Origin of the sequence: Paracoccus albus (assembly GCF_027913035.1) — a bacterium.
Taxonomy (GTDB): Bacteria; Pseudomonadota; Alphaproteobacteria; order Rhodobacterales; family Rhodobacteraceae; genus Paracoccus; species Paracoccus albus.
Genome location: NZ_CP115775.1, coordinates 2,694,671 through 2,887,500 on the forward strand (window position 1 = coordinate 2,694,671; position 192,830 = coordinate 2,887,500).

Consider the following 192,830-nt stretch of genomic DNA (forward strand, 5'->3'; position numbering starts at 1 on the left):
CAAAACCCGTCGCGCTGCGATTGGTGACATACACGACACCATTCTGAACCGTTGGCGCACCGCCCACCGGGACTCCGACCCGCTGACGCCAGACGATCTGCCCGGATGCCGCATCCAGTCCCAGCAGCTCGCCGTAGCCAGTGCTGACAAAGACGCGCCCGCCTCCATAGGCGACGCCGCCACCGGAACCGCTATTCGGATTTTCGCCGGCAGGTGTCAGATCACGAGACCACGCCCGACCGCCTGACAATGCCGTCGCAGTCACCGTGGCATGGCTGTCCAGGGTAAAGATCCGGCCACCTGCAACGATTGGATCGGCAGAAATGCGGTGCCGTTTGCCGCTGGGTTGACCGATCGGCGCGGTAAACAACGGTTGCAGGGAACCGCCGAGGGAAACATGACCGCTGTAATGCGTCGGGCCGCTGCCCCGATGCGTCCATTCCGAGTTCGCACGCACGCCCGGCAGCGACAGCGCCGTCGTCGTCACAGCCGGTTCGACCACGGCAGGCCCGTCGGGAGAGCCGACCGCACGCGGGTCCAGCCGCGTGCCGGGAAGGCGAACCTCGCGCTCGACACAGCCGGCAAGAAAGCCAACGGCCATCAATGTCAGACAGGCAGGCGAAAATATGGATTTCAGCGACATGGAAGACCTCGTGTCATTCGACGGCAGTTGCGGCGGGCTCTATCATTTGTTCGTCCGCATCATCAGCCGGATCGGCACCGTCGGGCAAGGCAGGATTTTCACCGGGCCGCGCGCCAAGTGCAATCATCATTTCGGTCAGCCTCGCATTCAGCCCCTGACTGACGCCGTCCTCGGCCTGAATTTCCCGGATCAGCGTCAGCGCATCATCCGAGCGATCCGCCTCGACCAAAGCGATTGCCTTCTGCTCCAGCGCCAGCAATCTGAACGGCGCGCCGGGTGTCGAAAGCTCTGACAGGGCGGCGTCACGTGCGGCTGGGTCCATGCTGTCGCCCTGCGCCAGAACGGCCTTGAACCGCGCCAGATCCCGCATCACACGATCCTCGGCCTCTGTCACCGCCGCTTCAAGATGTGTCGCGGCGGCGGCTGTATCATCTGCTTCCATCGCGGCACCGGCTGCCAGCATGTCGCCAAGTGCAGCGCGGTCGCCATCGCCGCCAGCATCAAGTGCGGCCAGGGCGGCGACCGGATCATCAGAGTCCTGTGCAGCCAAAACGGAATCACCCCAGCCCTGCGCGGCCGAGCGCGCCTGAGCCCGCGAATATTCCCGCCATGCCGTCCCGATAACGATCGCGAGGATGACCGCAATCGCGATCCAGCCGAAGCGCCGGAACAATGCGAACAGCCTGTCGCGCCGAACCTCTTCCGTGACTTCGTCGATGAAACTGTCGCTCTCGTTGCTCATACGGTCCTGCCTTCTGCGTGCCGCCCCTTATAGCCCAGCCATCGCAAGGAACAAGCGGCAGCGCCAGACAAGCTATTGGAACGGCTTGCGGGCGCTTTGCCTATTGACGAAGCAGCCTGTCCACGCTTTTCACGACCGGCCTAAAGAAACGGAGCCCGCCATGACCCTGACACAGGAAGAAATCGCCCGGCTGTTCACCAGAGACGGCCACTACCTGTGTGCCAGATGGGCAAGGCCCGTCGCCCCGGTCATCTTCGGCTTGGCGGATGAAAGCCTGTCGGTATTCAGTGCCGCGATCCGCGCGGCATATAGCCACGCAGGCCACCCGGTCACCGACACAGACCCGGAAATGGGTTCGAACCTTATGCTTTTTTTCTGCCGCGATTGGGAGGAACTGTCTGGAATACCCGATCTCGACAAATTGACCGGACAGCCTGATCTGGCGTCACGACTGGCGGGGCAGGACAGCACGCATTATCAGATATTCCGTTTTGACGCCGACGGCGCCATCCGCGCCTGCCTGTCGTTCCTGCGCCTTCACGGGCCGGTCGCCGAAAGCCATCCGGGTGTTCTGGCGGAAACGCAGGCCGTCAGGTCACTTCTGACATTCGCCCAAGAGGTCTGCGCGTCGGAAGAAATCGCCCGGCTGATCCGCGCGGCCTATGATCCGGTGATGCCCAACGCAGCCACTGATCCCAGCCATGCGCTGCGGCTGGCTGCGCGGCTCGGCTAATCTTCCTCCAGCCTTTCGCGCAGCGCACGCAGGACAGGAAGCGCCGCCCTGATACGCTCGGCCCCGATATCGCTGACGACATCTGACATCGCCGGAGAGATCGCCGCCAGTGCGTTGTCGCGCGCCACCCTGCCCGCGGGACTGATCGAAACGAATTTGCGCCTCGCATCGTCCCAATCCGGGCGGATGTGAATGTGCCCGGCCCATTCCAGCCGGGCGAGCGTGTTGGACATGGCGCCGCGCGTGACATGGAATGCCTCGGCCAGCTGCGCCGGTGTGCGCTCTTCAGAAAGATGCGCCAGCAGGTTCAGAACCGAAAAATGCGAGATCTGCATGCCACCGGGCAAGCTGCGCCCGATCATGGCGCGGGCGAGTTGTTCGACCATCAGCACCTCGGAAAAGAGGCTGGCCGCGACCGAAGCGCGGCTTGAATCTTCTGGTGGTGCAGTCAGATCGGTCACGGTGCATCGAAGGGTTGATTGGCGCATATCGCCGGGATGCGGGACCGTGCCTTGTTAACCTCTTTCAAGTCAAGTTGCACATTCGTTATACCCGGCTGTTCCCCTGCATCAGCTATCACTTCACCCCAAGGCGAAACGACAAGACTGTGGCCATAGCTGCGACGAGGACGCTTGCCCTTCTTGCCGTTGGTCATGACATGTTCGCCGCATTGCGCAGGGGCCAGAACAAAGCTGCCTGTCTCTATCGCGCGGGCACGCAACAGGACATGCCAATGCGCGGCGCCCGTCGTGTCATTGAACGCCGCCGGGATGCTCAGCACGGCGGCACCTGCCTGCGCGAGCGCCCGATAAAGATGGGGGAAGCGCAGATCGTAACACACGCTCATCCCCAGAGGCACCGGGCCTTGCGCCATCACTGCCTTCTGACCCGGACGATAGGCAGAGGACTCTCGGTAGGACTCAGTTTCCGAGATCGTAACGTCAAACATGTGAATCTTGTCATAACGGGCCGCGATCTGCCCCGCCGGGCCAACAAGAAAGCTGCGATTTACAAACCTGCTCTCTGCCGGGTCGTCCGACTTCAGGGCAAGAGAGCCGATCAGCAGCCAGACAGACAGATCAGCCGCCTGCCGCCGCAAAGCCTTCAATGTCGGATCGTCAGCCTCGGTCCGCAGCATTGAAGCCTGCCACTCACGGTCGGACGACAGCAGATTCGTGCATTCAGGCGTCAGCACGAAGGCCGCACCTTTCCCGACCGCCTCTGCGATCAGCGATTGCGTAACCGGAAGATTGTCTGCCGGATCGTCACCGACAGACAGTTGAACAAGGCCAACATTCAGGCCGCCTGCCAAGGCTCAGGCCGCCAGCAGCGGATCAAGCTTTCCGTTCCGGTCAAGCTCGTGCAGATCGTCAGAGCCGCCGACATGTCGATCACCAATGAAAATCTGCGGCACGGAGCGCTTGCCATTCGCGCGTTGCATCATTGCTTCACGGTCCGCAGGATCCTTGCTGACATCGATTTCGCGGAAGGCAACGCCCTTGCTGTCCAGCAGGCGCTTGGCGGCTAGGCAGAACGGGCAGGTCGGTGTGGTATAGATTTCTACATCGGCCATAAAAAAATCCTCGGCAGTTTGGTTTTCCCATACTTAGTTGCGATACTAACCATTTTCCAGAAAGAGCGTGCCGTTGATCGCGCAGGTCCATGACCTTGTCCTTAATCTTTCACTGCCCGCGCCACGACCGCTGCAAAGATCGGACCGGCACCCGCTTGCCGCAGAACGCGCGTTGCCTCTGCCAACGTTGCCCCAGACGCCATGACATCGTCGACCAGCAAAACGGGGCGACCGACAAGCTGTTTCCCCTGCCGCGACGATATACGAAATGCGCCTGAAAGGTTCTTCGTCCGCTCCTCCCGCCCCTTGTGATCCTGCGCGGGGGTCGCACGAATTCTGTTAAGCATCGCCGGTGAATGTCCCAGCCCGTGACGCGCCGCGACCTGTGCGGACAGCAACGCAGCCTGATTGAATTTGCGTGACAACAACCGACGCGGATGAAGTGGAACCGGCAAGACCAGCATATCCCGCCTGACAAGAGGAGCCGCCGCTTGCGCCAGCCATTGCCCAAGCGGTCGTGCGAGATCCGGGCGGTCACCATGCTTCAGAGCCAGAACCAGACCGCGTCCGACCCCGCCATAAACAAACGCTGCCCGCGCATGTTCCCACGGTCTGTCATAGACGAGACAATCGTCACACAAAATTGAAGCGCCCCCACCGCTCGCCTCTCCCTCGTGACCGGGCAGCGGGACGCCGCAACAATCGCAGATGCAGCCTGATATGAATTCACACTCTCGCCAGCAATCGGGGCAGAGAGCACCGTCAACGCCTACGGACACACCGCAGGACAGGCATTGGGGCGGATAAATCACCCGCAATGCTGCTTTCATCGCGCGGGGAACGACATTAAGACTACCGGCCATGAAATCCGCCCCCACCACCCCGGCTCTAGACAAAGGCCAAGGCAGGCTGATCGACGATGCAGCACTTGGGCTGCACCGGGATCGCGCCAGAAAGATCGGCCTCGCACAGCCCCTGCACCAGATCGCCATTGATGAGGTGCAAGATAGGCTGGCAGAGATTAACAGAAGATTTACGCGCATTGGCATCGTGACATCCTGGCCGGAAGTCTGGCAAAGCCATTTCCCGACAGCGCATATCTGCGCCGACGATGAGGTTCTGGACCTGCCGGCGAACCTTGATCTCGTGCTGCATGTCATGGGCCTGCATTGGGCCGAAGATCCGGTTGGCCAGATCGTGCAATCCGCACGCGCGCTGCGCCCCGATGGACTGTTCATCGCAGTGATGCTGGGCGGCCAGACGCTACATGAATTGCGAGATGTTCTAAGACGAGCAGAGATTGAGACGACCGGCGGCTTGTCCCCTCGCCTGCTGCCGATGGGTGAAATCCGCGATCTTGGTGGCTTGCTGGGTCGCGCGGGCCTTGCCCTTCCGGTCGCCGACCATCTGCCGCTGCGCTTCAGCTATCGCGACCTGTTTCACCTTGCTGCCGACCTGCGCGCGATGGGAGAGACCAATGCCTTGTCCGAAAGGCTGCGCAAACCCACGCGGCGCGAAATCTTTGCCCGTGCCGCCGCGGACTACGCCATGCGCTTTCCTGACGCATCGCAAACCGGCCGCATTGTCGCCACATTCGATATGATTTTCCTGACCGGCTGGGCACCCGCACCCGGCCAGCAACAGCCATTGCGACCCGGCTCAGCCCAAATGCCGCTGGCCGATGTCCTGAAGCCGAGGAACGAATGAACAACGATCACCTTCCCTCTGATCACCCGACGGTCCCACAGGCGAAAACCGGCATCCTTATTGCCAATCTGGGTACGCCGGACGGCTATGACTACTGGTCGATGCGCCGCTATCTGAACGAGTTTCTGTCAGATAAGCGTGTGATCGACCTGCCTTCCTGGAAGTGGCAGCCGATCCTCAAGGGCATGGTCCTGACCAAGCGGCCCTTCACCTCTGGTGCGAATTACAAGCTGATCTGGAATGAGGAACGAAACGAAAGTCCGCTGATGACGATCACGCGCCAGCAGACCGAAGCCCTGCGCAACCGTGCCAGGGCAGAATGGGGCGACAGTATCGAGGTCGAATTCTGTATGCGCTATGGCAACCCATCGACCCACGACGTGCTGGACCAGATGGTTGCGGCAGGTTGCAGGCGGATCGTGTTCCTGCCGCTTTATCCGCAATATGCAGGGGCAACCTCAGCGACGGCGAATGATCAGTTGTTCCGTGCGCTCATGACGCAGAAATGGCAGCCATCCGTGCGGACATGCGACCCGTATTTCGACCGTCCCGACTATATCGCGGCGCTCGCGGACAGCGTGACGCGCGCCCTTGATGGCAAATCACCCAGCAAGCTCGTCGCCAGCTATCACGGAATGCCGCAGCGCTATCTGACAGAGGGCGACCCCTATCATTGCCAGTGCCAGAAAACGACGCGCCTGCTGCGAGAGGCTCTGGGCTGGGACGAAGATCGGATCGACACCAGCTTTCAATCCGTGTTCGGCCGCGAGGAATGGTTGCGGCCCTATACCGTGGAGCATGTGGCGGAACTGGCAAAGCAGGGGCACACCGACATTGCCGTCATTTCGCCCGCCTTCGCCGCCGACTGCATCGAGACGCTGGAAGAAATCAATGGCGAGATTCGTGAAGCCTTCGAACACGCCGGTGGCAAGAACTTTACTTACATCCCATGTCTGAATGACGATGCTGCGCATATTGAGGTTATGATGAATATCCTGCGTGAGAATATCGGCGGCTGGGTGTGATTTACCGCGGCTGAGCGAGGCAAACCGGAAAAAATATTGCATTTTTGCACCCATTCTACCGCTCACGCGTTGCGTAGAGAGGGGAGGATGCCGATGACAGAAAAACTTGCTGACTTAAACTGCACGTCCAGCGCGAAAAAGCTGGGGCCGGAAGAGGTGCAGGAAAACCTGAAACAACTGGACGGCTGGACGCTTGCCGATGACGGCGGCGCTATTTCTCGCCGGTTCGGGTTCAAGGGCTTCCTGAAGGCGGTGGAGATGGCGAATCTGGCCGCGTGGCTGGGCAACAAGCAGGATCACCACCCGGATATCAGCTTTGGTTTCGGATATTGCGAGGTGCAGTTTTCAACCCATGATGCAGGGGGGCTGACCAAGAACGATTTCATCTGCGCAGCAAGACTGGACGCACTGCTTGCATGAACAGAAAAAGGGGCCGTTTGGCCCCAGATTCTGCGTCGTTACAGGTCGGTAATCCGTCAGATCAACAGCACCTGGGTTCCGACCTTCGTGAGATCGTACATTTCCTTGATATGCTCGTTGTACAGACCAATGCAGCCGTTCGAAGACTTGCGCCCGATCTTGCGGGTGTCATGCGTGCCGTGCAGGCGGTAATACTGCCAGCTGAACCACAACGCATGGGTGCCAAGCGGATTGTCCGGCCCCGGCGGGACAAAATCCGGCCATTCCGGATTGCGTTTTTTCATTTCCGGCGTTGGTGCCCAGCTTGGCCCCTCGACCTTCTTGATGATCTCTGTCCGACCCTTGCGCGTCAGATCCTGTGAAACCGGGATCGAGGACGGGTAAAGGCGATAGATGCTTTCATCTTCAGACCAGAAATGCACACAACGAGAGGTCAGGTCGCAGAGGATTGCACCATTGGTCAGGCTGCTGAAATACGGCCTCCAGTCCTGCGCGCGGAAGCTGGAAATATTGCGTCGCTGATCCGCAGATTCATCATATTGCACGCGACCGGCATCCGGCGTCTGTGCGAACAAAGGTGTGGCGAGGCCCACAGCCCCTATAGCTGCGGCCGACGTCACGAAACTGCGGCGATCGAAGCCGCTGCGATTTGCGTTCATAGCTGTCTCCTGCTCGGGCCGTCTCGCGCGGCCTGCTTTACCCCAACAGGGTTAGGCATGCGCGGGGTGTCACACAATTCAAACTGTTGTAATCGCACCAGATGCGTCCGGAAATGTGGTGAAAATCACGCAATATTGGCTTTGCCGCGACATTCGGGCAGTCTAAAGGACATAAAAAACCATAAGCGCATCGAGGGCAGCATGAAGCGCATTCTTCTGATTCTTTCCGCCGGGCTGGCACTGACAGGCTGTGTCGCCCGCACTCCGGGACAACAGGCAGGGCCGGACGGCCAGCCGGTCCCCGTCGCCTATACGATTTCCGCGGCAGACGCTGCGGCGATCCCCAACCGCGTGCTGGAGCAGGTCAACATGCTGCGCGCCGGCTCAAGCGCGGCACCGCTGACGATTGATCCCGCCCTGTCGGCTGCTGCGGCTGCGCATTCGCGCGATATGGCTGCCCAGAACCGGGCATGGCATTTCGGTTCGGACGGCTCATCGCCGCTGGATCGTGCAAACCGTGCAGGCTATTCGGGCCAGCTGATCGGCGAAAATATCAGCGAAAGCTACGAGAACGATATTTCGACGCTTCAGGCATGGATGCAAACGCGCGACACCCGCGATGTCATCATGGACCCGACAGCCACGAAACTTGGCATCGCCTGGTATCAAGAGCCCTCGCGCAAGCTGTGGTGGACCCTTCTGACCGGCAAATAGCGCTGTCCGCGCAGCGACAACGACGCCCGTCAGGTGCTGCATCCGCGGCCTGACGGCGCACCCTGTCTATTGCGTAAAGTCGAACGGGCTGACGGTCGAGCCATAGACGTCGATCATCATGTCCGACCTGCCATCTCCATCGACATCAAGCAGCAGGCGTGTCTTTGCCTTATGCACCTCCATTCGTATTTCGGCCGCCCCAGTGCCGGTGAAATCAGCGGCGCCAAGCCAGATGAGCTTGGGGTCGATCCCCGACAGGTCGATCATGTCCTGACCCGTTTCGAAGTCGATGATCGTATCACGCTCAAACACGCCGTCCTTGGGTCGCGTGAAGACAAAGACGTCCGCGCCGAAACCGCCCTCCAGCACATCATTGCCCGCCCCCCCGCTGAGCGTATCGTTGCCGCGAAAGCCCTCTATCGTATCGTCGCCTGCGTTTCCGTGCATGATATCGTCGTCAAGGCCACCTTCGATCACATCGTTCCCGCCGCCGCCCTGCAGCAGGTCGCGGCCCGACGCGCCATAGACGCGGTCGTTTCCAGCAGCGCCAAAGACCGTATCGTGCCCCTCTTGTGCGAGAACGCGATCATCCCCCGCCCCTCCGTGGATGACGTCCGCGCCCTCGCCGCCGATCAGTTTGTCATTCCCATCGCCACCACGAAGGGTGTCGCGCCCGTCCCCGCCGCGAATCGAATCTTTGCCGCTGTGACCAAGGATGTGGTCGTTGCCGTCCACCCCCCAGAGAAGATCGTTGCCATTGCCGCCAGAGATCACGTCATCGCCCGCCATGCCGATAACGTGGTCGTCGCCGTCATCACCCCCAATCGTGTCGTTACCCGCATGGCCGATCAGGAAATCATCGCCACCGCGCCCCGCCATAATGTCGTCGCCAGCGTCGCCATAAAGATAGTCCCCCCCGGTGCCGCCATGTATCGTATCATTCCCGTCCCCGCCGACCATGACGTTGCTGCGACCCTGCGCGACAAGCAGATCATTCCCATCGTTTCCGGCCATGCGGTTGTTGTTCTGCCCGCCATACAAGCGGTCATGACCGGGGCCGCCGATGATCGTGTCCGCGCTGCCGATCCCTTTGAGATAGTCACTGCCCGCATCGCCGCGCAGGATGTTCCCGCCATTGCCCTCGGCAACAATAAGATCATTTCCGCCATGCCCGATCAGGATGTTGCGACCGCTTCCGCCGTAAATTCTGTCATCACCACCACCACCGGCGATAAAATCCGCGCCATCGCCGCCATAAAGCCGATCGGGACCGCCGCCGCCGATGAGGGAGTCCCTGCCTGCCCCGCCTGCAAGATAATCTGAAAGGTTGCCCCCCAGCAGGGTATCGTTGCCCTCTGCACCAATAAGGTTGTTTCTGGCCTTTGCAGCACCCTGCATCCGGTCGTCACCGGACAGCCCGTTGATCTGGCCGCCGGACGGCGCAAGCGTCAGTTTGTCTGGCCCATTTGATCCCCGGTCGAAGTGCTTTGCGCGCAGCATCGGCGGTATCGGGCCGGGTCCGGTATAGCCGCCAGAGGTGCCGCTGGCTGGCGTTACGGCAGATGGTCCACCGGGATCAGACCTCACTGGATCAACGAGGTCCGAATAGTCGATATCGTTTGCATAATGCGCCAGCCTGAACATCGATTCGGAAAAATCTGTCTCGAAAAGCGGCTTGTCATTTGCCGTGCGGATTTCGATCCGAACCTGTCCAGCCTGTAGCAATGCGCCCGTCGAGGTGGCCTGAACGCGCAGTTGTGCGATGCTGCGGATATAAGCAAGCTCTGACAGGTCCAGCTCGTCGCGAACGGGATCGAAATCAAGGATCGTCACCATTTTCGTGCCATAGCCAGGCAAAAAAATATCGTCGCCGCCGCCACCGCGAAGCGTGACCGTGCCACTTCGCGCGATCAGGATATCGTCGCCCGCACCGCCCGCCAGATGGGAAACACCGCCCGTACCGACAAGCACGTCGTCGCGGCCAGTTCCCGTGATTTTCCCCTCTCTCACCACGCTTGTGCCGATATTTCCCGGATCAAAGCTAAGCTGTGTAATCCCGTTTTCAGTCGCACTCGTCACAAAGACGGAAATTTTGCCTCCGACAACCCGCGTTTCAATCGCGGCCACATTGGCAAGTGTCATCGCCTCTGTATCTTCCAGAACACCAAGCAGGATCAGGCGGCCCTGACCGTCTATCGTCAGCACCGATATCCCATCATCGGCACCGCCAACGAATATAAATGCCCTGCCCCCGATCTCTGCCGAGGCGATGGCCGTCGCCCCTTCGAAGCGGGTCGCATTTGAATCGACGACATGATCCACCAGTGTCAGCCGACCCGAAGCATCGGCCTTGAAAACGGACACAGAATCGCTTTCACCACCAGCAACGACAACGAAACAACCGCTGGAGGACTTCACGACCTCCAGCTGATGGGGTGCGGAAACACCAATATCACTGGCAGCATCTACGACGCCGTGGCTGACAATTCCGCTTGTTCCGATCTCAAAGGTTGCCACAAAATTGCCTTGCGCCGAGGCTGCGTAGACGAAGGTCTTGCCGCTGATCGTGACCACCTCGATATCTGTGTATTCGGCATCGATATTGATGCGAATATCAGGTTTTGCGGCGCCCTTGCTGGTCAGCGACAGATCGGCATTCAGCCGATACAGGCGAAGCGTCGTGCTTCCATCGGTTCCGGCAACGATATAGCTTTCCCCGGCGATTTCGCAGACGTCCAGAATGACGATATTCGCTGGTATCTGCGACGGCGGGAACAGGGGCACAAACTTCTTCAGACTTCCATCAGCAGTCATAAGCAACGCCGAATGGATGCTGCCATGCTGCCCGGTGACCGTGACCAGGTGGCCGCCATCTGGCCGCGCCAGAACATCAAGGGTCGGGGCGGTGTAATAGGTGCCGTAGTCCTTCGCCGCCTCTTTCGAGACGCTCTGCGCGGCCTCATTCGCGCGGCCCAGGCGATAGGACGTCAGCCCACCACCCTTGTTGGAGGTCGCAACAAGGATCGCACCATTTCCCCCTTCCACAATAACCATATCGGTTATGTTGTCGGTGTAGTTATCCTTGCGCGACGCCAGCCGCACCACAAATTTCAGCACTCCCAGCCCCCGCCCCACGCGTGTGATGTCTGAACAAAGTCAGTGTGTTCCCGGCCGCTTAAGATTGCCTTGCCGCTGCGGACCGGCGGTATGGAAGATTATCTAGAATTGCCGCAATCATGCGGGGCCATCCATTGCGCGACGTTGCTATGCTTGCCTGATCGCGGCAGCCGTGAAATGAGAACGTGGTTATGAAAAGGTAGAGGAACGCTCCTTGAAGCTCGGTGATCAGGTCTTGAATGCATTCAGGCAGCTTGACAGGGCTGCCCGTGTGCGCGGCCTCGGTCACACGGCATCGCTTGCACTGCGGGTCCTGTTCACCGAGGGTCCCGCTGGCGTCCGCCGCAGGCTGGACGCGCTTGGCCCTGCCTTGCGCAGCCGCAAGCCGACGCAGCCGGATTCCGTTCTGATCCTGACGATGCCGCATGTGCTACATTTCGCCCGCCGCCTGCAATCCGTGCTTGAGGAGGCCGGTTTAGATGCCGAACTGTCAGACACTGATCGCAAGGCTAAGCAGTTCGACACGGTGTTCACCTTCGCGCCGCAGAATTTCCCCGCCGTTCCCCCGGGTCGCTGCATCGCCATTCAGGTTGAACAATCGGTTCTGCCACATCGCTGGACACCGGAATATCTGAAACAGCTTTCAGAATGCCGCGCCGTCTTTGAATACTCCCGAACCAACATTTTGGCGATGCAGGGCAAAATACCGTCGGGCAAGCTGTATCATGTTCCGCTGACCCCAATGACTTCGCCTCCCGCGCCCTCGGCGGTCGGTCCGCAGAAAGTGCTGTTTTACGGCGACGCATCGCCGGATCGCCGTGCCAAGCTGCTTGCGCAAATCAAACGCGACGTTCCGGAGCTGGAGATTGAAACAAATCTTTTCGGACCAAGAATGACACAGCGTCTGGAAGAGGCCGCGATCGTTTTGAACCTGCACGCCCAATCAGATGGTTTGCTGGAGGTCGCGCGTATTTCCGAGGCACTCGCGCATGGTTGTTTGGTCGTCAGCGAAACATCCCCCGATCAGGCGGAAATACCAGATCTTGAACCGCGCGTTGTCTTTGCGCCTCAAGGTGACGCAACAGCACTGACAGCCGCCTTGCGCCGTCTGATAGATGATGACGAAGCCTATGCGGCACAAAGCAGTATCAGCTTCGCTTCCGGGCGAGACGGATTCAGGCTTGGCGTTCTGCGGGCATTGCAGGGGCTTGGACTGATAGAGCCTGCTACCTTCGAACGGCTGGCGACCGAGTATCCCTCTCCGGTCCCGCCCTCGCGGGACTTGTCGGGCACATGTCTGACATTGCCCGAAACGCCCCTGCGCACAGACGCATTCCTGCAAAATAACCCATCGAATTATCACCTCTGGCCGGGCATGAAGGCCAGCCCCGGTTGGCGCGGCGCGGCGCTCAGCTATCGCTATATCATGCGCAATCTGCGCGATGCCAACGTACCCGAAGCGCTCGTGATCGAGGATGACGTCATCCTTCCGCCGGATTTCGAGCAGAAGCTGAGAACGGTTCGCGCCTATATGGATGAATGCGATGCGGACCTGTTCTCTGGTCTGATCGTCGATCTGCACAAGGACGCAAAGGTTTTGGGGGTCGAGCGCCGCGATGGGCTGGTTCTGGTGCAGCTTGACCGGGCAGTGATGATGATCTGCAACATTTACAGGCAGCGGATGATCGAACATCTGGCGGCGTGGGACGATAAAGATGACAATGCATTTACCAACACAATCGACCGCTATATGGAGGCCGCAACACATTTGCGCGTTGTGACGACTTTGCCGTTCATGGTCGATTACGGGGCAAGCCTGCAATCAACTCTGCGCGATGCCGATAACCACAAATTCGATGCCCTCAGGGCAAGATCAGAAGCACTGCTTGCAGCAAAAGTCGCAGAGTTCGAAGCGGCGGAAAGCTGATGAGCCGCGCCTTGTGTGATTTTGCCGCCTGTGGCACTTCCTCCTCGACCGACCGGAGATTTGAAAATGAAAGTCGAAACAACCCCACTGGACGGCGTTTTGATCCTGACCCCGCGCCGTCATGGAGACGACCGCGGCTATTTCAGCGAAAGCTGGAACCGCAAAACCCTTGCCGAGGCCGATGTGCACCTGCCCGAATTCGTTCAGGACAATCATTCCATGTCGCGAACGGTGGGCACTTTGCGCGGACTGCACTATCAATCGCCGCCGATGGCACAGGGTAAGCTGGTTCGCTGTGGGCGCGGTGCGCTTTACGATGTGGCCGTCGATGCCCGCCGCGGCAGCCCGACGTATGGTCAGTGGTTCGGCGAAACGCTGACCGAAGAAAACGGCAAGCAATTGTGGGTCCCGGCAGGCTTTCTGCACGGCTTCGTCACCATCCAGCCGGACACCGAAATCATCTACAAATGCACCGCGCATTACTCGCCCGAAAATGATGGCGCCGTCCGCTGGGATACGGTCGGCATTGATTGGGGCGTCGAAAATCCGATCCTGTCGGAAAAGGACAGCAAGGCGCCGGCCTTCGTAGAGTGGGAATCGCCGTTCACGATTGAGAACACGGCATGAAGATCATCGTAACGGGCGGCGCAGGCTTTATCGGCTCTGCCGTTGTACGTCAGGCCATCCGCGACGGACATGAGGTCGTCAATCTGGATTCGCTGACCTATGCAGCCAATCTGGAAAATGTGGCCAGCGTGTCCAACGCGCCCGGATATGCCTTTGAACAGGTCGATATCCGCGACCGTGCGGCGCTTGATCGTGTCTTTGCCGATCATCAGCCCGACGCGGTCATGCATCTCGCCGCTGAAAGCCATGTCGACCGCTCTATCGACGGTCCGGGAGAGTTCATCCAGACCAATATCAACGGCACATACAACCTGTTAGAGGCGGCCCGCGCCTATTGGACCGAACAAGGCAAACCGGACGATTTCCGCTTCCACCACATCTCAACGGATGAGGTGTTCGGCTCGCTGGGTGATGAAGGTCAGTTCACTGAAGAAACGCCTTACGATCCGCGCAGCCCCTATTCTGCGTCCAAGGCAGCATCCGACCATCTTGTTCGCGCGTGGCACGAGACCTATGGCCTGCCGGTCGTCATGACCAACTGTTCGAACAATTACGGTCCTTTCCACTTCCCCGAGAAGCTGGTGCCAGTGGTGATCCTGAAAGCGCTTTCGGGTCAGCCGATTCCGGTCTATGGCGATGGCGGCAACGTCCGTGACTGGCTTTATGTCGAAGATCACGCCAATGCGCTGCTGACCGTTCTGGAGAAGGGTGAGCTTGGCCGAAGCTATAATATCGGTGGCGAGAATGAGGCGAAAAACATCGACCTCGTCCGCACGATCTGTGCGCATATGGATGACCTTCACCCCGAAGGTGCGCCCCATGCCGATCTGATCACCTTTGTCACCGACCGGCCCGGCCATGACCGGCGCTATGCCATCGACCCGACGCGGATGCGCAATGAACTCGGCTGGCGCCCGTCTGTGACCGTCGAAGAAGGGCTGCGAAAGACTGTCGAATGGTATCTGGCCAACGAAGACTGGTGGCGCCCGCTGCTGGAGCGTGATGGCGTTGGCAAACGTTTGGGCACAGGCTGATCTGGAAAGGCATCAAAATGGATAATCTTCTGGTTTTTGGCAGAACCGGACAGGTGGCAACAGAACTGTCGCGGATTGCGCCTGACGCGTATTTCGCGGGCCGTGACGAAGCCGACCTCACCGATCCTGCTGCCTGCGCCGATCTGATCTGCAGCAAAAAGCCGAATGCAGTCATCAACGCGGCTGCCTACACCGCTGTCGATAAGGCAGAAGAGGATCAGCAGACCGCAAAGCTGGTAAACGCCGATGCGCCGGCTGCGATGGCGGCGGCATGCGCCGAACTTCGCATCCCCTTCGTTCACGTCTCGACTGATTACGTCTTCGACGGATCAGGCGATCAGCCGCGCGCCGAAGATGCCTCGACCAATCCGCTGGGGGCCTATGGCCAGACGAAGCTGGACGGTGAACAGGCGATTGCAGCCGCTGGCGGGCAGAATGCGATCCTGCGGACAAGCTGGGTGTTTTCGGCGCATGGCAACAATTTCGTCAAGACGATGCGCCGCCTCGGCAAGGAACGCGACCGTCTGACCATCGTTGCCGATCAGATCGGCGGCCCGACCGCTGCCGCAGATATCGCGCGCGCTGTTCTGACGATGGCTGAAGCCATGACAAAGGACCCATCGAAAGGGGGCATCTATCATTTCTCGGGCGCACCGGATGTCAGCTGGGCCGATTTCGCGCGCGAAATCTTCGCCCAATCTGACCTGACGACCGAGGTTGCGGATATCCCGACAAGCGCCTACCCGACGCCCGCAAAGCGCCCGCTGAACTCTCGCCTGCACTGTGCCGCAGTCAGCCATGATTTCGGCGTCGCGCGTCCGGATTGGCGGCAATCGCTTACAGATGTGATAAAGGAACTGAACGTATGACCCAGCGTAAGGGCATCATCCTCGCCGGAGGTTCCGGCACACGGCTTTACCCGATCACGATGGGCCTGTCGAAGCAGCTTTTACCGATCTATGACAAGCCGATGATCTATTATCCGATCTCGGCCCTGATGCTGGCCGGAATTCGTGAGATCGCGATTATCACGACACCAGAGGATCAGTCCCAGTTCCAGCGCCTGCTGGGCGACGGTACGCAATGGGGCCTTGAGTTTACCTATATCATCCAGCCGTCGCCCGACGGGCTTGCGCAGGCTTATCTTCTGGCGCGCGACTTCCTGAACGGTGCGGGATCCGCAATGGTGCTGGGCGACAATATCTTCTTCGGGCATCGCCTGTCAGAGCTTCTGGGCAATGCAGATTCGAAGACCGATGGCGGCACGGTATTCGGTTATCGCGTGGCCGATCCGGAACGCTATGGCGTGGTGGATTTCGATGCTGACGGAACGGTCCGCTCCATCATCGAAAAACCTGAAAACCCGCCATCGCAATACGCTGTCACCGGCCTGTATTTCCTTGACGGCACTGCGCCGGATCGCGCGGCACAGGTTCAGCCATCGCACCGCGGCGAGTTGGAGATCACCACTTTGCTGGAATCCTACCTGCACGATGGCAAGCTGACCGTCGAACGCATGGGCCGTGGTTATGCCTGGCTGGATACCGGGACGCATGGCAGCCTTCTGGATGCGGGAAACTTCGTTCGTACGCTGGAAAGGCGCCAGGGCCTGCAAACCGGTTCACCCGACGAAATCGCGTACGAGCGGGGCTGGATCGATGGCGAACAGTTGGCCGATCGTGCCAAGCAATTCGTGAAGAACGACTACGGCCGATATCTGTCCGGGCTGCTGAAATAGCCGACCGCCGTCATATGGCGGCAATCAGACCCGGCAAAGCTGAAAATTCGGAAAACAGCGCATCATGCGGCAATGTTTCCGGTTCGGCCTTGCGATAGCCTTCTGTGAACAGGAAGAACGGCACATTCGCCGAAGCAGCCGTTTCCGCATCAACCTCGCTGTCACCAACATAGACAGTTTGCAAGTCACCCAGCTCTTGCCGAACGGCAAGAAGCATCGCCGGGTCCGGTTTGCGTGGAAGCCCGCTATCGCCGCCGATCACCTCTTTGAAGAACCGGTCAAGCCCAAGATGGCGCAGCACGGAATGCGCGGGGGCGGCAGGTTTGTTGGTGCAGACACCCATCACGTGTCCGCTTGCCTGCAGAGCCTCCAACGCCGCGACCACGCCGGGATAGGGCCGCGTCAGACCAACTGCGCTTTCATACCTCGCCACAAGACTGGCAATCATACGCTCGGCCCTCTCATGATCGGAAATGCCGCGCGCGTCCAGCATCTGCTGCACCAGCATAGGCACACCGCGGCCGACGAAGCTGCGGATCGTCGGAAGATCAAAGCCCTCCAGCCCCTCTTCCGCCAAAACAGCGTTAGCCGTCGCATGAATATCGGGGGCGCTGTCGATCAGCGTCCCGTCAAGATCAAAGATGACGATCACGGCTCAGGCCCGGTTGACGGCCAACTCAGCCGCCTGCCGGAGCGCACGGATATTTTCGCCGTAAGCATCGGCCTTGTCGACCGATCCCCCTTTGAACACGGCGGACCCGGCGACCAGCACATCCGCACCTGCCCTGGCCACCAGCGGTGCCGTCTTCGGATCGACGCCGCCGTCCACCTGAATGTGAATGGGCCGGTCACCGATCATCCCGCGCAGCTTGGCGATCTTGTCGACCTGGCTGTGAATGAACTTCTGCCCGCCAAAGCCGGGATTAACCGACATCACAAGCACAAGATCGGCCAGGTCCAGAACATATTCGACCGCTTCCACCGGGGTGCCGGGGTTGAGCGCAACACCTGCCTTCTTGCCGGTTGCCCGAATAGCCTGCAGCGTCCTGTGAATATGGGGACCGGCCTCGACATGCGCGGTGATCAGATCGGCCCCCGCATCGGCATATGCCTCGATATAGGGATCGACCGGCGCGATCATCAGGTGCACATCCATGAAGCCACGAACATGCGGCCTGAACGCCTTTACGGCGGGCGGCCCAAAAGTCAGGTTGGGGACGAAATGACCGTCCATGACATCGACATGGACCCAGTCGGCACCCTGATCCTCTACCGCGCGGATCTCACGACCGAAATCGGCAAAATCGGCAGAGAGGATGGACGGGGCAATCTTGATGCTGCGCTCAAAGCTCATCGCAATCCCTTTGGCATGGGCTGGAAAATCGTATCGACGCATAGGCCCGACGATATACCGCCGTCAACCTTAACAGCCCGTCGAGTGCAACATCTTGGCAAAACCCACCGTAAAGCCCGGAAAAGCACGCCCCAAGTGACCGTTACAGCTTCGGACGGCGAAGCTTCCCCGCCAGCACGGCGGCGTAAAATGCAGCGCTACCCGCAGCGGTCTGGCGACGCAGCCCCAGTTTTTTCATCTCCAATGCCATTCGCGGCCCGGGCATATCCAAGCCCGAACTGAATCGCTGCAACAGGTCCCGGTTTTCGGACGTCAATTCGTGCTGGACCGCAGTCAGCGCCGCCGTATTGGCATGAACCCAATGGCCGTAATCTCCGGCAAAAAGCTGTCCAAGCCGGGCGCGCATCGCGGGCAAGGTATCGTTGCGCCCTTTCAGGTTGTCCTGATGCTGCCGGTACAGAAGAACCTCTGCATCGTCACGGAAAATCCTGTGACCCGCCCCGGCAACAAGCTGGTACAGCCACCAGTCATGTGCCTCTATATCTGCCGTAGCAGCCGCGGGGGCCGCCCGCTGTGCCAGATCAACAGCCTTGGGCGGCAGCAGCAGCGTGTTGCCCGCAGTCACGGCCTGGATCAGCGCATTTCGAAAATCAAACGGTCCGGGAAATTGGCGTGACGCGCTCAGCGGGTTCAAATGCACATCGCAGATGGTGGTCCGCGCACTGTACAGCCCCAGATCTCTATCAGAGCCGAGCACAGCAATCGCGCGGGCCAGCTTATCCGGTCGCCAGACGTCGTCCTGATCGGAAAATGAGAGATACTCGCCCCTCTGCGCGTGACCGATCATTGACAGGAAATTCTGCGTCGCCCCCTTGCGCGGTCCTTCGACAAGCTGCACCTGCCCATCAGGTCGAGAGGCCGCAAAATCGCGCAAAATCTGCGGTCCTGCATCGTCCGAGCCATCATCCGACACGACGAGCCGCCAATCCTTATGCGTTTGTGCAGCGATGCTTTCCAGTTGTGCCGCGATATGTTCGGCACCCTGATAAAGTGCCAGACCAATCATCACCCGTGCCAAGCCAACCCCCGCACTGTTACCCTGCAGCCCTCTGCCTTTCGCTGCATGTGCCGTGTTCGCGCCCCGTTTCGCAAGACCCGACAGCTTGCGTGAAAGATCTGCCTCGGTATTGGTGGCCAGTGCCGCGACAGCCGACCCTTAACCAGGCCGCATCAGCACCCGCAGAAAGGTCCGTACGTCAGCCCAACGTCAGGACGCGTTTTGTCTGGCGATATCCTCGATCAAAACGTCCGTTACCAGACCCTCGGTCACGCCAGTCGCCGCAGCCAGCAGCGATTCCCTTAGCCGTCGCAACCGGGCATCCAGCGTGAAGTTCCCGTCGAACCCACCTGTATTCGCATGGATCATCAGGCTGCGCAGCAGCGCGTCGCGCAAGCGGTACTCATGGCGATAGACCTCCTCTTCCTCGCTTTCCGGCATTTCGACTGTCAATGTCAGGACCATCATACCATCCAGCCGGTCGCCATGCATGACGGGCACGAAAAACTGGGTCGGGAAACGGTAATAGGACATTGCCGAACGGTCCGCGTCCTTGTTCTGGATTGAGACATGACCATCATCTGCGCCCCCCTGCGCGCCAGCCGGTGTCACGGAATCAGCCTGCCCGCCTTTCGCTGCGCGTTCTGCCGTAAGGGGCGCTGTGTCGCCGGCACTCCCTCGCAGATATTCCCCTGCCAGCAAGCCGCCGGTCACGACAAGAACAAGCGCAAGGATAAAAACAGCTTTTCCGATCATAACCTTGTCTCAGTATGGAAGAAAAATGTCTGCGATCTGCTGCCCATAGCGAGGCTGCTGAACATCGCTGATCTGGCCCCGCCCGCCATAGGAGATCCGCGCACCGGCAATGCGATCATACGACACCTCATTGCTGCGTCCGATATCCTCGGGGCGGACAAAACCGGAAACCGTCAGTTCACGAAGCTCGAAATTCACGCGCACCTCCTGACTGCCGCGGATATGCAAAGTGCCGTTCGGCAGACGGTCGATCACGGTGGCAGCAACGCGCAGTCGCAGCTTTTCGCGGCGAGAGACCTTTCCGTTGCCCTTATAGGCAGAATCCGCATCCGCCTCTGCCAGTTCCGCCATCGAGGCATTGCCCCCCATTTTCTTGTCCAGACTTTGCGGCAGGCCACCGAATGCAGGGATACTGACATTGTCCGAGGCCGAGCGTGAGCGACTGGAACTGTTCGAGATTTCCGCCCTGTCGTCGATCTCGATCAGGACGGTCAGAATATCGCCGCGCGTCGTCGCCCGCGCGTCCGCCACCAGAGAACTGCGCTCCCCCCGCCATAACGAGGCGCTGAACTCCGGACGTTGCGGCGATTCGGGCAGGTCCAGTTCCGGCTCTGTCATGGCGATGAATTCCGGCGTGCTTTGCGGCTCGGTCAGTGTCGGGGGGCGGCCGATATGATCCACGCGGTTGCAGGCTGCAGCAGACAGCAATGTCAGCGCGGCAGCAAAAATGCTGGTCAATCTCATCGCAATTCCTTCAGTTGGTCGCCGGCAAGCAAGGTTCCGTCATCAGCGACTCTGGCAGAGATCGTCTTGCGCGATGTCAGGTTCATCGCCCGGACAATCTGCCCCGCGGCGCCTTCCGTCAGCGCCCTGCCTTCAGTCGCAATACGCAACGAACCCGCAGCGTAGACGATGCGCACGATCTGGTTCCGTTCGACCAGAACCGGCGCGCGAAGCGCGGCGGCCGTCACAGGCCGCCCTTTGTAGATCGCGATCCGGGCCTGCTTGCCGACGGCCAGAGCGTTTTCTGAAAGTCCGACGGAAACCTGATCGTCCCATGAAAGGTCATCGCCGGAGATGATAGTGCCCACCGGAATGTCGCGCGCCGCCACGACATTGGCCATCGCAGCGGGCGCGGCCAGAAGGCCAAGCGCAAAATAAATAAACCACCGCATCACCGCACCTGTACGGTCGCGCCAAGCATCTGGTCGGCAGCGGTGATGACCTTCGCGTTCAGCTCATAGCCGCGCTGTGCCTTGATCAGTTCGGTGATTTCCCGCACCGGATCGACAGAGCTTTCCTCCAGATAGCTTTGGCGCACGGTGCCCAAACCGTCCTGCCCCGGAAGTCCTATGATGGCCGGCCCCGATGCATTGGTTTCCAGAAACAGGTTGGAACCGACCGCCTCCAGCCCCTTTTCATTGGTAAAACCGGCAAGCGTGAACTGGCCCAGCAGCTCCGGCTGCACCTGATCGTTGAAATAGGCATAAGCCTCGCCATCGGCATTGATCGTCACGCGCCGCGCGTCGTCGGGGATCGTGATGCCAGGGGCGACCGGATAGCCGTCGGATGTCACGATTTGCCCATCGGCAGATCTTTTCAGCGCACCGTCGCGCGTATAGCCAGAGGCACCCGAAGGCAGAATGACCTCGATATAGCCATGCCCATCTATGGCGAGATCCAGTTCACCGCCGGTGGGGTTCAATGTGCCCTGGCCGACATTCACCGTCACCGATGTCGGACGCGCGCCAAGGCCAAGCTGAATACCGGCAGGCACAGCCGTGCCATCCGCCGCCGTGATTGTTCCGGGTCGAACGGCTTGCTGGTAATGCAGGTCGGCGAAATCGGCGCGGCGCGGGTTATAGCCGGTGGTCGACATATTCGCGAGGTTGTTGGAAATGACATCGACGCGCGTCTGTTGGGCGCTCATGCCGGTGGCGGCGATCTGCAGGGCCTTCATGGGATCTCCTTCTTATCGGGTCAGGGAGGCGATGGTGTCGCGGATACGCTTATCCTCGCGGTCCAGAAGATTCTGGCCGATCTCATAGGCGCGCTGCACCTCGATCATGCGGGTGATCTCGGCAATCGGCTGAACGTTGGAGCCTTCAAGGAAGCCCTGACGGATCGTTGCGTTTCCAGCAGGTTGCAACTCATCGCCTGCGTCGAACAAAGTGCCACCGGATCTTTGCATCAGCTGCGTTTCAGGGGGCGCGAAAAGACCGATGCGGGCCAGCTGTTCGCCGTCGGCCGACAGGGTTCCGTCGGGACCGACAGCGACAGATGCAGCACCCGGCGGTACCTGGATCGGGGCCAGCCCTTCATCCAGCAGACGGTGACCATCCGCATTCATCAACTCTCCCTCGGCAGAGGTCAGATAGGCACCGGCGCGGGTTATTTTTACGCCATCATCGGTTTGCACAGCGAAGAAGCCCGGCCCATCGACGGCCAGATCGTAAGTCCCGCCGGTCAGCGTCATCCCGGCTTGCTCAAGGTCCAGCAACCTGCCCCGCGCATTGGCCATCGACAGCGCGTCAAGACCGCGCCCAGTATCTGCCACATGCTCTGAGAAAATGACCCCCTCGCGCCGGAAGCCGGTGGTTTCGGCGTTGGCGATGTTGTTCGCAATCACCCTCATTTCTCGCATCAGGCCGGATTGACGCGTCAGCCCCGCATAGATCGCGTTATCCATGTCCCGGCCCCATCTCGATCAGCGGCAGCAGGCTGTCGTTGAAAAACCCGGCCAGAATCGCTGTCATGAAACTCATCGAGACCCAGAAGACCGCAAGCATCAGGCCGATCTTGGGTACAAAGGTCAGCGTCATCTCCTGCACAGAGGTCAGTGCCTGAAACAACCCGATCATCACGCCCGCGATCAGTGCAACCGCCAGAAGCGGGGCTGACATACGCACGGCAATCCACAATGCCTGCCGCGTCAGGTCGAAGATCAGGGTTTCGTCCATGACTACACCGGCATCCGCAGGATTTCCTGATATGCCTCGACCACCTTGTCACGGATGGCGACCGCCGCATCCAGCGCCAGTTCCGCCTCTGTCAGCGACAGCACCAACTGGCGCGTATCGCTGGTACCCGACATGGCGCCGATTGCGCTTTGATCTGCCTTCGCCATCACGGCCTCGAAATCGCCCAGGGCGGCAGCGGCGCCTTTGTCCACAGGGGCCGCAGGCTCCGCCGCGCCAGTTCCGCGCAGATAGGCCGCGACGATATTGCTGGAAGAAATCATGATTGCACCTTTCAGCGACGCAAGAGTTCAAGAAGAGAGGATGACATCTGTCGCGCCTGCTCAAACACGCGCAGGTTCGCCTCATAGCTGCGGCTGGCCTCTCGCGCGTCGGCGATTTCGACCACCAGATCGACGTTGGAGCCGGCGTAAAAGCCGCGCTGATCCGCCATGGGATGCGCCGGGTCGTGGATCTGAACAGGCGCGGTCCGGTCCAGCATCGGCGCAGATGCCCTGACGCCACCGGATTGGCCGCCGCGTTCAAGCACGGTCTGAAAGCTGACCAGCTTGCGGCGATAACCCGGCGTATCCGCATTGGCGATATTTTCCGAGATATGACGCAGCCGGTCCGCCTGCGCCTGCATCCCCGAAGCCGCGATAGCGGTGACAGAGGTTGTGCTGTCCATGCCCTACCCCCTGCGCCCCAAGGCGCCGCGCAGCAGATTCAGTGATGAGCGATAGACTGCCAGCGAGATTCCGTGCTGACGGCGTATGTCTGCAGTGCGCACCATTTCATCTTCCAGCGAAACCGAGTTTCCATTGGGGGACAGCCCGGATCGTTCCTGAACCGTCCGGGCATCGGTCGCGCCGCCCCCCCATGTCGTCAGATGGCCCGCCCGGGTCGCACGCATCGGGTTCGCCGCCGCATTGCGGTAGGTCTCTGAAAACGGCGTCAGGTCGCGGCTCAGATAACCTGGCGTGTCGGCATTGGCGACATTGCCGGCGGCCAGCCTTGCACGCTGCCCTGCATGGGCAGACATCGACTGCGCCATTCGGATCGTATCGAGTTGTTCCAACATTTCGTTGCCTCCGGCTCGCGATAACCCGGTCTTAACCCCAACAGGTTTAAAAACCCTTTCGGACCAGACGTTTCCACCCGCCCCGAAAGGCATCGAGTTGGATAAAATTGAATCTATCGCGGCCCGGATCGCCCGGCTCAGGCCGACCCGGCATTTCGGAACCGTCACCGAAATCCGTGGCGGGCTGGTGCGCGTGTCGGGGCTGAACACACATGCCTCAATCGGTGACCGCATATGTTTCAGCAGCACGGGAATATACGGGGAAATCCTGTCGCTGGGCGGACAATTGGCAGAGGTCCTGCCAGAATCGCGGCCTGAAGGCCTGTCCATCGGCGTGGAGGCAGAGCTTATCTTCGCGCCCCGGCTTGCACCATGCGACGCATGGATCGGGCGGGTTATCGACCCTTTCGGACAGCCGCTTGACGGACGGCCACTGCTAAGCGGCGCAACGCAGCGCCGCTATGACGCGCCCGCGCCCGATGCAATCACCCGCAAACGTCTGGGCCCGCGGCTGGATACAGGGATGGTCCTGTTCGATACGCTTCTGCCCGTCGTACGCGGGCAGCGCCTTGGGTTGTTTGCGGGCTCCGGCGTCGGAAAATCGACGCTTCTGGCCAAGTTTGCGCGCGGGATCGAGGCCGAGGTCGCCGTTATTGCGCTTGTCGGCGAACGGGGGAGAGAGCTGCGCGAATTCGTCGAATCCGTGCTGGGACCAGAGGGCATGGCCCGTTCGGTTGTGATCGCGGCAACTTCGGATCAATCGCCGCTGCTTCGCCGTCGATGCCTTTGGGCGGCGATGACGGTGGCCGAACATTTCCGCGACCAGAACCGTCAGGTGCTGTTCCTTGCCGACTCGATCACCCGCTTTGCCGAGGCGCACCGTGAAATCGCCCTCTGCGCGGGCGAAGGGGCCAGCGATCGTGGCTTTCCGCCCTCAACCGCTCATCTCATCATGTCGCTGGTGGAACGTGCCGGGCCGGGTCCCGAAGGCAGCGGCGATATTACGGCGATTTTCAGCGTATTGGTGGCAGGCGCTGACATGGATGAGCCTGTCGCCGACATCCTGCGGGGCGTGCTGGATGGTCATGTCGTTCTGGATCGCAGCATTGCCGAACGCGGACGTTTTCCGGCGGTGGACGTGTTGCGTTCCGTGTCGCGTGCATTACCGCAAGCCGCCAATGCCGAGGAGAACCGGCTCATCTCGCAGGCGCGAAAGGCGCTTGGCGCATACGCAGAATCTGAATTGATGATCAAAGCAGGGCTCTACGCGGCGGGCTCCGACCCGGATCTGGACGCGGCCGTCAGGCTCTTTCCCGCGCTGGATGCGGTCGTCACGGAAAACAGTAAGGACGGTTGCGTCGACAGTTTTCGAAAACTTGCGGCGGCAATGAATCAGCAACGTTCCATCTAGCTGTGCTATACTGATGGAACCGATTTCGATTAACCATTGTTATCTAGTTGTTGGATTGTGAATAGATGCGAAAACATGCAGTTTCTCGCGGATCGCTAGGGAACGGCCGTGGCACTATCAGACTATTTTATCCGTTATCTCGAACGTCGCGACTCCTTGTCAGAGTCGGAGCGGGAGAGACTGTCGAGGATTGAGACGAAACGCGTCAGCTTCAACTCTGGCGACGTCATTGTTGCGCGTGACGTTGTGGCTGACCAAAGCTGCCTGATGCTGTCAGGCATGTCTGCGCGCATCCACAAGCTTCCGGGCAATGCAGGGCGGGTTATCACGGCGTTGCATGTGCCCGGCGATTTTATCGACCTGCATGGCTTTGTGCTGGCTGGGCTGGAACATACGATCATCGCGATGGGCTCGGCCGAAGTCGAATATGTCAGCCACGATCAGCTTCGCGAAATTACCACCGAATGGCCGCATCTGACGCGGCTTCTTTGGATGGCGACGGCGATAGATGCAGCCATCCACCGGCAATGGCTGGTCGCGGCCGCATCGCTGCGCTCCAGCGCGCATCTCGCGCATCTTCTGTGCGAGGTTTATACCCGCCTGAAGCTGGTCGGCGCCGTGCGCGGAAACAATTTCAGTCTTCCACTTTTGCAGCGCGACCTGGCCAGCATCCTTGGCTATTCGCCCATCCATATCAACCGCGCCGTTCGCGACCTGCGCGAAAGAGAGCTGATCCGCTGGAACGGGACGGAAATCGAGATTCTCGATTGGCCGGGCCTGACGAAGCTGGCGCGGTTCAACTCGGAATATCTCGATCTCGAATTCATGAACCGCTAGCAGCTATTCGCACAAACGCCAGCCGCCGTTACGCGCTGCAATGTCGAAATGCAGGTGGTCGTCATGCGCGGCATTCGATCCCGGCCCCAGAACCGTTGTGAAGTGCAGGCAAGCCGCATAGCGGATCGCTTTCTGCACCGCCTCTGCCATCTCGCCCGAACCATTGCGCGGCGAGATCAGCATCTCGTTTCCATCGCTCAGCCGTAGACCAGCGACGTCGAACGCATTCCCTACCGCATGTTCGGACAGCTTATCCTCTGCCCCACCGACACGGGCGCGGCATTGATAGGTAGAGCCGGGCAAAATCTCTGTCACACGCGGCGCACCGGGCAACAGCCTGACGGCGGGGGCAGCATCATTGCGCAACCACAGGGCCAACCGGCGCGCCGTGTCGCATCGCATGACGGCGCCACCTGCAATCGTCACGCCGGGTTGAATTTCGTTCACCTCCAACGGGCGGGCAATGCCGCAATCGCGGTCCTCGGGCGAGGTGATCGGCGCAAGCTCTTCAAAGCTGACGCCCAGCATCGACAGGCCCAGCAGACAGGACTGATAGCTGAACTCATCCTCCCTCAGCGCCTGCCAAGCCGGCGGCCCTGCGGGTATCTCAGGCGCTGCTTCGCCGCCGGATTGCCGTGCAGCGCGATCCGCCTCGGATGCGCTCTGCGGGTCATCGGGCTGTGCCGGTTCAGAGGCCACGGGCACATCCCCGGCCGCGTCCGGCTGCCCGCGCACACCCTGCGCCGGTTCTTCCGCAACGTTCGGCCGGGCGGGTGGCCTCGTCTCACCATCAGGCCGCTCCACCGCCGGTCGGTCGGGCGGGGCATCTTGCGCCACTGCCATATCCGGCCGGATCAGCATCGCAAGCGCAAACCCGACAACCAATGAAAGCGACCGGGACATGCCCTAATCCGTCGCCGATCCGGTGGTGTTCGGCAGCGGTAGCGGCAGAGGTGTCACGGGTTGAGTCGTCGCCGGAACTGACGGCACGGCACGCGGCTGGGTCACCACGACATCCGAGCTATCGCTGATCGCATCCTCAACCGCTTCGGTCAGAGGGTCCGCGGGCGTCGTCGCAGGCGAAGCCGTTGTGGCAGACGTCGTCGCTGCAGGTGTCGTCGTTGCTGGCGTCGTAGTTGCAGGCGTCCCGGTCGCAGGAGCCGTCGCAGCAGGGGCGACGGCAGGGGTGGATGGCGCGGCCGTCGCAGGCGCTGTGGCCGGTGTCGTCGCGGCGGCCGTTGCCGTAGCCGCCGCCAGCGCTGCAGGCTTAGGCAAAGGCCGGGTCGAGGCAGCCAGCGTCAGCGACGCGGCACCGGCAATGCTTGCGGCAGGCACATCGCTTGTCGCGGCCATCACCGCTCTGGACACGCCAGTCGCATCGCCCATGACATCGGCAAGCGTGGTGCCGCGCTCGAGAAACTCGACCGTCGTGACGCCAGGCTGCACCATATGCGCCAGCTCTTCTGCATCCCAGTTGGTCAAGCGGACGCAGCCATGCGATTCGTTCACGAACAGGCGAGACGGCGTCGGTGTGCCATGCAGCCCGTAAGTCGGCTTGCTCAGCGCGATCCAGACCGTTCCCACCGGACCGTTCGGACCCGGCGGCAAGGTCAGCACCGACTTGTTCTCACCCTGGGTGAAATTGATCGACGGATTATATGTATATTCCGGATTCATCGCCACCGCGCGAACCTTATGCGTCCCGCTTGGCGATGGGGTCTCATCCGAACCGATTGTCGCCGGATAGTTCACCACCATATGACCTTCGGAATCATAGGCAGCCACACGGTTCGTGCCCTTCTCGATAAAGATCCGCGCCACCTTTGCCTTCAGCGGCTTCGACGGCGCGATCACCTTGATCGTTGATCCCGCGACCAAAGGCACGCCGGGGTTAAGCGCGGCGACGAATTTCTCGTCCATGTGAAAGCGCTCGCCCAGCTTTTCGGCCACGCTTGTATATCCAAGCGAGGTCATATTGGCCTTTTCGACGTAGTCGCTGGGGATATGCTGGGTCAGGTCGGCCGCATCCGCATCGGTGATGGTATAATCCATGGTCATCGCACCGCCCGCAAAAGGTTGCAGCGCCGCCCAGACCTGCGCATCCATCTGCCCGTCGGCAGGCAAGCCGCTACGCCGCTCGAACGCGGCAATGGCACTGCGGCTCATCCCGCCCTTTATCCCGTCAATAACACCTGGAGAGGTTCCCGCCCGGTCCAGCATGACCTGAACCTTAACCGTCAGCGGCGATTGCCCGGCGGGCAGTGCCCCCCCGCCATAGCTTGCCGCCTCGATCGCCGCCGCCGTTACGGGGGCGGCCGCGGCCATGCCGGGCAGAATCGTTGCAAGGACTGCCGGCAAGACGGTAGCGCGGAGGGAAAACAACATGCGGATCTCCTGCTTCGATAGGAATCAACCAGTCCGCGCCCCGGCGGTTCCCGGTTCAGCGAGCGAAGCTGACGCGATGTCCGGGGGGATAGACGCGGCGCGAATGGGACAGCGCACGGCCGTCGCTCCATAAAGTACGATCCAGCGTCAGAACCGGAAAGCCCTTTTCTGTGCCAAGTTCCTCGGCACATTCAGCCGTCAGCCGCGTCGCCAGCATTTCCAGCCGTCCCGAAAGCTGGGGGACAAATTGCCGCATCCATTCCAGCGGCTCCGCCTTTCGGATCATGTCGTCGGTCAGATCGACGGATTCGTTCTTCGCAAGATAGCCGACTTCGACACAATAGGGTTCGCCATCCGCCGTGATGATCGCGCGATAGCGGGTCAGCGGGTCCGCGTGACCGACATGCATGATCGACACGATATCAGAAGAGGCGCGCACGACATCCTTGCCAGTCAGCTGGTAACTGTAGGTCTTGCCAGACGCCTCGACCTCTTCGCGGATCGGCGTGGCCTCTGCGCCCGCATCGGGAACGGAAGTCGCGGCGACACGGGTGCCAACACGCCGCCTGCGCTGCACGATCCCATCCTCTGCCAGCTGGCTGAGCGCCCGATTGATGGTAGCGCGCGCACAGCCCAGTTCTTCCGCAAGCTGGTGCTCTGTGGGGATAAGTTGCCCGGCGGCCCATCTGCCGCTACGGATACGGCGCAGAACCTCGGCTTGAACGGCCTGCCAGGTATTCAGGGTTTGCCGTCCGGCGGGTCTCAGACTGCCCGAGGGCGGCAAAGATTCTCGCTTGGCGTTAAACATGATTCTGACCTACTGACACTGCGAAGAACGTTCTATTTGACCAAAGTCAGCTAAGAAAAGCTGTCCAAACAGACAATTGAACGCTCTCAATCCGACACAATCGTGAATTGTGTTGATCGGCAAAGACCTGTTCACTCTGACGAGGTTGCAGCTTCATTATTCCTCTGAAAAGTATTTCAAACTTATAATAAACTTCAAACAACCAAACCCGATAGTCCAGAAATTTCCTTCGGCGGAAATCAACCGATATGACCAGACCTGCAAAACCACCCGGCCCCGATTTCGCGTTCGAGCTTGACGCTAAGCGCGCAGGCGCGAAGCGCATCGCCGGTGTAGATGAGGCAGGGCGCGGCCCCCTTGCCGGTCCGGTTACGGCAGCCGCCGTCACGCTGGATATGCGCAACCTGCCGGCCGGGCTGAACGATTCGAAGAAACTTTCAGCGGCAGCGCGCGACCGCCTGGCGCATGAAATTCGCGATAGTGCCGACTGCTCGGTCGTCCATGTCTGGATAGAAGAAATCGACAGCCTCAATATCTACCATGCATCGCTTCTTGCGATGTGCCGCGCCCTTGCCGGCCTGCGCGAACAGGCTGATTTCGCGCTGATCGACGGCAACGCCATGCCAAGGGATCTGCCCATGCCCGGTCGCGCGGTGGTCAAGGGTGATGCGCTTTGCCTGTCGATAGCCGCCGCCTCGATCCTCGCAAAGACAGAGCGGGATCGCGTCATGGTGGATTTGGCGCAACACTATCCCGGTTATGGGTGGGACAGAAACGCCGGATATCCGACGCCGGAACACAAACGAGCTCTGATTGAATTGGGCGTCACCCCATATCATCGGCGTTCTTTTGCACCCGTACACAATATCTTGTGTAAACCCACAACTACAACCAATTGATTCAAATAAATAAATTGACGACGAATCACCTCTGACTCATCATTCGGAGTATACCAGACCGGGAAAATCCGGCGGATCGAGAGGCAGAGATGAAACCGAAAAACGACGCGCCTGCGCGCCAGTTACCGCTGAACCAAATCCTTGCAGGCGACTGCATCGACGTCATGAATTCGCTGCCAGAGGCCAGCGTTGACCTTATTTTTGCCGATCCCCCCTACAATCTGCAATTGCGCGGCGACCTGCACCGGCCCGATAACTCGCGCGTCGATGCGGTTGACGACCATTGGGACCAGTTCGCCAGCTTTGCAATCTATGACCAGTTCACCCGCGAATGGCTGGCCGCCGCACGTCGTCTGCTGAAGCCGAATGGCGCACTTTGGGTCATCGGCAGCTATCACAATATTTTCCGTGTCGGGGCCGAACTTCAGAATCAGGGCTTCTGGATTCTCAACGATGTCGTCTGGCGCAAATCGAACCCCATGCCGAATTTCCGCGGCAAGCGCCTGACCAACGCACATGAGACGCTGATCTGGTGCTCCAAATCCGAGAACGCGAAATACACCTTCAACTATGAGGCGCTGAAATCCCTCAATGAGGGTGTGCAGATGCGATCCGACTGGGTTCTGCCAATCTGCAACGGCGGTGAGCGGCTAAAGGATGACAAGGGCGACAAGGCCCACCCGACCCAAAAGCCGGAAGCCCTGCTGCACCGCGTCCTGATCGGCACAACCAATCCGGGTGATGTCGTGCTCGACCCCTTCTTCGGCACCGGCACCACCGGCGCGGTTGCAAAGATGCTGGGCCGCGACTTCATCGGGATCGAACGCGAATCGGGCTATCGCGACGCCGCCACCAAGCGCATGAACCGCATCCGCCGCCTTCACGCCGAAGCGCTCGCCACCTCTACCGGCAAACGCGCCGAGCCGCGCGTCCCCTTCGGCCAGCTTGTCGAACGCGGGATGCTGCGGCCGGGCGAGGAACTCTATTCCACCGGCAGCCGCCACAAGGCCAAGGTCCGCGCCGATGGCAGCCTGACCGGCGGCGAAATCAAGGGCTCCATCCATCAGGTCGGCGCCAAGCTCGAAGGCGCGCCCTCCTGCAACGGCTGGACCTACTGGCATTTCAAACGAGAGGGCAAGATGATCCCGATCGACGCCCTGCGCCAGCAGATCCGGGATGAGATGGACGAACGCCCCAACTGATCGCCTCAAAACCAGTTTCGCCATGTCCGACAGCCTCGCTCGTTCGGCTCGGACAAACTTGCCCCGCTGTCTACGGATGGCGGGGTTTTTTCGTTGCGCCCGTTTGTCTCATTGCGGCTTCGCGGATATGCGGCTAACGAAACCGTGATGCTACGCAATGTGACCCGCAGCCTCCTGTTCTGGGCAATGATCCTGCCCCTGACGCTCGCGTCGATGATCGCGGCCGGCGTCATGCCGGTGCGCGCCGCGAATGGCACGATCATGATGGTCATCTGCGACACAACCGGTATGCGCGAGGTCGCGGTTGATGCCGTCACCTTGCAGCCGCTGAGCGATCAGAACCAGCAGGGCGACGAATCGGAAGAACACAAAACCTGTTCCTGGTCCGCGGCTCATCCGCATATCACGCTGCACCGGACAGCCATATTGCCCGCGCCGGATACCCGCCTTGCCGTAACGATCACCTATCCCTCACGCTCGGCCCTGATCGCAGCACATAAGACCGGCCTGCCCCCGTCAACCGGACCCCCCACCCGCCCCTGAATCTTCGATCCAGAAACATTCAGACGGGAAAACAACCATGACCGATATTTACAGCGGGGCATCGGCCTCGCCTGCGACCCCGCCTGGCGGCAGGGTCTCCGACCTTTATCGCGCCGTATGGCGTTGGCACTTCTATGCAGGACTTCTGATCCTGCCCTTCATGATCACACTATCCGTAACCGGTGCGATCTATTTGTTCCGCGACGAAATCGACACGCGCGTCCACGCCGATTTCATGCGCGTCACCCCCATCGAGGAACAAAGGCTCGCGCCCTCCGAAATCATCGCCGCCGCGCTTGAGGCGCAGCCCGGAACGGCGGTCAAATACATCGACCCGCCCGCCCCCGACCGCTCGACCGAAATTACCGTGCAGCCGGAAAATGGCGACCGCATGGCCGTCTATGTCAACCAATATGACGGCACCGTGCTGGAGGTTCGGCCAGACCGCAGCACCTTCGCCTTCACAGTGCGATACCTCCACTCTTTCCGCTTCTTCGGCGCGACACCACGCAAGATCATCGAAATCGCGGGCGGCTTCTCGATCATATTGGTCGCGACCGGCATCTTCCTGTGGTGGCCACGCGGCCAGAACGGCGGCGTGGTGACGGTGCGGGGCAAGCCTGCAAGGCGGGTGTTCTGGCGCGATCTACATGCGGTGACCGGCCTTTTCACCGGCGCATTCATCGTCTTTCTGACCATTACCGGAATGCCGTGGTCCTCTGTCTGGGGGACCAAGGTGAACGAATGGGCCAATGGCAGCAATTTCGGCTACCCATCCGGCCTGCGCATCGATGTGCCCATGTCGGAAGAGCATCTGGACCATGTCGCCAAGACCTCATGGACGCTGGAACAGGCGCGCATCCCCGAAACGATACCGCCCGAAACAGCGATGCCGCCGGTCGGCATTGACGCCGCGGTCGCGGCATTCGAAACGCTCGGCCTGCATCGCGGCTTTTCGGTCGCGCTGCCGAAAACAGCCGAAGGCGTCTATTCCGGCTCTGTCTATCCCGATGATCTCAGCCAGCAGCGCGTGGTGCATCTGGACCAGTATACCGGCAAGCCGCTGATCGACCTCAGCTATGCCGATTACGGCCCCCTTGGCCGCTGGCTGGAATTCGGCATCAACACGCATATGGGCCAGACATTCGGCACCGCGAACCAGATCGTTCTTCTGCTCGCCTGCATCGGAATCGTCCTGCTCGCCGTCTCCGCCGCAGTCATGTGGTGGAAACGTCGCCCCGCCCGACGCCTTGGTGTGCCGCCACGACCGTCCGACCGGAAAGTCATGACCGGCTTACTGGTGATCCTCTGCCTTGGCGCGGCCCTGTTCCCACTGACCGGAATGGTTCTGCTGGCCATGATCGCGCTCGACCTGATGGCGCAGCAGATTGGTCGCCGACGCCGCGCTCAATCGGCCTGACGCTGACCTTGCACCGCCGGTCGGGCGTTCTGACCGGCGGGGCCTCGCACTACCGGCGCGGCAGCATAAACGTATATACGGATTATATACAGGTCATGGACGGAATAATGACGCGACAAATACGCCGTCAAAGCGCCTTCGGCGGCATCGGCAATGTCCCGAGATTATAGTCCGACCAGTCCTCGATATCGGGATAAAACTGCCGCCGCCACGCCCTGACCCGCGGGTTCATCCTGCGCCGCCAAAGCGGCGGGATCATCGCCAGAAAGGTCATCGCCGGATAGCCGAAAGGAAGCTGCGGCGCCTCGTCCTCACCATAAGTTTGCAGCAGGGGAAACCGCCTGTCAGGCTTGTAATGATGGTCCGAATGCCGCTGCAGATTGATCAGCAGCCAGTTCGACGCAGTATGAGAGGCATTCCAGCTGTGCCGGGGCAGGACATGCTCATATTTCCCGTTTCCAAGGTGCCGCCTGCTGAGCCCGTAATGCTCGACATAGTTGGTCAGCTCCAGCTGCCAGATCGCGACAAAGGCCTGCCAGACAAACAGCAAAAGCCCCTGCCATCCACCCAGAAGAAGGGCGAGAACCAACATGGCCAACTGTAAAAAACCGTATCTCCAGAATGGGTTACGCCGACTGGTCACGGGCAGATCACGCCGCGCCAGCATGTTCTGTTCCGCCCGCCACGCACTCTTGGGCCCTTCGCGCAGAACGCGCCAGAAAAAGCGGTGAAACCCTTCATTATAACGTGCCGAAACAGCATCCCGCGGCGTTCCCACCCAAGAATGATGCACCAGAAGATGCTCGGTCCTGAAATGGGAATACAGCGTCGAAGCCAACAGCACATCACCCAGGAACCGCTCCCATGCCGGACGCTGATGCAGCAGTTCATGGGCATAAACCATCCCTATAGTTCCACTCGCAACGCCCAGCCCGAAAAACAGCCCCAGCTTCTCCCACCCCGACAGAGCGGAATGCGCCGAATACCAGATCAGTCCAAAAATCAGGCAAACCTGAACCGGCGCCCAGATCACAGTAATCGCACGATACCAGAACAAGGACGCATCCGGCGTCTCCGGATCAGCATTGTCACGGTTCAGTCCCAGCACCAGGTCCAGCCCGGTCACCAGATACCAGGCATAACCCGGCATCAAAACCCACCACCAGGAACCCAGTACAGCCGCCAGAACCGCCAGCGGCACAAGACCAAGCGACATCCAGAAGGGCAGTGCATTAAGAATTGAGATCCTCATGCCCGCCTTATAACGCCCTTTGACGCACCGACAAACGGCAAACCAAGGCCCATAGCCAGTCTTTGGTGTGGAAATACCTCGGGGTCCGGGGCAGCGCCCCGGTCCGGCATCCGGGCCAGATCAATCGGTCAGCTTCGCACCAGTCGCTCATAAGCCTCGGCAATTTCGCGGGTGATAGGCCCGATCGGAAAATCTAGATCACCGATCTTGGCAACCGGCGTGACTTCGGCCGCCGTGCCGGTCAGCCAGCATTCGCTGAAACCCGTCAATTCCTCGGGCCGGATGCGGCGCTCATGCACGGTCATCCCTCTGTCCCGCGCCATTTCGATCACCGTCTGCCGGGTGATCCCGTTCAGGAAGCGATCCGCCAAAGGTGTGTGAATCTCGCCGTTCTGTACGAAGAAGATATTCGCACCCGTCGCCTCTGCGACATAACCTTCCCAGTCATAGAAGAGAGCGTCAGAGCAGCCCTTGGCCTCGGCCGCGTGCTTGGACATCGTACAGATCATATACAGTCCGGCCGCTTTGGCAGCAGCCGGGATCGTCTCCGGATCCGGGCGTTTCCATGTGCTGATATCCAGCTTTGCGCCTTGCCATTTCGCGTCACCGTAATAGCTGCCCCACTCCCAGCCGGCGATGGCCACGCTTACCGGGTTTCTGGCAGCGGACACGCCGATATCCGGCCCCGATGCCCGCCACGCAATTGCGCGGATATAAGCATCCTGCAATCCGTTCTCTGTCAGAACCGCTTCTTTCGCAGCATCCAGTTCTTCCGCCGACCATGGCAGTGGCATGTCCAGCAAACGCCCGGATTCGATCAGTCGCAAGGAATGTTCGTGGCCTTTGAAAATCTTGCCGCTGTAAGAACGCTCCCCCTCGAACACGGAAGAGGCGTAGTGCAAACCGTGGGTCAGGATGTGCACATTGGCGTCACGCCAATCCACCATTGCGCCATCCATCCAGATCTTTCCGTCGCGATCATCGTAACCTCGACTCATTGCCGCCCCGCCCTTGTATTCATATAAATTTCATCTATCGCGCGACAAACGATCCATTGTTACGCATTTGCGGCAATTTGCTACTGTTTGCTTCTTGGAAAGTCAACAAGGCTGACTTAAACTGGATCATCCAGAAGTGAGGGCGGAATGAAAGAAGCGGCAATCAAACCAGTCGGCGGACAGGGCGCGGAAAACCTTCTTTTTCTGACCGATGAGCAGATCAGGGGCGGGATCGAGGCTTTCTTTTTTGCCTATCGCGCATTTACCTCTGATCCTGATGAGATTCTGGAAGGTATGGATTACGGGCGCGCGCATCATCGCGCCTTGCATTTCGTCGCCCGCAAACCGGGACTGACCGTGTCCTCGCTGCTGGATATTCTGGGCGTAACCAAGCAGTCACTGAATCGCGTGCTACGTACTTTGTTGAAAGACGGGCTGGTCGAATCGCAGATTGGCACGCGCGACAGGCGCGAACGCCTGCTTTTCCTGACCGATGCCGGGATCGATCTTGAACGCCGCCTGTCAGAGGCGCAGCGTGCCCGCGTCCGTGCAGCCTACCGTGCCGCCGGGCCACAGGCGGTTGCCGGGTTCCGCACGGTTCTGGAAGCAATGATGGATGAAGCGGGCGCACGCCAGTTCCAGGAGATGCGGCGGGCCGAGGCCGCGGAATGACCGAGGCGGCGCATATCCTCGTCGTCGATGACGATGAGCGCATCCGCAGCCTGCTGCGCAGGTTTCTTGTCAAAAACGGCTACCTTGTCTCTATGGCCACAGATGCGAAACACGCCCGCAAGCTGCTTCGCGGGCTGGAATTCGACCTGATCGTGCTGGACGTGATGATGCCCGGTGAAGACGGCATCAGCCTGACGCGCGAATTGCGCCAACGCATCGCAACGCCGATCCTGCTGCTGACCGCGCGCGGCGACACCGAAGACCGCATCACCGGGCTGGAGGCCGGCGCCGACGATTACCTGCCCAAGCCGTTCGAACCACGCGAATTGTTGCTGCGCATGTCCGCGATCCTGCGTCGCGTGCCGCAGGCGCAACCTGCGGGCCCGAAGTTCATGACGCTTGGTCCCTTGCGCTACGATACGGAGCGTGGGCAGCTGTTCGAAGGAGACAGCCATATCCACCTGACCGGCACCGAGGCTGCTTTGCTGCGCCGATTGGCGGAAACGCCGGGGGAAGCGGTCAGCCGCGTTGATCTGACGCAGGATCTGGGTCGCGGCCCCTCGGATGAGGGTGACAGTTCCGACCGTGCCATAGATGTGCAGATCACGCGACTGCGCCGCAAGATAGAGCCGGACCCGAAAGAGCCGCGCTATCTGCAAACCGTGCGCGGGGCGGGCTATATGCTGATGCCTGACTGAAGTGTCGCGGGGGCGCTGCCCCCGCACCGCCGAGGTATTTCAGCACCAAAGACATCAATCGCGCGCGGCGCGGCGGGCGTCCGTCGCGATATTGGCGCGCAGTTCCAGCAGGGCGATATGGCGCTGAAGGGCCTTACGCTCTGCCGGGTCTTCGATTTGGTCCAGGACAGCGCGCTTTGCCTCGACATCCTTGCGGATGCGGAATTCTTCGGGAACGAAACCGCCATCGGACATCATGCGATGCAGCACATCCTCGGCCCGTTCGCGCAGGCGGGCACGATCGAGCGGTTTCCCCTCGCCCGTGAGGCCGCGAAGTTCACCCTTCGCTTCGGCCTCATCCATGCGTCGTTGGGCAATCCGGTCGAACCAGTGCATTACATGGCCTTCAATTGGCTCAGGGCTGCGTTGATTCGGGCGAGATCCTCATCAAGCTGGGCGAGCTTCTGGCGGGTTTCCTCGATCACTTCGAAATCGGCATTCTCGACGAATTTCGGATTGTCGAGGCGTTTGCGCAGCCCGTCCGCATCCTTGCCGGTCCTGGCTGCGTTCTTTTCCAGCCGGGCGGTTTCGGCGCTGACGTCGATCACGTCGCCGATGGGCAGCGCGAAGGATGCGCCAGGCGCGGATACCGCCATCATTCCCTTATCAGCACTACCCTCTGCAGGCGCGTTGACGCGGGCCAGCCGCTCTATCAGCGGGCTGTTGGCGGCGATGGCCTCTCGAGCATTGGTGTCGGCCTGCGTAACGATCAGGTCGAGACGCGCCCCGGCCGGAACACCCATCTGCGCACGGGCCGAGCGGATATTCTCGATCAGCTGGATCACCCAGTTCATCTGGCGGTCGGCATCAGCGTCGATCACATCGGCACCCAGTTCGGGCCATTCGCCGTGGATCAGCATTGTCGTACGGCTACCCGTCAGTGACCAGAGTTCTTCGGTCACGAAAGGCATGATCGGGTGCAGCAGCGCGTAGCATTGATCCAGCACCCAGCCCATCGTCGCGCGGGTTTCATCGGCGTATTCGCCATCGAAAAGCGGTTTGGCGAATTCGACATACCAATCGCAGACCTTGCCCCAGACAAAGGCGTAGAGTCCGGTCGCTGCATCGTTGAAGCGGAAGCTTTCAAGCGCGTCGTCAGTGGCCTGAGTTGCACGGGCGACTTCGCCGATGATCCAGCGGTTCACCGTGTGCTGCGGGTTCGGGCGATCCGCCCCGCCGCGCACGCCGTTCATCTCGGCAAAGCGTGTGGCGTTCCAGATCTTGGTGACGAAGTTGCGGTTTGCCTCGACATGTTTCGGGCCAAGCTTGGGATCGCGGCCCAAAGCCGCCATGCTGGTCAGGGTAAAGCGCAGCGCGTCGGCGCCGTATTCATCGACAAGCGTCAGCGGGTCTATGACATTGCCCTTTGACTTGGACATTTTCGCGCCCTTTTCGTCGCGAACAAGCCCGTGGACATAGACGGTGTGGAAGGGGACGTCTTTGACGACCTCCAGCTGCATCATCATCATCCGGGCGACCCAGAAGAAGATGATGTCAAAGCCCGTGACCAGCACATCGGTCGGGAAATACTTGCGCATCTCGGGCGTATCGTCCGGCCAGCCGAGTGTACCGATGGGCCAGAGGCCCGAGGAGAACCATGTGTCGAGAACGTCGGGGTCGCGCCAAACCGGATAAACCAGCTTGGTCGGGTCCTGCGAGATGTTGTATTCCGCCAGACCTCGGCTGAAGGCTTCAATTGCCTCTTCACGGTCTGAAACCTCGACGACACGGCTGATTTCCAACGGCTGAGGCAGACCGGCGATGCCGTCGCGGAACTTGTCTATCACCTCTTCGAAATGCGGCGCGGCGTGGTGGACGGACCCGCGATGGACCAGGCCTTCATTCAGCAGTTCGAACAGTTCCACCTCATCCAGGGCGCCATCGCCCTCATCATCGCTGAAATCGCGCATTTCGAGGTCGAGGCCATACCAGACCGGGATCTGATGCCCCCACCAGAGTTGACGGCTGATTGTCCAGGGTTCGATATTTTCAAGCCAGTGTTCATAGACCTTACGATGCTGTTCGGGCAGGATCTGGGTGCGGCCATCGCGGACGGCGTCCAGGGCAGGGCCAACGATGCGCTGCGTATCGACGAACCATTGATTGGTCAGCATCGGTTCGATGACCACGCCCGAACGGTCGCCGAAGGGCTGCATGATATTCTTGCTCTCAACCACCGGAGCGCCTTCGGCATCGGTGACGGCAAGGCCTTCTGACGTGATTTCCCCGATCACATTCTTGCGGGCCTCGAAACGGTCAAGTCCGCGCAGGTGTTCGGGAACGAGGTTGACGTTCGACACATCGCCCACATCTTCGCCATTCGCCGCACGCGTCGCGACGGCCGCACTTTCTTCGTATGACAGCCCGTCCTCGCGCATCGCGCCTTTGGTATCCATCAGCGCGTAAAGCGGGATATTGTTGCGCGTCGCGACGCCATAGTCGTTGAAATCATGCGCCCCGGTGATCTTCACCGCGCCAGAGCCGAAATTCATATCCGGATATTCGTCAGTGATGATCGGGATCAGACGGCGATGTTCCTTCGGACCTACGGGGATTTCACACAGCTTGCCGACAATGGGGGCGTAGCGTTTATCATCGGGATGGACGGCGACCGCGCCATCGCCCAGCATGGTTTCGGGCCGCGTCGTTGCGATGGAGATATAGTCGCGTGTCTCGCGCAGGGTGACGTTGCCGTCCTCGTCCCGCTCGACATATTCATAAGTCTCGCCACCGGCCAGCGGGTATTTGAAATGCCACATATGGCCGGGGGTATCGCGGTTCTCGACCTCCAGGTCAGAAATAGCGGTTTCGAAATGTGGGTCCCAGTTCACCAGCCGTTTGCCGCGATAGATGATGCCCTTGTCGTACAGGTCCAAAAAGACGCGGATCACGGCGTCGTGGAAATTGCCTTCTTCGCCTTCGGGGGCGCCGGGGGCGCCGGACATGGTGAACGCATTGCGCGACAGGTCGAAGGACGCGCCCAACCGGCGGTCCTGTTCCAGAATCTTGCCGCCGGATTCCTTTTTCCATGCCCAGATCTTCTCGACAAAAGCCTGTCGCCCGATCTCACGCCGATTGGGCTCCTGCCGTTCCATCATCTGGCGTTCGACCACCATCTGTGTGGCGATACCGGCATGGTCCTGGCCCGGTTGCCACAAGACGTCAAAGCCGCGCATCCGGTGCCAGCGGACCAGAATATCCTGAAGCGTATGGTTCAGCGCGTGACCGATATGCAGGTTGCCCGTGACATTGGGGGGCGGCAGCATGACGGAAAACGTCTCTGCCCCCGGCTTGGCGTTCGCGCCGGCGGCAAAGGCGTTCTTCGCCTCCCACTCGGCGCTGATGCGGGCCTCTGCATTGGTGGCGTCGAAAGTCTTGTCCATGCTCATCGGTGATCCCCTGATCTCTTGCCCGATGTCCTAGCCCTTTCGGCGGGCAAGGCCAAGACCGGGAACCCGGCGCAGCGTGCATGTGTTTGCCATCCGTGCAGTCAGGCAGGTTCATATGACCGAGACGTTCGACCTTTCCCGCGCCCGCGTGGCCGCGATCCTGAACCGCAGGGCCGGATCAGACGATGGCACAAGCGTGGAGGAGATGCTGAGAGAACGCGTCGCGCCCCAATGCGCCAGCTTTAGCGTGATCCGGCCGCAGAAGGGCGAAAGCCTGACCGAAATCGCGGCCGCTGCGGCGCAGAATCATGACCTTGTCATCGCGGCTGGCGGGGATGGCACGCAGGCGGCCGTGGCGCAGGCACTGGCGGATTCCGGTTCCGCGACAATCATGGCCGTCATCCCCGGCGGGACCTTCAACTATTTCGCCCGTGACCTGAATGTCGGCGAAACGCCGGAAGACGCGATCGAAACGATCCTCGACGCACGTATCGAAGCGGTTTCCGTTGGGGATATGAACGGCAAGGTATTTCTGAACAATATCAGCCTTGGCGCCTATCCCGAGATCCTTGAACGCCGTGAGGAGGCCTATCGCCGCTTCGGTCGACGTCGGTTTCTGGCCTATTGGGCCGTTTTTCGCACGCTGATGGACCTGCGCCACCCGCTGCAACTCACCGCGCATGTCGACGGCGAGACGCGGGAGTTCAGCACAGCACTCGCCTTTGTCGCGCAAAGCGAAACGCAACTTGAAAGCTTCGGTCTTGAAGGGGCCGAGGATGTGAAGCGTGACCGTCTGCCGCTATTCGTCGCACGCGCGACAAGCGGGCGCGCATTGATCGGCGCGGCGCTGCGTCTGGCCCTTGGAAAAACATCGCGGGGCGAGGATTTTGATCTGATCATCGCGGATGATTTCGTCATCAACACCGACCGCCCGACGCGCCATGTCGCACATGACGGCGAGCGCTCTCGGGTACCCGCCCCGCTGAAGCTGACCATCCGCAAGGACGCGCTGCGGGTACTTGTGCCTGCCAGCGTCAGGGAAGGCTGATGCGTATCGCCCTTCTCTCCGACCTGCATATCGGGATGCATCGCAGCCGGCTTGTTCAGCCCATGCTGGACGCGATTGCTGATGCACAGCCCGAACATATCGTCATCGCTGGCGATCTGGTCCAGCGAGCCCGCCGCGAGCTGTTCGAAGAGGCAGAGGCGATCCTCGATCAGACCGGCCTGCCCTGGCTATGTGTGCCCGGCAATCACGACATTCCGCTGATGAATGTGGCCGGGCGGCTGCTGTGGCCATTCCATGATTATCAGAAGGCCGTCCCCGGCCCGAGAGAGCCATTGCTCGAATTGCCGGGGCTTAAGATCATCGGCGTCAACTCGACCTTTCCCTATCGCTGGCGCAACGGGCGACTGACCGGCCGCCAGATCGACCGGGTCAAGCATCTTGCGCGCAGCGGGCCGGTGATGGTGGTGCAGCACCACCCGATCAGCCTGCTTCCCGGCGAAACGAAGGAGTTGATGCTGAATGCCGATGCCGCGCTGTCCGGCTATGATGAGGCAGGCGTCAATCTGGTCCTGACCGGGCATCTGCACAACTTTAATGCCGTGACCTCGCCCTCCGGCATGACCCAGATCCACGCTGCATCCGCGCTTTGCGACCGGTCAGAGGATCCGCCGAACGAGATTGCGATGCTCGATATCGAACCCGATGGCTTCCAACTGACCCGGATGATCGCGGCGAAGGATGGGGCGGATTTTGTGGCTCAGCCGCCAATCAGCTTGCCCCGCAGGCACTGAACAGAAGGCCAGCATCCGCCATAGGGGACGGTCGGACGCTGGCCCGGCGGGGCTAACGACCCTTGCACCGGTCCGGGCGCAAAGCACAATAGATTCAGGCTCTCAGTCCAGACCCAGCACATCCATCATGTCATACTCGCCCGGGCCCTTATCCTGCCCCCAAAGCGCCGCCTGCAACGCACCCCGCGCAAAAATCGCCCGGTCGGTCGCCAGATGCCGCAGGACGATCCGCTCACCGGGGGCGGCGAAGATCACGTCATGCTCGCCCACCACATCGCCGCCGCGAATGGCCGCAAAACCGATGGTTCCTTCCTTCCGGGCACCGGTGATCCCTTCGCGCGCCGGCGTGCGCAAATTATCGAGCGAGGCACCACGACCCTCGGCCGCTGCCTCACCCAGCATCAGCGCGGTGCCGGACGGGGCGTCAACCTTGTGGCGGTGATGGGCCTCGACCACTTCGATATCCCAATCCGTGCCCAAAGCCGCCGCAACCTTGCGTGTCAGGCCCATCAGCAGGTTGACCCCAAGGCTCATATTCCCGGCCCGGATGATCGGCGCGTGTCGCGCGGCCCGCGCAATCGCAGCCAGATCGTCGGCCTCAAGCCCGGTCGTGCCGATGACATGAACCGCGCGCGCCTGTGCCGCCAACTCGGCAAAGGCAACGGTCGCGGCCGGCGTGGTGAAATCAATGACAGCCTGCGCCTTGGCAATTGCCCCCACCGCGTCATCCGTCACGGTGATGCCATTCGCCTGACCGCCCATCGCTTCGCCCAGATCCCGGCCGATCCAGTCGCTGCCGGGCCGTTCCACCGCGCCAACCAGCCGCATCTTGTCCGAATCCAGCACCAGGCGGGCCAGCATCTGGCCCATGCGCCCCGAAACGCCCGTGATCACAATACCCGGCTTTTCCATATCCCAATCTCCTGCTTTCCCTTTCGCTTAGTCCATTGCGGGGCGCGGCCCAACCCCCTACATCTGGCGACATGGCACAGAACCGCTTTCATACCGGCCCCGGCCCCTCTCAGCGTCAGCTGCGCGTGGGCGAGTTGATCCGCCACCGCCTGTCCGAGCTGCTGCTTCGGGCAGAGGTGCATGACCCCGACCTCAACCGCCACTCGATCACGGTGGGCGAAGTGCGGTCCTCCCCCGACCTGAAGGTCGCAACCGCCTATGTGATGCCGCTTGGCGGGAACGACGCGGAAGAGGCGCTTGCCGCACTTCGCCGCAACTCGCGAGAGCTGCGCCATCTGGTCGCCAAGGGGCTCAACCTGAAATACGCGCCGGAACTGCGCTTTCAGTTGGATGAGACCTTCGACCGCATGGATGACACCCGCCGCATGTTCTCTGACGAACGTGTGCGCCGCGACATCGAATCCGGTGAGGATGATGACGATCTGGACTAGGCTGCTGTGCCGCCTTGGCGTAGCTGCGGGTGCGCTGACCTCATTGGCATTGCCGGCCGCCGCAGCGGATTGTTCGCGCAATGAACATGACGGTCAGGGCTATGTGATCTGCCGGATCAGCGCAGAGGAAGAACCGCGCGTCGGGTTGTGGCTTTACGATGACGAGGGCGAGGCGCTGAACAATTTCAGCAACCTGCGCAGCTTCGTGGGGCCGCAAACCCTCATCTTCGCGATGAATGCCGGGATGTTCCATGCGGATCACAGCCCCGTCGGCCTGTTCAAATCCGGTGACGAAACCTACGGCCAGCTTGTCACCACAGGTGGTGGCGGGAATTTCGGCCTGCTGCCGAACGGGGTATTTTGTACAGGCGGCGCGCAGCCCTATCAGGTCATCGAATCCCGCGCCTTTGCTGAGGCGCAACCGCAATGCAGGCTGGCAACGCAGTCCGGCCCCATGCTGGTGATCGAGGGAGAGCTGCATCCGCGCTTTCTGGTCGATTCGGACAGTCGCTATGTCAGAAATGGCGTCGGCGTCTCGGCAGATGGCCAGACCGCGTGGTTCGCGATTTCCGACCGCCCCGTCACGTTCCACGAATTTGGCCGCCTGTTCCGCGACGGGCTGGGCGCACGTAATGCGTTGTACTTTGACGGCTCCATCTCCCGCCTCTACGCGCCGCAGGTCCGGCGCAACGATTTCGGGTGGTCTATGGGACCGATCATCGGACTGGTTGACGAAAACTGACGCCGGCGCTATCCGCCCTTGCTTCGGATAAAGGGGGCCACATGGCACGCAAGAAAGGTCGCGATATTTCCGGCTGGCTGATCGTCGACAAACCGGCTGGTATCGGCTCGACCGATGTCGTGGGCAAGGTCCGCTGGGCGTTGCATGCCAAAAAGGCCGGTCACGCGGGCACACTGGACCCCGATGCGACGGGTATCCTTGCCGTCGCTTTGGGAGAGGCGACGAAAACCGTCCCCCTGCTGACAGAGGCACTGAAAGCCTACGATTTCAGCGTAAACTGGGGCAGCGAAACGGCAACCGACGATGCATCCGGCGAGGTTATGCAAACCTCTTCCACACGCCCCACGCCGGACGAGATCACGGCTGCGCTGCCAGCGTTTACCGGCGATATCACGCAGGTTCCCCCCGCCTTTTCCGCCGTGAAGGTAGAAGGCGAACGCGCCTATGATCTGGCCCGCGAGGGCGCGGCGCCAGAACTGACAGCCCGCCCCCTCTATGTGGATGAACTGACCCTGATCGAGGCACGCGGCGATCAGGCCGATCTGCACATGGTCTGCGGCAAGGGCGGTTACGTCCGCTCTGTCGCTCGCGATCTTGGGCGGGCGTTGGGCTGTCTGGGACATGTTTCCAGCCTGCGCCGCGTCTGGTCCGGCCCTTTCGAGATTGAAGACGCCGTGCCCTTCGACCTGATCGACCGCGCCAATCAAACGGAAATCGAGGCTCGTCTTTTGCCGATCCATGCCGCCCTTACCGACCTGCCGCAAATGCAGGCCACCGATCAGGGCGCTGTCCGCATCCGCAACGGCAACCCAGGTCAGGTCATCGGGCAGGCGCAATATGGCGAACAGGTCTGGGTCAGCCATGAAGACCGCGCCATCTGTATCGGTCGCTATCTGGGCGGAGAGGTGCAGCCGGACAGGGTTTTCAACCTGTGATCCTGCGCCCCGAACAGCCCGGCGATGTGGCCGCGATCCACGACCTCACGACAGCCGCTTTTGCATCCGCACCCCACAGCAGCGGGACAGAGGCGCAGATCGTCCAGCAATTGCGCGATGCAGGCGCATTAACGCTGTCTTTGGTCGCGGCAGAGCATGAGCGTATCGTCGGACATATCGCCTTCTCCCCTGTCACGATTGACGGGAAAGATCCCGGCTGGGTCGGGCTGGGCCCTGTCTCTGCCGCACCGGACCGGCAGGGCGAGGGCATCGGATCGGCGCTGATCCGCGAAGGGCTGACGCATATGCGTAATGCAGGTCAACAAGGGTGCGTGCTGCTTGGTGATCCGGGCTACTATTCCCGCTTCGACTTCGCGAATGATCCGGGGCTTGTCTATCCCGGCCCGCCGCCGGAATATTTCATGGCGCTGTCCTTCGCAGGTCAAAGCCCGCGCGGCGAGGTTGCCTATCATCCAGCCTTTGGCTGAGCCGCAATCCCGCCATCGCTAAAGCGACAGCGACACACCGCCGGGCCGTCTAGCGCCCGTGAACGGACCATACCCGGCCGCATCAATTCGGGCGATTGCGCTATCGATATCCTCGTGGATAACCCGCATGGCCCAGGCCGTGGCGTGAACCATCTGCCCGTCACCGCAGGCAATGGCGACATGGCCGGGCCAGAACAGCAGATCGCCGCGCCGGATTTCATCAACCGGGGCAAACGCGGCCTCTTGCAGGTCGGCGTCACCGGGGCAGGCCATCCCGCAGGCATGCAGCGCCGCCTGAACCAGCCCGGAACAGTCGATCCCGTTGCGCGAATTGCCGCCCCACAGATAGGGTGTGCCAAGAAGTGATTCCGCCGCCATCACCGGGTCATCAGCAAAGCTGCCCGACACGGCCTGAAGCGGCACCCAATCCCCTGAAGTCAGCCGTGCAAAGCCCTCGCGCGTTTCGGCCACCGACAGCCGAGCGTTAAGCGACAGCCAGCCGGTTTCGCGCGACTTCATATGCGGCTCTGGATAGATATGCGCGGCGGGCACGGCAATGCGATGGGTGATCTCCGGCATCTCGACCGTCAGATCACCCTCTGCCATCCAGCCGCAATAACCATCCCGCGCCGCCTGCACGAAGGCCCAGCCATCGCGACGCTCTATCACCGTGACATCCGCGCCGAAGTTCAGCTGCCGGTCCCGCGCGCCGTCGATCCCGGCCAGCAATTCAGCCAGCGGCACCACAACCCGCGCGGTTTCGCCTTCGGTATATTCAGGACGATCCACCTCGCCGCGCAAACGGGAAAGTGCGATGCGATCCGTCGCCGGGGTCGTCCTTCTATCGCTCATTTCAGCAACCCCGGCAGTGCCGCCAGCAGCGCCCGCGCCCCCTGCTGGACTCCGCCCTTCGTGCGACCGGGCGCAGGTTTTGGCTGCCAGCCGTAGATATCGAAATGCGCATAGCGCCGCGCCCCTTCCGCGAACCGTCGCAAGAACAGGGCCGCTGTGACAGAGCCCGCCATGCCACCCGAAGGCGCATTGTCCAGATCGGCAATCCCCGGCTCTATCATACTCTCATACGGCTCCCAGAAGGGCATGCGCCAGACCGGGTCCCAATGCGCCATGCCAGCGGCCTGTATCGCCGCCGCTGCACCATCGTCGTCGCAGTAAAACGGTGGGATATCGGGACCGAGCGCGACACGCGCCGCACCAGTCAGCGTGGCCATCGTGATCATCCAGTCCGGCTTATCCTCGGCGGCATAGGCCATCGCATCGGCCAGCACCAGCCGCCCTTCGGCATCGGTATTGTTGACTTCGACCGTCAGGCCCTTGCGCGACGTCAGAATATCGCCGGGCCGGAACGCACCAGCCGAAATCGCGTTTTCGACGGCCGGAATAAGCACGCGCAGGCGCATTCCTTCTGCCGCGCCGGTCGCGACCAGCATATGCGCAAGTCCCAGCACCGTCGCCGCGCCGCCCATATCCTTCTTCATCAGGCCCATGCTGGCTGGCGGCTTGATATCCAGCCCACCAGTGTCAAAGCAGACCCCCTTGCCAACCAATGTCAGCGACGGCCCGGTATCTCCGCGCGTCAACTCGATCAGGCGCGGAGCCTGCGTCGCCGCGCGCCCTACCGCGTGGATCAGCGGAAAATTCTGTTCGATCAATGCCTCTCCGGACACGACATGCACCGCGAAACCGTGACGCGCCGCCAGATCCCGCGCCGCCTGTTCAAGTGCATCCGGCCCCATGTCATTGGCCGGGGTGTTGATCAGGTCGCGGGTCAGAAACTCTGCCTCGGCCATTGCCAGCAACCGCGCAGCATCGACACCTTCGGGCGCAACCAGCCGCGCCTTCGCGCCGTGACACTTGCGATAGCGATCAAACGCGTATTGCGACAAAAGCCAGCCGAGGGCGGTTTCAGCCGGATCAGTCCCTTCGGGCCAATCCGCAACCCGCCACGCAGCCTCTGGCAGCACCGAGGCCGCCTTCGCAAGCGCAAAGCGGTCCCGCGCCACATCCCTGCCACACCCGATCAAAGCACCCGCAATGCCGCCCGCGCCATCGGGCAAAACACATATCTGCCCCGCCTTGCCGCTGAACCCACTGGACGCCGCCCATTTCCTCGCAGGTGCATCCAGCACCTCTGGCAATTCATCGCGCACCAGCCAGAGGGGGTGGGCGTCGGCATTATCGTCGGCAAATTCGGGGATCATTGCATGGCCTTCCGTTTCAGTCGCTGCGCAACATGTCACCGGCGGCGATGCCAGACAAGCTCATCTGGCTAGCGGAACAAGATCAGCATTTGCGCAACGCCCAGCCCGATGACCACAGGCGTTACGCAACCGACGCATCCTTCAACAAAAAGCGCCATATCCTTGGCGATTGCAAATCGTCAGCCCTGCGGGCCGGGTGCAAGGTCCGGACAGAATTCGTCCCAGATTTCGGTCAGGGATCGGTTCGCCACGCGCTCCAGCCGCATTAACACCGCCCGCAACGCCACACCATCACACTGCCCCGCGCATGTGGTCAGGTCGCCAGCGACATCCGCCAGCGAGGTCAACCCGACCTGTCCGGCCAAACGCGCCAGACGGCCAGCATTTTCCGCAACACGCCGCGGCACCGGATCATCCAGAACCGCTGACACCGCCAACGCCATCTGTTCCAATGCCTGCTGTATCAGACGTTCAGCCGCGATTTCGCCCAGTTCAAATACAATATCCTGCAGCCGCCTTCGGTCGATCACGACCGGTTCGGTGACGGTCATTGCCGCAACAATACCCATGCTCCACTCCGCCTTTTGTGTCCCCACACGCTGGGCAGCATGGCCATAGCCGCTTATAATATTATTACCCGCAGGCGGAAAATTCGCTCGAATTCAAGGAAAACACGTCATATCTGTGACACGGGACGAAAGGGACGCCTATGCATAACGCCAAGCTTCTGCCGCATTACCTCATCAACCGCTACAATGGCTGGCGGGCAACGACATTTGCTGAAAACCGCGCATGGTATGGCCGCCTTGCCGATGAAGGCCAGCGGCCCCGCGCCATGATCATTTCCTGCTGCGATTCTCGTGTGCATGTCAGCTCGATCTTCGGCGCCGATTCGGGAGAGTTCTTTATTCACCGCAATATCGCCAACCTCGTGCCGCCCTATACGCCCGACGGGCAGCAGCACGGCACCTCTGCCGCTGTTGAATATGCCGTGCAGGCGCTGAAGGTCGCGCATGTGATCGTCATGGGCCACACGAAATGCGGCGGGGTGGCGGGTTGTCACGCCATGTGTTCGGGCAGCGCACCTGAGCTGGAAGACGAATCCAGCTTCGTCGGCCGCTGGATGGATATCCTGCGCCCCGGCTATGATCGCATCTCCGGCCTGCCAGAGGGGGAGCAGGTCCCCGCCCTGGAACGTGAAGCCGTCATGGTCTCGCTGGAAAACCTGATGAGCTTTCCCTTCGTGCGCGAAGCCGTCGAAAGCGGCCATATGAGCCTTCACGGACTGATTCACGACATAGGCGACGGCACGCTGTTCCAGTATGATGGCAGCGCCGGGCAGTTCGTGCGCGCCTGATGCGTCAATTCACGGCGGGAATCTGGATGCTGGTGCTGGGCTATATGCTCAGCCAGTTCTACCGCGCCTTCCTTGCCGTGCTCAGCACCGACCTTCGGGCAGAGCTTGGGGCAGCGCCGGGCGACCTTGCCATATCTTCGGGCGTCTGGTTTGTCGCGTTCGCCCTCATGCAGATCCCGGTCGGTGGGTGGCTGGACCGGAACGGGCCGCGCAAGACCGCATCCGACATGATGTTCGTCACCGCCGCCGGTGCTGTGGTCTTTGCCATCGCAACCGCACCGTGGCACCTGCATGTCGCGATGGCGCTGATCGGGATCGGCTGCGCTCCGGCACTGATGGGCGCCTATTACATCTTCGCACACGATTTCCCGAAGCGTGATTTCGGCACATTGGCGGGCACCTTCGTCGCGGCAGGGGCGCTTGGCAACCTGCTCAGTGCCACGCCCCTCGTCAGCGTGTCAGAGGCGATTGGCTGGCGTTCCACACTCTGGCTGATGGTGGGCATCACGCTTGCCGTAGCCATTGGCGAGCGCCTGGTGGTGCGCGACCCTGCGCGGCTGGACAACGCTCACCCCATCGGCAGGCTGTCCGACATCCTGCGCATCCGGGCGCTGTGGTTCGTCCTGCCGCTTTTCGCGGTCAATTACGGTGTCTCCGCCGCGATCCGGGGGTTGTGGGCCGGCCCTTATCTCGAAGATGTCTTTGTCGCATCCCCGCAGACCGTCGGCCACGCGACCCTGCTGATGGGCATCACCATGATCCTTGGCAACTACTTCGCCGGGCCACTGGTCGGCTGGATCGGTTCGGTCCGGCGCACGATCCTGATCGGCGCGGCAGCCACATTGGCGGTCACGGTGACGCTGTGGCTGCTGCCCGACAACAGCATGCCGCTCTCCATCCTGCTGCTGGCGCTGATCGGCCTGTCGGGCGCATCCTATGTGTTGCTGATCGCGCATGGCCGCGCTTTTCTGCCGCCGCATCTGGTCGGTCGGGGCATCACATTCCTGAACATGCTGTCCATCGGCGGCACCGGTATCCTGCAATTCGGCTCTCGCCCCATCTATCAGTGGACGCTTGCCAATGGCGGGCCGATCGCCGCCTATTCGACGGTCTTCCTGTCCTTCAGCATCCCTCTTGCGATAGGGTTGGCACTGTACTTCCTGACGCCAGAGGCCCCGAATGACTGAACCGAACGAGATTGAGGTCGTCGCCCCCAACCTGAAACGCCGTTTGTCAGGCGTGACGGCCACCGTGGTGCGGCTGATCCCGGCTCAGGCTGGCATGATCGGGATCACCACGACCGGGCCGGGCCTGCCGCCGGAACTGCCGCATATCACGTTGGCACAGGCCGCGCGCCTGCCGCGCAACCGCTGGCGGGTCTGGCATTCGCGGCGCAATACGGAAATGGCGCTTGGGCTGATCTTCCGGCGCCTGCTGGGGCGGAGATACAAGCTGCTGTTCACCTCTGCCGCGCAGCGTCATCATACCGGTTTCACCAAATGGCTGATCCGCCAGCAGGACGCGCTGATCGCCACATCGCCCAAAGCCGCATCCTATCTGGAGCGTGAGGCAAAGGTCATCCTGCACGGCGTCGATACAAACGTCTTCCGCCCCGCAGAGGATAAACAGGCCCTTCGCCGCGAATTGGACCTCGACCCGGATGCCGTGCTGATCGGCTGTTTCGGACGGGTGCGGGCGCAGAAGGGTGTCGATCTCCTGGTGGGCGCGGCACTGGCGCTGTTTCACGCGCATCCGAAAGCGCAGCTTGTGTTTACCGGCCGGATCACGCGCGACAATCAGGATTTCGTGGATGATCTGCAAAAGCAGATCGGGGCGGCAGGTCTGACCGACCGCATCCATTTCCTTGGCGAACTGCCGTGGGAAGATGTCGTGCGTCATTATCAGGCGATGGACCTGTTCGTCGCGCCCGCCAGATGGGAGGGCTTTGGCCTGACGCCGCTAGAGGCGATGGCCTGCGCCGTCCCCGTCGTCGCCACCCGCGTCGGCGCCTTCGAGACCCTGATAAAGGACGGCGAAACCGGCAGCCTCGTGCCAGCCGACGATCAGGATGCACTGACCGCCGCCATCAGAGACTGGCTGCAAAACCCGGACAAGCGACAGGCCGCCGGCCGCGCCGCGCTGAACCATGTCCGCCAGAACCACGATATCGAGGGCGAGGCCCGTGCCATCGTCGACACCTACCGCGAGCTTCTGGCGTGACGCCCCTGCGCTTCTATATCGCCCGCCTGCTGCGGAACGAGGATATGCTGGCCACTCTCTCGGTCCGGCAATCCGCCCTTCTGGCAGCTCTGAAAGGCAAGACCGTGGCGCTTGTCGGCAATGCCCGCGCACTGTCCGACGGCAATAAGGGCGCAGAGATCGACGCCCATGACATCGTCATCCGCATCAACCTCGCCCCCATGCCGTCTCCCGAAAGCCACGGCACCCGCACGGATTGGCTTGGCCTCGCAACCCGCCTGCCCAGGGCCGAGCGCAAGCGTATCCAACCCGGCCGCATCCTGTGGATGTCGCACAAACGCAAACGCCTGGACCACCGCAGCGCCCATTCGCAAGGTTTCTATATGCACCCGCTTGAGGATTACGAGGCACTCAGGGAAAAGATCGGCGCACAGCCCACCACCGGCGCGCTGCTGATCGCACTACTGCTGAAATCGGAACTCGCCCGGCTGGACCTCTACGGCTTCGATTTCTTCGCCTCAAAATCCCTGTCCGGCAGCCGCTCCGCCGATCAGGTGCCGCATGATTTCGGCTCGGAAGCAGAGTGGGTGGAAGGTTTGATAGCAGCCGAGCCGCGCCTGCATTTGCATCGGTTGGGGTCGTGACACCGGATGACAGATGAGAGCCCATCTGGCATCCGCCAATAACAGGACAACTACATGGAAATTTGGTTCATTCTTCTTGTGCTCGTAGCTGTTTGCGCGCGGGCGTTACGAGGAAAGCGGTCACCTCACAAGAAAGTCCATAGCGGCAGCTTGCCCTCCTTCGAAAAGAAGAGCGCAAGCCCGCCTCCTGCAAGAACAGTAATTCGAGGGGCCGCCTATGTTATTGATGGAGATACCGTGGTTATCCAACGAACCCAAGTGCGCTTGTTTGGCATTGATGCCCCCGAGCTAGAACACCCTTACGGAAGGCAAGCCAAATGGGCATTGGTTTCATTATGCAAGGGGAAGAAGGTCAGTGCAGAAATTGTCGCAATAGACGATCACGGTCGAACCGTTGCCCGATGCTATCTTGAAAATGGCGGCGACCTCTCGGCCGAAATGGTCAAGCTTGGCCTAGCTATCGACTGGCCTAAACACTCAGGCGGCAAGTATAGTTCATTGGAAATCCCTGGCGTGAGGAAAAAGCTTTGGCTCGCTGACGCTCGGCAAAAAGGCCGAATGCACGTTTGGGAACAATACGAAGCAAGAAAACACGCTGCTGCGAAACTGAAGTAGCTGGCGGCCTTGTTCCGCATAACCGCCACCCCAAACAAAAGCCCCGCAAGACATCGCGGGGCCTCCCTCTCACATCCACAAGCCCTTAACTCCGCAGCACGCCGCCGACAGCCTTCGCAACCTTCTCTACGATCTTCGCAGAGACCGCTTCGATATCGGCATCGGTCAGCGTCTTGTCGCGCGGCTGCAACCGGGCGGTGATCGCGACCGACTTCTTGCCCGCGCCCATCTGCGCCTCGGCCTTGTCGCCGGTGAACTGGTCAAAGACGCGAACATCCTCGATCAGCGCCTTGTCGGCACCCGCAGCGGCATTCACCAGTTTCAACGCCTCGACATCCTTATCGACGACGAAGGCAAAGTCACGCTCCACCGCTTGCAGGGCCGAGGCATCAAGCGCCGAGCGGGTCGGCGTGCTGGATTTCGGCAGCGGCACATTCGGGATGTGAACGGTAAAGGCAACTGCCGGGCCTTTCACATCCATCTCTCGCAGAATCTTTGGGTGAACCTCGCCGAATGTCGCCAGACGGTTCGGGCCAAGCTGGATATTGCCCGACCGGCCCGGATGCCACCAGCCGTCCAGCTTGCGGTCGATCTGGAACTTTGCTGGAGCGCCAATGGCCGCCAGCACCGCCTCTGCATCCGCCTTGGCGTCATAGACATCGACCGGACGGCGCGAGCCAAAGGGATCGCGCGGCGCGACCGAGCCGACCAGCAGGCCGGTCAGGCACAGGGCCTGCTCTCCCGGCTCGCCACCCGAAAAGACCGGCCCGCATTCGAACAGCGCCAGATCGGCAAAGCCGCGCGCCTGATTACGCGCCGCCGCCGCCAGCAGGCCCGGCAGCAAATCCGGGCGCATATGCGTCATCTCGGATGAGATCGGATTGTCCACGCGCACCGCATCATCGCCACCACCGAACAGCGCGGCGGCCTTCTGGTCAATGAAACTATAGGTCACACATTCATTGTAGCCCAGTTGCGCCGCCATCCGCCGCGCCGTCTTTTCGCGGCGCTGCAGGGGCGTCAGAACCGGCAGCGGGACACCCGGCTGCGGCCGCGCCATCGGCTGACCGACCAGACGGGTCAGGCTGGCCACCCGCGCGATCTCCTCGATCAGGTCGGCCTCGCCCAGCACATCCGGGCGCCAGCTTGGCACATGGGCCTTGTCGCCCTCCATCTCGAAGCCCAAAGCCTCCAGCGTCTGGCGCTGCACAGCGTCGTCGATCTCCATGCCGACAAGGCTGACGACGCGGTTCGTATCCAGCCAGTAACTGCGCGAGTGGTCCGGCACCGCACCCGCCGTCACCGGCCCCGACGCCTCGCCACCGCAAAGATGCAGCACCATCTGCGTTGCCAGATCAAGACCCGGTAGCGTGAACTCCGGGTCAACGCCGCGCTCGAAACGGTAGCGCGCGTCTGAATTGATCTTCAGCGCCCGCCCCGTCGCAGCCGTGCTGATCGGGTCGAAATAGGCGGCCTCGATGAACACGTCCGTGGTATCATCCTGAGAACCCGACGCCGCGCCACCCATCACGCCGGCAATGGATTCCACGCCATTGTCATCACAGATCACCACCGCACCTTCCGGCAGGGTGTATTCCTTGTCATCAAGTGCGACCAGCTTTTCGCCCGCCTTCGCCGCGCGCAGGCGCAAATCACCCGTCACCTTGCTGACGTCAAAGACATGCAGCGGGCGATTCAGGTCATAGGTGAAGTAATTCGTGATATCGACCAGTGTGTTGATCGGACGCAGCCCGATGGCGCGCAGCCGCTTCTGCATCCAGTCCGGAGACGGCCCGTTCGTCAGGCCCCGCACCACGCGGCCCGAGAAGAAGGGCGCTTTCGCGGCAATATCAGCGTCAATCATGACATTGACCGGGCTGGCGAATTTCGCCTCGATATTCGCCTCAGCAAGTGGTTTCAGGCTGCCCAGACCCCGCGCCGCCAGATCACGGGCGATACCGCGCACCCCAAGCGCATCGGGCCGGTTCGGCGTGATCGCAATGTCGAAAACCGGGTCGATCTTGTCAGGCGCATTCACAGCCAGCCAGTCGGTGAACTTTTGCCCAACCTCACCAGAGGGCAGCTCGATGATGCCATCATGCTCATCGCTCAGCTCAAGCTCACGCTCAGACGCCATCATGCCGTGGCTTTCGACGCCGCGGATCTTGCCGACGCTCAGGGTTGTGTCGATGCCGGGAACGTAGTCACCCGGCTTCGCCAGCACCCCGATCAGCCCGGCCTTCGCATTGGGCGCACCGCAAACGATCTGCTTCTCACCCTCATCGGTTTCCACACGCAGCACCCGCAGCCGGTCCGCATCGGGATGCTGCTCGGCAGAGGTGACTTTCGCGATGGTAAACCCGTCCAGCTTCGCGGCGGGGTCGATGATCTCTTCGACCTCCAGCCCAAGATCGGTCAGAACCCGTCCGATCTCTTCGACAGAGGCGTCGGTTTCCAGATGATCCTTCAGCCAGGACAAGGTGAATTTCATGTCTGCGTTCCCATGCGTTTCGGGCCGTTATCGGTTGGCGCTGACTTAAACCAAGACGCGGCGGAAGAACAGGGCCGCGCAAGCCGCGTGGCGGGCCGGCGTATCTGCAGCATATATACGGGTTTCATACGCGATATATACGAATTGCGCAGGCGGTTCTTAAGGCTCAGGTAAACAGCCCGATGGTGGCAAAAATCGCGCCCGCCACCAGCCATGCGGCTTTGTTCTGCCGCGCCGCGGCCCCAATCGCCAGACAGGGCACCGCCAGAAACCACGGCCAATGCGCCGCCATCCCTGCCGACAACCCCTCCATCTGCGAAGGCGCGATGAGCGCCAGAAAATAGCTTATGGCAGCCAGAAAGCCAAAGTAGCAGGCGGTCCCGATTCCCAGTTCAAGCACCTGCCGCTCGGCCTTCTGAGTGTTCCAGAAATAGCTGCCCCGCAGATGTCCCCGCGTCAGCGTAATCAGCGTGACGATCAGAAAACAGAATGCAGAAATCCCCAGCACAGGCAGCAAAAAAGCCCGCGTGATCGCGCTTGCGGCTGTCGCCCCGCGTTCAACCGAAACAGCATCGACAAGCCCGAAAAGGCTGATCGACGTCATGAAAGCGATTGCATAAAGGGTCAGCGTCGTGTGCTTTGTATCGGTCATGCGGGCGTCCTGTTCGTGCAAGTGCTGGCGAGTCGCCTTTAAGGATAGCCTGCCGTTGTTTCACTGTCATCAGACGCGAGCAGGAGGTAACGAAAGGGTCAGTTTGCAACAGGATCAGATGCAGGAATTGCTGGTCTTCATCTGCGTGCCTCCTATTTGCGCGACAGTTATTTATCTGTGGTATCTGGCCCGCAATTCACTCGAAGCGAAGGTCATTGTCGTCTTTCTCTGGCTGACCGCACTGAGCATAAGTGTGGTTCTCGGCGGCTCATACATCCTCGTGATGGGCAGCGCCTCTGCCCTGATGGCGCTGTTCATCTTTGTCAGGCTGTGGAAGTTCTGAGCAGCCGCGCAGCGCCTTAGATTTCCGCGCCGAAGCCGATACGGTAGGGTTCCTGTTCTGCCACCGGAGGCACCGCCACCAGCATGAAGTTCAATTGCGAGACATGCTGGACAACCGCGACCTGCTGCTTCCCGCCCAGAAGCCCGTAAAATTCGATGATATTGGGATTGCGGTAGCCCATGCCACGCACATGAACCGCGCGTTCGCCCCCATAATTGGCCAGCCTTATGCCCAGTTCAAAATGCTCGGGCAGGTTAGCCTGAAAGGCCTTTACCCGTGTGAGAAGATGGTTGAACACCTCTTCGGCCGCATGAAGCGTCGCCTGATCCGCCTCATCCCCCTGAGGCCAAAGATCCTCTGCAATCGCCGGAACGGGAATCATTTCGACTGAAGCCGGTGCCTCACCCTTGGGTTCTTCCGATGTCTTCGCTGCCTTCGCTTTCGGCTTTTTGGTCATGGGTTCCTGCTTTGCTCTGTGGAAACAGGATGCACATAAGCAGGCAAAAGTTGAAGCCCCGGCCGCCAGTTCAAAATGGCCAATTACATCCGCCGGAACTCAATGCGTCTTATCAACGCGTCAGAACCTGCTGAATACTACGGCCCACTTAACGGAACCCCGTGCGGCGGCCGGCAGTTTACCTGGACGGCGGCAATGGTGATCGAGTTTTTGCGCGATCAAAACCGGTAGCCACCGGAATTTCCGCAAAGGGACTAACTCCCCCTTCAAGAACGCCCCGGCCCGCATAGTTTTGTGGGCCGGGGCAACTGTTTTTATTCACCAGCGAAACGGGTCGCCAGCTGCTGCCCTGTCCAGTCGTCAAGCGCCAGATCAGCAGCTTCGTCGCGCGCGGTGATCCAGTCAGGCTCCCCGTCAAAGCGTGTATCCAGCCGTGCGATCAAGGACTTGGCCTGAGCATCCCCGGCGGCCGCGGCCGAGCCCGCCAGCCGGCGCGCAATGGCATAGCTGCGCGGCACACCATCGCCTTCCGCATAGGCAAGTGCGGCGTCGCGCAATGCCCCGACTGAAGCAAATGCCTCGGACGGGACGGCGCTGTCCGCGGCTGCCTGCGCCGCCAAAAGCTCCGACATGGTCAATTGACCTTCAATCTGGTCAAGCGCTGCGGGTGCATCCGCGCTGCCAAGCTCTGCAGCCTTCTGGGCATGGCCATATGCGGCGGCTGGATCCGATTCCGCACCAAGCCGGGCGACGGTCAGCATGGCATCGGCATTATCTTCCAGCGGCGAAAGCAGTTCGATTGCCCGACGGGTGTTCTTCGGCAGACCCCGACCGTCGGCAAGCGCCACACCCAATGCAAACGGGTCAGAGATGCTATCCGGCGTTGCGATCAGTGCGAGCGGAGGAGTCGGCGCCGCGTTCGAGAAAACCGGCTGCATCAGAGCAACTGCATCTTCGGGGGATTCCCACTCTGTCGTTTCAAAGTCGATCGGTTCATCCGGGCGCACTTCGACGGTGACGCGACCGGGCTCTTGCAGGAAGTTGCGAAGCGCATCAGCAAGGGCTTCCTGAGCAGCGCGAAGCTCTGTCCCCGGCTCTGCCGTGATGACGGCGCCGACAGCATCAGGGCCGGCCATCTCCGGCGGGATCATGGGCTGAAGGCGTTCCCACACGCCAAGGTTTTCGACAGAAAGATGCGCAGAGCGCAAGGTGCCGCGGAACCCTGCTTCTGGCTCATCGGATCCATAACTGTCCGGCTCGATGAAATTTCCGTTCTCGTCAAAGCTAGGCGCTTCCAGTGGATCGTCAATCCGATAGGGATCGTCCTGCGCCATCATTTCTTCGATAATGCCGGGCATGGAAAACGTGACATAGTCAAAATCGGCATTGCCCTCTATGCGGGCTATGCCCGGACTGACAGCCTGTATATCAAGCGTTGTCGCGCCGCTGCCCGAGATCTGCCGGATATCGACGATCAGCGAATCCAGCGGGATGGAAGGACCACCTGTCACGATCCCGATCATGGCAGCATTCGGGCCGAAGCAGTTATTGGCAATTGCAAGATCGCTGAGCTCCACCCGGTTGCGCATATCCTCGCCCCCGAAGAAGGTCATGCCCGAGATATCCACCTTGCCAAGTGAGACAGAGCAGTTTTCATATTCGCCTATACCGTCGATCTGCAGATTGCGCAGCGTCATCGCACCGCGCTTGTTGTCCACCTCTAGCGCGCCATAACGAATGTCGGTGACAATGCGGCCATAGGACACCGCCAGACGAGTCAGGCTGGCAGACAGGTTTGCCGCCGTGAAGCCGCTATCCTCGCTTCCGGCCGCCGATGCAGCGCCGGTACTTCCCACGACGATCGCCGCGACAACCGCCAGCGGCAGAAGCTGCAACGCAGAGGTACTGCCGAACGGCGCAACAATGGGGTCGTCATAAGGTTGATCGGTCTGGGCCTGTGCCGCGCCGGTAATAATCATGGAAACTGCAGTGCCCGAAGCGATGCCGCGAATAATTGAACTCATCGAAAACTCCCTCATTGAACGCTTGCGTTTAACAGAAGAACAGACAGCCATGTTTTGCAACCCGTTCACAATGACTCGGTTAGCGACATTTGCGACGCACGAAGTTGCGGCCGGTCTCCCGCGAACCGCCAAAGCCTTCCGGTCGTTTCCAGACGCCGCCTGTTGACAATTTTCCGGTCGACGCAGATAGGCTTGGTTTATCGTTAAACCCAAGGGAAATTCATGCCATGACAGATCAGCAGGAGATCGACCTTTCGCGCAGTTGGGAACTGTCACAGATCGGTGGGAATGCGCGTGCAGCGATTGATTTTCCGGGCGACGTGCATTCTGCGCTGCTCAACGCAAAGGTCATTGCCGATCTCTATTGGCGGGATCGGGAGACCTCTCTGGATTGGGTACACGAAAGCGAATGGTTGGCAGAGCGGACATTCACGCTGCCCGACGACGCGAAGGCGAGATATGTTCTGACGTTAAGCGGCGTGGACTGTCATGCGGTTGTCAGCATCAATGGCAAGCCCGTCGGAGAGACAGAAAATCGCTTTCTTCGCTACGACCTCGATATCACCGAGGCACTGGTCGCGGGACAGAACCACCTTTCGGTGCACTTTCTGTCGAATTCCACCATTGCTGAGGCGAAATCTGCGGCGTCGCCCTTCCCCATTCCGCATATCTTTTGGAACAACCGCCTGCCGCACTACAATTTTCTGCGCAAACCCCAATGCGACGCGGGTTGGGACTGGAACATCGCCCTGTCGCCTATTGGCATTTACGGCGATATCCGCCTGCGCAGGATCGAAAATATCCGGCTGGATGACATGATGGTCCGGCAGCATCACCGCGATGGCCGGGTCACGGTAGAGGTTGAACTTCTGGCCCATGCGACCGAACCCGCCATTGATCAGGCAACGCTGGCTTTGGACGGTGCGGTCGTCGCGACCGATGTTCAGCTTTGGCCCGGACAGAACCGGGTCAGGCTGAGCGTCGAAATCACCGCGCCGCGGCTTTGGTGGCCTGTGGGCCACGGCGCACAGGAATTTTACGATCTGACCGTCTCTATCGGCGATCAGCAGCGAGAAATGCAGATCGGTTTGCGAGAGATAGAGCTTGACACAAGCCCCGATGCGATCGGCCACCGTTTCGCGTTCCGCGTCAATGGCCGGGATATCTTCATGCGTGGCGCGAACTGGATTCCTGCCGATGCCCTGCCCGCCCGCGCCACGAAAGAACGCGTCGCGGACCTGCTGGACAGCGCGGTCGAGGCGAACATGAACATGATCCGCATCTGGGGCGGTGGCACATATGAGGCCGATTGGTTCTATCAAATGTGCTCTGAACGCGGGTTGCTGGTCTGGCAGGACTTCATGTTTGCCTGCAATCTTTATCCCGCCGCCGACAGGCAATGGCTGGACAATGTCCGGCTAGAGGCGCGTCAGCAGATACGTCGTTTGTCGGCGCATCCGTGCCTTGCCCTGTGGTGCGGCGATAACGAGTTGGTCGGTGCGCTGAACTGGTTCGATGAAAGCAAGGCGGACCGGGACCGTTATCTCGCCATGTATGACCGTCTGAACCACGCGCTTGAGGAGGCGATTGAGGATGAGGCCCCCGATGTGCCGTGGTGGCCCTCCAGCCCATCCGTCGGGCGGCTGAACTTTGGCGACGGATGGCACGACGACAGTTCAGGCGACATGCATTTCTGGGACGTCTGGCACTCCGCCAAGGATTTCGAGCATTACCGGACGGTCCGGCCCCGCTTCTGTTCCGAATTCGGCTTCCAGTCCTTCCCCTCTGCCCGCGTCATCGACAGTTTCACAGAGCCTCGGGACCGGAATGTCTCATCGGCGGTGATGGACGTTCACCAACGCAACCCCGGCGGCAACAGCCGCATTGTCGAGACCTTGGCACGCTATTTCCGCTTCCCCGACGGGTTTGAGAACATGACGTGGCTCAGCCAGATCAGTCAGGCACTGGCGATGAAAACGGCCATAGAGTTCTGGCGCAGCAACAAGCCGCGCAGCATGGGCACGCTGTATTGGCAATTGAACGACACCTGGCCCGTCGCCAGTTGGGCCAGCCTTGAATATGGCGGTGGCTGGAAGGCTTTGCACTATGCCGCGCGGCGCTTCTATGCGCCCGTTCTGATCAGCGCCCAGCCCGCAACGGACGGGGACGATATCGTTCTGTGGGCAGTGAACGATACGCCATCCCCGGTGTCACTGACTGTGGCCATTCGCAGCGTGCGTATGTCCGGACAGGTTGACGAGATCCGTACTGCGCAGGTTTCGGTCCCCTGCGATCGTGCTGTCGAGGTTACGAGCATCCGGCGCGATGAGATCGCCGCCGATGCCTTCCTGCACTTCGACTGGACGGATGGCGGTGCGCATGTCGGAGAGAATGAGTTCCTGCCGCTGCGGCCGAAAGAATATGACCTGGGTAATCCGAATATTTCTGCCATTGAAGACATAGATGCAGACGGCCGCCAGACCGTCACGCTGACGACCGACCGCCCGGCGCTTTGGGTGAGTTGGGATCACGGCGGTGACACCGTCTGGTCGGACAATTACATCACGCTGCTTCCGGGTCAGCCACGGCAATTGTCCGCCCAACGGCACCGCCATTCGCACCTGCCCCCGCAGGTCTCACAGGCCAGGGCGTTGCGGGGATAGCTATGGCTAAGAAAAATCACGCGCCGGTCACCCTGAAATCCGTGGCAGAGGAATTGAACGTTTCCGTTACCACCGTCGCAAGGGCATTGAAGGACGGCCACAAGATCAGCCCGGCAATGGTCCAGAGGGTCAGGGACACCGCCGAAAGGATGGGCTATGTGCGCAACCTTGAAGGCGCAAAGCTTCGATCCGGCAAGACGCTGGTCATCATCCCGTTCCTTCAGGTCTCGCAAGAAGAGGAGGTCGGGGATTCCGGCTCTGTGGGATTGCTGAACGGTATACACGACCGCCTGTCCCACAGCGATTATGCCGTCCGTGCGGTTCCGACATCCGCAGCCGCGCAATCGTTGGAACGGATTCAGGAAACGGTCCGTGGTCGGTTGGCCGATGGCATCATCCTCGACCACATCGCACCACAGGACGCCCGTGTCAGCTATCTTCGATCACAGGGGTTTCCCTTTGTCACCTTTGGTCGAACCGATACTCCAGACCGTCACGCCTGGTTCGACATCGACAATGAACACGCCGCCTGGCAAGGGACCGATGCGCTTCTGCGTGGCGGCCACCGCCGCATCGCCTTGCTGGATGGCGACCCGCAACTCAGCTTTGTTCATCAGCGATTGCACGGTTATCAGCGCGCGTTGCGCGACCACGGCATCGAGGCAGAAGCCGCGTTGCAACGCCACGGCGTGACCGCCGCCGATATGGCCCGCAAAGCTGCCCGTGACCTGCTGGAACAGGGCGCGGACGGGTTTGTCTGCGTGAATGAACTGGTGTTTCTTGGCGCGCTCGCCGGGGTGCGTGACAAGCGCGGCGGCGACATCGGCGGGATCGGTTTCTCGCTGCGCTCTGGCACCAATCTTGCAAGCTATGTCGCGAGCCACGCCTTTGCCTCGCACTACTCTCGGCAACAGGCGGGCTGGCACCTGGCTGATCTGCTGTTGCGACAGATCACGGGTGATAACGTAGCCAATTGCCAGAAGCTGGTCAGAACGGAACTCAGACCATCCTGATCAATGGACCACACAGAGAATGCTTGACCACTGCGTGACCTGCGGTCATTGAAGCGGTGCTCAGGTTCCGGTGCCAACCACCGGTGAAAAGGGAACACGGTCAAATCCGTGGCTGCCCCCGCAACTGTAAGCGGAGAGCGACGCCGATCACGCCACTGGGAAACCGGGAAGGCCGGCGAAGCTGCGACCCGCAAGCCAGGAGACCTGCCGGGGCATTCACCCTTTCCGGGGCGCGGGGCGCGTCCAGGAGGCGGCACGACCCGCAGCGGTGATGACCTCACCCCTGCGGAGATTCTGCAGGACATTTTTCACCGCCGGCCCGAATATGCAGGGCCCCAGAGAAAGCCAAGCAGATGCGAACGATCCTATTCCTCAGCCTCACTGCAATGCCAACGACCGCGCTTGCCCAGCAAACACAGCCCATCGTGCTGGATACCATTTATCTCGATGCCGGTCTTACCCCGATTGAACAGCAGGCATATGGCCGCGCGAATACCGTCATCACGGGTGAAGAACTGGAAGCATCCGGCGTGGCAACCGTTCAGGATGCGCTGCGCCGCGTTCCCGGCGTCGCCGTCAGCGGGTCTGGTGAAAGCAACACTCAGGTTCGCATTCGCGGCGCAGAGGGCAATCACACGCTGGTGTTGGTCGACGGCATCCGGGCGATGGCCGGGGCGCAGGAATATTTCTTCTCGGGCATTCCGTCGGCCAATATCGAGCGGATCGAGGTGCTTCGCGGCCCTCAATCGGTGTTCTTCGGTGCAGACGCATCCGCCGGGGTTATCAACATCATCACCGATAAGGGCGAGCCCGGCACCACTGCCCGCGCCGGGGTAGAATATGGCGACGGCTGGTCGGGCTATGCGCATGTCAGCCGTCGCGACGATCGGGGCGGTGTCGCGCTGAGCTTCAGCCGGCGCAACGATCATGGCTATGACATCTCTGGCAGCAGGGGCGGCGATGATGACGGGCTGCGGCGCAGCGACATGCAACTGTCGGCCGACTATGCGCTGAGCGATGACATCCGTGCGGGCGTGAACTTGCGCCGCGCGGATCAGGAATACGAACATGACGCGGTTAGCTGGCCCCAAACAGGTCCCGACGGCTACCTGACCGACAGCAATGACCGGAAAGAGCGGGCAGAGCGTGGTGGCCGGATCTGGCTGGAGGCAGACACGCTGGACGGACGTCTGCGTCACAGGCTGGCCTACGAGCAGACGCGATATGAGTTTGATGATTTCCAGTGGACCCAGACCGAAGCGCGCACCGACATCCTGAAATATCGCGGCGTCTATGGCCTTGACGGTCGCGTTGATGATGCAGACCACACGATTGCGTTCGGGTTGGAACGTCGAAAGGATGAAAACAGCCTTGCGACCGATCAGCGCCGCCGCTCTGATTCGGCCATTGTCGAATATCGCGGTGCCTTCACGAATGGGCTGGATGTTCAGCTTGGGGTGCGTCGCGACGACAATGATGTGTTCAAGGATGCCACCACCTGGTCGCTCGGCCTGTCCTATCAACTGCCGAACGCGCCGGTGCGGCTTCACGCCTCTGCCGGGACCGGCGTGGTCAACCCCGACTATGCCGAGTTGTTCGGCGCTTATGGCTATGTCGGCAATCCCGACCTTCAGCCCGAAAAGAATCGTGGCTTCGACCTTGGTATCGAGGCAGAGCTTCTGGCCGGGCGCGCGGTCGTCGATCTGACCTATTTCCACGAAGATCTGGAAAATGAGATCACATGGAGCTTGACGAAGCGTCCAGACGGAACGAACTTCTTCAATCAGGAAGGGACCAGTAAGCGCCGGGGCGTCGAAATCGCCGCCAGCTATCAGGCAACGGATGACCTGACCATCGGTGCGGACTACACCTATCTTCATGCTAAAGACCCGGATGGCGGTGTCGAAACCCGCCGCCCGCGCCACCAGTTCGGGCTGAACGCGACCTATCTTTTTGCGGAAGGACGCGGCAGCCTGTCGGGCGATCTCACCTATGTCGCAGGGAATTTTGACGGCTATCCTGGTACAAGGCTTCCCGCCCCGAAAATTGGTCCAATTCCCAGAGAACTGCCTGACTACACCGTCGTTAACGTCGCGGCTGGATATGATGTCACGGACAATGTCCGGCTGACGGGCCGTGTGGTGAACCTGTTCGATGCAGAATACAGCGATCTTTGGGGATATCCGGCCCGTGGCAGAACGGCTTATCTCGGGCTGTCCACGACATGGTAAAACTTGCCGCCGCGCTTGCAGTGATGATTGCGGGCGCGGCCGCAGCCGCGCCGCCAAAGCGCGTCGTCTCGATCAACCTGTGTACCGATCAGCTTGCAATGCTTGTTGCCGCACCAGGTCAGCTTGTCTCCGTCTCTTGGCTGGCTGCCGATCCAAGTGTCTCTCTGATGGCGGAAGAGGCTGCGACGACTGGCCTCAACCACGGCAGCGCCGAAGAGGTCTTCGTCCAGCGACCGGAGCTTGTACTGGCAGGCACATATTCCACCGGGCCAGCGACGGATATGCTGCGGCGTCTGGGTATCAGGGTAGAGACATTGCCCCCTGCAAACTCCATCGCAGATGTCAGAGCAAACATCTTGCAGATGGGCAAGCTTTTGGGTCAGCCAGAACGGGCGGCTGATGTTCTGGTGCGATTTGACGCCGATCTTGCCGCAGTTCAACCCGGACCGTCGCGAGTGGCGGCGACCTATGCAGCGAACGGGTTCACAGCTGGTCCTGACAGTTTAAGCGCAGACATCCTGCGGCGTGCGGGGCTGATGGCCTTGTCAGAAAAACTCGGAACTAGTGGCGGCAAGCTGTCACTGGAAGAACTTGTGCTCGCAACGCCGGACATGATCGTCACCGGCAGCCGCTACGCCGCACCTTCGCGGGCAGAGGGCGTGCTGGATCATCCTGCTTTCGCGGCCATCCCTGCCACGCGCCGCACCGTCCCGGACCGCGACTGGATGTGCGGTTTGCCCGCGGTCGCTGCCACCGTTGCGGGGCTGGCGAAATGAAGGTCACGTTAGTGCTTGCCCTCTTGTGCCTTTGCCTGATGGTAGCCTCGGTCCTGATCGGCCCCGCAGAGGCCGGTCTGACAGAAAGCCTGCACGCATTGTGGACGGGCGACGGTGCTTTGGGTCTGGTCATGCGCGAAATCCGCCTGCCCCGCGCCGTTCTTGGGTTTCTGGTGGGCGCCTCGCTGGGTCTGTCGGGCGCGGCCATGCAGGGGTATCTGCGCAACCCTCTGGCAGAGCCGGGGCTGATCGGCGTGTCCGGTTCAGCGGCTTTGGGTGCCGTTCTTGCGCTGCATACGGGTTTCGTTGCCGCCTTTGCGTTGGCTCTGCCGCTTGCTGCGCTGTCGGGTGCTATCATCGCTGTTGGCCTTATCCTGATGCTGGCCGGGCCGGGAGGCAGTTCTCTTTCGCTTATTCTTGCCGGGGTGGCGATATCCGCCTTTGCCGCTGCGCTGACCTCTCTGGTGCTGAACCTGTCGCCGAACCCGTTTGCGGCCGGTGAGATCGTGTTCTGGATGATGGGCTCGCTTGCGGACAGGTCATGGGTGCATGTCATGCTGGCCGCGCCATTCATGGCGTGTGGCGGGCTGTTGCTTCTTGGCTGCGGTCGCGGTCTGGACGCACTGACGCTGGGCGAAGATGCCGCTGCCTCAATGGGAATCAACATGCGCGCCCTACGCGTTCAGCTTGTGATGGGCGTCGCCGCGATGGTCGGTGCGGCAACTGCCGTTGCCGGTGCAATCGGATTCGTCGGGTTGGTGGTGCCGCACCTTTTGCGGCGCAGTGTGGCCGGGCAGCCGGCCCTTTTGCTGCCGGCCTCTGCCGCCGGTGGGGCGGCTTTGGTGCTGGCCGCCGATATAGCGGTCAGGGTTGTCATGGCGGGCCGCGATCTGAAGCTGGGCGTTGTGATGGCGCTGATCGGTGCGCCGGTCTTTCTGCATCTGATCTGGCGTCAAAGGCGGGGGTTCTGATGGAAGTGAGCATCCGCGACCTGACTGTGAAACGCGGCGCCAAAACGGTGCTGGATCATGCGACCGTGAGTGTGGCACCCGGAGAGTTCATTGGCCTGATTGGCCCGAACGGCGCGGGCAAGACCACACTGATGCGCGCAATGCTGGGCCTGATCGGCGCGTCCGGCCACTCTGATCTGGCGGCAATGCCAGCCAACAGACGCGCTGCAATGGCCGCATGGCTGCCACAGCAGCGCGAAGCTGCCTGGCCCGTTAGTGTTGAACGCCTTGTCAGGCTGGGCCGCATCCCGCATCGCCGCCCGGATGCAGACGAAGACCTCGTTTCAAAGAGCATTGATCGCATGGGGCTGCAATCATTGCGCCACCGCCCGGTGACAGAACTTTCCGGCGGAGAATTGGCCCGCGCGCTGATCGCCAGAGCGCTTGCCCAGAACACGCCCCTGCTGATGGCAGATGAACCCATTGCGGGCCTTGATCCCGCCTATCAGATTGCGACGATGCAACTGTTTCGCGACCTTGCCGATGAGGGGCGCAGCGTCATCGCATCGCTGCATGATCTTGGCCTCGCAGCACGCCACTGCACGCGCCTTGTTATGATGGCTGGCGGCAGGATCATCGCGGATGGAAAGCCGCAGGACGTGCTGACAGCCGAACTTCTGGCTCGCACATTCGGGATTCGGGGATATTTCGCCGAAGCGAAAGAGGGGCCGGTGTTCCAGCCCCTCCACTTAGTGATGTGACGCCTGACTGAAGCAGTTGCGAGCCGTTCAGGCCGCAAGCCGTACGTCAAAACGATCAGCATCCATGACCTTGACCCAGGCCGCCACGAAATCGTTCACGAATTTCGCAGCATTGTCATCCTGCGCGTAGACTTCGGAATAAGCCCGCAGGATCGAGTTTGAGCCGAACACCAGATCCGCGCTCGTCGCGGTCCATTTGGCTTCGCCTGTCTTGCGATCCCGGATCTCATACAGGCCATTGCCGACCGGCACCCACCGATAACGCATATCGGTCAGGTTGACGAAGAAGTCATTCGTCAGCTGGCCTTCACGATCCGTGAAGACGCCATGTTTCGTGCCGCCATGATTGGTGCCGATCACACGCATGCCACCAACAAGCGCGACCATTTCAGGCGCTGTCAGGCCCAGAAGCTGGGTGCGATCCAGCATCATCTCTTCCGGGGCGACGACATATTCCTGCTTTGCGAAGTTGCGATAGCCGTCGGCCAAGGGCTCCATCGCATCGAAGGATGCCGCATCGGTCTGTTCATCCGTTGCGTCGCCGCGACCGGGTGTGAAGGGCACCGTCACGTCGAAACCAGCCGCTTTGGCCGCTTGCTCCACCCCGACGCTGCCGGCCAGAACGATCATATCTGCGACCGATGCACCAACCTCGGCCGCGATCGGCTCCAGCACCGACAGGACACGGGCCAGACGCTCCGGCTCATTTGCCTCCCAGTCCTTCTGGGGTGCAAGACGGATGCGCGCACCGTTGGCGCCGCCGCGCATGTCCGAGCCGCGATAGGTCCGCGCGCTGTCCCATGCCGTCGCAACCATATCGGCCATCGACAGTCCGGATGCCGCGATTTTCGCCTTGGCAGCCTGCACATCATATCCGGTCGAACCAGCCGGAACCGGGTCCTGCCAGATCAGATCCTCTGCCGGGACGTCCGGGCCGTAATAGCGAACCTTCGGCCCCATATCGCGGTGGGTCAGCTTGAACCAACCACGCGCGAAAGCGTCATCCAGTGCGGCCTGATCGCGATAGAACCGCTCGGCAATCTCGCGATAGATCGGGTCCATCTTGATTGCCATATCGGCGTCGGTCATGATCGGGTTCTGCCGGATCGAGGGGTCTTCGACGTCGACCGGTTTGTCCTCTTCCGCGATCGAGATCGGCTCCCACTGGTTGGCACCTGCCGGGCTTTTGCGCAGTTCCCAGTCATGTTCCAGCAGCATCTTCAGGTAGCCGTTGTCCCACTTCGTCGGCTCTGTCGTCCAGGCACCTTCGATGCCGCTGACCATCTGGTCACGTCCGATGCCGCGCCCTTTGGTGTTCATCCAGCCAAGCCCCTGCAACTCGACCCCGGCACCTTCCGGCGCATCGGTCAGGTTCTCGGCCAGACCGTTCCCGTGGCATTTGCCGATGGTATGGCCGCCGATGGTCAGCGCGACGGTTTCTTCGTCATTCATCGCCATGCGCTCGAACGTCTCGCGCATCTGGGCAGCGGTCTTCAGCGGATCGGATTGGCCGTTCACCCCTTCGGGGTTCACATAGATCAGGCCCATCTGAACTGCAGCAAGCGGGTTTTCCATCGTTTCGGGCTGATCGACGTTATCGTAACGCCCGTCAGACGGGGCCAGCCACTCTTTCTCTGCGCCCCAATAAGTATCTTTTTCCGGATGCCAGATATCTTCACGACCGAAGCCGAAGCCGAACGTTTTCAGACCCGCGACCTCATAGGCGATGGTCCCGGCAAGCGCGATCAGGTCGGCCCAGCTGACCTTGTTGCCGTATTTCTTCTTGATCGGCCAAAGCAGGCGGCGGCCCTTGTCGGTATTGGCATTGTCGGGCCAGCTGTTCAGCGGCGCGAAACGCTGGTTGCCCGAACCGGCACCGCCACGACCATCGGCGAGACGGTACGAACCGGCAGCGTGCCACGACACACGGGCAAACATGCCGACATAGCTGCCCCAATCAGCAGGCCACCAGTCCTGACTTTCGGTCATCAGCGCGCGAACGTCGTTCTTCAGCCCCTCAATATCAAGCTTTTTCAGCTCTTCACGATAGTTGAAATCCGGCCCCATCGGGTTCGTCTTCGAATCGTGTTGTGACAGGATGTCGAGGTTCAGCGACTTGGGCCACCAGCTTGTCACCGATTCTCCGCTAGAGGTCAGTCCTCCATGCATGACAGGGCACTTGCCCGTCGGAATATCATTGCCGTCCATAAGAAATCTCCTTGCTGGCTGGTCTCTGCCGCTGCAACTGAATGAAATAGCAGCAGAATGCGTGCATGTTCGCCGCGCAGTATAGCAACCCCGTTCGATCATGAATAATTGCAATTTCTTACGCGATCTATAAGATTATCTGATGCAGTCGGTGACACTGAAACAGCTTCGCTATTTTGAGGCCCTGGCCCGCACTGGCCAGTTCGGCCGCGCTGCCGAGGATTGTGCGATTACTCAGCCCGCCCTTTCCATGCAGATCAAAGAACTGGAAGGCCAGATCGGCGCACCACTGGTTGAACGCAGCGCGCGTCAGGTCCGTCTGACGGCATTGGGGCAGCAATTCGCCGTCCGCGCCAGAGAGATCATTCGTTCTGTCGATGAGCTTGGCTCCCTTGCCCGTGCGGAAAGCGACGATCTGTCTGGGCCATTGCGGATCGGCGTCATACCAACCGTCGCCCCCTATCTGCTGCCGCGCCTGATCCAGACTCTGGCCCATCAGTATCCGGCAGTTGACGCGCAACCACGCGAGACGGTGACGAAGCGTCTGATCGAGGACCTGTTGGAACTGCGACTGGACATCGCAATCGTTGCCCTGCCGGTGTCAGAGCCCACATTGCACGAAGAGCCGCTGTTCGACGAAGAGTTCGTTCTGGTCAGACCCGCCGCCGATGCCGATCGACCTGTCCCGAATGCAGAGAACCTGCAACAGATGCGCCTGCTTCTGCTGGAGGAAGGCCACTGCTTCCGCGATCAGGCATTGTCGTTTTGCAAACTCGCCAAGGCACCGCGCGGGCTGATGGAAGGAAGTTCGCTGGCAACGCTGGTGCAGATGGTCGGCGCGGGAATCGGCGTGACCCTGGTCCCGGAAATGGCCGTCGATATCGAAACCCGCAATACTCAGGTATCGGTGGCGCGGCTGGGCGCACCCAGACCGACGCGGACGATTGGCATGGTGTGGCGAAAATCCAACCCGCTGTCGGATAAGTTCGGCCAGATTGCCCGCATCGTTGCCGAGGTCGGGCAGAGCTGACCGTGACGGCAGCAAGCCTCAGCCCTGGCCGAGCCCTATTTTGCGGGCTGTTCGCGTCTCAAGCCTCTGGAACGCCTCATAGATCAGGATCGCCAGAAGGCCGACCACCAGACCGCCCTGCAAAACAAAGGCGGTGTTGGACGACAACAACCCGGCGATAATCACCTCTCCCAGCGTTTTGGCGGCGACGGTCGAACCGATGGTCGCGGTGGCCAGCGAAATGACGGCGGACAGACGGATACCGGCAAGGATCAGGGGCAAGGCCAGTGGCAATTCGATCTGCCAAAGCCGCTGGCGCCGTGTCAGGCCCATGCCCCGCGCGGCTTCTGCGACATCCGGCGGCTGGCTGGTCAGGCCCGTCAGCGTGTTCTCAAAGATCGGCAGCAGACCATACAGGAAAAGCGCCACCAGTGTCGGCCCGGCACCGAAGCCCATGACCGGCACGGCAAGCGCCAGAACGGCAACCGGCGGAAAGGTCTGGCCGACAGAGGTGATCGTGCGGGCAAGCGGCAGAAATTCGCGCCCGACTGGCCGCGTCACCAAAATGCCCAACCCGACCGCAACGATGGTCGAGGCGATGACCGCGACGGCCACCAGCCCAAGATGCGACAAGGTCAGGCTCATCAGGCTGGTCTGGGTGTAAATTGCGGGCGCATTGTTCTGGGTCAGCGGCTCAAACAGCCACGTAAAGCTGTGCGGGCTGAGAAGAAATGCCAGCAGGAACAGCGCCGCCAATCCCAGAAGAATACGGCCTGTCATGTTACAGCCGAGGCCTCTGCCTCGCCCGCTGCGAGTTCGCGCAGGCGTTCCAGCGTAACGATCCCGCCGCCCTCAACCGGCAAGGCATCGCGCCCGGACCAGAGGCATTCCGCCAATGCGTCGCGCAAGCTGTCCTGCGGTGAAATCGGCTCCCCCACAGCCTCTCCGGGCCGGACCAGATCGCCTACGCTGGACAAGGACAGCAAGCGGAATGGACGCTCACCACTGCCGATCAGCGCTTTGACGAATGGGGTGGCCGGTTTGGTCAGAATTTCCACCGGCGGGCCATATTGCAGCAGCCTGCCCTTATCCATCACCGCGATACGGTCACCCAGTGCCACCGCCTCTTCCATATCATGGGTGACAATGATCAGCGTCGTTCCAAGCTGGCGCTGAAGAACCCGCAAATCCTCCTGCGCTTTGGCCCTGATAACCGGATCGAGCGCACCGAAGGGTTCATCCATCAGCAGAAGTTCGGGTCGGGCAGCAAGTGCCCGCGCCACGCCAACGCGCTGCTGCTGTCCACCCGACAACTCATGCGGCGTACGATCACGAAACTCCGCCGGGTTTAGCTGGAACAGCTCCAGCAGTTCGTCAACGCGCGATCGGATTTCAGCGCCGGACCATTTCAGCAGCGTGGGAACGGTGGCGATATTCTGCGCCACCGTGCGATGGGGGAACAGGCCGTGCCCCTGGATGGCATAGCCGATGCGCCGCCGCAGCAGATGCGGCGCAAGTGTGGCTGTGTCGGTTCCTGCGATCAGGACCTTGCCCGACGTCGGCTCTACCAGACGGTTGATCATCCGCAGAAGCGTCGTCTTGCCAGAGCCGGAGGTTCCGACAAGCGCGGCGATCTGACCCTTTTCGACCGTCAGAGTGACATCATCAACGACCGTGTTCGCGTCGTATTGCTTGGTCAGGTTCTGGATCTCGATCATGTCCCTGTCCTTTTTACCTTGCTGTGATCCAGTGCCTCGACCAGCAGATCAAGCGCGATACCCGCCACCAGAGCGAGCGCAATCGTCGGCAGCGCCCCCAGCAGAACAAGATCCATCGCTGTCTGGTTGAGGCCCTGAAAGACGAAGGTCCCAAAGCCGCCGCCGCCGATCAGCCCGGCAATGACCGCGAGGCCAATATTCTGGACCAAGACGATCCTGACAGCCGCGATAATGACGGGAAGCGCCAATGGCAGCAGCACGCCGCGCAGAACCTGCGCATTCGTCATACCCAGCCCCAAAGCCGCATCGCGGGCCGCAGGCGAAACGCCGTTCAGACCCACAAGTGTGTTCGAGACCACCGGCAGCAGCGAATAAAGGAACAGCGCGACAAGCGCGGGGAATATGCCGATCCCTGCGATTCCCATCGAGGCTGCGCCGGGCACGTTCAAGGCGATCCATCCGAAGATCGGTATCATGATCCCGAACAAGGCAAGCGACGGGATGGTCTGCAGGATATTCAGCACGCCCAAAACGGGCCTGCGGAAACGTGGGCTCTGATAGATCGCGATACCGATGGGCAATCCCACCACCATCGCCGCACCCAGAGAGCCGAAGGCAAGGACAAGATGCTGCCAAGCCTCGCGCCAGAACACGTCCTTGCGGGCAGCGTATTCCCGCATGACCGAAACACCGTCCAGCCACCCGGACCAAAGGATCGCGCAGATCACAAGGATTGATCCGCCCAGCATCAGCCAACGCTGCGTCAGCGTCAGATGCATCCGCGAAAGCGCATCCGTCGCCATCAACGCAAAGGCCAGCAAAAGCAGCCAGAACCCGCTGGAGGGCGCGACACGTGCCATTGTATTGCCGTCTGGCGTCAGGGCCTGCGCCGTCGCCCCAAGCGCCAGCAAGGCTGCAACCACGCCCGCGAAGCCGATGACCAATCGCAGCCGCAGCGGCACACGGGCCGAAACCGCAGCCAGCAGGCCGCAAGCGAAAACGCCTGCCAGCAGCCACCCCATCGTGGCCAACGCGCCGGGAAGAAGCACACCTTCGCCCAACACGATGCGGTTCGCCTTGAACTGAACAAATGGCACGGATAGCCCGATCAGGCCGAGAACCGCGAACAACAGGCCGGGCCGACTGATGGCAGAGCCTGCTGCGTGGTGATCTGCGGATGCGGTCGCTTCGCTCATGGATATTGCAAGAGCGTCAGCCTTGACCGACCACACTCAGGCGGTCGGCGTCAGGCGTCACTCCAGTATGCCCTGCTGGGTCAGATAGTCGGTCGCGACGGCATTTGCCGGCTCGCCGCCGACCTGGATCCGGCCATTCAGCTCTTGCAGAGTCTCAAGCGTCAGCCCTTCGAATATCGGGTTCAGCACATCGGCGATCTCCGGATGTGCTTCCAGTGTCTCAGCCCGGACAACGGGGGCTGGCTGATACACAGGTTCGACCGATTTGTCGTCCGCCATGACAACAAGACCCGCCGGGGCAATGCCGCCATCGGTGCCGTAAACCATCGCCGCATTCACGCCCGAGGTCTGCTGCGCCGCCGCCGCGATGGTTGCAGCTGTGTCACCACCCGAAAGCTGAACCAGCTGATCGGGCGTCAGTTCAAAGCCATAAGCCGACTGGAAAGCTGGCAAAGCTGCGGGAGAGGTTACAAATTCGGTCGAGGCGGCAAGCTTTACCTCACCCCCATCCGCCACATATTTGCCGAAATCCGACATCGTCTTCAGGCTGCCCTCATCGGCCAGATCCTGCCGGACCGCGATGGCCCATGTGTTGTTCGCAGGCGAGGGCGCCAGCCAGATCAGGCCCGCTTCCTCATCAAGCTCTGCCGCGCGAGCGTAGCCTTCGGCGGCATTCTTCCAAACCTCGCTGTCAGCCTCGTTATGAAAGAACGCGGCATTGCCGGTATATTCGGGATAGATGTCAATCTGACCTGCGACCAAGGCATCACGCACGATGGGCGTCCCGCCAAGTTGCAACTTGTCCTGCACCGGCAGGCCTGCATTCTGTAGCGCAAGGAATATCATATTGCCAAGCAAACCGCCTTCGGTATCAATCTTCGACGATACCACGATATCTTGGGCCGAGGCTGCACCCCCAGCCAACCCGATCAGGGCGGCAGCGGCCAGAGTGTTCACACGGTTCATCAGAATCTCTCCTATTGCGGTCATTTGCTGTCATTGCGTTCTGTTTAGACGCGGTCGCAATCCCTAAAGTTTCATCGAAAGGCGAAAAGGGCGGAGTTGCAAGCAATTCGGCCCGGAAAGCAGCATTGGTGAAAGTACCGTGAAGGAAGGTCACCGCAGCCGATTTCAGCAAAACACGCGCAAGACCGGGCAAATCTGCGCAAATGCTATTGCACAACAACGCATTTTACCAAGGCATCATGAAAGCGGAACAACTCTACTGCACAGCGCGACGAAATCTGGTTCTGATCCGTTCAGGGCGATCTGGCGGGGCAGTAAATCGTATTTCTTAGCAGTTGGGGCCGTGATTAAAAAAGATCACTTCCTTTCAAATGCGCCTCGGCCGCGAACCGTTCGAGCGCGGGCGGAAATATCAAAGAAATTTACTCAGGCTCTAGACCCTCTCAGACAGCGGCGATAGAAACAGGCGACCGCGTGCAGCCAAGCATTCAGCCATACGCAGAACGCAAAAGGATCATTTGATGAACCAATTCATAGCCCCTCTTGTCACGACCTTAGCGCTGACAACCGCCGCAGCAGCGCAGGACGTATCGATCACGACCGCGCAGGGCGAGGTCACCGTCCCGACCAATCCAGAGACGGTCGTGGCCTATGACATCGCCGCGATAGACACGCTGCTTGCGCTTGGCGTCGATCTGGCCGGCGTGCCGGACAATCTTTATCTGTCCGATCTGGATGCAGGCGATGCCGCAGCTGTCGGCACCCTGTTCGAGCCTGACCTTGAGGCATTGGCGGGAATTGCGCCTGACCTGATTGTCGTCGGCGGACGCTCTGCCACGCAGCTTGATGCTGTCTCACAGGTTGCGCCGGCGATTGATATGACCATCGGCACGGATCTTGTGGCGGAAGCCGAAGCACGGGTTGACGCCTATGGCACGATCTTCGAAATGCCGGAGAAGGCAGAAGAGCTGAAGGCGGAGCTGGACGAAGCACTCGCCGGTCTCAAAACCGCTGCCGAGGGCAAGGGCAACGCACTGATTGTCATGACCAATGGCACGAAGATGGCGGCCTACGGCCCCGGCTCTCGTTTTGGTTGGCTGCATGAACAGACCGGCATGGCGCCGGCGATTGCCGACCTCTCCAGCGAGGAAAACCACGGCAACGTCCTGACGCATGAGGCGATTGCCGAAGCCGATCCGGACTGGCTGTTCGTGCTGGATCGCGGTGCCGCCGTCGGTGAAGAGGGCGAAAGCGCCGAGCAGACGCTGAGCACGCCCTTGGTCGAAGGCACAAAGGCGTGGCAGAACGATCAGGTTGTCTATCTGCCCGCGGCAGAGCTGTATATCGGCGGCGGCGGCTGGGGTTCGCTGACGACGGTGATTTCCGCACTGACGACGGCCCTTCAAAAGTGAGGCGACTGGCTGGCATGTTGCTCGCGGCGTTGCTGCCGCTGACACTGGCCAGCCTGATGACCGGCGCCGCAAGCGTCGATATCTTTTCGGCAGGCAGTGACCCTTGGGCGCTTCTGGTGCTGATGGAATCGCGCCTGCCGCGCACACTGGCGATCCTGCTGACCGGCGCAGCCCTTTCGGTCGCAGGGCTATTGCTGCAGGCATTGGTGCGCAACCGCTTCGTTGGACCGGATACGGTCGGCACTGCGGAAAGCGCGGCGCTCGGCCTGCTTGTCATCACACTGCTTGCCCCTGCGGCCCCGATATGGGTCAAAATGGGCATCGCCTGTATCACCGCCATGCTTGGCACAGCGGTTTTTATTGCGGTCATCCGTCGCTTGCCACCGCAGGAAATCATGCTTGTCCCCATCGCCGGCATTGTGGTCGCAGGAGTCATCGGCTCTGTCGTGACCTACATCGCCTGGCAGGCCGATATGGTCCAATATGTGACGTCCTGGCTGATGGTCGGCGAATTTTCGGGCGTCGTCGCCGGGCGCTACGAAATCCTTTGGCTCGCGGGTATCGCGGCCGCCTTGGCATGGTTTGCGGCGGACCGGTTCGCCATTCTGGCGCTTGGGGACGGCGTCGCGACCGGGCTTGGCCTTGGGACACGCGGCGTCATGCGGCTGGGGCTTTTCACTGTCTCTCTTGTCAGCGCGATGGTGGTCACCACGGTCGGGATGATCCCCTTCATCGGTCTGGTGGTGCCCAACATCATCTCTCGTATCATGGGCGACAACCTGCGTGAGAGCCTGCCCATCGTTGCCCTTGCAGGCGCGGTGCTGCTGCTGTTCTGCGACCTGATCGGTCGGCTTATCCGCTATCCTTTCGAGATCCCCGTCGGCACCGTCATGGGCTTCATCGGTGCGGGTATATTTCTGTGGCTTCTGTATCGCAGGCCCGCCCGTGTCTGATGCAGCAATTCCGATGGTGACGGGGCGCGCAGCACATCCGGCCCGGTTTCTGGTCTTTCTGGGCCTGTTGTTGGCGGTGGCATCTGCGACGTGGATGTTTCAGGGCCTTGGCGACGGCAACCGCGCCTTCATCCTGCAGCTGCGCGCGCTCAAACTGGGGGCGCTGATTACGGTCGGTGCCGCGGTTGGCGTATCAACCATAATCTTCCAGACCGTCGCCGCGAACCGGGTTCTGACGCCGTCGATCATGGGGTTCGACTCGCTCTATGTGCTGCTTCAGACAGCAACGGTTGCCATGATCGGCACGGCCAGCTTCGCGGCGATCCCCGACATGCCCAAGTTCCTGATCGAGGTTGCGGTCATGTGTGTGCTTGCGATCATCCTGTTCGGCACATTGCTGGGAAATGGCACGCGCGATATTGGCCGGACGATCCTGACAGGCGTCATTCTTGGCGTCATGTTCCGCTCTGCCTCCGGCCTTCTGGGGCGGCTGATGGACCCGAATGAATATGCCGTTGTGCAGGCATCCAGCGTGGTGAATTTTTCCCGCGCCGATACGGAGTTGCTGCCGATCGGCGCGACGCTTTGCGTATGGGCGATAGGGATTTCGCTTTGGCTTGCGCCGAAATTCGATGTAGTGGCGCTTGGCAGAGACAGTGCAACCTCACTTGGGCTGCGCTTTGGCCGGATGGTGGTCATCTGCCTTGGGCTGGTGGCGATCCTTGTCTCTGTCGCTACGGCCCTTGTCGGGCCGATGTCCCTGTTCGGGGCAGCGGCTTTCTTTGGCCTTATCGTCGCGGGCATGACCCACGGCATCGCGGGAACCCACCGGCACGCCCTGTTGCTGCCCGGCGCGGCGCTGATTGCCGCCAATATCCTTGTGATCGGACAAATGCTGTTTGAACGCGCGCTTGGCCAGCAGGCGGCCTTGTCTGTGGTCATAGAGTTCGCTGGCGGCTTGTTCTTCCTTTACCTGTTACTGAAAGGCCGCATCCGATGATCACGCTGGCCGGTGTTTGCCATCAGATTGGCCAGGCCCCGATCCTGTCCGACGTCTCGACAGAGGTTCCGCGCGGCAAGCTGACTGCCCTTATCGGCCCGAACGGCGCCGGGAAATCCACGCTGCTGCGCCTGATCGGCCGGTTAGAGACGCTGCAAAAGGGGCAGATCCTCATCGACGGCAACAATATCGCCGAGACGCGGACAGAAGACCTTGCGCGCAGGATGGCAATTCTTGGTCAGCAAACCGTCATTTCCAGCAGGCTGCGCCTGTCGGATCTGGTTGCCTTCGGTCGCTGGCCCCATCATCAGGGCCGCCCCCGGCCCGAGGATAAGGCTGCCGTCACGGCTGCATTGGACACATTCGGTCTGACCGGACTGTCCAGCCGCTTTCTGGACGAGGTATCAGGCGGTCAGGCTCAGCGGGCCTTTCTTGCAATGACCATTGCGCAGGATACGGATTGGCTGTTGCTGGATGAACCGCTGAACAATCTGGATATGTCGCACGCGCGCCTGCTGATGCAGCGCCTTTCGCAGCTTGTCCGAGAGTCAGGTAAAAGCGTTGTCGTCGTCGTGCATGAGGTCAACTATGCGGCCGCCTGGGCGGATCATATCGTTGCCCTGAAAGAGGGTCGCATTGTCGCCACCGGACCCGCGCAGGAGGTGCTGACCGGCGATGGGCTGACCGAGCTATACGATACCCCAGTCAGCGTCACCGAATTTGATGGGCGCCCGCTGGTCCTTCATCACTACTGACGACCTTCTACCCTCCGGCCATCAGACCTCTACGGTCATCGGCTCGGCAAGCCAATGTTCCTCAAGATTGCTCTCCGGTCCGATCCGGTCAATCACGCCGTAGATGCCAGTCCCATCCAATGGGCAAAGCACACCATGCCACACGTTGCGATGGAGGTTCACGCCCTGCCCTGCCCTCGCGATAAAGGCGCGGATATTGGCAGGCTGGCCGTCGGCATCGTCGGCCACCACGACCAGAAAGCGGGATTGTGACATCGGAATGAACGCCTGAGAGCCAAGCGGATGACGCTCCAGCATGTCCAGCCGGTGAGGTGTTTCGCGCAATTGGGCCTGAAACACGCTGATCCCGGCGGCACCACCGCCAAAATCCATCCGCGCTCGATCATGAAAGCGGCCGCATTTGCCTTCGTTGATCAGCTTGTCGGGCTCGCCCGAGGCTTCGAGCACCTCGCCATAAGGCGCGAAAGCCTCCGCAGTCAGCGGCTCAGCGGTGATCGTGGGTGGGTGGGTCATGGCAGCATCGTCCTCAGTCGCAGTTCTGCAATTCGTTCAACCTGGCTTGTCGCCTCGGCAAACTCTGCCTCTCGGCTGTTGTCGATCCGGTGGCGAAAGGCGGCAAGGATGCCTGCCTTATCGTGATCCCGAACGGCAATAATGAAGGGGAAACCGTGCTTGGCAACATAGGCATCGTTCAACCGCGTAAACTCCTCCCGCTCCTCATCCGTCAGCGCATCCAGACCGGCGCTCGCCTGTTCCGATGTCGATTCAGCCGTCAGCCGCTTCGCCTGCGCCAGCTTACCCGCAAGGTCCGGATGCGCGGTCAGCACAGCCAGCCGCTCCGTCTCTGACGCTGATCGGAAGATGCGGCACAGCGCATTGTGCAGACCGATGGCGCTGTCATGCGCGGGGCCGAGTTCCAACGCCCAGGCACGTTCGGCGATCCAGGGCGAATGTTCGATGATGCTGCCATAGCGGCTGACAAAGGTGTCGCGATCCATCTTCGACGGACGCTCAAACTGTTGGGGCGGATGTGTTTTGGCCCAATGCCGCGCGATGTCGATCCTGCGCGGCGTCCAGACATCTTCGAAGCCCTGAATATAGTCGATGAAGTGCTTCAGCCCCGCCAGCTTGCCCGGCCTTCCGATCAGGCGGCAATGCAGGCCAATGCTCATCATCTTTGGCGCACCGGCCTCTCCCTCCTCATACAGCACATCGAAGGCATCCTTCAGATATTGAAAGAACTGCTCTCCGGTGATGTAGCCGGGCGCTGTTGCAAAACGCATATCATTGGCTTCAAGCGTATAGGGAATGATCAGCTGATCTCGCCCACCGATATGCTTCCAGTATGGCAAATCGTCGTCATAGGTGTCGGAAACATAGGCGAACTGCCCGGTTTCGGCGGTCAGCCGGACGGTGTTTTCGCTGCAACGGCCGGTATACCAACCTTCTGGCGGGCTGCCGACGACCTCGGCATGCAAACGGATCGCTTCGGCAATGGCGGCGCGCTCTTCGTCCTCGGACATATCCTTATGCTCGACCCATTTCAGGCCATGCGACGCGACCTCCCATCCGGCGGATTTCATTGCAGCGACCTGTTCCGGGCTGCGGGCAAGGGCCGACGCGACGCCATAGATCGTGACCGGAATACCGGACCCGGTGAAAAGCCGGTGCAGGCGCCAGAACCCGGCGCGCGCGCCATATTCATAGATCGATTCCATGTTCCAGTGCCGCTGACCCGGCCACATGGCAGCACCTGCAATGTCGGACAGGAATGCCTCTGACGCCGCATCTCCGTGCAGGACGCAGTTCTCCCCCCCCTCTTCATAGTTCAGCACGAATTGAACGGCGACCTTCGCCCCCCCGGGCCATTTGGGATCAGGCGGGTTCTGCCCGTAACCGCGCATATCGCGAGCGTAACGTTTCATGGAATGCCTCCGTTCTCGGGCCCGTTCTAGCGCAAAGCGGCGCGATAGACTTTCGTCTTTTTGCAGAATGACTTTCTTACCTGTTTAATATGGGTTCAGCGCCCGAAAGGGTCCAGAGTGACACCCAAGGATCGCCCTTGCGAAGATTGCGACCAAGAGGAGTTAAGACGACGATGGCCGGATATCTGACGACACATGTGCTGGACACAGCCAAAGGTACACCTGCCGCCGGGCTGAGGATTGAGTTGTTCCGGATTGAGGGCGAGGCACGCAGCCATCTGAAATCGCTGACGACCAATGCCGATGGCCGCACCGACGAACAGATCCTGCCAGAGGACGAATTTGCGACCGGCACCTATGAACTGGTCTTTCACGCCGGGGATTATCTGGGTCAACGGGATTTTCTGGACATCATCCCGCTGCGCTTCATCATGTCAGAGGCAAGCCACTATCACGTTCCCTTGCTGCTTTCGCCTTACGGCTACTCGACCTATCGGGGCAGTTAATGAAACCGCCGCGCAAGATGCGCGGCGGTTCTGTTATTGCAGCGGGTCCGCTCAAGCGACGCCGTGCTTTTCCTTGAACTTCAGCCGATATTCGTGAAGCAGCGGTTCGGTATAGCCCGAAGGCTGCTCGCGCCCTTTGAACACCAGATCGCAGGCAGCCTGAAACGCGAGCGAATCCGACCCGTCGCCCATCGGCAGATAAGACGGATCGCCCTCGTTCTGACGATCCACGATGGCAGCCGCCTTCTTCATCGCATCCATCACACGATCATCGGTGACCACCCCGTGATGCAGCCAGTTCGCCAGCATCTGAGAACTGATGCGGCAGGTCGCGCGGTCCTCCATCTGGCCGACGTCATTGATGTCCGGCACCTTTGAGCAGCCGACACCCTGATCGACCCAACGGACGACATAGCCAAGGATACCCTGCGCATTGTTCAGGATTTCCGCATCGACATCTTCTTCCGGATACAGGTTCGACGGCGCCAGCGGAATTTGCAGCAGTTCATCCAGCGTCCGGCGGGGCGCCTTTTTCAGGATCTCATCCTGCCGTTGCTTCACACTGACCTGATGGTAATGCGTGGCATGAAGCGTCGCCGCGGTCGGAGACGGCACCCAGGCACAATTTGCGCCGGATTTCGGATGGCCGATCTTGGCCTCCAGCATCGCCTCCATCCGGTCGGGCATGGCCCACATGCCTTTGCCGATCTGGCCTTTCCCCTGAAAACCGCAGGCAAGCGCAATATCGACGTTGCGATCCTCATAGGCCGAAAGCCAGGTTTCGTCCTTCATCTGCGCCTTGCGCTTCATGACACCCGCTTCCATCGAGGTGTGGATCTCATCCCCCGTCCGGTCAAGGAAGCCGGTATTGACGAAGGCCGCCCGGTGCCGCGCAGCGCGGATACATTCCTTCAGGTTGGCCGAGGTCCGGCGTTCCTCATCCATGATGCCGATCTTGATGGTGTGCCGCGGCAGGCCAAGGATATCCTCGACAGCACCGAAGATCTCATCGGCAAGCGCTACCTCATCGGGGCCGTGCATCTTCGGCTTCACGATATAGACCGAGGCTTCGGAATTTGCCTGTGCACCTTTCAGATCGTGCATTGCGGCCGCCGTGGTGAACAGCGCATCCATAATGCCTTCCGGAATATCGGCGCCATCCGCATTGCGCACGGCCGGGTTGGTCATCAGATGGCCGACATTGCGGACGAACATCAGTGCGCGCCCCTTCAGCTTTGCATCGCTGCCGTCGGGGGTTTTGTAGGCAATGTCATCCTCCAGGCGGCGCGTCATCTGCTTTCCGCCCTTTTCGAACGTCTCTTGCAGCGTGCCGTTCATCAGGCCCAGCCAGTTGCCATAGGCCAGCACCTTGTCCGTTGCATCGACCGCAGCGACCGAATCCTCACAATCCATGATTGCCGAGATCGCGGATTCCAGCCGCACATCAGACACACCGGCTTTGTCGGTTTTTCCAATGTCATGCGACGGATCAATGTCGATGATGATGTGCAAGCCATTGTGCACCAACACGATCCCCGAGGGCTTTGCAGCATCGCCCATATAGCCCGCGAGAGCGCGCGCATCTTTCAGCGCTGCCTCACCGGAACCCGTCTGTGCCGTCAGCGCGCCGTCTTTTACTGCATATCCGGTCACATCGGCATGGCTGGCACCATCCAGAGGAACGGCCTGATCCAGAAATTTCTTGGCCCATGCGATGACCTGCGCACCTCGCGCTGCATCATAGCCCTTGCCCTGCGGCAGGCTGCCCATCGCGTCCGATCCATACAGCGCATCATACAGGCTGCCCCAACGCGCATTTGCCGCATTCAGCGCAAAACGCGCATTCATAACCGGCACAACAAGCTGAGGCCCGCAAATCGTGGCGACTTCCGGGTCCACATTCGCGGTATCGATCGCAAAATCCGGCCCCTCGGGTTTCAGATAACCGATCTGCTCAAGGAACGCACGATAGGCACCGGCATCAAATTCGGAGTTGCGATGAGAGACGTGCCATTTGTCGATGGCCGACTGCAGCTCTTCCCGTTTTTTCAGCGCATCGGCATTCAATGGGGCGAAACGCGCGAAAAGGTCCGCCAGCCCCGTCCAGAAATCATCCGCTGACACGCCAATGCCCGGCAAAAGTTCATTCTCGGCAAAATCGGCCAGTTCGGTGGCGACCTGAAGGCCGGCCTTGTCAACAAATGCCATCGCGGCGTCTCCCTTCTTGTTCATTGGGCAGGGCAAAAACCTGCCGCACCCTTGTCAATGGATCGCAGCGTCAGGGCAAGCCCTGTTAGCCCAAACAGACAAGTCGTGCCGTGTCGTCATGGTCAGAACAGCGGTGGCGCAGGCTGCGCCAAGCGTCATGACAGCGAAGGGAAAGCTTGGCTGTGGGGGCATACCTGTCAGCAGCCGGTACTCAGGCGCATCGACAAGTGGCTGATTTCACAATGACATATGCCGGTTGACGTCCTTGTAAAGCAGATAGCGGAACGGCCCCGGCCCCCCGGCGTAGCAGGCTTGCGGGCAAAAAGCGCGCAACCACATGAAATCGCCTGCTTCGACCTCAACCCAATCCTGATTTAGACGATAAACCGCCTTCCCTTCCAGAACGTAAAGCCCATGCTCCATGACATGCGTTTCAGCGAAGGGAATGACCCCGCCAGGCTGGAACGTCACGATGGTGACATGCATGTCGTGGCGAAGATCGGCCGGATCGACAAAGCGGGTCGTGGCCCACGCACCATCCGTATCCGGCATGGGCGTCGGCTCTATCATGCTTTCGTTGGCGATCACCGGGTCGGGCGCGTCCAGACCTTCCACGAACTGATAGGCCTTGCGGATCCAGTGGAAGCGGGCTGGGACGTCATTCTGGTTTTTCAGGCTCCATTCAACGCCCGGCGGAATATAGGCATACCCCCCCGGCTCCAGCCGGTCTGTCTTCCCGGCAACAGTAAGGGTAACTGCGCCTTCGACCACGAACAGGACGGCCTCGACCCCCTCCTCCGTCTCGGGCCGCTCGCTGCCGCCACCGGGAAGCACCTCGGCAATATATTGCGAGAAGGTTTCCGCAAAGCCCGACAACGGCCGAGCGATCACCCAGAACCGCGCCTTTTCCCAGAAGGGCAGCAGTGAGGTCACGATATCGCTGAAAGTCCCCTTCGGAACGACCGCATAGGCTTCGGTGAACATCGCCCGGTCCGTCAGAAGCTGCGTCTGCGGCGGCAGTCCGCCCTTTGGTGCATAATAGCTGCGTTCGGCCATGTTCACTTCCTTTGGATGGTATCGGATATTTGAGCAGCCGGTGGCCCCGAAGCCAATGCGCTTACCTCAGCGTATCGCAGAAAGGATTTTCAGGCGATTCTTGACAATGGCAGCAATGCCCCCCTTAGCTGCGGCCCCTGATACGTTCGATCGCTTTCAACACCTCTTCAGGCGTGGCTGGCGCATCAAGATGCGGCGCGACCTTGTAATCCGCTATGGACGCCACGGCGTGGCCCAACGCCTCCCAAACGGAAATGCCCAGCATGAGGGGCGGCTCTCCCACCGCTTTTGAGCGTTTTATCGTGCGTTCGGCATTCACGGACCATTCGGCCAGTTGCACATTGAAGACCTTGGGCCGGTCCGATGCCAGCGGAATCTTGTAGGTCGAGGGCGCATGCGTCCGAAGCTGGCCCTTGTCATCCCACCAGAGTTCCTCGCAGGTCAGCCAACCCACGCCCTGCACGAAACCGCCTTCGACCTGCCCCAGATCAATTGCAGGGTTCAGAGAGCGACCTACATCATGCAGCACATCAGCCCGTTCAATCACATATTCGCCGGTCAGCGTATCCACGCTGACCTCGGAACAGGCGGCACCATAGGCAAAATAGAAGAAGGGTCGCCCGGTGCCGGTCTTGCGGTCCCAGTGGATTTTCGGAGTCGCATAAAACCCGTCCGACCAAAGCTGGACACGGGCGAGATAGGCTTTCTCGATCACCTCGGCAAAGGGCATATCCTCGCCCTTCACGCGAATATGGCCCGGCACGAACTCGACCTGATCGGGGCTGGCATCCTTTGCCTTGCACAGGAAATCGACCAGCCGTGCCTTGATCTGTTCGCAGGCATCCAGTGCCGCCATGCCATTCAGATCGGTCCCGGACGAGGCCGCCGTGGCCGAGGTATTGGGCACCTTCTCTGTCGTTGTGCGCGTCATGCGGATGCGGGCGATGTCGACCTGAAACGCCTCTGCCACGACCTGAGCGACCTTGGTGTGCAGGCCCTGCCCCATCTCGGTCCCGCCATGGTTCACCATGACCGAGCCATCATTGTAGATATGGACCAATGCGCCCGCCTGATTGAACCATGTTGCCGTAAAGCTGATCCCGAATTTCACCGGTGTCAGCGCGATCCCGCGACGGATCACGCCACCCCTGGCATTATGGTCCAGCACCGCCTGACGCCGCGCGGCATAATCGCAGGAGGCTTCCAGTTCCTCGAAGATGCGCGGCAGGATCTGGTCCCCGACCTCCTGATGGTAAGGCGTCAACTGGCCGTTCTGATACAGGTTGCGCTTGCGCACCTCCAGCGTATCGAGGCCCAGACCATAGGCAATATCCTCCATCAGGCGTTCCGCCATGATCACCCCCTGCGGGCCGCCGAAGCCCCGGAAGGCCGTGTTGCTGACGGTATTCGTGCGCATCGGATGGCTGCGCAGGACCACATCGGGATAATAATAGGCGTTGTCGGCATGAAACAGCGCCCGGTCGGTCACGGGGCCGGACAGATCCGCCGAAAAGCCGCAGCGGGCGTGGAAATCGGCCTCGACCGCCAGAATGCGGCCCTGGTCGTCGTAACCGGCCTTGTAGTCGATGACGAAATCATGGCGCTTGCCGGTGGCGGACATATCCTCATCCCGGTCGGGACGCAGCTTGACGGGACGGCCCAGCTTCCTCGCCGCCACAGCAACGACGCAGGCAAACAGGTTCATCTGCGTTTCCTTGCCGCCGAAGCCGCCACCCATGCGCCGCACATTCACCACAACAGCATTGGCCGGCACATCAAGCGCATGGGCCACCATATGCTGCACCTCGCTGGGGTGCTGGGTCGAGACATGGATCTGGATCTCTTCGGCATCCGGCACGGCCATGGCGATCTGGCCTTCCAGATAGAAGTGATCCTGCCCACCGACCTTCATCCGCCCAGAGGCATGGCGCGGCGCATTGGCCAACCCGGCAAGCGCATCGCCGCGCTGCAGCGTCAGGGGTTCGGTGACATAGCCCATGCCCGCATCCCGCGCGGCAATGGGATCAAGCGCTTGGGGCAGCGCGTCATATTCGATTTTGGCCAGTGCTGCCGCGCGGCGGGCCAGATCGCGGGTCTCGGCGACGACAGCAAAAATGGGCTGGCCCCAGAACATCACCTTGTTCTCGGCGAAGATCGGGTCGTCGTTCAGCCCGTTCGGGCTGACATCGTTGTGGCCGGGAATATCCTTCGCGGTCAGAACCGCCACCACGCCGGGCGCATCCCGCACCGGATCAAGATCCATCGACGCAATCCGCCCATGCGCGCATTGCGAAAGACCAAGCGCCGCGTGCAGAGTGCCCGCCGGTTCGCGCAGATCGTCGGTATAGTCGGCCCGTCCCGTAACGTGCAGCCGCGCCGATTCATGCGCAATGGGCTGATGGGCAAGGCCGGTGATGCTGCTGTCTCTGCGATCCTTCATCTTACGCTCCCACGGCGCGGGTCAGGCGCACGTCCTCCCCTTCCTGTTCCAGCCAGAAGCGGCGGATCAGGTTGCCCGCGACGGCACTGCGATAGCCTTCGCTGGCGCGCCAGTCCGACAGGGGCTGGAAATCCTCTGCCACGGCGCGGGCGGCGGCATCGAATGTGTCGCGGGCGAAAAGATGGCCGCGCATGGCGGCTTCGGCCCTGGCCGCGCGTTTCGGTATACCGGCCATGCCACCATAGGCAATACGGGCCTCGGTGATCATGCCATGTTCTTCATGGACCATGATCGCGCAAGCGACTGCGGTAATGTCGGAATGCGTCCGCTTTGAGACCTTGTAGGCAGCCATCCGCGCCTGCGGCCGGGGAATGATGATCGTCTCCAGAAACTCGGCCTTCTGCCGGTCCTGCTTGCCATAGTCGATGAAGAAGTCTTCCAGAGCGACCTCGCGCCGCGCATCGCCCTTGCGCAGCACGATCCGCGCGCCAAGCGCGATCAGCAGCGGCGGCATTTCCCCGATGGGCGAGCCATTGGCGATATTGCCGCCCACCGTCCCGGCATTGCGCACCTGCCAGCCGCCGATGCGTTCCAGATAATCGACGAATGCGGGGAAAGCGTCACCAAAGACCGGCAGCAGTTCCGAATAGGTCACCCCCGCGCCGATACGGATTTCACTGTCGGTGACCTCGACCTCTTTCATCAGATGCCCGATGAAAATGGCAGGCGAGATTGGCCGCAGGAACTTCGTCACCCACAGGCCGACATCGGTCGCCCCGGCGATGATGGTGGCATCCGGTTTTTCCAGCAGTGCCGTGGCCAATCCATCTGTATCCGCAGGCAGGATTGCCCGCTTGCCGTCGCGGGCGACATACGCATCCGCCGGGATGTCGGCCAGCATCGCCGCGACCTCCTCACGCTCTGCCGCGAGTGCATCCATCGCCTGCCCGCCCGCCTGTGCAGCGGCAAAAGCCGCCCGCACAATCGGCGCGTATCCGGTGCAGCGGCACAGATTGCCCTGCAACGCTGTCTCGATCTGGATCACCGAGGGGTCGGGGTTTTCCATCCACAGCGCATAAAGCGCCATGACGAAGCCCGGCGTGCAGAAGCCGCATTGGCTGCCGTGATGCTCGACCATCGCCTGCTGCACCGGATGAAGATCATCGCCCCGCGCCAGATGTTCAACCGTGACCACATGGCAGCCATGACAGGCCGCAAGGAAGCGGATGCAGGCGTTGATCGGCTCATACCGCAGTTTGCCGTCATGCAGGCGGCCCACCAGCACCGTGCAGGCACCGCAATCGCCCTCAGCACAGCCTTCCTTGGTGCCGGTCAGGCGGCGCGACAGGCGCAGGAAATCCAGCAGCGTGTCGTCGGGCGCGACCTCTGACAGGCTGATTTCGGCGTCGTTCAGACGAAAGCGGATAGGGCTGGTCTGGCTGGTCATGGGATACTCTGGCTCAACCCGACCAGCATCCTACAGCTTCGCCGCAAGATAAAGCCCCGCCTTCGCGGCCGCTATGCGGCGGCGAGATTTGCCAACCGATCGTGCAGGGCCGCACGCTCAAACCCGGATTTCGGGACGTCCATGACCACCTGTCCGCGTTCCATCACGCTGAAACTGTCGCCGAGGTCCCATGCGAAATCGAAATACTGCTCGACCAGCACGATTGCCATATCGCCGCGATCCCTGAGCGCAGCGATAACACGACCGATCTGCGCGATGATATTAGGCTGGATGCCCTCGGTCGGTTCATCCATCAGCAGCACCTTCGGGCGGATCACAAGCGCCCGCGCGATGGCGAGTTGCTGCTGCTGGCCACCCGAAAGATCACCGCCCCGCCGGCTGGCCATTTCAGCCAGAACCGGGAAGCTGTCATAGATCTCATCAGGCACCTTGCGTTCACCCGCAGGCAGGCAGCCAAAGCCGGTTTCCAGATTCTCGCGCACCGTCAGCAGCGGAAAGATCGCCCGGCCCTGCGGCACATAGCCCACCCCGCGCCGCGCCATGTCCTGCGCAGTGACGCGGCCCAGCTTTTCGCCCATCAGGCGCAACTCGCCGCCGGATCGGGGGTGCCGCCCGGCCAGCAGGTTCATCAGGCTGGTCTTGCCGACGCCGTTATTCCCCATGACGCAGGTGACTTTGCCGGGTTTCGCCAGCAGGGACACGCCGTGCAAAATCTGGCTGCTGCCGTAATGCAGGGTGACGTTTTCAGCTTCGATCATATCAGCGCCCCAGATAAACTTCGATCACGTCCGGATTGGCCGAGACATGGTCAAGTGAGCCCTCGGCCAGCACCGCCCCCTGATGCAGCACCGTCACCTTGCAGTTCAGGCGGCGCACGAAATCCATGTCATGTTCGACGACGACCACAGCCCGCGTTTCTGCCAGCCGTTTCAGCAATGTGGTTGTCTGTTCCCGTTCCGCAAGCGTCATCCCCGCCGCTGGCTCATCAACCAGCAAAAGCCGAGGCTCTTGCGCCAGCAGCATCCCGATTTCCAGCCATTGCTTCTGCCCGTGGCTGAGTTCCCCGGATTTGCGGTTAAGCTGATCGGCCAGACCAACCTCTGCCGCCAGTTGGTCGACCCGACTGCGCGAGGCACGGCAGGGCTTCCAGAACAGCACCGAAAACGCCCCGCGCGGGGCCTTCAGCGCCATTGTCAGGTTGTCGGCCACGCTCTGGTCCTCAAACACGGTTGGACGCTGGAACTTGCGACCGATGCCTTCGCGGGCGATCTTCGCCTCTGTCATTTTCAGCAACGATCGTGAGAATTCGCCCCAGCGAACCTCGCCCTCATCGGGGCGGGTCTTGCCGGTAACGATATCCATGAAGGTCGTTTTCCCCGCACCGTTCGGACCGATAATGGCACGCAGCTCTGCCGCGCCGATGGAAAAGGACAGGTTGTTGATCGCCTTGAATCCGTCAAAGCTTTTCGAGATGCCCGACACTTCCAGAAGATCGCTCATGCCTCTGCCTCCTTCTCGCGCAGCGCACCCAGATCGGGGCCAAGATCCTTGCCGCGCCGCATCGGATGGCGCAGACCAGCCATAGCGTCGATGATGGATGACAGCCCGCGCGGGGCGAACAAGGTGACCAGCACGAAGGCCACGCCAAGCAGGACCTGCCACCAGTCGACCCAGTTCACGGTGTAGAAACCAAGGTTCAGATCGGGGGCCTTGCCGCCCGTGAACCAGCTGGACAGCAGCGAGACGAAGACCGCCCCGATCACCGCACCGTAAAGCCTGCCGCGCCCGCCAATGGCGACCCAGACCGCCAGATAGATGGATGCGATAGGCGCAAGCTCTGCGGGATTGATGATGCCCGCCTGCGGGTAATACAGCGCCCCGGCAATGGCGCAGATCATCGCCGTCAGGGTGAAGATGAACAGCTTGTAGCCCTCGACCGAGTAGCCGAGGAACCGCACCCGCGCCTCATCGTCCCGGATGGCGCGGATGACGCTGCCGAACTTGCCCGCAACCAGCCAGCTTGCCAGCAGATAGGCCAGCCCAAGCGCAAGCGCGGAAGCCCAGAGGAACCAGATCGAGACCACAGATTGCGGCTTGTCGGTCAGGCCGGGGATGTTCTGCAGCCCCGACAGCCCGTTATTGCCGCGAAAGCCGCTGTCGTTCTGGAACAGCCACAGGGCAAGGGCCAGCGTCATCGCCTGCGTCAGGATCGACAGATAGACGCCGTTCACGCGCGACCGGAAGGCCAGCCAGCCGAACAGAAACGCGAAGAGGCCCGGCACCAGCAGCACCAGCAGAAGCTGGACCGGCAGACTGCCCGCGAAACTCCATGCCAGCGGCAGATCGCTTGATCCGACGACGCCGAAAATCTGGCTGGCGATGCCCTCCTGCACCTCTGCGGGGGTGGGCGGGATCGGCGCATTGGCCAGCGTCGCCGTCACGATCTCCTCGGTCCGGGCATACATCAGCCACATGCCGATCATGTATCCGCCAAGCGCGAAAAAGGCCATGTGACCAAGGCTGAGGATGCCTGCATAGCCCCAGACCAGATCCATCGCGAGCGCGGCAAGCGCAAGGCACAGCGTCTTGCCGAACAGCTTGATCGTCGAGGTCGGGATCGCGCCCGTTCCATAGGCCTGCGACATCAGGGTCACCGCGATGGTGAAGGTTGCCAGCAGGGCAAGGAAGATCAGCACGGATGGGTGTTTGCGGATCAGCATGGCTCAACCCTCTGCAAAGCGGCCGCGGGTCGGGAAGATGCCCCTTGGCCGGAACTGAATGAAGATGATGATGAAGAGGATCATCCAGGTCTGCGCGGCCAACGTATTGGCCGGGTTCAGAACCTCGATCCCCTTCTGCAGCCCGCCGATCATCGCGGCACCGGCCAGCGTTCCCCAGATATTGCCGACGCCGCCGACGACCACTGTCATGAAGCTCTGGACGATATAGGCCTGCCCAAGCTCGGACGTCACCTGCGCGAACAGCCCGATGGCGACGCCTGCGATACCGGCAATGCCCGATCCCAGCCCGAAGGTCAGCATCGCCACCCGGTCGGGGTTGATGCCCATACTGGCCGCCATGCCGGGGTTCTGCGTCACCGCCCGCATGTTCAGCCCCATGCGCGTGCGTTTGGTGATGTAGAGAAACAGGCCCAGAAACAGCAGCGCCAGCACAAAGATCGCAACCCTGATGGTGGAGATCGACACGATCTCTCCCCAGCCGATGGACCCGCCCAGCCAGTCGGGCGCGGTCAGGGGTCTTGCCTGCGTGCCGAAGATGTTCTTCGCCAGTTGCTGCAAGGCGATGGACACGCCGAAGGTCGCCAGCAGGGTTTCCAGCGGACGGTGCACCAGGTGGCGGATGACCAGCCGATACAGCACGATGCCGGCCATGGCCGTGACCACAAAGGCCAATGGAAGAGCCACGAGCAGTGAGGCCGTCTTATTGGCGATGAAGCCCTGCACGACATAGCCCGTATAGGCACCCATCATGATGAACTCGCCATGCGCCATATTGATAACGCCCATCACGCCGAAGGTGATGGCAAGGCCGATGGCCGCAAGGAAACAGATCGAGGCCAGCGACAGCGCATCCAGCATCAGATCGGCACCTTGTTGGGCGCGTTCGCGAAACACGAGGTCGTTCAGCGCACCACGGGCGGCATCGGTCAGTTCCGCCGAGGGCTCGTCATAGACATCGGCAAATACATGGCTTTCCAGTGCCGCATCTACCTGATCCGTACTGGCAGCGGGGCGGACCGCGCCTGCGGCGGCAAGCGCACGATAGGCCCGGTCGCGGGCATCGGGGCTGTCAAGATTGGCCACGGGAATATCGCCGACCTGCCCGTCGGACAGATTGGCGGCAAGCGCGGATTTCTGTTCCGCATCGCTTAGCCTCGGCGGGGCGAGATCGGCATCGACCAGCAGGCGATATGCTTCCGCCCGCGTCAGATCGCTGCCGACATTCAGACGGCGTGCGACATTGGCATCGGCAGTCAGTTCAGGTGCCGCGATGCGCGTCGTTGTCAGAAGCGGGTTCAGCGCCGCCTGCACATCGCTGCCGCTATCCCCCGCAAAGCTTTCAATGGCCGCGACGCGGGCGGCAGGATCGGGATCGAAACGGATGGTCAGCAGACGCTCCAGCCGCGCCTTGCGGGCGGCAATAGTAGGATCGGGGTCGTCAAGCGCTGCCCGCAGCGCGGGCAGATGTTCCGCCGTTGCATCCCGGCCAAGCGCATCCAGTGCCGCGCGTCGGCGGGCAGGATCGGGATCCGCAAGCTGGGCCGGCACAAGCGCCGCTGCAATCAGCCCGCGCACGCCGGAATTTGGTCGCAGCGAATCCAGCTCATCCGTCACCGGCTCGCCTGTCACGGCATCGGTGGCCGTATGGCCTTCAATGATCGCAAAGCGTCCGTCTTCGGTCACACCGATACGCCGGTCGCCCCATGCCTCCAGAAAGGCCACGGCACCTTCACCGCTCGCCGCGATTTCGTCGATCACCGGCCCGATGGTCTGGCGCGAGGGTTTTGTGATCTGCTCGCGATTGGCCTCAAGCACCGTGCCGAGGTCCTGAGCGGATACGGGTGTTGCGATCAGCAGAAGAAGACAAAGAAACAAACGGCGCATGATGGCCCTTTCAATTCGCGTGGAAGGGGCGGCACAGGGCCGCCCCGCCGTGGCTCAGTAATTCGACTGAACCTGCACGCAGCTTTCGGTTTCAGTGTTGAACATGCCGCACTCCTTGCCCGGCCAGTCGGCATCCAGAACGGCGCTGTCGGGCAGAAAATCTGTCCAGGCATCGCCCGGCACCGGGTCGGTTTCGCTAACGATATCGAACTGGCCGTCCTCGCGAATCTCACCGATCAGGACGGGTTTGGTCAGGTGGTGGTTCGGCAGAACCTCGGCCATGCTGCCCGTCAGGTTCGGGACCTCGACCCCGACTATCGCGTCCAGCACGGCGTCTGTCTCGGTCGAGCCTGCTGCTTCAACCGCTGCAACCCAAGCATTGAAGCCGATCATCGTGGCTTCCATCGGGTCGTTGGTCACGCGGTTATCGTCACCAGTGAAGGCATGCCATCCGTCGATGAATGCGGCGTTTTCGGGCGATTCCGCGCTTTCGAAATAGTTCCAGGCGGCCAGATGACCGACAAGGTTGGCGGTATCCAGACCCGAAAGCTCCTCCTCACCCACCGAAAAGGCCATGACCGGAATGTCATCGGCGCTGACACCCGCCGCCGCCAGCTCCTTATAGAACCCTACATTCGCATCGCCATTGATGGTCGAAACGACACCGACCTGCTTTCCCTCATTGGTCAGGGCGACAACATCGGCGACGATCTTCGACCAGTCGGAATGCCCGAAAGGCGTGTAATTGACGAAAATATCGTCCTGCGCGACGCCGTTTTCCTTCAGATAGGCTTCGAGAATGGTGTTCGTCGTGCGAGGATAAACATAGTCCGTGCCCAGAAGCGCCCATTTTTCCACGCCCAGTTCATCGCGCATGTAATCCACCGCCGGGATCGCCTGCTGGTTCGGCGCGGCACCCGTATAAATGACGTTTTTCGACGATTCCTCGCCCTCATATTGCACGGGATAGAACAGCAGCCCGTTCAGTTCCTCGATCACGGGCAGGACGGATTTTCGGCTGACAGAGGTCCAGCAGCCGAAAATCGCATCGACGCCCTGATCCGAAATCAGTTCCCGCGCCTTTTCCGCGAAAAGCGGCCAGTCAGAGGCCGGATCGACGACCACGGCTTCGATCTGCTTGCCCAGAAGGCCGCCCTTGGCATTCTGCTGTTCGACCATCATCAGGACCGTGTCCTTCAGCGTGGTCTCGGAAATCGCCATGGTGCCGGACAGTGAGTGCAGCACGCCGATCTTGATCGTGTCATCTTGCGCCCAGGCCGCCCCGGCCAGCGTCATGCCAAGCGCGCTGCTGGCCAGAAAATACCTCATTCCCTGCATATCGTTCCCTTTCGGGCCGCAAAAGACTGACCGCTTCCCGACCGAGGGGCGCGATGCTAAGACGATGCGGCAACTTCGTTGCACCAGTGCGGCGGCGTCGTTTTCCAGGCGGTGGCCGTCGCACACTTCCGACCCTTTGCGGGCCTTTCGCATCTGCAGAAGATCCCGTGCCGGGGTTTCAGGCAATTGCAGTCAGGGGTTTCACTGCAACGATCTGTTCACATGACGCCTGATCAACCAGATTTCTGTCAGTTTGCTTAAATTTACGGCAAGGCCGGACTGAAATCAGAGCCTTGGACGCAGTCCGCCCTCGCGGATGATGAATTCCGCGACATCTGCCGCGCCTTTGCCTTGCAGCAATGCGGCCGTGATGACGGGTCGCATGCCTCGTGCGGTTTTCGCATCGCTCTCAAGCAATTCCGGATCGACGCCTACATGCGGCGCGAGATCGGTCTTGTTGACGACAAGCAGGTCAGACCGTGCCAGTCCCGGCCCCCTTTTACGCGGAATATCCTGACCGGCAGCCGTATCGATCACATAGATCGTCAGATCGGCCAGTTCCGGGCTGAATGTCGCCGCAAGGTTATCGCCGCCCGATTCAATCAGCACGAGATCCAGGCCCGGCAGCTTTTCGGTCAACTCTGCAATCGCGGCAAGGTTGATGCTGGCATCCTCGCGAATGGCGGTGTGCGGACAGCCGCCGGTTTCAACGCCACGCACCCGGTCCTGCGGCAGGACCTGCGCCCGCATCAATGCCTCGGCATCCTCGCGCGTATAAATGTCGTTCGTCACGACCGCCATGGACAGGCGCGGGGCCAGCAGACGGGCAAGTTCAATCGTCAGCGTGGTCTTGCCGGCGCCAACCGGGCCGCCGATGCCGACGCGAAGGGGTCCGTTAGTCATGAGCGGAATATCCTCACGGTCATTGTTTCATGTCGCATCTGTGCGAGTTCCGCGCCGATGGCGCAGCCGCCCAGATCGTCCTCCTCCGCATCCGCCGCAAGCGCCGCCAGCCGCAGTATCAACGGTGCAAGGCTGGCAAGGATGCGCTGCCCCTCGGCCTGCCCCATAGGCATGAATCGCACAGCCGCCTGGATCAGGTTCAACGCCTGCCCGTGCAGATAAAGCCCGATGATCTCTGCCCGCGGCATGCCGAGGCTGGCAAGCGCGCGCCCAACGGCAACCGGCAGGGCCGCGGGCGATGCATCGGTGCCGGTCAGGGCGGCTGCCGTAACAGCAAAAGCAGCGCCCTGTTCCAGCGTTTCGGACAGTCGTTCTGACGCCAGGCACATTGCGCGGGCAAGATCATCCAAAGCCGCATGATCCGCGCAAGGTCGCAAAGCAAGCGACAGGATCACCGCGTCTGACCAGCCGGCGCCATATTCCAGCACATCGGCGATCCAGCCGGCCAAGGCCGGACCATTCGCGACCTCACCCCGATCCATCGCCCATTCCAGACCCTGCGCATAGGCGAAGGCCCCGGTCGGGAAAGCCGGGGACAAAAGCTGGACGGCCAGCAAACGAGCCGCCTCAGTGGGAATGACCGAATGTCCGTCCATGACCATAGGCGCCACCTTCGGGCCGGAAGGGCGCAAACCCCTTTGCAATCGTTGCACCAAGCTTGCGAAGCATGTCTTCCAGCACCGGATCCGCGCGGATGATAAGATGATCCTCAGCCATTTCGCAGGGGCAGTGGCGATTGCCGATATGCCAGGCCAGCCGGGGCAGCTCGCCTTCGATCCGCAAGACGGGCTCATGCGCTTCTATCACCTCGATCGCATTTCCATCGGCAAGCGCAAAGGCCGCGCCGGGATCAAGGCTGACGGTTTGCGGAAGATCGACCATGAATGCCGCTCCGCCTTCCGTTGCCAGCCGCTTCCGGCGCAGGCATCGGGCCTCATAATCCAGCACGACGCGCCCCACGACTTTGCGGCCGTGATCGGCGGGGAGGATCGCCACCGCGACACCGAGTTCGTCACCATTGGCAAGAAAATGCATGTTCGCTCCACTCAATACAGAAAATAGCGCTGCGCCAGGGGCAGCTCTGTCGCCGGTTGGCAGGTCAGCAATTGCCCGTCGGCACGGACTTCATAGGTTTCGGGATCGACCGCGATTTCGGGCGTGGCATCATTCAAGCGCATGTCGCGTTTGCCGATGTCGCGCGTGTCCTGCACGGCGACTGCCTGTTTATACAGCCCATCCGCCGCACCGTCCTGAAGCCCTGCTACGCTGACGAAATGCACCGCTGCAGATTGCATCGCCCGTCCAAGCGCCCCGAACATCGGTCGTGAGTACATCGGCTGAGGTGTCGGGATCGAAGCGTTCGGATCGCCCATCTGCGCCATGACGATCTGCCCGCCGATCAGGCTCATCTCTGGCTTGGCACCGAAAAACGCAGGCGACCAGATGACCAGATCGGCGCGTTTGCCCGTCTCGACGCTGCCTGTATGGCTGCTTATCCCATGCGCTACAGCCGGGTTAATCGTGTATTTCGCGACATAGCGCCGGGCGCGGAGATTGTCGTTATCCCCAGCCTCACCCTCCAGCCGCCCGCGCTGCTGTTTCATCTTATGCGCGGTTTGCCATGTGCGGGTGATCACCTCTCCGACACGGCCCATGGCTTGGCTGTCGCTGCTGATAATCGAGAACGCGCCAAGGTCGTGAAGGATATCCTCAGCCGCGATGGTCTCTCGCCGGATGCGGCTTTCGGCGAAGGCCACATCCTCGGGGATAGAGCGGTCCAGATGGTGGCAGACCATGAGCATATCGAGATGCTCCTCGATGGTGTTTGCCGTATAGGGCCGCGTCGGGTTCGTCGAAGAAGGGATGATGTTCTGCGAGCCCACCACCCGCATGATGTCAGGCGCATGGCCACCGCCCGCGCCTTCTGTGTGATAGGCATGGATGGTGCGGCCCGCGATGGCTTTCAAAGTATTCTCGACAAAGCCGGATTCGTTCAGCGTATCGTTATGGATCATGACCTGAATGTCCATGTCGTCGGCCACGGTCAGGCAGCAGTCGATGGCGGCGGGCGTCGTGCCCCAATCCTCATGCAGCTTCAGCGCGCAGGCCCCGGCGCGGACCTGTTCGATCAGGGCTTCGGGGCGCGAGGCATTGCCCTTTCCCGCCAGCCCGATATTCATCGGAAGACTATCCGCAGCCTCCAGCATTCGGCGGATATGCCACGGCCCCGGCGTGCAGGTGGTGGCCAGCGTCCCATGCGCGGGCCCAGTGCCGCCGCCGATCATTGTGGTGATGCCGGAATGCAGCGCGTCGTCGACCTGCTGAGGACAGATGAAGTGGATATGGCAGTCGATGCCGCCTGCGGTCACGATCCGGCCCTCGGCGGCGATGATCTCGGTCCCCGGCCCGATGATGATATCGACGCCGGGTTGGGTATCGGGGTTGCCCGCCTTGCCAATGGCGGCGATGCGCCCGTCCTTCAGACCCAGATCGGCCTTGTAGATGCCCGTCCAGTCAAGGATCAGCGCATTGGTCAGCACCGTGTCCGTCGCCCCACCCTCGCGGGTGATCTGGCTCTGCCCCATCCCGTCGCGGATGACCTTGCCGCCGCCGAACTTGACCTCCTCGCCATAGATGGTCAGATCGCGTTCGACCTCGATCACCAGATCGGTATCGCCAAGACGCACGCGGTCGCCGGTCGTTGGACCGAACATATCGGCATAGGCGGCGCGGGAAATCTGGACCGGCATTACAGCGCCCCCATGATCTGCTGGTTGAAGCCCCAGACCTGCCGGTTACCCTCGAAGGGGATCAGCCGGACCTCGCGCCTCTGCCCCGGCTCAAACCTGATCGCGGTGCCTGCGGCGATGTCCAGACGCATACCGCGCGCGGCCTTGCGGTCGAAATCCAGACCCGGATTGGTTTCCGCGAAATGATAGTGACTGCCGACCTGCACGGGGCGGTCGCCGGTATTGGCGACCATCATTGTGATCGCCTCGCGACCCTCGTTCAGGGTGATGCTGCCCTGTGCGGGTATGATCTCGCCGGGGATCATGTCAGCCCGCCATCGCCAAAGTCACGCCCGCAAGCGCCGCTGCAAAGCCCGTCAGGCGGAGCGCCAGTGCCGGAATGGCTTTGCCCGCCACGATGCCGAGCCCGTGCAACAGCGCCGTTGCCACGACGAAACCCGCCGCATAGACCGCCAAGCCATTCACCGGACCCTCTGCCCCATGCGCCCAGCCATGCGCCGCGCCAAACAGCGCCGTCCCCGCCAGCATCACCGACAATGGCAGGCGCACGGCTAGGGCGACAAGCGCACCGAGGATGATGCAGGAGGCCAGGATCGTCGGCTCAACCGCCGGGAAGGGCATTCCGCCCGCCCCCAGCATCCCGCCAAGCAGCATTGTCGTCACGAAGGTCAGGGGCAACACCCACACAGCACGCTTGCCAATCTGCGCGGCAAGAAGGCCAAGCGCCACCATCGCCAGCATATGGTCAGCGCCGCCGAAAGGATGGCCGAAACCGCTGTGGAAGCTGCCAGCCTGATGCCCGGTATGGGCAAATGCGACAGATGGCATCAGGGCCAGCAGAATCAGGGTCTTTTTCATCGGTCTTCCTCAGCGGATTGGGTGGTGGACGGTCACGAGCTTCGTGCCATCGGGAAATGTGGCTTCGACCTGCACGGTCTCGATCATCGAGGGCACGCCCTCCATACATTGCTCGGCACGGATCACGGTTGCACCTGCCGCCATCAGGTCAGCCACGCTGCGCCCGTCGCGAGCGCCCTCGACCACGTAATCGGTGATCAGCGCGATGGCCTCGGGGTGGTTCAGCTTGACGCCGCGTTCCAGCCGACCGCGCGCAACCATCGCAGCGAGGCTTATCAGCAGCTTGTCCTTTTCGCGTGGGGTCAGGTTCATCCTTACTCCTGTGATTGCCAGACACGGGGCATTCCGCCCGGTCGCAAAATCGCGATCAGACGCACAATCTGGCGCCGCAGCGGCCATGCATCCGCGGCGCATGCACGAAGGATCATCCGGCCCGGCAGGGCGGAAACGGCGGCCTCCACCCCCGGCTCATCCAGACTTGCGCGCAAATCCTGCAAATGCCGGTCCGCATCAGGCCCTGAATAAATCAGCACCGAAAAGGCCCGCGCGTTGCTGAGCAACGCGGGTGAACCCGCACGATTGATGGCGACGGAATCAAGCCGAAGCGGATCGAATACCTCCACCTGTCCATCGCGCGTGACCTTACGGCTATCGCGCAGAAATATTTCTCGCACGGTTTCGCCCATGGCCTGCCGCCCCAGAACCATGGTTTCAAGCCCCAGAAAAACGGCATCTCCGCAAAGCCGAATATCGGTCCGCCGCGCAAAGCTTGAACCGTCGAACAGGATCGTATCTTGCGGCAACCAGTCAAGCCTGCCGCCCGAAGCGACATGCAGCGATACGGTTGCCTGCGCGGGCTCCCCATCCGCGCGATAGGCACGCTCTGCAGTTTGGGTCGTCGCTATGGCCCTGGTGTCGGGACCGAGGGTCACGCTGTATTCAAGCCGGTCGCCGGCCGTCAGCCCGCCCGACGTGTTCAGGAATACCAGTTCTGGCGCAGCGCCATATGTGCGCGGCAGCATGACCTTGGCGCTGCCCGATTGGGACAGTTCCGTCAGAGTGCCGCGATCCAGAGCGACCTTCGCCGCGCCGAAGCTGCGTTGCATGATGGCAGCGTCAAACATGGCCCAACGGTAGAACCGCGCAGGAACCGATGTGAGGTCAATCTGCGCGTTTCGCTAAGGCCAACTGCCGGGATGCTGCTGTTTTGGGCAATCCAGACCCACCTTGCCCACTTTCAGGGCAGGTCGTAACTGGCGCGTTAAGCCTACGCCGAAATCGGCATCGGCGGGGCGTCCAGCGTCGACAGGTCAACCCGCCGTTCCAAAGCCTGACCGTCCGAATCGAACAGATGGCAGTCGGCGGGTGAGAAGCTGATATCCAGCGGCGTGTCCTCTGCAACCCGTCGCGAACCGGGCAGCACGATAGAGAAATTCTCTTCCGCATCGTTCAGCGGCGCATAGGCAATCGTCTGCTGGCCCAAACGCTCCACCACAGCGGGCGTTACGCTCAGTGTCAGTTCACCCGGACGGATTTCGACATGTTCGGGCCGGATTCCCAAAGACAGCGTCTGACCTTCAAGCCCCGGACGCCCGACCACAGGTATCAGGGCATTCTGGCCGTTGAAGCTGATTTCGACGCCGGTATCTGTCACGGCATTGCAGGTCACGTTCAGCATATTCATGCGCGGATTGCCGATGAAGCCCGCGACAAACGTGTTCTGCGGCTTGTGATAAAGCTCCAGCGGTGCGCCGACCTGCGCGATATAGCCTGCATTCAGAACGACAATCCGGTCAGCCATTGTCATGGCCTCGATCTGGTCGTGCGTGACATAGATCATCGTCGCGCCAAGCTGCTTGTGCAGGCGCGTAAGTTCGATCCGCATATCCGCCCGCAGCGCCGCATCAAGGTTCGACAGCGGTTCGTCAAACAGGAAAATTTCCGGTTCGCGCACGATGGCGCGGCCAATGGCGACGCGCTGACGCTGCCCACCGGAAAGCATTCCCGGCTTCTGCTCCAGTCGCTGATCCAGATGCAGGATCTTCGCGGCGGATTCGACCTTCTGACGAATCTCGGCTTCGGGTGCCTTTTCCACGCGAAGGGGGAAGGCGATATTTTCGAACACCGACATATGCGGATACAGCGCATATGACTGGAAGACCATGGCGATGCCGCGTTTGACCGGCGCAAGATCGTTGACCCTGCGGTCGTCGATCACGATGTCGCCAGAGGTCGTATGCTCCAACCCCGCGATCATGCGCAGCAAGGTCGACTTTCCGCAGCCCGAGGGGCCGACAAAGACGATAAACTCACCCTCGCGAACATCCAGCGAGACGCCTTTCACGACCTCTATCGTGCCGAATTTTTTCACGATGTCCTTAAGCGTCAACTGACCCAAGGTGCCATTCCTTCCATGTCTTCAAAATGTCCCGGCCGCTGATGGCACGGCCGGGACCGGGGCTGCCTCACTTATACTCTTCAAGCGCTTCCGCAGCTTTGGTCAGCGCTTCCTGCGGCTCTGCCGATCCGGTGACAACGGACTGCACCATCTCGATCATCACGTTTTGAAGGCCGCGATAATCGGTGAACAGCGGCTCGGGCCCGCCGAATTCGATACCGTCGATATAGGGCTGCCAGTAAGCGTCGGCGGCAACCATTTCATCGACAGCAGCAGACGGACGAAGCGGCGTCAGCCCGGCGAGGCCGCCGGCTTCATATTCTTCCTGAATATGCGGCTGAGTGATAAACTTGGCGAACTCAACCGCCTTTTCCTCAACACCCGAGTCCTTGAAGACCGCCAAGCTGTCGGTGATCAGCAGAGTGCCCTTGCCTTGCGCATCAGGCCCAAGCGGAAGATCAGTGACGCCCCAGTCAATATCCGTATCCTTCAGCAGGAACGCTGTGCTGACCGCGGCCTGCAACATGCCAACCTGCCCATCCAGGAAGATCGCCCGCATCTCGTTCTGTTCGTAAGCGGTCGCGCCCTCGACGGAATAAGGTGTGATGTCTTTATAAGCCTGCAGCGCGGCAAGCACCTCGGGGCTGTCGAGAACAATATTGTTCTCATCGTCGATGACCTGACCGTTATTGGTGTATACCCAATGCAGGAACTGGTGCATCGTGTTGTCGAAGGTCTTTGCCGACAGGCCATAGCCGGCCTTATCGGTGTTTTCCGTGATCGTCTTGGCGAACTCGATCTCTTCTTCCCAGGTTTTCGGCGGCTGCTCGGGGTCCAGACCGGCCTCGCGGAAGATATCCTTGTTCCAGTAAAGCGCCTTGGTCGAAAACGCGATCGGTACACCCCACTGTGTGCCATCGAAGGTAACCGTCTCGACGATATTCGGGTAATAGGCGGCCTTTTCATCGTCGGTCATCGGAACTTCGACGATCAGATCGCTGAGTGCGAATTCCTTCAGCGTGCGCGAGCCGACATAGGCGATACCGGCCGGGCTGCCCGCGGCAGCAAGGGTGGTTGCCTTGTCCTGACACTGTGCCCAGCCGACGACTTCGGGCACGACGTTGAAGTCAGGATTCGCCTCGTTCCATTCGGCGATGTACTTCTCATGCGCCGGGTCGATCCGGTCGCCGCAATAGATCCAGCTGATTTCATCTGCCAGTGCTGGCAGGGCCGTGGTTCCGGCAAGGGCAACGCCGATCAGGCTTGTGCGGAATAGTGTTTTCACTTTCAGGACTCCCGGTTGGTTGGTTGGTTTATTGTTTCACCGCGCCAGCGGTCAGACCGCCGACGAGATAGCGTTGAAGGAAGAAGATCAGGATCAGCGCGGGCGCAATGCCCACAAAGCTGGCGGCCATCAATTCATTCCAGATCACCTCTTGCTTGCCGAAATAGGCGTAAAGCCCGATCGGCAGCGGCATGTATTCGGTCTTGGAGTTAAACGTCAGCGCAAAGATGAACTGCTGCGAATATGCGCCGATAAAGGTCATGATCGCGACCACGATGATGCCCGGTCGTGCAATCGGCAGGATCACCCGGCGAAAGGTGTAGAACTGGCTGGCCCCATCCATATAGGCGGCCTCGTTCAGCTCTCGCGGGATGCGCATCATATAGGTGCGCAGCAACCAGATCGCGGCGGGGATCAGGAATGCCGCACCCGGCACGATCATCGACCAGTAGGTGTTCAGCATTCCCAACGTCCGCATCAGGCGGAACAGCGGAATCAGCAGCACAGCGCCCGAGAACATGCTGACCGCAAGGAATGCCGCCAGCACCAGACCCATCCCCTTGAAGCTGAACCGGGCAAAGGCATAGGCGGCAGGCACGACCAGCAGCAACACGATGATGGTCGCCACGCTGGAGATCAGGAAAGAGTTGAAGATGTAGCGCGCAAAGCCCGGCACACTTTCCCACATCGTGAAATAGGCAGCGAAAGAACCGTTTTCGGGCCAGAAGCTGTACGGCGTCGAAAACAACTGCGCCAGGGGCTTCAGGCTGACAAGGAACCCTTCGATGAACGGCGCCAGCATGAAGAACAGGAAGGCAAAGATGCCTGCGTAAATCCCGATGATTTCCCACCAGCGGTAGCGGTCGATCATGGGCGTGTCGTCTTTGCGGAACAAAGCCATCTGCGTCTCCTATGCCTTGTCCATAGCGTGCAAGCGCCGGGTCACGCGGAAGTATGCCAGACAGAACAGCGACAGGAAGATGCAGATCACCACGGCACGCGCTGCACCCTCGCCATATTTTTTGGAACCGATAGCGACCTGATATGTGTCGATAATCATGGTTGTCGTCTGCCCGGACGGGCCGCCCTGTGTCAGGATCCAGATGATGTCAAAACTGTTGAATGTGGCAATCAGCGACAGCATCGACATGGTAATGATCGCCGGTGCCATCAGCGGCAGTGTGATACGGCGAAAGCGGGTCCAGCGGCTGGCACCATCGGTCCATGCGGCCTCATACAGGTCCTTCGGTATCGCCTGCATCGCGGCCAGGAAATAGATCGTCACCATCGGCACACCGATCCAGACATCCGTAACAATCGTCGCCCAGAACGCTGTGCTGCCATAGGCAAGGAAAGCCACCGGCCCATCGACGATACCAAAGCGTTGCAGCAGGCCAGAGATCATCCCAAACTGCCCGTTATACATCCAGCCCCACATGAAGATGCCGATTGCCATCGGCACGATCCACGGCGGCATGGTCAGAATACGGAACAGATTGCGCCCTGGCACGGCAGCATTCAGCAACACCGCCCCGCACATCCCGATGATCATCTTCAGCAGAACCGAAAAGAACGTCCAGATAAACGTGCGTGTAATGACGGTCAGGAAAGTCTCGTTGAAGATTTTTTCATAGTTCCGCCAACCGACGTAATTCACCACCTTACGCAGCGACGCGTCGGTGAAAGACAGACGTACAGTTTCCACAAGCGGCCATGCCACGATGATCAGGACATAGATGATAGCAGGCGCCAGAAGTGCCCAAGCGAATACCCAAGCGGAACGCGAACTTGTCATCAGGCGGCCCTCTGCATCAGGGCTTCGTCATAACGTTCCCAGATCGGCGCGAGATCGATCACGCGACCCTGCCGGCGCGCATCATCCATCGCCATCGCAAGAATACCTGCCTCAAGCGCATCCAGCGGCGAAACCGGCAACGGGCCGCCGCGCATGACATGGGCCACGACCTCTTCGGCCATCTTCTCATCCGCGCCGTAATGCTGTGACAGTGCGGTTGCCTGATACTGTTCTTCGACGACGCGGGCCTCTGACATGACGTCGGTGACGTTCAGGAAGCCACGGATGAAGTCGCCCTCGGCCTGACCTTTGGTGCCGAAAACCGCAAAGCGGCGGAACTGGTCAGGCGCATTCAGATTGGTGTGGAAATTCATCCCGACGCCGTTGGCGTATTCAACAATAGCAACCTGATAGTCGATGATATCGGCATCGTTGTCGAAAACCTTGTCAGAGCCGTTCCAGCCGGAGGGCTTGCGGTGATACAGACTCAGATCATTGACGCCTTCAAGACGCGGGTCGTTTTCCGGCACGAATGTCTTGCGCCCGCCGAAGCTGGCAACACGCGCGGGCCGGGAACCGATCAGGCCGTTGTAAAGGTCCAGATCGTGGCAGCACTTTTCCAGCATGAAGCTGCCGGACCATTTTTCATAGCGGCGCCAGTCGCGCATGAAGAAGGCACCATGATAGGGGAAGATGTGTTCCGCGGCTTCGACTGAAACGATTTTCCCCAGTCGGCCATCATCCCGCGCTTTAAGCAGATCGCGGTAAAGCGGCGCGTAGCGCAGGACCAGACCGACAAGCAGACGGTCATGACCATAGCGGCCCATCAGTCCTGCCAGTTCGACTGTCTGGTCAATCGTCGAAACGATGGGCTTTTCCGAGAAAACCTTGTTCCCCGCTTCCAGCCCAAGACGAATATGATCGAGGTGCATGTGGTTGGGAGAGCCGACCATAAGCAGATCGTAGCCACCAGCCTTCACCAGTTCTTCGGCAGAACCGTATCGGGTGCCTTCAGGCACGCCATTTTCCTGCAAGGTTGGCAGACCAGCGGGCTCCGGGTCGAAATAGGAAACAATCTCGAACTCCGGATCCATCTCCTTGAAGACATGCCCAAGGTAGCCAAGGCGGTAGCCAAGTCCAATTATCCCAACCTTCATTTCGCCCCCATTGGAGAAATTCTTTTTCTCCTATATGCAAAAACTTCTTAAGCTTGGTCAAGAAAATTTAGCATTAACTTGTTTCAGTGTAATACTTTTTCATGCATCTGACGTTCTTTCACCGGCATTTGCGGCACGAGAAGCGGAAATTTGCCTTTCACAGCGCCTTACCAGACCGTTCCACGGGCAAGCAGCTTTTCAACGCGCGTCACGGCACCGTCCCGATGAAAAACAACACGGTCGAACAGATTCGACACGACGCAGCAATGGTTTGGGACGATTCGCACCTGCTCTCCGATCCGGGGAAGGTCTGCTGTGCAACCCGACACATCCGTCACGGCATGTTCTTCGGACAGAGAAACGATCTTTGCACCTGGCAACTCTTCGATCCGCCCAAAATCATCAAAACCGAGCAGATCAGAGGTCAAGGCCTTCGACCCGGCGTCAAGAACAAGCCTTCCCTCGGTCGGTATCGAAACCACGGTCGCCAGAACATGCAAAGCGAGATCATCTTCCTTGCATTCGCCCGTACGCACCATCGAGCGGTCGTTGTAGACATAGGTGCCAGCCCGATGCTCTGTCGCGGCGGGAACCAGATGCGCTTGCCAGATATCCGGACTGCCGCCATTCGAACGTATCGGGCAGTCGATCCCAACGGAATCAAGCAGTGCCATCGCCTCAGTCAGAAAACTCTGGACGGCTTTTGCACCACCGGGCGCGGGATAGGTCAGCAATCCAGCGAAGTGCAGGCCGTCCGAAGCACTGATTTTCTGCGCCAGTTCGAATGCGGCGCGCGGTGACTGAACACCACAGCGCCCGCCGCCAGTGTCACATTCGATCAGCACTGACAACGGCTTGTCTTTGCCGAAAGTGGCGGCGTAACCTGCAACCGCGACCTCGTTATCGGCGCAGACTTTCAAGGCAGAAACGCGATTGTTCAACGCCTTCAAACGGCCCAGACGCGAAGCGCCCAGAATATTGTAAGTGACAAGAATGTCGTCGAAACCGGCATCGGCAAATGCCTCTGCCTCGGTCAGTTTCTGACAGTTCAGGCCCACCGCCCCAGCGGCAAGCTGCTGCTTTGCGACGTAAGAAAGCTTGTGGGTCTTGATATGCGGCCTGAACGCTATCCGGTGCTGGTCCATATATCGCTGTGCACGGCCGATATTCGCGGCAACCCGATCCTCATCTATGACCGGCATCGGGGTGAGGACATCATGCAGCGGGGTGCCGGGTTCCGGCCAGGGGAAGGTCATGCTTCACTTTCCTCAGTCTTGAGATTGCGCGGCCAGATGTCCTGACGCACATGGCGATAGGGCGTTGTAGCTGGCTCGTTCGGGTAAGGCCGCCCGGCAGAGCAATAAATGATCTCTGACGCGATAGGCGCGAAGGCGGCATAAAAATGATTGGTCGACTTGATGGCCAGGATTTTCTGCTTTTGCGGATCGATTCCAAGCGCCGTAAACAGCGACGGATCATAGCTTTGCGCCCGCACCGTGTTCAGGATCACCTTAACGCCCGTATCTTCGCCCTGCTGATCCAGCACCGAGATACGCGCAGCCGGGCCAAAGGGAACTACGCTTTCCCCAAAGATCATCCGCGCATCGGCAGATACCTTCTCCACACGAACAAGTGCATCAACCGGATCACCCGTATTTGGCGCAGACTTTCCGCCAAAGCGCAGCAAAAACTCGGCGCCCTCACCCGCCACCATGCAGATCTGCACCGCCATCGGATCCCAGATCGTGCCTACGGCAACATCCTTCGCCCCTTTGGACAGAAGTTCGCGCAAAAGCACCGTTGCATCGCCCGCCGTACCACCACCGGGATTGTCCCACATATCGGCGATGACAACGGGCCCATCCTGCGATGCCATCGCCTTTGCCACGGCATCAACCTCGTTCATCGCCGGCATGATGTGGCGCCCGCGATTGGCATACAGCTTCTCGCCCAGTTCCCGCGCCAACCGCTGGCCCAGTTCCGCATTGCCGTCCGTTACGGCAATAGTTTTGGTTCCCATTTCAGGGACGTCACCGGCCATGAATCCGTGGATGGTCGAAAGGGACAGGACCCGCGGATCATCCTTTTCGATCTGCTGCATCAGGTCGACAAAGCCCCGCATCGGCTCTTTCGAGGTCGGAAATACGTCGATCATCTTGCAGTCATGGATCGACATGACCGGATGCACCCGATTTTCCAGCGTATCGACCGTGATACGCCACAGATCCTCGGCCCGTTCGACGAAATCGGTGTGCGGGAACTCTTTGAAGACGACAAAGAAATCCGCCGCGGCGACCCGCTTTTCGGTCAGGTGGCTGTGCGGATCAAGCTCTGCACAAAGCAGCACATCGGGACCGATGATCTCGCGGATGCGCGCCAGCAGATCGCCCTCGGGGTCGAGATAGCCCTGCGCGACCATCGCGCCATGCAACCCCATCACCACCGCATCGACGGGCAAAGCCGCCCGAAGCTGATCCAGAATCTCATCACGCAGGGATTCGTATGCCCCCCGCGAAACAAGACCCGCCGGGTCCGCCCAGGCCGCGGTTCCTTCGATCAGCGTCCAGCCCTTCTCGGCGCAAACCCGGCGCCCGACGGGAATCGGCGCGGTACACAGGGTTGGCGTCGGTGGATGCTGACCGGGTGGGGCATAAAGCGAGGTTTCAAACCCTTGCCGGTCGATCATGATCGGGGAAAAAGTATTCGTCTCTGTCGCGAGCGCTGCGACAAAGATCCGCTTTCGACTGACAGCCGTCATGGATTTGCCACGTAGGGCAAGTAGCCGACAAAACCCGCAATCTTCCAACGCCCGCCATCGCGGCGGCAAATATACAGGGTTTGCCAGTTCATGACGTCATGACTGCCATCGGCCTTTGCCAGCTTACCATCGAACTTCTTGCGGACCAGAGCCGCGTCGCCGTCAATCTCGATCTCTTCCAGCCGTGTCGCGCCGAAAATACCCTGCTTGGGATCACCCGCGAAGGCGCCGGCATCGCGCGTTGCGCCGAATTCCTGCGCCTGCCGCAGCCATTCGTCGCGATAGGCTTCCAGGGTGGGGAAGGCCAGCGTATAGCCCTGCGGATCCGGTTGATGATTACCGCTGATCCCGGTAAATCCCGCCGCGATGAAATCGTCGGCGACCATCTGCCAGTCTGCAGTCAGAAACGCCTCGATATCCCGCGGGACCAGCATTTCCCAAATGGCACGTCGATCCGTGTCTTCCTCTGCGAACGGATTCTTGAACGGATCACGCAAGCTCACTTTTGGCCCCCTATGTGAAAAAAAATTTCTGCACTTGAAGATTTCTCTAGTATCATCACGAGAGACATGGATAAATGTCAAGAAAATGAGAAAACAAATTTCTGGAAGAGTCATGACCGACCCAAATTTGCCAGAACAGGAAACCGCAGGGGAGGACGCAGAAAGCCTGCCGCCTTCTGCAAATGACCCAAGCCCGGCGACAACGGCACCGCCCGATATCATCGCGGCACTGGCAAATGAAGAGGGCCTGATTTCAGCGCTAGAGCGCAGGCTGGCGGCGGAAATACTGTCCGATGTGAATTTCGCGACCGGCGCCTCCATTACCGAAATTGCCGAGCGTGCGGGCGTCTCCCCGCCTACCGTCACACGTTTTTGCCGCAGACTTGGCTGCGCCTCATTTTCGGATTTCAAGGTGCAGCTTGCCAAAAGCGCCTATGTCGGTCTGCGCTATCTGAACCCGGAAATGGCCACGACGACCCCGGCAGAGGTCGCAGAAGACATCGTGACGAAGGCCCAAAGCGCGCTGTTCGAACTGCATCGTGGGCTGGATATGGACAGCATCGCCAGGGCAGCGGATTTGCTGGCGGGCGCCGGTTTCATCTATGCGTTCGGCTCTGGCGGCAATTCATCCATGATCGCGAATGAGTTGCATAACCGCCTGTTCCGTCTTGGCTGCCGGATTTCCGCCTCGACCGATCACGGACTCATGTTGATGCAATCCGCCGCCGCCGAAAGGGGAACGGTTGTGCTCGGTTCTTCGTTCAGCGGCCGCAATGTAGAACTGGTGCGCTGTTTCCAGCTTCTGCAGGAACGCGAAGTCCCAACCATCGCATTGACGCAGCGCGATTCCCCGCTGGCGAACTGCGCGGATGTCGTCGTCCCGATCAATCTGCCAGAAGGCAAAAATATCTTCAGGCCCACCTCGACGCGGTTTGCATTCCTTGCGGCGGTCGACATCATCGCGAATCTCGTCGCCTATGCCAACCGCGACCGCTCTGCCGTTCTGCTGCGCGGCATCAAGGAACAGTTGATCCGTCACCGCGACGGGGACGACAGGCAGCTTCTGGGCGACTGAGCGACGCAGAAAACGGTCAGAATTTGAACCATGGAAGAGGAAGTCATGTCGAAGCGACTTGCCATTGTCACTGGTGCGGCGGGTGACATCGGCCGCGCCATATCCCGAAGATTGCTGCGCGATCACGACGCAGTTGTGCTTGCCGATCTGAATCTGTCAGCGGCAGAGGCTACAGCGGAAGAAATGCAGGGTGAAGCGATACCGATTCAGGTCGATGTCACCGCGAATGAAAGCTGCACGAATCTGGCCGAGATCGTGGCAGGCAACGGAACGGCGGTGACGCTGGTAAACAACGCCGGCGCGGCAATCGGGCCCAGCCTGCACGCAACGACCTCAGACCAGTGGCATGATGATCTGTCATTGAACCTCAGCGCGCCTTATCAGGTCTTTGCCGCATTTGCCGATCAGCTGGTGGCGTCGCAGGGATCGGTGGTCAACATCGCCTCGGTCAACGGGATGTCGGTGTTCGGCCATCCCGCTTATTCCGCTGCCAAGGCCGGAATGATCCATCTGACACGCATGATTGCCGTGGAATATGGCCGCCACGGCCTGCGCGCAAATGCCGTCGCCCCCGGCACGGTCCGCACGCAGGCCTGGGAAGAACGGGCACGGGCCAATCCGGCGGTGTTCGAAGAAGCCGCGCGCCACTATGCCCTAGGCCGTATCGTCCGGCCTGACGATGTAGCGGAAGCGGTCGGCTTTCTCGCATCGCCGCTTGCCGGGGGGATAACGGGCGTGGTGCTGCCGGTCGATTGCGGTCTGACCGCAGGTATCCCGGCGCTTGCTCGTCAGTTTTCCCAGTCCGAAGACTACTGAACTCTCGCCTGAAAGATCGCCACTATGACCCTTTTCCTTGAAAACGCCTGGTCACCCGCTCCTGCACCTGATGGAAGCTGGACCGTAACACTTCACAACCTCGGCGAAGAGGAGTTGGCCAATTTCACGCTGTCGGTCACCACAATTACCCGGATCATGCCAGAGCATGATATTGTGGGCGCAAAAGTCCTGCGCCGCGTCGCCAATTATCATGAACTGGCGCCCCCGGAAGGAACGCGCCTGAAGGCCGGTGACACATGGCGCTTCAGCGTCTCTGGCCTGAACAGGATGCCGTTTCACCGCAATGACGCGGCGAAAACGGCATGGATCACGCGGGCTGACGGAACACATCTTCACATTCAGGTCGGTGATCTGATCCAACACCCCGACATCCCTTCGCTGCCGCCGCCCCGTCTGCCCGAAGGCAAGCTGACCTTGCCCTTCGCCCTTATGCCGTGGCCTAACCAGATCGACGCAGAGGCCGGCGAGGCACCGGTCATCCTGCACGCCGCCGATGGCACATCGCTTGCGGATCGCAGATTGATGCTGTCGGTCGATGACCTGCACACTCGTCTGTTTCCGACCGCGCGAAAGCTGTTCCAGCTTGGCGAGGCGCCCGGCAGCCGCGGGCTTGCCTTTGCCGAGGATGCGGGCCTGCCGACAGAGGGCTTCCGGCTGGACTTCGCAGAACAGATCACCTTGTCCGCCAGCACAGAGGCGGGCCGTCGCTATGGCCTGATCGCGCTTGCTCATATGCTGCACGGGGCGTTCAACGACCCACAGTTCCGCTTTCCGCTTTCCGGAACGATCGAAGACGCACCACGCTATGACTGGCGGGGCAGTCATCTGGACGTATCGCGCCATTTCTGGAGCTTTGAAGAGGTAAAGCGGGTTGTCGATATCCTCGGCTGGTACCGGATGAACATCTTCCACTGGCACCTGACTGATGACGAGGGCTGGCGGGCCGAAATCCGCGCCTACCCTCAGCTGACCGCAGAGGGTGCGCATCGCGGATATGATTCCCCCGGTATGCTGCCGCAGCTTGGCGACGGGCCCGAAAAGGCAGGTGGCTATTACACTCAGGACCAGATGCGCGATCTCGTGGCACATGCAAGCGGGCTGGGGATCGAGGTCATGCCGGAAATCGAAACACCCGGTCACGCGGCTTGCGTGCTGGCAGCGCTGCCTTTCCTTGTCGATCCGGACGAGACGCCGAACAGCTATGCGCCCGTGCAAGGCTATCCGAACAACTCGTGGAATCCGGGTGTGCCGGAAACTTTCACGGTGCTGGAAACCATCATAGATGAGCTGTGCGAAATTTTTCCCGCACGCTATTTCCACATCGGCGGGGACGAGGTCGCCAAGAACGCATGGCTGGAATCCCCGAAGGCGCGCATTCTGATGCAGCGCGAAGGGCTTTCGGGCACATTCGAGCTTCAAAGCTGGTTCGCCGGGCGCGTGAAGAAAATGCTGAACGCGCGCGGCAAGGTGATGGTCGGCTGGAACGAGCTTTCACATGGCGGTGGCGTTGAACCGGAAGACACCATCCTGATGGCATGGGAAACGCCGGAGGTCGGGATCGAGCTTGCGCGGCAGGGCTATGACGTCATCATGACGCCGGGACAGGCATATTACATGGATATGGTGCAGGGTCCTGACTGGCTGGAAAACGGTGCCGGATGGGCGGGTCCCGTGCCACCTGAACAGACCTATCAATATGAGGCAGAGGGCGACTTTCCTGACGATCTGCGCGGCCATATGCGCGGTATCCAGTCGTGCATATGGTGCGAACATTTCACCACCACCGCATGGTTCAACGATCTGGTCTTCCCGCGCCTTCCCGCCATCGCAGAGGCCGCGTGGACACAAAAGGAAAATAAGGATTGGCAGCGCTTTGCGGCGCAAGTGCGTCTGCATCCCACGCTATAGAGGAAGACGGAACAATGCGCATTGCTGTCGGCGGCATCCATACCGAATGCTCGACCTATTCCCCGGTCCTGATGCGCACCGGAGATTTCCGGGTCTTGCGTGGCGCGGAGCTTGTGGATCATGACTATTTCGCCTTTCTGAAAGCGCATGAAGCGGCGTTTCTGCCGCTTCTGCACGCCCGCGCCGTTCCCGGCGGCCCGGTCGCGAAAGACGCATATGACGCGTTCAAGGCGGAGTTTCTGGACCGTCTTGCAAGCGCTATGCCGGTCGACGGCGTCTATCTTGCCATGCATGGCGCGATGAAGGTCGACGGGATGTTCGACGCAGAGGCCGATTGGATCGGCGCTGTTCGCGATATGGTCGGCCCCAATATTCCGATTGCCGTCAGCTACGACCTGCATGGCAATGTCTCGCAACAGGTGGTTGATGCGATCGACATTTTCGCAGCCTATCGCACAGCGCCGCATATCGACGTCGCCGAGACGATGGATGCCTCGGTGAAGATGCTGGTGCGCGCGCTGACCACGGGGGAACGTCCCGGCGTCATACGCGTACCGGTGCCGCTGCTGCTGCCCGGAGAGCGTTCGTCCACCGTGGATGAACCTGCGCGCAGCCTCTATGCCGGTTTGCCAGCTCTGGAAGGCCCGGACGTCTGGCGTACAGATCTGATGATCGGCTATGTCTGGGCGGACGAACCGCGCGCAACGGCAGCGGCCATCGTCACCGGGACTGATGCGGATGCGGCCAGTGCCGCGGCAGAGCGTATTGCGGCAGATTTCTGGAATGCGCGTGATCGGTTCGCCTTTGGGCCGGTGACTGGCACATTGGACGAAATGCTCGATCTGGCAGGCCGCACAGAAACCCGTCCGATCATTCTTGCAGACAGCGGCGACAACCCCACCGGTGGCGGCGTCGGTGACCGGGCCGACGTGCTGGCAAAGCTGATTGAGCGCGACTGGCAGGAAACCATCGTCGCAGGCATCACCGATGCACCGGCGACCGAGGCTTGTTTCAATGCCGGCGAAGGTGCGGAACTACCACTTAAGATCGGCGGAACGCTGGATCCCTCTGGCTTGTCGGTGACCGAAACGGTCCGGGTGCTGCGTCTTGTCGAAGGCGACAAGACGACCGAAAGACAGGCCGTTGTCCAGACCGGGGGGATCCAGCTTGTGCTTGCTGCCCGCCGCCGCCCCTATCACAATACCGAGGATTTCACGCGACTCGGCCTGAACCCATCCGAGGCAAGGCTGGTGGTTGTCAAATCCGGCTATCTGTCGCCCGATCTTGCGGCCATCGCCGGTCCGAACCTGATGGCGCTGACAGATGGCGCGGTAAATCAGGACATCGCGCGGCTTGAGAACAGGCATCGGCATCAGGCCACCCTGCCCTTTGATCCCGACTGTGGCTTCCAACCATCTGCGCAGCTCTCTGCCCGTTTCCAGACTCAGTCCTGACAATGAACCCGTGGATCGCCATTCTTCGCCATCACAAGGTGGTTCGCGTCTCTGCCGCAGCGATTTTTCTGTACGGGCTGGCGGGTGCGGCGACCTCTCCCTATCAGTCCGTTATCGGTATCCGCGAACTTGGGCTCTCGGATCAGGCCTACGCGACGATTGCGCTTATCGCATCTATTACGAATGTCATCATGGCCATTGCCATTGGTGCCACGTCCGACCGCTTCCAAAGCTACCGCCTGCCGCTGATCTTCGTCTCGGCCTTCGGCATCATCGGCTACGGGGCCATCTGGGCCTTCCCTTCGCCCCTGGTCTTTGCGGTTGTCATGATCGGGCCGCTGGCGCTGTTTCATGCCACCAACTCGATGCTGTTCGGCAATGTCCGGGCGCAGTCGCATCTGTTCACACCGGAAGAAACGCAGATCGTCAATGCCGTGATGCGGATGGCCATTTCGCTGTCCTGGGTGCTGGTGCCGGGCATCGTCGGCCTGATCCTTGCCGGTCAGGACAGTATGATCGGGGCCTATCTGATCGCAACAATAGCTGCTGCCGCCTGTATGACGACCATCATGCTATGGCTTGGACCAGACCGACCGCGACCGGGCCCGCCTTCCGCGGAAGAGGACCTGCCAGAAGGCGGAACCGGCACCGCGCGCGTCGCGCCAAGTTCAGGGCGGACTGACCGGCCGGTTCAGGTCAGGTTGCCGGGATCGGTCTTTGGCGACATGCTTCAGATCCTGCGACCGCACCTTCTGGCGCCGGTTGTCGGCGTTGCCCTGATCAGTCAGGTGCTGCATGTGAATGGCGCGGTTCTGCCGCTGATCATGACCGGCCAGGCCGGCGGTAAAGCCGGCGATGTCGGCTATGCCGTCGGTATGGTCGCCCTGCTGGAGGTCATCTTCATGTTCGCATGGACATGGTCGCTGCGCTATCTGCGCCTGACAACGGCGCTTGCATATGCAATTGGCATCTACCTGTTCTATCTGATCGGGCTGGCCCTGGCGACGGACCCTCTGCATGTCTTTGCCGCCAGCATATTGGCGGGCATCGGGGCGGCTGGCATTATCTCGATCCCGATTTCCTATCTGCTGGACCTGATCAGCGACCGGCCCGGATTGTCCGCATCTCTGATTGCTGTGAACATGTTTCTTGGCGGCGCGTTTGGCGCGGGGGTATTTGCCATCGGGACTGCGATACAAGGCTATCCCGCAGCAGCTATTTTAAGCGGTCTTGCCGGGATGCTCGGCGCGGCGATACTGGTCTGGCGGGAAAGGCTGTCGGGATGAACCGGATCACGCTGGAAATCTGTGTCGATGATGAGGCTGGCATCCGCGCGGCCGCAGATGGCGGCGCCGACCGGATTGAGCTTTGCGCGGCCCTTGGCGTTGGCGGTCTGACGCCATCTGCCGGGCTGATGTTACTTGCGCGACGCTCTTCCTTGCCTTCGATGGTGATGATCCGTCCACGAGCCGGGGATTTCGTCTGGAACCGCGCCGAGCGCGACGCCATGCTGGCCGAAATAGCAGCCGTCAAAGCGGCAGGTCTGGCGGGTGTCGTGATCGGCGCATCGCTGCCCGATGGCAGGCTGGATACCGAGGCGATGACAGAAATGGTCCGCGCAGCAGAAGGATTGGACATCACCCTTCACCGCGCCATCGACCTTGTACCGGACCCCGCCGAATCAATGCGGCTGGTTGAAGGGCTGGGCGTCCGGCGCGTCTTGTCTTCGGGTGGCGCAACCACGGCGTTAAGCGGCATCGACAGGCTGAAACTGATGTCTGACACGGCCCCATCCGTGACGGTCATGCCCGGCGGCGGCGTTTCGGCCTTGAATGCCGCGACGTTTGCCGATGCGATACCTCTGCGCGAAATTCATGCCTCTGCCTCGGTCATGGCCGAAGCGCCATCATTGCGCGCGATTGCCGAGTTCGGCTTTCAGCCTGCCGGGTCGAAACGCACCGACCGTGACAGCGTGCGCGCCCTACGCGATGCGCTAGACCTGATCGCAGGCCAAGCAACGGATCGCTGACGTTGCAAGACCATTGCCAAGATGCTGGCTGGCCGCGATTGATCTGATATACCTCGGCCAAGCGGCCCTCAGCGGCCCTTGTCTTATACGGTGTAGCGAAAGGCCCCTTTCATGACCGACCCCATCAGAAGCGAAATTCGCGGCTCTGCCCTGATCGTGACCATCGACAACCCGCCGGTTAACGTGATCTCACAGGCTGTGCGGGCGGGACTGCTTGGGGCGATTAACGAGGCCGAGGCAGCACTGGCCGAAGGCCGTATTGACCGCGTCGTGATCACGGGTGCAGGCCGGGCCTTTGTGGCCGGGGCAGATGCAAAGGAATTTGATGGCCCCGCGTTAGAGCCGCACCTTCCCGACGTGGTGAATGCACTGGCCGAACTGCCTGCCATTGCCGCGATCAATGGCGCAGCGCTTGGCGGCGGCTATGAAATCGCGCTTGCCTGCCGCTATCGGGTCGCCGCACCGGCTGCGGTGATCGGGTTGCCAGAGGTGACGCTTGGCGTCGTCCCCGGATCGGGCGGCACACAACGCCTGCCACGTCTGATCGGGCTCGAAAAGGCTCTGCCGCTGATCTCAACCGGGCAGACGCTGAAGGGCAAGGCTGCTCTGGAACAGGGCATGGTAGATGCCATTGCCGATGACCCGGTGCAGGCGGCGCTGTCACTGGATATCGCGCGACTCGGGCCGGCAATCGGTGACATGCCCAACCCCACTGCTGCACCTGATGCCGTCAAGGCTGCACGGGAAAATGCGAAGAAACGGATGCGCGGCCAGTTCGCGCCGTTGAAAGCTATCGAGCTGATGGAGGGGGCGGCCACGCTGTCCCTGCGAGAGGGCATGGAGGCCGAGCGGGCAGCGTTTCTTGAGCTGCGCTCGGGCGGTCAGGCGCGTGCCCTGCGCCATATCTTCTTTGCCGAACGCGCTGCGGGCGCCTCTGCCGAGCTGAAGAAGCTGGAACCGGCGACGGTAGATCATGCGCTTGTGGCGGGCGGCGGCACGATGGGGGCGGCGATTGCCTATGCGCTGAACACTGCCGGGATTGAGATCACGCTTCTGGAAAACGATGCGGAGGCCGAAGGTCGCGCCCGCACCAATGTCAGTAAACTGTTCGATGAAGCGGTCAGCAGGGGCAAGCTGGAACGGACCGAGGCAGATCGCCGCCTGGATGAGACCTTTCATTTCATCAATGGTGCGGATACCGCCCTGCCCGCAGTCGATATCGTGATCGAGGCGGTGTTCGAAAACCTCGATGTGAAGCGAGAGCTTTTCGCGCGGCTGGCGAAAGGGCTGCCGGATGACACCATTCTTGCGACGAACACCTCTTACCTTGACGTGAACAGGATTGCCGAAGTGGTGCACAATCCCTCACGCTTTCTTGGGCTGCATTTCTTCGCGCCCGCGCATCTGATGAAGCTGGTCGAGGTGATCCGCGCGGAAGAGACATCGAAGCAGACGCTTGCCACGGCATTTGCGCTGACAAAACGGCTGGGCAAAATCGCCGTTGAGGCTGGGGTCTGTGACGGTTTTATCGGCAATCGTATCCTGACCCGCTATCGGCAGACGGCGGATGTGACCCTTCTGGAAGGTGCCTTGCCCGCGCAGGTGGACAAGGCCATGAGGAGTTTCGGTATGGCGATGGGCCCTTATGCGGTCCAGGACCTGTCAGGTCTGGACATTGCCTATGCCAATCGCAAACGAAAACGCGACGCCGGGATCGAATTTACCGGCCGTTATGTGCCTGTCGCCGACCGTATGGTCGAAGAACTGGAACGATTGGGACGCAAGACTGGCGCAGGCTGGTATGATTATGACGACAGCAGGGCGGCGCCGTCATCTGCGGTCGACGACGAGGTGCGCCGCGCATCTGCCGAGGCCGGGATCACCCGCCGCGAATTCACAGATGAAGAAATCGCGCGTCGGCTTGCCCTGTCCATGATTGCCGAAGGTGCGGATATCGTTGAAGAAGGCATCGCCAACCGCCCGGCTGATGTCGATCTGGTGCTGGTTCACGGCTATGGTTTCCCACGCTGGCGCGGCGGTCCGATGCGGCTGGCCGATGAGTGGGGCTTGCCGAAGCTGCTGGAGGAATACAAAGCGCTCGCCGCTGAGGATCCGCAAAGCTGGACCGTCCCGCCACTAATCCAGAGGTTGGCCAGCGAGGGCCGCAGGTTCCGCGACCTGAACGGCTGACACCTCAGACCGATTCAGCGATAAGCATGATCGCAATGACGAAAAGCAGCGCCATGATCATCCGGTCAAAGACCTTGGCACCGGTCCGCCTGACCAGTGCGGCGCCAATCGGCATTCCCAGAAACAGCGGGATACAGGCGACGATGCTGATCAGAAAAATCTCCCACGACATGATGCCGACGCCAGCAAGCGACGGCAGTTGAACGATGGCCATGGAAGCGAAAAGGGTCGAAATCGTCGCAATGAAACGCTCCCTCGGCATATGTATCGCGTGCAGATATGTCACCGATATCGGTGCCGAAATCCCCGCTGCACCCTGAAGTATCCCGGCAGCGAAGCCTGCCGGCGCCGCGATTGCGCGTGCCAGACCGTAATCCAGTGCCCAATCGGGTTTCATCAGGCGGAACGCCACATAGAACAGCGCCAGCAGTGCCACGATTATCGACAGCGTTTCAGCCGGAAGCGCGGCCAGCAGCAACGTTCCGACAAATGCGCCCGCGCCTGCAGCACCGGCCAGTCGAACGACAAAGCCGGTATCGCTGATGCTGCCGCGATATTGCCAGCCCTGCCAGATGTTTGACGCCAATGCAGGTAATGCGAAGGCCGCAACCGCGTAAGGAACATCAAAATAAATCGACATGATCGGTATGACCACCACGGGCGTTCCGGCCCCGATGGCACCTTTCAGGATGCCGCCCAACAGAAAGGCAACCATCGTGACCAGCATGGCCTCTACCATGAAACGGCGTCCTTTTGGCGCGACCTAGCCCAGCAATCTGACAAGGAAAAGTGAGATCCAGGGCATCGTGATCAGGAAGGCAATGCGAATGAAGTCGCTGAGAAGGAAGGGCAGCACGCCGCGGAAGCTTTCGACCATCGTCACATCCTTCGCCATGCCGTTGATGACGAAGACATTCATGCCCACGGGTGGTGTTATCAGCCCCACCTCTACCACGACCACGGCAAGAATGCCGAACCAGATCAAGGTATCCTCTCGGCTCATGCCGAAATCCAGACCCGCGATGATCGGATAGAAGATCGGCACAGTCAGCAGCAGCATGGACATGGAATCCATGACGCAGCCCATCGCCAGATAAAGAAGCAGAATTGCCAGCAGGACAAGCATCGGGGACAGCCCACTGTCGACAATCGCCTGTGCCGCCAACATCGGAGTCTGGGTGGCCGAAAGGAAGGCGTTGAACATCTCTGCCCCCAGCATGATCAGGAAGATCATGGCCGAGGTCCGCGCCGCACCCTGAAGGCAGTCGAGCAGACCGGACAGGCGCAGCCCGCCGTGCACGACCGCAAGGACAAAGGTTCCGAATGCACCGATGGCAGCGGCCTCTGTCGGGGTGAACCAGCCGCGATACATCCCGACGATTACCAGCAGGAAAATCAGCGCAATCGACCATGTTTCACGAATGGCGGTCAGCTTTTCGGCGCGGGTCGCACGCTCTGCTGCCGGGCCTGCATCGGGGTGACGGCGTACGAACCATGCGATGGCAAGCATATAGCCAAGCGCCGCAAGGATACCCGGCACCATCGCGGCCACGAACATGTCGCCAATGCTTTGTTCGGTCATCAGCGCATACAGTACCAGAATCACGGATGGCGGAATCAGGATGCCCAGCGTACCACCTGCCGCGACTGAGCCCGTCGACAGCGCCCCGGAATAGCCGTAGCGCCGCATCTCTGGCAGCGCGACCTGTCCCATCGTGGCCGCGGTGGCCAGCGAAGATCCGCAGATCGCACCAAATGCGGCGCTGCCCCCAATGGTCGCCATAGCCAGCCCACCCCGGCGATGGCCAAGGAAGGCGGCAGCCGCGCGATACAAGGCACGGCTCATCCCGGCATGGGTCGCAAATTCTCCCATCAGCACAAACAGCGGGATCACCGAAAGCGAATAGCTGGAGAACTGATAATATGTGTTGGTCTTGAGGTAAGCCAGCAACGGCATCGTGCCGTTCATCAGCCAATAGCCCGAAACCCCCGTCGCCAGCATCGCAACCGCAATCGGCACGCGGAATGCCATGAGCACCAGAAGCGCGGCGAAACCCGTTAGTCCGGCGGCAATGCCCGTCATGCCCGTGCCTCTTTCAGATGTCCGATCATGGTGAAGAAGGTGGTGATCGCAAGAACGACGAAGGCAGGCAGCATGAGCGCCGCACTGATCCAGACCGGCGCGCGCAGGACCATGGATTGTTCGCCATAGCTGCGGAACTCCACCACGCCATGCCACATACGCCACAGGATCAGCAAACCGATCAACAGGTAAATCAGATCACCGATGGCTTCGAGGAAATGATTCACCCTGTCCCCCGCCTTCATGGTGAAGAAATCGACCAGCACATTCCCGCCGGAGACCTGACACCATGGCAGGAAACAGGCGATGAGCACAGCAGAGCCCATCTCTACCATTTCGTAGTCGCCAGGAATGGGGGCGCCGAACACACCGCGCTTTACCACGCTGGCGACGGTCATGAACATGATCGCCAGCAGAACCAGCCCGCCAAAACCCGCCAACCAGCGACACAGCGTAACCAGCCAACCCGGCACAGGAACCTTATTGGGCTGTTCTGTCAGCAGTTCGGTTTGGTTATCCGGCACCCCCGTCATTTTTACTGCGCCCCTGCTTCCAGCATGGCGCGGGCGTCGTCCAGCATTGCCTGGCCGTCATGTCCAGCGGAATCCATAGCCTCGACCCATGCGTCAACGACGGGCTGCGACGCCTCGCGCCACGGGCCAAGCTGGTCTTCCGGGATAACGGTAATGGTCGCACCGGCATCGACATATTTCTGCCGCTCGACCTCCTCGGCATTGTCGAATGCAGGGCCCGCAATGGCGGCAAGCGCGGCGCCGGAATTGTCGTCGATCACCTGTTTCAGATCGTCCGGCAGCCCGTCATATTTCGCCTTGTTCATCACAAGCGCCATGACAGAGCCCGCTATGCCGCCGTTTTCCGTACCAAGTTCGGTATGGCCCTGGGTCACATCCTCGATCCGCAGAGAACCGACAACCTCCCACGGGATGACGGCCCCGTCGATCACGCCGGTGCTCAGCGACTGCGCCACTTCCGGCACCGGCATCCCCACCGCCGTTGCGCCAAGCGCATTCAGCCCGTCGGTCATGACCCGCGACGGTGCGCGGATCTTCAGCCCGGCCAGATCCTCCAGCGAGGCGACCTGCTGGTCTGCCATGTGAAACTTGTAGGCCGAGGGCGCATGGATCAGCAGGGGATGCACGTCCTTCAGCTCGTCCCCCAGATATTTGGCCTGAAATTCCTGAAGGGCATTGGTTGTCGCGGTTGCCGTGGTCGACATGAAGGGCAGCTCGAACACCTCAGAGACAGGGAAGCGACCGGGCGTATAACCAAGCAGTGTCCAGGACACGTCTACGATGCCGTCGCGTGCCTGGTCGTATAGCTGGGGTGGTTTGCCGCCAAGCTGCATCGAGGGGTAAAGCTGCACGTCAATGCGACCGCCGGACGCCTCTTCCACCATGGTTTCCCACGGCATCAGCACATCTTTGTGCATGGGTGCGTCTGCCGACAGGAAGTGATGCACGCGGATGGTCACCTCTTGCGCGGCGACTGGCGTGGCGACGCCAAGGGCCACGATGCCTGAGATAATAAATCTTTTCATTTCATTTCCTCCCTAAGTTTGTTCCCGTAATGTCCGGCGATGCGCTCTGCCTCGCCGATATTCCGCTCAGGCGTCAGAATTGTCGCCCAGTCATGTCCCGGCACCAGCGATGCCAGTGCTTCGGCCAGTGTCAGCTTGCCATCGTTCTGCATGGCGGTAAGCGCCTTGCCGACGACCTTCATAGCGTCCGTACGCGGCATCGTGCCAGCAACGACAAAGCCCGCAGCCTCTGCCATCATCATGCCACGGTCGGCGGTGAAGCTGGCGGCGATGCGCTCAGGATTGGCCCGCAAGCTCTGCGCCAGATCAAGCCCGATCCGCAGGCAGGCCGCAGCGCGTTCCAGCATATCGGGCAGCACCGCCCATTCAATTTCCAAGGCAGAGCCGTCACGTTCATACGCATGAACCATGGCCTGATGCAGCGTGCCGACCGCACCCGCATTCAGCCGCGCCAGGGTCACCAGCGTTTCAGCCGCGACCGGGTTCGATTTCTGTGGCATGGTCGATGAGCCGCCACCCATGCCAGCCGTGACCTCGCCCAGTTCGGACTGGCCCAGAAGCACCAGATCGGCACCTATCTTGCCCAATGCACCCGTGGTCATCGACAGCCAGCCGCCGAGTTCGGCGATCATGTCGCGCGTGCTGTGCCACGGCACATCCGGCGCACCCAGTTCAAGTTCTTCCGCCATAGCCTGACGAAGCGCGCCTGCCTGCTGACCAAGGGCGGCTGACGTCCCGGCAGCGCCATATAGCGACACGTTCAGCACGCGGGGAAGCATCTCATCCAGCCGCAGAAGCTGACGTGCAAGCGGTGCCCGCCAGACGGCGATTTTCGCACCAAAGGTGGTCGGCGCGGCAATCTGAAAGCGGGTATGTGCAGGCATGGGCAGCCCCGCATATTCACGAGTCTTGGCGCCCAAAGCGCGATCCACCCCATCAAGGCGCGAACGCAACAAGGCAAGCGCCTGCGAAAGCTGGATTGCCAGACCCGTATCCACGATATCCTGAGATGTCGCGCCGAAATGCACCCATCCCGCGTGCTCGCCCGCTGCCTGTTTCAGCGCAACGACGACAGGTTGCGCCGCTATGCCCGCGCGGGCAACGCCGGGTGCAAGACTGGCCGGATCGGGGCGCAGCTCCTCTGCCGCGCGGACGATTGCCTTAGCGGCCCCGTCAGGGATGATGCCAAGCTGGCCCTGAGCGCGCGACAAGGCTGCCTCTGCCCGCAACATGGCGGCAAGGGTGGCCTCGTCCGACAGCAGCGACGCCATTTCAGCGTCGCCAAGCAGTTCAGCGAACAGGGCAGTTACCATATCAGGCAGCCCTTAGCCCAAGTATCTGCCGGGCCTGTTGATAGCTGGCGACGGGCCTTTCGTATTTTTCGCAAAGCTCCACCGCGCGCGCCACAAGTGCCGCATTTGAAGGGGCCAGTTTGTCCTTGTCCAGTCGGACGTTATCCTCCAGCCCGGTACGTGCGTGGCCGCCTGCGGAAATCGCCCATTCATTCAGAACGATCTGATTGCGGCCAATGCCTGCGGCGCACCATGCGACATCATCGCCGAACAGACGCTTTACGGTGTGAATGTAGTAATCGAACACGTCGCGGTCGACCGGCATTGCATTCTTCACACCCATGACGAACTGGACATATGGCGTATCCTTGATCTGCCCCGCCTTATGCATCGCTGCTGCTTGCAGGATATGGGACAGATCGAAGGCCTCGATCTCTGGCTTCACATCGTATTTCAGCATTTCAGAGGCCAGCCACTCGACCAGATCCGGCGGGTTTTCATAAACCCGCGTCGGGAAATTGTTCGATCCCACCGACAAGCTGGCCATATCCGGTGACAACGGCAGCATACCGCCGCGTGCATTGCCGGCCCCGGAACGCCCGCCCGTCGAAAGCTGGACGATCATGCCCGGACAGTGCTTTTCGATCCCCTCTTTCAGCGCCGCAAAGCGCTCGGGGTCGCTGGTTGGCTTGCCTTCATCGTCGCGGACATGGCAATGCGCGATGGTAGCCCCCGCCTCGAAGGATTCCTGAACGGATTCTACTTGCTCGGCCACGATGATTGGCACGGCAGGGTTGTTTTCCTTGGTTGGGAGTGAGCCGGTAATGGCCACGCATATGATACAGGGTTTATTCTCAGACATCGAAGAAGACCGTCTCATTGTCGCCTTGCAGGCGGATTTCGAACCGATAGAGGGGGACACCGTCGCGCTCCCCTTGCCGTTTTGCAAGTAGCGTGGCGCGGCGGTTTTCCCATTCGATCAGGTTGAGGACAGGGTCTTCAACATTGGCCTGTTCCTCATCGGCAAAATACATGCGCGTGTTAAGGCCGATATTGATGCCACGCGAAACGATCCAAAGGCTGATATGCGGAGCCATTGGCGCGTGGCTTTCCATCCGGCCCTGCCAGTCGGGATTGCTTGCCGCGACTTTTTCGGACACGCCCGAGCCCAGCTTGACGCGCGGACGCACCTTGCCGGGCTTCACCGTGTCAAAACCCCATTCCCCGGTTTCGAAATCGGTGATGATCCGGCCCCAGCCACGAAAGCCATCCTCAACCTCGCCACCGCCTTCTGGATGGGCATAGATCCCTTCGGAGTTTGCCTGCCAAGCCTCAAGCAGCACGTCCTTGACCGGACTGCCCATGCCGTCGATCACCACACCTTCGACCCGAATGCGTTCACCCTTTGCATTCGGTCCGGCAATGTCATGACCCAGTTCTTCGCGGTAAATATCAAAACCCGCGGCCCCCGGCGCAAGGCCGATATGGACGTAAGGTCCTGCGGTTTGCGAGGGCGTTTCTTTCAGATAGTCAAGCTGCTGCTTCATCTCAGTTCCCCTCCAGCCGGTTCTCGAACAGGGTGGATCGCCGTCCGCGCAGGACGATGTCGAACTTGTAGGCGATACAATCCAGCGGAACAGAGGCGTTCATGTCCAGCCGCGCGATCAACTGTTCGATGGCGTCGGGGTCCGGGATGGTTGCCACAATCGGGCAAAGCGGAATCAGCGGGTCGCCTTCGAAATAAAGCTGCGTAATCAGCCGCTGGCTGAAGCTGGAGCCAAAGACAGAGACATGGATATGCGCCGGTCGCCAGTTATTCACCCAGTTCCGCCACGGATAGGCGCCGGGCTTGATGGTGCGGAAGTAGTAATAGCCGTTCTCATCCGTGATCGTCCGCCCGCAGCCGCCGAAGTTCGGGTCAAGCGCACCCAGATAAGTGTCCTTCTTGTGCCGATAACGGCCCGAGGCATTCGCCTGCCATATTTCGACCAGCGTATTCGTCACCGGCCGGGCATTTTCGTCCAGCACACGACCATGAACGATGATGCGTTCGCCGACCGGGTCCTGATCCTTGGCGTAATTCTTGATCAGGTCATTGTCGATCGGGTCTATATCGTTGTGGCCAAAGACCGGGCCAGTAATTTCTGAAACGGATTGCTGCAGCGAAATCATGCTATATCGCGGGCTGCGTGCAACCGAGGTCTTGTAATCAGGCGTATGTGCCGGAGGCTGACGGGTGCGGTCGCGCTGATAATACTCTGCCGGCTTCATTGGCTACCCTCCATCTCGGCGTAGGTTTGCTTTGCCAGTTTCAGTGCATGGTTCGCGCGTGGGACCCCTGCATAAATCGCGACGTGCTGGAACGCTTCAAGCACGTCGCGCTTGCTTGCCCCGGTCCGCGAGGTGGCACGAATATGCATGGGAATTTCTTCGAAGTTTCCAGTCGCGGCCAGCAGCGCCAGCGTCAGCATTGACCTTTCGCGGCGGCTTATCCCATCTGACGCCCACACATTGCCCCAGGCGCCTTCGGTAATCAGGGTCTGAAAGGCATCGTCGAACTCGGTCCTATCGGCCTCGGCCCGGTCGACATGGGTATCGCCCAAGACCTCTCGGCGGACCTTCATGCCGATGTCATAGCGCTCAGACATGGCCGACCTCTTGCAGGAATGCGCTTAGGATTCGTGCATATTCGGGTGCCGCCTCGACGCAGGGCAGGTGGCCAGCACCGTCGATTTCTGCGTAGCGCGCACCGGGGATCAGCTTGCCCGACGCCTGAACAAGTTCCGGCGGCGTGGAACCGTCCAGGCCACCCGCAATCATCTGCACGGGCAGAGACAGCGCCGGAACATCCTTGCGAAGATCGGCCCCCGCGATTGCCTGACAGCAGGCGATATAGCCATCGGCGGGCTGGCGTTCCAACATGCGCTGCCACAGCGCAAGCTCTGGCGTGGCGCGGAATTCAGGCGAGAACCAGCGTTCCATCGTCGGTGCCGCGACGACGGACAAGCCGCCCTCGCGGATCGCGTCCACCCGGTCATTCCACATCTGATCCGTGCCGATTTTTGCCGCGCTGTTAGAGACGACAAGCGACTTCAGCAAATCCGGACGCCGCAACGCAAGGCTTTGCCCGATCAGCCCGCCGATGGACAGCCCGACAAAAACCACATCCTTCAGCCCCAACCCCTCGATCAACCCGGCGGCATCATCGGCCAGTTGCTCGACCGTATAGGGACCGGTGGGAGCGGCGCTCAGCCCGTGACCGCGCTTGTCGTATCGCACCAGACGCAGGCCATCCGGCAGCAGTGGCAGCAACGCGTCCCAGAGCCGCAAATCCGTGCCGAGGGAGTTGGAAAAGACCACCGCTTTGCCATCCCGCGGTCCATGATCAGTATAATGCAACCCGATCCCGTTCGTGTCGATTGTCAGCATCAGTACGGTAACCCCACATAGTTTTCGGCGAATGCGCGCTGCTGCGCCTCGTTGTCGCGCAGGAATGCGATGTCGGCGGCCTGCATCTTCAGATCAAACTCGCTCATATCCGGATAGCGGTGCAGCAATCCGCTGAACCACCAGCTGAAGCGCTCTGCCTTCCAGACCCGAAGCAACGCCTTTTCGGAATAGCGGTCAATCCCTTCGCTGTCCTTGTCCTGATAGAACTGAGCGAGTCCGTGGTAGAGGTAGTGCACATCGCTTGCCGCAGTATTCAGGCCCTTCGCGCCGGTTGGCGGCACGATATGGGCGGCGTCGCCGCACAGGAACAGGCGACCCCAACGCATCGGCTCTGTCACGAAACTGCGCAAGGGCGCGATGGATTTTTCGATGCTGGGTCCCGTGACCAGACGATCTGCGATTTCCTGTGGTATACGGTTGCGCAACTCACTCCAGAACGCTGTATCCGTCCAGTCCTCGACATGATCTGACAGCGCACATTGAATATAATAGCGCGACAGGTTTTCATTTCGCATGGAACACAACGCGAAGCCGCGCTCAGAATTGGCGTAGACCAGTTCTTCATGAACAGGTGGTGTTTCGGAAAGAATACCCAGCCAACCGAAAGGATAGGTCTTTTCATATTCCCGCCGCACATTCAGCGGGATGGTATTGCGGCTGACACCGTGGAAACCATCGCAGCCAGCGACAAAATCGCAGTCGATGCGCTTTTCCTGTCCGTTCTGCTCGTAGGTCACATGGGGCGCATCGGTATCTGCGTCGTGGATCACGACATGATCCACCTCGAACTCCGTCTGTGCACCTGCGGCTTCACGCGCGTCATAAAGATCCCGCGTCACCTCGGTCTGGCCGTAGACAATCACCGGCGTGCCGGTCAGCGCCTTGAAATCGACGTGGAACATTTCGCCACCAAAGGCGATCTGGGTTCCGTCATGCACATAGCCTTCCTGATGCAGGCGGGTTGCAACGCCCGCCTCTTCCATCAGGCGGACAAGTCCTGTTTCCAGCACGCCCGCGCGGATACGGCCAAGCACATATTCGCGCGTCTTGCGCTCCAGCACGACCGCGTCGATCCCCTGCCGGTGCAGCAACTGGCCCAGAAGCAACCCGGACGGGCCCCCGCCAATGATCACGACCTGAGTGCGCATATCGGACCTCCAACCCCAACAGCTTCAAAATTGCATATGGAAATCGGCATGAAAAATGAGATTATGTGATTTATAATTACCAAATCAGGTAAGTAATGGATCGACGCATCAAGCTGAGACATATCGAAGCCTTCGTAGAGATCACGCGGCAGCAAAGCCTTAAGCGTGCGGCAGAACGACTTAATCTGACGCAGCCCGCCATCTCGCGGACGCTGGCTGAGCTGGAGGAGATATTGGGCAGCCGCCTGCTGACGCGCGGGCGTGGCGGCGTCAGCCTGACCGCACAGGGCGAAGCGCTGTTCGATTTCGCACAGGCTGGGCTTGGGTCGCTGGCGCGTGGGCTGGAAGCGGCGTCTGCACGGCAGCGGCTTTCCATCCCGCGCCTGCATGTCGGCGCATTGCCATCCGTATCGGCGCGGCTGCTTCCCGGCGTGGTGGCGATGCTGGAAGGCTCTTCGCAGGATTTTCAGCTTACAATCGCCGATGGGTCCCACGAACATCTGACGGATCAGCTTCGCGCCGGAACGCTTGACCTTGTTCTGGGTCGCTTGGGTGCGCCCGATACAATGCGGGGGCTCAGTTTTGCCCAACTTTATCTGGATGAGGTGGTCTTCGTGGTGCGACCGGGGCACCCGGTGCTTGATTCTCCGTCATTGTCGCGGCTGGCTGAGTTCACCGTTATCTTTCCCCCGCCCTGGGCCGCGATCCGACCGTTTGTCGAGCAATTGCTGATCGCGGAAGGCGTGCCGATTCCGCCGCACCGGATCGAGACCGTCTCTGGCGCATTTGGCCGCGCCTATACTGCGCAAAGCGATGCGATCTGGGTGATTTCCTCTGGTGTGGTTGGAAATGAGATTGCCGAGGGGCGACTGCTTCGCCTGCCCTTCAGCACGCGCGGCACCGAAGGGCCGGTGGGCCTGATGCGACGCGACGCCGACCGGGAAACGCCACAGATGAGGGCATTTGCGCAAGCCGCACGCGCCGGGGTGGAAAGGCTTGGTCTGGCGTAAATGTTCCTGTTTTCGTCGCCGTATCAGATGGCATCAGGCTGTCTGGATGGGTGCGCATCCTTAAATGCCGGCATCGCTTCGCAGGTGGCGCGTATTTCGTTCAGCCGTCCATAGGGTGCCGTATCCAGCCCAAAGCGGTCCGCCGAAAAAAGCTGAGGGGCGAGGCATATATCGGCAAGGCTCGGAGAATCGCCGAAAACAAAGCCCCCGCCATGTGATTGCGCGGCAGCAATCGCTTCACACGCGGCCAGGCCTTCGGCAATCCAATGCTGGCACCATCCATCGGCACCGGCCTGATCCTGACCGTGGTTCTGCTTGATATAGTTCAGCACGCGCAAATTCTGCAGCGGATGCACTTCACACGCGATGATCTGGGCAAAGGCGCGGATATGTGCGCGCTCAATTGCAGTGCCGGGTAGCAGCGGCGGTGCGGGATTGGTTTCGTCAAGCCACTCGATCATGGCCAGGGATTGGCTAAGGACGTTTCCATCAACCTCTAGCGCGGGCACCAGCCCTTGCGGGTTCAGGCTGCGGAAATCATCTGACTTTTGCAGCCCTTCGCGCAAGTTCACGAAAACCGTCTCTGGCTGAACGCCCTTCAGGTTGAACGCGATGCGGCAGCGATATGCCGAGGACGAGCGGAAATAACCGTAGAATTTCATTGATCAGACCTTTTTTGACTATGGACCCGATAGCGGCCCAACCAAGATTTACAAACCCTGCGCATCATCCCCGACTTCACTTCGGCGCCATTCGAACGGCATTGTCGAGGCGAATGACCTCTCCATTCAGGACCGGGTTCTCGACGATCTGCTGGACCAGCATCGCGAATTCATCCGGGCGACCCATGCGCGAGGGAAAGGGAAGGCTGGCTTCCAGCGATTTCTTGAAATCGGGGGTCAGACCGGCGGCCATCGCGGTTTCGAACAACCCCGGCGCGATGGTCATCACGCGAATGCCAACCCGCGCCAGTTCCCGCGCCGCTGGCAATGTCATAGAGGCGACACCGCCCTTTGACGCGGCATAGGCCGACTGGCCGATCTGGCCGTCCTGATAGGCGATGGACGCCGTGTTGATCACGACCCCGCGCCCACCATCAGCATCCAGCGGCTCTTGCGCGGCCATGCCACGCGCCGCGTAGGACATGACGATATAGGTGCCGATCAGGTTGATCTTCACCGTCTTTTCAAACGCATCAATCGGCAGGTCGCCGTCGCGCGGAAGGATGCGCCCAGCGGTCGCCACGCCCGCGCAGTTCACCGCGATGCGTGGTGCCGCACCCAGCTTTGCTTCTACCTGGGCGAATGCGGCCTCAACGGCGTTTTGATCGGTCACATCCGCGCCCAGGGCCAGCCCGCCGATGTCATCCGCCACGGCCTGTGCGGCATCAAGGCTGCGATCCAACACAGCCACCCTTGCGCCGTGCCCCGCCAGCCGCCGCGCCGTCGCTTCGCCCAGGCCGCTTCCCGCGCCGGTCACTAACGCTATCTGTTTGTCGATCTTCATGAATATCCCCCCAAACGCCGACTGCGTCTTAGCAGCATAGCCAGGACAAGTGCGAGGTCCACCAGCGGCGGAGATGGAGGTAAAGACCTGCGCCAGCGTTCCCGTCGGCGAAACACCGCGTTCGACCGGGCAAGATTGACTTCCGGCGGGTGAATGACTTCGTTCAACGCAAGGCGCCGCATCGGCGCATTCAATGGTTAGGACACATCATGACCACAGGCATACATCACGTCACTGGGATCACCCGCCGTGTGCAGGACAATGTGGATTTCTATGCCGGGTTTCTGGGTCTGCGCATTGTGAAGCAGACCGGCGGCTATGAAGATGCCGAACAGCTTCACCTTTTCTACGGCGATAGCTCTGGCAGCCCGGGCAGCATTGTCAGCTTCCTTGTCTGGGAAGCTGGATCCCCCGGCCGCACCGGCTTGGGTCAGGTCAGCGAAATCGCATTCGCGGTCCCGCCCCACAGCATCGGCGACTGGCTGCAACGTGCGATGAGCGCTCATATCCCGGTCGAGGGGCCATTGCGCGAATTCGGTGAGACGGTGCTGCGGCTGAAAGATCCCGACGGCATCATCGTCAAGCTGGTTGGGCTGGATATGCCCGCCGCCTCGGCCCTGCCGGACCCAATCGCGCCGACCCGCATCCGCGCCGTCACGATCCTGACCGACAATCCGGAAGAGACGGCGGCATTCACGGCCCGCTTCGGCTATCGCAGTGAAAGGACAGAGGGCAACAGCCACCGGATGCAGTCGGATACAGATGCCGTCGATATTCGCGATGCGCGTGGCTACTTCCCCGGCATTCCGGGAACGTCCATCTTCGATCACGTCGCCTTCAGGGCGCCGGATGTGGATGCCGTGCGCCAGATGCGGCTGGATCTTCGCGATAGCGACGGGCTGACGAATGTCCACGACCGGAAATACTTCCTGTCGCTTTATGTCCGCGAACCCGCCGGAACGCTGTTCGAATACGCCACCGATGCGCCCGGCTTTACTGTTGATGAACCCATGGCGCAGCTTGGTCAGACGCTGATGGTACCACCGTCTGAATCGAGCCGCGCCGCTGATCTGAAAATAATGCTGCCGCAATTCGCCCTTCCTGGCGAGGAAAGGATCCCCATGAGAGACCTGCCCTTCACCCACCGCTTCCACCACCCCAAAGATCCGGATGGCAGCGTCATCATCCTGCTGCACGGAACCGGGGGCGATGAAACGGACCTGATGCCGCTTGCGGCCAAACTGAACCCCCGCGCGACGTTGCTTGGCGTGCGCGGCCGCTCGACAGAAGAAGGAATCAACCGCTGGTTCCGCCGCTTTGATGCGGTCACCTATGATCAGGCGGATATTGCGGCCGAATCTGCCGCTTTCGTGGCCTTTGTCGAAGGTGCCATCAAAGGATACGGGCTTGAGGCATCGAAGCTTACCTTCCTTGGCTACTCCAACGGTGCAAACCTGCTGGGCGCCGTGATCCAGATTCACCCCGGCACAATCCGGCGTGCCATCCTTCTTCGCGCCGTGCAGGCACTGGAAGCTGCGCCGGAAAGCGCGGCGTCGGATACGCAGGTGCTGATGCTCACCGGCACGCGCGACCCGTTCAGCCGTATGGCACCCGCTTTGGAAGATGCTCTGAAGAAAGGCGGGGCCGATCTTGACGCGCGCCTTATCGAGGCGGGCCACGAACTTGCGCCCGCCGATATCGAAGTCAGCAGGGAATGGCTGGAACGCCTGACGGAAGGTGCCTGAGACGCACCGTCGACACTGCTGCTGGACCGCGAATTCACGGTCCAGCAGCCGCTAAAGCTCTGCTGCGAAATCCTTCACAAATTTCGCCAGGGCATCGCGGGACTTTTCATCCGCAAGATTACCCTCGTCGTCATAGACGTTGCCTGCGCGCGAAACGAGCATACGTACTTCTGACCACAGCTCTGCCTTCAGGGTCCGCAGCACGGGAAGCCATGCGTTCTGCGACAGGATCGTGCCGAAACCGCCGGGCGATGCGCCCATCACCGCGACCGGCTTTCCAACGAACATCTTCAGCCCATCGCCGCGTGACATCCAGTCGATCGAATTCTTGAAAACGCCCGGTATCGAATTGTTGTATTCCGGCGTTGCCAGAAGCAGACCATCAGCCGCCGACAGTTGAGATTGCAAACGCTCGACAGCTTCGGGCAGGCCATGAGCCGCCTCTTCGTCGGCATTATACAGGGGCACCTCGCGGATATCGCCGATCTCTATTGTAACGCCTGCGGGCGCCAGTTCTGCCGCCGCACGAAGCAGGCCGGTATTGAACGAAGCTTTGCGCAGGCTACCGGATAGGCCGAGGATGACTGGCATAGATGCTCCCTGACAATAGTGACATTTGCGCTCACCTTATCGCAGTTTTGGTTAACCGCAATCCGCCAGCTATGCCCAGAGTTTCAGGTCTCGCAGTCGAGGACAGATACATCGCCCGCCAACACTATGAATAATCATAAGTTAACTTCCACTTGCCTGATGGACGTGAAACTCTCAATCTGAGCTTGCACTCAAAGCATCGACAAATTCCCACCCAAAAGGCAGGAGCCACGCGATGAACGAACCCCCTGGATTTCCCAGCCGTCGTAGTTTCCTTAAAGCCTCAGCCGCAACTGTTGCCTTTTCTGGCATCGCGGCGACGGCACAGGCTCAAACGGCAGAGCCACCGCCACCGCTTGAAGATTACGAACCAGAGTATTTCACCGCCGAGGAATGGGCATTCATTCTGGCCGCGACCGCCAGGCTGATCCCGTCAGACGGCGAGGGTCCCGGCGCGATTGAGGCGCGCGTGCCTGTCTTTATCGACCGTCAGATGGTGGGCGATTACGGCTCTGCCGATGACTGGTATATGGAAGGTCCGCATGACGCGGCGGCCGATCCATTGCTGGGTTGGCAATCGCCCCTTCCGCCCGCGCAGGTCTATCGCGAAGGCATCGCCGCATTTGATGCGTGGTGCGAAAGCGAGCATGGCGGGATTTTCACCGAACTTGCGCCAGATGCACAGGACGCGGCACTGACCTCGCTTCAGAAAGGCGACGTTGGCCTTCAGCCGGAGATCCGGGATTTCTTCACCATCCTGCTGCAGAACACGAAGGAAGGCTATTTCGCCGATCCGATGTATGGCGGAAACCACGGGATGCAATCATGGGTCTATATCGGTTTCCCCGGTGCGCGGGCGAGCTTCCGCGAATGGGCCGGCAGACATGATACACCCTACCCGCTGGGACCTGTATCCATTTCCGGGGAAAGGGCCTGAGCATGGCACGCGAGGAAAAGAAGAAAGACGTCGTCATCGTCGGGCTTGGCTGGACCGGTTCGATCATCGGGATGGAGCTTGCGCAGGAAGGGCTGGAGATTGTCGCCCTTGAGCGCGGCGAGGATCGCGAAACGGTCCCGGATTTCAAATATCCCAATATGATTGATGAGCTGCGCTATGGCGTGCGCGTCAAGCTGATGCAGCCGCCCGCGCTTCAGACCCTGACCGTGCGCCGCAGCGCGGCGGAAACGGCTTTGCCATACCGCGTCCTTGGGTCATTCCTGCCGGGTCGCGGGGTCGGCGGTGCCGGCACGCATTGGAATGGGCTGAACTGGCGGCCCATGCCGGAAGAGATGGGCCTGCGCAGCTATGTCACCGAGAACTGGGGCGAAGAGATCATCCCCGACGATATGCTGCTGGGTGACTATCCCGTAACCTATGACGAGCTGGAGCCGTTTTTCGACCGTTTCGAGCGCGTGGCGGGTATCTCTGGTCAGGCAGGCAATATCAACGGCAGAATCGTGGCTGGCGGCAACCCGTTCGAGGGCTGGCGTTCGCGCGACTATCCGATGCCGCCCATGCCGCCGACCTATGACAGCACCAAGTTTGCCGATGCCGCGCAGGCAATGGGCTATCATCCGTTCCCGGCCCCTGCCGGGATTGCATCGACCGCTTATGTCAATGAGTACGGGATGCAGATGGGGCCGTGCAATTTCTGCGGCTTCTGCGAGCGTTTCGGCTGCTATCAATATTCCAAATCCTCACCGCAGACAGCGATCCTTGATGCGCTGAAGCGAAAGCCCAATTTCAGCTATCGCACCCATGCAGAGGTCCTGCGGGTCGAACTGGCAGAGGACGGCAAGACCGCGACAGGCGTGACCTACTACGACGAATCGGCGCAGGAAGAGGTGTTCCAGCCCGCCGATATCGTGGTGCTTGCCTCTTATCAGCTGAACAACGTCCACCTCATGCTGCTGTCGGGGATTGGTCAGCCATATGATCCCGCGACGGGCGAAGGCGTCACCGGTAAAAGCTATGCCTATCAGATGAATGGCGGGATCTCGATGTTCTTCAAAGAGGACATCTTCAACCCCTTCGTCGGCCACGGATCGAACGGTCAGGTGATCGACGACTTTGCCATCAACCAGATCGATTTCGGCGCCGAAGGGTTTATCGGCGGGTCATACTGGCGGTCGGGCACGTTCAATGGACAGCCGATCCGGTCCATGTCGCTGCCGGCGGGCACACCGTCTTGGGGACCCGACTGGAAGGCCGCGATCAAGGAGTGGTACGGACACGCCATGTCCATCGGCTCTCACGGGTCGCATATGGCCTACAAGACCAATCACCTTGATCTCGACCCGACTTACAGGGACCGCCACGGCAGGCCGCTGATGCGCATGACCTTCAACTGGAACCCGAACGATTTGCGGATGAACCAGTTCATGAAGTCAAAGATGGAGCCGCTGGCCGAATCCATGACGCCGGATGTGATGCAGTCCGGCTTCAAGGATATCGGTGCGCAATATGATGTCCGGCCCTATCAGACCACGCATAACACCGGTGGTCACATCATGTCGGAAAGCCCGGCAGAGGGCGTCGTCAACCGCTATTCGCAGGTCTGGGGACAGCACAACATCTTCGCCACGGGCGCGGGCAACTTCGTCCAGAACACGCAGTATAACCCGACCGGACTGGTTGGCGGGCTGGCCTATTGGACAGCTGACGCCATCCGCTCGCAATATCTGTCCAACCCGCGGCCATTGGTCTGAGGAGGAGGGAATATCATGATTAACCTGCTTCGCTTTCTGGCTGCGCTTGTCCTGATCGGCCTTGTCCTGCTGGTGGCATTCATCTTCTTGCCGGTCCGCACGACGCCACCAACGGCAGAACTTCCCGATGACTGGACCCCGGCAGAGGGTCAGGGGGAATATGCAATGTATGCCGCAGACTGCATGGCCTGCCACACGGCAGAGGACGGCGAACCCTTTGCCGGTGGTCTGGCCGTCGCAAGCCCGCTTGGCACGATCTGGTCTACGAATATCACGCCGGACAAGGAAACCGGGATAGGGAACTACACGCTCGATCAGTTTCGGGCGGCGCTCTATGACGGTATCGCGGCGGATGGCACGCATCTTTACCCGGCAATGCCTTACGAAAACTACCGTAAGCTGACCGAGGAGGACGTTCGGGCGCTGTATCATTACTTCATGAATGAGGTTGAGCCGGTCTCGAACGAAGTGCAGACCACCTCGCTTGATTTTCCGTTCAATCAGCGTTGGGGCATCCGGGCGTGGAACTGGCTGGCATTGCGCGGAGATGCGGGCTTCACACCTGCCGGCGCGTCGGAGATTCAGGATCGCGGTCAGTATCTGATCGAAGGACCGGGCCACTGTGCCGCTTGTCACAGCCCCCGAGACCGTTTCATGACGCAGAAAGGCACGTCACTTGGGGAAGAGGGTTTCCTGACCGGCGGTGTCGTCGGCGGCTGGGACGCGCCCGCCCTTCTGGGTGAGGGCTCTGTCTCCGAATACTGGGATATCGACCAGATCGCACAGTATCTGGCGACGGGACGAAACGTCCATGATACCGCGAATGGAGAGATGGCCCTGGTCGTCCGCGATTCGCTCCAGCACCTGACGGACGAAGACAACATTGCGATGGCCGCCTTCCTGAAAGGTTCCGATGGGGCAGAGGTGACATTGCCTGAAACGCTGATGCCGGAAGGGACGCAATCACTGCCCGCGGCTGAGGCGGATGAAGCAGGTCAGGAAACCGCTGCGATGCTGACAGAGGCATCACCCGATATGCCACTTGGTGCGCGGCTGTATCTGGACAATTGCAGCGGCTGCCACTTTGTCACCGGCAAGGGTGCGCCGGGGATATTCCCGGAACTGGCTGGAAGCGCTCTGACCAATGGCAGCGAAGTTTCGCCGCTTGTTTCGATCATCCTGAACGGAACGTCCGGGCCTTCGACCACATTGCGTCCCATGCGGCTGGTCATGCAGGGCTATGCCGACAGGCTCTCCGATGAAGAAGTGGCAGAGCTTGCCACCTTTGTACGCTCCGCGTGGGGCAACGAGGGTTCTGCCGTAACGGCGGATCAGGTCAGCGCGCTGCGTTCTGACGCCGGGCATGGTGAGGCTGCGCAGGCGCAATAGAGGACGCCAGAAACGCGAATGAAAACGGGGCGGCGGTTAATTCCACCGCCCCCTTTTCATAACAGCGCCTGCTTTCAGCCGTGCTGCGCTGTAACGGTTTTCAAACGCGAAAAGCCATACAGCGCCTCGAACCCTTTTTCGCGACCGTGGCCAGACTTGCCGACTCCGCCGAAAGGCAGTTCGACGCCCCCGCCCGCACCATAGTTGTTGATGAACACCTGACCGACATTCAGCCTTCGCGCCATACGCATCTGTCGAGCGCCGTCGCGCGTCCAGACCCCGGCGACAAGGCCGTAATCTGTGCCATTGGCGATCCGGATCGCCTCGGCCTCATCGTCGAACGGGATCAGGACCTGAACCGGGCCGAAGACCTCCTCCTGTGCAAGGCGATGATCCGGTGGAACATCGGCAAACAGGATCGGCGCGACATAATGCCCAGCGGCAGGTGCACGATCCGCGATGACCCCTTCCGCCGCGACAGTAAGTTCGCTTTTGCCAAGGACAATGTAGTCGCTCACGATCTTCTTCTGCTTGGCAGAAACCAGCGGCCCAAGATCAAGATTTTCCGCCGCTGGTCCGACACGCAGCCCCGCATAAACCTCTGCCATTCGGCGGCGAACCTCATCATAGATGCCCCGCTGAACCAGAACGCGCGACGCGGCAGAGCAGGTTTGTCCGGCGCCCTGAATACACGCGCCCACCAATGTCGGCAGGGCTGCTTCAAGGTCGACATCGTCAAACACGATATGCGGGCTTTTCCCGCCGAGTTCCAATGTGACGGGAACGACGTTCCGCGCCGCGGCCTCTTGTATGTGCTGTCCGGTCAGGACCGATCCGGTGAAAGAGACATGATCGACACCCGGATGGGTCGACAGTGCCCGGCCAACATCGGCCCCGTATCCCGTCACCACATTCAGCGCCCCGGCCGGCAGACCAGCCTCTGCCGCCAGTGCCGCGAATGCCAGCGATGAAAGCGAGGCATCCTCTGCCGGTTTCAGCACACAGGCATTGCCCATCGCAAGTGCCGCCCCGACAGAGCGCCCAAGGATCTGCATCGGATAGTTCCACGGAATGATATGCGCCGTCACACCATGCGGTTCGCGCAGTGTATAGACGGTGAAACCTTCCTGATAAGGAATGGTCGTGCCATGCAGTTTATCCGCCGCCCCGCCGTAGAACTCCAGATAGCGGGCAAGCGCGACTGAATCGTTACGGGCCTGTTTCATCGGTTTGCCGACATCGGTCGATTCCAGAAATGCCAGCTCTTCCGCGCGCTCTTTTACCAATTGCGCGAGGCGGGTCAGCAGGCGACCCCGCTCGACCGCGGGGGTGCGGCCCCAATCCCCTTCAAGGGCCAGCTGCGCGGCTGCGACGGCCTTGTCGACATCATCCGCCGATGCCTGTCCGATTTCACCGACCACTTCACCGGTCGAGGGGTCCTCGACCGCAATCGTCGCGGCATTGCCGGGGTCTTGCCACGCACCGCCGATAAAGATTTTCTTGGGGTCAAACCACAGCGTTTGCTGGATATTCATCAGGTTTCCTCCATCCGCGGATGCCCTTTGCCGCACGCATCGGGATATCTTACCAGGAAAACATTGCCCATACCCGACACCGAAGCGGTCGACAAATTCGGTTGTTGTTGAGAATACTGTGCCAGCACCTGTGTCGTCTGAACATGGCTGGCCCAGGTCCGTAAGGGGGGCTGAATGAATCTTTTACGACGCGGCGCCGAATGGCTGATGGTTGTGACCCATAATATCGCGGCCCTGTTACTTGCGGTGGCGTCAGGCATGGTCATCTATCAGGTGTTCACGCGCTTTGTGCTGGGCGATGCCTCTGGCTGGTCAGAGGTCGCCGCGCGCGGAACAATCATCTGGATGGTCTTCATCGCGGCTGGTGTCGGCTTTAGAACAGGCGCGATGATTTCGCTGGAGTTTATTCGTGGCGTGTTGCCGCCCCCGTTGCGGCGGGTTGTGCTGCTGCTTGTCGGCGGGCTTGTGCTGCTGTTTCTGTGTATCCTGGGCTGGTACGGGATCCAGATGGTGCTGCGCGTGCAGAATCAAAGGGCCGCAATGCTGGGCGTGTCGATGAGCTGGCTTTACGCTGCCATTCCCGTGGGATGCATCATTGCCATTCCGGGGGTGATCCTTGCCCTGATCGACCCGCCGCGCCGCCCTGAAGAGGATCTGCCCGAATGAACGCAGCCCTTGCCGTCTCGCTTGTCGTTCTGTTCGTGCTGTCTGTGCCGGTCGCGGTCGCAATCGGTCTGTCTGCAATCTTCGGCATCACCTTTTTCTCGACCATGCCCTTGCTGGTCGTCCCGCAGAAGATTTTTACCAGCCTCGACAGCTTCCCGCTGCTGGCCGTGCCGTTCTTCATCCTCGCGGGCAACCTCATGTCGCGCGGCGGCGTCTCGACCCGGCTGGTCGATTTCGCCAAGTCCATCATTGGCGGGATGCAGGGCGGGTTGGCCAGCACATGCGTGGTCACCTGCATGATATTTGCCGCCATCTCAGGCTCATCGGTTGCGACGACGTATGCCATCGGCGCAATACTTATCCCTGCGATGGTCGCGCATGGCTACCCGACGCCAATGGCCGCCACGATTCAGGCTTCCTCGGCAGAGCTGGGTGTGATCATTCCGCCGTCCGTGCCAATGATTATCTACGCCGTCTCAACCGAAACCTCGGTCACGAAGCTGTTCATGGCCGGCATCGTACCCGGCATGTTGATCGCAGCGATGCTGGTCGCGATGGTCCAGATCTGGTGCCGACTCAAAGGCTACGGCACGCGCGACGGCGAGGCGAGGCTATCCATAATTACCAGCACTGGACGGGCTTTCTGGGCGTTGCTGTTGCCGATCATTATCCTTGGCGGCATCTATGGTGGTGTGTTCACCCCGACAGAGGCATCTGCCGTCGCGGTCGGATATGCCCTTTTGGTTGGCATGTTCATCTATCGCGAAATTACACCGCGCGACCTGCCCGAGATATTCCGCACCGCCGCAGTCTCGACCGCCGCGATCATGCTGATCATCGGCACTGCCGGTCTGCTGTCGTTTCTGGTAAACCTTTCGGGCCTGCCCCGCGTCATCGGCGGCTGGGCCGAGGGGAATTTCACCAGCCCGTGGGCGTTTCTGCTTTTCGTGAACCTGCTGTTGTTCGTCGTCGGCATGTTTATCGAAACCTCTGCGGCGATCCTTGTCCTTGGCCCCATCCTCGCCCCCATCGCCATCAGCTATGGCATTGACCCGGTGCATTTCGGTGTCGTGATGATCGTTAACCTTGCGATGGGAATGATCACCCCGCCACTTGGCGTCAATCTGTTTGCTGCCGCGTCAGTTGCGCAGATTCCCGTGCAGCGGATGTTCCGCTCTCTGCTGATCCCACTGCTGACCGTCGTGGTGGCGCTTTTGCTGATTACCTATATCCCTGACATCAGCCTGTTCCTGACGCGGGGTCTTTAATTCATGGAGATGGACGGAATGGAGAAAGAACGGGTCGGGATCATCGGGGTTGGCCTGATGGGACACGGCATCGCGCAGAACATTGTGGCAAAGGGCTGGCCGCTTTCCTATCTGATTCATCCGGGCAACCAGCCGACTGACAGATTGGACGAAGCAGGCGCGCGCCCCTGCGAGACAACGGCACAGCTGGCGAGCCAATGTGATATACTGCTGCTCTGCGTCACCGGCACCCCGCAGGTAGAGGATGTGCTGACCGGATCGGGCGATCTCCTCTCGGCTCTGCGCAAGGGGATGGTTGTCATCGACTGTTCGACCGCGATCCCGGAGTCGACCGTCGCGATGGCTGAAAAGGTCACGAAAAGCGGCGCTCATTTCGTCGACGCCGCGATGACGCGGACCCCCAAAGAAGCGCAAGAGGGGCGGCTGAACCTGCTGATCGGCGGCGATGCAAAGGTGGTTGAACGCATCACACCGCTGCTTTCGGCTTTCTCGGAAAACCGTTTCTACGCTGGTGCGGTCGGCTCTGGCCACCGTCTGAAGCTGCTGCATAACTTCGTCTCGCTCGGCTCGGTTAGCCTGATTGCAGAGGCAGCGGCCTGCGCGCGTGCTTCCGGCATTTCCGACGAGGTGCTGGTCGATTGCCTGCGTCGCGGCGGCGGCTATGGCGCGGGTCTGGACCGTATGGCACCGTTTTTGCTGGACGGACAGGTCGATCAGCTTCGCTTTTCGGTTTCAAACAGCCTGAAGGATCTGAGCTACTATAATGCGATGGCGGAAGAGGTTGGCACCCCCCACCTGATTGCCGCCGCCGTTCGGCAGATCATGGACAATCTGGTCAATGCCGGTCACGGGCAGGAAATGCTGCCGCGACAGGTTGATCTGATGGCTCAATCCAAGGAATAGCGCCGACAGGCAGCGGCGGGCTACGCGACGTGTCGCAGATGTTCCCGCGCCGCGCGCGCAATCACCAGGCCCTCATTGGTCGGAATGACCATGACCTTTGACCGCGACATGTCGGACGAAATGATCTCTGCATTCCCGGCATTACGCGCGTGGTCAATCTCTATCCCCATCCACTCGGTGCGCTCGCAGATGCGCGACCGGATGAGGCGTGAGTTCTCACCAATACCTCCGCAAAAGACCAATGCGTCGATCCCGCCCATTGCCGCTGCCATCGCGCCGAGTTCACGCTGAATGCGAAAGACAAAATACGCAATTGCCTCTTTCGCCTCAATCGCGTCGGATGCTTCAAGCGTTCGCATATCGCTCGCCAGGCCGCCCGACAGCCCCAGCAGGCCGGAACGGCGATACAGCATGTCGGAAATCTCATCCGCATCCATACCTTCCTGATCCATCAGATACAGAAGCACACCCGGATCGACCTGCCCGCAGCGCGTGCCCATCGGCAGGCCGTCCAATGCCGAAAAGCCCATCGTCGACGCGACCGAGCGGCCGTTCTGAATGGCACACATCGACGCACCATTGCCAAGATGCGCAACCACCACCCTGCCCGCCGCGATCAGCGGTGCCCGACGCTGCAATTCGGATGTGATGTAATCATAGCTGATCCCGTGAAAGCCGTATCTCCGCACACCCCTGTCATAATATTCTCGCGGTAAGGCGAAGGTATCATTCACCCATGGATGGGTGCGATGAAACGAGGTATCGAAACACGCAATCTGCGGCACACCGGGAAATGCCTGCATTGCTGCGCGGATGCCCGCCAGATTATGCGGTTGGTGCAGCGGTGCGAAGGGCGCCAACGCTTCCAGTTTCTCCAGAACTTCGTCATCAATCGAGGTTGGCCGGTCGAACTCGGTCCCGCCATGAACGACGCGGTGGCCAATCGCGCCAAGCTTTTTATCTGGAAATGCGGCACGCAGGCTCTCCAAAACCGCCTTGATCGACTGTGCGTGATCCACCAGCGGAATATTGACCACCGGCAATTCCGTCCCATCGGCGGCCTTCAGTGACAGCGAAGCCTCATTTGCGCCGATACGGTCAACTGCGCCATCGGCGACGGGCTCATCCCCGTCTTCATCGTAAAGCGCAAACTTCAGCGAGGACGAACCTGCGTTCAGCGTAAGAACCGCACCAATCATAAAGTACTCCGAAACAGATTGTTCACCTGATTTTGTCGGAGCGAAGTTTTTCCTGCCGTTGGGCGATTGGCAACCCGCCGGTGGCGTTTTCGTCAGGTAGTTTGCAGCACCTTATGCGCACCAGCGACCCAGCCCTGCGCGTAGCGATGCAGGGCGGCATCGCGTACGTTCATGTCGACCAACGCCTTACGAATACGTGGTGTCAGATCATAGCGCGTGCCCTTGCGATCGGGATTCCGACGCTCTGTCGGGATTTCGGCTATCTTGCGGTCGGGTCGGAAAAGCCTGGTGAAAACCTCAATCGAGGCATCATAGGCTTCGGTGCAACCAACAAAGGCAAACTCTTCTATCGGCATATTGCGAAGCTGAGCGAACTGGCGGTTTTCGCCATACTTGGTCTTTGTCAGGAACTCCTCCGCATCCATCGTTTTTGCCGCATGTTCCCAGGGCGGCATCTTTTCAATCGGCTGATGAGATGGGTTGGACCGCAGGAAATAATAGGCGGAAGCGGCACGTTCGACCGGATCGCGAAGCCAGGTGATGAAGATCGGCCGGATCCCCTCTACCTCAAAAAGTCGCTTGTATTTTTGCGCCGGAAAATGACCGTGGATACAACGCACATGGCGCAGGGCCTTACGGATGTCCTCATCGCTGCCGCTTAGCGCCGTGCCTGACAGAACGCCGGGTCGTTCCAGCCAATCGTAATCCTCGATAATCTCGCCCCCGAACGTGCCCTGCAATATCTGGCGAAAGCTCGTTCCGCCGGTCTTTGGGATATGAACCGAGATGACGACGTTCTGCATCCTTACCCTTTGATCAAGCGGCCCAAACGATCACCATACGAGCCAATTCGTCACGCATACTAGAAAAGTAGATACGCGCATCAAGTGTAAATTAAATAAATATGCGACCACTGGTTGCTTTACAGCTGAACGTCACGCAATTCATATATAAACTTGCCAACCATCAGCGAATTTCTTAAGCTTCCCTGACACTCACCGTCGGGGCATTTGATGAGCGTGACATCCTCTGCAGAACTGCCGACAAGTCAGACCGATCTTCCATTGGCCGGCCTTGTCGTCGTTGACCTCAGCCAGTTTCTTTCGGGCCCTTACTGTTCGTTGAGACTGTCTGACCTTGGCGCTCGGGTAATTAAGGTTGAACGTCCCGGCACGGGCGACCTGTCCCGTCAGCTTTATCTTTCCGACACGGAAATCGGCGGTGACAGCACGATCTTTCACGCGATCAATCGCGGCAAGGAAAGCATCGCGCTTGATCTGAAGGATCCCGGCGACCTTTCGAGACTGAAGAAGCTTCTGGGGCAAGCCGATGTCATGATCCAGAACTTCCGCCCCGGCGTGGCGGCGAGAATAGGTCTGGACTGGCCAGCGGTACAGAAGATCAATCCGCGCATCGTTTACGGGTCAATCAGCGGATACGGGACATCCGGACCGTGGGTCGGCCTGCCGGGTCAGGACCTGCTGGCGCAGGCCAGATCGGGCTTGATGTGGCTGAGCGGCGATGCCGATCAGGGGCCAGTCCCGATGGGGTTGGCCGTTGCAGATATGATGGCTGGCGTCGCGCTGAGCCAGGGCATCCTGGCGGCACTGGTCGGGCGGGGCGTATCGGGTCGTGGGCGACTTGTGGAAACCAGCCTGCTGGAAGCGCTTGTGGACCTGCAGTTCGAAGTGCTGACCACGCATCTGAACGACGGCCGCCGCCTGCCAGGTCGTGCGGCGAAAAACAGTGCACACGCCTATCTTTCCGCGCCTTACGGCGTCTACGCCTGCAAGGACGGGCATATTGCATTGGCCATGACCCCTTTGCCGGGTCTGTTCAACTTGCTGGGAATGACCGACCTGACCGAGGGCCAGGCAGATGCAGGTTTTCGACGCCGAGATGAGATCAAATCCGCAATCGCTGCACGTCTGGCATCGGAAAAGGTCCCGCATTGGCTGTCGATCCTTCAGCCGGCGGATATCTGGTGTGCCGAAGTCATGAACTGGCCCGAACTTCTGGCCAGCGAAGGCTTTGCGCAGCTTGATATGCTACAGGTCGTAACGCGAGATGACGGCGTAAGCATAGAGACGACGCGATCACCGCTTACTCTGGACGGGAAACGCCCGGCAAATGGAAGGGCGGCGCCGAAGGTTGGAGATCACTCTGATCAGATACGTAAGGAGTTCGGCCTGTGACCACGTTGCGCGGCATGACGTGGAGCCATCCACGCGGCTATGACCCGATGATAGCCGTATCCGCCGAATGGCGTCGGTCAACCGGCGTCACGGTAAACTGGGAAAAGCGGTCGCTGCAGGATTTCGAAAGCTACCCTGTCGAAGATCTCGCGCGGAAATACGACCTGATCGTCATTGACCACCCGCATGTCGGACAGATCACGGCAGAAGGATGCCTGCACCCGCTGCCGGACGCGCCCGAGATTGCCGCAGGCAGCGTCGGGTTGTCCTATCCCAGTTACACATGGCAGGGGCATCAATGGGCTTATCCCATAGATGCCGCGGCTCAGGTGCAGGCGATCCGGCCCGACCTGATGGAGGCGCCGCCTGCCACATGGGACAATGTGCTGGAGCTTGCGAGGGATGGGCGGGTCGCCATTCCCCTGCGCGCGCCTCATGTGCTGATGTCTTTCCTCACCTTGGTTGCGAATTCCGGTAATCCCGTCAGGACGAACGGAAGGGGACAGTTCATCGAGCGTCACGCGGGCGTTACCGCACTGGATCGGCTGGCGGCATTGGTCAATCTGATAGATCCCGATTGTTTCAATTGGGACCCCATCGACGTGCTGGAGCGTATGGCCCGAGATGACAGTATCGCCTGCGCACCGCTGATATATGGCTATGTCAGTTACGCCGCACGGAGTGCTGTCGGCAAACGGATCAGCTTTCACGACATTGCCGAAATCCATTCCGGCGCAGGAGTGGCAGGCTCCGCCCTTGGCGGGACAGGGATCGCGGTTTCCGCTTTCACAGAAAACCCCGACCTTGCGATTGCTTTTGCCCGTCATATTGCCGGACCGGAGGCACAGCGGACCTTGTATGCAAGCGCGGGTGGTCAGGTCGGACATGGGGCGGCATGGGCGGACCCACAGGTCGACCAAAAGGCAGGTGGTTTCTATTCGGGAACCTATCGGACGCTGCAAGCTGCATCCCTGCGCCCCCGGCACGATGGCTATATGCCATTTCAGGAGCAAGCATCGGCACGCATCGCACAGGCATTGCGCGTTGGTGACTTCGAAGAGGCAATCGACGATCTGGATCGCCTTTTCGACGAAAGCTTCAACTAAAGCTCATTACGCGGAAGGCAACGACCAGATCCGCTCTGCATTGGCTGAGAACACCGCCCGACATTCGCTGTCGGAAAATTCGGCAAAAATCTGTCGGGTTGCATCCACCCATTTCGTCAGCCCACCGCCAAGCGTGCAAACGAACCAGTCGCTGCCCCATACCATCCGGTCTGTCCCGAAGCTCTGCACGATATGGTCGGTCCAACGGCGCAGGTCTTGCGCCTGCCATCCCTCTTTCGCATAGGCAGGCAGGCCGGAAACCTTCACCACGACATTATCGCGACGCGCCAGTGACGCGATATCCCGCGACCACGTTTCGAACGCGTCACCTGCGATGTCGGGAACACCGCAATGGTCCAGCACGAACTGCGTATCCGGCGCCGCATCCGCAAGCGCCATCGCCAGAGGCAGCTGCCGCGCGAGGACGCAGATGTCGAAAGGAATACCGGCTGGCCCCAGCCGCCTGATATTCTGACGGAAGGTTTCTGTCTGAGATACCTCGTCAGGGACGACATGCAGAACACGGCGGAATCCCACGACCGAAGCCCGCGCCTGAGCGCGCTCTATCTCTGCCGCGAACCCGTCTGCTCCGGGGCGGCAGGAACTGATGATCCCGGCGATCGGGACGTCATCACGAAACGGCAACGACTCGATAAAATCCGTTTCAGCGTCGATCATGTCGGGCGCCACATCCACTTCCATATGGAGGGCGCGCGTAATGCCGCATTGCGACGCCTCAGTCGCATATTCGGCGTGGCTCCAGTCACGCTCCAGCGGTCCGGCACCTTCGATCCAAGGATAGCTGATCCGGTTGCGGTCAACGAGGTGCAGATGCGTATCCAGTATCGGTGTCATGTTCCCCCCAAAATATTAGACTTAGCGTTCTCCGTCGCGGACCCCCGCCATCTCGGACAGGCGATGACAGGTATCGACCAGCAAATGCGTGCAATCTGACATATCCGGCGCGCCGCTGATATTCACCAATGGGATATATGGCACGGTCAGCGCGGCGATTGCATTTCCGTCGCCGGCAACGATCGGGGCAGAGAGGTTGAAGACACCCGCAGTCTGCGCCGACGGCATACTTTCATAGCCCTGCTCTCGGATCCGGCCGAAACGATCCTGCAAGGCAGGCGGTATCTCGCCCTTACCGTCAAGCTGGTTCTCCGTGACCATCATCTGGCGGCGCTCGGGCGTGTTGAACGCCATCAGGATATGCCCCGATCCGGTGTCGAACAGGCTGATATGCGAACCCACCCGGATGCTGATACCCCAATAGGTCGGCGCTTCCTGCTGCGCGATGACGACAACCTGCCCGCGATCGAACACGGCCAGATGAACGGCCTGTCGCGCGTTGTTTGCAAGTTCGCGCATCAGCGGTGTCGCATAGCTGACAAGGCGGCGGGTCGGCGCGTGAAGCTGCGCAAGACCGAACATCTTCAGGGTCAGCGCAAAACGATCGCCGTCGATTCGCGTGACGTAACCGCGCTTTTGCAACCGGTCGAGCATCCGGTAAAGTTCGTTCGGCGTTCGCCCAAGGCTTTTCGCAATCTCCGCCTGCGTCAGACCGCCATCAATTTCCGCCAGCAATTCCAGCATATCCAACCCCTTATCCAAGGCGGGCGCGCGGTAGCGATCATCTTCGGTCATCGTTTCTCCATGAATAGCTAAATTCATATACGACGTCAGAATCTGGAAAAACAGAAATTTATTGACAGAGCATAGCTTATGAATTTGTATATGAACAGAGCACTTACTGATGCACAAAACTGTCACTCACGTGCTCGCAGGGAGGATAATATGAAATTCTTGACGACCACCGCATTGGTTGTCGGCGGCTCGATCGTGGCGGGCACCGCCATTGCGCAGGAGTTGCCGGGAACATTTGATGGCGTGACCGTTCAGGCCAAGCTGATCGGCGGCCAACAGTATGAGGCGCTTTACGCACGCATCGCAGAATGGGAAGCCGCGACCGGCGCAACGGTCGAGGTGATCTCGAAAAAGAACCATTTCGAACTGGACCGCGAAATCAAATCGGACATCGCGACCGGCCAGCTTGGCTGGTGTGTGGGATCGAACCACTCGTCCTTCGCGCCGCAATATCCCGGCATCTATGCCGACCTGCGCGGTCTGCTGCCGGAAGACGCACTGGCCGACTTCGTGCCGGCCACGCTTGACGCAGCGACGCTGGAAGACAAGCTGGTGATGCTGCCCCGCGCCCAGTTCGATGTATCCGCCGTCTACTACCAGAAATCGCTGTATGAGGACGAGGAGAACAAAACCGCGTTCCAGGAAGAATACGGCTATGATCTGGCCCCGCCGGACACATGGGAACAGCTTTCGGATCAGGCAAAATTCTTCGCGAACCCGCCAGATTTCTACGGCACGCAATATGCCGGCAAGGAAGAGGCAATTGTTGGTCGCTTCTACGAAATGCTGCTGTCCAACGGTGGTGAATATCTGGACGCGGACGGACGCCCCGCCTTCAATTCGGAAGCAGGCGCGACAACGCTACAATGGTTCGTCGATCTGTACGAAGCCGGTGCGGTCCCGAATGGTGTTCCAAACTATCTTTGGGATGACCTCGGGCAGGGTTTTGCTTCGGGCACTGTCGCCATCGACCATGACTGGCCCGGCTGGATGGGCTTTTTCAATGACTCGGCCTCCAGCAAGGTCGCGGGCAATGTCGGCGTCGCACCGCCGCCCAAAGGCACATCGGGTGCACGCAGCGGCTGGTCCGGTTTCCACGGATTTTCCGTCACAGAAGATTGCGGCAACAAGGAAGCGGCAGCATCACTTGTCTGGTTCCTGACGAATGAGGACAGCCAGAAGTTGGAAAGCTCTGCCGGGCCGCTGCCGACCCGCAATTCGGTGTGGGAACACGTCATCGCAGAAGCGCAGGACGATCCTTACCGGGCAGAAGCGCTTGCTGCCTTCCAGACCGCATCCGAAGGTGCCTATCCCGTCCCGCGCACGCCAAGCTGGATCGAGATCACCAACGCAGTCTACCCCGAACTTCAGGCCGCAATCCTAGGCGACAAATCGGTGCAGGACGCGCTCGACACCGCCGCCGAGGAAGCGACCATCGTGCTTGAGGACGCGGGCGAACTTTAAAATCACAACAGGGGGCGGTCGGCGCCCCCTGCCTTCATTCCACGGCTGGGCCGAAACGCGATGAAACCCTGGCGAATGCCTCCGCATATTCTTCTGCTGTTGCCTGCGCTTCTTGTGCTGGCAGCCGTGGTGGTTTTGCCGCTCTTACTGTCGCTGTGGTCCAGCATGACACCGTTCCGGCTGACGCGCCCGGATTCGATTTACGATTTCATCGGCCTTCGCAACTACTCACGCTTGATGAGCGACGGAACCTTCTGGGCGGCATTCGGACGAACGGTCCTGCTGCTGACCCTGGCGCTGAATCTGGAGATGCTGCTTGGGCTTGGACTGGCGCTGCTGATCGAGCGGGCCAGCCGGGGGCAGCGCATCCTTCGCACGCTGCTGATGTTCCCGATGATGTTCTCGCCCGTATTGGTGGGCTTTCAGTTCAAGTTCATGTTTAACGACAATATCGGACTGGTGAACAATACGCTGCAATCGCTCGGGCTGACCGATCAGGCAATCCCCTGGCTGATTGATCAGAATCTGGCCTTCTTCTCGATCCTTGTCGCGGAAATCTGGTCGTCGACGTCCGTTTTCGCGATCTTCATCCTGGCCGGTCTGATGGCCATGCCGCGCGACCCGTTGGAGGCAGCGCGGGTGGATGGCTGCACACCGTGGCAGACTTTCCGCTATGTCACATGGCCCTTCCTGATGCCTTTTGCCTTCATTGCCATGACGATCAGGTCGCTGGATGTCGCGCGCGCCTATGACATCATCAAGATCATGACGGATGGCGGCCCCGCCCGCCGGACAGAGGTCTTGTGGACGCTGATCGCCCGCACCGGCTATTCGGATGCGCGGATGGGGATGGCCAATGCGATGGCTTACATTGCCATCCTTTTGTCGATCCTGTTCACGGTGATCTTTTTCCGCAAACTCGCCCAATCGCGCGAACAGATCGCGGCGGAGTGGTAGGCATGGACGCCAACAGATCATCACGCATCCGCAAACGCCTGACCCGCTGGGGTCTGAATCTGGCGTTGTTCATCGCCATGGCGATCATCTGCCTGCCCGGTCTGTGGATCGTCCTGAACTCTCTGCGCCCGACGGTCGAGATCATGGCAAAACCGCCCGTCTGGATACCCAGAGAGCTGAACTTTGAGGCTTATGTCGCCATGTTCTCGGGCGTCGGTTCGGGCGGCATTCCGGTCATCGACTACTTCCGAAACTCGATCATTATCGCGGTGACCTCGACGGTGATTGCACTCGCAATCGGCATGTCTGGCGGCTACGCCTTTGCCCGCTATCGTTTCCGCGGAAAATCCGGCTGGTTCCTTGGCCTGATGCTGACACGAACTGTTCCGGGCATCGCCCTGTCACTGCCGCTGTTCTTCGTCTATGCGCGACTTGGCATCATCGACACGCATTTCGGCCTGATCCTTGCCTATGTCGCGATGAACGTGCCCTTTACCATCTGGCTGATCGACGGTTTCTTCCGTCAGGTGCCGAAGGACCTGGCAGAGGCCGCCCAGATTGACGGCTGCACCCGCTGGCAGGCCTTCTGGCAGGTCGAGTTTCCGCTTGCGCGCCCGGGCATCGCAAGCGCGGGCATCTTCGCCTTTCTGACAGCCTGGAACGAATTCGCGCTCGCCTCGCAACTGACACGCTCAACAAACAGCAAGACGCTGCCGGTCGGGCTGCTGGACTATACCGCCGAATTTACCATCGACTGGCGCGGCATGTGCGCACTTGCCGTGGTGATGATCGTGCCGGCCCTGGCTCTCACCTATGCGGTTCAAAAACATCTCGTCTCTGGCCTGACCGCCGGTGCCGTGAAGGGATAGGAAAATGGCCGACCTGACACTTGCAAAGCTCGACAAGAAATATGGCGCTTTCCACGCTGTGAAGGGGATCGACCTTGCCGTCGAGGATGGCGAGTTCGTCGCGCTTGTCGGGCCCTCTGGCTGCGGCAAATCCACAACTTTACGCATGATTGCCGGGCTGGAGGAAATATCCGGCGGCGATATTCTGATCGGCGAACGTCTGGTCAACGATCTGCCGCCGCGGCAGCGCAATATCTCTATGGTGTTCCAGTCATATGCACTCTACCCGCACATGACCGTGCGTGAAAATATGGGTTTCACCCTGAAAATCGCAAAACGTCCCCAGTCGGAAATCGACACCGCCGTCGATGAGGCCGCTCGGGCGTTGGAGATTGAGGCACTTCTGGACCGCCGTCCGGCGCAGCTATCGGGTGGTCAGCGTCAGCGCGTGGCGATGGGCCGGGCCATTGTGCGCAGCCCCGATGTCTTTTTGTTTGATGAACCGCTGTCCAACCTCGACGCGAAGCTGCGCGGCCAGATGCGGACAGAAATCAAGAAGCTTCACGCCCGCCTTGGCGCGACGGTCGTGTACGTTACTCACGATCAGGTAGAGGCAATGACGCTGGCCGACCGCATCGTCATCATGCGCGACGGCAATATCGAACAGGCAGGAACCCCGGACGAGGTGTTCAATTATCCCGCCACGCAGTTCGTCGCAGGTTTCATTGGATCGCCACCAATGAACATGGCCGAGGCAGAGGTTCGCGGCGGACGTCTTCAATTTGCCGAAGGGGCGGAGCTGCCTGTGCCTGCGACCTATGCCGATCGCGTCACCGAAGGTCAGAGGGTGATATTTGGCCTGCGTCCCGACGACATCTACCCCGAGGGCCACGGACTGCACACCGGAACAGAGGTAGAGACACGCCCCCTGGAAGTCATACTGACCGAGCCGCTTGGCAACGAAACCCTGCTTTTCATCCGCTTCGCGGGCGCCGAATGGACAAGCCGGATGCTGAATCCACGGCCGATCCGCAGTGGAACAGCACTGGATTTTCAGTTCGATCTGTCTCGCGCGCACCTGTTTGACGCCAGCACCGGCCAAAGCCTGAGGGCGACCTGATGGCCCGGATCGAGCGCATCGAACTGGCAATGGTCGACCTTGCGCCCAAGGTCGAACGCCGCGATGCGATTCAAAGCTTTGTCAGTCAGGAAACCCCGCTTGTCACCATCACGGACAGCGATGGCGCAACCGGGACGGGCTATTCCTATACCATCGGCACCGGCGGGTCGTCGGTCATGCGATTGCTGGCCGATCACCTTTGCCCGCATCTGATTGGCCGTGACGCGACCGAGGTAGAGGCGATCTGGCATGAGCTGGAATTTCTGACCCACGCCACCACAATTGGCGCGATTACCTCGATTGCTCTGGCCGCCATCGATACTGCGCTTTGGGATCTGCGCTGCCGCAAGGCCGGGCTGCCCCTGTGGCGTATGGCCGGGGGCGCGCGGCCATCGGCGCCGTGCTACACGACGGAAGGCGGCTGGCTGCATCTGCCTGTCGAAGCCATCGTCGATGACGCTCTGAACGCCAAGGCGCAAGGCTTCACCGGATCTAAGGTCAAGATAGGCCGCCCGGTAATCGCCGAGGATGTGGCCAGAATCGCCGCCCTGCGCGAGGCGGTGGGTGACGGCTATGAGATCATGACCGACGCTAATCAGGGCTTTGCCCGCGACAGCGCACGCCGCCGCGCCGAGGCATTGTCGCCTTTCAACCTCGCATGGATAGAAGAGCCACTGCCAGCCGATGATATCGCAGGTCACGTCTCGCTTGCGCAATCTACCGCCATCCCGATTGCCGTGGGTGAATCACTCTACTCAATCCGACATTTCGCAGAATACGCCGCCCGCGACGCCTGCGGGATCATTCAGGTCGATGCAGGCCGGATCGGCGGCATCACCCCCTGGCTGAAGGTCGCCCATATGGCGGAGGGCTTCGACATCCCCGTCTGCCCGCATTTCCTGATGGAGCTGCATGTCAGCCTGGTCTGCGCGGTCCAGAATGGCCGCTATGTCGAATATATCCCGCAGCTGGATGAGATCACCCGTTCTGGCCTGCGCATCGAGGGTGGACAAGCCTACGCACCCGAAAGCCCCGGAATTGGGATCGACTGGGATCAGGATGCCATCGCCGCGCGCGCGATAGCGGAATTCAATCGCTCAATCACGGAGGCCGCAGCATGATCCGCATGGGATCCGTCATCGCCCTCGCGCCGGAGAAGATTGAGGAATACAAGAAGCTCCACGCCAATGCATGGCCCGGCGTGCTGAAGACCATAACCGACTGCAACATCCGCAACTATGTGATCTATCTGCGCGAGCCGGAGAATTTGCTCTTCTCGCATTTCGAATATCACGGTGATGATTGGGCGGCCGATCAGGCAAAGATGGCCGCCGATCCCGTGACACAGGACTGGTGGGCCGTTTGCGAGCCCTGCCAACGCCCGCTCGACAGCGCGAAGGAGGGCGAATGGTGGGCGCCGATGGAAGAGGTGTTCTTCCATGAATGATAGCTCTGCCCTGCGCCAGCAATGGCCCGAGCCTTCCGTCCGAAGGCCGATCGTGATTTTCGGCGCGGGCTCTATCGTGCGTGACGCTCATCTGCCTGCCTACGAAAAGGGCGGGTATGAGATCGCGGGGATCTATGACCCGGACAGTGAAAAAGCCGCGGAACTGGGCCACCATGCCTTCACATCCATAGAAGACGCGGCATCCGTCGAAGGCGCGGTGTTTGATCTTGCGACACCGCCTGCGGCACATGCCGAGTTGCTGTCGGTTCTGCCAGAAGGCGCGCCGGTGCTGATCCAGAAGCCGATGGGCATGGATCTGTCCGGCGCGACTGAAATCCTGAAGATTTGTCGGAAACGCAGCCTGTTGGCGGCGGTGAATTTTCAGCTTCGCTTCGCACCCATGATGCTCGCCCTGCGCGATGCCATCGAAAGGGGTTGGCTGGGCGAGATCGTCGAAATCGAAATGCACGGCGTCATGGCCACACCGTGGAGCCTTTGGGCCTTTCTGGACGGCCTTCCACGGATCGAGATGACCATGCATTCGATCCACTATCTTGACAGTATCCGTATGTTGCTGGGTGACCCCGAAGGCATACACGCCAAAAGCATCGGTCACCCGGCCCACGAGGTCGCGCAGACAAGAACCTCTGCCATTCTCGACTATGGGGATCGGATCCGCTGCACATTATCTGTCAATCACGACTGGAACTATGGCCGCCCGCATCAGGCCTGCGACATGCGCATAGCGGGCACGGAAGGTGCGGCCTATCTGAAGCTTGGCGTCAATCTCGACTACCCGAAGGGTGAGCCGGATATCCTTCAAATCAAGCCGAAGGGCAATGATTGGCAGAATGTGGTTCTGAAGGGAACGTGGTTCCCCGATGCCTTCACCGGACGAATGCACAACCTGCAACGCGCCATCGCTGGCGAGGAAGCGCTTGTGTCATCGGTCGAGGATGCGTGGAGAACAATGGCGCTTGTAGAAGCGGCCTATACGTCCTCCGCCCAGCCAGCGACATCAATCGAAAGCCCGCCCTGATGGAAATCATCCGCTATTTTGACGAGATCGAGATCGGCGAAAGCCGCATGACCTTCGGCCGTACGATCACCGAGACCGATTTCGTGGTCCATGCCGGCCATACCGGCGACTTCTTTCCGCATCACATGGACGCGGTTTTCATGGCTGACAGCGAATTCGGCGGGCGCATCGCGCATGGCACAATGGTCTTTGCCATCGGGATCGGGCTGACTGCGACAGTCATCAACCCTGTCGCGTTCTCCTATGGATACGACAGGCTACGCTTCATTCGCCCGGTTTTCATAGGAGATACAATCCGCACCCGTGTGACCGCCGCGCGGAAAGAGGACGATCCGAAGCGCAGGGATTCCGGCCGGTTGTTCGAAAAGGTCGAGGTCCTGAACCAGCATGATGAAGTCGTGCTGGCCTGCGAACATATCTACATCATCCAGAAGAAGGAGGCGGCATGACCGACCTGGCTGGCAAGACAATCCTGATCACCGCCGCCGCGCAGGGCATCGGACGCGCCACAGCAGAGGCTTTCGCCCGTGTCGGTGCAACGGTCCATGCGACCGACATTAATGAGGCAGGGCTGAAAGCTCTGAATGATATCGCCGGTATCACCACCCACCGGCTGGACGTGCTGGATGATACCGCCGTCAAGGCGCTCGTGGCGGAGATCGGACCTGTAGACGTGCTGTTCAATTGCGCCGGTGTCGTACATGGCGGCAATGTGCTGGACATGCCCGACAGCGACCTGGACTTCGCATTCGATCTGAATGTCCGCTCAATGGTACGCACGATCCGCGCCGTGCTGCCCGCCATGCTGGAACGCGGCGAGGGCTGCATCATCAATATGAGCTCTGTCGCAAGCTCTATCAAAGGGGTGCCCAACCGCTTTGCCTACAGCACGACAAAGGCAGCCGTTCTGGGGCTGACCAAAGCCATTGCGGCCGATTTCGTGACGCAGGGCATCCGCTGCAATGCGATCTGTCCGGGTACGGTCCAGTCACCCTCGCTGGACGAAAGGCTGTCAGCGACCGGCGATTACGACAAGGCGCGTCGGGACTTCATTGCCCGTCAGCCGATGGGACGGATCGGCGAGGCCGAGGAAATCGCCGATCTGGCCCTGTATCTTGCTGGCGCAACCTATACCACTGGACAGGCCGTCTGCATCGACGGCGGCTGGACGATTTAAGGAGTTCACTTATGAAGCTTGTACGTTTTGGGACGGCTGGCGCCGAAAAGCCCGGCATGATTGATGCGGATGGCAATATCCGCGACCTGTCAGCCCATATCAGTGATATTGCGGGCAAAGATATCGACCCCGCCCGCCTTGCAGAGCTTGCGCAGGTCGATCCGGCCTCTTTGCCGCTGGTCGAAGGCAATCCGCGGCTGGGGCCATGCGTCGGCGGAACGGGCAAGTTCATCTGCATCGGGCTGAACTATTCCGACCACGCGGCCGAGACAGGCGCTCAGGTCCCGGAAGAGCCGATCATCTTCATGAAAGCGACATCGGCCATTTGCGGGCCGAATGATCCGATCATCATCCCACGCGGTTCGGAAAAGACCGATTGGGAGGTAGAGCTTGCGATCATCATCGGCAAGCACGCCAAATACGTGTCCGAAGCAGATGCGCTCGACTATGTCGCCGGATATGCCGTGACCAACGACGTGTCAGAGCGCGCCTTCCAGATCGAGCGTTCGGGCCAATGGACCAAGGGCAAAAGCTGCGACAATTTCGGTCAGATCGGCCCGTGGCTGGTGACCAAGGATGAAATAGCGGATCCCCAGAATCTGGGAATGTGGCTGACGGTGAATGGCGAGAAGATGCAGGATGGCACCTCGTCCACGATGGTTTTCGGTGTCGTTCAGCTTGTCAGCTATCTGTCGCAGTTCATGTCGCTGCATCCCGGTGATGTCATTTCGACCGGCACGCCGCCGGGTGTGGGCCTTGGGATGAAACCGCCGCGTTTCCTGAAGGCGGGCGACGTTGTCGAACTTGGCATCGAAGGGCTGGGTCAGCAGCGCCAGGACGTGGTTGCCGATAAATGAAAATCACGGGGCTGCGGACATATGACCTGAGGTTTCCATCCGAAGGTGCGCTTGACGGATCGGATGCGATGAACCTCGACCCGGTCTATTCTGCGGCCTATGTCGTGCTGGAGGCTGAAGGCGGGCATGAAGGCTACGGCCTGACCTTCACCATCGGTCGCGGAAACGAGCTCTGCGTGGCGGCAATCGAGGCATTGGCGCCACGCGTCGTCGGGCTGGATCTGGACTGGATACGCGAAGATCCCGGTCGTTTCTGGCGGCATGTGACGGGTGACAGCCAGCTTCGCTGGGTGGGGCCGGACAAGGGCGTCATCCATCTGGCAACCGGGGCGGTCGTAAATGCGGTCTGGGACTTATGGGCGCGGGCAGAGGGCAAGCCGGTCTGGCGCTTGGTCGGCGATATGACCCCTGCGGAGATCCTGAAAATTGTCGATTTCCGTTATATTACCGATGCGATAACACCAGCGGAGGCGCAGGATATTCTGGAACGCGCCGCTGACGGCAAAGCAGGTCGCATCGCAGACCTGCAGGCCAATGGTTACCCCTGCTATACGACCTCGGCCGGTTGGCTCGGCTACTCGGACGAGAAACTCCGACGCCTGTGCCGCGAGGCCAAGGAAGCGGGCTTCAGTCATGTGAAAATGAAGGTCGGTGGGGACGTTAACGACGACATTCGCCGCCTGACCATCGCCCGCGAAGAACTCGGCTGGGACACCACCATGATGATTGACGCCAACCAGGTGTGGGAAGTCGATCAGGCCATCAAATGGGTCAAAAAGCTGGAATTCGCGAAACCCTATTTCATTGAAGAGCCGACATCACCTGACGACGTGCTAGGCCATCGCTCGATCCGGCGGGAGGTCGCGCCGATCAAGGTTGCGACGGGAGAGATGTGCCAGAATCGCATCCTCTTCAAACAGTTCATCGCAGGCGGCGCGATCGATATCGTACAGATCGACGCCTGCCGTCTGGGCGGCTTGAACGAGGTTCTGGCAGTTCAACTGATGGCCGCGAAATATGGCCTGCCGGTCTGGCCCCATGCCGGTGGCGTCGGGCTGTGCGAATATGTCCAGCACCTGTCAATGATCGACTATGTCGCCGTCGCCGCTACGAAGGAGGGCCGCGTGATCGAGTTTGTGGATCATCTGCACGAGCATTTCAGCGACCCGTGCGAGGTCAGGAACGGCGCATATATGGCACCAGATCAGCCCGGCTTTTCGATCCGGATCAAGGAAGCGACGCTGCGTGCCTTCAGCCACACTGGCTGATCGCAGATCAGGCGCGGTATCACCCGGTCCAATGCGCCAAAGGCAACCCTGCCACCGGGGCGCGGAAGATCGGTATGCGCGTTCCGCGCAGCGATCCGATGGCCACATCGCGCAGATCCGGCCCGCAAAAGGTCAGAGACGCAAACCATGGCGCAATCTGCCCCCCGCAGGCCAGCATTTGGTCGGCGGTCAGCCGATCCTCGGCAAAGGCGTCATACATTTCCTGCGCGGCTTGCGGGTTGAAATCTTCCAGCAGAACACGGAAATCGCCGTCCGGCGTGATTGCAAAAATCCGGTCGGACATGACATGCGTGCCCCAAAGATTGCCGTAAGCATCGAACGCAATCCCATCTATGAACCCGCCCGTATCTTCCGGGCCGAACACTTCGCGATGCGTCGCCTGTCCAGCGTCATCTATCCTTAACCGGCTGATGCGCCGCCCCGTTGTTTCAACGACATAAAGCCACTCTTCCGTGGCATCGAAGCGGATTTCATTGGTGAACCGAAACCCGTCGGCGACGATGCGTATCCCGTTCTCATCCATAACCGCGACATAACCATCCGCTATATTCGGGCTGATCGCCTTCATCCAATTGCGGATCATGGTAGAGATCGTCAGCCATATACGTCCCTTGCTGTCCGCCAACACGAAGTTGACCTTTCCAATCGGCTGGCCGTCTATCTGGTCAATCACCACCTCTGAGCGACCATCGCGCTGCATACGCTCCAACCGGTCGGTTCCGAAATTGGAAATCAGTATGGAACCATCGCGGTCGAAGGCCAGACCGTTGGGCAAGGTCCCCTCTGTAAAGCGCCTTGCTTCGTCGCTGTTCTGACCGAAGCTGTCACTTTGATCCTGAACGACAAGGCGCTGCGTGCCGTCGGGGCGGATGTGGACCACCCCGCCGCGTGCGTCCGCGCTCCACAAGCTGCCATCTGCTTCGGCCAGAATACATTCCGGCCGTTGCAGCCCCTCTCCGACATAGCGCAGGCCGTCTGGGTCGATCTGGAACCCGTCAATGGGATTGGCCATGATGCGCCCCTAGAAGCCCACCATGTCGCCGCCCTTGAGCGCCAGCATCTCTCGCGCCTCGGTCGGTGACGCGATCTCAAGCCCCATCTCTTCGACGATGGCGCGGATCTTGCGGACCTGTTCGGCATTGTTCGCGGCCAGCTTGCCCCGACCGATATACAGGCTGTCTTCCAACCCGACGCGGACATTGCCGCCCATCATCGCGGCCTGCGTGGCAAGCGGCATCTGCCATTTACCAGCCGCAAGAACGGACCACCGATACTGGTCGCCGAACAGCTTGTCCGCCGTTTCTTTCATAAAGACGAGGTTTTCGACAGATGGCCCGATCCCGCCAAGAATACCGAAAATCATCTGAACGAAGAACGGTCCCTTAACCAGCCCGCGATCAACGAAATGGGCGAGGTTATAAAGGTGGCCGACGTCGTAGCATTCATGTTCGAACCGGGTGCCATGTTCTTCCCCGAGCATCTGAAGAATGCGTTCGATATCGCGGAAGGTGTTGCGGAAGATAAAATCGTCCGTGCTTTCCAGATAGGGTTTTTCCCAGTCAAATTTCCATTCACGCTCCTTCGCGGCCAGACCGTGAATGGCGAAATTCATTGACCCCATGTTCAGGGAACACATCTCTGGCGCCGTCTTCAGCGGTGCGGCCAGACGTTCCTCGACCGTCATGGACAGGCTGCCGCCGGTGGTGATGTTTACCACGGCGTCAGTGGACTGTTTGATCCGCGGCAGGAACTGCATGAACACATCCGGGTCCGGCGTCGGCCTGCCATCATCGGGATCACGCGCGTGCAGATGAAGGATGGCAGCGCCTGCCTCTGCCGCTTCAATGGCCTGTTTGGCGATGTCGTCGGGCTTATAGGGCAGTGCCGGCGACATGGAGGGGGTGTGAATACCGCCCGTAACCGCGCATGTGATAATGACCTTACCTTGCTTGGCGCTCATGATGGGTTCCTCTTCTTAATCGTTCAGAATTGCGACGGCCCTGACAAATCCGGCGGAAGCGCCCTTGATGTTGAAAGGGAAGCAGGAAATTTCGAAGCCGTCAGGCGGTAGCCGATCCAGATTGGCAAGTTTTTCAATGTGGCAATAGCCCCTATCCATAGACGCACGGTGCCCCTCCCATATGATCGAGGGATCATGCGTTTCGTCCCACGCCTTGGCGGTATGTGAAAATGGCGCATCCCAGCTCCACCCATCGGTGCCGGTCACACGAACGCCACGCTGTGTCAGCCAGTTGGTCGCGTCGCGACCGATGCCACAGCCACGATGGATATAATCATCTTCGCCGTAGCGTCCGCCAGCGGCAGTGTTCACCACGACAATCTCCAGCGGTTGCAGATGATGGCCGATCCGCTTCAGCTCGGCCTCGATATCTTCCGGTGTCGCGACATATCCATCCGGCAGATGCCGGAAGTCCAGTTTCACCGCTGGCTGAAAACACCACTCCAACGGCACCTCATCAATGGTGATGGCGCGCTGCCCGCCATCCATCGTGGAATGATGATGATAAGGCGCGTCCAGATGGGTGCCGGTATGGGTGGACATCTCCAGCATCTCTATTGCCCACCCCTCGCCGCCGGGCAGCTGGTCCGTCCGCATTCCCTCATAGAACGACGCCATGCCTTCAGCAGTCGCCCTGTGGTCAAGATAGGTGATCTTCGGCTCATACCCCTTCGGGTCCGAGGCGATGCCGGACATGAGCGGAACCGAGATGTCGATGAATTTTCTTGGCATGATAATCCTCTCCGCCGAGCTTCAGACAAGACCGGTCACGATGCCGGGGAAGATGATGCACAGCACCAGGACGAACAGCATCATCAGTGCAAATGGCACGGTTCCGGCGAAAATCTCGCCGATGGGTATACTATCGTCATCAAGGCTGGATTTGATGACAAAGACGGACAGCCCCATCGGTGGCGTCAGCAACCCGATCTCAACCGCGATAACGGTGATCAGCCCGTACCAGATCAGATCAATCTGCAAGGACATTGCAATCGGCAGCGCAAGTGGGATGGTGATCAGCAGGATCGAACTGCTGTCGAGGATCGTTCCCAGCAAGATCAGCAGCAGCACGAAGCACGCGAGAAAGCCGTAGATCCCCAGATTCTGCGCCACCACCCATTCCGTCAGGAATGCAGGTAAACCAGACAGCGCCAGCATACGGCTGTACATCGTAGCTGATATGATAAGGAAACAGATTGAGGCGGTGACATGCCCCGTTTCCAGCGTAATCTCCCACAAGGTTCGAAGCCCCAGCCGACGCTTGAATGCCGCGATGATCACGGCACCGAATGCACCGACAGCGCCTGCCTCTGTCGGGGTGAAGAACCCGCCATAGATGCCGCCCAGAACGAGCGCAATCAGCAGCAGGACGGGTGCAAGCTTGTTGATCGTGTCAAAGCGGCCATGCGGACCCTCGGCAGCCAAGTCCTGCGCCTCATGCGGATCGCCGGTATAGTCGTGCCAGAACCGCACCATCATCCAGATGGCGATGCAATAAACCAGAGACAGAAGAACGCCCGGACCGATCCCGGCGATAAACAGCGCGCCAACGGATTGCTCGGCCAGAATGCCGTAAAGGATCAGCAGCAGGCTCGGCGGGAGCAACATCCCCAGAACAGAGCTTCCCGCGACGACACCCGTCGCGAAGCGCGGAGAGTAGCCCATGCGGATCATCTCGGGCACCGCGACCTTGGTGAATACGGCAGCCGATGCGATAGATATTCCGGTGATCGCCGCAAAGACTGCATTGGCAGCAACCGTGGCAATGCCTAATCCGCCGGTCACGCGCCGCAGCGCACGGCCCGCCACCTCGAACGTGTCCCGCCCAAGGCCCGCCCGCGCGACCACAAGACCCATCATCACAAACAAAGGCACGACGCCGAACAGATAGGAAGAGATGCTTTCGCGCGTCGCCAGCGACATCACCCTTGCGGCTTGCGTCGCATCGCCGCGCAAAATCCAGATGCCAATGAAGCTGACAAAGGCCAGCGTTATTGCGACATGCAGCCCGGAATAGATCAGCACCAATATCCCGATAAGCGAGGCCAATCCGATTTCAACGCCGCTCATGGCGCTGCATCCTTCGCGGCCAGCACCCACAGGCACACCGCGCGCTGAACGAAAACGGCACACATCAGCACCGCACCGACAAGAACCACCAGATAGCTGGGCCAGATCGGGGCGAGGAATTGCCCGACCGTTCCCACCATCTCATCGCGTTCATAGCTGCGGACAAACAGCGGGTAGAAGGCAGAGATCAGGACAGCCATGACACCTGCCCCAATCATGTGCAGCAGACCATCGAGAATCAGCCGCAGCTTCGGCCGGGTTACGTCCAGCCTGTCCAGCAGCAGGTCTGCCCGCGTGATCTTGCCATGCGCAAGAGAGTTCGGAAGCTGTAGAAAGACGATGGACAGGATCAGCATCGAAACGATTTCCGGCACACCCATGATAGGCGCGGCGAATACCAGTCGCATCAAGATGTCCGCGACAATCAGCACCATGATGGCAATGATGCCCAGCGTACCGAACACGCTTAACACCCCGGTCAGCCGGTCCAGCCCGCGCGAGGCGACGTCAAGCCAGCCGATACCTGTGCGCAACTCTGTCGTTGTGGCGTAGCTCATGTCACGACCTGCCTGAGTGTCATTGCGGGCGAACCAATATCCGCCCGCAGAAACGGCTCAATCTTCACGCCAATCGCGCAGCAGCGGCGCACCGCCGTCCTGCAAGCCGCCGATATAGGCGTCCAGAACGCCCGCACCATCCAGCCCCTCTTCCCCGGCTGCATCGGCCCATGTTTTTGCGATCTGCGGCAACGCATCGGCCCAACGCTTCTTCTCGGCATCGTCCATTTCGGAAACGCCGCCTTCATCGGTGTCCAGCACCTCCATCGCTGCGGCAACACGCTGTTCCTGTTCATCCAGATAGGCCGCAGTATAGGCTTTGGCGCCTTCGCGCAGCGCATTCTGCACTTCTTCGGGCTGCTCTGCAAACCAGTCGCCATTTGCGACGACAGCACCCGCATATTGCGCGCCGAAATTGGTGACGGTGGTATAGGGCGCAACCTCTTGCAGTTTCGCCGGGGACGCAGCGGTCGGGAAAGTAATGACGCCCTCGAAAACGCCGGTCTGAATATCGCTGTAATAGGTGGTCAGATTGCCCGAAACCCCAACTGCGCCGGTTCCTTCCAGCCAGTTGACCGCAGGTCCCGGCGCGGCGATCCGCTTTCCGCTCAAATCGTCGATGGAATTCACCGGGAACGTCGTCATCAGCACATAATTGTCCAGCGTGAAGCCGCCGCCCAGATATGCCAGCCCGTATTTGTCCCACGCCTCGGTCATCGCGGGAACATCGGCGTAAAGCTTATCCATTGTCGCCATGACCAGGCGGGGATCACCCGATGAAAACGGCGTGAAATACGACACGTTTTGAAGGGGCAGCGCGGTTGGTTCGAACACGGTCGGCACGACGCCGACTTCGGCAAGACCGTCCTCAAGCGCCTCCAGCTCACCACCGACAGCGGCCAGCGTCCCGCCATAGTTTTCCGTCCAGGAGATCTGGTAGTCCGTACCCTCCAAAGCCTGATCAACAGTCGGAATGAAGGTCTCTGTCAGGTGCTTCACCCAAAGGAAAACCGGCGGGTGTCCGTTAACCACGGATACGCGAATTTCTTCTTGCGCCATCGCAGCGCCAGTTTGCGCAAGCAATATAGCGCCGGTACTTAGTAGCAGTTTTCTCATCTTCTCCTCCCCAGGAAATTCGTTCAGATTTTAACAGTTTGCCCTGCTGTCTTTGTAAGGATTGCATGTGCACCAGCGGTCACGAATGCCACCGCGTCACTGATCACCGCATCGAGTTCGAAATCTTCAGCCATTGGACCCGCACCAGCCAACGATGCTTCACGCCCTGTATTCGCCATCAACGAAATAGAGACGCTGATCGCGAACATATACGCCCGCACCGCTTTCGCATGTCCTGCCAGCGGGTACACGGCAGCGATACGGTCGGAAAACTCGCGTGCAATTGGATCGAAGGCAGCAGAGGTCAGCGCCCGCGACTGTTCGTCCGTGCGCGAGGCGACATCTGCCACCAGACGCGCAAAGTACTGCCCGTCGGGCAGGAGCCGGATTTCAACCGCGGGCCGCAGCAGAGATTCAAATATCTGTTCAAGCGGTGGTCGGTCCGGCAATTGCGCAAGAAGGGCCCGGCGCTGATCGTTCAGATAGTCAGCGCGGCGCTTCACAGTCGCCTCGAACAGCGTGCGTTTGTTGCCGAAATAGTAATGGATAAGGGCCAGATTAACGCCAGCTTCCCGCGCAATCTCCCGCGTTGTCGCCCCATCGAAACCGACGCTGCCGAACACCTTTTCAGCCGCCTTCATAATCGCCTCTCGGGGTGAGAGGTCGTCAGATTGCGTCTGTTCGATGAAGGATTGTTTGGTCATTTGACTTAATCAAACGACCAAACATCCGATTCGGTCAAGCGTCGATTGGTTGCTGAACGGCTGTTTCGTGATCAGAACGGATATTCTGGCACTTCATGATTAACCGTAATCCATTGCCACTGGCTGTATTCATCCGCGACAGAAGGTCCGCCCGATCTTGCCCCATTCCCAGATGTCCCCATACCGCCAATCGGTGCGAAAGCCTCGTGAACGACAGTCTGATCGTTAATATGCACGATCCCGGTTCTAAGCCGATCCGACACGCGCAAAGCCCGCCCAATGTCGTCCGTAAAGACAGAGGTGACCAATCCGTCCGCGACGGCATTGGCAAGGTTAACCGCTTCATCTTCGTTCCGGAACGTGGTGATCGGTGCAACAGGCCCGAAGATTTCTTCCCGGAACAGCGACATATCAGCCGTCACCCGATCTACCACGATTGGTTTCATGAACGCCCCCTCGCCATGATCGCCACCGCTCAATTCCGCCCCGGCAGAGATGCTTCGCACAAGGATGTCCCGCGCACGGTCGGCCTGCGTCCGGTTTATCATCGGCCCGAGATGCACCTGCTCTGTCGCCGGGTTGCCGACATGCAGCCTTGCGGCCTTTTCTGTCAGGAGTTTCAGATACGCCCCTCTCACATCTTCATGGACAAGGTGCCTGCCGATCGTGAAGCAGATCTGGCCCTGATGGAAAAACGACCCGAACGCCGTGGCTGACGCCACCGCCGCCAGATCGCAATCCGGAAAGACAATCGCCGCGTTGTTGCCACCAAGTTCCAGTGACACCTTTTTCAGCTGCTGCCCGGCTGTCGCGGACACATTGCGTCCGGTCTGCGTCGATCCCGTAAAGGAAATCATATTGATACCTGGATTGGTGCATATCTCCTTCCCGATAGCGCCCTCACCAGGTACAACGCTGACCAGTCCGGGCGGGGCGCCGGCCATTTCGACAAGCCGTGCGATCAGGTAGCCGCCGCTGATCGGCGTTTGAATATCGGGCTTCAAGACGCATCCGTTGCCCATCGCAATGGCGGGCATGATGACTCGCGCCGCCAGCACGAAGGGCGAATTCCACGGCGTAATGACACCTACAACGCCAAGCGGAACCCGCCGCGCCTTGCTTTCCCGCACGGATGGCGAAGCCAGAATATGGCCGTTCGGCTGATCGGTGAGGCTGGCCGCAAACAAGGCATCACGGGCAGATGTCTGAACTTCGAAAACACCCTTGGCGGGGATAGAGCCGGTCTCCCGCACGATCCAGCCGCCAATCTCATCCTGATGCAAATGACAAAGCCGCGCGAATTCTCGAAGAACATCGCTACGCTCCACCGGGCTCCGGCTGGCCCACATCTTTTGCGCCGCTGCGGTTGCCTTCACCGCGTCATTGACATCATCAACCGAGGCGACACCCGCTGTGAAAAGTGTTTCGCCGGTGGCTTTGTCCGTGACTGCGACTGACCCACCTCTGGCTGGACTCAACCTGTCCAGAACAACGCACTGTTCATGCTGCTCGCTCAGCAGTGTGAGGTTTTTTTCCATATACTCCGTATCCCCGGCAAGTTCTCGTTGTGCGAAGATACGCTGCAATATCTCGCGAAGGAGACGGAAACTGCGGCTATGCTTAATGCCGGGGGTATGCGCTCGGCAGGGTGGGGGCTTCCAAGACCGGCGTATCGAAGCACTAGCAAAAATTTCAGGAAGCGGTCCAGCCACCGTCTTACTACGCTGCGGGCCGGGCAGAAAAACCAGTCTGCCCTGCGGGCCTGCTTTATGCGCGGCGCTGACATATTCTGAGGCTGGACCGACACCTGAAAGACGGAGTTTTCCCAACCAGCGGCCATGCCAAAGAGCAGCTGGCAGAACTTTTATCGTTTATTTAAGGGCAATTGGCGATTGCAATATATCATCAAACTGTATATTTCGCCAAAATGTATACCATTGTACACCAAGTTAATATCCTTTGGTGTCAGGCTGGTCATACACAGCACGATCCGGAACACAGCAAGCGGGAAATACCGATGAGCCTTTATGCCAGCTATCTAGATGAAATCGCCTCGCGCAAGGAACAGGGGCTAAGCCCGAAGCCGATCGACGACGGTGCGCTGACCGAGGAAATCATCGCCCAGATCAAGGATGCCGGGCACGAGCACCGCGCAGACTCGCTGCAGTTCTTCATCTACAACACATTGCCCGGCACGACGAGCGCGGCGGGCGTGAAGGCAGGTTTCCTGAAAGAAATCATCCTTGGGCAGGCAGACGTTCCGGAAATCACCCCGGCTTTCGCATTCGAACTTCTGTCACATATGAAGGGCGGCCCATCGGTCGAGGCGCTGCTGGATCTGGCGCTTGGCGAGGATCAGGGGATCGCCGCGCAAGCCGCCGAAGTGCTGAAAACGCAGGTCTTCCTGTATGAGGCCGACACGGATCGTCTGGAAGCGGCCTACAAATCCGGCAATCCGGTGGCCGAAGATATCCTGCAAAGCTACGCCAAGGCCGAGTTCTTCACCAAACTGCCCGAGGTTGAGGAAGAGATCGACGTTGTCACCTTCGTCGCGGCCGAGGGCGATATCTCGACCGACCTGCTTTCGCCCGGCAATCAGGCGCATTCCCGCGCCGACCGGGAACTGCATGGCAAATGCATGTGCGACGAAGCCGCGCAGAAGCATATCGAGGAACTGAAACTGCAGCATCCCGACAAGCGCGTCATGCTGATCGCTGAAAAGGGCACGATGGGTGTAGGTTCCTCGCGGATGTCGGGCGTCAACAATGTGGCGCTGTGGACCGGCAAGCAGGCCTCTCCCTATGTGCCCTTCGTCAACTATGCGCCGGTCGTGGCCGGCACTAACGGGATTTCGCCGATCTTCCTGACCACCGTCGGCGTGACCGGCGGGATCGGTGTCGATCTGAAGAACTGGGTCAAGAAGATGGGCGAGGACGGCAAGCCGATCCTTGGCAATGACGGCAACCCGCTGCTGGAACAGAAATATTCGGTCGAAACCGGCACGGTTCTGAAGATCAATACCCGCAAGAAAAAGCTGTTCAGCGAAGACGGCGATGAGCTTGTGGATATGTCCGAGTCCTTCACGCCGCAGAAGCTGGAATTCATGAAGGCAGGCAGCTCCTACGCCATCGTTTTCGGAAAGAAGCTGCAAACCACCGCTGCCGATATTCTGGGGATCGAGCCGCCGCTGGTCTTTGCGCCATCCAAGGAGATCAGCCACGAGGGTCAGGGCCTGACAGCGGTTGAGAAGATCTTCAACGCCAATGCCGTCGGCGTGGCAGAAGGCAAGGTTCTGCACGCTGGTTCGGACGTCCGTGTAAAGGTGAATATCGTCGGTAGCCAGGACACCACAGGCCCGATGACCGCGCAGGAGCTGGAGGCCATGGCCGCGACCGTGCTGTCGCCCGCCGTGGACGGCGCCTATCAGTCCGGCTGCCACACGGCATCGGTCTGGGATGCAAAGGCGCAGGCCAATACACCCAAGCTGATGGCCTTCATGAACAGGTTCGGCCTTGTCACCGGGCGCGATCCTAAGGGCGTCTATCATCCGATGACGGATGTGATTCACAAGGTTCTGAACGACATTACCGTCGATGACTGGGCTATCATCATCGGCGGCGACAGCCACACCCGCATGTCCAAAGGCGTGGCCTTTGGCGCGGATTCCGGCACTGTCGCATTGGCATTGGCGACGGGCGAGGCGTCGATGCCGATCCCGGAATCGGTGAAGGTTACCTTCAAGGGCGAAATGGCCGATCACATGGATTTCCGCGATGTGGTCCATGCGACCCAGGCGCAGATGCTGAAACAGCATGGCGACAACGTCTTCCAGGGCCGCATTATCGAGGTCCATATCGGCACCCTGCTGGCCGATCAGGCTTTCACCTTCACCGACTGGACGGCCGAGATGAAGGCAAAGGCCTCTATCTGTATCTCGAACGACGACACGCTGATCGACAGTCTGGAACTGGCGAAGAGCCGCATCCAGATCATGATCGACAAGGGGATGGAGCAGGACAGCGGGATGCTGGCCAGGCTGATCGGCATTGCCGACCGGCGTATTGCCGAAATCCGTTCCGGCGAGCGTCCGGCGCTGAAGCCCGACGACAATGCCAAGTATTTCGCCGAAGTCGTCGTGGATCTGGACGCCATTGTTGAGCCGATGATCGCCGACCCGGATGTGAACAATGCCGATGTGTCCAAGCGCTATACCCACGACACGATCCGGCCGATTTCCTATTACATGGCCGAAAAGAAGGTCGATCTGGGCTTTGTCGGTTCCTGTATGGTCCATAAGGGCGATATCAAGATCGTTGCCCAGATGCTTCGCAATCTTGAGGAGGAGACCGGAAAGGTCGAGTTCAAGGCCCCGCTTGTCGTCGCCGCACCGACCTACAACATCATCGACGAGCTGAAGGAAGAGGGCGACTGGGAGATCCTGCAGAAGTACTCTGGCTTCGAGTTCGACGATTTCAACCTGAAAACGAAGGCACGGACCGAATACGAAAACATCATGTATCTCGAACGTCCCGGCTGCAACCTGTGCATGGGCAATCAGGAAAAGGCCGAGAAGGGTGACACCGTGCTTGCCACCTCGACCCGGCTTTTCCAGGGCCGTGTCGTGGCGGATGCCGAGACAAAGAAGGGTGAATCGCTGCTGGCATCGACGCCGGTGGTGGTGCTGTCCGCAATCCTCGGGCGCACACCTACGCTGTCGGAATATAAGGAAGCCGTGAAGGGGATCGACCTGACCAAATTCGCACCGCCGAAACAGACGCCGATTGATACGCTTTCGGTTCATTTCTAAGGAGCGCTGTGCAATCAGAATGGCCCGCCAGACTGGCGGGCCATTTTTCGTACCGGCTGTGCGTCTGCCATTTACCAAAACCGAGGCATAGCCACGGCTTCACTAACGTCGCTAACGGCTTCACTAACGTCACAGGTTAAGGTTCTATCTTTCAGTTCCGGTTCATCGCCGTCAGCAGCTCACGCGCCGCGCCGGTCAGCAGACCCAGATCGACACCACAGGCAACAAACCGATAGCCCATTTCACAATAGCGTTTCGCATCCGCCATATTTGTGGCGAGGATGCCGGGTGCCTTACCCGCTGCAATGATCCGCTTGGCAGTCTGCGCCAGTTGTTCCTGCACATCGCGTGCGGAGGGATTCCCCAGATAACCAAGCGACGCCGAAAGATCGGAGGGACCGATGAATATTCCGTCAACGCCATCAACAGCAGCGATTGCCTCTATTTCGTCTAGCGCGGCACGGGTCTCGACCTGAACGATGGTGCAGATCTCGGCATTTGCGGTTTGCAGATAGTCGGGCTGCGTACCGTATCGGCTGGCGCGTGTTCCGCCTGCCACGCCGCGTATGCCTTCGGGCGGATAGCGGGTTGCTGCCACGGCGCCGGCGGCTTCTTCGGCATTCTGCACAAACGGCACCAATACGGTCTGCGCCCCGACATCGAGGACGCGCTTGATCAGCACCTTGTCGTTCCATGCGGGACGTGCGGCGCAGCTCGCGGTGCCGGTGGCTGCGGCCTGAAGAAGCGACTGTAATTGCGCAATCTCGACCGGGGCGTGTTCTGTATCGAACAGCAGCCAGTCGAAACCCAGAAGCGACAGGGCCTCGGCGGCGACAGGGCTGGCAAGGCTCATCCACAGGCCAAGCTGAGTTTCACCCGCCAGCAGGCGCTGCTTAAAAAGGTTTTTCGGTGCCGGCATCAGACGAACCTGACCGCGACAGAGCCGAGCGGGCCGAAATCTGCGTGCAGTGTATCGCCCTTATTGGCCCAGACCGGACGCGTGAAGGACCCGGACAGGATCATGTGACCGGGTTCCAGAGTGGTCCCGAATGCGCCCAGCTTATTGGCCAGCCACGCCACCGCCATGGCCGGATGGCCCAGCACGCCCGCGGCAATGCCCGTTTCCTCAATCCCGGCATTGCGATAGAAAATCGCGCCGACCCAACGCAGATCGACCTCATCAGGCCTGACAGGCCGCCCGCCAAGCACCGTCCCCGCAGCGGCCCCATTATCGGCGACCGTGTCAAAGATGCGGCGCGGTTCGGTTACGCGGGCGTCGATGATTTCGATGGACGGCACCACCCATTCGGTCGCACGCAACACATCGACCAGACCCACGCCGGGGCCTTTCAGTGGCTCTTTCAGGATAAAGGTCAGCTCAGGCTCGACGCGCGGCACGCAGAAACTGTCAAACGGAACCTCGGCACCGTCCTGCAACACCAGATCGTCGAACATATAGCCGTAATCCGGCTCATCTATCTTGGACGCGGCCTGCATCGCCTTGGAGGTCAGCCCGACCTTGTGACCAACGATGCGGCGGCCTTCGGCGATTTTCGCGTCGGCCACCATCGACGAAATGGCATAGCTGTCCTCGATCTCGATCTCGGGGAACATCTCGGAAGGGCGCTTGCCCTGCACCTTGGTTCGGTGGCTTTCCAGAAGCGAGGCGACGGCCTCGCGGCGTTGTGCATCACTGAGCATCTTCGGACCTATAGTTTGACGCAGACATTGCGCAGTTCGGAATAGAATTCCATCGAATGGACCCCACCCTCGCGGCCGATCCCGCTGGATTTCGCGCCGCCAAAGGGCGTGCGCAGATCGCGCAGGAACCAGCAATTCACCCAGCTTATGCCGACCTCGACGCCTGCTGCCACGCGGTGGGCCCGTTGCAGGTTGGTCGTCCAGATCGACGTGGCAAGCCCATAGGGCGAGTTATTGGCAAGGGCCACGGCCTCATCTTCGCTGTCGAAGGGCTGAAGATGCGTGCAGGGGCCAAAGATTTCGTCGGTGACGACGGCGGCATCCTCGGGCAGGCCGGTCCAGACGGTGGGTTCGACCCAATAGCCGCCCTCATATCCCTGCATTTCGGGCGCGCCGCCCCCGGCCAGAATGTTGGCCCCGGTAGCACGGGCCTTGTCGTAATAGGACAGCACCTTCTGGCGATGTTCTGCGGAAATCACCGGCCCCATCGTCGTGGCATTGTCGAACGGGTCGCCAAGGCGATAGCTGCGGGCCTGTTTGGCCAGCCCCTCGGCCACGCGATCAAAGACACCACGCTGGACATAGATGCGTTCGGTCCCCAGACAGACCTGCCCGGTATTGGCGAAGCACGCCCGCCCGATACCCTCCATCGTCGCCTCAAAATCAGCGTCGTCGAAGATGATACCGGGATTTTTGCCGCCCGTGCCACCGGACAAGGCAAAGACCGAATGCGGGCCGATATCACACCAGCGGGGGGCAAGCGCCTCGGTCACGGCACGTTCTGTATCCTCTAGGCTTGCCGCGCCGGTGGTTACCAGATGCACGGCCTCTCGCCACAGGGCAAGCTGAAGGCGATTGACCAGATGCCCCTTCACAGGCTTATGCAGTGTCAGGACGGTCTTGCCCGCGCCTTCATAGATTTGTCGCGCGGAATCGATCGCCTGTGGTTGACAGACCGATCCGGCCGACATCTCGACCACCGGCATGAGCCAGGGCGGATTGCACGGATGACCGATAAGCAGACGGTCGGCAAGGCCCGTCTCTTCCGCAATCTGATCGGCTGTAAAGGTGGACGAACTGGAAGCAATCGCCCTCGCCTGCGCCAGAACCGGCGCAATGGCGCGCAGAGCGCGCCGCTTTAGTGCAAGATCTTCTGGCAGCGCCTCTTGCAGGAAATCGGCCCGCGCGGCGTCATCAGTGCTACCAATACGTGGAGGCGTGGCTTCGGCGGTCAGCCGGCCCATCTGCTCCAAAACGGGTCGGGCCTGTTGCCAGCAATCGCTCAACCTGTCTGCCGCAACCGGATCTGGATCAAGCGCCACGACATCATGACCCGCCGCCCCGAAGGCCACAGCCCATCCTGTCCCGATCAGCCCGCCGCCGAGGACAGCGAGGCGCATCAGCCCAGCCAATTGTTCAAGCCCAGTGTCAGCACCGGGAACAGGGCCAGCATCACCAAAACCAAGGCGACCGCCAGAAAGAACGGTGTGATCAGCATGGCCAGGCGTTCCGCCCGAACGTTGCCCATCATAGAAGCCGCAAAAAGCCCTGTCCCGACCGGTGGCGTCAGCAGGCCAGCGGTCAGGTTAAGACAGACGATAACGCCGAACTGAAAAGGGTCGATGTTGTAAATGTTCACCGCGACCGGCAGGAACACGGGTACAACAAGGATGATCGCTGGTATGGGATCAGTGATCATGCCCAGAAGCAGCAGCATCAGGTTGATCAGCAGCAGAAAGATCAGCGGTGAGGTCGTCACGCTTTGCAGCCAGGCCGATACGATTGCGGGCAGGTTGTTAAAGGTGATGACCCAGGAAAACAGCCCGGCCGCCGCGATCAGGAACAGCACCACGGCAGAGGACGCGCCCGCCCTGATGAAGGAAGGCCAGATATCGGACCATTCCATCTCTCGATAGACGAAACGCCCGATCAGGATCGCCAGAATGCTGGCCACTGCCGCGGACTCCGTTGGTGTCGCGATACCGCCAAGGATGGTGCCGATGATGACGACCGGGATCAGCGCGGCGGGCAGAGCATCCCGCGCGGCGCGAACACGCTGCGTCATCGTCACCTTTTCGCTGCGGGGAAAGTCATATCTTTGCCCGAGCCAACCAATCACGGCCAGGAAGACGATAAACAGGATCACCCCCGGCACGATCCCGGCAATGAACAGGTCCCCAATGGGAAGCTGAGCAATGACTCCAAAGATAATGAACAGCATGGAGGGCGGTATGATCGGCGCAAGCATTCCGCCTGCCGCCGTAATCGCGACCGAGACATCGCGTGGATAGCCCGTGCGCTCCATCTCGGGCACGGCGACACGCGACATGATGGTGATCTGCGCGACGGTAGAGCCAAGAATCGACGCCATCATCATATTAGCCACAAGGTTCACATAGGCCAGCCCGCCCTTAACAGATCCAAGCAATGCGACCGCAAGGTTCATCAGGCGTCGTCCGATGCCGCCGGCATTCATGAACTCACCAAGCAAAATGAAAAGTGGCAGGGCTAGAAGTCCGTAATTCTCCAGCCCGCCGAAGAACTGTTGCGGAAAGCTCTGGAAAAGGATGGCGTTACCGCTGGCCCATATCATGATCATGGCAAAAGCGATAAGCGCGAAAGCAATCGGCACACCGATGACAAGCATTGCCAGGAAGGACAGCCCGGTCATTGCAACTTATCCGGCGCGGGCTTGCCAAAGCGGGCGGCAACATGGATCAGCCCTGAGAAACAGAAAAACGGCATGATCAGCCAGAACCATAGCTTGCGGATACCAAGCGTCGTCGTCGGCTCCTGATACATGAAATTAAAGCTGTCGCGGGCGTAATCCGACATGCTTTCCGCGGCAATTACGCCGGGCAGATCAAACCAGTTCCACAGGGTCCAGCCGAAAATCAGCAGGATCGCCAGCAGGACGGTATCAACCACGCGCAGCAGATTTTTCTGTGCGCCGGGCCCAAGCCTATCGGCCAGAAGCGTTACGGCCAGATGCTCGCGGTTTGCGATTCCAAGCGACGCACCGGCAAAGGCACCTACAACCATGAGATACACCGCCAACTCATCTGTCCAGATCAGCGGTCGCCCGAAAGCACGCGAGACGACATTTGCCAGCAGCAGCGCCAGTACCGTAAGGATCATAAGCCCGGTCAGTCGCGCCTCGGCCCAAGCGAATCCCGCACTCAGCCTTTGCAGCGGACCCGATATCTCACTCTGTGGAAGCTCGGCCATAATCCCCCCAATTGCTTAGAGAGATCGCACATACTGGTTTGCCTCCCTCCGGAAATTGAATAAATATCGATATTTTTATTCTGTCAAACCTAAAATCGATATTCTTGCGCTTGCCGATCAGCTTGGATACGCTTGCCCAGACAAGTCACATAAAAAGAGGTCGCCTGCGTTGAACCAGTTTGAGCCTGAAGTGCAGGAAAAAACGCTGTCCGAACGCGCCTATCGCGTTATCCGCGAAGACATCGTTTCGGGTAAGCTTGCGCCCAGTCAGAAGCTGAAGATCGACATGTTGCGGCAGCGCTATAGTCTGAATGCGAGCCCACTGCGCGAGGCTCTGTCGCGATTGGCTGGCGATAATCTGGTCGAGGTTTTGGGCCAGCGGGGATTTGCCGTTGCCCCGATCTATCCCCGCGATGCCGAGGAAATCGGCGACCTCCGCAAGATGCTGGAGGCAGAGGCATTGGCGCGCTCCATCCCGCGCGGCGATAGCGCATGGGAAGAACGACTGATTACCGCCTATCATCGCTTGTCGCGCTATGAGGTCGGGCACGATCAGGGCATTGACGAACTGGCCGCATGGGAACTGCGGAATTTCGAGTTCCACGAAGCAACGGTCGCTGCCTGTGACAGCCTCTGGCTGCTGCGCGTGCGCGAACAGCTGTTCCGCCAACATGAGCGCTATCGCCGCTTCAGCCGCATCATGTCGGTCGCCACGCGGGCCATTCATGACGAACACGAAGCCCTGTTCGAAGCCTGTATCGCCCGCAACGTCACCCTCGCACAGGATGTGATCGCCAGCCACATCCAGCGTACCACCGATGCGGTCACCTCTGCTCTAAAAGAGAATGGCGATAGGCAGGATTAATCGCAGCCCTGCCGGATTCCAGAGAGTATGCATCGGTCATTTCCAGCAACCCGCCCCGAATTATTATGCGGCAACATCTGCCTGCCTAAAAACCATGCCTCTTTTGATTCCCTTCGGCAGTGGCCCCGAACATAACATTTGAAAATCATGCCGCGCTCGCTATAATTTAATTGTTATCAATCAATATACTGTGCAGAACTTGCAGAATTCGTGTCGACCGAAACAGTTTGTCGGCGTTTGAAACGGCATATGACGAGTTAAGGGGTATCGTGATGAATGGCACTTTGCTGGACAATATTCGTCCTGACAGAAGGTTTTTTATTCTGTCCATCGCATCCGCAGTTCTTGCTGCGTCGACCGCGCCCGCATTGGCAACCGGCAGCCCGCCACCGGCACAGCAGGCCGCGCTTCGCGCCACGCATGACGCGCTTTTCGGGCTGTGGTTCCCTTTGGACGAACTTGGCCTCAGCGATACGGTTAAGGACGCGGTCACGCCGATTTCCGCTCAGGTCAGCGACGGCATCTTCGCAGCATTTCAGGAACCCCCGCTGAGCGCGCTTCTGGCCGGCATGACCAACCCCGATGCCCTGCCCTTCCACGACAAGCTGGTCGCCAGCGACAACGATGCCGTCAAGGCTTTCATCTCCAGCCCCGGCGGGTTCGGGGCGCTTGGCCCGGATCAGCAATCGGCGCTTTTGTCTTTCTTCATGAGCGGCAGCGCCGGACCTGTCGCAACACAGATTGCACAGGTCCTGCGTGAGGCCTATCTCAGCATGATCTGGGGCCTGCCACTGGCCGAACCCCTGGCAGATTTCGTCGCGCCGCCGGTCTTCGTCAAACAACCCGACATTTACGCCGGTCTGAATGCCCCGAAAATAGCACCCAGCCGGCTGCGCTATGATCCGGCGACTCAGACCGTTTCACATGCAGATGGCCCGATAGAATATCTCGTGATCGGCAGCGGGCCCGGCGGGGCGACGGTCGCAAGCCAGCTTCGGCAAGCGGGCAAGCGGGTCGTGCTGGTGGAAAAGGGGCCGTTCGTTGTCTGGGGCTCGATGGATACGCGCAGCTATGCCGGGCTGATGTATCGCCACGACCGCGCGGCGACGGTTGACAATGCCATCGTCATTCGCAGCGGCGAAACCCTTGGCGGCGGTTCTGCCGTCAATATCGACCTCGCCTTTTCGCCGCTGGAGGCAACCGTTCAGGCCCGCATCAATGAATGGATCGAAAGCGGGTTAATGGATGGCGATTACTACGCCACCGACAGCATTGCGGCGGCGTATCAGTGGGTTCGCGAAGCCATCGGCACAAGGACATTGTCCGAATCCGAATTGAACAACGACAATCGCGTGTTGTGGGACGGTGCGGCATCCTATGGCGTCGATCCGTCGCTCTATCATCTTAACCGTTTTCCGGTCGGCGACTCTCCATCCCCGGTGAACGACAAGCGCGATGCGGCGCGCCAGCTGATCTATGAAGCGCTTGGCGATGATACAAATCCACTTGGCCTGATCCCCGACGCGACGGTCGACCGCATCATTTTCGACGACACGGCCAAGCGGGCAACCGGCATCAGCTTTCGGGCAAACGCACCCTGGACCGATCATGGCAACACCATCGTCGATCCTGCGGGTCTGAACCTGCCGCTCGATCAGCCATGCACGATAAATGCGGAAAACGTCGTTCTGGCGGCCGGAACGCTTGGTTCGACGCGCGTGCTGCTCAATACGGCAGAAGCGAATCCGGCAGTTGCCAATGACCTGATCGGTCGCGGGTTGATCCTGCATCCCTCATTCCCGCTGATGGGGCGCTTCGACAAGACGATCAATCTGCTGCAAGGGCTGGACAGTGCGACCTATGTCAGCTCCTTCGGCGTGTCACCGGGGTTTATCTATGAAACGATGGGCGGTTTGCCGGCCTATGGCGCGCCGCTGATACCCGGCAGCGGCAAACAGGTCTTTGATGAGATCAGCAGTTTCAACAACTATGCCGGCTTCGGCTGTATGCTGGTCGACACCCCTTCGCATGACAACAGGATCGTTCTGGATGCAGAGGGCAATACGACGGTCGAGTACAGTCTCAGCGCCGATGACAAGGCGCGGTTCAGGACGGGCGTCGGTATCGGCATCCGGATGATGTTCCTGGCCGGGGCCAGTCAGGTCATCATTCCATCAAGCGAGAACGTGCTGGGCCTGCCCGATTTCGACCCGATGGTCGGCACCTACCTGACCGATATCGCTCAGGCCGATCTGGTCGAGCAGAATATCGCCTTCACCCCGAACCGGACAACGCTGACCTCGGCACATCTTCAGGCATCGAACAAGATGGGGCCGCATGGACAGGGTGTGGTTTCCCTGCGCCACAGGCTCTGGGCGGCTGACGGGTCAGAGATACCGAATGTCTATGTCATGGACAGCAGCATTTTCCCGACCTCGGTCGGGGCGAACCCGATGCAGTCGATCTATTCCATCGCGAAGATATTCTCTGATCGTCTGATCGCGGGCATCCCGACCTAGGTGTTTAGTCCCGGCATCTGGTGGATTGGATCGACGATGAATCGGTTGGGCTCTGAAGTCCAGATTTTGCAGATGTACTGGTAGGATGTGAGGCCGCTGAGCGTCTTGAGGCGGCGGGCGAAGTTGTACGCATCAAGGAAATCGGCGAGATGGCTGCGGAGTTGTTCGTGGCTTTCGTAGTGGTAGCGCTTGACGGTCGCGTCCCTTATCGTCCGGTTCATTCGCTCGACCTGGCCGCTTGTCCAGGGATGGTTGGACTTGGTGCGTCGGCGCTCGATCCCGTTCGCCCCGCAGATCATATCGAACCGCATCGGCCGTGAGATGCCGTGTCGCTGAAGGCATCTGTGCAAAGAAGAACGCGTGAGATGCGGGATCGTCGGCTGCAGGGCATAGAGACAGTCGTCCAGCGGCAGCAGAGTGTGCCGACGAAAGGCGACGACGATGCCCTCTTCCTGCTCGCTGAGGACGGTCGAGCGCGACTCTTTCGGACCGGTCTTAAGATCCTCGACTGACTTCCGCTGCCGCCACTTCGCGACCGTCTTCGGGTTAATCCCAAGGTCGCGGCTTAGTTAGCTCCGCGGTCGAAGCTTGCGATCGCTGTATTGCTGCTCTGATGGCGTGCGTGGTCGTGGCGCTGCCGTGACGTATCTGTCCCATAACGCGTCCTTCCATTTATCCGAATGGATCGCACCAGCAAACCGTGGGATCAGACACTTTGCTGCATCCCCACCAACCGCGACTGCAGGAACACGGTATAAAGCACGCCCAGCACCGCCTCGAACGACACAACGTACTGCGCGAAAGACCCCATCGGGGTGATGTCGCCATAGCACCGCGTCGTCAGCGCGATATAGCCTTAATAGACCATCTGCTGCCAGTTGATCGCCGCGCCAGAGCTTGCGACGAACGACCCCGGCACCAGCCATTCGATCAGCGCCAGAACCACCCCGGAACCAGAGCCGATCACTACGCCGACAGCGGCACATCCGTCATCACCGTTCTGGCCCTGAAGGGATAAATCGCCAGCGTGATGCAGATAACCTAATCTGTGAACCGACATGCATGTTTGGATGCCCCCCTTGGATGCAAGGATTTTATGACTTTGTGAGCATGTGATCGGGTGCGGTCATGTTTCAGGCGGACGCCCATCTATTCCTGACCCGACTTGACCCTTATGCCACGCTCCACAACACATTCGGTTCAAAAGATGCCCTTTGATCATCAAACTGACTATGGCATGTCCGGGATCACCCGGCAGGCAGAGGCAAAACGATCACTCCTCGCGACAGATTCTGTAGATCCGGCCTCTCTTCGCATTCTTCTCAGAAGTGACCTGCAACCCCAGCTTCCTTTTCAACGAGCCGGAGATTGCGCCTCGAATCGAATGATGCAACCAGCCCAGCGCCTCGGCAACCTCTGCAATAGTTGCGCCTTCGGGCCTCTGCAGCATCGAGATCAGCCGCGCCTGTTTTGTGTCAGGGCGCTGGGCGGCGATGATGGCCTCGGGCTTCGCGTCCCGCAAACCCATCATGGTCTTGACCACGACCGGATCGATGCCGATGGCGTCAAGCCCGGCATCGGTGGCGATCAATGTGGTGCCATGGCCGTCGCCGGTCTCGCGCCAGAGCGGTTCGTTGCGCCGGAGGTTGGCATCGACTTCTTCGATAAAGCCGTTCGCAATCACTTTGCCGACAGACATTTTCGCCGCAGCGCCATGCAGCCCTTCAGGCAGTGGCAGGGCGATATTGCCCGGCCGGATACTGGCGCGGGTCAGTATCAGGGCTTGGGTGTTGGTGAGTTTGTTCATGGCTGGGTCGTTGAACTGGATCGTCATCCTCGAAAAGCATGCTCCATCGGCCGCCGACGAGTAGGCAATTCAGGGTAATATTATTGCCTTCTGACTGTCATTTTACTCATCTCTGGTTCTTCCGGGAGTTCGCTGGCAGGCGACCTTCCCTCACATCAAGTGTTCGACCTCCGGCGCGGCCACGAATCGCCAGTGCCTGCGCGGTCCTGCCATGACGTTGAGATAGTACATCTCGAACCCATAGGGCGCGCCGCAAGGGTGGTGGCCGCGGGGGACGCAGACGACGTCGCCATCCTTGACGGCCATGGTTTCATTCAGAGCACCGTCATCGGTGTAGACGCGCTGAATTGCCCAGCCATTGCTGGGGTTCAGGCGATGGTAATATGTCTCTTCCAGATAGGTGATGCGCGGAAAGTCGTCCTCATCATGGCGGTGGCTGGGATAGCTGGACCAATGGCCTGCTGGTGTGAAGACCTCGGTCACCAGAAGGCTGTCGCAATAATCTTCGGCCTCCATGGCGATATTGTTGATATGGCGTGTATTGGTGCCCTTGCCGCGTTCGGTAAGGGTGATGCCGTCGGGGCCGATCCGGCGCGCCTGATGGCCGCCATGGCCGGGGGCGGAACAGACCGCGACGACGCAATCGGTCACCGCTTCGGCCTGCCATTGCTGGGCATTCGGGACATAGAGGCAATGCGGAGGGGTCTTTTCGAACACGTCCATGCGGTCACCCAATTCGCCCCAATCCTGACCGGCGGCCTCGATATGTGCCTTGCCCTCGACCATGACCAGAATGACCTCGTTTTCACCCGTCGCCTCCTGTGCCGTCTCGCCCGCGCGCAGCCGGTAAAGCGAGAATCCGACATAGCGCCAGCCGGCGTTTTCGGGGGTGATCTGATGCACCTTGCCATGGGTGCCGAAGGGTTTCTTCAGAAGATCGGGCATGGGGTCTCCTTTCCGGATCGGGAGGCGGCAAGGGCGGCAGGTGCAAGCCTTGGAACCGCCGTGCAAAGCGTATGGATCGCGTCTATAACGCGTATATAATCCGTATATACGTCATGCGGGGCGCATCAGCCCACCGGACAACGGTCCAGCCCGGCCTCGGCGGCCATCTGGCGCAGGGCGGTGTGACCCATCGACTGATAGTGACGCGGATCGCGCTGAACGGGGTCCTGCTCGGCCTCGATCACCAGCCAGCCGTCATAGCCGTGTTCGGCGGCGATCCTCAGGATCGGGGCGAAATCGACACAGCCCTCGGGGTCGCCCGGCACGGTGAACATGCCGCGGCGGACAGCTTCGATGAAGGACAGACCGTCAGTGCGAACCTGATCCATGAACTCGCGGCGGATGTTCTTGCAGTGGATATGACCCACGCGTTCCATATATTTGCGCGCCACCTCTGCCGGGTTGGCACCGCCAAAGGTGCAGTGGCCGGTGTCGAGAAGCAGGTAAACATCCGGCCCTGCCGCGGCCATGAATCGGTCGATGTCTTCGGCGCTTTCCACGCAGGAACCTGCATGGTGGTGATAGCAGAAGCGCATCCCCTGCCCCGCCGCGTGCGCCGACAGATCGTTGATGCCCGTCATCAACCTGTCCCATTCCTCATCCGAAAGGATAGGCCTGTCATTGGCGGCAACCTCGCTATTGCCATGAACGGTATTCGAGCATTCGCAGATGATGATGACATCGCTGCCAGCGGCCTTGGACATCGCAATATGGGCATCCATTGCCGCTCGCTCCACCTCGGGCGTTGACCCGTTGGCAAGGATATTCGTCGAATGCCACCCGCCGATGAATTGCAGCCCGAAAGCGCCAAGCGCAGCTTTAAGCTCAGCGCCGTCCGAGGGCATCTTATGGCCCTTTTCGATGCCGTCAAAGCCGATCTCGCGGCAATCGGTCAGGCAATCCTCAAGGCTCAGATGGGCGCCGATGGATTGGTCGTCATCGTTCGACCAGGCGATTGGGTTGGTGCCGTAGCGGATCATGTCACCCTCAATTCACGAGCCGCTGCTTGGCGGCATTTTTCAGATACACTTCATAGGCGTCGCGCAGCTTGTCGGTTTCGCCGACCTCCGGCACGGCCACGTCCCACCAATGGCCCGCACCTTCCAGCCCGTCGCCCGGTCCGGGGGCTGCCGTCGTGTCGATCACGATCACCGTCGGAATATCGCGGTCGCGGGCCTTGGCGATCTCAGCCTCCAGCTCGGCGATGCCGCCCGCCTTCACCGCATGGGCCCCCATGCTTGCGGCGTGACCCACAAAGTCGATCTGCGGCTGAACCTCGATATTGCTGTCCACATAGAGGTTGTTGAACGGCACCCCGCCGGTGCCTTGCTGCAATCGGTTGATGCAGCCATAGCCACGATTATCGGTCAGCACGACAGTAAAGGGAACGCGCCGCATCACTGCCGTGGCCAGTTCGGAATTGGCCATCATGTAGCTGCCATCTCCGACAAAACAGATCACTTCGCGATCTGGACGGGCAAGTTTCAGCCCCATCGCGCCTGCGATTTCATAGCCCATGCAGCTGAACCCGTATTCCATGTGATAGCCATGCCGGCTTGGTTGCCACAACAGCTTCAGCGCACCCGGCATCGTTCCTGCCGCACACATGGCGACAGCATCGGGGCCGGTCGCGCGCTGCACCGCACCGATGACCTGCGCATCAGTGGGCAGGGCGTTGGTATCGCAGGGCGCGGCGCAATGGCCATCGACGGCAGCCAGCCAGCTTGCGCGGATGGCCGGGTCCGCGGCATCGGCGCGGTAATCGCCAAGCGCGGCAGTCAGGGCGTCGAGCGCCTCGCGCGCGTCGGCGACAAGGGTTACACCGCCATGCTTTGCCGCGTCATAGGGCTGAATATTGATGCCGGCCAGTTGCGCATCCCCGAACAGCGTGCGCGAGCCGGTGGTGAAATCCTGCAGACGCGTGCCGATGGCGATGACCAGATCGGCCTGCGCCGCCATGGAATTGGCCGCGCCAGACCCATCGACGCCTGCCGCGCCGTAGTTCATGACGTGATCCTGCGCCAACGCGGATTTCCCGGCCTGCGTTTCGATAACCGGAATATTGTGCCGGGTCGCAAACGCAGACAGCGTATCTTCGGCGCCGGAATAGATCACCCCGCCGCCCGCGACGATAACCGGGGATTTCGCACCGCGGATCATCTCCGCGACTTCGGCCAGTTCGGCCCGGTCGGGTTGGGAGCGGCGGATCCGCCAGATGCGCGGTTCAAGGAACGCGTCCGGCCAGTCATAGGCCTCGGCCTGAACGTCCTGACAGAAGGACAGACAGACCGGCCCGCAATTCGCCGGATCGGTCATGACCTGCATGGCGCGTGGCAGTGCCGTCAGCAGATGCTCTGGCCGGGTGATGCGATCGAAATAACGCACGACAGGCCGGAAGCAGTCATTGGCGCTGACCGTACCATCATCAAAATCCTCGATCTGCTGCAACACCGGATCGGGACGGCGATTGGCGAACACATCGCCAGCAATGACCAGCAGCGGCAGGCGGTTCACATGCGCGAGCGCGGCCGCCGTTACCACATTCGTGGCCCCCGGCCCGATGGAGGTCGTCACCGCCTGCGCCCTGCGCCGCGCATTCCCCTTCGCAAATGCAATCGCGGCATGGGCCATGGTCTGTTCGTTCTGACCGCGCCATGTCGGCAGCGCATCGCCCATACCCTGCAGCGCCTCACCCAGGCCCGCCACATTGCCATGCCCGAAGATCGCCCAGACACCATCAATAAAACGCTGACCCTCTTCGTTGTTCTGAACCGACAGCCAGCGAACCATCGCTTGCGCCGCCGTCAGCCTGATCTTGTTGCCCATCGCCAACTCCTCAAAGGCGTTCTTCTTCATTCAAATACCCCGGCGCTCGGGCGGCATCGTTCACATGCGCGCGGGCATCGTCCCAAAGCGTGCAGAGGCGCGCGTAGCGCTGCGCCATCTGCGCCACCGCGTCCTGATCACTCATTTCGCCGCGCATCCACGCCCGTGCGGCATCGCCGAAGATCGTGCGTCCGACCGCGAACCCCTTGACCAGATCAAATCGCGCGGCGGCCTCGAAACTGACGGCGAGCTCATCCTCCGGCGCGTCGAGGCCAAGTACGACAATGCCGCGTGTATGCTTATCGTGTTCCTCGATGGCGGCGATGGCATTCTGCCAGCCTTCGCGGGTCTGCATCGGTTCCAGCTTCCACCAGTCGGGATAGACGCCGATGGCGTAGAATTGCCGGATCAGCGTTGCCGTGGTCATGTTATCGACCGGCCCGACCTTTGACGGGATGATCTCCAGCAGGAAATCCAGACCGTTGCGGCGGGCGGCGGTGAACAGGCGTTTGACGGTGGCCTCTTGTTCGGCGCGAGTCTCCGCAACGTCATCGGGGTGGCAGAAGCACAACAGCTTGACCACGTTCTCCCGCGCCCATTGGTTCAGCGCGCCGCAATCGGGGCCGAGCTCCGGTTCAAGCGCCAGCGGGCGAGAGCCCGGCCATTCCGCGGGACGCCCGATCCACAGACCGGTGCCGGATGCCGCGTGCAGCGCCGCGCGGCCGATGCGGTTGTCACACAGGATACCGTAGCCGCCCTGCCCGTCTGCGACCTTCAACGCGGCCTGCAAGCAGAGTTGCTTGAACGCGCCGCCTTTGTCGGGCGTGTAGCCCTCCATCTCCTCCAGTTGCAGACGGTGGTCGAAGGCGAAGACGCGCATGGTCGACCAATCGCCGCCCATACGGCCCTGCCGGTTGGTGGCCCAGTGGATCTGTTCCAGCTCGGCATCGTTGCGCAGATCGGGGCGTCGGACGCCGCGTTTCAGGAAGAAGTCCAGTTCGGCAAGGCTCGGATAGGCGGGTGTGCAGCCGTGGCGGCTGACGGCGAAGGCGCCGCAGGCATTGGCGTATTTCAGCGCCGTGGGCCAGTCCTCGCCATCCAGCCAGCCTTTCATCAGGCCCGAGAAAAAGCCGTCCCCCGCGCCGAGGACGTTGAACACCTCGATGGGGAAGCCAGGGCCGGTCTGGCCATCGTCGAGGCTATCGGGGATTGCGCCCTCGAACGCCACTGCGCCTGCCGCGCCGCGTTTGCAGACGAGCGTGGCGTCCGAGACCTTGCGCACCGCGCGCAGGGCCTCGATGGTGTCGGTGCTGCCGCCGGCGATGTGAAATTCCTCCTCGGTGCCGACGATCAGGTCGAAAAGATGCAAGGTGGATTGCAGCTCCGCCGTGACCTTTTCGCTTTCGACAAACCGACTTTCGCCGTCGCCATGACCGGCCACGCCCCATAGATTCGGGCGATAATCGATATCCAGCGCCGTTTTCGCGCCGTGTTTTTTCGCCAGTTCCAAGGCCTTCAGCACCGCCGCGCGGGTCTGGGGGTGCGACAGATGGGTGCCGGTGGCCAAGACGCTGCGGGCCGAGGCTATGAAATCCTCGTCAATATCGGCCTTGGTCAGCCCCATATCGGCGCAATTTTCGCGATAGAAGATCAGCGGAAAGCCTTCCTCATCGCGGATGCCCAGCAGAACCAGGGCGGTCAGCCGGTCCGGATCCGTCTTGACGCCCCGCGTGTCCACGCCCTCGCGTTCAAGCTGTTCGCGAATGAAACGGCCCATATGTTCGTCGCCAACGGCGGTGATGACCGCCGATTTCAGCCCCAGCCGGGCGGTCCCGCAGGCGATATTGGTCGGACTGCCACCGATATATTTGCTGAAAGACCCCATATCCTCCAAACGACCACCGATTTGGTCGCCATAGAGGTCAACGCTGCTGCGCCCGATGGTGATCAGATCAAGCGTTTTCATAAGCGGCCTCTTCGATCCTGATTGGCTGGCCGTTTGATACAGCCATGGCGTGAATGATCCGTTCGATCCGCAATCCGGCCACGAAATCCGGCGCGGCGGCAGGGCCACCAGAGATTGCACGGACAAGATCACGGCATTCGATGACCTTCTGTTCGTTGAAGCCGAAATTATGGCCGGGTGCGGGGCAGAAAGCTGCGAAGTCGGGCTGCTCCGGGCCGGTCAGGTGGCGGGTGAAACCGGCTTCTCCCATCTGATGCACCCAAAGCTCGTTCATGTTTTCCTGATCAAAGACGATGCTGCCCTCGGTCCCGTGGATTTCCCATTGCAGACGGCATTTGCGGCCACGGGCAACGCGAGAGGTGGCGAAGCTGCCATGCGCACCCGATGAAAAGCGGATGAGTGCCATTGCACTGTCTTCGTTTTCGACCGCGCGAGGCCCTTCCGGCGATGGTCGGTTAGGCACGGCAATCTGGGTCATGGCGGTGACTTCATCGACCGGCCCCATCAGCGCCAGCATCTGGCTGATAAGGTGGCAACCAAGGTCGCCCAGCACACCCAGCCCCCCGCCCGCATGAGTCATGCGCCACGACCAAGGCAGGTTGGGATCGGCCGAGTAATCTTCATCATAAACACCACGGAAGGCCAGGGGACGACCGATTGCGCCGCCTGTGACCAGACGCTGCGCCGCCTGGAAGGCCGGGCTGCGCAGGTAGTTATAGCCCAGAAGCGTCACCTGCGCCGGATGGGCGGCGGCCAGATCGGCCATTGACTGCGCGTCGGCCAAGGTCAACGCCATGGGCTTTTCCAGCCAGACATGCTTGCCCGCATTCAGCGCGGCCTCTGCCATGGGGCGGTGCATCCCGTTCGGCGTGGTGATCGAGACAACATCGACCGCCGGATCGGCCACCGCCGCCTGCCAATCCTCACTGCCACGGGCAAAGCCGAATTGCGCGGCGAAGTCGCCGGCCTTGTCGGCGGGGGTGTCGCAAAGCACCTCCAGCCGGGGATGCGCGCCGCCAAACACGGTCGCGACATTGCGCCATGCCATTGCGTGACATTTGCCCATGAAGCCGGTGCCGATCAGGGCAACGCCAAGGGGTTTGGTAGGCATATTCTCGGTCATTTCGGCTTCCTGTCGATGGGCAGGCGCGGACGGCCTGCCCGCTGTTTCAGATCGTCCCGCCGAGCGAGCCTTCAAGCTGGGCCATTTCCTGCCCGCCGGCCATCATGTCCTGCAACTCGGCCGCGTCGATTTCGCCCTTCACCGCCGTGCCCAGCGTCTGGCCCCGGTTCAGCACGGTGAAACGGTCGCCGACGGCCATGGCATGGCGCACGTTGTGGCTGATGAAAACGACGCCCACGCCCTGATTGCGGACCCGGTCGATGGTTGCCAGCACGTTAGATGTCTGACGCACACCAAGGGCCGAGGTCGGTTCGTCAAGGATCAGCACCTTGGCCCCGAAATAGACGGCGCGCGCGATGGCCACCGTCTGGCGTTCGCCGCCCGACAGCGTACCCACGGCCTGATCCGGCGCGCGCAGGTTGATGCCCATGCGGCGCATTTCCTCCATCGTGATGGCATTGGCCTTGTCCACGTCGAAGCGTTTTATCAGCCCGCCTTTCGTGGGTTCACGGCCCATGAAGAAATTGCGCGTGACGCTCATCAGCGGGATCATGGCAAGGTCCTGAAAGACGGTGGCAATTCCTGCCTCCATCGCGTCGCGCGGGCTGTCGAAGCTGAGCGGTTTGCCTTCGAAGAAGATCTCTCCCGCGGTGGGTTTGTGCACGCCCGACATGGTCTTGATGAAGGTGGATTTCCCCGCGCCGTTATCGCCCAGAAGGCAATGGCATTCGCCGGGGCGCACATCGAAAGTCACGCCGTTCAGGGCAATGACGTTGCCGAAGTGCTTCTTGATGTTTTCCATATGGATGATGGGATCGGCCATCTTAACGCTCCCCCGTCACGCGCTTGCGGATAAGGTTGTTGAACACGACCGCCAGCAGCAGCATGCCGCCCAGGAAGACCTGGAACCAGTCCTGATCGAAATCGGTATAGGTCAGCCCGATTGTGACCATGCCGAAGATGATCGCGCCGAAGAATGCGCCTGTGGCCGAGCCGTAGCCGCCGGTCAGCAGACAGCCGCCGATGACGGCGGTGATAATCGCCTCGAATTCCTTCATGAAGCCGCGGCGGGCGTCGGTGGAACCGGCGTCGATCACGGTGATAATGGCGACCAGTGCTGCGGCGCATGCGGTCAGCATGAAAAGCGAAACCTTGACGCGCTTGACCGGGACGCCGGAATTGGCGGCCGCGTTGTCATCGCCGCCGGTGGCGAAGATCCAGTTGCCTGCTGGCGTGCGCAGAAGCACGAATGTGCAGACAAGTGCCATGACGATGAACCACAGGATCTCGGCCGGGATGCCGGGAACTTTGGGTGCGCCGGAATTGAAGCTGTCGATGATGCCAAGCTCTGCCGCGCGTGTGAACAGGCCGGGGAAGGCGTCGCCGGAAAAGAATGGGGTCAGAAAGTCGTCCTGCACCGCATCGCGGACACCGCGAAGCTGCGTAGAACCGCCGGTGAACCATTTCAATCCGACGAGAGAGGCGCCGCGCAGGATGAACAGAAAAGCGAGCGTCACGATGAAGCTGGGCAGGCCGGTTCGGATGACAACATAGCCGTTCAATGCACCCATTGTAGCGGCCGCGGCGAGTGTCAGCGGGATCGCGGCGACCAGCGGAAGACCCATATTGACGACCAGAACACCGAAGATGAGGCCGGTAAAGGCGACCATCGAGCCAATGGACAGATCGAACTCACCACCGATCATCAGCATGGCGGCGGCAATGCCAAGGATGCCAAGCTGCGCGGCGGGGGTCATGAAGTTCATCACGCCCGACAGGGTAAACATGGTGCTGTCGGCAGTTATCAGAAAGAAGATCGTCACCAGTATAACGCCACTGATCGCACCCAGTTCGGGGCGCTTCATCATGCGGGTCATGAAAGATTCGGATTTGATCCGCTCGTCCGGCGGAACGGTGCTGTCCGTCATTGTCAGGTCCCCCACCCTGAATTGATTGGCAGGCGTGAGTGTCACGCCTGCCGAATGTGCTTAGCGAATACCTTGTGCGGACAGTTCGACCACCTGCGCGGCCTTGTCCTGCGTGATCAGGTTCGGACCCGAAGGCACGTCGCCGCCGGGCATCAGGCCGTAATTGGCATGCAGCGCAAGGAAGCTGACCGGCAGGTAGCCTTGCAGATATTGCTGCTGGTCGATGGCAAAGGCGGCGCGACCGTCGGACACTGCCTCAAGGAAGCCGGCCGACATGTCGAAGGTCGCAATCAGCACATCATCGCGGCCAACGGCTGCAGCGGCTTCGACCGCCTGTTCGCCCACCAGTGTGGCATTCAGGCTGAGGATTGCGTTGACCTCAGGGTCGGATTCAAGTGCGGCGCGGACCTTGGACTGAACTTCGGCAGGGTCGTTCTGGGTCGGGAGAACTTCGACCGGGCCGCCGAAACCTTCGGCGAAACCGTCGCAACGCTGATCGAGCGAGACATTGCCGACTTCCTGGTTGACGCAGATGCCCTTGGTGCCGCCCATCTCGGCAAGCTGTTCGCCAGCCCTGACGCCGGCGTCATATTCGGACTGGCCGACATGCAGAAGCGCGCCGAGGTCCTTGGCCACGTCACCGCCAGAATTCATCGAAATTACCGGAATGCCAGCCTCTACCGCACGCTGGATCGACGGCCCAAGCGCATCGGCATCCGGGATCGAGACGATCAGCCCGTCGGGTTCCTGGTTGACGGCGGCGTCGATCAGCTGGCTCATCTGGACCATGTCGAATGTCTCGGGCGAGCGGAAATCGACATTGGCGCCGGTATCCTCGCCCGCTTTGGCGGCGCCGTTCTTGACCACGGACCAGAACGGGTCATTCGCCTGACCGTGGGCGACGACGACGATTTCCTGTGCCAGCGACGGCGTGGCCAGTGCCAGTGTCATGGCGGCGGTTGCGAAAAGATGTTTCATATGTCTCCTCCTGTTGGTGATGTTCGGGCGTCTCCTCAGCGCCCTGCTCATCCGGTGCGTGCTGCACCCGATGGGTTCTGTTGCCCGATCTGCCGGATCGCGCGGACCGAGCGCGTCAGAATATCTTCGAGCGTATCACGAAACCCCTTACCCTTATCCGTATTGAATGGATCGGGGCCGGGGGCTGCGGGTTCGATGATGATCGGGCCGTCATAGCCGATGGCATCAAGCGCCGCGATTTGTGCGGCGAAATCGGTATGACCGTCGCCAATGGCGCCGCGATTGGAATCGGCGGCGTGATAAAGGCCGATATGTTTTCCGCCAGCCAGCAAGGCGGCGGCGGGATCGGCTTCTTCGATGTTCATGTGATAGGCGTCGGGCAGCAGCGACAGATTGGGCGCGCCGACCTGTTCCAGCAGCGCGAGCCCTTCGGCGACGGTGCGGATCTGGTGGGACTCGTAGCGGTTCAGGATCTCGAACACGACAGGCAGGCCGGCCTTTTCGGCGGCGGCGCAGATGCGTCTGGTGCTTTCGGCAAGATACCGGTCTTCCTCGGCCTGCGTGCTGATCGGCCGGATGCGCTGAACGAGGCCGTGGCAGGAAATACGCGGCAGACCGTCAGGCTGGTTCAGGCGTTTGGCCCAGTCGATCAGCGCAGTATAGCGACGGACTGCATCTTCGCGGATTGCCGGATCAGGGTGGGAAATGTCGGCATCGCCGGGCGTGGTCGAGAAGATCGTCAGCCCCTGATCGGCAAAGATGCGACCGGCCTGTTCGGGGTCGATGCCTTCGAAATCTCCATGCAGCTCTATCCCGTCCATCCCGGCACGCTTGACGCGGGCGGCAATGGAGGTCAGGTCCTCGCCGCCGAAAATCCATGTGCAGCAGCCGGTCTGCCGCATCACGCTGGCCCCAGCATATCCGCCGTGATCGCCACGGTTTCGCCCGTTTGCGCCGATTTAGTCGCAGCCTCGGCACAGGCAAGCGCGGCGACGCCTTCACGCAGCGTGACCGGCATGGTATCGCCCGACTTCAACGCGTCGATGAATGCGGTCCATTCGATTTCATAGGCGCGCATATAGCGTTCGAGGAAAAAATAGACCGGCTTCGCGGCGCTCGCACCTTCGGCGGAGATTTTCTCAACCGTGTTCTCCAGCACGTTTTTGGCTGACAGCAACCCCTTGGAGCCAAGTAATTCGATCCGTTGGTCATAGCCATAACCGGCCCGGCGCGAGTTTTTGATGACGCCAATGCGGCCATCATCCCATTGCAGGGTCACAGCGGCAGTATCCACATCGCCCGCAGCCCCGATTTCGGGATCGACAATCGCGCTGCCGGTCGCGGTAACGCGCGCCGGTGGGCCGCCAAATACCCAGCAGGCCATATCGAAGTCATGGATCATCATGTCGCGGAACAACCCGCCAGAGACCTTTACATAGCTGACCGGCGGGGGCGCAGGATCGTAGGAGGTGATCGACAGCAATTCGCCCTTGCCGATTTCTCCGCCATCGAAAGCCGCCTTCAACGCTGCGAAATTGGGATCAAAGCGGCGGTTGAAACCCACCATGACCGGCTGGCCGGTCCCTTCGGCGGCTTTCAGCGCTGCCAGTGCGCGATCCAGAGAAAGATCAACCGGCTTTTCGCACAGCACGGCCTTGCCAGCTGCCGTGGCTCGTTCGATCAGATCGGAATGCGTGTCGGTGGAGGTCGCGATCAGCACGGCCTGAATGCTGTCATCGGCAAGGATTTCGTCGATGGACCGGACCTCTGCCCCGATCTGAGCAGCCAGATCTTGTGCCGCCTGTGGCAGCGCATCGGCGACGGCGACCAACTGGCAATCGTCATTTGCGGTAATGGATTTCGCATGAACCTGACCAATGCGGCCAGCCCCCAACAGGGCAACCCTGATCATCCTGACTCCTCCCCCGAATCACAGCAGACCATCTTGTTGGCTCCAACACTGCACATCAGTGCACGCGCGTGCAAGAAAAAATTGCTCACGCGTGCAATTTGCTTTGCACGACCCGCTTTCCCGCGTAGCTTGTGGTCATGGACGAGATAACCGAAAGCCCCGAACCAGGCGCCGCCGTCACTGCCGACGACGTGGCCGAAGCCGCCGGGGTGTCACGCTGGACCGTGGCGCGAGCGTTCAAGAAGGACGCCTCGATCTCTGCTAAAAGTCGCAAGAAGGTGATGGCTGCGGCGGAACGGCTTGGCTATGCGCCTGACCTTCTGGCCGCGTCGCTCGCCTCGGACCGGTCACATCTGGTGGCGCTTATTACCAATGATTTCAATAACCCGCATAAGCTCGTGCTGCTGGAACGACTGACCCGTATCCTGTGGTCGCACGGCTGGGGCACGTTGTTGGTCAATATGTCGGAAAGCGAGGATGCCTCTGCCGCGCTGCTGGCGGCAAGTCAGCGGCGCGTCGATGCGGCAGTGATGATCGGCACGCGCTTTGATGACCGGGTGCTGGATACGGCGCTAGGGGCGCGGCGGGTGAAGAAGCTGGTCGTTTTTGCGCGTTACAGCCACAACCCGAACACGCTGACAATCGCATGTGACGACAAGCTTGCGATGCGCGAAATCGGCAATCACCTGTTGGCGCGTGGGTTTCGACGGCCGGCCTTCATCGCCGGACCGGACACGCAATCGGCCAAACTTCACCGGCTGGACAGCTTCAGCACATATTGGCGGAAGCGAACCGGGCAGCATGTCCCCGCGCGTCATGCCGATGGCTATAATTTTCAGTCGGCCATTGAAACCGCACACGAACTGCTGAACGAGATGACGGGTTCTGATCGACCCGACGTCATGGTCTGTGAGAACGACATTCTTGCGATCGGCGTGGCCGATGCCGTCCGTCAGCATCGCGGAACCTCGGCCGAGGTTGCTGTGACGGGCTTCGACGATATTCCGCTTGCCGCGGCCCCGGCCTATGATCTGACAACCTATCGTCAGCCGATCACAGCGATGTGCGAAAGCCTTATAGAGGTGCTTGAAGGCAAGCGAACCCGCAGCGACTTTCTGCCCGGTCGGCTTGTGATCCGCGGCGCATGACCTGCAACCGACGATGATCCGGGGCGGTTGTCACGCGCGCCCGATCTCCCATTCGTCATTGTCGAAATCTGTCAGATCACGAAGGCGGGCAAAGTCCTGCGGCATTGAGGCGAGCACGCCGAACGGTCGGCCTTGCAACGCCTGCGCACCGATGGGCGCCGTGCGCCCGCCTGCTGCATCGATCAAGGCGTATGCCGCGCAGCAATCCCAAAGTGACATGCGCGGTTCGGCATAACCAACCAGCCGCCCCGCCGCGACAAAGGAGGTGATCCGCAGGGAAAATTCAATGTTTGAATTTTGTAGCCCTGACGCCTTGCTTGGCGCTTACCGTCTACACGGCCACCCGCCTCTTCAAACGTTGATGTGGCGTTGATGTGGATGCGCGCTTGGGATGCTCGACTATTTTCGCTGGCATACAAGCGTTTGATCTTAGGGGAATTTTTGGTTGCGGGGGTAGGATTTGAACCTACGACCTTCAGGTTATGAGCCTGACGAGCTACCGGGCTGCTCTACCCCGCGACAGGTGTGCTTGGCGCACGGTTGCACCGATCTGGTTTTGATGGTGCGGTTTGTTCATCGTTTAGAGAGATTTGCGTTTCTTGTCAGATCTGGCGGTGACCTACTCTCCCACGTCTTGAGACGCAGTACCATTGGCGCGACGGCACTTAACGGCCGAGTTCGGGATGGGATCGGGTGTTTTGCTCGTGCTATGTCCACCAGATCGGAGAAGAAACGCTCAGCGCTCCGGCTTTGGGCCGGGAAGTTGTCCAAGGATGCTTTTGGAAGTGGCGGTCTGGCCACTTCCGGATCAAATCAAGCCTGTCGAGCCATTAGTACCGGTCAACTGAACGCATTGCTGCGCTTACATCTCCGGCCTATCGACGTGGTGGTCTTCCACGGCTCTCAAGGGATACCTGGTTTTGAGGGGGGCTTCACGCTTAGATGCCTTCAGCGTTTATCCTGTCCGTTCATAGCTACCCAGCACTGCCGTTGGCACGACAACTGGTCCACCAGTGGAACGTTCACCCCGGTCCTCTCGTACTAGGGGCAACTCCTCTCAAGTATCCTACACCCACGGCAGATAGGGACCGAACTGTCTCACGACGTTCTAAACCCAGCTCACGTACCTCTTTAAACGGCGAACAGCCGTACCCTTGGGACCTGCTCCAGCCCCAGGATGAGATGAGCCGACATCGAGGTGCCAAACGATGCCGTCGATATGGACTCTTGGGCATCATCAGCCTGTTATCCCCAGCGTACCTTTTATCCGTTGAGCGATGGCCCTTCCACTCGGGACCACCGGATCACTATGGCCGTCTTTCGACTCTGCTCGACTTGTCAGTCTTGCAGTCAGGCTGGCTTCTGCCATTGCACTCAACGAGCGATTTCCGACCGCTCTGAGCCAACCTTCGCGCGCCTCCGTTAC

186 protein-coding genes, 1 tRNA gene, 2 rRNA genes, 1 pseudogene and 1 riboswitch (2 of these 191 running past the window's edge) are annotated in these 192,830 nt (G+C 60.4%); of the genes and pseudogenes, 74 read left to right on the forward strand and 116 right to left on the reverse strand.

What is annotated here, in order from left to right:
- Positions 1 to 643, reverse strand: the 5' end (the start) of a protein-coding gene (locus PAF20_RS13580) for an outer membrane protein assembly factor BamB family protein (RefSeq protein WP_271071139.1). It extends 689 nt beyond the left edge of the window; 643 of the gene's 1,332 nt are visible here — the first part of the coding sequence; the start codon lies at positions 641 to 643; its stop codon lies off the left edge, out of view.
- Between the two features lie 13 nt (positions 644 to 656).
- Complete coding sequence (locus PAF20_RS13585; protein WP_271071140.1) at positions 657 to 1,385, reverse strand: tetratricopeptide repeat protein; 729 nt, start codon at positions 1,383 to 1,385, stop codon at positions 657 to 659.
- A 160-nt stretch (positions 1,386 to 1,545) separates the two neighbouring features.
- Between PAF20_RS13585 and PAF20_RS13590 the strand changes: the two genes are divergently transcribed.
- On the forward strand, positions 1,546 to 2,118 hold the full coding sequence (locus tag PAF20_RS13590; protein ID WP_271071141.1) for a hypothetical protein: 573 nt from the start codon (positions 1,546 to 1,548) through the stop codon (positions 2,116 to 2,118).
- On the opposite strand, the gene PAF20_RS13595 is transcribed toward PAF20_RS13590, so the two are convergent.
- The 4 genes from PAF20_RS13595 to PAF20_RS13610 form a co-directional block, all read right to left on the reverse strand.
- The gene (locus PAF20_RS13595) at positions 2,115 to 2,504 is read right to left on the reverse strand and encodes a MarR family winged helix-turn-helix transcriptional regulator (RefSeq protein WP_271073331.1); all 390 of its coding nucleotides are present in this window, start codon (positions 2,502 to 2,504) and stop codon (positions 2,115 to 2,117) included. The two genes, PAF20_RS13590 and PAF20_RS13595, sit on opposite strands and share 4 nt — an antisense overlap.
- A 71-nt stretch (positions 2,505 to 2,575) precedes the next feature.
- Positions 2,576 to 3,418 carry a carbon-nitrogen hydrolase family protein gene (locus PAF20_RS13600; RefSeq protein ID WP_271073332.1) on the reverse strand — a complete coding sequence of 281 codons (843 nt, stop codon included), beginning with the start codon at positions 3,416 to 3,418 and terminating at the stop codon, positions 2,576 to 2,578.
- A gap of 15 nt (positions 3,419 to 3,433) precedes the next feature.
- Positions 3,434 to 3,691 (reverse strand): glutaredoxin 3, encoded by a 258-nt coding sequence (gene grxC, locus PAF20_RS13605; RefSeq protein WP_271071142.1) that lies wholly within the window; start codon positions 3,689 to 3,691, stop codon positions 3,434 to 3,436.
- A gap of 101 nt (positions 3,692 to 3,792) precedes the next feature.
- Positions 3,793 to 4,554, reverse strand: coding sequence for a ComF family protein (locus PAF20_RS13610; RefSeq protein WP_271071143.1), 762 nt, complete (start codon positions 4,552 to 4,554; stop codon positions 3,793 to 3,795).
- On the opposite strand from PAF20_RS13610, the gene PAF20_RS13615 reads away from it, so the two are divergent.
- The 3 genes from PAF20_RS13615 (at position 4,553) to PAF20_RS13625 (ending at position 6,843) form a co-directional block, all read left to right on the forward strand.
- Positions 4,553 to 5,398 (forward strand): methyltransferase domain-containing protein, encoded by an 846-nt coding sequence (locus PAF20_RS13615; protein WP_271071144.1) that lies wholly within the window; start codon positions 4,553 to 4,555, stop codon positions 5,396 to 5,398. The two genes, PAF20_RS13610 and PAF20_RS13615, sit on opposite strands and share 2 nt — an antisense overlap.
- Positions 5,395 to 6,423, forward strand: a complete 1,029-nt coding sequence (gene hemH, locus PAF20_RS13620; protein ID WP_271071145.1) for a ferrochelatase — start codon at positions 5,395 to 5,397, stop codon at positions 6,421 to 6,423. The genes PAF20_RS13615 and hemH overlap by 4 nt, the downstream gene beginning before the upstream one ends.
- Before the next feature lie 93 nt (positions 6,424 to 6,516).
- Positions 6,517 to 6,843 (forward strand): 4a-hydroxytetrahydrobiopterin dehydratase, encoded by a 327-nt coding sequence (locus PAF20_RS13625; protein ID WP_271071146.1) that lies wholly within the window; start codon positions 6,517 to 6,519, stop codon positions 6,841 to 6,843.
- 56 nt (positions 6,844 to 6,899) lie between these two features.
- On the opposite strand, the gene PAF20_RS13630 is transcribed toward PAF20_RS13625, so the two are convergent.
- The gene (locus PAF20_RS13630; RefSeq protein ID WP_271071147.1) at positions 6,900 to 7,502 is read right to left on the reverse strand and encodes a L,D-transpeptidase; all 603 of its coding nucleotides are present in this window, start codon (positions 7,500 to 7,502) and stop codon (positions 6,900 to 6,902) included.
- A 201-nt stretch (positions 7,503 to 7,703) separates the two neighbouring features.
- Between PAF20_RS13630 and dalA the strand changes: the two genes are divergently transcribed.
- Positions 7,704 to 8,216 (forward strand): divisome-associated lipoprotein DalA, encoded by a 513-nt coding sequence (dalA, locus tag PAF20_RS13635; protein ID WP_271071148.1) that lies wholly within the window; start codon positions 7,704 to 7,706, stop codon positions 8,214 to 8,216.
- A gap of 66 nt (positions 8,217 to 8,282) precedes the next feature.
- On the opposite strand, the gene PAF20_RS13640 is transcribed toward dalA, so the two are convergent.
- Positions 8,283 to 11,333, reverse strand: a complete 3,051-nt coding sequence (locus PAF20_RS13640) for a calcium-binding protein (RefSeq protein WP_271071149.1) — start codon at positions 11,331 to 11,333, stop codon at positions 8,283 to 8,285.
- 214 nt (positions 11,334 to 11,547) lie between these two features.
- On the opposite strand from PAF20_RS13640, the gene PAF20_RS13645 reads away from it, so the two are divergent.
- The 5 genes from PAF20_RS13645 (at position 11,548) to rfbA (ending at position 16,659) form a co-directional block, all read left to right on the forward strand.
- On the forward strand, positions 11,548 to 13,260 hold the full coding sequence (locus tag PAF20_RS13645; RefSeq protein WP_271071150.1) for a glycosyltransferase family protein: 1,713 nt from the start codon (positions 11,548 to 11,550) through the stop codon (positions 13,258 to 13,260).
- Positions 13,261 to 13,326: 66 nt separating this feature from the next.
- On the forward strand, positions 13,327 to 13,887 hold the full coding sequence (gene rfbC / locus PAF20_RS13650; protein ID WP_271071151.1) for a dTDP-4-dehydrorhamnose 3,5-epimerase: 561 nt from the start codon (positions 13,327 to 13,329) through the stop codon (positions 13,885 to 13,887).
- Positions 13,884 to 14,921 (forward strand): dTDP-glucose 4,6-dehydratase, encoded by a 1,038-nt coding sequence (gene rfbB, locus PAF20_RS13655; protein WP_271071152.1) that lies wholly within the window; start codon positions 13,884 to 13,886, stop codon positions 14,919 to 14,921. Before rfbC ends, rfbB begins: the two co-directional genes overlap by 4 nt.
- A gap of 17 nt (positions 14,922 to 14,938) precedes the next feature.
- Entirely contained in the window at positions 14,939 to 15,790 is an 852-nt protein-coding gene (rfbD, locus tag PAF20_RS13660; RefSeq protein ID WP_271071153.1) for a dTDP-4-dehydrorhamnose reductase, read from the forward strand.
- Entirely contained in the window at positions 15,787 to 16,659 is an 873-nt protein-coding gene (gene rfbA, locus PAF20_RS13665; protein ID WP_271071154.1) for a glucose-1-phosphate thymidylyltransferase RfbA, read from the forward strand. Before rfbD ends, rfbA begins: the two co-directional genes overlap by 4 nt.
- Positions 16,660 to 16,669: 10 nt before the next feature.
- On the opposite strand, the gene gph is transcribed toward rfbA, so the two are convergent.
- From gph to PAF20_RS13725, 12 genes are all read right to left on the reverse strand, one after another.
- A complete protein-coding gene (gene gph, locus PAF20_RS13670; RefSeq protein ID WP_271071155.1) occupies positions 16,670 to 17,311 on the reverse strand; it encodes a phosphoglycolate phosphatase in 642 nt (213 codons plus the stop codon).
- A 3-nt stretch (positions 17,312 to 17,314) separates the two neighbouring features.
- The gene (gene rpe, locus PAF20_RS13675) at positions 17,315 to 18,013 is read right to left on the reverse strand and encodes a ribulose-phosphate 3-epimerase (protein ID WP_271071156.1); all 699 of its coding nucleotides are present in this window, start codon (positions 18,011 to 18,013) and stop codon (positions 17,315 to 17,317) included.
- A gap of 142 nt (positions 18,014 to 18,155) precedes the next feature.
- Entirely contained in the window at positions 18,156 to 19,082 is a 927-nt protein-coding gene (locus PAF20_RS13680; protein ID WP_271073333.1) for a glycosyltransferase, read from the reverse strand.
- A 198-nt stretch (positions 19,083 to 19,280) separates the two neighbouring features.
- A complete protein-coding gene (locus PAF20_RS13685) occupies positions 19,281 to 19,826 on the reverse strand; it encodes a hypothetical protein (RefSeq protein WP_271071157.1) in 546 nt (181 codons plus the stop codon).
- Positions 19,827 to 19,835: 9 nt separating this feature from the next.
- Positions 19,836 to 20,570 carry a flagellar basal body L-ring protein FlgH gene (gene flgH, locus PAF20_RS13690; protein ID WP_271071158.1) on the reverse strand — a complete coding sequence of 245 codons (735 nt, stop codon included), beginning with the start codon at positions 20,568 to 20,570 and terminating at the stop codon, positions 19,836 to 19,838.
- Positions 20,567 to 21,001 carry a flagellar basal body P-ring formation chaperone FlgA gene (flgA, locus tag PAF20_RS13695; RefSeq protein WP_271071159.1) on the reverse strand — a complete coding sequence of 145 codons (435 nt, stop codon included), beginning with the start codon at positions 20,999 to 21,001 and terminating at the stop codon, positions 20,567 to 20,569. The genes flgH and flgA overlap by 4 nt, the downstream gene beginning before the upstream one ends.
- Positions 21,001 to 21,786 carry a flagellar basal-body rod protein FlgG gene (flgG, locus tag PAF20_RS13700; protein WP_271071160.1) on the reverse strand — a complete coding sequence of 262 codons (786 nt, stop codon included), beginning with the start codon at positions 21,784 to 21,786 and terminating at the stop codon, positions 21,001 to 21,003. The genes flgA and flgG overlap by 1 nt, the downstream gene beginning before the upstream one ends.
- Positions 21,787 to 21,798: 12 nt before the next feature.
- Positions 21,799 to 22,515 carry a flagellar hook-basal body complex protein gene (locus PAF20_RS13705; protein ID WP_271071161.1) on the reverse strand — a complete coding sequence of 239 codons (717 nt, stop codon included), beginning with the start codon at positions 22,513 to 22,515 and terminating at the stop codon, positions 21,799 to 21,801.
- Positions 22,508 to 22,786, reverse strand: coding sequence for a flagellar biosynthetic protein FliQ (locus tag PAF20_RS13710; protein ID WP_271071162.1), 279 nt, complete (start codon positions 22,784 to 22,786; stop codon positions 22,508 to 22,510). Before PAF20_RS13710 ends, PAF20_RS13705 begins: the two co-directional genes overlap by 8 nt.
- 2 nt (positions 22,787 to 22,788) lie before the next feature.
- On the reverse strand, positions 22,789 to 23,067 hold the full coding sequence (fliE, locus tag PAF20_RS13715; protein WP_271071163.1) for a flagellar hook-basal body complex protein FliE: 279 nt from the start codon (positions 23,065 to 23,067) through the stop codon (positions 22,789 to 22,791).
- An 11-nt stretch (positions 23,068 to 23,078) separates the two neighbouring features.
- Positions 23,079 to 23,471: a flagellar basal body rod protein FlgC gene (flgC, locus tag PAF20_RS13720; protein ID WP_271071164.1), complete on the reverse strand. Its 393-nt coding sequence runs from the start codon at positions 23,469 to 23,471 to the stop codon at positions 23,079 to 23,081.
- Between the two features lie 3 nt (positions 23,472 to 23,474).
- Positions 23,475 to 23,864 carry a FlgB family protein gene (locus PAF20_RS13725; RefSeq protein ID WP_271071165.1) on the reverse strand — a complete coding sequence of 130 codons (390 nt, stop codon included), beginning with the start codon at positions 23,862 to 23,864 and terminating at the stop codon, positions 23,475 to 23,477.
- 106 nt (positions 23,865 to 23,970) lie between these two features.
- On the opposite strand from PAF20_RS13725, the gene PAF20_RS13730 reads away from it, so the two are divergent.
- Entirely contained in the window at positions 23,971 to 25,275 is a 1,305-nt protein-coding gene (locus PAF20_RS13730) for a FliI/YscN family ATPase (protein WP_271073334.1), read from the forward strand.
- 108 nt (positions 25,276 to 25,383) lie between these two features.
- The gene (locus PAF20_RS13735) at positions 25,384 to 26,112 is read left to right on the forward strand and encodes a Crp/Fnr family transcriptional regulator (RefSeq protein ID WP_271071166.1); all 729 of its coding nucleotides are present in this window, start codon (positions 25,384 to 25,386) and stop codon (positions 26,110 to 26,112) included.
- A gap of 3 nt (positions 26,113 to 26,115) precedes the next feature.
- Here PAF20_RS13735 and PAF20_RS13740 read toward each other — a convergent pair whose 3' ends face one another.
- From PAF20_RS13740 to PAF20_RS13750, 3 genes are read right to left on the reverse strand one after another with little or no spacing between them, the layout of a single operon-like run.
- Positions 26,116 to 27,015, reverse strand: coding sequence for an extensin-like domain-containing protein (locus PAF20_RS13740; protein ID WP_271071167.1), 900 nt, complete (start codon positions 27,013 to 27,015; stop codon positions 26,116 to 26,118).
- Between the two features lie 3 nt (positions 27,016 to 27,018).
- Positions 27,019 to 28,497 carry a L,D-transpeptidase family protein gene (locus tag PAF20_RS13745; protein WP_271071168.1) on the reverse strand — a complete coding sequence of 493 codons (1,479 nt, stop codon included), beginning with the start codon at positions 28,495 to 28,497 and terminating at the stop codon, positions 27,019 to 27,021.
- Between the two features lie 55 nt (positions 28,498 to 28,552).
- Positions 28,553 to 29,305, reverse strand: coding sequence for a GntR family transcriptional regulator (locus PAF20_RS13750; protein ID WP_271071169.1), 753 nt, complete (start codon positions 29,303 to 29,305; stop codon positions 28,553 to 28,555).
- 248 nt (positions 29,306 to 29,553) lie between these two features.
- On the opposite strand from PAF20_RS13750, the gene rnhB reads away from it, so the two are divergent.
- The 4 genes from rnhB to PAF20_RS13770 all read left to right on the forward strand — a co-directional run bounded on the left by rnhB (position 29,554) and on the right by PAF20_RS13770 (position 33,369).
- Complete coding sequence (gene rnhB, locus PAF20_RS13755) at positions 29,554 to 30,204, forward strand: ribonuclease HII (protein WP_271071170.1); 651 nt, start codon at positions 29,554 to 29,556, stop codon at positions 30,202 to 30,204.
- An 89-nt stretch (positions 30,205 to 30,293) separates the two neighbouring features.
- Entirely contained in the window at positions 30,294 to 31,406 is a 1,113-nt protein-coding gene (locus tag PAF20_RS13760) for a site-specific DNA-methyltransferase (protein WP_271071171.1), read from the forward strand.
- 147 nt (positions 31,407 to 31,553) lie between these two features.
- Entirely contained in the window at positions 31,554 to 31,949 is a 396-nt protein-coding gene (locus PAF20_RS13765) for a DUF2946 family protein (RefSeq protein ID WP_353620619.1), read from the forward strand.
- A gap of 37 nt (positions 31,950 to 31,986) precedes the next feature.
- Entirely contained in the window at positions 31,987 to 33,369 is a 1,383-nt protein-coding gene (locus tag PAF20_RS13770) for a PepSY-associated TM helix domain-containing protein (protein WP_271071173.1), read from the forward strand.
- Between the two features lie 127 nt (positions 33,370 to 33,496).
- Here the strand turns inward: PAF20_RS13770 and PAF20_RS13775 are convergent, their stop codons facing one another.
- Together PAF20_RS13775 and PAF20_RS13780 are read right to left on the reverse strand one after the other, a co-directional pair.
- Complete coding sequence (locus tag PAF20_RS13775) at positions 33,497 to 34,621, reverse strand: alkane 1-monooxygenase (RefSeq protein ID WP_271071174.1); 1,125 nt, start codon at positions 34,619 to 34,621, stop codon at positions 33,497 to 33,499.
- Positions 34,622 to 34,749: 128 nt separating this feature from the next.
- Complete coding sequence (locus tag PAF20_RS13780; RefSeq protein WP_271071175.1) at positions 34,750 to 35,619, reverse strand: branched-chain amino acid aminotransferase; 870 nt, start codon at positions 35,617 to 35,619, stop codon at positions 34,750 to 34,752.
- Positions 35,620 to 35,766: 147 nt separating this feature from the next.
- Between PAF20_RS13780 and PAF20_RS13785 the strand changes: the two genes are divergently transcribed.
- Together PAF20_RS13785 and PAF20_RS13790 are read left to right on the forward strand one after the other, a co-directional pair.
- Positions 35,767 to 36,291 (forward strand): MarR family winged helix-turn-helix transcriptional regulator, encoded by a 525-nt coding sequence (locus tag PAF20_RS13785; protein WP_271071176.1) that lies wholly within the window; start codon positions 35,767 to 35,769, stop codon positions 36,289 to 36,291.
- On the forward strand, positions 36,288 to 36,989 hold the full coding sequence (locus PAF20_RS13790) for a response regulator (RefSeq protein WP_271071177.1): 702 nt from the start codon (positions 36,288 to 36,290) through the stop codon (positions 36,987 to 36,989). The genes PAF20_RS13785 and PAF20_RS13790 overlap by 4 nt, the downstream gene beginning before the upstream one ends.
- 54 nt (positions 36,990 to 37,043) lie before the next feature.
- Here the strand turns inward: PAF20_RS13790 and PAF20_RS13795 are convergent, their stop codons facing one another.
- Positions 37,044 to 37,364, reverse strand: a complete 321-nt coding sequence (locus tag PAF20_RS13795) for a DnaJ family domain-containing protein (RefSeq protein WP_271071178.1) — start codon at positions 37,362 to 37,364, stop codon at positions 37,044 to 37,046.
- Positions 37,364 to 40,417: a valine--tRNA ligase gene (locus PAF20_RS13800; protein WP_271071179.1), complete on the reverse strand. Its 3,054-nt coding sequence runs from the start codon at positions 40,415 to 40,417 to the stop codon at positions 37,364 to 37,366. The genes PAF20_RS13795 and PAF20_RS13800 overlap by 1 nt, the downstream gene beginning before the upstream one ends.
- 115 nt (positions 40,418 to 40,532) lie before the next feature.
- On the opposite strand from PAF20_RS13800, the gene PAF20_RS13805 reads away from it, so the two are divergent.
- Together PAF20_RS13805 and PAF20_RS13810 are read left to right on the forward strand one after the other, a co-directional pair.
- Positions 40,533 to 41,465 (forward strand): diacylglycerol/lipid kinase family protein, encoded by a 933-nt coding sequence (locus PAF20_RS13805; RefSeq protein ID WP_271071180.1) that lies wholly within the window; start codon positions 40,533 to 40,535, stop codon positions 41,463 to 41,465.
- On the forward strand, positions 41,465 to 42,217 hold the full coding sequence (locus tag PAF20_RS13810) for a metallophosphoesterase family protein (protein ID WP_271071181.1): 753 nt from the start codon (positions 41,465 to 41,467) through the stop codon (positions 42,215 to 42,217). The genes PAF20_RS13805 and PAF20_RS13810 overlap by 1 nt, the downstream gene beginning before the upstream one ends.
- A 102-nt stretch (positions 42,218 to 42,319) precedes the next feature.
- Here PAF20_RS13810 and dapB read toward each other — a convergent pair whose 3' ends face one another.
- Positions 42,320 to 43,129 carry a 4-hydroxy-tetrahydrodipicolinate reductase gene (dapB, locus tag PAF20_RS13815; RefSeq protein WP_271071182.1) on the reverse strand — a complete coding sequence of 270 codons (810 nt, stop codon included), beginning with the start codon at positions 43,127 to 43,129 and terminating at the stop codon, positions 42,320 to 42,322.
- Between the two features lie 71 nt (positions 43,130 to 43,200).
- On the opposite strand from dapB, the gene rbfA reads away from it, so the two are divergent.
- Genes rbfA through PAF20_RS13835 form a run of 4 tightly spaced genes read left to right on the forward strand, consistent with a single transcriptional unit; the run spans position 43,201 to position 45,785 of the window.
- Entirely contained in the window at positions 43,201 to 43,620 is a 420-nt protein-coding gene (gene rbfA, locus PAF20_RS13820; protein WP_271071183.1) for a 30S ribosome-binding factor RbfA, read from the forward strand.
- Entirely contained in the window at positions 43,604 to 44,362 is a 759-nt protein-coding gene (locus tag PAF20_RS13825) for a phosphodiester glycosidase family protein (RefSeq protein ID WP_271071184.1), read from the forward strand. The genes rbfA and PAF20_RS13825 overlap by 17 nt, the downstream gene beginning before the upstream one ends.
- A gap of 41 nt (positions 44,363 to 44,403) precedes the next feature.
- Positions 44,404 to 45,297, forward strand: a complete 894-nt coding sequence (gene truB, locus PAF20_RS13830) for a tRNA pseudouridine(55) synthase TruB (protein WP_271071185.1) — start codon at positions 44,404 to 44,406, stop codon at positions 45,295 to 45,297.
- Complete coding sequence (locus tag PAF20_RS13835; RefSeq protein WP_271071186.1) at positions 45,294 to 45,785, forward strand: GNAT family N-acetyltransferase; 492 nt, start codon at positions 45,294 to 45,296, stop codon at positions 45,783 to 45,785. The genes truB and PAF20_RS13835 overlap by 4 nt, the downstream gene beginning before the upstream one ends.
- 18 nt (positions 45,786 to 45,803) lie before the next feature.
- Here PAF20_RS13835 and PAF20_RS13840 read toward each other — a convergent pair whose 3' ends face one another.
- The 3 genes from PAF20_RS13840 to PAF20_RS13850 all read right to left on the reverse strand — a co-directional run bounded on the left by PAF20_RS13840 (position 45,804) and on the right by PAF20_RS13850 (position 48,573).
- The gene (locus PAF20_RS13840; protein WP_271071187.1) at positions 45,804 to 46,637 is read right to left on the reverse strand and encodes a C40 family peptidase; all 834 of its coding nucleotides are present in this window, start codon (positions 46,635 to 46,637) and stop codon (positions 45,804 to 45,806) included.
- Complete coding sequence (locus PAF20_RS13845; protein ID WP_271071188.1) at positions 46,634 to 48,004, reverse strand: leucyl aminopeptidase family protein; 1,371 nt, start codon at positions 48,002 to 48,004, stop codon at positions 46,634 to 46,636. The genes PAF20_RS13840 and PAF20_RS13845 overlap by 4 nt, the downstream gene beginning before the upstream one ends.
- Before the next feature lie 179 nt (positions 48,005 to 48,183).
- Positions 48,184 to 48,573 (reverse strand): hypothetical protein, encoded by a 390-nt coding sequence (locus PAF20_RS13850; protein ID WP_271071189.1) that lies wholly within the window; start codon positions 48,571 to 48,573, stop codon positions 48,184 to 48,186.
- Between the two features lie 140 nt (positions 48,574 to 48,713).
- Here PAF20_RS13850 and PAF20_RS13855 point away from each other — a divergent pair, with 140 nt between their 5' ends.
- Genes PAF20_RS13855 through PAF20_RS13875 form a run of 5 tightly spaced genes read left to right on the forward strand, consistent with a single transcriptional unit; the run spans position 48,714 to position 52,819 of the window.
- Complete coding sequence (locus tag PAF20_RS13855; RefSeq protein WP_271071190.1) at positions 48,714 to 49,361, forward strand: carbonic anhydrase; 648 nt, start codon at positions 48,714 to 48,716, stop codon at positions 49,359 to 49,361.
- A complete protein-coding gene (locus PAF20_RS13860) occupies positions 49,361 to 50,548 on the forward strand; it encodes an MFS transporter (RefSeq protein ID WP_271071191.1) in 1,188 nt (395 codons plus the stop codon). Before PAF20_RS13855 ends, PAF20_RS13860 begins: the two co-directional genes overlap by 1 nt.
- A complete protein-coding gene (locus tag PAF20_RS13865; RefSeq protein WP_271071192.1) occupies positions 50,541 to 51,581 on the forward strand; it encodes a glycosyltransferase family 4 protein in 1,041 nt (346 codons plus the stop codon). Before PAF20_RS13860 ends, PAF20_RS13865 begins: the two co-directional genes overlap by 8 nt.
- Positions 51,578 to 52,204, forward strand: a complete 627-nt coding sequence (locus PAF20_RS13870; RefSeq protein ID WP_271071193.1) for a glycosyltransferase family 29 protein — start codon at positions 51,578 to 51,580, stop codon at positions 52,202 to 52,204. The genes PAF20_RS13865 and PAF20_RS13870 overlap by 4 nt, the downstream gene beginning before the upstream one ends.
- Positions 52,205 to 52,258: 54 nt before the next feature.
- Positions 52,259 to 52,819 (forward strand): thermonuclease family protein, encoded by a 561-nt coding sequence (locus PAF20_RS13875; RefSeq protein WP_271071194.1) that lies wholly within the window; start codon positions 52,259 to 52,261, stop codon positions 52,817 to 52,819.
- Between the two features lie 85 nt (positions 52,820 to 52,904).
- Here PAF20_RS13875 and pheT read toward each other — a convergent pair whose 3' ends face one another.
- Both pheT and PAF20_RS13885 read right to left on the reverse strand, forming a co-directional pair.
- Positions 52,905 to 55,310, reverse strand: a complete 2,406-nt coding sequence (pheT, locus tag PAF20_RS13880; RefSeq protein ID WP_271071195.1) for a phenylalanine--tRNA ligase subunit beta — start codon at positions 55,308 to 55,310, stop codon at positions 52,905 to 52,907.
- Between the two features lie 166 nt (positions 55,311 to 55,476).
- Positions 55,477 to 55,962: a hypothetical protein gene (locus PAF20_RS13885; protein ID WP_271071196.1), complete on the reverse strand. Its 486-nt coding sequence runs from the start codon at positions 55,960 to 55,962 to the stop codon at positions 55,477 to 55,479.
- A 118-nt stretch (positions 55,963 to 56,080) separates the two neighbouring features.
- On the opposite strand from PAF20_RS13885, the gene PAF20_RS13890 reads away from it, so the two are divergent.
- Positions 56,081 to 56,305, forward strand: coding sequence for a hypothetical protein (locus PAF20_RS13890; protein WP_271071197.1), 225 nt, complete (start codon positions 56,081 to 56,083; stop codon positions 56,303 to 56,305).
- Between the two features lie 16 nt (positions 56,306 to 56,321).
- Here PAF20_RS13890 and PAF20_RS13895 read toward each other — a convergent pair whose 3' ends face one another.
- Positions 56,322 to 56,762 carry a DUF6173 family protein gene (locus tag PAF20_RS13895; protein ID WP_271071198.1) on the reverse strand — a complete coding sequence of 147 codons (441 nt, stop codon included), beginning with the start codon at positions 56,760 to 56,762 and terminating at the stop codon, positions 56,322 to 56,324.
- A 314-nt stretch (positions 56,763 to 57,076) separates the two neighbouring features.
- On the reverse strand, positions 57,077 to 58,786 hold the full coding sequence (locus tag PAF20_RS13900) for an SEL1-like repeat protein (protein WP_271071199.1): 1,710 nt from the start codon (positions 58,784 to 58,786) through the stop codon (positions 57,077 to 57,079).
- 227 nt (positions 58,787 to 59,013) lie between these two features.
- Between PAF20_RS13900 and PAF20_RS13905 the strand changes: the two genes are divergently transcribed.
- From PAF20_RS13905 to PAF20_RS13930, 6 genes are all read left to right on the forward strand, one after another.
- Positions 59,014 to 61,449 carry a beta-mannosidase gene (locus tag PAF20_RS13905; RefSeq protein ID WP_271071200.1) on the forward strand — a complete coding sequence of 812 codons (2,436 nt, stop codon included), beginning with the start codon at positions 59,014 to 59,016 and terminating at the stop codon, positions 61,447 to 61,449.
- A gap of 2 nt (positions 61,450 to 61,451) precedes the next feature.
- Complete coding sequence (locus tag PAF20_RS13910; protein WP_271071201.1) at positions 61,452 to 62,462, forward strand: LacI family DNA-binding transcriptional regulator; 1,011 nt, start codon at positions 61,452 to 61,454, stop codon at positions 62,460 to 62,462.
- A gap of 45 nt (positions 62,463 to 62,507) precedes the next feature.
- A riboswitch (cobalamin riboswitch) is annotated at positions 62,508 to 62,688 on the forward strand.
- Positions 62,689 to 62,848: 160 nt separating this feature from the next.
- A complete protein-coding gene (locus PAF20_RS13915) occupies positions 62,849 to 64,693 on the forward strand; it encodes a TonB-dependent receptor plug domain-containing protein (protein ID WP_271071202.1) in 1,845 nt (614 codons plus the stop codon).
- Positions 64,687 to 65,469 carry an ABC transporter substrate-binding protein gene (locus PAF20_RS13920; protein WP_271071203.1) on the forward strand — a complete coding sequence of 261 codons (783 nt, stop codon included), beginning with the start codon at positions 64,687 to 64,689 and terminating at the stop codon, positions 65,467 to 65,469. The genes PAF20_RS13915 and PAF20_RS13920 overlap by 7 nt, the downstream gene beginning before the upstream one ends.
- Positions 65,466 to 66,440: a FecCD family ABC transporter permease gene (locus PAF20_RS13925; RefSeq protein ID WP_271071204.1), complete on the forward strand. Its 975-nt coding sequence runs from the start codon at positions 65,466 to 65,468 to the stop codon at positions 66,438 to 66,440. Before PAF20_RS13920 ends, PAF20_RS13925 begins: the two co-directional genes overlap by 4 nt.
- Positions 66,440 to 67,180 (forward strand): ABC transporter ATP-binding protein, encoded by a 741-nt coding sequence (locus tag PAF20_RS13930; protein ID WP_434802923.1) that lies wholly within the window; start codon positions 66,440 to 66,442, stop codon positions 67,178 to 67,180. Before PAF20_RS13925 ends, PAF20_RS13930 begins: the two co-directional genes overlap by 1 nt.
- Positions 67,181 to 67,207: 27 nt before the next feature.
- On the opposite strand, the gene katG is transcribed toward PAF20_RS13930, so the two are convergent.
- A complete protein-coding gene (gene katG / locus PAF20_RS13935) occupies positions 67,208 to 69,388 on the reverse strand; it encodes a catalase/peroxidase HPI (RefSeq protein WP_271071205.1) in 2,181 nt (726 codons plus the stop codon).
- A gap of 142 nt (positions 69,389 to 69,530) precedes the next feature.
- Here katG and PAF20_RS13940 point away from each other — a divergent pair, with 142 nt between their 5' ends.
- Positions 69,531 to 70,418 carry a hydrogen peroxide-inducible genes activator gene (locus PAF20_RS13940; RefSeq protein WP_271071206.1) on the forward strand — a complete coding sequence of 296 codons (888 nt, stop codon included), beginning with the start codon at positions 69,531 to 69,533 and terminating at the stop codon, positions 70,416 to 70,418.
- Between the two features lie 18 nt (positions 70,419 to 70,436).
- Here PAF20_RS13940 and PAF20_RS13945 read toward each other — a convergent pair whose 3' ends face one another.
- Genes PAF20_RS13945 through osmF form a run of 4 tightly spaced genes read right to left on the reverse strand, consistent with a single transcriptional unit; the run spans position 70,437 to position 74,277 of the window.
- The gene (locus PAF20_RS13945; RefSeq protein ID WP_271071207.1) at positions 70,437 to 71,177 is read right to left on the reverse strand and encodes an ABC transporter permease; all 741 of its coding nucleotides are present in this window, start codon (positions 71,175 to 71,177) and stop codon (positions 70,437 to 70,439) included.
- Positions 71,174 to 72,115 (reverse strand): ABC transporter ATP-binding protein, encoded by a 942-nt coding sequence (locus tag PAF20_RS13950; protein ID WP_271071208.1) that lies wholly within the window; start codon positions 72,113 to 72,115, stop codon positions 71,174 to 71,176. The genes PAF20_RS13945 and PAF20_RS13950 overlap by 4 nt, the downstream gene beginning before the upstream one ends.
- A complete protein-coding gene (locus PAF20_RS13955; protein ID WP_271071209.1) occupies positions 72,112 to 73,311 on the reverse strand; it encodes an ABC transporter permease in 1,200 nt (399 codons plus the stop codon). Before PAF20_RS13955 ends, PAF20_RS13950 begins: the two co-directional genes overlap by 4 nt.
- A 57-nt stretch (positions 73,312 to 73,368) precedes the next feature.
- The gene (osmF, locus tag PAF20_RS13960) at positions 73,369 to 74,277 is read right to left on the reverse strand and encodes a glycine betaine ABC transporter substrate-binding protein OsmF (protein WP_271071210.1); all 909 of its coding nucleotides are present in this window, start codon (positions 74,275 to 74,277) and stop codon (positions 73,369 to 73,371) included.
- A gap of 521 nt (positions 74,278 to 74,798) precedes the next feature.
- Here osmF and PAF20_RS13965 point away from each other — a divergent pair.
- The 4 genes from PAF20_RS13965 to PAF20_RS13980 are packed head-to-tail and all read left to right on the forward strand — an operon-like array spanning position 74,799 to position 78,397.
- Positions 74,799 to 75,689: a siderophore ABC transporter substrate-binding protein gene (locus PAF20_RS13965; RefSeq protein ID WP_271071211.1), complete on the forward strand. Its 891-nt coding sequence runs from the start codon at positions 74,799 to 74,801 to the stop codon at positions 75,687 to 75,689.
- A gap of 14 nt (positions 75,690 to 75,703) precedes the next feature.
- Positions 75,704 to 76,642 carry an ABC transporter permease gene (locus tag PAF20_RS13970; protein WP_271071212.1) on the forward strand — a complete coding sequence of 313 codons (939 nt, stop codon included), beginning with the start codon at positions 75,704 to 75,706 and terminating at the stop codon, positions 76,640 to 76,642.
- On the forward strand, positions 76,635 to 77,642 hold the full coding sequence (locus PAF20_RS13975; RefSeq protein ID WP_353620595.1) for an iron chelate uptake ABC transporter family permease subunit: 1,008 nt from the start codon (positions 76,635 to 76,637) through the stop codon (positions 77,640 to 77,642). The genes PAF20_RS13970 and PAF20_RS13975 overlap by 8 nt, the downstream gene beginning before the upstream one ends.
- Positions 77,639 to 78,397, forward strand: coding sequence for an iron ABC transporter ATP-binding protein (locus PAF20_RS13980; RefSeq protein WP_271071213.1), 759 nt, complete (start codon positions 77,639 to 77,641; stop codon positions 78,395 to 78,397). Before PAF20_RS13975 ends, PAF20_RS13980 begins: the two co-directional genes overlap by 4 nt.
- 21 nt (positions 78,398 to 78,418) lie before the next feature.
- Here PAF20_RS13980 and PAF20_RS13985 read toward each other — a convergent pair whose 3' ends face one another.
- Together PAF20_RS13985 and puuE are read right to left on the reverse strand one after the other, a co-directional pair.
- Positions 78,419 to 78,910 (reverse strand): ureidoglycolate lyase, encoded by a 492-nt coding sequence (locus PAF20_RS13985; RefSeq protein ID WP_271071214.1) that lies wholly within the window; start codon positions 78,908 to 78,910, stop codon positions 78,419 to 78,421.
- On the reverse strand, positions 78,907 to 80,322 hold the full coding sequence (gene puuE / locus PAF20_RS13990) for an allantoinase PuuE (protein WP_271071215.1): 1,416 nt from the start codon (positions 80,320 to 80,322) through the stop codon (positions 78,907 to 78,909). The genes PAF20_RS13985 and puuE overlap by 4 nt, the downstream gene beginning before the upstream one ends.
- Before the next feature lie 173 nt (positions 80,323 to 80,495).
- Between puuE and uraH the strand changes: the two genes are divergently transcribed.
- Complete coding sequence (gene uraH, locus PAF20_RS13995) at positions 80,496 to 80,828, forward strand: hydroxyisourate hydrolase (protein WP_271071216.1); 333 nt, start codon at positions 80,496 to 80,498, stop codon at positions 80,826 to 80,828.
- A gap of 51 nt (positions 80,829 to 80,879) precedes the next feature.
- Here the strand turns inward: uraH and PAF20_RS14000 are convergent, their stop codons facing one another.
- From PAF20_RS14000 to PAF20_RS14120, 25 genes are all read right to left on the reverse strand, one after another.
- Positions 80,880 to 83,036, reverse strand: coding sequence for a malate synthase G (locus PAF20_RS14000; protein WP_271071217.1), 2,157 nt, complete (start codon positions 83,034 to 83,036; stop codon positions 80,880 to 80,882).
- Positions 83,037 to 83,273: 237 nt separating this feature from the next.
- Positions 83,274 to 84,092, reverse strand: a complete 819-nt coding sequence (locus tag PAF20_RS14005) for a bifunctional allantoicase/(S)-ureidoglycine aminohydrolase (RefSeq protein ID WP_271071218.1) — start codon at positions 84,090 to 84,092, stop codon at positions 83,274 to 83,276.
- Positions 84,093 to 84,216: 124 nt separating this feature from the next.
- Entirely contained in the window at positions 84,217 to 86,532 is a 2,316-nt protein-coding gene (gene xdhB / locus PAF20_RS14010; RefSeq protein ID WP_271071219.1) for a xanthine dehydrogenase molybdopterin binding subunit, read from the reverse strand.
- Position 86,533: 1 nt separating this feature from the next.
- On the reverse strand, positions 86,534 to 87,979 hold the full coding sequence (gene xdhA, locus PAF20_RS14015) for a xanthine dehydrogenase small subunit (RefSeq protein ID WP_271071220.1): 1,446 nt from the start codon (positions 87,977 to 87,979) through the stop codon (positions 86,534 to 86,536).
- Positions 87,980 to 88,050: 71 nt separating this feature from the next.
- Complete coding sequence (urtE, locus tag PAF20_RS14020; RefSeq protein WP_271071221.1) at positions 88,051 to 88,758, reverse strand: urea ABC transporter ATP-binding subunit UrtE; 708 nt, start codon at positions 88,756 to 88,758, stop codon at positions 88,051 to 88,053.
- A 1-nt stretch (position 88,759) separates the two neighbouring features.
- Entirely contained in the window at positions 88,760 to 89,500 is a 741-nt protein-coding gene (gene urtD / locus PAF20_RS14025) for an urea ABC transporter ATP-binding protein UrtD (protein ID WP_271071222.1), read from the reverse strand.
- The gene (urtC, locus tag PAF20_RS14030) at positions 89,497 to 90,720 is read right to left on the reverse strand and encodes an urea ABC transporter permease subunit UrtC (protein WP_271071223.1); all 1,224 of its coding nucleotides are present in this window, start codon (positions 90,718 to 90,720) and stop codon (positions 89,497 to 89,499) included. Before urtC ends, urtD begins: the two co-directional genes overlap by 4 nt.
- A 3-nt stretch (positions 90,721 to 90,723) precedes the next feature.
- Positions 90,724 to 92,625, reverse strand: a complete 1,902-nt coding sequence (urtB, locus tag PAF20_RS14035; protein ID WP_271071224.1) for an urea ABC transporter permease subunit UrtB — start codon at positions 92,623 to 92,625, stop codon at positions 90,724 to 90,726.
- 54 nt (positions 92,626 to 92,679) lie between these two features.
- Positions 92,680 to 93,963, reverse strand: a complete 1,284-nt coding sequence (gene urtA / locus PAF20_RS14040) for an urea ABC transporter substrate-binding protein (RefSeq protein ID WP_271071225.1) — start codon at positions 93,961 to 93,963, stop codon at positions 92,680 to 92,682.
- A 285-nt stretch (positions 93,964 to 94,248) separates the two neighbouring features.
- Positions 94,249 to 94,866: an urease accessory protein UreG gene (gene ureG, locus PAF20_RS14045; RefSeq protein WP_271071226.1), complete on the reverse strand. Its 618-nt coding sequence runs from the start codon at positions 94,864 to 94,866 to the stop codon at positions 94,249 to 94,251.
- Positions 94,863 to 95,528: an urease accessory protein UreF gene (locus tag PAF20_RS14050; RefSeq protein ID WP_271071227.1), complete on the reverse strand. Its 666-nt coding sequence runs from the start codon at positions 95,526 to 95,528 to the stop codon at positions 94,863 to 94,865. The genes ureG and PAF20_RS14050 overlap by 4 nt, the downstream gene beginning before the upstream one ends.
- Positions 95,494 to 95,961 carry an urease accessory protein UreE gene (locus PAF20_RS14055; RefSeq protein ID WP_271071228.1) on the reverse strand — a complete coding sequence of 156 codons (468 nt, stop codon included), beginning with the start codon at positions 95,959 to 95,961 and terminating at the stop codon, positions 95,494 to 95,496. Before PAF20_RS14055 ends, PAF20_RS14050 begins: the two co-directional genes overlap by 35 nt.
- A gap of 11 nt (positions 95,962 to 95,972) precedes the next feature.
- A complete protein-coding gene (gene ureC / locus PAF20_RS14060) occupies positions 95,973 to 97,676 on the reverse strand; it encodes an urease subunit alpha (protein WP_271071229.1) in 1,704 nt (567 codons plus the stop codon).
- A complete protein-coding gene (locus PAF20_RS14065) occupies positions 97,676 to 97,981 on the reverse strand; it encodes an urease subunit beta (RefSeq protein ID WP_271071230.1) in 306 nt (101 codons plus the stop codon). The genes ureC and PAF20_RS14065 overlap by 1 nt, the downstream gene beginning before the upstream one ends.
- 1 nt (position 97,982) lies before the next feature.
- Positions 97,983 to 98,534 (reverse strand): HupE/UreJ family protein, encoded by a 552-nt coding sequence (locus tag PAF20_RS14070; RefSeq protein ID WP_271071231.1) that lies wholly within the window; start codon positions 98,532 to 98,534, stop codon positions 97,983 to 97,985.
- Between the two features lie 9 nt (positions 98,535 to 98,543).
- Positions 98,544 to 98,846, reverse strand: coding sequence for an urease subunit gamma (locus tag PAF20_RS14075; protein ID WP_271071232.1), 303 nt, complete (start codon positions 98,844 to 98,846; stop codon positions 98,544 to 98,546).
- 2 nt (positions 98,847 to 98,848) lie between these two features.
- Positions 98,849 to 99,658 carry an urease accessory protein UreD gene (locus PAF20_RS14080; RefSeq protein ID WP_271071233.1) on the reverse strand — a complete coding sequence of 270 codons (810 nt, stop codon included), beginning with the start codon at positions 99,656 to 99,658 and terminating at the stop codon, positions 98,849 to 98,851.
- Positions 99,659 to 99,801: 143 nt separating this feature from the next.
- On the reverse strand, positions 99,802 to 100,932 hold the full coding sequence (locus PAF20_RS14085; protein WP_271071234.1) for an ABC transporter ATP-binding protein: 1,131 nt from the start codon (positions 100,930 to 100,932) through the stop codon (positions 99,802 to 99,804).
- 67 nt (positions 100,933 to 100,999) lie between these two features.
- Positions 101,000 to 102,217, reverse strand: a complete 1,218-nt coding sequence (locus PAF20_RS14090; RefSeq protein ID WP_271071235.1) for an extracellular solute-binding protein — start codon at positions 102,215 to 102,217, stop codon at positions 101,000 to 101,002.
- A 28-nt stretch (positions 102,218 to 102,245) separates the two neighbouring features.
- Positions 102,246 to 103,118 carry a carbohydrate ABC transporter permease gene (locus PAF20_RS14095; protein WP_271071236.1) on the reverse strand — a complete coding sequence of 291 codons (873 nt, stop codon included), beginning with the start codon at positions 103,116 to 103,118 and terminating at the stop codon, positions 102,246 to 102,248.
- A gap of 9 nt (positions 103,119 to 103,127) precedes the next feature.
- Positions 103,128 to 104,012 carry a carbohydrate ABC transporter permease gene (locus tag PAF20_RS14100; RefSeq protein ID WP_271071237.1) on the reverse strand — a complete coding sequence of 295 codons (885 nt, stop codon included), beginning with the start codon at positions 104,010 to 104,012 and terminating at the stop codon, positions 103,128 to 103,130.
- The gene (locus PAF20_RS14105) at positions 104,012 to 105,169 is read right to left on the reverse strand and encodes a Gfo/Idh/MocA family protein (protein ID WP_271071238.1); all 1,158 of its coding nucleotides are present in this window, start codon (positions 105,167 to 105,169) and stop codon (positions 104,012 to 104,014) included. Before PAF20_RS14105 ends, PAF20_RS14100 begins: the two co-directional genes overlap by 1 nt.
- 167 nt (positions 105,170 to 105,336) lie before the next feature.
- Positions 105,337 to 106,425 carry a D-TA family PLP-dependent enzyme gene (locus tag PAF20_RS14110; RefSeq protein WP_271071239.1) on the reverse strand — a complete coding sequence of 363 codons (1,089 nt, stop codon included), beginning with the start codon at positions 106,423 to 106,425 and terminating at the stop codon, positions 105,337 to 105,339.
- On the reverse strand, positions 106,422 to 107,927 hold the full coding sequence (locus tag PAF20_RS14115) for a M81 family metallopeptidase (RefSeq protein WP_271071240.1): 1,506 nt from the start codon (positions 107,925 to 107,927) through the stop codon (positions 106,422 to 106,424). The genes PAF20_RS14110 and PAF20_RS14115 overlap by 4 nt, the downstream gene beginning before the upstream one ends.
- Positions 107,924 to 108,430: a hypothetical protein gene (locus tag PAF20_RS14120; protein WP_271071241.1), complete on the reverse strand. Its 507-nt coding sequence runs from the start codon at positions 108,428 to 108,430 to the stop codon at positions 107,924 to 107,926. The genes PAF20_RS14115 and PAF20_RS14120 overlap by 4 nt, the downstream gene beginning before the upstream one ends.
- Before the next feature lie 112 nt (positions 108,431 to 108,542).
- Here PAF20_RS14120 and PAF20_RS14125 point away from each other — a divergent pair, with 112 nt between their 5' ends.
- The 7 genes from PAF20_RS14125 (at position 108,543) to PAF20_RS14155 (ending at position 117,923) form a co-directional block, all read left to right on the forward strand.
- Positions 108,543 to 109,505 carry a MurR/RpiR family transcriptional regulator gene (locus PAF20_RS14125; protein ID WP_271071242.1) on the forward strand — a complete coding sequence of 321 codons (963 nt, stop codon included), beginning with the start codon at positions 108,543 to 108,545 and terminating at the stop codon, positions 109,503 to 109,505.
- 45 nt (positions 109,506 to 109,550) lie between these two features.
- Positions 109,551 to 110,321, forward strand: coding sequence for an SDR family oxidoreductase (locus PAF20_RS14130; protein WP_271071243.1), 771 nt, complete (start codon positions 109,551 to 109,553; stop codon positions 110,319 to 110,321).
- Between the two features lie 24 nt (positions 110,322 to 110,345).
- A complete protein-coding gene (locus tag PAF20_RS14135; RefSeq protein WP_271071244.1) occupies positions 110,346 to 112,250 on the forward strand; it encodes a beta-N-acetylhexosaminidase in 1,905 nt (634 codons plus the stop codon).
- 14 nt (positions 112,251 to 112,264) lie between these two features.
- Positions 112,265 to 113,704 carry a M81 family metallopeptidase gene (locus PAF20_RS14140; protein ID WP_271071245.1) on the forward strand — a complete coding sequence of 480 codons (1,440 nt, stop codon included), beginning with the start codon at positions 112,265 to 112,267 and terminating at the stop codon, positions 113,702 to 113,704.
- 2 nt (positions 113,705 to 113,706) lie between these two features.
- Positions 113,707 to 114,990: an MFS transporter gene (locus PAF20_RS14145; RefSeq protein WP_271071246.1), complete on the forward strand. Its 1,284-nt coding sequence runs from the start codon at positions 113,707 to 113,709 to the stop codon at positions 114,988 to 114,990.
- The gene (locus PAF20_RS14150) at positions 114,987 to 115,733 is read left to right on the forward strand and encodes a copper homeostasis protein CutC (protein ID WP_271071247.1); all 747 of its coding nucleotides are present in this window, start codon (positions 114,987 to 114,989) and stop codon (positions 115,731 to 115,733) included. The genes PAF20_RS14145 and PAF20_RS14150 overlap by 4 nt, the downstream gene beginning before the upstream one ends.
- A gap of 111 nt (positions 115,734 to 115,844) precedes the next feature.
- Positions 115,845 to 117,923, forward strand: a complete 2,079-nt coding sequence (locus tag PAF20_RS14155) for a 3-hydroxyacyl-CoA dehydrogenase NAD-binding domain-containing protein (RefSeq protein ID WP_271071248.1) — start codon at positions 115,845 to 115,847, stop codon at positions 117,921 to 117,923.
- 4 nt (positions 117,924 to 117,927) lie between these two features.
- Here the strand turns inward: PAF20_RS14155 and PAF20_RS14160 are convergent, their stop codons facing one another.
- Genes PAF20_RS14160 through pobA form a run of 11 tightly spaced genes read right to left on the reverse strand, consistent with a single transcriptional unit; the run spans position 117,928 to position 127,454 of the window.
- Positions 117,928 to 118,662 (reverse strand): sulfite exporter TauE/SafE family protein, encoded by a 735-nt coding sequence (locus PAF20_RS14160; protein WP_271071249.1) that lies wholly within the window; start codon positions 118,660 to 118,662, stop codon positions 117,928 to 117,930.
- A gap of 24 nt (positions 118,663 to 118,686) precedes the next feature.
- Positions 118,687 to 120,006: a TRAP transporter large permease gene (locus PAF20_RS14165; RefSeq protein WP_271071250.1), complete on the reverse strand. Its 1,320-nt coding sequence runs from the start codon at positions 120,004 to 120,006 to the stop codon at positions 118,687 to 118,689.
- Complete coding sequence (locus tag PAF20_RS14170; RefSeq protein WP_271071251.1) at positions 120,003 to 120,539, reverse strand: TRAP transporter small permease; 537 nt, start codon at positions 120,537 to 120,539, stop codon at positions 120,003 to 120,005. The genes PAF20_RS14165 and PAF20_RS14170 overlap by 4 nt, the downstream gene beginning before the upstream one ends.
- Before the next feature lie 2 nt (positions 120,540 to 120,541).
- Positions 120,542 to 121,564: a TRAP transporter substrate-binding protein gene (locus PAF20_RS14175; RefSeq protein WP_271071252.1), complete on the reverse strand. Its 1,023-nt coding sequence runs from the start codon at positions 121,562 to 121,564 to the stop codon at positions 120,542 to 120,544.
- Complete coding sequence (locus PAF20_RS14180) at positions 121,561 to 122,877, reverse strand: class-II fumarase/aspartase family protein (protein ID WP_271071253.1); 1,317 nt, start codon at positions 122,875 to 122,877, stop codon at positions 121,561 to 121,563. The genes PAF20_RS14175 and PAF20_RS14180 overlap by 4 nt, the downstream gene beginning before the upstream one ends.
- A 1-nt stretch (position 122,878) precedes the next feature.
- Positions 122,879 to 123,718 (reverse strand): 3-oxoadipate:acetyl-CoA acetyltransferase, encoded by an 840-nt coding sequence (locus PAF20_RS14185; RefSeq protein ID WP_271071254.1) that lies wholly within the window; start codon positions 123,716 to 123,718, stop codon positions 122,879 to 122,881.
- A complete protein-coding gene (locus tag PAF20_RS14190) occupies positions 123,711 to 124,403 on the reverse strand; it encodes a protocatechuate 3,4-dioxygenase subunit alpha (RefSeq protein WP_271071255.1) in 693 nt (230 codons plus the stop codon). Before PAF20_RS14190 ends, PAF20_RS14185 begins: the two co-directional genes overlap by 8 nt.
- Before the next feature lies 1 nt (position 124,404).
- Entirely contained in the window at positions 124,405 to 125,127 is a 723-nt protein-coding gene (gene pcaH, locus PAF20_RS14195; RefSeq protein WP_271071256.1) for a protocatechuate 3,4-dioxygenase subunit beta, read from the reverse strand.
- On the reverse strand, positions 125,124 to 125,504 hold the full coding sequence (gene pcaC / locus PAF20_RS14200; RefSeq protein WP_271071257.1) for a 4-carboxymuconolactone decarboxylase: 381 nt from the start codon (positions 125,502 to 125,504) through the stop codon (positions 125,124 to 125,126). The genes pcaH and pcaC overlap by 4 nt, the downstream gene beginning before the upstream one ends.
- Positions 125,497 to 126,285, reverse strand: a complete 789-nt coding sequence (gene pcaD / locus PAF20_RS14205) for a 3-oxoadipate enol-lactonase (protein ID WP_271071258.1) — start codon at positions 126,283 to 126,285, stop codon at positions 125,497 to 125,499. Before pcaD ends, pcaC begins: the two co-directional genes overlap by 8 nt.
- Positions 126,285 to 127,454 (reverse strand): 4-hydroxybenzoate 3-monooxygenase, encoded by a 1,170-nt coding sequence (pobA, locus tag PAF20_RS14210; protein WP_271071259.1) that lies wholly within the window; start codon positions 127,452 to 127,454, stop codon positions 126,285 to 126,287. Before pobA ends, pcaD begins: the two co-directional genes overlap by 1 nt.
- A 95-nt stretch (positions 127,455 to 127,549) precedes the next feature.
- On the opposite strand from pobA, the gene pcaQ reads away from it, so the two are divergent.
- A complete protein-coding gene (gene pcaQ / locus PAF20_RS14215; RefSeq protein WP_271071260.1) occupies positions 127,550 to 128,464 on the forward strand; it encodes a pca operon transcription factor PcaQ in 915 nt (304 codons plus the stop codon).
- A 23-nt stretch (positions 128,465 to 128,487) separates the two neighbouring features.
- Here pcaQ and maiA read toward each other — a convergent pair whose 3' ends face one another.
- Both maiA and PAF20_RS14225 read right to left on the reverse strand, forming a co-directional pair.
- The gene (gene maiA / locus PAF20_RS14220) at positions 128,488 to 129,126 is read right to left on the reverse strand and encodes a maleylacetoacetate isomerase (RefSeq protein WP_271071261.1); all 639 of its coding nucleotides are present in this window, start codon (positions 129,124 to 129,126) and stop codon (positions 128,488 to 128,490) included.
- Positions 129,127 to 129,202: 76 nt separating this feature from the next.
- Complete coding sequence (locus tag PAF20_RS14225) at positions 129,203 to 129,970, reverse strand: SDR family NAD(P)-dependent oxidoreductase (protein WP_271071262.1); 768 nt, start codon at positions 129,968 to 129,970, stop codon at positions 129,203 to 129,205.
- 209 nt (positions 129,971 to 130,179) lie between these two features.
- Here PAF20_RS14225 and PAF20_RS14230 point away from each other — a divergent pair, with 209 nt between their 5' ends.
- The gene (locus PAF20_RS14230; RefSeq protein ID WP_271071263.1) at positions 130,180 to 131,715 is read left to right on the forward strand and encodes a VOC family protein; all 1,536 of its coding nucleotides are present in this window, start codon (positions 130,180 to 130,182) and stop codon (positions 131,713 to 131,715) included.
- A gap of 51 nt (positions 131,716 to 131,766) precedes the next feature.
- Here the strand turns inward: PAF20_RS14230 and PAF20_RS14235 are convergent, their stop codons facing one another.
- The gene (locus PAF20_RS14235) at positions 131,767 to 132,306 is read right to left on the reverse strand and encodes an NADPH-dependent FMN reductase (RefSeq protein WP_271071264.1); all 540 of its coding nucleotides are present in this window, start codon (positions 132,304 to 132,306) and stop codon (positions 131,767 to 131,769) included.
- Positions 132,307 to 132,541: 235 nt separating this feature from the next.
- Here PAF20_RS14235 and PAF20_RS14240 point away from each other — a divergent pair, with 235 nt between their 5' ends.
- From PAF20_RS14240 to PAF20_RS14250, 3 genes are read left to right on the forward strand one after another with little or no spacing between them, the layout of a single operon-like run.
- A complete protein-coding gene (locus PAF20_RS14240) occupies positions 132,542 to 133,243 on the forward strand; it encodes a gluconate 2-dehydrogenase subunit 3 family protein (RefSeq protein ID WP_271071265.1) in 702 nt (233 codons plus the stop codon).
- Positions 133,244 to 133,245: 2 nt separating this feature from the next.
- Positions 133,246 to 135,015, forward strand: a complete 1,770-nt coding sequence (locus tag PAF20_RS14245) for a GMC family oxidoreductase (protein WP_271071266.1) — start codon at positions 133,246 to 133,248, stop codon at positions 135,013 to 135,015.
- A gap of 15 nt (positions 135,016 to 135,030) precedes the next feature.
- Positions 135,031 to 136,404: a cytochrome c gene (locus tag PAF20_RS14250; protein WP_271071267.1), complete on the forward strand. Its 1,374-nt coding sequence runs from the start codon at positions 135,031 to 135,033 to the stop codon at positions 136,402 to 136,404.
- A gap of 74 nt (positions 136,405 to 136,478) precedes the next feature.
- Here the strand turns inward: PAF20_RS14250 and PAF20_RS14255 are convergent, their stop codons facing one another.
- Positions 136,479 to 137,933: an aldehyde dehydrogenase family protein gene (locus tag PAF20_RS14255; RefSeq protein ID WP_271073337.1), complete on the reverse strand. Its 1,455-nt coding sequence runs from the start codon at positions 137,931 to 137,933 to the stop codon at positions 136,479 to 136,481.
- Positions 137,934 to 138,113: 180 nt separating this feature from the next.
- Between PAF20_RS14255 and PAF20_RS14260 the strand changes: the two genes are divergently transcribed.
- The 3 genes from PAF20_RS14260 to PAF20_RS14270 are packed head-to-tail and all read left to right on the forward strand — an operon-like array spanning position 138,114 to position 140,776.
- Positions 138,114 to 138,605 (forward strand): TRAP transporter small permease, encoded by a 492-nt coding sequence (locus PAF20_RS14260; RefSeq protein ID WP_271071268.1) that lies wholly within the window; start codon positions 138,114 to 138,116, stop codon positions 138,603 to 138,605.
- Positions 138,602 to 139,873 (forward strand): TRAP transporter large permease, encoded by a 1,272-nt coding sequence (locus PAF20_RS14265; protein WP_271071269.1) that lies wholly within the window; start codon positions 138,602 to 138,604, stop codon positions 139,871 to 139,873. Before PAF20_RS14260 ends, PAF20_RS14265 begins: the two co-directional genes overlap by 4 nt.
- A gap of 18 nt (positions 139,874 to 139,891) precedes the next feature.
- A complete protein-coding gene (locus tag PAF20_RS14270; RefSeq protein ID WP_271071270.1) occupies positions 139,892 to 140,776 on the forward strand; it encodes an NAD(P)-dependent oxidoreductase in 885 nt (294 codons plus the stop codon).
- Between the two features lie 20 nt (positions 140,777 to 140,796).
- Here PAF20_RS14270 and PAF20_RS14275 read toward each other — a convergent pair whose 3' ends face one another.
- Both PAF20_RS14275 and PAF20_RS14280 read right to left on the reverse strand, forming a co-directional pair.
- A complete protein-coding gene (locus PAF20_RS14275) occupies positions 140,797 to 141,975 on the reverse strand; it encodes an acetate/propionate family kinase (protein WP_271071271.1) in 1,179 nt (392 codons plus the stop codon).
- A 92-nt stretch (positions 141,976 to 142,067) separates the two neighbouring features.
- Complete coding sequence (locus tag PAF20_RS14280; protein ID WP_271071272.1) at positions 142,068 to 142,778, reverse strand: sulfotransferase family 2 domain-containing protein; 711 nt, start codon at positions 142,776 to 142,778, stop codon at positions 142,068 to 142,070.
- Between the two features lie 210 nt (positions 142,779 to 142,988).
- On the opposite strand from PAF20_RS14280, the gene PAF20_RS14285 reads away from it, so the two are divergent.
- Complete coding sequence (locus PAF20_RS14285; RefSeq protein WP_271071273.1) at positions 142,989 to 144,170, forward strand: CaiB/BaiF CoA transferase family protein; 1,182 nt, start codon at positions 142,989 to 142,991, stop codon at positions 144,168 to 144,170.
- Complete coding sequence (locus PAF20_RS14290; RefSeq protein WP_271071274.1) at positions 144,167 to 145,276, forward strand: extracellular solute-binding protein; 1,110 nt, start codon at positions 144,167 to 144,169, stop codon at positions 145,274 to 145,276. The genes PAF20_RS14285 and PAF20_RS14290 overlap by 4 nt, the downstream gene beginning before the upstream one ends.
- Before the next feature lie 6 nt (positions 145,277 to 145,282).
- Here the strand turns inward: PAF20_RS14290 and PAF20_RS14295 are convergent, their stop codons facing one another.
- Positions 145,283 to 146,131, reverse strand: a complete 849-nt coding sequence (locus tag PAF20_RS14295) for an amidohydrolase family protein (protein WP_271071275.1) — start codon at positions 146,129 to 146,131, stop codon at positions 145,283 to 145,285.
- Between the two features lie 21 nt (positions 146,132 to 146,152).
- The gene (locus tag PAF20_RS14300; protein WP_271071276.1) at positions 146,153 to 146,926 is read right to left on the reverse strand and encodes an IclR family transcriptional regulator; all 774 of its coding nucleotides are present in this window, start codon (positions 146,924 to 146,926) and stop codon (positions 146,153 to 146,155) included.
- A gap of 150 nt (positions 146,927 to 147,076) precedes the next feature.
- Between PAF20_RS14300 and PAF20_RS14305 the strand changes: the two genes are divergently transcribed.
- The 11 genes from PAF20_RS14305 to PAF20_RS14355 all read left to right on the forward strand — a co-directional run bounded on the left by PAF20_RS14305 (position 147,077) and on the right by PAF20_RS14355 (position 157,103).
- A complete protein-coding gene (locus PAF20_RS14305) occupies positions 147,077 to 148,390 on the forward strand; it encodes an ABC transporter substrate-binding protein (RefSeq protein WP_271071277.1) in 1,314 nt (437 codons plus the stop codon).
- A 99-nt stretch (positions 148,391 to 148,489) separates the two neighbouring features.
- Entirely contained in the window at positions 148,490 to 149,347 is an 858-nt protein-coding gene (locus tag PAF20_RS14310) for a carbohydrate ABC transporter permease (protein ID WP_271071278.1), read from the forward strand.
- 2 nt (positions 149,348 to 149,349) lie between these two features.
- Positions 149,350 to 150,216 carry a carbohydrate ABC transporter permease gene (locus PAF20_RS14315; protein WP_271071279.1) on the forward strand — a complete coding sequence of 289 codons (867 nt, stop codon included), beginning with the start codon at positions 149,350 to 149,352 and terminating at the stop codon, positions 150,214 to 150,216.
- A 4-nt stretch (positions 150,217 to 150,220) separates the two neighbouring features.
- Positions 150,221 to 151,315 (forward strand): ABC transporter ATP-binding protein, encoded by a 1,095-nt coding sequence (locus PAF20_RS14320; protein ID WP_271071280.1) that lies wholly within the window; start codon positions 150,221 to 150,223, stop codon positions 151,313 to 151,315.
- Positions 151,315 to 152,436, forward strand: coding sequence for a mandelate racemase/muconate lactonizing enzyme family protein (locus PAF20_RS14325; protein WP_271071281.1), 1,122 nt, complete (start codon positions 151,315 to 151,317; stop codon positions 152,434 to 152,436). Before PAF20_RS14320 ends, PAF20_RS14325 begins: the two co-directional genes overlap by 1 nt.
- Positions 152,433 to 152,762 carry an L-rhamnose mutarotase gene (locus tag PAF20_RS14330; protein WP_271071282.1) on the forward strand — a complete coding sequence of 110 codons (330 nt, stop codon included), beginning with the start codon at positions 152,433 to 152,435 and terminating at the stop codon, positions 152,760 to 152,762. Before PAF20_RS14325 ends, PAF20_RS14330 begins: the two co-directional genes overlap by 4 nt.
- Complete coding sequence (locus tag PAF20_RS14335; RefSeq protein WP_271071283.1) at positions 152,755 to 153,801, forward strand: Gfo/Idh/MocA family protein; 1,047 nt, start codon at positions 152,755 to 152,757, stop codon at positions 153,799 to 153,801. The genes PAF20_RS14330 and PAF20_RS14335 overlap by 8 nt, the downstream gene beginning before the upstream one ends.
- Complete coding sequence (locus tag PAF20_RS14340; protein WP_271071284.1) at positions 153,801 to 154,250, forward strand: MaoC/PaaZ C-terminal domain-containing protein; 450 nt, start codon at positions 153,801 to 153,803, stop codon at positions 154,248 to 154,250. The genes PAF20_RS14335 and PAF20_RS14340 overlap by 1 nt, the downstream gene beginning before the upstream one ends.
- Positions 154,247 to 154,978, forward strand: a complete 732-nt coding sequence (locus tag PAF20_RS14345) for an SDR family oxidoreductase (protein WP_271071285.1) — start codon at positions 154,247 to 154,249, stop codon at positions 154,976 to 154,978. Before PAF20_RS14340 ends, PAF20_RS14345 begins: the two co-directional genes overlap by 4 nt.
- 11 nt (positions 154,979 to 154,989) lie before the next feature.
- Complete coding sequence (locus PAF20_RS14350; protein WP_271071286.1) at positions 154,990 to 155,835, forward strand: fumarylacetoacetate hydrolase family protein; 846 nt, start codon at positions 154,990 to 154,992, stop codon at positions 155,833 to 155,835.
- A complete protein-coding gene (locus PAF20_RS14355) occupies positions 155,832 to 157,103 on the forward strand; it encodes an L-fuconate dehydratase (protein WP_271071287.1) in 1,272 nt (423 codons plus the stop codon). Before PAF20_RS14350 ends, PAF20_RS14355 begins: the two co-directional genes overlap by 4 nt.
- A 19-nt stretch (positions 157,104 to 157,122) precedes the next feature.
- Here PAF20_RS14355 and PAF20_RS14360 read toward each other — a convergent pair whose 3' ends face one another.
- The 8 genes from PAF20_RS14360 to PAF20_RS14395 form a co-directional block, all read right to left on the reverse strand.
- Positions 157,123 to 158,136, reverse strand: coding sequence for an SMP-30/gluconolactonase/LRE family protein (locus tag PAF20_RS14360; protein WP_271071288.1), 1,014 nt, complete (start codon positions 158,134 to 158,136; stop codon positions 157,123 to 157,125).
- 9 nt (positions 158,137 to 158,145) lie between these two features.
- The gene (gene kce, locus PAF20_RS14365; RefSeq protein ID WP_271071289.1) at positions 158,146 to 159,084 is read right to left on the reverse strand and encodes a 3,5-dioxohexanoate:acetyl-CoA acetone transferase; all 939 of its coding nucleotides are present in this window, start codon (positions 159,082 to 159,084) and stop codon (positions 158,146 to 158,148) included.
- Between the two features lie 15 nt (positions 159,085 to 159,099).
- Positions 159,100 to 159,876 carry a cyclase family protein gene (locus PAF20_RS14370; protein ID WP_271071290.1) on the reverse strand — a complete coding sequence of 259 codons (777 nt, stop codon included), beginning with the start codon at positions 159,874 to 159,876 and terminating at the stop codon, positions 159,100 to 159,102.
- A 21-nt stretch (positions 159,877 to 159,897) separates the two neighbouring features.
- Positions 159,898 to 161,214 carry a TRAP transporter large permease gene (locus PAF20_RS14375; protein ID WP_271071291.1) on the reverse strand — a complete coding sequence of 439 codons (1,317 nt, stop codon included), beginning with the start codon at positions 161,212 to 161,214 and terminating at the stop codon, positions 159,898 to 159,900.
- The gene (locus PAF20_RS14380) at positions 161,211 to 161,771 is read right to left on the reverse strand and encodes a TRAP transporter small permease subunit (RefSeq protein WP_271071292.1); all 561 of its coding nucleotides are present in this window, start codon (positions 161,769 to 161,771) and stop codon (positions 161,211 to 161,213) included. The genes PAF20_RS14375 and PAF20_RS14380 overlap by 4 nt, the downstream gene beginning before the upstream one ends.
- Positions 161,772 to 161,828: 57 nt before the next feature.
- Complete coding sequence (locus PAF20_RS14385; protein ID WP_271071293.1) at positions 161,829 to 162,887, reverse strand: C4-dicarboxylate TRAP transporter substrate-binding protein; 1,059 nt, start codon at positions 162,885 to 162,887, stop codon at positions 161,829 to 161,831.
- Between the two features lie 23 nt (positions 162,888 to 162,910).
- Positions 162,911 to 163,591 carry a TetR/AcrR family transcriptional regulator gene (locus PAF20_RS14390; RefSeq protein ID WP_271071294.1) on the reverse strand — a complete coding sequence of 227 codons (681 nt, stop codon included), beginning with the start codon at positions 163,589 to 163,591 and terminating at the stop codon, positions 162,911 to 162,913.
- 71 nt (positions 163,592 to 163,662) lie between these two features.
- Positions 163,663 to 165,129, reverse strand: coding sequence for an aldehyde dehydrogenase family protein (locus PAF20_RS14395; protein WP_271071295.1), 1,467 nt, complete (start codon positions 165,127 to 165,129; stop codon positions 163,663 to 163,665).
- Between the two features lie 479 nt (positions 165,130 to 165,608).
- Here PAF20_RS14395 and PAF20_RS14400 point away from each other — a divergent pair, with 479 nt between their 5' ends.
- A complete protein-coding gene (locus PAF20_RS14400; protein WP_271071296.1) occupies positions 165,609 to 168,398 on the forward strand; it encodes a bifunctional aconitate hydratase 2/2-methylisocitrate dehydratase in 2,790 nt (929 codons plus the stop codon).
- 151 nt (positions 168,399 to 168,549) lie between these two features.
- Here the strand turns inward: PAF20_RS14400 and PAF20_RS14405 are convergent, their stop codons facing one another.
- From PAF20_RS14405 to PAF20_RS14425, 5 genes are read right to left on the reverse strand one after another with little or no spacing between them, the layout of a single operon-like run.
- Positions 168,550 to 169,317, reverse strand: coding sequence for an HpcH/HpaI aldolase family protein (locus PAF20_RS14405; RefSeq protein ID WP_271071297.1), 768 nt, complete (start codon positions 169,315 to 169,317; stop codon positions 168,550 to 168,552).
- A complete protein-coding gene (hpaH, locus tag PAF20_RS14410) occupies positions 169,317 to 170,099 on the reverse strand; it encodes a 2-oxo-hept-4-ene-1,7-dioate hydratase (RefSeq protein WP_271071298.1) in 783 nt (260 codons plus the stop codon). The genes PAF20_RS14405 and hpaH overlap by 1 nt, the downstream gene beginning before the upstream one ends.
- 8 nt (positions 170,100 to 170,107) lie before the next feature.
- On the reverse strand, positions 170,108 to 171,499 hold the full coding sequence (locus tag PAF20_RS14415) for an aldehyde dehydrogenase family protein (protein WP_271071299.1): 1,392 nt from the start codon (positions 171,497 to 171,499) through the stop codon (positions 170,108 to 170,110).
- Positions 171,499 to 172,770 (reverse strand): TRAP transporter large permease, encoded by a 1,272-nt coding sequence (locus PAF20_RS14420; RefSeq protein WP_271071300.1) that lies wholly within the window; start codon positions 172,768 to 172,770, stop codon positions 171,499 to 171,501. Before PAF20_RS14420 ends, PAF20_RS14415 begins: the two co-directional genes overlap by 1 nt.
- Positions 172,767 to 173,327: a TRAP transporter small permease gene (locus PAF20_RS14425; RefSeq protein ID WP_271071301.1), complete on the reverse strand. Its 561-nt coding sequence runs from the start codon at positions 173,325 to 173,327 to the stop codon at positions 172,767 to 172,769. The genes PAF20_RS14420 and PAF20_RS14425 overlap by 4 nt, the downstream gene beginning before the upstream one ends.
- Positions 173,328 to 173,496: 169 nt before the next feature.
- Between PAF20_RS14425 and PAF20_RS14430 the strand changes: the two genes are divergently transcribed.
- On the forward strand, positions 173,497 to 174,192 hold the full coding sequence (locus tag PAF20_RS14430; protein ID WP_271071302.1) for a GntR family transcriptional regulator: 696 nt from the start codon (positions 173,497 to 173,499) through the stop codon (positions 174,190 to 174,192).
- A 272-nt stretch (positions 174,193 to 174,464) separates the two neighbouring features.
- Entirely contained in the window at positions 174,465 to 176,711 is a 2,247-nt protein-coding gene (locus PAF20_RS14435; protein WP_271071303.1) for a GMC family oxidoreductase N-terminal domain-containing protein, read from the forward strand.
- Here the strand turns inward: PAF20_RS14435 and PAF20_RS14440 are convergent.
- The 13 genes and pseudogenes from PAF20_RS14440 to iolG form a co-directional block, all read right to left on the reverse strand.
- Positions 176,708 to 177,368, reverse strand: a pseudogene (locus tag PAF20_RS14440) (integrase core domain-containing protein). The gene PAF20_RS14435 and the pseudogene PAF20_RS14440 sit on opposite strands and share 4 nt — an antisense overlap.
- A 199-nt stretch (positions 177,369 to 177,567) precedes the next feature.
- The gene (locus tag PAF20_RS14450; protein ID WP_271071305.1) at positions 177,568 to 177,771 is read right to left on the reverse strand and encodes a hypothetical protein; all 204 of its coding nucleotides are present in this window, start codon (positions 177,769 to 177,771) and stop codon (positions 177,568 to 177,570) included.
- 213 nt (positions 177,772 to 177,984) lie between these two features.
- Positions 177,985 to 178,545 (reverse strand): DUF3489 domain-containing protein, encoded by a 561-nt coding sequence (locus tag PAF20_RS14455; RefSeq protein ID WP_271071306.1) that lies wholly within the window; start codon positions 178,543 to 178,545, stop codon positions 177,985 to 177,987.
- Between the two features lie 123 nt (positions 178,546 to 178,668).
- Complete coding sequence (iolB, locus tag PAF20_RS14460) at positions 178,669 to 179,463, reverse strand: 5-deoxy-glucuronate isomerase (protein ID WP_271071307.1); 795 nt, start codon at positions 179,461 to 179,463, stop codon at positions 178,669 to 178,671.
- Between the two features lie 125 nt (positions 179,464 to 179,588).
- Complete coding sequence (iolE, locus tag PAF20_RS14465) at positions 179,589 to 180,503, reverse strand: myo-inosose-2 dehydratase (protein WP_271071308.1); 915 nt, start codon at positions 180,501 to 180,503, stop codon at positions 179,589 to 179,591.
- 7 nt (positions 180,504 to 180,510) lie between these two features.
- The gene (iolD, locus tag PAF20_RS14470) at positions 180,511 to 182,349 is read right to left on the reverse strand and encodes a 3D-(3,5/4)-trihydroxycyclohexane-1,2-dione acylhydrolase (decyclizing) (protein WP_271073338.1); all 1,839 of its coding nucleotides are present in this window, start codon (positions 182,347 to 182,349) and stop codon (positions 180,511 to 180,513) included.
- A 10-nt stretch (positions 182,350 to 182,359) separates the two neighbouring features.
- Complete coding sequence (locus PAF20_RS14475; RefSeq protein ID WP_271071309.1) at positions 182,360 to 184,315, reverse strand: bifunctional 5-dehydro-2-deoxygluconokinase/5-dehydro-2-deoxyphosphogluconate aldolase; 1,956 nt, start codon at positions 184,313 to 184,315, stop codon at positions 182,360 to 182,362.
- Positions 184,302 to 185,438 carry a Gfo/Idh/MocA family protein gene (locus tag PAF20_RS14480; RefSeq protein ID WP_271071310.1) on the reverse strand — a complete coding sequence of 379 codons (1,137 nt, stop codon included), beginning with the start codon at positions 185,436 to 185,438 and terminating at the stop codon, positions 184,302 to 184,304. Before PAF20_RS14480 ends, PAF20_RS14475 begins: the two co-directional genes overlap by 14 nt.
- A 46-nt stretch (positions 185,439 to 185,484) precedes the next feature.
- Entirely contained in the window at positions 185,485 to 186,261 is a 777-nt protein-coding gene (locus PAF20_RS14485) for an ATP-binding cassette domain-containing protein (protein WP_271071311.1), read from the reverse strand.
- A gap of 1 nt (position 186,262) precedes the next feature.
- Positions 186,263 to 187,366, reverse strand: a complete 1,104-nt coding sequence (locus PAF20_RS14490; protein WP_271071312.1) for an ABC transporter permease — start codon at positions 187,364 to 187,366, stop codon at positions 186,263 to 186,265.
- Positions 187,367 to 187,426: 60 nt separating this feature from the next.
- A complete protein-coding gene (locus PAF20_RS14495; protein WP_271071313.1) occupies positions 187,427 to 188,344 on the reverse strand; it encodes a sugar ABC transporter substrate-binding protein in 918 nt (305 codons plus the stop codon).
- 47 nt (positions 188,345 to 188,391) lie between these two features.
- Positions 188,392 to 189,246, reverse strand: coding sequence for a sugar phosphate isomerase/epimerase family protein (locus PAF20_RS14500; RefSeq protein WP_271071314.1), 855 nt, complete (start codon positions 189,244 to 189,246; stop codon positions 188,392 to 188,394).
- The gene (gene iolG, locus PAF20_RS14505; RefSeq protein ID WP_271071315.1) at positions 189,246 to 190,256 is read right to left on the reverse strand and encodes an inositol 2-dehydrogenase; all 1,011 of its coding nucleotides are present in this window, start codon (positions 190,254 to 190,256) and stop codon (positions 189,246 to 189,248) included. The genes PAF20_RS14500 and iolG overlap by 1 nt, the downstream gene beginning before the upstream one ends.
- 137 nt (positions 190,257 to 190,393) lie before the next feature.
- On the opposite strand from iolG, the gene PAF20_RS14510 reads away from it, so the two are divergent.
- A complete protein-coding gene (locus PAF20_RS14510; RefSeq protein ID WP_271071316.1) occupies positions 190,394 to 191,404 on the forward strand; it encodes a LacI family DNA-binding transcriptional regulator in 1,011 nt (336 codons plus the stop codon).
- 30 nt (positions 191,405 to 191,434) lie between these two features.
- Here the strand turns inward: PAF20_RS14510 and PAF20_RS14515 are convergent, their stop codons facing one another.
- The 4 genes from PAF20_RS14515 to PAF20_RS14530 form a co-directional block, all read right to left on the reverse strand.
- On the reverse strand, positions 191,435 to 191,623 hold the full coding sequence (locus tag PAF20_RS14515; RefSeq protein WP_353620597.1) for a hypothetical protein: 189 nt from the start codon (positions 191,621 to 191,623) through the stop codon (positions 191,435 to 191,437).
- A 223-nt stretch (positions 191,624 to 191,846) separates the two neighbouring features.
- Positions 191,847 to 191,923: transfer RNA gene (locus PAF20_RS14520), tRNA-Met, on the reverse strand.
- Positions 191,924 to 192,010: 87 nt separating this feature from the next.
- Positions 192,011 to 192,125 (reverse strand): 5S ribosomal RNA (gene rrf / locus PAF20_RS14525).
- Between the two features lie 88 nt (positions 192,126 to 192,213).
- Positions 192,214 to 192,830 (reverse strand): 23S ribosomal RNA (locus tag PAF20_RS14530) (it continues 2,219 nt past the right edge of the window).

Coding starts and splice junctions, on each gene's coding strand:
- PAF20_RS13585 (WP_271071140.1), bottom strand. CDS start 1,385: ATGAGCAACGAGAGCGACAGTTTCATCGACGAAGTCACGGAAGAGGTT.
- PAF20_RS13590 (WP_271071141.1), top strand. CDS start 1,546: ATGACCCTGACACAGGAAGAAATCGCCCGGCTGTTCACCAGAGACGGC.
- PAF20_RS13595 (WP_271073331.1), bottom strand. CDS start 2,504: ATGGTCGAACAACTCGCCCGCGCCATGATCGGGCGCAGCTTGCCCGGT.
- grxC (WP_271071142.1), bottom strand. CDS start 3,691: ATGGCCGATGTAGAAATCTATACCACACCGACCTGCCCGTTCTGCCTA.
- PAF20_RS13615 (WP_271071144.1), top strand. CDS start 4,553: ATGAAATCCGCCCCCACCACCCCGGCTCTAGACAAAGGCCAAGGCAGG.
- PAF20_RS13610 (WP_271071143.1), bottom strand. CDS start 4,554: ATGGCCGGTAGTCTTAATGTCGTTCCCCGCGCGATGAAAGCAGCATTG.
- hemH (WP_271071145.1), top strand. CDS start 5,395: ATGAACAACGATCACCTTCCCTCTGATCACCCGACGGTCCCACAGGCG.
- PAF20_RS13625 (WP_271071146.1), top strand. CDS start 6,517: ATGACAGAAAAACTTGCTGACTTAAACTGCACGTCCAGCGCGAAAAAG.
- PAF20_RS13630 (WP_271071147.1), bottom strand. CDS start 7,502: ATGAACGCAAATCGCAGCGGCTTCGATCGCCGCAGTTTCGTGACGTCG.
- dalA (WP_271071148.1), top strand. CDS start 7,704: ATGAAGCGCATTCTTCTGATTCTTTCCGCCGGGCTGGCACTGACAGGC.
- rfbC (WP_271071151.1), top strand. CDS start 13,327: ATGAAAGTCGAAACAACCCCACTGGACGGCGTTTTGATCCTGACCCCG.
- rfbB (WP_271071152.1), top strand. CDS start 13,884: ATGAAGATCATCGTAACGGGCGGCGCAGGCTTTATCGGCTCTGCCGTT.
- rfbD (WP_271071153.1), top strand. CDS start 14,939: ATGGATAATCTTCTGGTTTTTGGCAGAACCGGACAGGTGGCAACAGAA.
- rfbA (WP_271071154.1), top strand. CDS start 15,787: ATGACCCAGCGTAAGGGCATCATCCTCGCCGGAGGTTCCGGCACACGG.
- rpe (WP_271071156.1), bottom strand. CDS start 18,013: ATGAGCTTTGAGCGCAGCATCAAGATTGCCCCGTCCATCCTCTCTGCC.
- PAF20_RS13685 (WP_271071157.1), bottom strand. CDS start 19,826: ATGATCGGAAAAGCTGTTTTTATCCTTGCGCTTGTTCTTGTCGTGACC.
- flgH (WP_271071158.1), bottom strand. CDS start 20,570: ATGAGATTGACCAGCATTTTTGCTGCCGCGCTGACATTGCTGTCTGCT.
- flgA (WP_271071159.1), bottom strand. CDS start 21,001: ATGCGGTGGTTTATTTATTTTGCGCTTGGCCTTCTGGCCGCGCCCGCT.
- flgG (WP_271071160.1), bottom strand. CDS start 21,786: ATGAAGGCCCTGCAGATCGCCGCCACCGGCATGAGCGCCCAACAGACG.
- PAF20_RS13705 (WP_271071161.1), bottom strand. CDS start 22,515: ATGGATAACGCGATCTATGCGGGGCTGACGCGTCAATCCGGCCTGATG.
- PAF20_RS13710 (WP_271071162.1), bottom strand. CDS start 22,786: ATGGACGAAACCCTGATCTTCGACCTGACGCGGCAGGCATTGTGGATT.
- fliE (WP_271071163.1), bottom strand. CDS start 23,067: ATGATTTCTTCCAGCAATATCGTCGCGGCCTATCTGCGCGGAACTGGC.
- flgC (WP_271071164.1), bottom strand. CDS start 23,471: ATGGACAGCACAACCTCTGTCACCGCTATCGCGGCTTCGGGGATGCAG.
- PAF20_RS13725 (WP_271071165.1), bottom strand. CDS start 23,864: ATGTTGGAACAACTCGATACGATCCGAATGGCGCAGTCGATGTCTGCC.
- PAF20_RS13740 (WP_271071167.1), bottom strand. CDS start 27,015: ATGTCCCGGTCGCTTTCATTGGTTGTCGGGTTTGCGCTTGCGATGCTG.
- PAF20_RS13745 (WP_271071168.1), bottom strand. CDS start 28,497: ATGTTGTTTTCCCTCCGCGCTACCGTCTTGCCGGCAGTCCTTGCAACG.
- PAF20_RS13750 (WP_271071169.1), bottom strand. CDS start 29,305: ATGTTTAACGCCAAGCGAGAATCTTTGCCGCCCTCGGGCAGTCTGAGA.
- rnhB (WP_271071170.1), top strand. CDS start 29,554: ATGACCAGACCTGCAAAACCACCCGGCCCCGATTTCGCGTTCGAGCTT.
- PAF20_RS13760 (WP_271071171.1), top strand. CDS start 30,294: ATGAAACCGAAAAACGACGCGCCTGCGCGCCAGTTACCGCTGAACCAA.
- PAF20_RS13765 (WP_353620619.1), top strand. CDS start 31,554: ATGCTACGCAATGTGACCCGCAGCCTCCTGTTCTGGGCAATGATCCTG.
- PAF20_RS13770 (WP_271071173.1), top strand. CDS start 31,987: ATGACCGATATTTACAGCGGGGCATCGGCCTCGCCTGCGACCCCGCCT.
- PAF20_RS13775 (WP_271071174.1), bottom strand. CDS start 34,621: ATGAGGATCTCAATTCTTAATGCACTGCCCTTCTGGATGTCGCTTGGT.
- PAF20_RS13780 (WP_271071175.1), bottom strand. CDS start 35,619: ATGAGTCGAGGTTACGATGATCGCGACGGAAAGATCTGGATGGATGGC.
- PAF20_RS13785 (WP_271071176.1), top strand. CDS start 35,767: ATGAAAGAAGCGGCAATCAAACCAGTCGGCGGACAGGGCGCGGAAAAC.
- PAF20_RS13790 (WP_271071177.1), top strand. CDS start 36,288: ATGACCGAGGCGGCGCATATCCTCGTCGTCGATGACGATGAGCGCATC.
- PAF20_RS13795 (WP_271071178.1), bottom strand. CDS start 37,364: ATGCACTGGTTCGACCGGATTGCCCAACGACGCATGGATGAGGCCGAA.
- PAF20_RS13800 (WP_271071179.1), bottom strand. CDS start 40,417: ATGAGCATGGACAAGACTTTCGACGCCACCAATGCAGAGGCCCGCATC.
- PAF20_RS13805 (WP_271071180.1), top strand. CDS start 40,533: ATGACCGAGACGTTCGACCTTTCCCGCGCCCGCGTGGCCGCGATCCTG.
- PAF20_RS13810 (WP_271071181.1), top strand. CDS start 41,465: ATGCGTATCGCCCTTCTCTCCGACCTGCATATCGGGATGCATCGCAGC.
- dapB (WP_271071182.1), bottom strand. CDS start 43,129: ATGGAAAAGCCGGGTATTGTGATCACGGGCGTTTCGGGGCGCATGGGC.
- rbfA (WP_271071183.1), top strand. CDS start 43,201: ATGGCACAGAACCGCTTTCATACCGGCCCCGGCCCCTCTCAGCGTCAG.
- PAF20_RS13825 (WP_271071184.1), top strand. CDS start 43,604: ATGACGATCTGGACTAGGCTGCTGTGCCGCCTTGGCGTAGCTGCGGGT.
- truB (WP_271071185.1), top strand. CDS start 44,404: ATGGCACGCAAGAAAGGTCGCGATATTTCCGGCTGGCTGATCGTCGAC.
- PAF20_RS13840 (WP_271071187.1), bottom strand. CDS start 46,637: ATGAGCGATAGAAGGACGACCCCGGCGACGGATCGCATCGCACTTTCC.
- PAF20_RS13845 (WP_271071188.1), bottom strand. CDS start 48,004: ATGATCCCCGAATTTGCCGACGATAATGCCGACGCCCACCCCCTCTGG.
- PAF20_RS13850 (WP_271071189.1), bottom strand. CDS start 48,573: ATGGGTATTGTTGCGGCAATGACCGTCACCGAACCGGTCGTGATCGAC.
- PAF20_RS13855 (WP_271071190.1), top strand. CDS start 48,714: ATGCATAACGCCAAGCTTCTGCCGCATTACCTCATCAACCGCTACAAT.
- PAF20_RS13860 (WP_271071191.1), top strand. CDS start 49,361: ATGCGTCAATTCACGGCGGGAATCTGGATGCTGGTGCTGGGCTATATG.
- PAF20_RS13865 (WP_271071192.1), top strand. CDS start 50,541: ATGACTGAACCGAACGAGATTGAGGTCGTCGCCCCCAACCTGAAACGC.
- PAF20_RS13875 (WP_271071194.1), top strand. CDS start 52,259: ATGGAAATTTGGTTCATTCTTCTTGTGCTCGTAGCTGTTTGCGCGCGG.
- pheT (WP_271071195.1), bottom strand. CDS start 55,310: ATGAAATTCACCTTGTCCTGGCTGAAGGATCATCTGGAAACCGACGCC.
- PAF20_RS13885 (WP_271071196.1), bottom strand. CDS start 55,962: ATGACCGATACAAAGCACACGACGCTGACCCTTTATGCAATCGCTTTC.
- PAF20_RS13890 (WP_271071197.1), top strand. CDS start 56,081: ATGCAGGAATTGCTGGTCTTCATCTGCGTGCCTCCTATTTGCGCGACA.
- PAF20_RS13895 (WP_271071198.1), bottom strand. CDS start 56,762: ATGACCAAAAAGCCGAAAGCGAAGGCAGCGAAGACATCGGAAGAACCC.
- PAF20_RS13900 (WP_271071199.1), bottom strand. CDS start 58,786: ATGAGTTCAATTATTCGCGGCATCGCTTCGGGCACTGCAGTTTCCATG.
- PAF20_RS13905 (WP_271071200.1), top strand. CDS start 59,014: ATGACAGATCAGCAGGAGATCGACCTTTCGCGCAGTTGGGAACTGTCA.
- PAF20_RS13910 (WP_271071201.1), top strand. CDS start 61,452: ATGGCTAAGAAAAATCACGCGCCGGTCACCCTGAAATCCGTGGCAGAG.
- PAF20_RS13915 (WP_271071202.1), top strand. CDS start 62,849: ATGCCAACGACCGCGCTTGCCCAGCAAACACAGCCCATCGTGCTGGAT.
- PAF20_RS13920 (WP_271071203.1), top strand. CDS start 64,687: ATGGTAAAACTTGCCGCCGCGCTTGCAGTGATGATTGCGGGCGCGGCC.
- PAF20_RS13925 (WP_271071204.1), top strand. CDS start 65,466: ATGAAGGTCACGTTAGTGCTTGCCCTCTTGTGCCTTTGCCTGATGGTA.
- PAF20_RS13930 (WP_434802923.1), top strand. CDS start 66,440: ATGGAAGTGAGCATCCGCGACCTGACTGTGAAACGCGGCGCCAAAACG.
- katG (WP_271071205.1), bottom strand. CDS start 69,388: ATGGACGGCAATGATATTCCGACGGGCAAGTGCCCTGTCATGCATGGA.
- PAF20_RS13940 (WP_271071206.1), top strand. CDS start 69,531: ATGCAGTCGGTGACACTGAAACAGCTTCGCTATTTTGAGGCCCTGGCC.
- PAF20_RS13945 (WP_271071207.1), bottom strand. CDS start 71,177: ATGACAGGCCGTATTCTTCTGGGATTGGCGGCGCTGTTCCTGCTGGCA.
- PAF20_RS13950 (WP_271071208.1), bottom strand. CDS start 72,115: ATGATCGAGATCCAGAACCTGACCAAGCAATACGACGCGAACACGGTC.
- PAF20_RS13955 (WP_271071209.1), bottom strand. CDS start 73,311: ATGAGCGAAGCGACCGCATCCGCAGATCACCACGCAGCAGGCTCTGCC.
- osmF (WP_271071210.1), bottom strand. CDS start 74,277: ATGAACCGTGTGAACACTCTGGCCGCTGCCGCCCTGATCGGGTTGGCT.
- PAF20_RS13965 (WP_271071211.1), top strand. CDS start 74,799: ATGAACCAATTCATAGCCCCTCTTGTCACGACCTTAGCGCTGACAACC.
- PAF20_RS13970 (WP_271071212.1), top strand. CDS start 75,704: ATGTTGCTCGCGGCGTTGCTGCCGCTGACACTGGCCAGCCTGATGACC.
- PAF20_RS13980 (WP_271071213.1), top strand. CDS start 77,639: ATGATCACGCTGGCCGGTGTTTGCCATCAGATTGGCCAGGCCCCGATC.
- PAF20_RS13985 (WP_271071214.1), bottom strand. CDS start 78,910: ATGACCCACCCACCCACGATCACCGCTGAGCCGCTGACTGCGGAGGCT.
- puuE (WP_271071215.1), bottom strand. CDS start 80,322: ATGAAACGTTACGCTCGCGATATGCGCGGTTACGGGCAGAACCCGCCT.
- uraH (WP_271071216.1), top strand. CDS start 80,496: ATGGCCGGATATCTGACGACACATGTGCTGGACACAGCCAAAGGTACA.
- PAF20_RS14000 (WP_271071217.1), bottom strand. CDS start 83,036: ATGGCATTTGTTGACAAGGCCGGCCTTCAGGTCGCCACCGAACTGGCC.
- PAF20_RS14005 (WP_271071218.1), bottom strand. CDS start 84,092: ATGGCCGAACGCAGCTATTATGCACCAAAGGGCGGACTGCCGCCGCAG.
- xdhB (WP_271071219.1), bottom strand. CDS start 86,532: ATGAAGGATCGCAGAGACAGCAGCATCACCGGCCTTGCCCATCAGCCC.
- xdhA (WP_271071220.1), bottom strand. CDS start 87,979: ATGACCAGCCAGACCAGCCCTATCCGCTTTCGTCTGAACGACGCCGAA.
- urtE (WP_271071221.1), bottom strand. CDS start 88,758: ATGATCGAAGCTGAAAACGTCACCCTGCATTACGGCAGCAGCCAGATT.
- urtD (WP_271071222.1), bottom strand. CDS start 89,500: ATGAGCGATCTTCTGGAAGTGTCGGGCATCTCGAAAAGCTTTGACGGA.
- urtC (WP_271071223.1), bottom strand. CDS start 90,720: ATGCTGATCCGCAAACACCCATCCGTGCTGATCTTCCTTGCCCTGCTG.
- urtB (WP_271071224.1), bottom strand. CDS start 92,625: ATGCGCCGTTTGTTTCTTTGTCTTCTTCTGCTGATCGCAACACCCGTA.
- urtA (WP_271071225.1), bottom strand. CDS start 93,963: ATGCAGGGAATGAGGTATTTTCTGGCCAGCAGCGCGCTTGGCATGACG.
- ureG (WP_271071226.1), bottom strand. CDS start 94,866: ATGACTAACGGACCCCTTCGCGTCGGCATCGGCGGCCCGGTTGGCGCC.
- PAF20_RS14050 (WP_271071227.1), bottom strand. CDS start 95,528: ATGGTCATGGACGGACATTCGGTCATTCCCACTGAGGCGGCTCGTTTG.
- PAF20_RS14055 (WP_271071228.1), bottom strand. CDS start 95,961: ATGCATTTTCTTGCCAATGGTGACGAACTCGGTGTCGCGGTGGCGATC.
- ureC (WP_271071229.1), bottom strand. CDS start 97,676: ATGCCGGTCCAGATTTCCCGCGCCGCCTATGCCGATATGTTCGGTCCA.
- PAF20_RS14065 (WP_271071230.1), bottom strand. CDS start 97,981: ATGATCCCCGGCGAGATCATACCCGCACAGGGCAGCATCACCCTGAAC.
- PAF20_RS14070 (WP_271071231.1), bottom strand. CDS start 98,534: ATGAAAAAGACCCTGATTCTGCTGGCCCTGATGCCATCTGTCGCATTT.
- PAF20_RS14075 (WP_271071232.1), bottom strand. CDS start 98,846: ATGAACCTGACCCCACGCGAAAAGGACAAGCTGCTGATAAGCCTCGCT.
- PAF20_RS14080 (WP_271071233.1), bottom strand. CDS start 99,658: ATGTTTGACGCTGCCATCATGCAACGCAGCTTCGGCGCGGCGAAGGTC.
- PAF20_RS14095 (WP_271071236.1), bottom strand. CDS start 103,118: ATGGCTTTGTTCCGCAAAGACGACACGCCCATGATCGACCGCTACCGC.
- PAF20_RS14100 (WP_271071237.1), bottom strand. CDS start 104,012: ATGACAAGTTCGCGTTCCGCTTGGGTATTCGCTTGGGCACTTCTGGCG.
- PAF20_RS14105 (WP_271071238.1), bottom strand. CDS start 105,169: ATGAAGGTTGGGATAATTGGACTTGGCTACCGCCTTGGCTACCTTGGG.
- PAF20_RS14110 (WP_271071239.1), bottom strand. CDS start 106,425: ATGACCTTCCCCTGGCCGGAACCCGGCACCCCGCTGCATGATGTCCTC.
- PAF20_RS14115 (WP_271071240.1), bottom strand. CDS start 107,927: ATGACGGCTGTCAGTCGAAAGCGGATCTTTGTCGCAGCGCTCGCGACA.
- PAF20_RS14125 (WP_271071242.1), top strand. CDS start 108,543: ATGACCGACCCAAATTTGCCAGAACAGGAAACCGCAGGGGAGGACGCA.
- PAF20_RS14130 (WP_271071243.1), top strand. CDS start 109,551: ATGTCGAAGCGACTTGCCATTGTCACTGGTGCGGCGGGTGACATCGGC.
- PAF20_RS14135 (WP_271071244.1), top strand. CDS start 110,346: ATGACCCTTTTCCTTGAAAACGCCTGGTCACCCGCTCCTGCACCTGAT.
- PAF20_RS14140 (WP_271071245.1), top strand. CDS start 112,265: ATGCGCATTGCTGTCGGCGGCATCCATACCGAATGCTCGACCTATTCC.
- PAF20_RS14145 (WP_271071246.1), top strand. CDS start 113,707: ATGAACCCGTGGATCGCCATTCTTCGCCATCACAAGGTGGTTCGCGTC.
- PAF20_RS14150 (WP_271071247.1), top strand. CDS start 114,987: ATGAACCGGATCACGCTGGAAATCTGTGTCGATGATGAGGCTGGCATC.
- PAF20_RS14155 (WP_271071248.1), top strand. CDS start 115,845: ATGACCGACCCCATCAGAAGCGAAATTCGCGGCTCTGCCCTGATCGTG.
- PAF20_RS14160 (WP_271071249.1), bottom strand. CDS start 118,662: ATGGTAGAGGCCATGCTGGTCACGATGGTTGCCTTTCTGTTGGGCGGC.
- PAF20_RS14165 (WP_271071250.1), bottom strand. CDS start 120,006: ATGACGGGCATTGCCGCCGGACTAACGGGTTTCGCCGCGCTTCTGGTG.
- PAF20_RS14170 (WP_271071251.1), bottom strand. CDS start 120,539: ATGACGGGGGTGCCGGATAACCAAACCGAACTGCTGACAGAACAGCCC.
- PAF20_RS14175 (WP_271071252.1), bottom strand. CDS start 121,564: ATGAAAAGATTTATTATCTCAGGCATCGTGGCCCTTGGCGTCGCCACG.
- PAF20_RS14180 (WP_271071253.1), bottom strand. CDS start 122,877: ATGGTAACTGCCCTGTTCGCTGAACTGCTTGGCGACGCTGAAATGGCG.
- PAF20_RS14185 (WP_271071254.1), bottom strand. CDS start 123,718: ATGTCTGAGAATAAACCCTGTATCATATGCGTGGCCATTACCGGCTCA.
- PAF20_RS14190 (WP_271071255.1), bottom strand. CDS start 124,403: ATGAAGCAGCAGCTTGACTATCTGAAAGAAACGCCCTCGCAAACCGCA.
- pcaH (WP_271071256.1), bottom strand. CDS start 125,127: ATGAAGCCGGCAGAGTATTATCAGCGCGACCGCACCCGTCAGCCTCCG.
- pcaC (WP_271071257.1), bottom strand. CDS start 125,504: ATGTCTGAGCGCTATGACATCGGCATGAAGGTCCGCCGAGAGGTCTTG.
- pcaD (WP_271071258.1), bottom strand. CDS start 126,285: ATGCTGACAATCGACACGAACGGGATCGGGTTGCATTATACTGATCAT.
- pobA (WP_271071259.1), bottom strand. CDS start 127,454: ATGCGCACTCAGGTCGTGATCATTGGCGGGGGCCCGTCCGGGTTGCTT.
- pcaQ (WP_271071260.1), top strand. CDS start 127,550: ATGGATCGACGCATCAAGCTGAGACATATCGAAGCCTTCGTAGAGATC.
- maiA (WP_271071261.1), bottom strand. CDS start 129,126: ATGAAATTCTACGGTTATTTCCGCTCGTCCTCGGCATATCGCTGCCGC.
- PAF20_RS14225 (WP_271071262.1), bottom strand. CDS start 129,970: ATGAAGATCGACAAACAGATAGCGTTAGTGACCGGCGCGGGAAGCGGC.
- PAF20_RS14230 (WP_271071263.1), top strand. CDS start 130,180: ATGACCACAGGCATACATCACGTCACTGGGATCACCCGCCGTGTGCAG.
- PAF20_RS14235 (WP_271071264.1), bottom strand. CDS start 132,306: ATGCCAGTCATCCTCGGCCTATCCGGTAGCCTGCGCAAAGCTTCGTTC.
- PAF20_RS14240 (WP_271071265.1), top strand. CDS start 132,542: ATGAACGAACCCCCTGGATTTCCCAGCCGTCGTAGTTTCCTTAAAGCC.
- PAF20_RS14245 (WP_271071266.1), top strand. CDS start 133,246: ATGGCACGCGAGGAAAAGAAGAAAGACGTCGTCATCGTCGGGCTTGGC.
- PAF20_RS14250 (WP_271071267.1), top strand. CDS start 135,031: ATGATTAACCTGCTTCGCTTTCTGGCTGCGCTTGTCCTGATCGGCCTT.
- PAF20_RS14260 (WP_271071268.1), top strand. CDS start 138,114: ATGAATCTTTTACGACGCGGCGCCGAATGGCTGATGGTTGTGACCCAT.
- PAF20_RS14265 (WP_271071269.1), top strand. CDS start 138,602: ATGAACGCAGCCCTTGCCGTCTCGCTTGTCGTTCTGTTCGTGCTGTCT.
- PAF20_RS14270 (WP_271071270.1), top strand. CDS start 139,892: ATGGAGAAAGAACGGGTCGGGATCATCGGGGTTGGCCTGATGGGACAC.
- PAF20_RS14275 (WP_271071271.1), bottom strand. CDS start 141,975: ATGATTGGTGCGGTTCTTACGCTGAACGCAGGTTCGTCCTCGCTGAAG.
- PAF20_RS14280 (WP_271071272.1), bottom strand. CDS start 142,778: ATGCAGAACGTCGTCATCTCGGTTCATATCCCAAAGACCGGCGGAACG.
- PAF20_RS14285 (WP_271071273.1), top strand. CDS start 142,989: ATGAGCGTGACATCCTCTGCAGAACTGCCGACAAGTCAGACCGATCTT.
- PAF20_RS14295 (WP_271071275.1), bottom strand. CDS start 146,131: ATGACACCGATACTGGATACGCATCTGCACCTCGTTGACCGCAACCGG.
- PAF20_RS14300 (WP_271071276.1), bottom strand. CDS start 146,926: ATGACCGAAGATGATCGCTACCGCGCGCCCGCCTTGGATAAGGGGTTG.
- PAF20_RS14305 (WP_271071277.1), top strand. CDS start 147,077: ATGAAATTCTTGACGACCACCGCATTGGTTGTCGGCGGCTCGATCGTG.
- PAF20_RS14315 (WP_271071279.1), top strand. CDS start 149,350: ATGGACGCCAACAGATCATCACGCATCCGCAAACGCCTGACCCGCTGG.
- PAF20_RS14320 (WP_271071280.1), top strand. CDS start 150,221: ATGGCCGACCTGACACTTGCAAAGCTCGACAAGAAATATGGCGCTTTC.
- PAF20_RS14325 (WP_271071281.1), top strand. CDS start 151,315: ATGGCCCGGATCGAGCGCATCGAACTGGCAATGGTCGACCTTGCGCCC.
- PAF20_RS14330 (WP_271071282.1), top strand. CDS start 152,433: ATGATCCGCATGGGATCCGTCATCGCCCTCGCGCCGGAGAAGATTGAG.
- PAF20_RS14335 (WP_271071283.1), top strand. CDS start 152,755: ATGAATGATAGCTCTGCCCTGCGCCAGCAATGGCCCGAGCCTTCCGTC.
- PAF20_RS14340 (WP_271071284.1), top strand. CDS start 153,801: ATGGAAATCATCCGCTATTTTGACGAGATCGAGATCGGCGAAAGCCGC.
- PAF20_RS14345 (WP_271071285.1), top strand. CDS start 154,247: ATGACCGACCTGGCTGGCAAGACAATCCTGATCACCGCCGCCGCGCAG.
- PAF20_RS14350 (WP_271071286.1), top strand. CDS start 154,990: ATGAAGCTTGTACGTTTTGGGACGGCTGGCGCCGAAAAGCCCGGCATG.
- PAF20_RS14355 (WP_271071287.1), top strand. CDS start 155,832: ATGAAAATCACGGGGCTGCGGACATATGACCTGAGGTTTCCATCCGAA.
- PAF20_RS14360 (WP_271071288.1), bottom strand. CDS start 158,136: ATGGCCAATCCCATTGACGGGTTCCAGATCGACCCAGACGGCCTGCGC.
- kce (WP_271071289.1), bottom strand. CDS start 159,084: ATGAGCGCCAAGCAAGGTAAGGTCATTATCACATGCGCGGTTACGGGC.
- PAF20_RS14370 (WP_271071290.1), bottom strand. CDS start 159,876: ATGCCAAGAAAATTCATCGACATCTCGGTTCCGCTCATGTCCGGCATC.
- PAF20_RS14375 (WP_271071291.1), bottom strand. CDS start 161,214: ATGAGCGGCGTTGAAATCGGATTGGCCTCGCTTATCGGGATATTGGTG.
- PAF20_RS14380 (WP_271071292.1), bottom strand. CDS start 161,771: ATGAGCTACGCCACAACGACAGAGTTGCGCACAGGTATCGGCTGGCTT.
- PAF20_RS14385 (WP_271071293.1), bottom strand. CDS start 162,887: ATGAGAAAACTGCTACTAAGTACCGGCGCTATATTGCTTGCGCAAACT.
- PAF20_RS14390 (WP_271071294.1), bottom strand. CDS start 163,591: ATGACCAAACAATCCTTCATCGAACAGACGCAATCTGACGACCTCTCA.
- PAF20_RS14395 (WP_271071295.1), bottom strand. CDS start 165,129: ATGGAAAAAAACCTCACACTGCTGAGCGAGCAGCATGAACAGTGCGTT.
- PAF20_RS14400 (WP_271071296.1), top strand. CDS start 165,609: ATGAGCCTTTATGCCAGCTATCTAGATGAAATCGCCTCGCGCAAGGAA.
- PAF20_RS14405 (WP_271071297.1), bottom strand. CDS start 169,317: ATGCCGGCACCGAAAAACCTTTTTAAGCAGCGCCTGCTGGCGGGTGAA.
- hpaH (WP_271071298.1), bottom strand. CDS start 170,099: ATGCTCAGTGATGCACAACGCCGCGAGGCCGTCGCCTCGCTTCTGGAA.
- PAF20_RS14415 (WP_271071299.1), bottom strand. CDS start 171,499: ATGCGCCTCGCTGTCCTCGGCGGCGGGCTGATCGGGACAGGATGGGCT.
- PAF20_RS14420 (WP_271071300.1), bottom strand. CDS start 172,770: ATGACCGGGCTGTCCTTCCTGGCAATGCTTGTCATCGGTGTGCCGATT.
- PAF20_RS14425 (WP_271071301.1), bottom strand. CDS start 173,327: ATGGCCGAGCTTCCACAGAGTGAGATATCGGGTCCGCTGCAAAGGCTG.
- PAF20_RS14435 (WP_271071303.1), top strand. CDS start 174,465: ATGAATGGCACTTTGCTGGACAATATTCGTCCTGACAGAAGGTTTTTT.
- PAF20_RS14450 (WP_271071305.1), bottom strand. CDS start 177,771: ATGTCGGTTCACAGATTAGGTTATCTGCATCACGCTGGCGATTTATCC.
- PAF20_RS14455 (WP_271071306.1), bottom strand. CDS start 178,545: ATGACGATCCAGTTCAACGACCCAGCCATGAACAAACTCACCAACACC.
- iolB (WP_271071307.1), bottom strand. CDS start 179,463: ATGCCCGATCTTCTGAAGAAACCCTTCGGCACCCATGGCAAGGTGCAT.
- iolE (WP_271071308.1), bottom strand. CDS start 180,503: ATGATCCGCTACGGCACCAACCCAATCGCCTGGTCGAACGATGACGAC.
- iolD (WP_271073338.1), bottom strand. CDS start 182,349: ATGGGCAACAAGATCAGGCTGACGGCGGCGCAAGCGATGGTTCGCTGG.
- PAF20_RS14475 (WP_271071309.1), bottom strand. CDS start 184,315: ATGAAAACGCTTGATCTGATCACCATCGGGCGCAGCAGCGTTGACCTC.
- PAF20_RS14480 (WP_271071310.1), bottom strand. CDS start 185,438: ATGACCGAGAATATGCCTACCAAACCCCTTGGCGTTGCCCTGATCGGC.
- PAF20_RS14485 (WP_271071311.1), bottom strand. CDS start 186,261: ATGGCCGATCCCATCATCCATATGGAAAACATCAAGAAGCACTTCGGC.
- PAF20_RS14490 (WP_271071312.1), bottom strand. CDS start 187,366: ATGACGGACAGCACCGTTCCGCCGGACGAGCGGATCAAATCCGAATCT.
- PAF20_RS14495 (WP_271071313.1), bottom strand. CDS start 188,344: ATGAAACATCTTTTCGCAACCGCCGCCATGACACTGGCACTGGCCACG.
- PAF20_RS14500 (WP_271071314.1), bottom strand. CDS start 189,246: ATGCGGCAGACCGGCTGCTGCACATGGATTTTCGGCGGCGAGGACCTG.
- iolG (WP_271071315.1), bottom strand. CDS start 190,256: ATGATCAGGGTTGCCCTGTTGGGGGCTGGCCGCATTGGTCAGGTTCAT.
- PAF20_RS14510 (WP_271071316.1), top strand. CDS start 190,394: ATGGACGAGATAACCGAAAGCCCCGAACCAGGCGCCGCCGTCACTGCC.
- PAF20_RS14515 (WP_353620597.1), bottom strand. CDS start 191,623: ATGTCACTTTGGGATTGCTGCGCGGCATACGCCTTGATCGATGCAGCA.